Annotated in this window: 224 protein-coding genes, 8 tRNA genes, 1 other RNA gene, 1 pseudogene and 1 other annotated feature (2 of these 235 running past the window's edge); of the genes and pseudogenes, 114 read left to right on the plus strand and 120 right to left on the minus strand. The window is 55.3% G+C overall.

Translation table 11 applies throughout. The features are described from left to right. From N1689_RS00290 to N1689_RS00300, 3 genes are all read right to left on the minus strand, one after another. Positions 1-42 carry the 5' portion of a methyl-accepting chemotaxis protein gene (locus N1689_RS00290; protein ID WP_260057576.1) on the minus strand. 1,536 nt of this gene lie to the left of the window's left edge, so 42 of the gene's 1,578 nt are visible here — the first part of the coding sequence; it begins with the start codon at positions 40-42; the stop codon falls past the left edge of the window. 302 nt (positions 43-344) lie between these two features. Beyond that, positions 345-494 carry a hypothetical protein gene (locus N1689_RS00295; protein ID WP_202604978.1) on the minus strand — a complete coding sequence of 50 codons (150 nt, stop codon included), beginning with the start codon at positions 492-494 and terminating at the stop codon, positions 345-347. Between the two features lie 80 nt (positions 495-574). Then, a complete protein-coding gene (locus N1689_RS00300) occupies positions 575-1,537 on the minus strand; it encodes a chemotaxis protein (protein ID WP_013356916.1) in 963 nt (320 codons plus the stop codon). Positions 1,538-1,704: 167 nt separating this feature from the next. Between N1689_RS00300 and N1689_RS00305 the strand changes: the two genes are divergently transcribed. Next, a complete protein-coding gene (locus N1689_RS00305) occupies positions 1,705-2,097 on the plus strand; it encodes a YgiW/YdeI family stress tolerance OB fold protein (protein ID WP_260057582.1) in 393 nt (130 codons plus the stop codon). A 35-nt stretch (positions 2,098-2,132) separates the two neighbouring features. Here the strand turns inward: N1689_RS00305 and dbpA are convergent, their stop codons facing one another. The 3 genes from dbpA to N1689_RS00320 form a co-directional block, all read right to left on the minus strand. Beyond that, positions 2,133-3,515, minus strand: a complete 1,383-nt coding sequence (dbpA, locus tag N1689_RS00310; protein ID WP_161734465.1) for an ATP-dependent RNA helicase DbpA — start codon at positions 3,513-3,515, stop codon at positions 2,133-2,135. Between the two features lie 1,104 nt (positions 3,516-4,619). Further along, positions 4,620-6,008 carry an amidohydrolase gene (locus N1689_RS00315; RefSeq protein WP_161736999.1) on the minus strand — a complete coding sequence of 463 codons (1,389 nt, stop codon included), beginning with the start codon at positions 6,006-6,008 and terminating at the stop codon, positions 4,620-4,622. 90 nt (positions 6,009-6,098) lie between these two features. Continuing rightward, entirely contained in the window at positions 6,099-6,959 is an 861-nt protein-coding gene (locus tag N1689_RS00320; RefSeq protein WP_222924461.1) for a LysR family transcriptional regulator, read from the minus strand. 87 nt (positions 6,960-7,046) lie between these two features. Between N1689_RS00320 and N1689_RS00325 the strand changes: the two genes are divergently transcribed. From N1689_RS00325 to yniD, 6 genes are all read left to right on the plus strand, one after another. Continuing rightward, positions 7,047-8,216 carry a cyanate transporter gene (locus N1689_RS00325; protein ID WP_222924460.1) on the plus strand — a complete coding sequence of 390 codons (1,170 nt, stop codon included), beginning with the start codon at positions 7,047-7,049 and terminating at the stop codon, positions 8,214-8,216. Between the two features lie 205 nt (positions 8,217-8,421). Continuing rightward, positions 8,422-10,077, plus strand: a complete 1,656-nt coding sequence (gene lldP / locus N1689_RS00330; protein WP_260057587.1) for an L-lactate permease — start codon at positions 8,422-8,424, stop codon at positions 10,075-10,077. Next, positions 10,074-10,847, plus strand: a complete 774-nt coding sequence (gene lldR, locus N1689_RS00335) for a transcriptional regulator LldR (protein WP_161736669.1) — start codon at positions 10,074-10,076, stop codon at positions 10,845-10,847. The genes lldP and lldR overlap by 4 nt, the downstream gene beginning before the upstream one ends. Beyond that, positions 10,847-12,034 (plus strand): FMN-dependent L-lactate dehydrogenase LldD, encoded by a 1,188-nt coding sequence (gene lldD / locus N1689_RS00340; protein ID WP_260057591.1) that lies wholly within the window; start codon positions 10,847-10,849, stop codon positions 12,032-12,034. Before lldR ends, lldD begins: the two co-directional genes overlap by 1 nt. A 57-nt stretch (positions 12,035-12,091) precedes the next feature. After that, complete coding sequence (locus N1689_RS00345; protein WP_150037844.1) at positions 12,092-12,520, plus strand: OsmC family protein; 429 nt, start codon at positions 12,092-12,094, stop codon at positions 12,518-12,520. Positions 12,521-12,641: 121 nt separating this feature from the next. Continuing rightward, entirely contained in the window at positions 12,642-12,749 is a 108-nt protein-coding gene (gene yniD, locus N1689_RS00350; RefSeq protein ID WP_022625163.1) for a small membrane protein YniD, read from the plus strand. Between the two features lie 115 nt (positions 12,750-12,864). On the opposite strand, the gene N1689_RS00355 is transcribed toward yniD, so the two are convergent. The 3 genes from N1689_RS00355 to N1689_RS00365 form a co-directional block, all read right to left on the minus strand. Continuing rightward, entirely contained in the window at positions 12,865-13,095 is a 231-nt protein-coding gene (locus tag N1689_RS00355; RefSeq protein WP_161736667.1) for a hypothetical protein, read from the minus strand. A 99-nt stretch (positions 13,096-13,194) separates the two neighbouring features. Further along, on the minus strand, positions 13,195-13,365 hold the full coding sequence (locus N1689_RS00360; protein WP_003850083.1) for a hypothetical protein: 171 nt from the start codon (positions 13,363-13,365) through the stop codon (positions 13,195-13,197). A 174-nt stretch (positions 13,366-13,539) separates the two neighbouring features. Then, positions 13,540-14,190, minus strand: a complete 651-nt coding sequence (locus tag N1689_RS00365) for a CPBP family intramembrane glutamic endopeptidase (protein ID WP_161736666.1) — start codon at positions 14,188-14,190, stop codon at positions 13,540-13,542. Between the two features lie 213 nt (positions 14,191-14,403). Between N1689_RS00365 and N1689_RS00370 the strand changes: the two genes are divergently transcribed. The 3 genes from N1689_RS00370 to N1689_RS00380 all read left to right on the plus strand — a co-directional run bounded on the left by N1689_RS00370 (position 14,404) and on the right by N1689_RS00380 (position 18,052). Beyond that, positions 14,404-17,007: an EAL domain-containing protein gene (locus tag N1689_RS00370; protein ID WP_161736665.1), complete on the plus strand. Its 2,604-nt coding sequence runs from the start codon at positions 14,404-14,406 to the stop codon at positions 17,005-17,007. A 275-nt stretch (positions 17,008-17,282) separates the two neighbouring features. Then, positions 17,283-17,579: an I78 family peptidase inhibitor gene (locus tag N1689_RS00375; RefSeq protein WP_013356930.1), complete on the plus strand. Its 297-nt coding sequence runs from the start codon at positions 17,283-17,285 to the stop codon at positions 17,577-17,579. Between the two features lie 155 nt (positions 17,580-17,734). After that, on the plus strand, positions 17,735-18,052 hold the full coding sequence (locus N1689_RS00380) for a hypothetical protein (RefSeq protein WP_161736664.1): 318 nt from the start codon (positions 17,735-17,737) through the stop codon (positions 18,050-18,052). A gap of 9 nt (positions 18,053-18,061) precedes the next feature. On the opposite strand, the gene N1689_RS00385 is transcribed toward N1689_RS00380, so the two are convergent. Continuing rightward, a complete protein-coding gene (locus N1689_RS00385; RefSeq protein WP_161736663.1) occupies positions 18,062-18,313 on the minus strand; it encodes a biofilm development regulator YmgB/AriR family protein in 252 nt (83 codons plus the stop codon). Positions 18,314-18,747: 434 nt separating this feature from the next. On the opposite strand from N1689_RS00385, the gene N1689_RS00390 reads away from it, so the two are divergent. Next, positions 18,748-20,022, plus strand: a complete 1,275-nt coding sequence (locus tag N1689_RS00390; RefSeq protein ID WP_161736662.1) for a multidrug efflux MFS transporter — start codon at positions 18,748-18,750, stop codon at positions 20,020-20,022. Here N1689_RS00390 and N1689_RS00395 read toward each other — a convergent pair. Continuing rightward, the gene (locus tag N1689_RS00395) at positions 19,904-23,041 is read right to left on the minus strand and encodes a beta-galactosidase (RefSeq protein ID WP_260057594.1); all 3,138 of its coding nucleotides are present in this window, start codon (positions 23,039-23,041) and stop codon (positions 19,904-19,906) included. The two genes, N1689_RS00390 and N1689_RS00395, sit on opposite strands and share 119 nt — an antisense overlap. 253 nt (positions 23,042-23,294) lie before the next feature. Here N1689_RS00395 and N1689_RS00400 point away from each other — a divergent pair, with 253 nt between their 5' ends. From N1689_RS00400 to N1689_RS00410, 3 genes are all read left to right on the plus strand, one after another. Continuing rightward, complete coding sequence (locus N1689_RS00400) at positions 23,295-23,441, plus strand: hypothetical protein (RefSeq protein ID WP_253421186.1); 147 nt, start codon at positions 23,295-23,297, stop codon at positions 23,439-23,441. 201 nt (positions 23,442-23,642) lie between these two features. Further along, complete coding sequence (locus N1689_RS00405; RefSeq protein ID WP_161735318.1) at positions 23,643-23,945, plus strand: PsiF family protein; 303 nt, start codon at positions 23,643-23,645, stop codon at positions 23,943-23,945. A gap of 218 nt (positions 23,946-24,163) precedes the next feature. Then, positions 24,164-25,690, plus strand: a complete 1,527-nt coding sequence (locus N1689_RS00410) for an FAD-dependent oxidoreductase (RefSeq protein WP_260057595.1) — start codon at positions 24,164-24,166, stop codon at positions 25,688-25,690. A gap of 53 nt (positions 25,691-25,743) precedes the next feature. Here the strand turns inward: N1689_RS00410 and proC are convergent, their stop codons facing one another. Continuing rightward, positions 25,744-26,556, minus strand: coding sequence for a pyrroline-5-carboxylate reductase (gene proC / locus N1689_RS00415; protein ID WP_222924449.1), 813 nt, complete (start codon positions 26,554-26,556; stop codon positions 25,744-25,746). A 168-nt stretch (positions 26,557-26,724) separates the two neighbouring features. On the opposite strand from proC, the gene N1689_RS00420 reads away from it, so the two are divergent. Further along, a complete protein-coding gene (locus N1689_RS00420) occupies positions 26,725-27,180 on the plus strand; it encodes a YaiI/YqxD family protein (RefSeq protein WP_003850071.1) in 456 nt (151 codons plus the stop codon). Here the strand turns inward: N1689_RS00420 and N1689_RS00425 are convergent. Continuing rightward, positions 27,177-27,911 carry a DUF2076 domain-containing protein gene (locus N1689_RS00425; protein ID WP_260057599.1) on the minus strand — a complete coding sequence of 245 codons (735 nt, stop codon included), beginning with the start codon at positions 27,909-27,911 and terminating at the stop codon, positions 27,177-27,179. The genes N1689_RS00420 and N1689_RS00425 overlap by 4 nt on opposite strands. Positions 27,912-28,227: 316 nt before the next feature. Between N1689_RS00425 and aroL the strand changes: the two genes are divergently transcribed. The 3 genes from aroL (at position 28,228) to ppnP (ending at position 29,599) form a co-directional block, all read left to right on the plus strand. Then, positions 28,228-28,752, plus strand: coding sequence for a shikimate kinase AroL (gene aroL / locus N1689_RS00430; protein WP_161735310.1), 525 nt, complete (start codon positions 28,228-28,230; stop codon positions 28,750-28,752). Positions 28,753-28,863: 111 nt separating this feature from the next. After that, positions 28,864-29,055 carry a YaiA family protein gene (locus tag N1689_RS00435; protein WP_161735308.1) on the plus strand — a complete coding sequence of 64 codons (192 nt, stop codon included), beginning with the start codon at positions 28,864-28,866 and terminating at the stop codon, positions 29,053-29,055. Positions 29,056-29,302: 247 nt separating this feature from the next. After that, positions 29,303-29,599, plus strand: a complete 297-nt coding sequence (gene ppnP, locus N1689_RS00440) for a pyrimidine/purine nucleoside phosphorylase (protein WP_003850060.1) — start codon at positions 29,303-29,305, stop codon at positions 29,597-29,599. A 60-nt stretch (positions 29,600-29,659) separates the two neighbouring features. On the opposite strand, the gene rdgC is transcribed toward ppnP, so the two are convergent. Continuing rightward, positions 29,660-30,571 carry a recombination-associated protein RdgC gene (gene rdgC / locus N1689_RS00445; protein WP_150013087.1) on the minus strand — a complete coding sequence of 304 codons (912 nt, stop codon included), beginning with the start codon at positions 30,569-30,571 and terminating at the stop codon, positions 29,660-29,662. A 146-nt stretch (positions 30,572-30,717) separates the two neighbouring features. Between rdgC and mak the strand changes: the two genes are divergently transcribed. Continuing rightward, positions 30,718-31,629 (plus strand): fructokinase, encoded by a 912-nt coding sequence (gene mak / locus N1689_RS00450; RefSeq protein WP_161735307.1) that lies wholly within the window; start codon positions 30,718-30,720, stop codon positions 31,627-31,629. Between the two features lie 84 nt (positions 31,630-31,713). On the opposite strand, the gene eat is transcribed toward mak, so the two are convergent. Continuing rightward, on the minus strand, positions 31,714-33,078 hold the full coding sequence (gene eat, locus N1689_RS00455; RefSeq protein WP_161735305.1) for an ethanolamine permease: 1,365 nt from the start codon (positions 33,076-33,078) through the stop codon (positions 31,714-31,716). Between the two features lie 249 nt (positions 33,079-33,327). On the opposite strand from eat, the gene N1689_RS00460 reads away from it, so the two are divergent. Both N1689_RS00460 and N1689_RS00465 read left to right on the plus strand, forming a co-directional pair. Then, positions 33,328-34,332: a phosphotransferase enzyme family protein gene (locus N1689_RS00460; RefSeq protein ID WP_260057687.1), complete on the plus strand. Its 1,005-nt coding sequence runs from the start codon at positions 33,328-33,330 to the stop codon at positions 34,330-34,332. 162 nt (positions 34,333-34,494) lie between these two features. Continuing rightward, positions 34,495-35,562: an AraC family transcriptional regulator gene (locus tag N1689_RS00465; protein ID WP_161735303.1), complete on the plus strand. Its 1,068-nt coding sequence runs from the start codon at positions 34,495-34,497 to the stop codon at positions 35,560-35,562. Here N1689_RS00465 and N1689_RS00470 read toward each other — a convergent pair. Continuing rightward, positions 35,559-35,951 carry a cell envelope integrity TolA C-terminal domain-containing protein gene (locus tag N1689_RS00470; RefSeq protein ID WP_161735301.1) on the minus strand — a complete coding sequence of 131 codons (393 nt, stop codon included), beginning with the start codon at positions 35,949-35,951 and terminating at the stop codon, positions 35,559-35,561. The genes N1689_RS00465 and N1689_RS00470 overlap by 4 nt on opposite strands. Before the next feature lie 154 nt (positions 35,952-36,105). On the opposite strand from N1689_RS00470, the gene N1689_RS00475 reads away from it, so the two are divergent. The 3 genes from N1689_RS00475 to N1689_RS00485 are packed head-to-tail and all read left to right on the plus strand — an operon-like array spanning position 36,106 to position 37,807. Beyond that, on the plus strand, positions 36,106-36,783 hold the full coding sequence (locus N1689_RS00475) for a CsgG/HfaB family protein (RefSeq protein WP_161735299.1): 678 nt from the start codon (positions 36,106-36,108) through the stop codon (positions 36,781-36,783). Between the two features lie 11 nt (positions 36,784-36,794). Then, positions 36,795-37,154, plus strand: a complete 360-nt coding sequence (locus N1689_RS00480; protein ID WP_161735297.1) for a DUF4810 domain-containing protein — start codon at positions 36,795-36,797, stop codon at positions 37,152-37,154. Then, positions 37,151-37,807 (plus strand): DUF799 domain-containing protein, encoded by a 657-nt coding sequence (locus tag N1689_RS00485; RefSeq protein ID WP_161735295.1) that lies wholly within the window; start codon positions 37,151-37,153, stop codon positions 37,805-37,807. Before N1689_RS00480 ends, N1689_RS00485 begins: the two co-directional genes overlap by 4 nt. Positions 37,808-37,836: 29 nt before the next feature. Here N1689_RS00485 and N1689_RS00490 read toward each other — a convergent pair whose 3' ends face one another. Together N1689_RS00490 and sbcD are read right to left on the minus strand one after the other, a co-directional pair. After that, a complete protein-coding gene (locus N1689_RS00490; RefSeq protein WP_260057605.1) occupies positions 37,837-41,511 on the minus strand; it encodes an AAA family ATPase in 3,675 nt (1,224 codons plus the stop codon). Further along, positions 41,508-42,707, minus strand: a complete 1,200-nt coding sequence (gene sbcD / locus N1689_RS00495) for an exonuclease subunit SbcD (protein WP_260057606.1) — start codon at positions 42,705-42,707, stop codon at positions 41,508-41,510. The genes N1689_RS00490 and sbcD overlap by 4 nt, the downstream gene beginning before the upstream one ends. A gap of 197 nt (positions 42,708-42,904) precedes the next feature. Here sbcD and phoB point away from each other — a divergent pair, with 197 nt between their 5' ends. From phoB to proY, 6 genes are all read left to right on the plus strand, one after another. Continuing rightward, on the plus strand, positions 42,905-43,594 hold the full coding sequence (gene phoB / locus N1689_RS00500) for a phosphate response regulator transcription factor PhoB (RefSeq protein ID WP_003852491.1): 690 nt from the start codon (positions 42,905-42,907) through the stop codon (positions 43,592-43,594). A 14-nt stretch (positions 43,595-43,608) separates the two neighbouring features. Continuing rightward, on the plus strand, positions 43,609-44,922 hold the full coding sequence (gene phoR, locus N1689_RS00505; protein WP_222924441.1) for a phosphate regulon sensor histidine kinase PhoR: 1,314 nt from the start codon (positions 43,609-43,611) through the stop codon (positions 44,920-44,922). 19 nt (positions 44,923-44,941) lie between these two features. Further along, the gene (locus N1689_RS00510) at positions 44,942-45,862 is read left to right on the plus strand and encodes a PstS family phosphate ABC transporter substrate-binding protein (RefSeq protein ID WP_222924440.1); all 921 of its coding nucleotides are present in this window, start codon (positions 44,942-44,944) and stop codon (positions 45,860-45,862) included. A gap of 163 nt (positions 45,863-46,025) precedes the next feature. After that, positions 46,026-47,132: a cobalamin-independent methionine synthase II family protein gene (locus tag N1689_RS00515; protein WP_260057607.1), complete on the plus strand. Its 1,107-nt coding sequence runs from the start codon at positions 46,026-46,028 to the stop codon at positions 47,130-47,132. 391 nt (positions 47,133-47,523) lie between these two features. Continuing rightward, complete coding sequence (gene brnQ, locus N1689_RS00520) at positions 47,524-48,843, plus strand: branched-chain amino acid transporter carrier protein BrnQ (RefSeq protein ID WP_222924439.1); 1,320 nt, start codon at positions 47,524-47,526, stop codon at positions 48,841-48,843. Positions 48,844-48,913: 70 nt separating this feature from the next. Beyond that, positions 48,914-50,266 carry a proline-specific permease ProY gene (proY, locus tag N1689_RS00525; protein WP_033731734.1) on the plus strand — a complete coding sequence of 451 codons (1,353 nt, stop codon included), beginning with the start codon at positions 48,914-48,916 and terminating at the stop codon, positions 50,264-50,266. Positions 50,267-50,788: 522 nt separating this feature from the next. Here the strand turns inward: proY and N1689_RS00530 are convergent. From N1689_RS00530 to N1689_RS00540, 3 genes are all read right to left on the minus strand, one after another. Further along, positions 50,789-52,045, minus strand: a complete 1,257-nt coding sequence (locus N1689_RS00530; RefSeq protein ID WP_161735282.1) for a histidine-type phosphatase — start codon at positions 52,043-52,045, stop codon at positions 50,789-50,791. Next, entirely contained in the window at positions 52,046-52,858 is an 813-nt protein-coding gene (locus N1689_RS00535) for an inositol monophosphatase (RefSeq protein ID WP_161735280.1), read from the minus strand. A gap of 208 nt (positions 52,859-53,066) precedes the next feature. After that, on the minus strand, positions 53,067-53,648 hold the full coding sequence (locus tag N1689_RS00540) for an ACP phosphodiesterase (RefSeq protein WP_260057608.1): 582 nt from the start codon (positions 53,646-53,648) through the stop codon (positions 53,067-53,069). A 103-nt stretch (positions 53,649-53,751) separates the two neighbouring features. On the opposite strand from N1689_RS00540, the gene queA reads away from it, so the two are divergent. The 5 genes from queA (at position 53,752) to secF (ending at position 59,234) form a co-directional block, all read left to right on the plus strand. Further along, the gene (gene queA / locus N1689_RS00545) at positions 53,752-54,822 is read left to right on the plus strand and encodes a tRNA preQ1(34) S-adenosylmethionine ribosyltransferase-isomerase QueA (RefSeq protein WP_222925495.1); all 1,071 of its coding nucleotides are present in this window, start codon (positions 53,752-53,754) and stop codon (positions 54,820-54,822) included. A 79-nt stretch (positions 54,823-54,901) separates the two neighbouring features. Then, entirely contained in the window at positions 54,902-56,050 is a 1,149-nt protein-coding gene (tgt, locus tag N1689_RS00550; RefSeq protein WP_033731739.1) for a tRNA guanosine(34) transglycosylase Tgt, read from the plus strand. After that, positions 56,050-56,382 carry a preprotein translocase subunit YajC gene (yajC, locus tag N1689_RS00555; protein ID WP_009091760.1) on the plus strand — a complete coding sequence of 111 codons (333 nt, stop codon included), beginning with the start codon at positions 56,050-56,052 and terminating at the stop codon, positions 56,380-56,382. Before tgt ends, yajC begins: the two co-directional genes overlap by 1 nt. A gap of 25 nt (positions 56,383-56,407) precedes the next feature. Continuing rightward, positions 56,408-58,255 (plus strand): protein translocase subunit SecD, encoded by a 1,848-nt coding sequence (secD, locus tag N1689_RS00560; RefSeq protein WP_222924435.1) that lies wholly within the window; start codon positions 56,408-56,410, stop codon positions 58,253-58,255. 10 nt (positions 58,256-58,265) lie between these two features. Beyond that, positions 58,266-59,234: a protein translocase subunit SecF gene (gene secF / locus N1689_RS00565; RefSeq protein ID WP_013356971.1), complete on the plus strand. Its 969-nt coding sequence runs from the start codon at positions 58,266-58,268 to the stop codon at positions 59,232-59,234. Positions 59,235-59,293: 59 nt separating this feature from the next. Here the strand turns inward: secF and N1689_RS00570 are convergent, their stop codons facing one another. Further along, a complete protein-coding gene (locus N1689_RS00570; RefSeq protein WP_161735270.1) occupies positions 59,294-59,872 on the minus strand; it encodes a DUF3251 domain-containing protein in 579 nt (192 codons plus the stop codon). A 16-nt stretch (positions 59,873-59,888) separates the two neighbouring features. Continuing rightward, on the minus strand, positions 59,889-60,326 hold the full coding sequence (gene lysM, locus N1689_RS00575; RefSeq protein ID WP_161735268.1) for a peptidoglycan-binding protein LysM: 438 nt from the start codon (positions 60,324-60,326) through the stop codon (positions 59,889-59,891). A 186-nt stretch (positions 60,327-60,512) separates the two neighbouring features. Between lysM and nrdR the strand changes: the two genes are divergently transcribed. The 6 genes from nrdR (at position 60,513) to pgpA (ending at position 64,583) form a co-directional block, all read left to right on the plus strand. Continuing rightward, entirely contained in the window at positions 60,513-60,962 is a 450-nt protein-coding gene (nrdR, locus tag N1689_RS00580) for a transcriptional regulator NrdR (protein WP_009091750.1), read from the plus strand. A gap of 3 nt (positions 60,963-60,965) precedes the next feature. Then, positions 60,966-62,066, plus strand: coding sequence for a bifunctional diaminohydroxyphosphoribosylaminopyrimidine deaminase/5-amino-6-(5-phosphoribosylamino)uracil reductase RibD (gene ribD, locus N1689_RS00585; RefSeq protein WP_260057612.1), 1,101 nt, complete (start codon positions 60,966-60,968; stop codon positions 62,064-62,066). Positions 62,067-62,156: 90 nt separating this feature from the next. Then, on the plus strand, positions 62,157-62,627 hold the full coding sequence (ribE, locus tag N1689_RS00590) for a 6,7-dimethyl-8-ribityllumazine synthase (protein ID WP_161735265.1): 471 nt from the start codon (positions 62,157-62,159) through the stop codon (positions 62,625-62,627). 19 nt (positions 62,628-62,646) lie between these two features. Continuing rightward, positions 62,647-63,066 (plus strand): transcription antitermination factor NusB, encoded by a 420-nt coding sequence (gene nusB, locus N1689_RS00595; protein WP_009091744.1) that lies wholly within the window; start codon positions 62,647-62,649, stop codon positions 63,064-63,066. 55 nt (positions 63,067-63,121) lie between these two features. Further along, the gene (thiL, locus tag N1689_RS00600) at positions 63,122-64,099 is read left to right on the plus strand and encodes a thiamine-phosphate kinase (protein ID WP_161735263.1); all 978 of its coding nucleotides are present in this window, start codon (positions 63,122-63,124) and stop codon (positions 64,097-64,099) included. Beyond that, positions 64,044-64,583 carry a phosphatidylglycerophosphatase A gene (gene pgpA, locus N1689_RS00605; protein ID WP_161735261.1) on the plus strand — a complete coding sequence of 180 codons (540 nt, stop codon included), beginning with the start codon at positions 64,044-64,046 and terminating at the stop codon, positions 64,581-64,583. The genes thiL and pgpA overlap by 56 nt, the downstream gene beginning before the upstream one ends. Positions 64,584-64,642: 59 nt before the next feature. Here pgpA and N1689_RS00610 read toward each other — a convergent pair whose 3' ends face one another. From N1689_RS00610 to xseB, 4 genes are all read right to left on the minus strand, one after another. Beyond that, positions 64,643-65,617, minus strand: coding sequence for an aldo/keto reductase (locus N1689_RS00610; RefSeq protein ID WP_161735259.1), 975 nt, complete (start codon positions 65,615-65,617; stop codon positions 64,643-64,645). 81 nt (positions 65,618-65,698) lie between these two features. After that, positions 65,699-67,564, minus strand: a complete 1,866-nt coding sequence (dxs, locus tag N1689_RS00615) for a 1-deoxy-D-xylulose-5-phosphate synthase (protein ID WP_161735257.1) — start codon at positions 67,562-67,564, stop codon at positions 65,699-65,701. Between the two features lie 19 nt (positions 67,565-67,583). Next, positions 67,584-68,483 carry a (2E,6E)-farnesyl diphosphate synthase gene (ispA, locus tag N1689_RS00620; RefSeq protein ID WP_161735255.1) on the minus strand — a complete coding sequence of 300 codons (900 nt, stop codon included), beginning with the start codon at positions 68,481-68,483 and terminating at the stop codon, positions 67,584-67,586. Continuing rightward, a complete protein-coding gene (gene xseB, locus N1689_RS00625) occupies positions 68,483-68,725 on the minus strand; it encodes an exodeoxyribonuclease VII small subunit (RefSeq protein ID WP_161735253.1) in 243 nt (80 codons plus the stop codon). Before xseB ends, ispA begins: the two co-directional genes overlap by 1 nt. A 232-nt stretch (positions 68,726-68,957) precedes the next feature. Here xseB and thiI point away from each other — a divergent pair, with 232 nt between their 5' ends. Then, on the plus strand, positions 68,958-70,406 hold the full coding sequence (thiI, locus tag N1689_RS00630) for a tRNA uracil 4-sulfurtransferase ThiI (protein WP_260057617.1): 1,449 nt from the start codon (positions 68,958-68,960) through the stop codon (positions 70,404-70,406). An 80-nt stretch (positions 70,407-70,486) separates the two neighbouring features. Here thiI and yajL read toward each other — a convergent pair whose 3' ends face one another. Further along, complete coding sequence (gene yajL, locus N1689_RS00635) at positions 70,487-71,083, minus strand: protein deglycase YajL (protein WP_161735249.1); 597 nt, start codon at positions 71,081-71,083, stop codon at positions 70,487-70,489. Next, positions 71,037-71,957 (minus strand): 2-dehydropantoate 2-reductase, encoded by a 921-nt coding sequence (gene panE, locus N1689_RS00640; RefSeq protein ID WP_260057618.1) that lies wholly within the window; start codon positions 71,955-71,957, stop codon positions 71,037-71,039. The genes yajL and panE overlap by 47 nt, the downstream gene beginning before the upstream one ends. Before the next feature lie 135 nt (positions 71,958-72,092). Between panE and N1689_RS00645 the strand changes: the two genes are divergently transcribed. Beyond that, complete coding sequence (locus tag N1689_RS00645) at positions 72,093-72,584, plus strand: YajQ family cyclic di-GMP-binding protein (RefSeq protein ID WP_003852530.1); 492 nt, start codon at positions 72,093-72,095, stop codon at positions 72,582-72,584. A gap of 570 nt (positions 72,585-73,154) precedes the next feature. Here the strand turns inward: N1689_RS00645 and N1689_RS00650 are convergent. The 8 genes from N1689_RS00650 to N1689_RS00685 all read right to left on the minus strand — a co-directional run bounded on the left by N1689_RS00650 (position 73,155) and on the right by N1689_RS00685 (position 81,983). Then, positions 73,155-74,519 (minus strand): MFS transporter, encoded by a 1,365-nt coding sequence (locus N1689_RS00650; protein ID WP_253421213.1) that lies wholly within the window; start codon positions 74,517-74,519, stop codon positions 73,155-73,157. Positions 74,520-74,651: 132 nt separating this feature from the next. Beyond that, positions 74,652-75,539 carry a heme o synthase gene (cyoE, locus tag N1689_RS00655; protein ID WP_010255394.1) on the minus strand — a complete coding sequence of 296 codons (888 nt, stop codon included), beginning with the start codon at positions 75,537-75,539 and terminating at the stop codon, positions 74,652-74,654. Positions 75,540-75,552: 13 nt separating this feature from the next. Next, positions 75,553-75,882 (minus strand): cytochrome o ubiquinol oxidase subunit IV, encoded by a 330-nt coding sequence (locus N1689_RS00660; RefSeq protein WP_008924889.1) that lies wholly within the window; start codon positions 75,880-75,882, stop codon positions 75,553-75,555. Next, positions 75,882-76,499: a cytochrome o ubiquinol oxidase subunit III gene (locus tag N1689_RS00665; protein WP_009091720.1), complete on the minus strand. Its 618-nt coding sequence runs from the start codon at positions 76,497-76,499 to the stop codon at positions 75,882-75,884. Before N1689_RS00665 ends, N1689_RS00660 begins: the two co-directional genes overlap by 1 nt. Further along, complete coding sequence (cyoB, locus tag N1689_RS00670) at positions 76,499-78,481, minus strand: cytochrome o ubiquinol oxidase subunit I (protein ID WP_013356988.1); 1,983 nt, start codon at positions 78,479-78,481, stop codon at positions 76,499-76,501. The genes N1689_RS00665 and cyoB overlap by 1 nt, the downstream gene beginning before the upstream one ends. Positions 78,482-78,485: 4 nt before the next feature. Continuing rightward, positions 78,486-79,412 (minus strand): cytochrome o ubiquinol oxidase subunit II, encoded by a 927-nt coding sequence (cyoA, locus tag N1689_RS00675; protein ID WP_150037820.1) that lies wholly within the window; start codon positions 79,410-79,412, stop codon positions 78,486-78,488. A gap of 444 nt (positions 79,413-79,856) precedes the next feature. Further along, entirely contained in the window at positions 79,857-81,347 is a 1,491-nt protein-coding gene (ampG, locus tag N1689_RS00680; RefSeq protein WP_253421214.1) for a muropeptide MFS transporter AmpG, read from the minus strand. A gap of 57 nt (positions 81,348-81,404) precedes the next feature. Then, the gene (locus N1689_RS00685) at positions 81,405-81,983 is read right to left on the minus strand and encodes a lipoprotein (RefSeq protein ID WP_161736019.1); all 579 of its coding nucleotides are present in this window, start codon (positions 81,981-81,983) and stop codon (positions 81,405-81,407) included. 286 nt (positions 81,984-82,269) lie between these two features. Between N1689_RS00685 and bolA the strand changes: the two genes are divergently transcribed. The 9 genes from bolA to N1689_RS00730 all read left to right on the plus strand — a co-directional run bounded on the left by bolA (position 82,270) and on the right by N1689_RS00730 (position 92,692). After that, entirely contained in the window at positions 82,270-82,584 is a 315-nt protein-coding gene (bolA, locus tag N1689_RS00690) for a transcriptional regulator BolA (RefSeq protein ID WP_033731761.1), read from the plus strand. A 293-nt stretch (positions 82,585-82,877) separates the two neighbouring features. Further along, complete coding sequence (gene tig, locus N1689_RS00695) at positions 82,878-84,182, plus strand: trigger factor (protein ID WP_161736020.1); 1,305 nt, start codon at positions 82,878-82,880, stop codon at positions 84,180-84,182. 335 nt (positions 84,183-84,517) lie between these two features. Further along, positions 84,518-85,141: an ATP-dependent Clp endopeptidase proteolytic subunit ClpP gene (clpP, locus tag N1689_RS00700; protein ID WP_260057625.1), complete on the plus strand. Its 624-nt coding sequence runs from the start codon at positions 84,518-84,520 to the stop codon at positions 85,139-85,141. Between the two features lie 136 nt (positions 85,142-85,277). Beyond that, complete coding sequence (gene clpX / locus N1689_RS00705) at positions 85,278-86,549, plus strand: ATP-dependent protease ATP-binding subunit ClpX (RefSeq protein WP_260057627.1); 1,272 nt, start codon at positions 85,278-85,280, stop codon at positions 86,547-86,549. Positions 86,550-86,735: 186 nt separating this feature from the next. Next, entirely contained in the window at positions 86,736-89,090 is a 2,355-nt protein-coding gene (gene lon / locus N1689_RS00710; RefSeq protein WP_003850493.1) for an endopeptidase La, read from the plus strand. 214 nt (positions 89,091-89,304) lie between these two features. Then, entirely contained in the window at positions 89,305-89,577 is a 273-nt protein-coding gene (hupB, locus tag N1689_RS00715) for a nucleoid-associated protein HU-beta (protein WP_033731763.1), read from the plus strand. 247 nt (positions 89,578-89,824) lie between these two features. Beyond that, positions 89,825-91,693: a peptidylprolyl isomerase gene (ppiD, locus tag N1689_RS00720; RefSeq protein WP_260057630.1), complete on the plus strand. Its 1,869-nt coding sequence runs from the start codon at positions 89,825-89,827 to the stop codon at positions 91,691-91,693. Positions 91,694-91,833: 140 nt separating this feature from the next. Further along, positions 91,834-92,193 (plus strand): helix-hairpin-helix domain-containing protein, encoded by a 360-nt coding sequence (locus N1689_RS00725; RefSeq protein WP_260057631.1) that lies wholly within the window; start codon positions 91,834-91,836, stop codon positions 92,191-92,193. A gap of 100 nt (positions 92,194-92,293) precedes the next feature. Next, on the plus strand, positions 92,294-92,692 hold the full coding sequence (locus tag N1689_RS00730; protein ID WP_150013161.1) for a YbgC/FadM family acyl-CoA thioesterase: 399 nt from the start codon (positions 92,294-92,296) through the stop codon (positions 92,690-92,692). A gap of 50 nt (positions 92,693-92,742) precedes the next feature. On the opposite strand, the gene queC is transcribed toward N1689_RS00730, so the two are convergent. Together queC and N1689_RS00740 are read right to left on the minus strand one after the other, a co-directional pair. Beyond that, the gene (gene queC, locus N1689_RS00735) at positions 92,743-93,438 is read right to left on the minus strand and encodes a 7-cyano-7-deazaguanine synthase QueC (protein WP_161736024.1); all 696 of its coding nucleotides are present in this window, start codon (positions 93,436-93,438) and stop codon (positions 92,743-92,745) included. A 41-nt stretch (positions 93,439-93,479) separates the two neighbouring features. Continuing rightward, the gene (locus tag N1689_RS00740) at positions 93,480-95,198 is read right to left on the minus strand and encodes an SgrR family transcriptional regulator (RefSeq protein WP_260057633.1); all 1,719 of its coding nucleotides are present in this window, start codon (positions 95,196-95,198) and stop codon (positions 93,480-93,482) included. A 92-nt stretch (positions 95,199-95,290) separates the two neighbouring features. On the opposite strand from N1689_RS00740, the gene cof reads away from it, so the two are divergent. Continuing rightward, positions 95,291-96,112: an HMP-PP phosphatase gene (cof, locus tag N1689_RS00745; protein ID WP_260057688.1), complete on the plus strand. Its 822-nt coding sequence runs from the start codon at positions 95,291-95,293 to the stop codon at positions 96,110-96,112. Between the two features lie 34 nt (positions 96,113-96,146). On the opposite strand, the gene N1689_RS00750 is transcribed toward cof, so the two are convergent. Next, positions 96,147-97,181 carry a PLP-dependent cysteine synthase family protein gene (locus tag N1689_RS00750; protein ID WP_161736026.1) on the minus strand — a complete coding sequence of 345 codons (1,035 nt, stop codon included), beginning with the start codon at positions 97,179-97,181 and terminating at the stop codon, positions 96,147-96,149. 117 nt (positions 97,182-97,298) lie between these two features. Here N1689_RS00750 and N1689_RS00755 point away from each other — a divergent pair, with 117 nt between their 5' ends. The 5 genes from N1689_RS00755 to amtB all read left to right on the plus strand — a co-directional run bounded on the left by N1689_RS00755 (position 97,299) and on the right by amtB (position 103,239). Then, entirely contained in the window at positions 97,299-97,760 is a 462-nt protein-coding gene (locus N1689_RS00755; RefSeq protein ID WP_033782182.1) for an Lrp/AsnC family transcriptional regulator, read from the plus strand. 24 nt (positions 97,761-97,784) lie between these two features. After that, positions 97,785-99,554 (plus strand): SmdA family multidrug ABC transporter permease/ATP-binding protein, encoded by a 1,770-nt coding sequence (locus N1689_RS00760; RefSeq protein WP_161736027.1) that lies wholly within the window; start codon positions 97,785-97,787, stop codon positions 99,552-99,554. After that, positions 99,547-101,322, plus strand: coding sequence for a SmdB family multidrug efflux ABC transporter permease/ATP-binding protein (locus N1689_RS00765; RefSeq protein WP_161736028.1), 1,776 nt, complete (start codon positions 99,547-99,549; stop codon positions 101,320-101,322). Before N1689_RS00760 ends, N1689_RS00765 begins: the two co-directional genes overlap by 8 nt. A gap of 257 nt (positions 101,323-101,579) precedes the next feature. Further along, positions 101,580-101,918, plus strand: coding sequence for a P-II family nitrogen regulator (gene glnK, locus N1689_RS00770; protein WP_003850469.1), 339 nt, complete (start codon positions 101,580-101,582; stop codon positions 101,916-101,918). A 34-nt stretch (positions 101,919-101,952) separates the two neighbouring features. Continuing rightward, positions 101,953-103,239, plus strand: coding sequence for an ammonium transporter AmtB (gene amtB, locus N1689_RS00775; RefSeq protein ID WP_161736029.1), 1,287 nt, complete (start codon positions 101,953-101,955; stop codon positions 103,237-103,239). Positions 103,240-103,297: 58 nt separating this feature from the next. Here the strand turns inward: amtB and tesB are convergent, their stop codons facing one another. Next, complete coding sequence (gene tesB, locus N1689_RS00780; RefSeq protein WP_161736030.1) at positions 103,298-104,161, minus strand: acyl-CoA thioesterase II; 864 nt, start codon at positions 104,159-104,161, stop codon at positions 103,298-103,300. 190 nt (positions 104,162-104,351) lie between these two features. Between tesB and N1689_RS00785 the strand changes: the two genes are divergently transcribed. Further along, positions 104,352-104,909 carry a YbaY family lipoprotein gene (locus N1689_RS00785; protein WP_033731772.1) on the plus strand — a complete coding sequence of 186 codons (558 nt, stop codon included), beginning with the start codon at positions 104,352-104,354 and terminating at the stop codon, positions 104,907-104,909. A 29-nt stretch (positions 104,910-104,938) separates the two neighbouring features. Here N1689_RS00785 and N1689_RS00790 read toward each other — a convergent pair whose 3' ends face one another. Continuing rightward, the gene (locus tag N1689_RS00790; protein ID WP_161736031.1) at positions 104,939-105,259 is read right to left on the minus strand and encodes an MGMT family protein; all 321 of its coding nucleotides are present in this window, start codon (positions 105,257-105,259) and stop codon (positions 104,939-104,941) included. Between the two features lie 187 nt (positions 105,260-105,446). Here N1689_RS00790 and ffs point away from each other — a divergent pair. Then, an RNA gene (gene ffs, locus N1689_RS00795) (signal recognition particle sRNA small type) lies at positions 105,447-105,543 on the plus strand. Between the two features lie 138 nt (positions 105,544-105,681). Here the strand turns inward: ffs and N1689_RS00800 are convergent. From N1689_RS00800 to N1689_RS00810, 3 genes are all read right to left on the minus strand, one after another. After that, positions 105,682-105,897 carry an HHA domain-containing protein gene (locus N1689_RS00800; protein WP_003850458.1) on the minus strand — a complete coding sequence of 72 codons (216 nt, stop codon included), beginning with the start codon at positions 105,895-105,897 and terminating at the stop codon, positions 105,682-105,684. A 24-nt stretch (positions 105,898-105,921) separates the two neighbouring features. Next, on the minus strand, positions 105,922-106,299 hold the full coding sequence (gene tomB, locus N1689_RS00805) for an Hha toxicity modulator TomB (RefSeq protein ID WP_161736034.1): 378 nt from the start codon (positions 106,297-106,299) through the stop codon (positions 105,922-105,924). A gap of 147 nt (positions 106,300-106,446) precedes the next feature. Further along, positions 106,447-106,800: a hypothetical protein gene (locus N1689_RS00810; protein WP_222924426.1), complete on the minus strand. Its 354-nt coding sequence runs from the start codon at positions 106,798-106,800 to the stop codon at positions 106,447-106,449. 326 nt (positions 106,801-107,126) lie between these two features. Here N1689_RS00810 and N1689_RS00815 point away from each other — a divergent pair, with 326 nt between their 5' ends. From N1689_RS00815 to N1689_RS00825, 3 genes are read left to right on the plus strand one after another with little or no spacing between them, the layout of a single operon-like run. After that, positions 107,127-107,795, plus strand: a complete 669-nt coding sequence (locus tag N1689_RS00815) for a metal ABC transporter ATP-binding protein (protein WP_260057634.1) — start codon at positions 107,127-107,129, stop codon at positions 107,793-107,795. Beyond that, a complete protein-coding gene (locus tag N1689_RS00820) occupies positions 107,792-108,631 on the plus strand; it encodes a metal ABC transporter permease (RefSeq protein ID WP_260057635.1) in 840 nt (279 codons plus the stop codon). The genes N1689_RS00815 and N1689_RS00820 overlap by 4 nt, the downstream gene beginning before the upstream one ends. A 15-nt stretch (positions 108,632-108,646) precedes the next feature. Further along, on the plus strand, positions 108,647-109,525 hold the full coding sequence (locus N1689_RS00825; RefSeq protein ID WP_161731951.1) for a metal ABC transporter substrate-binding protein: 879 nt from the start codon (positions 108,647-108,649) through the stop codon (positions 109,523-109,525). A 47-nt stretch (positions 109,526-109,572) separates the two neighbouring features. Here N1689_RS00825 and ykgO read toward each other — a convergent pair whose 3' ends face one another. The 4 genes from ykgO to N1689_RS00845 all read right to left on the minus strand — a co-directional run bounded on the left by ykgO (position 109,573) and on the right by N1689_RS00845 (position 114,507). Beyond that, the gene (gene ykgO, locus N1689_RS00830; RefSeq protein ID WP_009091664.1) at positions 109,573-109,713 is read right to left on the minus strand and encodes a type B 50S ribosomal protein L36; all 141 of its coding nucleotides are present in this window, start codon (positions 109,711-109,713) and stop codon (positions 109,573-109,575) included. Positions 109,714-109,724: 11 nt separating this feature from the next. Next, positions 109,725-109,979 carry a type B 50S ribosomal protein L31 gene (locus N1689_RS00835; RefSeq protein WP_033782196.1) on the minus strand — a complete coding sequence of 85 codons (255 nt, stop codon included), beginning with the start codon at positions 109,977-109,979 and terminating at the stop codon, positions 109,725-109,727. A gap of 162 nt (positions 109,980-110,141) precedes the next feature. After that, positions 110,142-113,297, minus strand: coding sequence for an efflux RND transporter permease subunit (locus N1689_RS00840; protein ID WP_222924419.1), 3,156 nt, complete (start codon positions 113,295-113,297; stop codon positions 110,142-110,144). A gap of 16 nt (positions 113,298-113,313) precedes the next feature. Continuing rightward, positions 113,314-114,507 carry an efflux RND transporter periplasmic adaptor subunit gene (locus N1689_RS00845; RefSeq protein WP_161731955.1) on the minus strand — a complete coding sequence of 398 codons (1,194 nt, stop codon included), beginning with the start codon at positions 114,505-114,507 and terminating at the stop codon, positions 113,314-113,316. 142 nt (positions 114,508-114,649) lie between these two features. On the opposite strand from N1689_RS00845, the gene acrR reads away from it, so the two are divergent. After that, positions 114,650-115,288 (plus strand): multidrug efflux transporter transcriptional repressor AcrR, encoded by a 639-nt coding sequence (acrR, locus tag N1689_RS00850; protein WP_033731781.1) that lies wholly within the window; start codon positions 114,650-114,652, stop codon positions 115,286-115,288. On the opposite strand, the gene rsmS is transcribed toward acrR, so the two are convergent. Genes rsmS through priC form a run of 3 tightly spaced genes read right to left on the minus strand, consistent with a single transcriptional unit; the run spans position 115,285 to position 116,279 of the window. Next, on the minus strand, positions 115,285-115,437 hold the full coding sequence (gene rsmS / locus N1689_RS00855) for a pleiotropic regulatory protein RsmS (protein WP_161731957.1): 153 nt from the start codon (positions 115,435-115,437) through the stop codon (positions 115,285-115,287). The two genes, acrR and rsmS, sit on opposite strands and share 4 nt — an antisense overlap. Positions 115,438-115,445: 8 nt before the next feature. Further along, entirely contained in the window at positions 115,446-115,691 is a 246-nt protein-coding gene (locus N1689_RS00860; protein ID WP_260057637.1) for a GlsB/YeaQ/YmgE family stress response membrane protein, read from the minus strand. Between the two features lie 57 nt (positions 115,692-115,748). Beyond that, positions 115,749-116,279 carry a primosomal replication protein PriC gene (gene priC, locus N1689_RS00865; protein WP_161731961.1) on the minus strand — a complete coding sequence of 177 codons (531 nt, stop codon included), beginning with the start codon at positions 116,277-116,279 and terminating at the stop codon, positions 115,749-115,751. 57 nt (positions 116,280-116,336) lie between these two features. On the opposite strand from priC, the gene N1689_RS00870 reads away from it, so the two are divergent. From N1689_RS00870 to htpG, 6 genes are all read left to right on the plus strand, one after another. Further along, on the plus strand, positions 116,337-116,726 hold the full coding sequence (locus tag N1689_RS00870; protein ID WP_222924415.1) for a DUF454 family protein: 390 nt from the start codon (positions 116,337-116,339) through the stop codon (positions 116,724-116,726). A gap of 144 nt (positions 116,727-116,870) precedes the next feature. Beyond that, positions 116,871-117,422 (plus strand): adenine phosphoribosyltransferase, encoded by a 552-nt coding sequence (apt, locus tag N1689_RS00875; RefSeq protein ID WP_013357022.1) that lies wholly within the window; start codon positions 116,871-116,873, stop codon positions 117,420-117,422. A 157-nt stretch (positions 117,423-117,579) separates the two neighbouring features. Next, positions 117,580-119,649 (plus strand): DNA polymerase III subunit gamma/tau, encoded by a 2,070-nt coding sequence (dnaX, locus tag N1689_RS00880; protein ID WP_260057638.1) that lies wholly within the window; start codon positions 117,580-117,582, stop codon positions 119,647-119,649. Beyond that, positions 118,991-119,052: a sequence feature (DnaX frameshifting element), on the plus strand. It overlaps the preceding gene by 62 nt. A 55-nt stretch (positions 119,650-119,704) precedes the next feature. Then, on the plus strand, positions 119,705-120,037 hold the full coding sequence (locus tag N1689_RS00885) for a YbaB/EbfC family nucleoid-associated protein (RefSeq protein ID WP_003850423.1): 333 nt from the start codon (positions 119,705-119,707) through the stop codon (positions 120,035-120,037). Continuing rightward, on the plus strand, positions 120,037-120,642 hold the full coding sequence (gene recR, locus N1689_RS00890) for a recombination mediator RecR (RefSeq protein ID WP_222924412.1): 606 nt from the start codon (positions 120,037-120,039) through the stop codon (positions 120,640-120,642). The genes N1689_RS00885 and recR overlap by 1 nt, the downstream gene beginning before the upstream one ends. 97 nt (positions 120,643-120,739) lie before the next feature. Then, the gene (gene htpG, locus N1689_RS00895) at positions 120,740-122,614 is read left to right on the plus strand and encodes a molecular chaperone HtpG (RefSeq protein WP_260057639.1); all 1,875 of its coding nucleotides are present in this window, start codon (positions 120,740-120,742) and stop codon (positions 122,612-122,614) included. Positions 122,615-122,959: 345 nt separating this feature from the next. Here htpG and N1689_RS00900 read toward each other — a convergent pair whose 3' ends face one another. Continuing rightward, positions 122,960-123,829 carry a LysR substrate-binding domain-containing protein gene (locus N1689_RS00900; RefSeq protein WP_161731971.1) on the minus strand — a complete coding sequence of 290 codons (870 nt, stop codon included), beginning with the start codon at positions 123,827-123,829 and terminating at the stop codon, positions 122,960-122,962. Positions 123,830-124,016: 187 nt separating this feature from the next. Between N1689_RS00900 and N1689_RS00905 the strand changes: the two genes are divergently transcribed. From N1689_RS00905 to N1689_RS00920, 4 genes are all read left to right on the plus strand, one after another. Then, complete coding sequence (locus tag N1689_RS00905; RefSeq protein WP_222924410.1) at positions 124,017-124,892, plus strand: DUF6024 family protein; 876 nt, start codon at positions 124,017-124,019, stop codon at positions 124,890-124,892. 114 nt (positions 124,893-125,006) lie between these two features. Next, on the plus strand, positions 125,007-125,651 hold the full coding sequence (adk, locus tag N1689_RS00910; protein WP_013357027.1) for an adenylate kinase: 645 nt from the start codon (positions 125,007-125,009) through the stop codon (positions 125,649-125,651). A 113-nt stretch (positions 125,652-125,764) separates the two neighbouring features. Continuing rightward, on the plus strand, positions 125,765-126,724 hold the full coding sequence (gene hemH, locus N1689_RS00915) for a ferrochelatase (protein ID WP_260057641.1): 960 nt from the start codon (positions 125,765-125,767) through the stop codon (positions 126,722-126,724). A 57-nt stretch (positions 126,725-126,781) separates the two neighbouring features. Next, the gene (locus tag N1689_RS00920) at positions 126,782-128,083 is read left to right on the plus strand and encodes an inosine/guanosine kinase (protein ID WP_161731979.1); all 1,302 of its coding nucleotides are present in this window, start codon (positions 126,782-126,784) and stop codon (positions 128,081-128,083) included. A 300-nt stretch (positions 128,084-128,383) separates the two neighbouring features. Here the strand turns inward: N1689_RS00920 and ybaL are convergent, their stop codons facing one another. After that, the gene (gene ybaL / locus N1689_RS00925; protein ID WP_161731981.1) at positions 128,384-130,078 is read right to left on the minus strand and encodes a YbaL family putative K(+) efflux transporter; all 1,695 of its coding nucleotides are present in this window, start codon (positions 130,076-130,078) and stop codon (positions 128,384-128,386) included. A gap of 606 nt (positions 130,079-130,684) precedes the next feature. Here ybaL and ushA point away from each other — a divergent pair. Further along, positions 130,685-132,400: a bifunctional UDP-sugar hydrolase/5'-nucleotidase UshA gene (gene ushA, locus N1689_RS00930; RefSeq protein WP_222925494.1), complete on the plus strand. Its 1,716-nt coding sequence runs from the start codon at positions 130,685-130,687 to the stop codon at positions 132,398-132,400. 34 nt (positions 132,401-132,434) lie between these two features. Here the strand turns inward: ushA and N1689_RS00935 are convergent, their stop codons facing one another. Beyond that, complete coding sequence (locus N1689_RS00935) at positions 132,435-132,866, minus strand: multidrug/biocide efflux PACE transporter (protein WP_161731985.1); 432 nt, start codon at positions 132,864-132,866, stop codon at positions 132,435-132,437. An 89-nt stretch (positions 132,867-132,955) separates the two neighbouring features. Here N1689_RS00935 and N1689_RS00940 point away from each other — a divergent pair, with 89 nt between their 5' ends. After that, complete coding sequence (locus N1689_RS00940; protein ID WP_161731987.1) at positions 132,956-133,825, plus strand: LysR family transcriptional regulator; 870 nt, start codon at positions 132,956-132,958, stop codon at positions 133,823-133,825. Here the strand turns inward: N1689_RS00940 and ybaK are convergent. From ybaK to copA, 3 genes are all read right to left on the minus strand, one after another. Then, positions 133,822-134,301 carry a Cys-tRNA(Pro)/Cys-tRNA(Cys) deacylase YbaK gene (gene ybaK / locus N1689_RS00945; protein ID WP_033731793.1) on the minus strand — a complete coding sequence of 160 codons (480 nt, stop codon included), beginning with the start codon at positions 134,299-134,301 and terminating at the stop codon, positions 133,822-133,824. The two genes, N1689_RS00940 and ybaK, sit on opposite strands and share 4 nt — an antisense overlap. A 173-nt stretch (positions 134,302-134,474) precedes the next feature. Continuing rightward, a complete protein-coding gene (locus N1689_RS00950; RefSeq protein WP_161731991.1) occupies positions 134,475-135,278 on the minus strand; it encodes a TraB/GumN family protein in 804 nt (267 codons plus the stop codon). A gap of 71 nt (positions 135,279-135,349) precedes the next feature. Further along, on the minus strand, positions 135,350-137,863 hold the full coding sequence (copA, locus tag N1689_RS00955; protein WP_253421239.1) for a copper-exporting P-type ATPase CopA: 2,514 nt from the start codon (positions 137,861-137,863) through the stop codon (positions 135,350-135,352). A 97-nt stretch (positions 137,864-137,960) separates the two neighbouring features. Between copA and cueR the strand changes: the two genes are divergently transcribed. Further along, positions 137,961-138,365, plus strand: a complete 405-nt coding sequence (gene cueR, locus N1689_RS00960; protein WP_161731995.1) for a Cu(I)-responsive transcriptional regulator — start codon at positions 137,961-137,963, stop codon at positions 138,363-138,365. Here cueR and N1689_RS00965 read toward each other — a convergent pair. The 5 genes from N1689_RS00965 to tesA all read right to left on the minus strand — a co-directional run bounded on the left by N1689_RS00965 (position 138,353) and on the right by tesA (position 142,138). Then, on the minus strand, positions 138,353-138,799 hold the full coding sequence (locus tag N1689_RS00965) for an NfeD family protein (protein ID WP_222924402.1): 447 nt from the start codon (positions 138,797-138,799) through the stop codon (positions 138,353-138,355). The two genes, cueR and N1689_RS00965, sit on opposite strands and share 13 nt — an antisense overlap. Next, positions 138,799-139,713, minus strand: a complete 915-nt coding sequence (locus N1689_RS00970; protein WP_260057646.1) for an SPFH domain-containing protein — start codon at positions 139,711-139,713, stop codon at positions 138,799-138,801. Before N1689_RS00970 ends, N1689_RS00965 begins: the two co-directional genes overlap by 1 nt. A gap of 57 nt (positions 139,714-139,770) precedes the next feature. Next, complete coding sequence (locus N1689_RS00975; RefSeq protein WP_260057647.1) at positions 139,771-140,628, minus strand: co-chaperone YbbN; 858 nt, start codon at positions 140,626-140,628, stop codon at positions 139,771-139,773. A gap of 79 nt (positions 140,629-140,707) precedes the next feature. Then, positions 140,708-141,481 (minus strand): SDR family oxidoreductase, encoded by a 774-nt coding sequence (locus N1689_RS00980; protein WP_161732003.1) that lies wholly within the window; start codon positions 141,479-141,481, stop codon positions 140,708-140,710. 30 nt (positions 141,482-141,511) lie between these two features. Continuing rightward, positions 141,512-142,138 (minus strand): multifunctional acyl-CoA thioesterase I/protease I/lysophospholipase L1, encoded by a 627-nt coding sequence (gene tesA, locus N1689_RS00985; protein ID WP_202604849.1) that lies wholly within the window; start codon positions 142,136-142,138, stop codon positions 141,512-141,514. On the opposite strand from tesA, the gene ybbA reads away from it, so the two are divergent. Beyond that, positions 142,106-142,792: a putative ABC transporter ATP-binding protein YbbA gene (gene ybbA, locus N1689_RS00990; RefSeq protein ID WP_010259059.1), complete on the plus strand. Its 687-nt coding sequence runs from the start codon at positions 142,106-142,108 to the stop codon at positions 142,790-142,792. The two genes, tesA and ybbA, sit on opposite strands and share 33 nt — an antisense overlap. After that, positions 142,789-145,206, plus strand: coding sequence for a putative ABC transporter permease subunit YbbP (gene ybbP / locus N1689_RS00995; RefSeq protein WP_260057649.1), 2,418 nt, complete (start codon positions 142,789-142,791; stop codon positions 145,204-145,206). Before ybbA ends, ybbP begins: the two co-directional genes overlap by 4 nt. 84 nt (positions 145,207-145,290) lie before the next feature. Here ybbP and purK read toward each other — a convergent pair whose 3' ends face one another. From purK to ppiB, 4 genes are all read right to left on the minus strand, one after another. Further along, a complete protein-coding gene (gene purK / locus N1689_RS01000; protein WP_161732005.1) occupies positions 145,291-146,355 on the minus strand; it encodes a 5-(carboxyamino)imidazole ribonucleotide synthase in 1,065 nt (354 codons plus the stop codon). Continuing rightward, a complete protein-coding gene (gene purE, locus N1689_RS01005; RefSeq protein ID WP_161732007.1) occupies positions 146,352-146,858 on the minus strand; it encodes a 5-(carboxyamino)imidazole ribonucleotide mutase in 507 nt (168 codons plus the stop codon). The genes purK and purE overlap by 4 nt, the downstream gene beginning before the upstream one ends. 130 nt (positions 146,859-146,988) lie before the next feature. Further along, entirely contained in the window at positions 146,989-147,705 is a 717-nt protein-coding gene (gene lpxH, locus N1689_RS01010) for a UDP-2,3-diacylglucosamine diphosphatase (protein ID WP_253421243.1), read from the minus strand. Continuing rightward, positions 147,705-148,199 carry a peptidylprolyl isomerase B gene (ppiB, locus tag N1689_RS01015; protein ID WP_013357047.1) on the minus strand — a complete coding sequence of 165 codons (495 nt, stop codon included), beginning with the start codon at positions 148,197-148,199 and terminating at the stop codon, positions 147,705-147,707. The genes lpxH and ppiB overlap by 1 nt, the downstream gene beginning before the upstream one ends. 212 nt (positions 148,200-148,411) lie before the next feature. On the opposite strand from ppiB, the gene cysS reads away from it, so the two are divergent. Together cysS and N1689_RS01025 are read left to right on the plus strand one after the other, a co-directional pair. Beyond that, a complete protein-coding gene (gene cysS / locus N1689_RS01020; protein WP_033782242.1) occupies positions 148,412-149,797 on the plus strand; it encodes a cysteine--tRNA ligase in 1,386 nt (461 codons plus the stop codon). Positions 149,798-149,830: 33 nt separating this feature from the next. Further along, positions 149,831-150,937, plus strand: coding sequence for an AAA family ATPase (locus tag N1689_RS01025; RefSeq protein ID WP_260057650.1), 1,107 nt, complete (start codon positions 149,831-149,833; stop codon positions 150,935-150,937). A gap of 27 nt (positions 150,938-150,964) precedes the next feature. Here the strand turns inward: N1689_RS01025 and ybcJ are convergent, their stop codons facing one another. Together ybcJ and folD are read right to left on the minus strand one after the other, a co-directional pair. Continuing rightward, a complete protein-coding gene (ybcJ, locus tag N1689_RS01030; protein ID WP_013357050.1) occupies positions 150,965-151,177 on the minus strand; it encodes a ribosome-associated protein YbcJ in 213 nt (70 codons plus the stop codon). Beyond that, positions 151,178-152,044, minus strand: a complete 867-nt coding sequence (gene folD, locus N1689_RS01035) for a bifunctional methylenetetrahydrofolate dehydrogenase/methenyltetrahydrofolate cyclohydrolase FolD (protein WP_161732013.1) — start codon at positions 152,042-152,044, stop codon at positions 151,178-151,180. Between the two features lie 173 nt (positions 152,045-152,217). Here folD and N1689_RS01040 point away from each other — a divergent pair, with 173 nt between their 5' ends. Then, complete coding sequence (locus N1689_RS01040) at positions 152,218-152,721, plus strand: DUF1198 family protein (protein ID WP_222924399.1); 504 nt, start codon at positions 152,218-152,220, stop codon at positions 152,719-152,721. Positions 152,722-152,815: 94 nt separating this feature from the next. After that, positions 152,816-152,892 (plus strand) — tRNA-Arg (locus tag N1689_RS01045). Positions 152,893-152,910: 18 nt separating this feature from the next. On the opposite strand, the pseudogene N1689_RS01050 reads toward N1689_RS01045, so the two are convergent. Beyond that, positions 152,911-153,111 (minus strand): annotated as a pseudogene (locus N1689_RS01050) (tyrosine-type recombinase/integrase); the annotation flags it as partial. A gap of 105 nt (positions 153,112-153,216) precedes the next feature. On the opposite strand from N1689_RS01050, the gene N1689_RS01055 reads away from it, so the two are divergent. Then, on the plus strand, positions 153,217-154,356 hold the full coding sequence (locus N1689_RS01055; RefSeq protein ID WP_222924397.1) for a hypothetical protein: 1,140 nt from the start codon (positions 153,217-153,219) through the stop codon (positions 154,354-154,356). Positions 154,357-154,514: 158 nt separating this feature from the next. Here N1689_RS01055 and N1689_RS01060 read toward each other — a convergent pair whose 3' ends face one another. Further along, positions 154,515-154,727: a hypothetical protein gene (locus N1689_RS01060; protein ID WP_033779622.1), complete on the minus strand. Its 213-nt coding sequence runs from the start codon at positions 154,725-154,727 to the stop codon at positions 154,515-154,517. Positions 154,728-154,856: 129 nt separating this feature from the next. Continuing rightward, positions 154,857-155,084, minus strand: coding sequence for a DUF333 domain-containing protein (locus tag N1689_RS01065; RefSeq protein WP_222925493.1), 228 nt, complete (start codon positions 155,082-155,084; stop codon positions 154,857-154,859). A 509-nt stretch (positions 155,085-155,593) separates the two neighbouring features. Between N1689_RS01065 and N1689_RS01070 the strand changes: the two genes are divergently transcribed. Beyond that, positions 155,594-155,917: a hypothetical protein gene (locus tag N1689_RS01070; protein ID WP_222924396.1), complete on the plus strand. Its 324-nt coding sequence runs from the start codon at positions 155,594-155,596 to the stop codon at positions 155,915-155,917. On the opposite strand, the gene N1689_RS01075 is transcribed toward N1689_RS01070, so the two are convergent. Further along, complete coding sequence (locus tag N1689_RS01075) at positions 155,914-156,732, minus strand: DUF4225 domain-containing protein (RefSeq protein ID WP_260057651.1); 819 nt, start codon at positions 156,730-156,732, stop codon at positions 155,914-155,916. The genes N1689_RS01070 and N1689_RS01075 overlap by 4 nt on opposite strands. A gap of 564 nt (positions 156,733-157,296) precedes the next feature. Here N1689_RS01075 and N1689_RS01080 point away from each other — a divergent pair. Beyond that, complete coding sequence (locus N1689_RS01080; RefSeq protein WP_260057652.1) at positions 157,297-157,620, plus strand: hypothetical protein; 324 nt, start codon at positions 157,297-157,299, stop codon at positions 157,618-157,620. A gap of 306 nt (positions 157,621-157,926) precedes the next feature. Here N1689_RS01080 and N1689_RS01085 read toward each other — a convergent pair whose 3' ends face one another. After that, positions 157,927-158,253: a SymE family type I addiction module toxin gene (locus N1689_RS01085; protein WP_260057653.1), complete on the minus strand. Its 327-nt coding sequence runs from the start codon at positions 158,251-158,253 to the stop codon at positions 157,927-157,929. 513 nt (positions 158,254-158,766) lie between these two features. Between N1689_RS01085 and ddpX the strand changes: the two genes are divergently transcribed. Next, positions 158,767-159,348 (plus strand): D-alanyl-D-alanine dipeptidase, encoded by a 582-nt coding sequence (gene ddpX, locus N1689_RS01090; RefSeq protein WP_253421250.1) that lies wholly within the window; start codon positions 158,767-158,769, stop codon positions 159,346-159,348. A gap of 169 nt (positions 159,349-159,517) precedes the next feature. Here ddpX and N1689_RS01095 read toward each other — a convergent pair whose 3' ends face one another. Beyond that, positions 159,518-159,754, minus strand: a complete 237-nt coding sequence (locus tag N1689_RS01095; protein ID WP_003854080.1) for a DUF2171 domain-containing protein — start codon at positions 159,752-159,754, stop codon at positions 159,518-159,520. Positions 159,755-160,109: 355 nt separating this feature from the next. Between N1689_RS01095 and N1689_RS01100 the strand changes: the two genes are divergently transcribed. The 4 genes from N1689_RS01100 (at position 160,110) to N1689_RS01115 (ending at position 163,622) form a co-directional block, all read left to right on the plus strand. Further along, positions 160,110-160,706: a DUF1349 domain-containing protein gene (locus N1689_RS01100; protein WP_260057654.1), complete on the plus strand. Its 597-nt coding sequence runs from the start codon at positions 160,110-160,112 to the stop codon at positions 160,704-160,706. 96 nt (positions 160,707-160,802) lie between these two features. Further along, on the plus strand, positions 160,803-161,822 hold the full coding sequence (locus N1689_RS01105; protein ID WP_260057655.1) for a DUF481 domain-containing protein: 1,020 nt from the start codon (positions 160,803-160,805) through the stop codon (positions 161,820-161,822). 103 nt (positions 161,823-161,925) lie between these two features. Then, the gene (locus tag N1689_RS01110; protein WP_253421256.1) at positions 161,926-162,891 is read left to right on the plus strand and encodes a magnesium and cobalt transport protein CorA; all 966 of its coding nucleotides are present in this window, start codon (positions 161,926-161,928) and stop codon (positions 162,889-162,891) included. A gap of 497 nt (positions 162,892-163,388) precedes the next feature. Further along, positions 163,389-163,622 (plus strand): hypothetical protein, encoded by a 234-nt coding sequence (locus tag N1689_RS01115; RefSeq protein WP_222924380.1) that lies wholly within the window; start codon positions 163,389-163,391, stop codon positions 163,620-163,622. Between the two features lie 7 nt (positions 163,623-163,629). Here the strand turns inward: N1689_RS01115 and N1689_RS01120 are convergent, their stop codons facing one another. Next, complete coding sequence (locus N1689_RS01120) at positions 163,630-164,559, minus strand: lipid kinase (RefSeq protein ID WP_161732033.1); 930 nt, start codon at positions 164,557-164,559, stop codon at positions 163,630-163,632. Between the two features lie 168 nt (positions 164,560-164,727). Here N1689_RS01120 and N1689_RS01125 point away from each other — a divergent pair, with 168 nt between their 5' ends. The 3 genes from N1689_RS01125 to N1689_RS01135 all read left to right on the plus strand — a co-directional run bounded on the left by N1689_RS01125 (position 164,728) and on the right by N1689_RS01135 (position 165,894). After that, a complete protein-coding gene (locus N1689_RS01125) occupies positions 164,728-165,000 on the plus strand; it encodes a cupin domain-containing protein (protein ID WP_161732035.1) in 273 nt (90 codons plus the stop codon). A gap of 12 nt (positions 165,001-165,012) precedes the next feature. After that, positions 165,013-165,438 carry a DUF4186 domain-containing protein gene (locus N1689_RS01130; protein WP_161732037.1) on the plus strand — a complete coding sequence of 142 codons (426 nt, stop codon included), beginning with the start codon at positions 165,013-165,015 and terminating at the stop codon, positions 165,436-165,438. Between the two features lie 138 nt (positions 165,439-165,576). Beyond that, positions 165,577-165,894: a hypothetical protein gene (locus N1689_RS01135; protein WP_161732039.1), complete on the plus strand. Its 318-nt coding sequence runs from the start codon at positions 165,577-165,579 to the stop codon at positions 165,892-165,894. A gap of 64 nt (positions 165,895-165,958) precedes the next feature. Here N1689_RS01135 and N1689_RS01140 read toward each other — a convergent pair whose 3' ends face one another. Next, a complete protein-coding gene (locus tag N1689_RS01140; protein ID WP_260057656.1) occupies positions 165,959-167,197 on the minus strand; it encodes an AI-2E family transporter in 1,239 nt (412 codons plus the stop codon). A gap of 352 nt (positions 167,198-167,549) precedes the next feature. Here N1689_RS01140 and N1689_RS01145 point away from each other — a divergent pair, with 352 nt between their 5' ends. Continuing rightward, the gene (locus tag N1689_RS01145; protein WP_222924375.1) at positions 167,550-167,879 is read left to right on the plus strand and encodes a hypothetical protein; all 330 of its coding nucleotides are present in this window, start codon (positions 167,550-167,552) and stop codon (positions 167,877-167,879) included. Positions 167,880-167,893: 14 nt separating this feature from the next. On the opposite strand, the gene N1689_RS01150 is transcribed toward N1689_RS01145, so the two are convergent. Further along, entirely contained in the window at positions 167,894-171,655 is a 3,762-nt protein-coding gene (locus N1689_RS01150) for an NAD(P)-binding protein (protein WP_260057657.1), read from the minus strand. A 579-nt stretch (positions 171,656-172,234) separates the two neighbouring features. Here N1689_RS01150 and N1689_RS01155 point away from each other — a divergent pair. Beyond that, positions 172,235-172,927 carry a DUF421 domain-containing protein gene (locus tag N1689_RS01155; protein ID WP_260057658.1) on the plus strand — a complete coding sequence of 231 codons (693 nt, stop codon included), beginning with the start codon at positions 172,235-172,237 and terminating at the stop codon, positions 172,925-172,927. On the opposite strand, the gene N1689_RS01160 is transcribed toward N1689_RS01155, so the two are convergent. Beyond that, positions 172,924-173,676 carry a GNAT family N-acetyltransferase gene (locus N1689_RS01160; protein ID WP_260057659.1) on the minus strand — a complete coding sequence of 251 codons (753 nt, stop codon included), beginning with the start codon at positions 173,674-173,676 and terminating at the stop codon, positions 172,924-172,926. The two genes, N1689_RS01155 and N1689_RS01160, sit on opposite strands and share 4 nt — an antisense overlap. A 188-nt stretch (positions 173,677-173,864) precedes the next feature. Here N1689_RS01160 and N1689_RS01165 point away from each other — a divergent pair, with 188 nt between their 5' ends. After that, positions 173,865-174,071 (plus strand): hypothetical protein, encoded by a 207-nt coding sequence (locus N1689_RS01165; RefSeq protein ID WP_253421270.1) that lies wholly within the window; start codon positions 173,865-173,867, stop codon positions 174,069-174,071. 65 nt (positions 174,072-174,136) lie between these two features. Here N1689_RS01165 and N1689_RS01170 read toward each other — a convergent pair whose 3' ends face one another. Together N1689_RS01170 and N1689_RS01175 are read right to left on the minus strand one after the other, a co-directional pair. Further along, on the minus strand, positions 174,137-175,330 hold the full coding sequence (locus tag N1689_RS01170) for a zinc-dependent alcohol dehydrogenase (RefSeq protein WP_161732053.1): 1,194 nt from the start codon (positions 175,328-175,330) through the stop codon (positions 174,137-174,139). 150 nt (positions 175,331-175,480) lie between these two features. After that, on the minus strand, positions 175,481-176,071 hold the full coding sequence (locus tag N1689_RS01175; RefSeq protein ID WP_161732055.1) for a hypothetical protein: 591 nt from the start codon (positions 176,069-176,071) through the stop codon (positions 175,481-175,483). Between the two features lie 363 nt (positions 176,072-176,434). Here N1689_RS01175 and N1689_RS01180 point away from each other — a divergent pair, with 363 nt between their 5' ends. From N1689_RS01180 to N1689_RS01195, 4 genes are all read left to right on the plus strand, one after another. Then, positions 176,435-177,721 (plus strand): HAAAP family serine/threonine permease, encoded by a 1,287-nt coding sequence (locus N1689_RS01180; protein WP_161732057.1) that lies wholly within the window; start codon positions 176,435-176,437, stop codon positions 177,719-177,721. A gap of 221 nt (positions 177,722-177,942) precedes the next feature. Next, positions 177,943-179,040: an ABC transporter substrate-binding protein gene (locus N1689_RS01185; protein ID WP_260057661.1), complete on the plus strand. Its 1,098-nt coding sequence runs from the start codon at positions 177,943-177,945 to the stop codon at positions 179,038-179,040. A gap of 271 nt (positions 179,041-179,311) precedes the next feature. Next, positions 179,312-179,755 (plus strand): RcnB family protein, encoded by a 444-nt coding sequence (locus N1689_RS01190; protein WP_161732061.1) that lies wholly within the window; start codon positions 179,312-179,314, stop codon positions 179,753-179,755. 101 nt (positions 179,756-179,856) lie between these two features. Further along, positions 179,857-180,693, plus strand: a complete 837-nt coding sequence (locus N1689_RS01195; RefSeq protein WP_260057689.1) for a Cof-type HAD-IIB family hydrolase — start codon at positions 179,857-179,859, stop codon at positions 180,691-180,693. Positions 180,694-180,772: 79 nt separating this feature from the next. On the opposite strand, the gene N1689_RS01200 is transcribed toward N1689_RS01195, so the two are convergent. Beyond that, positions 180,773-181,921, minus strand: coding sequence for an iron-containing alcohol dehydrogenase (locus tag N1689_RS01200; protein ID WP_260057663.1), 1,149 nt, complete (start codon positions 181,919-181,921; stop codon positions 180,773-180,775). Between the two features lie 291 nt (positions 181,922-182,212). On the opposite strand from N1689_RS01200, the gene gntT reads away from it, so the two are divergent. Then, entirely contained in the window at positions 182,213-183,529 is a 1,317-nt protein-coding gene (gene gntT / locus N1689_RS01205) for a gluconate transporter (protein ID WP_013357083.1), read from the plus strand. 173 nt (positions 183,530-183,702) lie between these two features. Here the strand turns inward: gntT and N1689_RS01210 are convergent, their stop codons facing one another. Then, a complete protein-coding gene (locus tag N1689_RS01210) occupies positions 183,703-183,948 on the minus strand; it encodes a hypothetical protein (RefSeq protein ID WP_013357084.1) in 246 nt (81 codons plus the stop codon). Positions 183,949-184,448: 500 nt separating this feature from the next. On the opposite strand from N1689_RS01210, the gene N1689_RS01215 reads away from it, so the two are divergent. The 6 genes from N1689_RS01215 to tatE all read left to right on the plus strand — a co-directional run bounded on the left by N1689_RS01215 (position 184,449) and on the right by tatE (position 187,716). Beyond that, the gene (locus tag N1689_RS01215) at positions 184,449-184,661 is read left to right on the plus strand and encodes a hypothetical protein (RefSeq protein ID WP_161732065.1); all 213 of its coding nucleotides are present in this window, start codon (positions 184,449-184,451) and stop codon (positions 184,659-184,661) included. A 591-nt stretch (positions 184,662-185,252) separates the two neighbouring features. After that, on the plus strand, positions 185,253-185,462 hold the full coding sequence (gene cspE, locus N1689_RS01220; RefSeq protein ID WP_006118399.1) for a transcription antiterminator/RNA stability regulator CspE: 210 nt from the start codon (positions 185,253-185,255) through the stop codon (positions 185,460-185,462). 227 nt (positions 185,463-185,689) lie between these two features. Continuing rightward, a complete protein-coding gene (locus N1689_RS01225) occupies positions 185,690-186,121 on the plus strand; it encodes a GNAT family N-acetyltransferase (protein WP_161732067.1) in 432 nt (143 codons plus the stop codon). A 265-nt stretch (positions 186,122-186,386) separates the two neighbouring features. Further along, entirely contained in the window at positions 186,387-186,545 is a 159-nt protein-coding gene (locus tag N1689_RS01230; RefSeq protein WP_161732069.1) for a hypothetical protein, read from the plus strand. Between the two features lie 46 nt (positions 186,546-186,591). Beyond that, entirely contained in the window at positions 186,592-187,380 is a 789-nt protein-coding gene (locus N1689_RS01235) for a deaminated glutathione amidase (protein WP_161732163.1), read from the plus strand. A gap of 132 nt (positions 187,381-187,512) precedes the next feature. Beyond that, positions 187,513-187,716: a twin-arginine translocase subunit TatE gene (gene tatE, locus N1689_RS01240; RefSeq protein ID WP_003854033.1), complete on the plus strand. Its 204-nt coding sequence runs from the start codon at positions 187,513-187,515 to the stop codon at positions 187,714-187,716. Between the two features lie 110 nt (positions 187,717-187,826). On the opposite strand, the gene lipA is transcribed toward tatE, so the two are convergent. From lipA to leuS, 13 genes are all read right to left on the minus strand, one after another. Then, positions 187,827-188,792, minus strand: a complete 966-nt coding sequence (gene lipA / locus N1689_RS01245) for a lipoyl synthase (RefSeq protein WP_161732071.1) — start codon at positions 188,790-188,792, stop codon at positions 187,827-187,829. 169 nt (positions 188,793-188,961) lie between these two features. After that, on the minus strand, positions 188,962-189,621 hold the full coding sequence (lipB, locus tag N1689_RS01250; RefSeq protein WP_161732073.1) for a lipoyl(octanoyl) transferase LipB: 660 nt from the start codon (positions 189,619-189,621) through the stop codon (positions 188,962-188,964). Between the two features lie 79 nt (positions 189,622-189,700). Beyond that, the gene (ybeD, locus tag N1689_RS01255) at positions 189,701-189,964 is read right to left on the minus strand and encodes a DUF493 family protein YbeD (protein WP_013357093.1); all 264 of its coding nucleotides are present in this window, start codon (positions 189,962-189,964) and stop codon (positions 189,701-189,703) included. A gap of 100 nt (positions 189,965-190,064) precedes the next feature. Beyond that, positions 190,065-191,276 (minus strand): D-alanyl-D-alanine carboxypeptidase DacA, encoded by a 1,212-nt coding sequence (gene dacA, locus N1689_RS01260; RefSeq protein WP_033732040.1) that lies wholly within the window; start codon positions 191,274-191,276, stop codon positions 190,065-190,067. Between the two features lie 131 nt (positions 191,277-191,407). Then, entirely contained in the window at positions 191,408-192,502 is a 1,095-nt protein-coding gene (gene rlpA, locus N1689_RS01265; protein WP_260057666.1) for an endolytic peptidoglycan transglycosylase RlpA, read from the minus strand. A gap of 10 nt (positions 192,503-192,512) precedes the next feature. Further along, positions 192,513-193,625, minus strand: coding sequence for a peptidoglycan glycosyltransferase MrdB (gene mrdB / locus N1689_RS01270; RefSeq protein ID WP_033743010.1), 1,113 nt, complete (start codon positions 193,623-193,625; stop codon positions 192,513-192,515). Between the two features lie 8 nt (positions 193,626-193,633). Beyond that, entirely contained in the window at positions 193,634-195,538 is a 1,905-nt protein-coding gene (mrdA, locus tag N1689_RS01275; RefSeq protein WP_161732077.1) for a peptidoglycan DD-transpeptidase MrdA, read from the minus strand. Positions 195,539-195,572: 34 nt separating this feature from the next. Then, a complete protein-coding gene (gene rlmH / locus N1689_RS01280; RefSeq protein ID WP_013357098.1) occupies positions 195,573-196,043 on the minus strand; it encodes a 23S rRNA (pseudouridine(1915)-N(3))-methyltransferase RlmH in 471 nt (156 codons plus the stop codon). A gap of 3 nt (positions 196,044-196,046) precedes the next feature. Beyond that, on the minus strand, positions 196,047-196,364 hold the full coding sequence (gene rsfS / locus N1689_RS01285; protein ID WP_111139027.1) for a ribosome silencing factor: 318 nt from the start codon (positions 196,362-196,364) through the stop codon (positions 196,047-196,049). Between the two features lie 92 nt (positions 196,365-196,456). Next, positions 196,457-197,101, minus strand: a complete 645-nt coding sequence (nadD, locus tag N1689_RS01290; RefSeq protein ID WP_161732079.1) for a nicotinate-nucleotide adenylyltransferase — start codon at positions 197,099-197,101, stop codon at positions 196,457-196,459. Continuing rightward, entirely contained in the window at positions 197,094-198,125 is a 1,032-nt protein-coding gene (holA, locus tag N1689_RS01295) for a DNA polymerase III subunit delta (protein WP_161732081.1), read from the minus strand. Before holA ends, nadD begins: the two co-directional genes overlap by 8 nt. Then, a complete protein-coding gene (lptE, locus tag N1689_RS01300) occupies positions 198,122-198,721 on the minus strand; it encodes an LPS assembly lipoprotein LptE (RefSeq protein ID WP_161732083.1) in 600 nt (199 codons plus the stop codon). Before lptE ends, holA begins: the two co-directional genes overlap by 4 nt. A gap of 14 nt (positions 198,722-198,735) precedes the next feature. Continuing rightward, entirely contained in the window at positions 198,736-201,318 is a 2,583-nt protein-coding gene (gene leuS / locus N1689_RS01305; protein ID WP_161732085.1) for a leucine--tRNA ligase, read from the minus strand. A 222-nt stretch (positions 201,319-201,540) separates the two neighbouring features. Here leuS and N1689_RS01310 point away from each other — a divergent pair, with 222 nt between their 5' ends. Beyond that, on the plus strand, positions 201,541-202,023 hold the full coding sequence (locus N1689_RS01310) for a zinc ribbon-containing protein (protein ID WP_033731844.1): 483 nt from the start codon (positions 201,541-201,543) through the stop codon (positions 202,021-202,023). 45 nt (positions 202,024-202,068) lie between these two features. Here the strand turns inward: N1689_RS01310 and N1689_RS01315 are convergent, their stop codons facing one another. The 4 genes from N1689_RS01315 to N1689_RS01330 form a co-directional block, all read right to left on the minus strand. Then, the gene (locus N1689_RS01315) at positions 202,069-202,794 is read right to left on the minus strand and encodes an amino acid ABC transporter ATP-binding protein (protein ID WP_161732087.1); all 726 of its coding nucleotides are present in this window, start codon (positions 202,792-202,794) and stop codon (positions 202,069-202,071) included. Then, positions 202,795-203,472, minus strand: coding sequence for a glutamate/aspartate ABC transporter permease GltK (gene gltK / locus N1689_RS01320; protein WP_013357106.1), 678 nt, complete (start codon positions 203,470-203,472; stop codon positions 202,795-202,797). Further along, positions 203,472-204,212: an amino acid ABC transporter permease gene (locus tag N1689_RS01325; protein ID WP_161732091.1), complete on the minus strand. Its 741-nt coding sequence runs from the start codon at positions 204,210-204,212 to the stop codon at positions 203,472-203,474. Before N1689_RS01325 ends, gltK begins: the two co-directional genes overlap by 1 nt. 280 nt (positions 204,213-204,492) lie before the next feature. Beyond that, positions 204,493-205,389 (minus strand): amino acid ABC transporter substrate-binding protein, encoded by an 897-nt coding sequence (locus tag N1689_RS01330; RefSeq protein WP_013357108.1) that lies wholly within the window; start codon positions 205,387-205,389, stop codon positions 204,493-204,495. 142 nt (positions 205,390-205,531) lie between these two features. On the opposite strand from N1689_RS01330, the gene N1689_RS01335 reads away from it, so the two are divergent. After that, positions 205,532-205,660, plus strand: coding sequence for a hypothetical protein (locus N1689_RS01335; RefSeq protein WP_256497707.1), 129 nt, complete (start codon positions 205,532-205,534; stop codon positions 205,658-205,660). 165 nt (positions 205,661-205,825) lie between these two features. Here N1689_RS01335 and lnt read toward each other — a convergent pair whose 3' ends face one another. The 5 genes from lnt to miaB all read right to left on the minus strand — a co-directional run bounded on the left by lnt (position 205,826) and on the right by miaB (position 211,483). Further along, entirely contained in the window at positions 205,826-207,349 is a 1,524-nt protein-coding gene (lnt, locus tag N1689_RS01340; RefSeq protein ID WP_260057672.1) for an apolipoprotein N-acyltransferase, read from the minus strand. A gap of 4 nt (positions 207,350-207,353) precedes the next feature. Continuing rightward, positions 207,354-208,235, minus strand: a complete 882-nt coding sequence (corC, locus tag N1689_RS01345; protein ID WP_008925004.1) for a CNNM family magnesium/cobalt transport protein CorC — start codon at positions 208,233-208,235, stop codon at positions 207,354-207,356. 82 nt (positions 208,236-208,317) lie between these two features. Continuing rightward, entirely contained in the window at positions 208,318-208,791 is a 474-nt protein-coding gene (gene ybeY / locus N1689_RS01350; protein ID WP_222924366.1) for an rRNA maturation RNase YbeY, read from the minus strand. Then, positions 208,788-209,849, minus strand: coding sequence for a PhoH family protein (locus N1689_RS01355; RefSeq protein WP_161732097.1), 1,062 nt, complete (start codon positions 209,847-209,849; stop codon positions 208,788-208,790). Before N1689_RS01355 ends, ybeY begins: the two co-directional genes overlap by 4 nt. A gap of 209 nt (positions 209,850-210,058) precedes the next feature. Further along, on the minus strand, positions 210,059-211,483 hold the full coding sequence (gene miaB / locus N1689_RS01360; RefSeq protein WP_260057673.1) for a tRNA (N6-isopentenyl adenosine(37)-C2)-methylthiotransferase MiaB: 1,425 nt from the start codon (positions 211,481-211,483) through the stop codon (positions 210,059-210,061). Between the two features lie 172 nt (positions 211,484-211,655). On the opposite strand from miaB, the gene ubiF reads away from it, so the two are divergent. Further along, positions 211,656-212,828, plus strand: a complete 1,173-nt coding sequence (gene ubiF, locus N1689_RS01365) for a 3-demethoxyubiquinol 3-hydroxylase (protein WP_161732101.1) — start codon at positions 211,656-211,658, stop codon at positions 212,826-212,828. Positions 212,829-212,931: 103 nt separating this feature from the next. Here ubiF and N1689_RS01370 read toward each other — a convergent pair. The 12 genes from N1689_RS01370 to nagB all read right to left on the minus strand — a co-directional run bounded on the left by N1689_RS01370 (position 212,932) and on the right by nagB (position 219,818). Further along, positions 212,932-213,006 (minus strand) — tRNA-Gln (locus N1689_RS01370). 28 nt (positions 213,007-213,034) lie between these two features. Then, positions 213,035-213,109: transfer RNA gene (locus N1689_RS01375), tRNA-Gln, on the minus strand. Positions 213,110-213,115: 6 nt separating this feature from the next. Further along, positions 213,116-213,192 (minus strand) — tRNA-Met (locus tag N1689_RS01380). Positions 213,193-213,214: 22 nt separating this feature from the next. After that, positions 213,215-213,289, minus strand: a tRNA-Gln gene (locus N1689_RS01385). Positions 213,290-213,324: 35 nt separating this feature from the next. Continuing rightward, positions 213,325-213,399, minus strand: a tRNA-Gln gene (locus N1689_RS01390). Between the two features lie 22 nt (positions 213,400-213,421). Next, positions 213,422-213,506, minus strand: a tRNA-Leu gene (locus tag N1689_RS01395). Between the two features lie 9 nt (positions 213,507-213,515). After that, a tRNA-Met gene (locus N1689_RS01400) sits at positions 213,516-213,592 on the minus strand. A gap of 218 nt (positions 213,593-213,810) precedes the next feature. Then, on the minus strand, positions 213,811-215,478 hold the full coding sequence (gene asnB / locus N1689_RS01405) for an asparagine synthase B (protein WP_260057674.1): 1,668 nt from the start codon (positions 215,476-215,478) through the stop codon (positions 213,811-213,813). Between the two features lie 308 nt (positions 215,479-215,786). Continuing rightward, a complete protein-coding gene (locus tag N1689_RS01410; protein WP_013357117.1) occupies positions 215,787-216,539 on the minus strand; it encodes an HAD-IIA family hydrolase in 753 nt (250 codons plus the stop codon). A gap of 39 nt (positions 216,540-216,578) precedes the next feature. After that, on the minus strand, positions 216,579-217,799 hold the full coding sequence (locus N1689_RS01415) for an N-acetylglucosamine repressor (RefSeq protein WP_161732104.1): 1,221 nt from the start codon (positions 217,797-217,799) through the stop codon (positions 216,579-216,581). 7 nt (positions 217,800-217,806) lie between these two features. Beyond that, positions 217,807-218,955, minus strand: a complete 1,149-nt coding sequence (gene nagA / locus N1689_RS01420) for an N-acetylglucosamine-6-phosphate deacetylase (RefSeq protein ID WP_161732106.1) — start codon at positions 218,953-218,955, stop codon at positions 217,807-217,809. Between the two features lie 62 nt (positions 218,956-219,017). Further along, positions 219,018-219,818 carry a glucosamine-6-phosphate deaminase gene (nagB, locus tag N1689_RS01425; RefSeq protein ID WP_013357120.1) on the minus strand — a complete coding sequence of 267 codons (801 nt, stop codon included), beginning with the start codon at positions 219,816-219,818 and terminating at the stop codon, positions 219,018-219,020. Positions 219,819-220,146: 328 nt separating this feature from the next. On the opposite strand from nagB, the gene nagE reads away from it, so the two are divergent. The 3 genes from nagE (at position 220,147) to N1689_RS01440 (ending at position 224,626) form a co-directional block, all read left to right on the plus strand. Further along, complete coding sequence (gene nagE, locus N1689_RS01430) at positions 220,147-222,174, plus strand: N-acetylglucosamine-specific PTS transporter subunit IIBC (RefSeq protein WP_161732108.1); 2,028 nt, start codon at positions 220,147-220,149, stop codon at positions 222,172-222,174. A 152-nt stretch (positions 222,175-222,326) separates the two neighbouring features. Next, positions 222,327-223,994, plus strand: coding sequence for a glutamine--tRNA ligase (glnS, locus tag N1689_RS01435; RefSeq protein WP_253421323.1), 1,668 nt, complete (start codon positions 222,327-222,329; stop codon positions 223,992-223,994). A 236-nt stretch (positions 223,995-224,230) separates the two neighbouring features. Next, positions 224,231-224,626, plus strand: a complete 396-nt coding sequence (locus tag N1689_RS01440) for a hypothetical protein (protein WP_260057678.1) — start codon at positions 224,231-224,233, stop codon at positions 224,624-224,626. Positions 224,627-224,691: 65 nt separating this feature from the next. Here N1689_RS01440 and fur read toward each other — a convergent pair whose 3' ends face one another. The 3 genes from fur to ybfE all read right to left on the minus strand — a co-directional run. Then, positions 224,692-225,135, minus strand: a complete 444-nt coding sequence (fur, locus tag N1689_RS01445) for a ferric iron uptake transcriptional regulator (RefSeq protein ID WP_009091454.1) — start codon at positions 225,133-225,135, stop codon at positions 224,692-224,694. Positions 225,136-225,482: 347 nt separating this feature from the next. Then, positions 225,483-226,013, minus strand: coding sequence for a flavodoxin FldA (fldA, locus tag N1689_RS01450; protein ID WP_013357124.1), 531 nt, complete (start codon positions 226,011-226,013; stop codon positions 225,483-225,485). Between the two features lie 132 nt (positions 226,014-226,145). Then, on the minus strand, positions 226,146-226,321 hold the 3' portion of the coding sequence (gene ybfE / locus N1689_RS01455) for a LexA regulated protein (protein ID WP_161732113.1). The gene runs 100 nt beyond the window's last position; the window shows 176 of its 276 coding nt (coding positions 101-276); its start codon lies off the right edge, out of view; the stop codon is at positions 226,146-226,148.

Genomic DNA, 226,321 nt, shown 5'->3' on the forward strand with positions numbered 1-226,321 from the left:
TGCGAGCCGCATTCCCACCTTCATATTCTTGATACTGAACATGTTTTCTTCCCCGTTTTATTATTAATCAATTTGTTAGCAACGCTCAGGTTCTCTGCTGTTGTGCGCAGTGCCTTGCTGATGTCTGTGGTCACAGCCGCAGGCAAAAAGGTGATCTCGCGCATACAGTTATCGGAATACGAACATGTACCTTTAATAATTTTTAAGTAATAACGGTGCGTGAATAAATAGTCACTGAAAAGCTTCAGAAAAGGTTAACAAATAAACAAAGGGGGAAGCGCAGGCAAAAAAAAGGGCCGTCAGCAGGAGTGCTGACGGCCCGATCCAGACAAGCATGACCGGATTCAGAAAACTAAGAAGTAGAGGCCTGTCCAGAATGCGACACTTAACGTGACGGCGGTAATCCAGGCCAGCTGGCGTAAACGGCCACGCAGTGCTTTCTGAGGAGCAGGGGTAGCAGGTGCCGGTGTAACAGGTAAAGTTTCAATGTGCATAGTCGGTTCCTGGTCAGGCCAGCTATTTTGCTGGCTAAAAAGTAAAAACATACCGGGCATTCTTTGCGGCCCGGATTTGTTTAGCGGGCAGTGTCGAGAACGTTGAAAATCACGTCTGACAGCTCATTCAGTTCAAACTTCGCCACATAACCGTCGGCACCCACTTTGCGCACATGATCTTCGTTGGCGCTGCCAGAGAGTGAGGAGTGAATGACGACCGGCAGAACCTTGAGAATCGGGTCCCGCTTGATGTTGCGGGTCAGCGTAAAGCCATCCATCTCTGGCATCTCCAGATCGGTCAGGACCAGCGCAATTTTGTCGTGAATCGACTCGCCTGCAGCCTGTGCTTCCTGGCTCATCAGCTTAATTTTTTCCCAGGCTTCCAGACCGGTGTTAAACATCAGCGCCGGAATGCCCATGCTCTTCAGGCCCTGTTCCAGCAGCTGACGCGCCACTTTGGAATCTTCTGCCACAATGGCGACCGCACCAGGGCGATAGTTGAAGGCACGCGGTCTGGCCGCTTCCGGTTCAACGCCGCGCACTGAAGGGATGATGTCATACAGAATCTGCTCAACGTCCAGCACCATCGCCAGCTCGTTGCTCTGCTTGTCGCTGTCCAGGCAGGCGATGCTGGTAATATTGCGGCCACCGATACCGGCTTCGGCGGTATGCACCTGGCTCCAGTCGAGGCGCACGATGTTCTCTACTGACTCCACGGCAAACGCCTGGGTGTTACGGGCATACTCGGTCACCAGCAGCAGGTTAAGACCGGTTTCAGGTACACAGCCGGCTACCGCTGGCAGGTCGATCACCGGAATGAACTGACCACGAATACTCGCCATACCCAGCAGCGGCGAACGCATGCCCGCGGCTTTAGTGATGGTCGGCATCGGTACAATTTCACGCAGCTTGAAGACGTTAATGCCAAACAGTTCAGACTTGCCTTTCAGCTGATCGGAACCTAAGCGAAACAGCAGCAGCTCAAACTTGTTCGATAACGCGAGGTTCGCTCTTTCATCGATCTCTTTTTGAAAATTATCCATGGTTGCCTCTGCATTAACGCAGCTGGTGAAATAGGGTGTGAACAGGTTATCGGCAGCAAACGGAAAAAGGTGAGAAGAGAAGGGTGAAATAAAACGGATGCCAATTATTGTGCCAGGCTTAACCCTGAAGGTTCAACATGGACACCTTTCCAATAAAGGAGTGTGAAATGAAAAAAGTAATTTTAGCGTCGTTGCTGGTGATGATGAGCGCGGGCGTTTCAGCTGAAGAGGGCGGATACAAAGCTGGTGATACGCCGCCGCCGCAACACAAGCAGGATGCCGGCTATAAAGGTTCTGAAGATACCGGTCAGACCCACATCGATCAGATCCGCGATTTCCGTCAGGGCGGGTATGTGACGCTGGAAGGTTACATTTTGAAGAAAGAGCAGGGCGAGCGGTATCAGTTCCGTGACAACACCGGCACGTTACCCATTATCGCCCCAAAGAAAACCTTTAATGGTAAAACCTACACCGCTGAGGACAAAGTGCGCGTCAGTGGTAAGGTACAGGGCAAAGGGGATAAAACCACGCTGCATGTGTCCCGCATCGAAGAGCCATAACAAAAAGGGCGAGGTCATAACCTCGCCCTTTTTTCTTAGTCTTTCAGCAGAATCGCCCGACAGGTTTTACCTTTGATTTTGCCCTGCTTAAGTTTCACCAGTGCCGCTTTGGCCTGATTTGCCTCAATCGCTACATAGGCATGGGTCGGGGTCAGAACAATTTTCCCGATCTGCTCAGCGCGATAACCTGCTTCACCGGTCAGTGCACCCAGAATATCTCCCGGACGTATCTTGGCTTTACGGCCACCATCAATGCATAGCGTCATCATGGCGGCAGGCAGTGGCTTGCTGCTGCCCTTTTTCAGCGTGCTGGCCGAGACCCACGGCAGCTTCTGCTGCAGAAAATCTTCCAGCGCGTGCGCGCGCGCCATTTCATCAGCCGCGACCAGGCTGACGGCAACGCCATGTTCGCCTGCCCGCGCCGTACGACCGATGCGGTGGAGATGGACTTCAGGATCCCATGCGAGCTGATAGTTGACTACCATCGCCAGCGATTTGATGTCGAGTCCGCGCGCAGCGACATCGGTAGCGACCAGCACGCGACCGCTGCCGTTCGCGAAGCGGATCAGCACACGTTCACGATCGCGCTGCTCAAGATCACCATGCAGTGGCAGAGCACTGATATCACGCGCGTTAAGCGCCGCGGCGACATCGTCACATTCACGTTTAGTGTTGCAGAAGACCACGCAGGATGAAGGCTGGCGATCGCCGAGCAGTGCGATGAGCAGACCCAGTTTTTCATTGTGACTGGCTTCAAAGAACTGCTGGTCGATTGACGGGAGTTCACTGACATCTTCAGTGACGACGCTCAGCGCATCACGCTGGAAGCGGGTGCTGATGGCTGTGATGCCGTCGGGCCAGGTGGCGGAGAAGAGCAGCGTCTGGCGCGAGGCAGGCGTCGCTTCAATGATGGTTTCCATATCATTGAGGAAACCCATCTCCAGCATCCGATCCGCCTCATCCAGTACCAGCGTGTTGAGCTGGTCGAGCTTGAGGTTCTCACGATTGATGTGGTCGAGGATACGACCCGGCGTGCCAACCACGATATGCGGTGGATGCACCAGTGAATCACGCTGTGCGCTCATCGGCTGTCCGCCACACAGGGTGAGGACTTTGATGTTGCGGGTGAAGCGCGCCAGCTGGCGCAGGACATTGCCTACCTGATCCGCCAGTTCACGGGTCGGACAGAGGATCAGTGCCTGCGTCTGAAAGCGGGTGCTGTCGATATGGTGCAGTAAACCAATACCAAAGGCAGCCGTTTTACCGCTGCCGGTTTTCGCCTGCGCGCGCACGTCGCGTCCCTGCAGAATGGCGGGCAGCGTAGCGGCCTGCACGGGCGTCATGCTGGTGTAGCCCATCTCGCGCAGGTTATCGAGCTGGCTATCGGGAAGCGAATTGAGGGTAGAAAAAGCGGTCACGGGCGCGGCCTCTGAGGCTGAAAGTGTAGGGCATTATTGCGGGGCAAGTCTGGCAGAAAGCACGCCTGACAGCAACGGGAACCTCGATGGTTAGCAGTATGCAACTATATCTGCCGGTACGCTTAGGAATAAGCTGAAGTTTACTGAAAAAAGGTGGTTTATTTTTATAGATTAATGCCGGCTTAACGAAGGTGTTCCGGATTGACGATCGGTTAATACCAATGATTATTTTATAAGTGACCGTTTTTAAAAAAATATTTCATTGTTAATCAGACAAATCCTTAACTATGACTCCAGTAATAGAATTAATCATTAAAAAATATCACCACTAGTGCCGATAAAAATCCTGATCTAATTGCTTTATATTTATCGCGCCATATTCCTGGTACAACGACCGGTAGAGGGTATTTGCATTGAGTAATAGCATCCAGGGACCACATGAAAATGTGCTTAAAATAGTAGGCCGCGCCGTACTGACACTGCATGTTCATGGAGAGAGTTTATCTGCGGATAAAATCGCATCCATGATCGGCTGTTATGCGGAAGATGAGCCCTGTGATCAGGAAGATCGTCGCTTATACGCGCTGGCAATGGAACTAATGTCGAATAATCAATGGGCCAAAAGCGCGTAACCCGCACTCCGCTCAGGTAAATGCAGAGCCTCCCTTGTGGAGGCTCTGTTGTTTTTGGGGGCCGTAGCAGGGAACAGGTTTGGGCAGTAAGGCCGCTGCTGGTAAACCACGGGCACTGAGAATCTATCAGCAATAAGCAAGCTTAAAGCGCAGGGAAGCCGGTCAGAAGAGGAAAGCGTCCCGCGCAAGGGACGGCACGCGCCGAGCGGCCATGGATGGCTTAAGCGTCTTTCCGATCTGACCGATTTCCCTGAGCAGGCTCGATCTCTTCGCATTTGCTGAGAAGGCTCAGCGCGGGCGATTACGCACCTCATCCCTGAGGTGCGCCCGTAGCCGGGCCAACGCGTTGCGTTGTTCAAAAACGCTCCCGGCGTTTTTAGTACGCATCTCATCCCTGAGATGCGCCCTTCCGGGCCAACGCGTTGCGTTGTTCAAAAACGCTCCCGGCGTTTTTGTCCGCAGCCCTGCTGTTTCAGGTCGATGCCAGCGCAAATACCGGTTTACCGCGCGAGAAGGTCGCGACTACCGGTGACATGCGTGCCACGGCTTCGGCAGAACAGCTCGCTGCTACCAGCATCATGCTCGCTTCATCGCCCGGCGCAGGCCACTGACGTTCGCCCTGAGCAGAGAGCGGCAGCCGATCGTCTGTGGCGATGGCCAGCGCCCGCGACAGCGAGAACTCATCTGAACCGCGATAGAGCTGTGCATAGAGATTCGCTTTTTCCAGCATGCTGCCGGTGCCAAACGGAGACCAGTGATCGATCACGCTGTCGGTGCCGGTCATCACTTTAATTCCCGCCGCCTGCAACTGTGGAACTGGCATAGTGAGCTTGCCAATCGGCAACGTGGAAGCGACGCTGAACTGCTGCTCTGCCAGCCCTTCAATCATTTTATCCAGCGCACTGCCGGTGAGCGTCGCCAGCGCAAAACCGTGGCTCAGCGTCACTTTGCCTTTCAGCGCCGGAGTCTTCGCGACGGTGTCAACCATATACTGAATCGCCGCCACGCCAGCCGGTGAGGTTTCATGCAGATGAATATCCACGCCGCGCTGATAGTCGAGCGCAATCTGAAACATGGCATCCAGCGACTTCTCCATCGCGCCATCCACGTTAGTAGGATCCAGTCCGCCGACATACTCAACGCCGTGCTGCATCGCCTCACGCATCAAGCCATCAACCTGCGAGTGCAGCAGACCGTGCTGCGGGAAGGCAACGATCTCGCACGCAAAGGCGGGATGACGGGCTAATGCCGCCTGCAGATGTTCCAGACTTTTCAGGCCACTGACCGGGTCGATATTGCAATGGCTACGTGCACGGGTGGTGCCTTTGGCATGCAGCAGGGCGATCAATCCTTCGGCGCGGGCCTGCGAGTGCGGCAGCAGCTGCGGAATCAGTACCTGCTCGCGCGCAATCATATCCATGATGGTTTTGCCCTGACGTGGACGTGGAGCCTGCCACGGACCGCCGTAGAAGGTTTTATCAAGATGGATATGCATGTCCTGCGTAGCGGGCAGCAGCAGCGCCTCCTGCGCATCCCACGAGGGCAGCGTGCTATTACCCTGGCCCGCAGAGGTCAGCTGGTCAATTTTGCCGTCGCGCACGCTGATGTCATAAAGACCGGTCCGGGTCGCGACGACGTCGTCATCTTCGCGGATAAAGCCCTCTTCCAGTCGCACATTGCGCAGCAGATAGTGATCCTGCCGGGGCAGAGTGGCGGCCTGGTCGGGATTGATGGCGGACAACGATGGGGGAATGGCGGCACTGGCCTGACCGAGACCGGCGGCCAGCAAGCCGCCTGCAGCGGTCCAGCGAACGCTTTGCCCCAGGAAATCACGGCGACTCGGCGAAGAGGAAATAGGCATCAGAGGCTCCTGCAAAGAGAACAAGGCTTTAATCTGACAAACGACGCTTCACTCTGCTGCGTTATTTTCCACTGATGGCTATTCGCTATCTCACTGCCAGCGCAGCTTGCCAAACGCCGCCAGTGACGCTGCCAGTTCACGTTGCAGCGGATCATGCGGATGACGGCAGAACAACGCCAGTTCAAAGGTATCAATCACCGGCAGACCCTGTTCAGGACCTAATACCCGATGTGCCGGCAGGCGGCAGCTGGCAGGCAGTAACGTCAGACCCAGCCCCTGTGCACTGGCGGCGGCCAGCGCGACCAGGCTGGCGCTGCTGTAACCTATGCGCCAGCTTCGACCCAGCGCATCAAGCGTCTGACAGACCTCATCGCGATAGAGCCCCAACTGGGGAAACAGCACCAGCGGCACCGGCGTCTGCTCAAAGCAGGGCCATTCTGCGCTGTCGAGCCACAACAGCGGTTCAGGACGCGATGCCAGTGGCCTCTCGCCGTACGGCTGTTTAATCAGCATGATGTCGAGCTCTTCACGCTGCCAGGCGCGACGCAGCTCCACCTGCATGCCGCTCATCACGTCCAGCCGCAGCTGCGGATGGTCGCGACTGAAGTGCGCCAGCAGACCGGCCGTGGGCGCGGCGAAATCTTCCGGCACGCCAAGGCGCAGCACGCCATCGCGCCACTGGTCACTCAGCACATCGTGCGCTTCCCCGTTCAGGGCAATAATTCGCCGGGCGTAGCCTAAAAGTTTTTCGCCCTCCTCGGTGATCTGCACCTGATGCGAGGAGCGGACCAGCAGCTCTTTGCCGACCATCTCCTCCAGCCGCCGCACCTGCTGGCTGACGGTGGACTGCGACAGGTGCACCCGGTCGGCGGCGCGGGTAAAGCTGGCGGTTTCGCACACCGCGACAAAGCTGAGCAGCTGTTGCGGAGTAAACATCGGCTGACGATTCATTTTTCCACTACCTGGCAGAGTAATATTTCATTTCCAGATAGTAACGACTGCTGCCAGGCTGGCAACTTTTAATAGCGTAGATTTTATATGAAGAGAGAGAACAACCTGCTGCTGGCGGCGCTGGTGCTGGCCGGGCTCAATATGCGACCGCTGATGACCTCGGTCAGTCCGTTACTCGGCGAGCTGCGGCAGAGCATCGGTCTGTCGCCGCTGGCGGCATCGCTCTTGCCTGCGGTGCCGATGATGATGATGGGTGCCATTGCGTTAGTCAGCGCCCCGCTGATGCAGCGCTTTACGGTGCGTAAACTGCTGCTGGGTGGCCTGTTGCTGCTGTTGCTGGCGCTGGTGAGTCGGCTGTTTGTGGCTGACGGAGGCGGGCTGGTGCTGAGTACTGTGCCGGGAGGGGCGGGCATTGGCATCGTGCAGATGGCGATGCCGGGATTGATCCGTCAGCGATTTGGCGGCCGCAGTGCCGGCGTGACCGGACTGTGGGCAGCGGCGCTGATGGGCGGCGGTGGGATTGGCGCGGCGATCTCGCCGTGGCTGAATGGGCAGCTTGGCTGGCAGGGCGCACTGAGCAGCTGGGCGCTGCCGGTGGTGCTGGCCATCCTGCTCTGGCTGTTTATCACCACCCCACGTGCAGCCCGGACGGAGTCCGCCGCTCTGCCTTCGCTGTGGCGGAAAACCCGCGCCTGGACGCTGGCGTTGAGCTTCGGTCTGGTGAACGGCGGATATGCCATCTGTGTCGCCTGGCTGCCCGATTTTTATCATCAACTCGGCTGGAGCGCGCAGGCGGGCGGTTCACTGCTTGGCATGATGATCGGCTGTCAGGTCACGGGTGCGCTGCTGTTGCCCTTGCTGGCGCGGGGCCGCGATCGCCGTCCGCTGCTGCTGCTGACACTATTGATGCAGTTCAGCGGCATGCTCGGTTTCCTGTTTGCGCCACAACTGGCACCGTGGCTTTGGGCAGGGATGGCGGGCTTCGGGCTGGGCGGGGCATTTCCGCTGACGCTGGTGCTGGCGCTGGATCATCTGGAGCAGCCGCAGGCTGGCGCGCGGCTGGTGGCTTTTATGCAGGGCGTCGGCTTTATTATCGCGGGCAGCATGCCGTTTATCGCCGGTCAGCTGCATGCGCTCACCGGAAATTTCACCAGCGTCTGGATTCTGCAGGCGACGATCACGCTGCTGCTGATTGCGCTTAATCTGCGTTTTCATCCGCACAGCTATCAGCGCGCCTTTCGGGATACCAATCCCTGATTTTGGTCCGACCAATCCCGGCAATATTTTTCTCTGGTTCACACTCCGGGAAAATTCGCGCATCTTTTGTTGCCACAGGTTAACAATGCGTTAACTATCTGTTGCCATAAGCCCCGACACAGCGGTTTGGTCTGACCAATCCGGGGCAGATGGCACCAGCGCTGCGGCTGCGTGCCACGTCACCTTTTCCTCTGGAGATACTGGCATGCAGCTCTGGCAACAAAACTACGATCCGCTGGGTAATATCTGGCTTTCAAGCCTGATCGCACTGATCCCGATTCTCTTTTTCTTCTTTGCGCTGATTAAGCTGAAGATGAAAGGCTACCTGGCGGCCACCACCACCGTGGTGCTGGCGCTGCTGGTGGCGCTGTTTCTCTATCAGATGCCGGTTGCACAGGCGCTGGCCGCCGTGGTGTATGGCTTTCTCTATGGCTTGTGGCCGATTGCCTGGATTATTGTCGCCGCGGTGTTCGTCTACAAGATCTCAGTCAAAACCGGCCAGTTCGACATTATCCGTGCCTCTATCCTGTCGATTACGCCCGATCAGCGTCTGCAGATGCTGATTGTCGGCTTCTCGTTCGGGGCGTTTCTGGAGGGGGCTGCGGGCTTTGGTGCGCCGGTGGCGATTACCGCCGCGCTGCTGGTGGGACTCGGCTTTAATCCGCTCTACGCCGCCGGGCTCTGCCTGATTGTGAATACCGCGCCGGTGGCCTTTGGCGCGATGGGAATCCCGATTATTGTGGCGGGGCAGGTAACCGGGCTCGACAGTTTTGCCATCGGCCAGATGGCCGGACGCCAGCTGCCGCTGCTCACCCTGATTGTGCTGTTCTGGATTATGGCGATCATGGATGGCTGGCGCGGCGTGAAAGAGACCTGGCCGGCGGTGGTCGTGGCAGGTGGCTCGTTTGCCCTTGCCCAGTTCCTCAGCTCCAACTTCCTGGGTCCGGAGCTGCCCGATATTATCTCGTCGCTCGCCTCGCTGATTTCGCTGACGCTTTTCCTGCGGGTCTGGAAGCCGGTGCGCATCTTCCGCTTTGCCGATGCAGAGGCGAAACAGGGTGCTCCGTTGCTGCCACCGCAGAAGTATCGGCTGGGGCAGGTGATCCGCGCCTGGATGCCATTCCTGTTTCTCACCGCTACCGTCACGCTCTGGAGTATCCCACCGTTTAAAGCGCTTTTCGCCAAAGGCGGTGCGCTCTATGAGTGGGTGTTGGCTATGCCGGTGCCGATGCTGCATGAACTGGTGGCGCGGATGCCGCCGGTGGTCAGCAGTGCGACCCCTTATCCGGCGATCTATAAGCTGGATCTGGTCTCTGCGACCGGCACCGCGATTTTAATTGCGGCGATTATGGCGATGCTGTTCCTGCGTATGAAGCCAAAGGCGGCGCTGCAGACCTTTGGAGAAACGCTGAAAGAGCTGGCGCTGCCGATCTATTCCATCGGGATGGTACTGGCCTTTGCGTTTATCTCCAACTACTCCGGCCTCTCTGCCACGCTTGCCCTGGCGCTGGCGCATACCGGTCACGCATTTACCTTCTTCTCGCCGTTTCTGGGCTGGCTGGGCGTCTTCCTGACAGGATCAGATACCTCATCAAATGCGCTTTTCGCCGCGTTACAGGCCACCACCGCCCAACAGATCGGCGTTTCCGATATTCTGCTGGTGGCGGCCAACACCACCGGTGGCGTGACGGGTAAGATGATCTCGCCGCAGTCGATCGCTATCGCCTGTGCAGCGGTCGGGCTGGTGGGGAAAGAGTCCGACCTGTTCCGGTTTACGGTTAAACACAGCCTGATTTTCACCTGTATGGTGGGTGTGATTACCACGCTTCAGGCCTATGTCTTCCCCTGGATGATCCCATGAGCAACACTGCCGATCCGCTGGTGACACGCCTGCGGACCTATATCACCGAACATCAGCTTGAGCCGGGCATGCGTCTGCCCGCCGAGCGCCAGCTCTCTGCTGAACTCGGCGTCTCGCGATCTTCGCTGCGTGAAGCGATACAGCAGCTAATCAGCAGCGGCATGCTGATTAGCCGGCGCGGCGGCGGCACCTGGATTCGTCAGCAGCTGGCACCCTGGTCGGAACAGCGCATCGTCGAACCGATTCGGCAGCTGCTGCGCGACGATCCCGACTACCGCTACGACATTCTGGAAGCGCGCCATGCCATTGAGGCCAGCACCGCCTGGCATGCGGCATTGCGGGCTACTGACGCCGACAAAGAGAAGCTGCAGTACGCCTTTGACGCCACCCTGAAGCTGAAAGAGAGTGACGATCCCGACCTCGCTGCCCAGGCAGACGTGCGCTTCCATCTGGCGATTGCCGAGGCGTCGCACAATGTAGTGCTGCTGCAGACCATGCGCGGCTTTTTCGAGCTGCTGCAGTCGTCGGTGATGCAGAGTCGTCAGCGCATGTATACCCAGCCAGATATTTTCGCCCGCCTGACGGAACAGCATCAGGCGCTGCTGGATGCGATCCTCGCGGGCGACGCCGACGCGGCCCGTCAGGCGGCGATGCAGCATCTGGGCTTTGTCCACACCACCCTGAAAAGCCTCCATGAAGATGAAGCGCGCCAGGCGCGCATCACCCGCTTACCGGATAACGACACACGCAACCCAAAGGAATCTGACTGATGATTATCTCAGCTGCCAGTGACTATCGCGCCGCCGCGCAACGTATCCTGCCGCCATTCCTGTTTCACTATCTTGATGGCGGTGCTTACGCCGAGCACACCCTGCGTCGCAACGTGGAGGACCTTTCTGACGTGGCGCTGCGCCAGCGCATTCTGAAGAACATGTCGGAACTGAGCCTCGAAACGAAATTATTTAATGAAACCCTGTCGATGCCGGTTGCGCTGGCACCGGTCGGCCTGTGTGGCATGTATGCCCGTCGCGGCGAAGTGCAGGCGGCGCGCGCGGCCGCCCTGAAAGGCATTCCGTTTACCCTGTCGACGGTCTCGGTCTGCCCGATTGAAGAGGTAGCTCCGCAGATCAACCGTCCGATGTGGTTCCAGCTTTATGTGCTGCGTGACCGCGGCTTTATGCGCAATGCGCTGGAGCGGGCCAAAGCCGCCGGTTGCTCAACGCTGGTGTTTACCGTGGATATGCCGACGCCGGGTGCGCGCTATCGCGATGCGCACTCCGGGATGAGCGGCAATCACGCGGCGCTGCGTCGTTGCTGGCAGGCGGTCACCCATCCACAGTGGGCGCTGGATGTGGGTCTGCAGGGCCGTCCGCACGATCTGGGAAACATCTCCGCCTATCTCGGCAAGCCGACCGGGCTGGAAGATTATATTGGCTGGCTGGCGAACAACTTTGATCCTTCCATCAGTTGGAAAGATCTGGAGTGGATCCGCGAGTTCTGGGACGGGCCGATGGTGATCAAGGGCATTCTCGATCCGGAAGATGCACGGGATGCGGTGCGTTTTGGCGCTGATGGCATCGTGGTCTCGAATCACGGTGGACGCCAGCTGGATGGCGTACTCTCCTCAGCCCGTGCGCTGCCAGCGATTGCCGATGCGGTCAAAGGTGACATCACTATTCTGGCGGACAGCGGCATTCGTAACGGACTGGATGTAGTACGGATGATTGCGCTGGGCGCAGACAGCGTGCTGCTGGGACGGGCGTTTATCTATGCGCTGGCGACTCACGGACAGCGTGGCGTGGAAAACCTGCTGAACCTGATTGAGAAAGAGATGCGCGTGGCCATGACGCTGACCGGCGCAAAATCGATAAGTGAAATTACCCGCGATTCGCTGGTGCAGGCGGAGGCGCTGCTGACACCAACAAGCACCGTGTCACGTCCTGGCGCCGTGAGTTAGCCTGCGAAAATGAATGTGTTGTCTATACTTAGCTTCTTTACCCACAGGAGGAATGACATGACTATTCATAAGAAAGGTTCGGCGCACTGGGAAGGCGATATCAAAGGCAAAGGCACCGTTAGCACCGAGAGCGGCGTGCTGAGCCAGCAGCCTTATGGCTTTAATACCCGTTTTGAAGGCGGCAAAGGCACCAACCCGGAAGAGCTGATTGGTGCAGCGCATGCGGCCTGTTTCTCTATGGCACTGTCGCTGATGCTGGGCAATGCAGGTCATACGCCGGAAAGCATTGATACCACGGCTGACGTGTCACTGGATAAAAAAGGCGACGGCTTTGCCATCACTAAAGTGGCGCTGACCAGCACGATTTCTCTGCCTGGCATTGATGAGTCGGCCTTCGACGAAATCATCAACAAAGCCAAAGCGGGCTGCCCGGTTTCTCAGGTACTGAACGCGGAAATTACGCTGGATTACACCCTGAACAATTGATGCCGGCAACGGGTCGCCTTTTGGTGGCCCCGACGTTATGCTATGCCTCCCGGTCCTGTTGCTGACCGGAACAGATGCGCCTTCTGGCGCATCTTCGCTTTCTGACAGAGGGGAAACCGAGGTGACAAGATACCGGGCGGCCAAAAAGTACTGGAAGATGGTGTTGGTTCTGCTGTGCATTTGCGGCGCGCTGCTGCTGATCCGCTGGGCTGCGATGATCTGGGCCTGAGCCGATGAAGTGGATGAGTCGCCACTCGCTGGGCATCTTAGTGATGGTAATTATCGTACTGGAAGCGGTTCATTTTCTGCTCACAGCCTCATGGCTGCCGTGGCGATAATCGCCCTCAGACAAAAGCATCCTCGCGCCGTTTAGTCCGCACATCGCTGCGCGCAATACGATAAGCCTTACGCGGATCACCCACCAAAAACTCAAAGGTTGGCGTGTAGTAAAATGGCAACCAGCCGCCATAGCTGCTCTCCCACTCCCATCGGACGGGGCAGGGCCACAGAATGCCATCATACAAAAGATAGTAAACCCAGCGTCCACCAGGACGACGGGGGCGTGATGTTTTCATGGGATTCACTACGGTAAAGGTTAACAACAGCTTATATTTTGTACGTTAAAGCGCCAGCTTGCAATGTTGCAGCCCTGCTTTATTGAATCTGGTCCTGAATCAGCGATGGACCTCACCACAAAGCAGTACCACATTCGGTCTGACTTTATGAATACGGTTTGCCATCGTTTCACAGTCCACCTTCGTCGGATAGATGCGCTCCGAGACCGGCAGCGCTTCGCAGGCATCGTAGCCACACGCGCTCACTAACAACACAAATCCTATCAACATAGATCCTCTCCTTTACACGGTCTGGTGGTCCGGACTGTGGTGCTTTTTATCCCTTTTTAACATCCAGTATAGACAAACGTGACGGGGCGGCATTGTCAGTGTGAGCTATGACGCTGCCAGGCAGCGGCCTGCGGCAGGATGAGGGCTGGGTAAGACGAGGACGCTGGCAGGGAGTCAGCCAGCAAAATACCAGGCGGGCAGCAGCGCAATCAGGTTATTCAGGGTGTGCAGGAAGATGGGCAGCGCCAGACTGTTACTCCGCAGCCGCGCATAGCAGAGCAGCAGCGAAAACAGCGTCAGAGCGATAAGGGTCTGCCAGTGCACATACTGTGTATGCATCACCGCAAACAGCAGTGAGGTCAGCAGCATGCAGGCGAAACGGCTGCGCGGCGCCCACAGCAGAAAACCCTGTAACAGGAAACCGCGGAACAGCACCTCTTCAAACACCGGCGCCAGCAGTACGGCGGTCAGCAGCAGGATCAACAGCGAATTGCGTCCCTGCTGGGCCTGCATCACCAGCCAGCCTTCCGGCTGCATGAACTGCATCTGTGCTGCCATCAACAAAAACAGCGCGCCGGTAAACAGCAGGGTTTGCAGCGTGTAAAGCTCACCCAGCGGCAAATCAGTACGACGCTGGCAGTAAAAGCGATAAAGCGGGTAGATAACAGCAAATTCAAACAGGCAGAGTACGGGCACCAGCAGGCCGTCATTACGCAGCACGCTGTAATTAGGGAACAGCGTGATCAGCATGGTAACCAGGTAATAGACCACAAAGCTGCCGACGTAGAACAGCGTCAGGGTCACTCTGTCGGAATTGGTGTTCATAGGCGACTCAGCCAGCGAAGGTAAGCGCATAGTAGCAATGCACCCGATCGCTGTCGAGTGAGCCTGTTACACATTATTTAAGCGCAAAATGTTAGCCGCAGACTAAACACCGGAGCGCCCGGGCCGATAACTGATGAAACTAATCTGGCCAGCAACGCATGTTGTATTGCAGGCCTGTGATCTTAATCCCTGGCTGTGTAGTGAGCACTCTTAATGACTTTTAACCCTCCGGCGCCGCCGTCGCCACCATTCAGACATGCCGCTGAAGATCGCACTGTCCGCTTTACGCGGCGCAGCCTGCGTACGCTTTCGCTGCTGCTGTCTGGTGTGCTGGTGCTCTCGATGCTGATGGTACTGATGATTGCACAGCGTCAGAACAGCGCATCGGTTGAGCATGACCGCATGCTGATGCAGCAGACGTGGCAAAATCGTCAGGAGGCGATGGTCACCGATATCCGGGATTATGCCTTCTGGGGAGAAGCCTGGCGCAATCTCCATGTCAGGGTGAACAAAGTCTGGGCGTTTGACGAAGAGAACTTCGGACCGGGTCTTTACGAAGAGTATCACTATGAAGGCGTGTTCGTGGTCGACAGCAAAGGTCACACCACCTACAGCGTGATTAATGGGCAGATGGCGGATACGCCACTGGAAGCCTGGCTGGGTCATGAGACACGGACGCTAATTGCGGCAGCGCGTCAGCTCAATAATAAAGCGATGACCCGCAATGCGCTGATCAACCATCTGCCCGCGATTGTGGTGGCCGCACCTATCAGCAGCGGTAAACTGCCGAACGTGCCGCCCATGGCCGGGCCTGCATCAATCATGGTGTTCGTGAATCTGTTTACACCCGCCAAATTACAGGCGCTGGGCGCGACGCTGGATATACGCGAACTGCGTCTGCCCGCCAGTGAAGAGGATGCCCTGCATGAACCGCGAATGGTACTACCGTTGCCAGGCGGCGAGCCGATTGTGCTGCGCTGGACGTCAAAAATGCCGGGCATGGGCCTGATCGGGTTGCTGCTGCCACTGCTGCTGCTGACGGCGATCATCATCGGCATCATTACTCATCGCGTCAGCCGCCATGCGCTCTCCAATGCGATTCTCTCTGACCGCCGCTTTGCCATGCTGGCAATCAGTCAGCAGGAGCTTGCCAACAGTGAAGCGCGGTTTCGCGATCTCGCTGAGGCGGCGTCAGACTGGATCTGGGAAACGGATGAAGAGGGTCGCCTGATCTATCTGTCCGCGCGCTTTCATACCCTTACCGGCCACGACATCACACACTGGCTGGGACGTCACATCGATCACTTGCTGACCCATCCCAGCCATTCACTGGTCGCCTGGCTGCTGCGGCAGGAGGCGGAAGAGCAACAGATGCCGCTGCGCTGTCAGTTTATGTCCGCACAGGGTCACCGCCGCATCGGTCAACTGGTGGCGAAAACCATCTGGCATGATGCGCGACGTATCGGATTTCGCGGCACGGTATCGGACATCACCCAGGGCATGGAAGCAGAGGCACGCATTCAGTTTCTGTCGCGTCACGACGTTTTAACCGGTCTGTCGAACCGCGTGCAGCTGCTGGAGTTTCTGACGCTGCACCTTGCGCTGCCTGATGGCGCTGCGCCGCTGACGCTGATTACCCTCGATCTCGATCAGTTCCGGCCAATTAATGAAACCTGGGGTCATGCGGCGGGCGATGAGGTACTGAGCCAGATAGCGCAGCGTCTGAAGCACTGTATCGGCCCGCAGGAGCTGGTGGCGCGGCTGAGCGGTGATGAATTTGTACTGGTGTTGCGGGAAACGAACCGTGAGCGGATCGATCAGCGTTGTGCTCAGCTGGTGCACGAGGTTCAGCAGCCAGTCAGCACCGGTCAGCATGTCCACTATCTCACCATCAGCATGGGCATTGCCTGTGCGCCACAGGATGCCAGCCATCCGGAAGCGCTGTTGCAGATGGCAGATATCGCACTGAATGAAGCACGCGATGCGGGACGTAATCAGTGGGTCTGGTACGCCAATGAAATGGCGAGCCAGCGCGAAGATAAGCGTGAAATGGCGCGGCGCATTGAGAAAGCACTGACTAATAATGAATTCCGTCTGCACTATCAGCCCCGTTATCAGCTGCTGACCGGTCAGCTGGCCGGCGCTGAAGCGCTGATTCGCTGGCAGATTGCCCCGGATCAGTGGATTACGCCAGACCACTTTATTCCGCTGGCGGAAGAGAGCGGTCTGATCGCCACTATCAGCGACTGGGTTCTGATGCGTGCCTGCCAGGATGCGCTGGGCTGGGGTGGCGATCGCTATGTGTCAGTCAATATTTCGCCGATGGAGTTTCGCACCAGCGATCTGGTGCAACGGGTGGCAGATGCGCTGGCGAAAAGTGGTCTGCCAGCGACAAGGCTGGAGCTGGAGATCACGGAGAATGTCACCTTTGAACATCCACAGCATGCGCTGGAGGTAATGCAGGGCTTACGGTCGCTGGGGGTAAGGTTAACCGTCGACGATTTTGGCACCGGCTATGCCGCGCTGGGCTATCTGAAGACCTTCCCGTTTAACGGTCTGAAGATTGATCGCTCCTGGATGAAAGATTTCCCGGAGTCGCAGCAGGCGCAATCGGTGGTGGCGGGCATTATTGCGCTGGCACGCGCCTTCGCCCTGACGATCACGGCGGAGGGAATTGAGACAGAAGCGCAGCTGAACCAGCTAAAACAGCTCTCGTGCGAAGAGGGGCAAGGCTACTTCCTCGGTCGGCCGATGCCGCTGGCTGCATTCAGTACGCTTCTGGAAAGAACAACGCAGAATCAGGCTGAGCCGGTTTAACGGACTTTGACCGCCACGGCGGTCATCAGCATTGCGCAGACAACAAAAATAATCAGTTCCATCATGACCTCCACAGGGGTAAGAATAGTCTTAAGATAGTGTAGCGGCTCACTGTGGTTTTTTTAGGCAGTGAGTGCGATTAATCTTAAAAAGAGAGTCTGTGGGACACCCGGATCCGCGCTCACTGTAACAACTTTACCTTTTCCGGCTTCTGGTCAGCAGGCACGCTTTGCTACTCTTGGGGCAGGTTTTACACGTCCAACAGGAGAACAAACGTGAAATTTTATGGAAAAGGGCTGCTGGTAGTGGGTCTGTTTGCATTAACCGCCTGTCAGTCTGCCAGTAAACCTGACACCGCCAGTGTGCCGCAGGATCCTGAAGCCGACCGCTGCGGTGCCTCTCAGTTTCAGAACTATGTCGGCAAACCGTTAACCGTGCTTCAGGGTCAACACTTTGAACAGCAGGTGCGTCCAATCCCCTATAATTCTGCGGTCACCATGGATTTCAACCTTAACCGGCTTAACTTCCTGGCCGACAAAAATGGCAATATCAGCTCAGTTTATTGTGGCTGACGGCCGGTCTGTCATAGGCTTGTCATAACGGCAGGCGAGGATAGCAGCGCGTTTAAGAAACTTCCTCGTCACACAATAAATAGTGCTCGTCTTGTTTATTCCCGCCCCGGCGGGAATTTTTTTAGCGCCTTCGGGCCGGAACAGGAGCGGAGAAGATGAAATGCATAGGGGCACTGCTGCCCACGTTGTTACTCAGCAGCACACTGGCACAGGCGTCCAGTGAAGAGGCCTGGCAGAAGAGCCGCCAGATCATGACACAGGCGTGTATTAATGCCAGCCATCTGAGTAAAGTAAAGGTGCTGGGCGAGCCGATTGAGTATGACGACAACACAGGTTACAGCGCACTGTTGCTGGAGGGGCGCTATCCCCAGCAGCATATGAAAAACAGGCGTGGACGCGAGCTCTGCCTGTTTCAGCTCAGCAGCGGACGGGCCAGCGTCAGCGAAGCGGATAAACTGCGCTGGGTGAAGTAAACCGACGCTTTATACCTCCGGATGCGTGTCGATGAGCTGTGCCAGCAGGGTGCGATACCGCTGCAGCTGCGCCTCATCGCCTTCGACTTCCAGTTTGTCGATCACCCGCGCAATCAGTGCCTTACTGGTCGCGGGTTCTCCCGCCTCCATAATTTCACGCAGAATAACCGCCAGCAGATCGGACTCTGGCGGTATTCGCCAGTTCGGGCTGTTGAAATAGTCACTGATAGCGCGGCTGGCACTGCTTGTTTGCACTCTCATTTCCCTACCTCCGCTGAAACGCTACCCCGACCCTTACGCAGGTGTAAGGGCATCTATGCACGTCATAAGCTGAACTGCCTCAGCGTAGCCGGATGGTCTGGACCGTTTTTTAGCGGAGGACGTCGCGCCAGGCAGAATGATCGTCACATCGCCACGACTGGCGATTTTTTAAACATAGAAGCGGCGTGAATCGTTGTCAGTAACAGAATGACATATTTTTCCATATTGATGAGGCATGGTTGAGGAAGAGGGTGCCAGGGCAGGCCATCGGCCACGGGATTCACGCTGTAAACCGCTGGTCAGAGAAAATTTTCGCGGGTAATTGCGCTGAATCAAGAGGAATCCTGTCTTTTGCCGTTTGTGCCATGTTATGTCGGTCACGTTAAGAATCGTCGCGTTAAACTAAGCACTCCCTCTCTTTGAATCATCTGCCCATGCCACGCACTATTGAACCCTGGAAGATAAACCTGATCTCAGTCTGGTTTGGCTGTTTTTTTACTGGCCTGGCCATCAGCCAGATTATCCCGTTTCTGCCGCTCTACCTTGAGCAGCTTGGCGTCACCGGAGGCGAGTCCCTGAGTCTCTGGTCGGGGCTCACCTTCAGTATCACCTTCGTGGTTTCGGCGGCGGTCGCCCCGCTGTGGGGCAGTCTGGCCGATCGCAAAGGGCGTAAACTGATGCTGTTGCGCGCGGCGTTTGGTATGGGCGTGGTGATCCTGCTACAGGCTTTTGTCACCGAAGCCTGGCAGTTACTGCTGCTGCGCGCCCTGATGGGGCTGACCTCTGGCTATATCCCCAACGCGATGGCGCTGGTGGCGGCTCAGGTGCCGCGTGAACGTAGCGGCTGGGCGCTGAGCTGTGTCTCCACCGGGCAGATTGGCGGTGTGATTCTGGGGCCGATGCTGGGTGGGCTGCTGGCTGACTGGGTCGGTTTGCGCACGGTATTTATCGTCACCGCGGCGCTGCTGATGGTCAGCTTTATGGTGACGCTGTTCCTGATTAAAGAGACCGGTTACACCCCGGTGAGTAAAAAAGAGAAACTCAGCGGACGCGAGGTTTTTCGTTCGCTGGACAACCCAAAGCTGATGCTCTGCCTGTTTTTCACCACCATGGTCATCCAGATGTGCAACGGATCGGTGAACCCTATCCTGACGCTCTTTGTGCGGGAACTGGCACCCACCGCTGAGAATATCGCTTTTCTTAGCGGGGTCATTGCCGCGCTGCCTGGCGTCTCTGCACTGCTGGCCGCGCCTCGTCTGGGGCGACTCGGCGATCGCATCGGCACGCAGCGTATTCTGCTCGCAACGATGGTTATCTCGCTGCTGCTGTTTATCGCCATGTCTTTTGTCACCAGTGCCACGCAGCTGGGCATCTTACGTTTTCTGCTGGGCTTCGCCGATGGCGCGATGATGCCTGCGGTACAGACGCTGCTGGTGCGTCATTCGCGCGACACTATCACCGGCCGGATCTTCGGTTATAACCAGTCGTTTATGTATCTTGGCAATGTTGCTGGCCCATTACTGGGCGCAGCGGTATCGGCGGTGGCAGGTTTCCGCTGGGTCTTTTGTGCCACCGCCGTTGTAGTGCTGATTAATGTCCTGTTCCTGAAACGCTTTTACCGGCGTCCGAAGACTGTGCTGCCCGCGTCGGCTGACAAATCGTCAGCTCAGCCTGCCAGCGCTGCTGAGTCAGCAAAAACTCAGGACTGACGCTGGGGCTCCAGGAGTCATCGCCGCCGACGCCCATATGGAAGGCATCCAGGTGCAGCCAGCAGCCCGCTTCCGGACGCAGAAGGTGGCGGTGGGAGGCTTCACGCAACTGCTCCAGACTGAAGCGGCTCAGCGAGAAAGCAAAATCGCCGCTGACCTGCCAGCTGCCGCTGTCGAGCTGGCGGGTGCCGCCACGCAGACCATTCTCGCTGGGGAAAACGTAGGGCGTTGAAAGCTGATCCAGCGGCAGTTGCCAGCGTGAGAACTGCGCGGCCAGCTGGCGATCGGGATAGTTTTCATGCGGTCCCAGGCCGAGCCAGCTTACCTGCTGCGGGATTTGCGCCAGCGCGCAGCGCAATCCGATGCGTGCAGGCGGTGGTAAACCGCGAGACTGCACAACGGAAAGCTGTAACTGCAACTCACCCTGCGCATTGATCAGATAACGCTTACGGCTGATAAAGGCGAGCTGGTCATTAGCGATCCAGCTATGCAGCGTCTCAATCTGTATCGCCTGCGGCAACGCATTCGCGGCTATCGACACCAGCTGGCTGCTCATCTGGTCATAACCTGCCGCTTTCCAGCGCTCAACCCACGCATTGGGATCCACCCGCTCTGCTTCGCTGGTGCCGATATCGTTGTCCAGCGGCGCGCGAATAAAGCAGTCCTGAAGCGGGGAGAGCAGCGTCGGTGCCTCATTCACAAACCACTGCGTCAGTTCACCGCTGTGGCGTGAAAAATGCCAGCGCTGTTGCTGGTGAGTGACGACAATCTCACTGGCGTCATCATAGAGGACAGGTACTTCAGCTGTTTCCGGCAGCGGGGGCAGCACCAGCAGCGAAGGCAGCGCCCACTGATGCCAGGCGACACACCAGTCCGCAGCACTCCAGCGGGTCGGGTGAATCTGATGAACCGCAACGTTAAGCCAGCATTCGCCCTGTAACGCGGGCGGTGACGGCAGCGTGATCCGCTGCTGACCCTGCGGGCCGATATCCAGTGAGACTTCACCTTCCGTCACCACCTGGCCCTCCTGCTCAATGCGCCAGCGCAGCACTTCATTGTCACTGTGACGGAATAAGTAGTCGCTGCTGACCGTCAAGCTCAGCGGGTCGCCGGGATCGGGCGTAAACTGCCAGAACTGCTGGGCGCGCTGCGCCTCATACAGCGCCGGATGCGGCGTGCGATCGGCAAACACCAGCCCGTTCATACAGAACTGGCGATCGTTGGGCTTATCGCCAAAATCGCCGCCGTAGGCCTGCCAGGGCTGGCCCTGATCGTCATAACGGGTCAGGCTCTGATCAACCCAGTCCCAGACGAAGCCGCCCTGCAGACGCGGAAACTGACGGAATGCCTCCCAGTATTTCGCGAAACCGCCAAAGCTGTTGCCCATCGCATGCGCGTACTCACACAGGATCAGCGGACGGGTTTCGCCCGGCAGACCGATCCACTTTTTCAGCGACCACTTCGGCACCGCCGGGAACGGCTGATCTTCATCGACCCTGGCATACATAGGGCAGATGATATCGGTCGCGGCGGTGTCCGCACCGCCGCCTTCATACTGTACCGGACGGGTAGGATCGCTGCTTTTCACCCAGCGGTAGAGCGCATCATGCGTGGTGCCATGTCCAGACTCATTACCCAGCGACCAGATAATAATGCTGCAGTGATTACGATCGCGCTGCACCATACGCGTCACGCGTTCGCTATAGGCAGCGAACCAGCGGGGATCGTCGGAGAGCCGGTTCATTGGTTGCATGCCGTGAGTTTCGATATTCGCTTCATCCACTACATAAAGCCCATACTGGTCGCACAGCCGATACCAGAGCGGATGATTGGGATAGTGCGAACAGCGCACCGCATTGAAATTGTGCTGCTTCATGAGCTCAATGTCGCGGCGCATCGTCGCCTCATCCACCACCTGACCGCGCTCCGGATGGTGTTCGTGGCGGTTGGTGCCACGGATTAGCAGCGGTTTGCCGTTGAGACAGAGCAAGCCGTTGTCGATGGTGACCTGACGGAAGCCGACATCATAGGCTTCCACCTCGACCAGCTGCTGATCCCCATCCAGCAGCGCCAGCGTGGCGCGATAGAGATGGGGCATTTCGGCGCTCCACAGTACAGGCCGTTCCACCGGCAGACTGAGCAGGGCGCGTTCAGGATAGTGGCCCCGCTCGTCAATAATGGCGCTACCCAGCGGCTGTTGACACTGCGCAACCGGCTGTTCACCCTGCCACAGCGTCAGGCGCAGCTGATAGTGCGTGGTGACCTCTGGCGGCAGGGCGACGCGGACCTGGGCGCGCAGCGCGGCACGGGTAAACTCCGGGCTGAGCCGGGTTTCCAGCTGCACGTCGGCCAGATGCACCTGCGGCTTATGCAGTAACGTGACATCGCGGAAAATGCCGCTCATCCGCCACATATCCTGGTCTTCCAGATAGCTGCCGTCGCTCCAGCGCAGCACCATCACCGCCAGCCGGTTTTTGCCTGGTCGCAGATAAGGCGTCAGGTCGAATTCGGCGGGCAGGCGGCTGTCCTGAGAGTAGCCAATCCAGCTTCCGTTGCACCACAGATGAAAGGCTGAATTGACACCGTCAAAGATGATGCGTGTCTGCCCGGAAGTGAGCCAGGCAGCGTCCGTGCTGAATGTGAGCGAGTAACATCCGGTCGGGTTCTCTTTGGGCACAAGCGGAGGATTAACCGGAATCGGATACTGCACGTTAGTGTAAATGGGCGCATCAAAACCGTGCATCTGCCAGTTTGCCGGGACCGGAATCGTGCTGGCATCCGGCAGATCCTGCAGTAACCAGCTGGCCGGGACCGCCTCAGGCTGTACAAAGTAACTGAAACCCCACTCCCCATTCAGGCTCTTTAGTGACGCGGAGGGCGTGTCATCTCGCGCTGCCGCTTCATCCCGCCAGCTGGCAAAAGGCGGGTGCGCATCCAGCCGATGCAGCGAGGTTATGACCGGGTTTTCCCAGTCGCGCCGCGAGAGGATGTCACTGAAAGCAGCCTGTGAGAGAGTCATGGTTATATCCTGTAAATGTGATGCGCTCACAATGCGGAATATTGTTCAGGCTGTAAAGCGTTCGCCATCCCGATTTGCACAAATAGTTTGCCCCGAAAGCGGGCCGCACTGTTGAGAATGTGGCGGCTTACTGACTGTAAAACGTTAAGTCTGGTCAGCAAAGATGAATAGCAGCCGGAAGCGGAGGAATCTCACTTGTCGCCATGCGGGTGCCTTCATACACTCAGCCCGATTTCATCACCCTGAGGTAAATATGGTACGAATCGTTAAGCTGGCTGCCGTTGTGGCATTAGTGACTGCATTAAGTGGATGTCTTTTCCCGCCTCCTGGTGGCGGCGGTGGGGGTGGCTGGGGCGGACATGGCGGCGGGCCGGGCCGCGGATTTGTCGATCCCCGTTAAGCCCTGCCTGATGAATGCTGGCAAATGACGATGTGCGCCTGCTGCGCAGTTACATCGAAAAGCTGTTGCGGCATCCCCGCCAGTAACGCCGTTAGTCCCAGACGGGAATGGGATCTTCACGTCACTTTGACCTGAAACATTTTCCGCTTTGCTTATTCGCTGCCAGAATAACAGGGGACAATCCATTGTGGAGATAACAAGATGAAAGTCAGTTTAATGGCGATGATGATGGCGGGCCTGCTGGTCAGTGGTATGGCGGGTGCGGCGGAAAAAACGCCGCAGCAGGAGAAAATGACGATGTGTAACCAGCACGCCAAATCTCAGGATCTCAAAGGGGAAGCACGTAAAACCTTTATGAGTGAATGCCTGAAAAAGGACAGCAAACTGTCGCACATGACGCCGCAGCAGATGAAAATGAAAAGCTGTAACGGCGAAGCTGGCGATAAAAAGCTGGCAGGCGACGCGCGTAAAACCTTTATGAGCCAGTGCCTGAAAAAAAGCTAATCATCCCTCACGGCCACGCAGGTGGCCGCTTCTCCCTGCCGATTCCTTGCCCGCCTGAAGACGATTAAATTATCTTTCACAACAGCAGGTTAACCTTCTGACAAACATTCGGCGTCAGGCTTCCTGGTTCCTTTGCCACACTTACTGTTTGTGAGGATTTGCGCAGGCCTCGTTTTACCGCGCAGCATCAGTCCAGAAACAGCGAAAGGAGCCATGCCGTGAACTATCAATTTACCACCGACCTGAACGATCTGCCTCAGCGACAGCCGGTTAAAAAAACGCTGGGTGAGGTAGAGGTCTTACTGATTCGCGACGGGGACAACGTACGCGCGTATCAGGCGAAATGTCCACACGCGGGCGCGCCGCTGGAGCAGGGCGCCATCTGCGGCGACCGGCTGGTCTGCCCGTGGCACAAAGCCGCGTTTGATCTTGCCGACGGCAAAATGTGTGAACCGCTGGCGCTAGCCGATCTCAAACAGTATCCGCTGCGCATCGAACAGGGGCGGGTGCTGGTGAATCCTAAAGCGATGTCACCCGCTGCCCCCATTGGCAGCGGGGCAACCGCGCCGGTCTATGTGGTGCTGGGTGGTGGCGCGGCGGGCAGCGCAGCGCTGTGGCGTCTGCGTCATGACGGCTTCAAAGGCCGCCTGATTCTGGTTGAGCGGGAGGCGGACGCACCTTACGACCGCACCGCGCTGACCAAATTTGTGCCGTCGGGCAAAATGGACATCAGCGAGGTGCCACAGCTGCTGAAAGCGGATGTGATGGATCACGTTGAACGAGTGCAGGCAACCGTGAGCCGCCTCGATGCGCAGCAGCAACGGCTGATCTTCGACGATGGCGAAACGCTTGCCTTCGACAAACTGCTGATCGCCAGCGGCGCGAAGCCTGTCCGTCCCGATTTGCCGGGCAGCGATCTTGACGGGGTCTATCTGCTGCGCAGCAAAGCGCAGACCGATGAGCTGCTTCAGGCGGTGGATGCGACCCATAAAATCGTGATTATCGGTAACAGTTTTATCGGCACCGAGCTGGCGTCGGCACTGCGTAACCGTGACATCGACGTTACAGTGATTGCCCGTCAGGCGCTGCCCTTTGCAAAACGGTTTGGCGATCAGATTGGCCGCTATTTCTACCAGTTGCATGAGCAAAATGGCGTGAAGTGGGTGCAGGGTGAGATCGCATCACTGCAGGGCGACCAGCAGGTGAGTGGCGTGCAGCTTAAGGGCGGACGGCAGCTGGACGCGAATGTTGTGCTGTTTGCTACCGGCGTTAAACCGGCTACCGACTTTATCCACGATCTGCCGCTGGCAGAGGATGGCAGTCTGCAGGCAGACGAGCATTTACGGGTCGCTGACAATATCTGGGTGGCGGGTGATATCGCCACGTATCCGTCGGCACAGGGGCCGCTGCGCATTGAGCACTATCGCGTCGCGCATCAGCAGGGACAGACTGCCGCATGGAATATGCTGGATCAGAACGTCACCTTTGATCGTGTGCCGTTTTTCTGGACGACGCAGTATGGCACCCGTTATGAGTATGTTGGCCACGCAGCAGAATGGGATAATTTCGAGCTGATCGGCTCGCTGGAGGACAAAAAGTTTATGGCGTTTTATGGTCAGCAGGGGCAACTGGCCGCGATCTGCTCATGCGGTATGTACACGCTGACCGCTGAGCTGGTGGAGCGGATGCAGCAACCGATGACGCTTGCCGACGCGGTAGCGCTCTGTCAGGCGCACATCAGTTAAGCTGCGCGCAGGGCGGGCCGCGAGCTGGTCCGCCCTGCGCAATGCCTGAACGCTTAGCTGCGGCTCAGTTTTTCGGACTTCGCCATGCACTGCTGCATTGCTTCAATCACTGCCGACCGCATCCCTTTCTCTTCCAGCACCTTCACGGCTTCAATGGTGGTGCCGCCAGGTGAGCAGACCATATCTTTAAGTTCAGCCGGATGTTTACCGCTGGTCAGCACCATCTCCGCCGCTCCTTTTACCGCCTGTGCAGCAAACTGATAGGCCTGGGCGCGCGGCATGCCGCCCAGTACGGCCGCATCCGCCATCGCTTCGATAAACATAAAGACGTAGGCCGGCGCAGAACCGCTGACGCCGACCACGGAGTGAATCAGATATTCATCCACCACGGCCGCTTTGCCGAAGCTCTCAAAAATCGCAACGACCTCGTTGATCTCCGCCTGCTCAACCAGCACGTTGGGCGTGACCGAGGTCATGCCTTCGCTGACCAGCGAAGGCGTATTCGGCATCGCCCGGACGATTTTACGATCGTAGCCCAGCACCGATGAAAGCGAATCCAGCGTCACGCCCGCCGCAATCGACACCACCAGCGCCTCTTTTTTCAGGCTGCCGGCCAGCTCTTTTAATACTTTCAGGATCACATTGGGTTTTACCGCGCCGAACAGGATGTCCACTTCACGTGCCAGCGCATCCGTGCTCTCAGCCGCGTTGATGCCATACTGCTCTGCCATCGCCTGGTTGGTCTCTGCTTTGCGATCGTAAACGAAGATATCAGACGGGGCGATTTTGCCGCTATTGACCAGTCCGCCGATAATGGCTTTCGCCATGTTTCCCCCGCCGATAAACCCGATTTTTTTTGCCAGCATCGCCATCTCCTTAGGACATTATTCGGTTTTCTCAGTGGGCTAGCTTACTTCAGCCAGCCCGAATAACAAGTCAGCCGGGTGTGGGCTGGAAAGCGTGCCGCAAATAAAATTTGCCATTCAGGGAGAACCCGGCAAGATCTCAGGCTTCTCTGACTGTAAGGAATCATGATGTTTATCTGGGTCGATGCCGATGCCTGTCCGAATGTGATCAAAGAGGTGCTCTACCGTGCGGCGGATCGCACCGCCACCACGGTCACTTTTGTGGCAAACCAGTTTCTGCGTGTGCCGCCATCGCCTTATCTGCGCACCCTGCAGGTGCCAGCCGGATTTGATGTGGCGGACAATGAGATTGTCAGACGTTGTCAGCCCGGCGATCTGGTGATCACCGCCGATATTCCGCTGGCGGCTGAGGTGATTGAGAAAGGGGCGGCAGCGTTGAATCCGCGCGGCGAGCGCTACTCACCGGCCACGATACGTGAACGCCTGACGATGCGGGATTTTATGGATACTCTGCGGTCAAGCGGCGTGCAGACCGGCGGCCCCGCGACGATGAGTCCGCGTGACCGCCAGCAGTTTGCCAATGAGCTGGACAGCTGGCTCACTCAGCAGAAACGCTCTACTTAAACGAAGCTATCTTCGTCGTCGAAATCGCCGCCGCCAAAATCGTTCAGATCGCTGTTGTCAGCATAATTACTGTCCCAGCCCGAGTTCTGGTCCAGGAAGGCGTTATCATTACCGCCGTTAAAGGCATCGGCGTTGTCATCGCCACCGTTGAAGGTGTTGAGATTATCATTCACCTCCGGCAATGGCGGCTCATTGATGATGTTCACAATCTCTTCCGGCTGTGAATGGTGGAACATGCTGGTCAGCATGTCGGCCATCACGACCCCCCCAGCCACGCCCACCGCTGTTTGCAGTGCGCCGCCAAGGAAACCGGTGCCGCGTGGCGCGGGTGCCTGGGCAGGAGCATATTGCTGCTGTGCCGGTTGCTGCGGTGCACTGTTCCACGGCGACGATTGTTGCTGCTGCTGAACGGGCTGCTGCTGGCGCGAACCGCTGCCAAACAGTCCCGACAGAAAGCCGCCGCTGCTCTGTGCGGGTTGCTGCTGCTGTTGCTGTTGCTGTTGCAACTGTGCAACCTGGCTTTCCAGCGCTGACACTTTCTCATTAAGTTTTTTCAGTGCCGCTTCCTGAATCAGGATCGCCTGCGCCATGTAGTAAGGCGCGCCCGGCTGCGCCTGAAGATGCTGATTAATCAGTTGTTCGGCTGCGGCATCGCGTGCCACGGTCTGGCTTTCAGCCTGTTTCAGACGGCTGAACAGCCCTTCGATCAGTTGTTGTTCTTCGCGTTGCATGATGACTCTCCTGTGGCAATGTTTATCAGTATATGTGGGCGCCAGTGAGAAAAGTAAAATCGCGGCGGTAAGCAAATATTGCCAGCGCATTCCGGACGCTACTTTACGCGTTGTTTTATCGTCCTGTTAGCGCCCTGATGCACAAAACGTGCATGCTTTTCCTGTTGAAAATACGAATGTTATCGCTGTTCAGGTAACGAAAATGCGTAAATCATGCCTGACAGGTGGAGGCCATAATAATTTCCAGTTATCATGCGTCGCATTATTAAGCTCACCATGCAGCCGCATCGCGCGGTCAGGCGGAGGAATGGCCCTGATGTCACTACCCATCTTTTTGATTGGCGCTCGCGGTTGCGGCAAAACCACGGTCGGCGAAGCGTTGTCGCAGGCGCTGGGCTACGCCTTTAGAGATACCGATCACTATCTGCAACTCAGCACGCAGCGCAGCGTGGCCGAGATTGTTGCGGCAGAAGGCTGGGAAGGTTTTCGCGCCCGTGAAACGGAATCGCTTAAAGCGGTAACAGCACCCGGGACCGTGATTGCTACCGGTGGTGGTATGATTCTGGCTGAAGAGAACTGCCGCTTCATGCAGGAGCAGGGCCGGGTGATCTGGCTCAGCGCGTCGCCCGAAGTGCTGGCAGAACGACTGGAAAGCGAACCTGAAGCGGCTCAGCGTCCAACGCTGACCGGACGTCCGATTGCCGATGAGATGAGTGATGTGCTGCGTGAACGTGCGCATCTCTACCAGGCGGCGGCCCATCATCAGGTCAACGCCATGCAATCGCCGGCGTGCGTGGTGGAAGAGATTCTGCTGTCACTTTCCCTGGCGCGCGCCAGCTAACCCTCCGATTTTTCCCGCTTTGATCCCGCTTCGGATGGCATTGTCTATACTTACTCTATGACAGGCAGCGGCCTGTCCTGTGGAATGTTATTCAGACAAGAGGGACACAGTATGCCGACCAGACCACCGTACCCACGTGAAGCGAAAGTTGTGCCCGTTGAAAAGGGCACTGAAGGTAATAAAGTCACTTCTTACGAATTGCGTGCTGATCATCCCAAACCGAATTCATTAATCAGCGAGCACGAGACGGAAGAAGAAGCGCATGATGCTAAAGCGCGCTACGAAGACGTCGAAAAAGAGTAACACGTCACGGCTGGCAGGGACGCCAGCCTGCTGCTCAGCTTTAATCTGCCCGTAAGTTGCCTGATCTTTTCCCTCTATGTTTGACTCCCCAAATCCCCATAGCCGAATCAAAACAGCGCTGCCCGGACCACCTGCTTAACGCGCTCTCCCATCGGAAGAGATCACAAACGACCATCATTTCGCGTGACAGATCAGCGGGTTCCCTTCTACACTTCCAGACACACAACATGTGCTCTGGAGAACTATTATGCTCAACGTAAGTGAGTATTTTGACGGAAAAGTTAAATCTATCGGTTTTGACAGTGCGAGCACCGGTCGTGCCAGCGTGGGCGTGATGTCTGAAGGTGAATACACATTTGGAACCGGCCAGCCGGAAGAGATGACCGTCGTCAGCGGCTCGCTTAAGGTGTTGCTGCCGGGTGAGACTGAGTGGAAATGGTTTGAAGCGGGTTCGGTGTTTAACGTGCCGGGTCACAGTGAATTTCATCTGCAGGTCGGCGAGCCAAGTTCCTATCTCTGCCGCTACCTGAAAGACAAAGATTAAAAAAAGGGCCGCTAAGCGGCCCTTTTTTTGGGCAAACCATGTCTGTCCGGGTGATTCTGATTAACGCTGGGCTTCGCCACCTAAGGCTTCCACCAGATTGCTGGTCAGTGCGGCCAGTTCGCTGGTCATCAGAATAAAGTCAGCATCAAAGCGCTGAGCAAAATCTTCGCGGTCGATATCGTCGTTCTGGTCGCGCAGCGTGTCGCTGAACTTCAGACGTTTCACCGAACCGTCATCCGCCAGCACGAACTGAATGCGCTCCTGCCAGTCGAGTGCCAGTTTGGTCACCAGCTTGCCCGCTTCGATGTGGTTGGCGATCTCATCGCATACCAGATCCTGTTTCTTGCAGCGAATGACGCCACCATCTTCCAGCAGCGCTTTCAGCTCCGCTTCATCCATCAGCGCAAAACCGGCAGGCAGATCGCCCGAACGAACCCACTCGGTCAGGGTCAGCTCAATCGGGTTTTCCAGCGTCAGCGGCACCACCGGCAGTGAACCCAGGCTTTTGCGCAGCAGCGCCAGGGTATCTTCCGCTTTTTTTGCGCTGGCACAGTCCACCATAATCAGATTGTTGACCGTGTCGATCCACAGATAAGTCTGGCTGAAACGGCTGAAGGCGCGCGGCAGCAGGCTGTGCAGCACTTCATCTTTCAGCGAATCTTTTTCGGTCTTTTTGAGCTTGCGGCTCTGCTCAGATTCCAGCTTGTCGATTTTCGCTTCCAGCGCCTGTTTCACGACCGGCGACGGCAGGATTTTCTCCTCTTTGCGGGCGCAAATCACAATCTGGCCTTTGTTCTCATGGGTCAGCGCGTCGCTGCGGTTACCCATCGGCGGGACCCAGCCGGTCTTGCTCATATCCTGACTGCCACACGGTGAAAACGTGAAGGCGTCGAGCTGTTTTTCCATCTCATCTGCGGACAACGGAATGTCACGATTCAGACGATAAACCATCATATTTTTAAACCACAACATCGGGATTCCTTACCGTGGCGCGATCGGGCGCACAAGTCTGCGAGAGTCAGCGCGCATGATAGCGAAACATCGGAGTGGTTTCATTGCCTTTAAGGCAGCCGCCTTCTACTGTATCTCTCACCTGAACGAATAACGAGGAGGTAACCTTGCGCATAGGCATAGATCTGGGTGGCACCAAGACAGAAGTGATTGCATTGTCGGATAAGGGACAGGAGCTGTTCCGCCATCGGGTGAATACCCCGCGTGATGACTATCAGGCAACGGTGCAGGCGATTGTCGATCTGGTCACACTGGCGGAGCAGAAAACCGGCGAGACCGGCACGGTCGGGCTGGGTATTCCTGGCTCGCTTTCGCCCTTCAGTAAGCGGGTGAAAAATGCCAACTCTACCTGGCTCAACGGCCAGCCGCTGGACAAAGATCTGGCTCAGGCGCTGAACCGGGAAGTGCGTATTGCTAACGACGCCAACTGTCTGGCCGTGTCGGAAGCGGTCGATGGTGCGGGTGCCGGACAGTCGCTGGTGTTTGCCGTGATCATCGGCACCGGGTCGGGCGCGGGTGTAGCGATCAATGGGGAGTCGCGCATCGGTGGCAACGGCAATGCCGGCGAGTGGGGCCACAATCCGCTGCCGTGGATGGATGAAGATGAGCTGCGCTACCGCCAGGAAGTGCCCTGTTATTGCGGGCAGCAGGGCTGCATCGAGACCTTTGTTTCTGGCACCGGTTTTGGTATCGACTATCAGCGGCTGAGTGGCGTGCATCGCAAAGGTGCTGAGATCGTTTCGCTGCTGACGCAGCAGGATCCGATCGCCGAACGGGCGATGAGCCGTTATGAGCTGCGGCTGGCCAAATCGCTGGCGCAGGTGGTGAATCTGATCGATCCCGACGTGATCGTGCTGGGTGGCGGGATGAGCAATGTGGATCGTCTCTATCAGACCGTACCGGTGCTGATGAAGAAATGGGTGTTTGGCGGGGAGTGTGAAACGCCGGTGCTGAAGGCGCAGCATGGCGACTCCAGCGGCGTTCGCGGTGCGGCGTGGCTCTGGCCGCTTAACGGCTGAGTGTCCCGCACATCCGCTGACGTTCAGCGCCTGGGTTTCTGGCGCTGAACTTAAGCCCCGGCGCGGCATCCTGCCGCGCCGCGGTTATTCGCCCACCAGCATCGTGTCCTGCGGAGCCCGGTCGCGCTGCGCTTTGGTGGCGAGGAAGTAGAGATAGCCGACCAGCATAATGGCGAAAAACAGTGCGCCAATCACCGGATTAAACCACAGCATCGCCAGCAGGCAGATGACTGACAGCAGCAGAGCGATGCCCGGTACAATCGGATAGCCCGGCGCGCGGAAACTGCGCACCATCTCCGGCGCGCTGCGGCGTAGTTTAAACAGGCTCAGCATGCTCATGATGTACATCACAATCGCGCCAAACACCGCCATGGTGATCATCGCCGCCGTCAGCGTCATTCCCTGCAGATTAATCACGCCATCGCTGTAAATCGCCGCGATGCCCAGCACGCCGCCGAGAATAATGGCGCGATGTGGGGTCTGGAAACGCGACAGTTTTGCCAGCGAAGGCGGCAGATAGCCCGCGCGGGCCAGGGCAAAAAACTGCCGTGAATAGCCGAGGATGATGCCGTGGAAGCTGGCAATCAGGCCAAACAGCCCAATCCACACCAGCATATGCATCCAGGTAGAGTGTTCGCCAACGATCATTTTCATCGCCTGTGGCAGCGGATCGTTAATGTCGGCCAGTTTACGCCAGTCACCTGCGCCGCCCGCCATCAGCATTACGCCAATTGCCAGCACTACCAGCGTCAGGATCCCGCTGATCCAGGCACGGGGAATGGTCCGGGTAGGATCTTTCGCCTCTTCGGCCGCCATCGCGGCACCTTCAATGGCAAGGAAAAACCAGATAGCGAAGGGAATAGCGGCGAAAATGCCGGAGAAGGCGGGCAGTCCGAAGCTGTCACTGCCCGCCCAGCCGTGTGCGGCAAAGTTTGCCAGGCTGAAGCCAGGTGAGACCACGCCCATAAATACCAGCAGCTCAATGACCGCCAGTACAGTGACAACCAGTTCGAACATCGCCGCCAGTTTTACACCGAGAATATTCAGCGTCATAAACAGCAGGTACGCGCCGACCGCCGCGGTTTTCGGATTGAGTTCGGGATACTGCACATTCAGATAAGCCCCGATCGCCATGGCAATCGCCGGAGGCGCAAAGACAAATTCAATCAGCGTCGCCAGACCAGCAATCAGCCCGCCGGTTTCGCCAAAGGCGCGACGGCTATAGGCAAAGGGTCCGCCTGCATGAGGGATCGCGGTGGTCAGCTCGGTGAAGCTAAAAATAAAGCAGGTGTAGAGCGTGGCGATCAGCGCGGTAGTAACCAGAAATCCCAGCGTGCCCGCCACGGCCCAGCCGTAACTCCAGCCAAAATATTCGCCTGAGATCACCAGGCCAACCGCAATCCCCCACAGATGCAGGGTGCCCAGAGTGGGCTTGAGTCTGTTTGTCATTCTGCTATCCCCGTCGTTGTTGGTCTCACGCGGCCTTACACCGCCATAACTACTAAAGTAAGGGGATAATGCCGTTGCATTACTCACCACGACTTGACGCGGGCGCAGTGACTTCTGTCCTCCACGGTCAACTCACAGGCAACAACCGGGCCGGATGCACGCTGCGGTCAACTTTGTCTCTTCTGAGGTCAAGCAACTCACCTTCTGGCAACACATGCTGAGATAACGCAAGTGAAAAGGAGCCGGATGATGAGCGCAAAACAATATGACAACCTGACTGATTCCCAACTCACCCTGATGGCGCAGCAGGCGCTGGCCTGTTATCCCGCTGCGCTGCAGGGGCAGCTCAGCCTGCTGTGCCGCTCAGAGAACGCCACGTTCCTGGTTAAAGCGGCAGGCCGGCGTTATGCGCTGCGGCTGCATCGCGGCGATTACCATCAGAAAGCGGATATCCTTAGCGAACTGCTGTGGCTCGACGCGCTGCGCGAAACCGGCATTATGGTGCCGGAAGCGGTGCCGGACAACGCGGGCGAAACGGTGCTGACGCTGCGGCTGCCGGATGGCAGTGAGCGCTACGTGGTGCTGTTTCACTGGATCGAGGGGGAGATGCCGACCACCGACGTTGATCCCCGCGCCTTTCAGCAGCTGGGACAGATTACCGCGCGGCTGCATCAGCACAGTAAGCAGTGGCAGCCACCCGCGGGTTTCCAGCGCATCATCTGGGATCACCACACCATGACCAGCGCTGAGAGTCACTGGGGACGCTGGCAGGATGCGCCCAATCTGCCTTCCGCCGATCACGGCGTCGTCGAACAGACGATCGCGCAGGTCGGCGCGGCGATGGCGCAGTTTGGTAAGGGATCGGATCGCTATGGTCTGATCCACGCCGATCTGCGGCTGACCAATCTGCTGCTGCACAAGGGCGAAACGCGGGTGATCGACTTCGATGACTGCGGACTTGGCTGGTATCTGCACGATCTGGCGGCGGCGATCAGTTTTGTTGAGCATCATCCGCGCGCACCAGAGTGGATCGATCACTGGATACGCGGTTATGAGCAGGTGGCGCATATCAGCGATGCCGAGATGGCCATGCTGCCCGCGCTGCTGATCCAGCGTCGTATCCAGCTCACCGCCTGGATAGGATCGCATGCTGAAACCGAAATGGCGCGCAGTCTCGGCCCGGAGTGGGCCAGTCACTCGGTCCGCCTCTGCCGCGATTATCTGGCGGGTAAACCGCTGCCGGTCGGCGTCTGATGCACCAGCGGCGGGCGTAGCTGCGCCGCCGCAGTGCCGGATGCCGTGTCCGCGCGCAGTCTGGACCACCCGCAGGCGATGCGGCGGGGCCTGGGAACCTGGTATGGAATTTGCTCTGATCTCAGGAACGGGTGATCCACCTGACTTCTGACTGAGGCGACCATGAATCCGACACTGATCAAGCCTGATGCATTTGCGGCCTGCTCTGCAGCGGCGGGGGCAGGCAATCACGGCGTGCTGGCTGCGGCGGCGACCGGTTTAAGCGAGTTTATTCATTCTCAGGGCGGCGATGTTGATCGCATTTTTGGCATCAGCGGCATCGATCCGGAGCGCCTGGCCAGCCCGACGCTGAGCCTGGGGCTGGTTAACTATTGTCGGGTACTGGAAGAGGCGGCGCGTCACTCCGGTTTTGATAACTTCGGTTTGCACTACGGCAGGCAGTTTAAACCGCAGTCATTAGGTCTGATCGGCTACATTGGCTTGTGCTCCGATACGCTGGAACAGGCGCTGCACAATGTGGTTAACGCATTTCCCTGGCATCAGCACGACACCTTAACCCGGCTGGTGGATAAGGGAGAGTGCTGGCGGCTCGACTATCAGGTACGGCACGGCGCGATCCTGTCGCGCCGTCAGGATGCCGAGCTGACGCTGGGAATGTTTATGAATCTGATCCGCCACGTCGCTGGCAGACACTGGGCACCACGTGAAGTCCATTTCGAACACCCCCGTCCCGGCCAGTGGCACGATCACTGCAAAGTATTTGATGCGCCGGTCTGGTTCGATCAGCCGTTTAATTCGCTGGTGATCCCGAAACGCGATCTGCTGCGCGCGATGCCGGAGAGCGATCCGATCCTGTTGATGGTGATGCAGGATGCGATCCGGCGGCTGAACCGTGGGACGTCTCAACAGAGCATGATTGAGCAGGCGCGTTCGCAGGTTAATTTATCGCTGATGCAGGGCGAGCCGGTACTGGAAGAGGTGGCGGATAAACTCGGGCTGTCGAGCTGGTCACTGCAGCGACGGCTGCGCGAAGAGGGCAGCAGCTTTACTGCGCTGGTGGATCAGGTGCGCTGCGAGATGGCGACGCACTATCTGCAGCAGAAGCAGCTGCCGATCTCGGAGATGGCGTTGCTGCTGGGCTACTCGGAAGTCAGCGCGTTCTCACGCGCATTTCGCCGCTGGTTTGGCATCAGTCCGCGCCAGTGGCGTCAGGAAGGTCTGGCCAGCTAACCACGCGGCGCAAAGCCAAACCACGCCGGTTGTCCAGGCTCCGGTGGCGGTGGCAGATCGCGCGTTTGTGCCACCAGTTGCCAGGCACGCAGGCAGAGCGCCTCATCCCCCTGAGTCTGCGTCACCGCATAATGTCTGCTATGTTGCTGCCACTCCATCCGTACCAGACATTGCTGACCCGTATAACGTACCGCATCAGTAAACTGCCGATTCAGTACCGGCTGCATTTGATTAGTCCAGTGACAGGATTTACTGTCCGGATCCTTCGCAGGCTCACACAGGTTTGCCACGCTATCACGTTGCTTTGACAAAGGTTGCTGACAGGCACTGAGCGAAAAAGCAATAATCACACCCGGCAACATTCTCACTATTGTATTAATTAAATTCATTAAATTAGCCACTTTTTTCTAAAGATCTTCCGGTCTGCTGCCGACAGTCTACAGACCGGCATGCTGAATGCTATGGCATTCCTCCGACTGTCGGCAGAACCAGAATTTACCGCCCCTGTGCGGATGATGTCTCTTTTCACTTCATGGATTAGAAATGCAGAAAAAATATGCCTTTGCGGCACTCTCCTTGTTAACCACCTCGCTGATCAGCGGCTGTGCCACCGAATCTTCCCGTGCAATTCAGGCGCCGCAGGTTCGCGCAGCCAGCCAGCCGGTTTATCAGGGCGTGCGCAGCCCGATTGCGGTAGGTCAGTTTGATAACCGTTCCTCGTACATGAACGGCATCTTCTCTGATGGCGTCGATCGGCTGGGTAATCAATCGAAAACCATTCTGATTACCCATCTGCAGCAGACCAATCGCTTCAGCGTGCTGGATCGCAGCAACCTGAAAGAGTTGCAGCAGGAGTCAGACTTCAAACGCAGCCAGCAGAATATCAAAGGCGCGAACTTCATCATCACCGGTGATATCACCGAGTTTGGCCGCAAAGAAGTAGGCGATCAGCAGCTGTGGGGCATTCTGGGCCGCGGCAAAACTCAGATCGCCTATGCCAAAGTGAATCTCAACGTGGTGGATGTCGCCACCTCTGAAGTGGTTTACAGCACCCAGGGTGCGGGCGAGTACCAGCTTTCGGCACGCGAAGTGATCGGCTTTGGCGGCACCAGCAGCTATGACTCGACGCTGAACGGTAAAGTGATGGATCTGGCGATTCGCGAAGCGGTTGATCATTTAGTGGATGGAATCAACAACGGCGCATGGCGCCCGGCTAAATAAGGAAGCAGTAAATGAAAATGATGACACTGAGCAGCCTGCTGATGGCAGCGGCGCTGTTGGCCGGCTGTGCGCCAAAAGCGCCGAAAACGATCTACTACTGGGGCGACTATCAGGAACAGATTTATAGCTACTATCAGCAAAGCGGCGATCCGCTGAAGCAGATCGATGCGCTGAATCTGGATGTGGAAAAAGCCCGTGCTGCGGGTCAGCCAGTGCCGCCAGGCCTGCATGCGCAGCTCGGCCTGCTCTACGCTAAAACCGGTGATACCAATAAAGCGTTTGGTCAGTTCGCCACCGAGAAGCAGCTGTTTCCCGAATCGGCACCTTACATGGATTTTCTGATGAGTAAAAAACAAGGAGGGGTACAGTGAAAAAATGGATTGCTCTGAGCGGCGCGCTGATCGTGCTGTTACTGACTGGCTGTGCGCAGCCGAAAAAACCGTATGACTACACGGCGTTTCATGCCAGCAAGCCTGCCTCGATTCTGGTGCTGCCTGCCGCTAACACCTCGCCGGATATCAACGCTGCGCACAGCCTGAACTCGCTGGTGACGCGTCCGCTGGCCGAGGCCGGTTACTACGTCTTCCCGGTAGCGGTGGTTGAAGAGACCTTTCAGCAGAACGGCCTGTCCAGCGCCAGCGACGCCCAGGCGGTCAGCGCGAAGCGTCTGAATGAGATTTTCCACGCCGACAGCGCGCTCTATATCTCGATCAGCGACTATGGCAGCAGCTATCGTGTCATTGACAGCGTGACCACGGTGACCGCCAAAGCACGGCTGGTGGATTTACGCAGCGGCAAAGAGATCTGGCAGGGTTCCGCCACCGCTACCGACAATGATCAGGGCAACAATAACAATAACGGCGTGATCGGTATTCTGGTCAGCGCGGCGATCAAGCAGATCTCCGACAACGTCAGTGACAAAGCCCATACCGTGGCCGGACTGACCAGCAATCGTCTGCTGGCACAGAACGAGCAGGGCGGATTACTCACCGGCCCTCGCTACAAGGTCGTCAGCGCCCGCTGATCAGACTCAGACGGGCGCTCTGGCGCCCGTTATCCCTGCGGCAGCTCCAGCTGGCTGTAACCCAGGCCATTCATTTTGCGCACTTTAATCTGCACCGGGATGCGCTCTTTCATCGCTTCCACGTGGCTGATCACCCCAATGGTTTTGCCGCTGGCGTTCAGCGCGTCCAGGGCATCCAGCGCGGTGTCGAGCGTCTGCGCATCCAGCGTGCCGAACCCCTCATCCAGAAACAGCGATTCGATGCGCGTTTTGTGGCTGACCAGATCCGATAACGCCAGTGCCAGCGCCAGACTGACCAGGAAGCTCTCGCCACCTGATAACGTGCGGGTATCGCGCGCCGCATCGGCCTGCCAGGTATCGACGACATCCAGCTCCAGCAGATCCTGCGCCCGGCGCTGCAGCAGATAACGGCCATGTAGCCGATCAAGCTGGCGATTAGCGAGCGCGACCAGATGATCCAGCGTTAACCCTTGCGCGAAGCGCCTGAACTTGTCGCCGCTGGCGGAGCCGATCAGATCGTTGAGCAGGCTCCACTGCGCCAGTATCACACCATCCTGTTCAATCTGCGTCATCAGGCTCTGCTGTCGGGCGCGGAGACTGGCGTCGCTGTACAGCTGCTGCTGAATCTGACCCTGCTGGCTGGCGTTGTCGCGCAGGGCCAGCCGCAACTGCTCCAGCTGCTGCGCCAGCGCTTCCGCAGATTCCGGCATCGCGTCGGGCTTCGCCTGCTGATGCGCGCTGAGCCGCTGATGCAGATCCGCCAGTCGCGCCTGCTGCTGCTGGCATTGCTGATCGAGCTGCTGCAGCTGCTGGCGCAGTTGCAGTGCAGTCTGTTCATCCAGCAGCGCCTCGCGCAGGCTGGCTTCATCGGCAAATCCGGCGCTCTCCAGTGCCTGCTGCAGTGCGCTTTCCGCCTCTGCCAGTTTGCCGCTGAGGGTCTGACGCTGATTTTCCAGCCCCGACAGCTCACCCTGCAGGCGACTGACCTCGGCGTGCGCCTGTTGCAGGGCGGTGAGCTGCTGTGCCAGCTGTTCATCAGCGTGCTGAACGCGGGTCTGCATCTGCTGACGGGCGAGGGTAACCTCGCGATCGCCGAACAGCGCCAGACGGGCACGGCGCATCTCGCTGAGCTGCGTCTGGCTCTGCTGCTGCTGCTGCTGACGGGTCGTGAGCTGCTGCTGTTCCTGTTCAGCCTGCTGCTGCAGGGCAGTGAGCTGAGTTTCCCCTTTTAACAGCTGCGGCTGCAGGTTAGCGAGCAACTGCTCACTTTCCTGCCAGCGCTGCCAGCGCCGCTGTTGCTCCGCCAGCCACGCATCGCGATGGGCGGCATCGGGCAGGGCAAGACTGTGTGCAGTGAACTGCTGCTCCAGACGGCTCTGCAACTGCGCCCAGGCCTGCTGTTCCTGCTGCTGACGCTGTTGCAGCGCATCCAGCGTCTGTTGCAGGCTGGTCAGCGACTGCTGCGCCAGCTGTCCGGCCTGCTGGTGCTGCTGCCAGGCCTGCAATTGATGAAGATGGTGATCTTTCGCAGCCTGACGCGCCTGTTCAGCGGCCTCCTGAGCCTGTCGCTGCTGCTCAAGCTGACTTTCACGGTCGCTTTGTTGCTGCTGCCACGTGGCTAAGGACTCGCGATCGGCAAGCGGGAAGGTAAGTGCCAGCTCACCGCTCAGCGCCTGCCATTGCTGCTCAAGCTGATCAAGCTGTTGCTGCATCCCGGCGATTTCCTCGCGCAGAGTCTGCTGCTGCACCGTTGATTGCTTCAGCTGTTCGTTTTTTGCCGTGCCCGCTTCGCGCAGTGCCTCGGTTTGTTGTTGCAGCGCAGCCCTGCGCTGCTGGTTAGCACTTACTTCCAGTGTGCTGTAGGCCTCGACCGCAGGATGGGTGCAGGAGCCGCACAGCGGACAGGGCTGATCGGCGGTGAGCCGGGCGCGGTAATCGCTGAGGTCGACAATCTGCTGCTCCAGCGCGCAGATTTTTTCGACGTCATCCAGCTGCTGCTTTTCGCGTTTCCACGTCTCGCGCAGGGTCTGAAGTTCCGCTTCACTCTGCTGATGCGCTTTTACCAGTGCGCTCAGCTTTTGCTGGCGCTGGTCCAGCTGCTGGTGCAGCGGCTGCCACTGCGTTGAGAGCAGCAGCAGTTGCTGACGCGCCGGACGACTGTTCTGCAACTGGCTTAATGCCTGGCGCAGTGCAGCCGGTGGATGCTGTTCATGAAGCGAAGTGAGTACCTGCTCCGCCTGCAACAGCGCCTGGCGGGCCTGTTGCTCCGCCTGCTGGCGCGGCAGTGCCTGTTGTGCCTGCTGCTGCTGTTTCGCCTGTTGCGCATCAATCTGTTGCTGCTGCTGCTCGCGCTGTTGTGTCAGTTCCGCCAGCGTCGCCTCACGCTGTGCCAGCAAAGCAAAATTCTCCTGCCATACCGGCAGCGAAGCGCCCCAGTGCGCCAGATCGGCAAGCTGCTCGCGTAACTGATGCTGTTCTGTAATCGCCTGCTGCCAGCCCGCGACCTGCTGCATCTGCTGCGTCAGGCTGGCCTGGGTCTGATCGGCATGCTGCTGCAGACGACTGTTCTCCTGCTGCTGCTCCGCAAGGTGCTGCTGCAGCGTACTCATCCGCTGATCCAGCGGCAGCACCTGTTCCGTCAGCAGGTTTTCCTGCTGCTGCTGTTCCTGCTGCGCCTGCTGGCGGGCTGTCTGAGCGGCTGCGTAGTGCTGCTGATGCTGCTGCTGCTGGTTCTGCGCCAGCGCCGTCGCTGACGTGAGCTGCTGATAGCGGCTCTCAGCCTGCTGCTGTTCGCTGCGCAACGCGTCGCGCTGCTGCAGTTTTATCCGCAGCTTTTCAGCCGGTTCGCTGCGAGCCAGCCGCTGGCGATCCGTCTCTGCCGCCTGTGAGACGGCCTGAGCCTGCTGCAGCGCGGCTTCAGCCTGCGCACTGTCCTGCAGTAACTGCTGTGCCTGCTGCTGCCATTGCTGCTGTTGCTGCGCCAGTTGATAGTGTGCACTGAGCTGCTGTTCCGCGTCAGTCAGAGCGGTGAGCTGCTGTTGCAGGGCGTCACGGGCGTCGCTATCCAGCAGGGCCATCGCCCCCGCCTGGCTGCGCAGCAGATCCAGCTGAGTTTTCGCCTCTTTGTGGCGCTCGTAGATGGCAGCGGAAATCAGGCCGTAAATTTCGGTGCCGGTTAGCTCCTCCAGCAGTTCGGCGCGTTCACTGGCTTTAGCATTGAGGAAGGCGGCAAACTGGCCCTGTGACAGCATCATCGAGCGGGTAAAGCGTTCGAAATCAAGACCTGAGAGGGTTTCGATCAGCTTCAGCTTGTCACCGACTTTATCGGCAACAATGAGGTTGTCGTCACAGCGCGCCAGCTCAACGCGCGGTGCCTGCAGTTTGCCGTCGGCGGTGCCGCGTGCGCGGTTCTGGCTCCAGAAGGCGCGCCAGGCTTCACCTTTGATCTCAAACTCGACCTCAGCCAGACATTCTGCGCAGTCGCGGGTCATCAGGGCATTCTGGCTCTGGGAAATCGCCCCCAGGCGCGGCGTCTGGTGATAGAGCGCCAGGCAGATCGCGTCCAGCAGGGTGGTTTTACCGGCCCCGGTGGCCCCGGTTATGGCAAACAGGCCGTTGCTGGCAAAGGGTTCGGCGCGGAAGTCGATGAACCATTCACCGCGCAGGGCGTTGAGGTTTTTAAACCGTAGCGTAAGAATCTTCATCGGGTCTCTTCCATAGCGGCCAGCGTCTGGCGAAACAGTGTGGTCATCTCGTCAATTTGCGCCGGTTGCAGCGCCTCATCCAGCGCCAGGCGGCGCGCGAAGACCTCTTCCACCTTCAGCTCACTCAGCGTTTCGTTGTCGAGCCGCGCCAGGCTCTGCTGACGCTGTTCACGACTGCGGCGTAACAGCAATACCTCGACCGGCAGCGTAGCGGTCAGTGTTTCGACCTGGCGCTGCAGATCGCTGAGGTACTCCTGGGTGGTAACTTCGATGTCGAGCCAGGTCGGTTTTTCCTGCTCTGTCGTACTAAAGGCGTTTAGCTGCTCCGCAATCTGCGCCAGCGAACCTTTCAGCACCTGCATCGGCTGCGCCTGTGGCACCACCAGCGGCGTAACTGACTGCAGGCCACTGACCGCCAGTTCCAGCAGGAAGACGCTCTTTTCAGTCCCCAGCTCATCAAAGCTCAGCGGAATCGGCGAGCCGCTATAGCGGATATGCTCGCTGCCGGCCACGCGCTGGGCGCGATGAATATGGCCGAGCGCAATATAGTCAGCAGCCGGAAACGCGCTGGCCGGAAACGCGTCCAGCGTGCCGATGTAGATGTCGCGCACCGAATCGCTCTGGCTGACGCCGACAGTGGTGAGGTGACCGGTAGCAATGATTGGCAGCGCATAGCCCAGCGCCTGGGCAGCGGCGAAACGCTGCTGATAGTGGTGGGCAATCGCCTCCAGCAGCGAGGTCTGTTTGTCGCGGCCCGACTGACCCGCCCTGCTGCGCAGGATATCGCGCGGGCGCAGATAGGGAATGGCGCACAGCAGCGCACCCGGCTCGCCCTGGCGGGTGTTGAGCAATAGCACATCATCCTGCTCCTGCGGTGTAGCGATCACCCGGGTATTGAGACAGGCCAGCAGCTCGCGTGACTCGTTCAGCGTTGCCACGGAATCGTGGTTACCCGCCAGCACAATCAGCTGACAGCCGGTGGGCTGCAGCGCCACCACAAAACGGTTAAACATCTCGCGGGCGTAGCTGGGCGGCGTGCCGGTATCAAACAGGTCGCCTGCAATAATCAGCGCATCCACCTGATGCTGTTCAATCTGGATCAACAGCCAGTCGAGAAACGCCTGATGTTCGGCTGCCCGACTTTTGTTGTAAAAGAACTGCCCCAGATGCCAGTCCGCAGTATGAATAATGCGCATGATGAGTCCCTGCCGTTGTGATTCGCCGGGCGATTATACTGGCTCTGCAGCCAAAGCAAAAAAATGTCGCTGCGCTGTCATAAATGATTACCAGTGAGGTTACAGGCAGGTTATGTTTTTCATAAAAGTGTCACAAATCTGACGCATAATGGCGCCGCGAATCTCAGTGACAGCCGTCATAATCAGCAGGAGTAATAATGGCTAAGCGCATTTTGGTTGTGGAGGATGAAGCCCCCATCCGTGAAATGTTGTGTTTTGTTCTGGAGCAGAACGACTATCAGCCAATCGAGGCGGAAGATTATGACAGCGCCGTTGGCAAGCTGATTGAACCCTGGCCCGATCTGATTTTGCTGGACTGGATGTTACCCGGTGGCAGCGGTATTCAGTTTATTAAGCATCTGAAGCGCGAGGCGATGACCCGCGATATCCCGGTGATGATGCTGACCGCGCGTGGCGAAGAGGAAGATCGGGTACGTGGCCTGGAAGTGGGCGCCGATGATTACATTACCAAGCCGTTCTCACCCAAAGAGCTGATGGCGCGGATCAAAGCGGTGATGCGCCGCATTTCGCCGATGGCGGTGGAAGAGGTGATTGAGATGCAGGGGCTGAGTCTGGATCCCTCCTCACATCGCGTGATGTCCGAAACCACGCCGCTGGAGATGGGCCCCACCGAATATAAGCTGCTGCACTTCTTTATGACTCACCCGGAACGCGTCTACAGCCGCGAACAGCTGCTGAACCACGTCTGGGGCACCAATGTGTATGTGGAGGATCGCACTGTCGATGTTCACATTCGCCGTTTACGTAAAGCGCTGGAAGTCTCCGGCCACGATCGCATGGTACAAACCGTCCGTGGAACAGGGTATCGTTTCTCTGCCCGCTACTGAACGGAGCCTTTACCGTGCTGGAACGCCTCTCCTGGAAGAGATTACTGACAGAACTGCTGCTGGCCAGTCTGCCTGCTGCGCTGCTGGGCCTGCTGTTTGGCAGCCTGCCCTGGTGGCTGCTGGTGAGCGTGCTGGTGGTGCTGTTGTGGCATTTCCACAATCTGATGCGGCTGTCGCACTGGCTGTGGCTCGACCGCACCATGACGCCACCGACCGGGCGTGCCAGCTGGGAACCGCTGTTTTATGGGCTTTACCAGATGCAACTGCGCAACCGGCGGCGGCGGCGTGAACTGGGCAATCTCATTAAACGCTTCCGCAGCGGGGCCGAATCGCTGCCGGATGCGGTGATCCTGACCACGGAAGAGGGCACTATTTTCTGGTGTAACGGCCTGGCGCAACAGCATCTGGGGCTGCGCTGGCCGGAAGATAATGGCCAGAATATCCTCAATCTGCTGCGTTACCCGGAGTTCTCCCGCTATCTTCGCCAGCGCGATTTTGACAAGCCGCTGACGCTGGTGCTGAACAACAAACTTCATATGGAATTCCGCGTCATGCCCTACAGCGAGGGGCAATGGCTGCTGGTAGCCCGTGATGTGACGCAGATGCATCAGCTGGAAGGGGCGCGCCGTAACTTCTTTGCCAACGTCAGCCATGAGTTACGGACGCCGCTCACCGTGCTACAGGGCTATCTGGAGATGATGAACGACTCGGTGATGAGCGAGCCTTCGCGCAGCAAAGCGCTGCACACCATGTCGGAGCAGACGCGCCGCATGGACAGCCTGGTGAAACAGCTGCTGACGCTGTCGCGTATTGAAGCCGCCCCCGCGATCGATCTCAAAGAGAAGGTCGATGTGCCGGTGATGCTGAAACTGCTGCAGCATGAGGCGGCGACACTGAGTGGCGGTCGGCACGATATCCATTTTCATACCGATCCCCATCTGAAAGTGTTCGGCAACGACGAACAGCTGCGCAGCGCGATCTCCAACCTGGTTTACAACGCGGTCAATCACACCCCGGAGGGCACGCGGATCGATATCAGCTGGCTGCGTGGCAAGCAGGGCGCAACCTTCCGGGTATGCGACAACGGGCCGGGTATCGCCTCAGAACATATTCCGCGTCTGACCGAGCGCTTCTACCGGGTTGATAAAGCGCGTTCACGCGCCACCGGCGGCAGCGGGCTGGGGCTGGCGATTGTGAAACATGCGCTGAGCCACCACAACGCGCGGCTCGATATCACCAGCGTGCCGCATAAAGAGACCTGTTTTACTTTTACGCTGCCCGCGAGGTTGATTGTCAGCAGCGTGATGCAGGAGAATGCCGTTCATTAATCGCTGCCGGATCTCTCTGATGCGCCTCCTTCTTTTGTTAATCGTCTCTCTGCTGCCGGGCATGGCGCTGGCCCAGCCCGGCGCGCTCTCCGGCAATCTCAGCAGCGTCGGATCCGACACGCTTGGCTATCTGATGACCCTGTGGGGCGAAGATTTCAGCCGCCAGGCACCGGGCGTTAATGTGCAGGTTCAGGCCTCTGGTTCGTCTACCGCGCCGACCGCGCTGGCAGCGGGTGCCGCTCAGCTCGGGCCGATGAGCCGACCGATGCAGGCCGACGAACGCCAGGCCTTTGAGGCGCGCTACGGCTATCCGCCGCTGGCAGTGCCGGTGGCGATGGATGCGCTGGTGGTGGTGGTGAATCAGCGCAATCCGCTGCAGCAGATTGAACCGCGTCAGCTCGATGCTATTTTCTCCATTACCCGCCTGTGTGGCGCGCATGGTGTGCCGCTGCGCTGGGGCGATCTCGGTTTAACCGGCGACCAGTGGCGTAAACGGCCGATTCAGCGTTATGGCCGCAACTCCGCCTCCGGCACGTGGGGTTTCTTCAAGCAGCAGGTGCTGTGCAAAGGCGATTTCCGCAGCGACGTGGCAGAGTTTCCCGGCTCGGCCGCCGTGGTGCAGGCGGTGGCCGGTAATTCGCGCAGCATCGGTTACGCCAGTTTCGGCTTTCATCTCAGCGGTGTAAAAATGCTGGCGGTGATGAACGATCAGGGGCAGGCGATTGTTCCGGATGCCGATGCTATCCGCAGTGGCCGCTATCCCTGGGCGCGTCCGCTCTATCTCTACGTCAACAAAGCGCCCGGCAAACCGTTGCCACCGCTGGTCGCCGCCTTTTTGCAGCAGGTACTTTCTCCTCAAGGCCAGCGGCGGGTCAGCGAAGCAGGCTACCTGCCGCTCTCTGACAGCCAGATGGCACAGGCACGCGCAGCGCTGCAATAATTTCCAACCTGAATTTTTTTCATCATCGCTGAATTTTCTTCAGTTGCAGACAGAGGTTACTCATGTCACTCTGCATTCAGACATATAGCCATCCAGATGGCTATTTATATCAGAATGTAATTATTTCCTGCCGCAATCATTTGCAGGAGAGACAGGAGTGATCATGCAAAGAGAAACCGCCCCGTTCCGCGCCGACACCGTTGGCAGCTTCCTGCGTCCTGCTGCGATTAAGCAGGCGCGCGAACAGTTTTCAGCGGGCGAGATTGATGCCGCAGCCCTGCGTCAGGTTGAAGATGCGGCAATCCGCGATGTAGTCGCGAAACAGCGCGAAAATGGCCTGAAAGTGGTGACAGACGGCGAGTTCCGTCGTGGCTGGTGGCATTTCGACTTCTTCTATGGCCTTGACGGCGTCGAGAGCTATGAAGCGGAGCAGGGCATCCAGTTTAATGGCGTTCAGACTAAAGCGCATGGCGTGAAAGTGGTGAGCAAACTCGGTTTCCCGGCGGATCACCCGATGCTCGGCCATTTTCGCTTCCTGCAGAGTATTGCCGGTGATGCGGTGCCGAAGATGACCATTCCCAGCCCCAGCGTGCTGCACTTCCGCGGTGGACGCAAAGTGATTGATTCGGAAGTCTATCCCGATCTGGCGGACTACTTCGACGATCTGGCGCAGACTTACAAACAGGCGATCAAGGCCTTTTACGACGCGGGCTGTCGCTATCTGCAGCTGGATGACACCGTCTGGGCGTATCTCTGTTCCGAAGATCAGAAGCGCGATATCCGCGCACGTGGCGACGATCCGGACCAGCTGGCCCAGACGTATGCTCAGGTGTTGAATAAAGCGCTGGCGGATAAACCTGCCGATCTGACCGTGGGTCTGCATGTCTGTCGCGGTAATTTCCGCTCAACCTGGATTTCTGAAGGCGGCTATGGACCCGTGGCAGAAATCCTGTTCGGCAGCGTCAACGTGGATGCGTTCTTCCTGGAGTATGACAATGCCCGTTCTGGCGGCTTTGAGCCACTGCGTTACGTCAGGCCGGGCCATCAGCAGGTTGTTCTGGGCCTGATCACCACCAAAGTAGGTGAGCTGGAAGATCCGGCGCAGGTGAAAGCCCGACTGGAAGAGGCGACGCAGTATGTCAGCCTGGACCAGATCTGCCTCAGCCCGCAGTGCGGCTTTGCTTCTACCGAAGAGGGCAATAGCCTGAGCGAAGCGGAGCAATGGCAGAAGATTTGTTTAGTGGTCGATATCGCTAATCAGGTCTGGTAATGCTGTAACGTTGTGCAGACAGGCGCGTAAAACGCGCCTTTTGTGTATCTTCTGGCCCATTTATGCGGGGTTTTCTCACGCTCTGTCTGTTATTTAAGCACATCATCTTGTGTGCCGACGGCAAAAATTAACGCTATCCACTGCCTTTTGAAAAAATGGTGGCATAACCTTCTGGTTTTCCGATCCCGTATTGCCTTTTACCGCTATAAACGTTTTACTTAGCGCCGTTGTCGATCCATCCCTCTGTGAACAGAATAAAAGCAGCTTAAATCACCTGCGCTTTACCCTGCGATGAGCATAATGCGCTGACATTGTCAGCCAGGTCGCGGTTTGCACGCAGCGAGGGGACAACACTAACCCAACTTCCACCGCAACATCAGTGACAGGCCGTATGACACATCGTTTAACTTCGAAGGACATTCTCGCGCTGGGCTTTATGACATTTGCCCTGTTTGTTGGCGCGGGTAACATCATTTTTCCGCCAATGGTCGGCATTCAGTCTGGCGAACACGTCTGGACAGCCGCGATTGGTTTTCTGATTACCGCAGTCGGTCTGCCCGTGATGACCGTGATCGCGCTGGCCCGCGTCGGCGGCGGCGTGGATGCGCTCAGCAGCCCGATAGGCAAGGTCGCTGGTATCGTGCTGGCCACCGTGTGCTATCTGGCTGTCGGGCCGCTGTTTGCTACCCCGCGCACGGCAACGGTCTCGTTTGAGATGGGCATTGCACCGCTGACCGGCGATGGCGCGCTGCCGCTGTTCATCTATAGCCTGATCTACTTCGCGCTGGTGATTGGCGTGTCGCTCTATCCGGGCAAGCTGCTCGACACGGTAGGGCACTTCCTTGCGCCACTAAAAATTATCGCGCTGACCGTGCTGGGCGTTGCTGCGCTGGTCTGGCCTGCAGGCGGGACCATTCCGGCGACGGCTGATTATCAGCGGGCGGCGTTCTCCAGCGGTTTTGTTAATGGCTATCTGACCATGGATACGCTGGGCGCGCTGGTGTTTGGCATCGTGATTGTTAATGCCGCCCGTTCACGTGGTGTTGATAATGCCGCGCTGCTGACCCGCTATACCGTGCTGGCAGGATTGATTGCCGGTCTGGGCCTGACGCTGGTCTACCTCTGCCTGTTTAAACTGGGCGCGGGCAGCGGGGCGCTGGTGGATCAAAATGCCAATGGTGCAGCGATTCTGCACGCGTATGTTCAGCATACCTTTGGCAACATGGGCAGCTTCTTCCTGGCCGCGCTGATCTTCGTCGCTTGTATGGTGACCGCTGTCGGCCTGACCTGTGCCTGTGCGGAATTTTTTGCGCAATACCTGCCGTTGTCGTATAAAACGCTGGTGTTTATTCTGGGGCTGTTCTCGATGGTGGTGTCGAATCTCGGCCTGAGCCACCTGATTCAGATCTCCATCCCGGTACTGACGGCGATCTATCCGCCCTGTATCGTGCTGGTGGTGCTGAGTTTCACCCTCAACTGGTGGAATAAGAGCAGCCGGATTATCGCGCCAGCGATGCTGGTAAGCCTGCTGTTTGGCATTGTTGATGCGATTAAAACTACCGGGTTTAAAGATTTGCTGCCGGCATTCAGTCAGCATCTGCCGCTGGCCGATCAGGGTCTCGCCTGGTTGCCACCGTCGCTGGTAATGCTGCTGATTGCCGCTGTTGTGGATCGGGTGAAAGGACCGGAACAGGTGACGGTTCACTCGTAACAGAGCGCACTGATTCTTCTTTAACCACGGGCTTGCCCGTGGTTTTTTCATTTCACAGGTACAGGTTGTTATGCAAGAAACCAATAAGCTCAAACGCGGACTGAGCACGCGCCACATCCGTTTTATGGCGCTGGGATCGGCGATTGGCACCGGGCTGTTTTACGGTTCCGCCGACGCGATAAAAATGGCCGGACCGAGCGTGCTGCTCGCCTATATCATCGGCGGGGCAGTAGCCTACATCATCATGCGCGCGCTGGGTGAGATGTCCGTTAACAATCCTCAGGCCAGCTCTTTCTCCCGCTACGCGCAGGACTATCTTGGGCCGATGGCGGGCTACATCACCGGCTGGACCTACTGTTTTGAAATCCTGATTGTGGCGATTGCGGATGTCACCGCGTTCGGCATCTATATGGGCGTCTGGTTCCCCGAGGTGCCGCACTGGATTTGGGTGCTGAGCGTGGTACTGATTATCGGTGCCGTCAATCTGATGAGCGTTAAGGTGTTCGGCGAAGTGGAGTTCTGGTTCTCCTTCTTCAAAGTCGCCACCATCATTGTGATGATTCTGGCTGGTTTCGGCATGATTATCTGGGGGATTGGCAACGGCGGTCAGCCGACCGGTATCCATAACCTGTGGACCAACGGCGGCTTCTTCGCCCACGGCGTCGTCGGCATGCTGCTGTCGCTACAGATGGTGATGTTCGCCTATGGCGGCATCGAAATCATCGGTATCACTGCGGGTGAAGCGAAAGATCCGGAGAAGTCGATTCCGCGCGCGATTAACTCGGTGCCGTGGCGCATTCTGGTGTTCTACGTTGGCACGCTGTTTGTGATTATGTCGATCTATCCCTGGAATCAGGTAGGAACCTCGGGCAGCCCGTTTGTGCTGACCTTCCAGCATCTGGGGATCGCGGCAGCCGCCTCTATCCTCAATTTCGTCGTGCTGACCGCGTCGCTCTCGGCGATTAACAGCGATGTGTTTGGCGTGGGTCGCATGCTGCACGGGATGGCGCAGCAGGGTCATGCGCCGAAAGTCTTTATGAAGGTCTCGTCGCGCGGCATTCCGTGGGTGACGGTGGTGGTGATGATGTTCGCCATGCTGATTGCGGTTTATCTCAACTACCTGATGCCGGAAAAAGTTTTCCTGGTGATCGCTTCGCTGGCGACCTTTGCAACGGTGTGGGTCTGGATCATGATTCTGCTGTCGCAGATCGCCTTCCGTCGCAAAATTGGCAAAGAGGCGGCGAGTAAGCTGCAGTTTGCGCTGCCAGGTGGCAGCTGGACGGCTGGCGTTGGCGTTGCGTTCCTCTGCTTTATTATCGGTCTGATTGGTTATTTCCCCGATACCCGCATTTCACTCTATGTTGGCATGGTGTGGATTGTGGTGCTGCTACTGGGCTATAAACTGGTGCGTAAACCACGCTAATCTCCAGTTCTGCTCTCCCTGTTTTTGGGGGAGCAGAACCCGCAATTTTCCTCTTTTATTTTCTCACATCGCTGCTTATTTGCGTGATCTGTGCCACAACGCTGAATTCTTTTATTACGCGTTGAACCACTGTCATCCAAATAAGACGCTGCGCCGGTTTATTACGGCGAATGTATCCCGAAAAGATTATTCAAACGGGCAGTGAATATCGCTGAAGGTTACAGGCGGGAAAAATTGTTGATGGGGCTTCATGCGCAGGAATGTGCAGCTATACGGGCAGTGGTGCGCTAAAAAAGCAGAGAGGCGGAAATAAAAAACGGCGAAACCAGTCGCCGAAATACGCAAGAATTACAGGAAAATAGATAATAAAGGGATGATTGACAGGACTATCGTAAATCAAAATGTGTGGCGCTGATAGTCAGATGAATTAAATAAGAAAAGGTCTGAGTGGTGTTAATTAACAGCGGTTAACATTATTAAGGCCGCATTGCGGCTGCGGCCTTAATTTGATTAGCGACAGACTCAGGGCAATATAACCGAAACCGGCAGCACAGCGCTGTTATCCAGGTTTTTCCGGAGCTGAGTCAGTGTGGATTGATAAGGGCAGAGCAGGCCGACATCGGTAACTCTGCAGTCAGGCTGATGCCATTCCTGTTGTAATAACGGATATTTATCATCAATGAGTTGCAACTGGCGGATGCCATCCAGACTCTGCGCCTGAAAATAGATCCGTAAAAAACGCTCGCCGCTGCGGGTGTCGCGCCAGCGCTCCAGCACCAGACTGCTGCCCGGCGGAATGTTACCGCGCGAGTAACCGGGTAACTGCCAGTTAAAGTCCATCAGGGTGCGCACCATCGCAATATTGGTGTCATGCGCGACAAGAATCAGCCAGCGGCTCGGCGAGCTATTGGCAGCGATCGCCTCCAGCATCGTGTTGAGCAGTATCGAGCCACGGCGCTGTGCCAGGTAGAGTACATCGTTGCTGAGATCGTAGTTTGCGGTCAGCAGCGGCAGCAGGGAGGTGATTTGCGCGGCCGAGGTGATATGCCCCCAGGCGAGCTGATCAAACGGCAGATTTTCGCTGTAGCCCAGTCGCAGCGTCTCCACCATGCTCGCCATGACGCTCAGCCCGTAAACGTAACTATTTCCGTTGCGGGTTTGCCGGAACGTCCAGGGCGCATCAAACAGGGGACAAGCCGTTGCGGGGGGACAGACGGCGGTTTTCAGCTGCTGAATCGCCGGTTGCAGTTGCTGTTGCAGATGTGCCAGATCGCCCGCTTTCTGCTGTTTAGCAGTCAGTTCCTGCGCGGGGTCGGTCCGGGTGACCGTCAGCTTTTCATTCTGAAACAGGGGATCAACATCGCCCGCGACGTGATGCACGGTTACGCCGCAGCCGGGAAAGGCGCCGTCCGTCAGCGCCGCAGCCGTGGCACGGGTGCGCTGCAGCGGGCTGGCGCGCACGTAGACCTGAGCCGCATCCGGGCAGCCCGTGCCCAGCAGGCCGAGCTGGCGATAGTGCTCGCCTTCCCAGCGTCCTTTATTCACCACGGCACTGTAGCCGTGACCCGTCAGCTCGCCATCGGCAGTGGTCCACTGTGTCCAGGGTTGCTGGCTGGCGGCTTCAATCTCTTTTCGATTGCCTGGCGTGGGTGGACGTACGCCGTGACGGCTCAGTTCAACCACTTTCTCCAGCTGGTAATCCGCCGCCTGTGTCGCCGGGCTTAACAGCCAGAGAGAACCGAGGATCAGCGCACAGCGGCACAGGGTTGGCAGCGTCATTTACTCTTCCAGTGCGCCGTTGCCGGTCAGCGCTTTAATTTTTGGATACAGAGCCGCATTGGCCAGCAACACAGGGTTACCGTTTTTCAGGCCTTCATTACGCAGATAATCATTGGTGACACCGCCTGCTTCGCGCATAAGAACGATGCCCGGCAGACTATCCCACGGATGCATATGCGCTTCGTAGTAACCAATCAGCCGACCGGCTGCCGCCCAGGCGCTGGTCAGCGCACCCGAACCGATGCGAATAAACATACCACCCTGTTCAATTAAGCCGCTGATCAGGCGTGAGACGCTTTCGCCCGGCGTCCGGCTGGAGTTGCTGATGCCAAGTAAACCCTCATTGAGATGCGCTGCGTCATGAACCTGCAGGCGACTTTCATTCAGCCATGCCCCCTGGCCTGCCCGTGCGTGGAACAGCTCCTGATGATTAGGATCGCAGACGACGCCGATCACCGGCTGGCCCTCGCAGACCACCGCCAGCGAAACGCACCAGTTAGGCAAACCGTTGACGAAACAGGCGGTGCCATCGATCGGATCGACAACCCAGATAAACGGCGCACCCTCAACCTCGCCGCCGCTCTCTTCGCCATAGACGCTATCTTCAGGAAAACGTTCAGCGATTAAGGTCTTAATTAATGCCTCAACGTTACGATCAGCCTCGCTGACCACGTCCTGCAAATCCCTTTTGTGTTCCACGACCAGAGTCTGACGCTGCTGATACCATGATAAGGCCCGGCTGCCCGCTGCACGGGCGATGTCGCAGGCGTAACGGTAACGCGCGTCTATTTCAGAATGCGAAGCGGATGACATCTTTTCCTCTTATGATTTTTTTGCCATAACGAACGGAAGGCGCGCCTGAACAGGCGGTCTGGCTGTGATGTTTACTTCAGTATTGTTAAGAAAGGCTTCATTAAGCCGCAGATAAGCAGCAATGGCAAGATAGTGCTGAGCCGGGTGGCCGGCTTTTTTCATCTGGCAAAAGCGCGTGTCCGTCAGCCCGGCAGCAGAGGATCGGGTTTTACAGGGTTCTGCTGGTCGCCAGCGCCATTAAACGCGGATAAAAAACAAAAAACAGCGCTTCCAGCTGATCATAATGTTGGATGAAATCGTGGTAGGAGTCGCGCAGTGCCGACAGGCGGGGACGGCGGCTGGCCATGCCGTGCAGCACCCGCTCCAGCCGGGCAGGCTGGGCATAATGCTCGAACCAGCGCTCGCGCCACATCACCGCGTTGAGTTCCTGAAACTCTACGGGCGTGTCGGCCAGCTGCGGCAGGATTTCGCGCTCGGCGGTGGCAGAAAACTGCACCAGCGTCTGGTCGGGCGTAAATTGCTGCCAGTGACGGGCCAGAAAATGGTCCCAGATGACGTCCAGCGTAATCGGGGCCACACGATAGGTTTCAGCACGGAACAGCTGACGGGCGCTGCGTACTTCCGGCAGTGCATCGGTCATCACATCCAGACGACGATGCATCAGAATGCCGTCTGCGACAGGCGCGGACCAGTGCTGGTGCGGGTTGCCACGCACAAAATCGGCCATTAAATTGCCGAGAAGGGAGCTGTCGGCCAGCTTAGCCAGATGGAGATGAGCAAGAAAGTTCATGCCGCATTATAGGCAGAACTGCCTTTGCGCAGCCAGTTGTTCAGAATTGGTCGGTTTTCCGCTAAACTGTGCCGCCTGTTTTTGCCTGAGAAAGAACATGTCAATGCGTGTCGCCGATTTTGCTTTTGAACTGCCCGAATCCCTGATTGCTCACTATCCCCAGGCGCAGCGCAGCGGCTGTCGTCTGCTGTCGCTCGACGGTCCCAGCGGTGCGCTGTCGCACGGTGTTTTCACCGACGTGCTGGATAAGCTGAATCCAGGCGATCTGCTGGTGTTCAACAACACCCGCGTGATTCCGGCGCGCGTCTTTGGCCGTAAAGCCAGCGGCGGCAAAATCGAGATGCTGGTGGAGCGGATGCTCGACGACAAGCGCGTGCTGGCACATGTGCGCGCCTCAAAAGCGCCAAAACCGGGGGCAGAACTGCTGCTGGGCGAAGATGAGAGCGTGAAAGCGACCATGGTGGCACGTCACGATGCCCTGTTTGAGATCGCGTTTGATGATGAGCGCGCGGTGCTCGACATCCTCAACAGCGTCGGCCACATGCCTTTGCCGCCGTATATTGACCGTCCGGATGAAGAGGCGGATCGCGAACTTTACCAGACGGTTTACAGCGCCCGTCCTGGTGCTGTGGCGGCGCCGACCGCCGGTCTGCACTTCGATGAACCGCTGCTGCAGGCACTGAAAGAGAAGGGCATTGATATGGCCTTTGTGACGCTGCATGTCGGTGCTGGCACCTTCCAGCCGGTGCGTGTCGAGACCATCGAAGAGCATCACATGCATGCGGAGTATGCCGAAGTGCCGCAGGAGGTTGTCGACGCGGTGCTGGCCTGTAAAGCGCGCGGCAATAAGGTGGTTGCTGTCGGCACCACCTCCGTTCGTTCGCTGGAGAGCGCCGCCAAAGCGAGTCAGGATGCCCTGATTGCGCCGTTCTTCGACGATACCCAGATTTTCATCTATCCGGGCTATGAGTATCAGGTGATCGATGCACTGATCACCAACTTCCACCTGCCCGAATCGACTCTGATTATGCTGGTCTCGGCGTTTGCCGGTTATCAGCACACCATGGCCGCGTACCGCGCAGCCGTGGCTGAGCAATATCGTTTCTTCAGTTATGGCGACGCGATGTTTATCAGCAAAAATCCGCAGGCGCCGCTGGAAAAAGTGGGCGACTGATTTATTAACCGATAGCCGGAATCGCCTGTCGTGCGAATGAAGGTTATCTGCATCGGACTGTTTCTCCGATGGAGGCTTTGTGAAATTTGAACTTGATACCACAGACGGGCGCGCACGCCGTGGCCGTCTGATTTTTGATCGCGGTGTGGTGGAAACCCCTGCGTTTATGCCTGTTGGCACCTATGGCACTGTTAAAGGCATGACGCCGGAAGAAGTGCAGGAGACCGGCGCGCAGATCATTCTGGGCAATACCTTCCACCTCTGGCTGCGTCCCGGCCAGGAGATCATGAAACTGCATGGCGATCTGCATGACTTTATGCAGTGGAAAGGGCCGATCCTGACCGACTCCGGCGGCTTCCAGGTCTTCAGCCTGGGCGACATCCGTAAAATCACCGAAGCGGGCGTGCATTTCCGTAACCCGATCAACGGCGACCCGATCTTCCTCGATCCGGAAAAATCGATGGAGATTCAGTATGACCTCGGTTCCGACATCGTGATGATTTTCGATGAATGTACGCCCTATCCGGCGGACTGGGACTACGCCAAACGCTCCATGGAGATGTCGCTGCGCTGGGCGCGACGCAGCCGTGACCGTTTCGACAGCCTGGGAAATAAAAATGCCTTATTTGGCATTATTCAGGGCTCGGTTTACGAAGATTTACGAGATGTCTCGGTGAAAGGTCTGGTAGAGATTGGCTTTGATGGGTACGCTGTGGGCGGCCTGGCGGTGGGTGAGCCTAAGCAGGACATGCACCGTATTCTTGAGCACGTCTGTCCGCAGCTTCCGCAGGATAAACCGCGTTATCTGATGGGTGTCGGCAAGCCAGAAGATCTGGTTGAAGGCGTCCGTCGCGGCGTCGATATGTTTGACTGCGTGATGCCAACCCGTAATGCGCGAAATGGTCACCTGTTTGTAACCGAAGGTGTAGTGAAGATTCGCAACGCCCGCTACAAAGATGACACTGCGCCGCTGGATGCGGAGTGTGATTGTTACACCTGTCGCAATTATAGCCGTGCCTACTTGTATCATCTCGACCGTTGTAACGAAATACTGGGCGCGCGTCTGAATACTATTCACAATTTGCGCTACTACCAGCGTCTGATGGCTGGTTTACGCCAGGCCATCGAAGAGGGTAAATTAGAGCGCTTTGTAACTGAGTTTTACCAACGGACGGGCAAAGAAGTTCCGCCATTAACGTCTGATAATTCATCAATGAGGGAAATTTAATGAGCTTATTCATTTCTGACGCCGTGGCCGCAGCAGGCGCTCCGTCTCAGGGAAGTCCGTATTCTCTGGTGATCATGCTGGTGGTGTTTGGTCTGATTTTCTATTTCATGATCCTGCGTCCGCAGCAGAAACGTGCGAAAGAGCACAAGAAGCTGATGGATTCCATCTCTAAGGGTGATGAAGTGCTGACCAGCGGTGGCCTGGTAGGCCGCGTAACGAAAGTCTCTGACACGGGCTACGTAGCTATTGCGCTGAATGACACCAATGAAGTCGTCATTAAACGTGATTTCGTCGCCGCCGTGCTGCCGAAGGGCACTATCAAGGCGCTGTAATTCTTTCTTCCCTAAGGGAACTGCCGTGTTAAATCGTTATCCTTTGTGGAAGTACGTAATGCTGGTCGTCGTGATTCTCGTCGGCCTGCTCTATGCGCTTCCCAACCTGTATGGTGAGGATCCGGCCGTTCAAATCACTGGTGCGCGCGGAAGCGCCGCCAGTGAGCAGACGTTGGATCAAATTCAGTCCGTATTGAAACAAGACAATATCCAGAGCAAATCTGTTGCGCTGGAAAATGGTGCGATTACCGCGCGCTTCAATAATACGGATGTGCAGTTACGCGCCCGTGAAGCGATCATGAAAGCGCTGGGTGAAAACTACGTTGTCGCGCTGAACCTTGCGCCCGCCACGCCGCGCTGGCTGACGATGCTGTCAGCAGAGCCGATGAAACTCGGTCTCGATTTGCGTGGTGGTGTGCACTTCCTGATGGAAGTGGACATGGACACCGCGCTCAGTAAGCTGCAGGAGCAGAATGCTGACACGCTGCGTAGCGACCTGCGCACTAAAAATATCCCCTACACCAACGTCAATAAAATCGCGAACTACGGCGTGGAAATTCGTTTCCGTGACGCTGCCAGTCGTGATGCGGCGATCTCCTGGCTGAGTTCCCGTCATCAGGATCTGGTGATCAACAGCAGCGGCAGTGATGCGCTGCGTGCCACCATGAGCGATGCCCGTCTCAGCGAAGCGCGTGAATATGCGGTTCAGCAGAACATTACGATTCTGCGTAACCGTGTAAACCAGCTGGGCGTAGCTGAACCACTGGTTCAGCGTCAGGGTTCCGATCGTATTGTGGTTGAGCTACCGGGTATTCAGGATACGGCGCGCGCCAAAGAGATTCTGGGTGCCACCGCGACGCTGGAATTCCGTCTGGTTAACACCAGCGTGGATCCTACTGCGGCGGCCAGTGGGCGTGTACCGGGTGACTCTGAAGTGAAAGATATGCGCGATGGCCAGCCGGTCGTGCTCTACAAGCGGGTAATTCTGACCGGTGACCATATCACCGACTCAACCTCCAGCATGGATGAGTACAACCAGCCACAGGTGAACATTTCACTGGATGGCGCAGGCGGTAACATCATGTCCAACTTCACTAAGGACAACATCGGCAAGCCGATGGCGACCCTGTTTGTGGAGTACAAGGACAGCGGTAAAAAAGATGCCAACGGTCGTTCAGTTCTGGTGAAACAGGAAGAGGTGATTAACGTCGCTAATATCCAGTCTCGCCTGGGGAACAGCTTCCGCATCACCGGTATCAATAACCCGAACGAAGCGCGTCAGCTGTCGCTGCTGCTGCGTGCCGGTGCGTTGATTGCGCCCATCCAGATTGTGGAAGAGCGTACTATCGGGCCGACCATGGGTCAGCAGAACATTACTCAGGGTCTGGAAGCCTGCCTGTGGGGTCTGCTCGCCTCGATCCTCTTTATGGTGGTGTTCTATAAAAAGTTTGGTCTGATTGCGACGAGTGCGCTGCTGGTTAACCTGGTGCTGATTGTCGGCATCATGTCCCTGCTGCCTGGCGCGACCCTGACCATGCCCGGTATTGCCGGTATCGTGTTAACGCTGGCGGTGGCAGTTGATGCCAACGTACTGATTAACGAACGTATTAAAGAAGAGCTGCGAAACGGGCGCTCGGTTCAGCAGGCAATTCATGAAGGCTACAAAGGCGCCTTCTCCAGTATTGTCGATGCGAACGTGACCACCCTGATCAAAGTTATCATTCTTTACGCGGTCGGCACCGGTTCGATCAAAGGCTTTGCGATTACCACCGCAATTGGTATCGCGACCTCAATGTTCACCGCGATTATCGGTACCCGTGCCATTGTTAACCTGGTTTACGGTGGCAAACGCATCAACAAGCTGTCTATCTGAGGAGTGCGTTGTGGCACAGGAATATAACATTGAGCAGTTAAACCACGGGCGTAAAGTCGTCGACTTTATGCGCTGGGATAAGCTGGCCTTCATCATTTCGGGACTGCTGATTGTGGCCGCGATTGCGATCGTGGGCGTGCGTGGTTTTAACTGGGGCCTTGATTTCACCGGGGGTACGGTGATTGAGATCGCGCTGGAGAAACCCGCCGATCTGGACACGCTGCGTAGCGAACTGGTGAAAGCGGGCTTTGACGAGCCGCTGGTGCAGAACTTTGGCAGCAGCCGTGACGTCATGGTGCGTATGGCACCGGTTACCGGCCCGGCAGGTACCGAGTTAGGCAATAAAGTGGTGTCGGTGATCAACCAGACTACGCAGCAAAACGCCACCGTTAAGCGCATTGAGTTCGTGGGGCCGAGTGTGGGCAGCGACCTGGCGCAGGCGGGTGCGATGGCCCTGCTATCGGCGCTGATTGCGATTCTGATCTATATCGGTTTCCGCTTTGAGTGGCGTCTGGCACTGGGCACCGTGCTGGCGCTGGCGCATGACGTGATCATCACCTGCGGCCTGCTGGCGCTGTTCCGCATTGAAATCGACCTGACGATTGTTGCCTCGCTGATGTCGGTAATTGGCTACTCGCTTAACGATAAAATCGTGGTCTCTGACCGTATTCGCGAAAACTTCCGCAAGATCCGTCGCGGCAGTTCTTACGATATTACGAACGTATCACTGACCCAGACGTTAAGCCGTACCCTGATTACCTCACTGACGACGCTGGCGATGATCCTCATCCTCTTCATATTTGGTGGTGCGCTGCTGAAAGGCTTCTCACTGACCATGCTGATTGGTGTGACGATTGGTACGATCTCATCCATTTATGTCTCTTCGGCGCTGGCGCTGAAGCTGGGCATGAAGCGTGAACATATGATGGTGCAGAAAGTCGAGAAAGAGGGCGCCGATCAGCCTTCTATCCTGCCTTAATCGCGCGTCAGTAATAAAAACGGGCAGCCTTTTGGCTGCCCGTTTTTTTTGCACCACGGTTAAGGGTTAGCAGGTGCCGCAGGGGAGGTCTGGGACGGGGTGGCAGCGGACACGTTATGCACGCGGACATAACCCAGTTGCTCCGGGGTCAGGCCACTGAGACGCAACGGGATCGTCGCCGAATGCTGCGGCAGCAGCGAGGCAGGCACCGCGACCGTCTGAGTCAGACTGTCACTGCTCAGCGGTTTACCGGTCGCCGGGTCGAGTTCACCCCAGATCACCGTCGCATGCAGGGCGGGCAAAGGCCGATCGTCCATTGAGCGTACGGTCAGGGTTGCCCGCGAGCCGCTGGCTTCTGCAGTGACAGGGGAGAGCGTCAGTCTCAGCGTGCCGAGCTGAGTCTGCAACGCCACTGGCGTGTTCGCCTGTGGCACCAGCCAGGCACCTTGCTGCAACTGGCTGTTAAGCTGCCCCTGAATCTCCAGCGCGCTGGCCTGTGTGGTCAGATGCTGCATCTGCTGATTGAGCTGACTCACTTCCTGGTGCAGCTCTCTGACCTGCGGGTTACCTGCACTGCTACTGCAGCCGCTCAGCGCCACCAGTGAGAACGCCACCGGAACCCAAACCATCCTGCTCATAAGTGATCCTTGTCCGTTATTTTGGAATACGTAAAACCTGGCCAGGATAGATCTTATCAGGATGGGTGAGCATTGGCTTATTCGCTTCGAAAATCTTGTTATATTCGTTAGCGTTGCCATAAACCTGTTTAGAAATAGCGCTCAGCGTGTCGCCTTTTTTTACGGTATAAAGCTCTGACTCGGCCGCGCTGTCTGTCACGGTGACCTTGTCTTCCACTTTCGTGATGCCTGCCACATTACCTGCCGCGATCAGAATCTTCTCTTTCAGTTCCTGAGAAAGGCCATCGCCGGTCACGGTGACGGTATCACCATTAACTTTTACGTCCACCTTGTCGCTGTCTGGCAAGCCGAGCTTGTTGATGTGATCCTGTAGCTTTTTATTCTGGTCTTCACCGCCATGTACGGCGTCCCAGAGTTTTTCACCGGCTTCTTTCACAAAGTTAAACAGACCCATACAACCTCCAATGTGTTAGTGGAAAATTTTAATTGCCGCTCTTAAAGCGTAGTCCCTTTTGCCGCAGACGAAATTTAGCATCGTTTATCCTGCGATGAGAAGCCCACGAAAGACACGGAAGAGATTTTGTTGATTCACAGTTCGCGCTACACTGTGTGGCCCATCACTCTCGCGTCAGGAAACGTCATGCATTGCCCATTCTGCTCCGCTGTCGACACCAAAGTGATTGATTCTCGTCTGGTTAGTGAAGGCTCCTCGGTGCGACGCCGTCGCCAGTGTCTGATGTGTCATGAACGCTTCACCACCTTTGAGGTGGCGGAACTGGTGATGCCCCGCGTGGTGAAAAGCAATGATGTACGCGAGCCTTTCAATGAAGACAAAATGGCCAGCGGGATGATGAAAGCGCTTGAGAAGCGTCCGGTCAGCGCTGACGCGGTGGAAAGCGCCGTAAACCATATTAAAACGCAGCTGCGCGCCACTGGCGAACGTGAGATCCCCAGTAAGCTGATTGGCAATCTGGTGATGGATGAGCTTAAGAAGCTCGATAAAGTCGCCTATATTCGCTTCGCCTCGGTTTACCGCAGCTTTGAAGATATTCGCGATTTTGGCGAAGAGATCGCCCGGTTACAGGATTAAAGTATGGACGAACGCTACATGGCGCGTGCGCTGGAACTGGCGCGACGCGGCCGTTTTACGACCATGCCGAACCCGAATGTCGGCTGTGTGATTGTGCGCGATGGCGAAGTCGTGGGTGAGGGCTGGCATCAGCGTGCCGGTGAACCCCATGCTGAGGTCTACGCGCTGCGCATGGCTGGCGAGAAAGCGCGTGGCGCAACTGCCTATGTCACGCTGGAGCCGTGCAGCCATCATGGCCGCACGCCGCCCTGCTGTGATGCGCTGATCGCCGCAGGTGTAACCCGTGTCGTCGCCGCTATGCAGGACCCGAATCCGCAGGTCGCGGGGCGCGGACTGCACCGTCTGCATCAGGCGGGCATTGACGTCAGCCATGGTCTGATGATGCAGGAAGCAGAAGCACTGAATCGCGGCTTCCTCAAGCGCATGCGCACCGGCTTTCCCTGGATTCAGCTTAAGCTGGGCACATCGCTGGATGGCCGCACGGCCATGGCCAGTGGCGAAAGTCAGTGGATCACCTCTGAGGCTGCACGCCGTGATGTGCAGCGTCTGCGGGCGCAAAGCGCCGCCATTCTCAGCAGCAGCGCCACGGTGCTGGCGGACGATCCCTCTCTGACAGTGCGCTGGTCTGAACTCAATACCGACAGCCAGGCTCTGGTTGATGAACAGCAACTGCGTCAGCCGGTACGTGTGATTATCGACAGCCAGAATCGCGTGACGCCGCAGCATCGGCTCATCTCCCAGCCGGGCGAAACCTGGCTGATGCGTCATCAGCCGGATCAGCAGCACTGGCCCGCCAGCGTGACGCAAATCGCCGTTCCGCTGCGCGAACAGCACCTGGATCGGGTGGCGATGATGATGCTGCTGGGACAGCGACAGATTAACAGCGTCTGGGTTGAAGCGGGTGCCACGCTGGCTGGTGCCCTGTTACAGGCCGGGCTGGTGGATGAACTGATCGTTTATCTGGCACCTAAGCTATTAGGCCATGAAGGACGCGGCTTGTGTCAGCTGCCGGGGCTCAGCCAGCTGGCTGACGCGCCTGCGTTCCGTTTCAGCGATGTCCGGCAGGTCGGTGACGATTTACGTCTGACCCTGACACCGCAATAGCATGCCCGGAAAAGCGAGAGCACGCCGCCTAAGAGTATGATAGAATCCGCCCCCCTGCGCGGGGCCAACCAAACCCCTGAAAGGATAAGTATGAAAGTTATCGAAGCTGCTGTTGCAACGCCTGAGGCCAATGTTGCCATCGTCATCGCGCGTTTTAACAACTTCATTAATGACAGCCTGCTGGATGGCGCAGTTGATGCCCTGAAACGTATCGGCCAGGTCAAAGATGACAATATCACCGTAGTCTGGGTGCCGGGTGCCTACGAACTGCCGCTGGCAGCCCGTGCCCTGGCAAACACCGGCAAATATGATGCGATTATCGCACTCGGCACCGTTATTCGTGGTGGCACTGCGCACTTCGAATATGTGGCGGGTGAAGCCAGCTCCGGTATCGCCAGCGTTGCCATGAACAGCGACATTCCTGTCGCGTTCGGCGTGCTGACCACTGAAAGCATCGAGCAGGCCATTGAGCGTGCCGGCACCAAAGCGGGTAATAAAGGTGCTGAAGCGGCGCTGACTGCGCTCGAAATGATTAACGTATTGAAAGCCATTAAAGCCTGATTTTTGTAAGGGGAATTTTGTGAAACCTGCTGCTCGTCGTCGCGCCCGTGAGTGCGCTGTTCAGGCGCTTTACTCCTGGCAGTTGTCGAATAACGACATTGCCGATGTGGAATACCAGTTTCTGGCGGAACAGGACGTCAAAGACGTCGACATTACCTACTTCCGCGAACTGCTGTCCGGTGTGGCGACCAACAGTGCGTATCTGGATGGATTGATGAAGCCTTATCTGTCGCGTCAGCTCGAAGAGCTGGGCCAGGTAGAAAAAGCTATCCTGCGCATCTCGCTGTATGAGCTGAGCAAACGTGATGATGTGCCCTATAAAGTGGCCATCAACGAAGGCATTGAGCTGGCGAAAGTCTTCGGTGCCGAAGACAGTCATAAATTTGTCAACGGCGTGCTGGATAAAGCCGGTCCACAAATTCGACCCCATCGCAAATAAACAAAAAGGCCGGCTTGCCGGCCTTTTTTCATGAAGAGTTAAGCGGAACGCAATTATGTCTTGTGGTGAATTTGAACTCATCGCACGCTACTTCAACCGCAGAACACGCAGCCGCCGTGATGTCGAACTCGGCATCGGTGACGATTGTGCGTTACTTAGCGTGCCGGAAAAACAGACGCTGGCGATCAGCACCGATACCCTGGTCGCGGGTGTGCACTTCTTACGGGATATCCATCCTGCCGATCTGGGCTACAAAGCGCTGGCTGTGAATCTTAGCGACCTTGCTGCCATGGGTGCCGATCCCGCGTGGCTGACGCTGGCCTTAACGCTGCCGCAGGTCGATGAGAGCTGGCTCTCCGCCTTTAGCGAAAGCCTGTTTGAACTGCTGGAATATTACGACATGCAGCTGGTGGGTGGCGACACGACCCGTGGCCCGCTGAGCCTGACGCTGGCGATTCACGGTCTGGTGCCGCAGGGCCGCGCCCTGAAACGCTCCGGTGCGAAGCCGGGCGACTGGATCTACGTGACCGGCACGCTGGGTGACAGCGCGGCGGGTCTGGCGCTGTTACAGCATCACTGTCGCATCAGCGATCCAGCGGTGCATGAAGCGTTGATTAAACGGCATCTGCGCCCAATGCCACGCATTCTGCAGGGCCAGGCACTGCGTTCGCTGGCCTCTTCAGCCGTGGACCTTTCCGATGGCCTGATTTCCGATCTCGGCCACGTGCTGAAAGCCAGCGGCTGTGGTGCAAGGCTTAACCTGGATGCGTTGCCGCTGTCGGCGGCGCTGCGTGACCATTTCGACCCTGAGCAGGTATTGCGCTGGGCGCTGAGTGGCGGAGAAGATTACGAACTCTGCTTCACCGTGCCGGAAGTGAATCGCGGTGCGCTTGATGTGGCGCTGGGGCATCTGGGCGTGCCTTATACCTGCATCGGACAGATAGCACCGGAATCAGAAGGCTTAACGCTGCTGGATAATGGCAAGCCCGCCACGTTCCATCATAAAGGGTTTGATCACTTTGATACTAAATAACGACGTGGCGAAGAGCCGCCTGCGGATGAGCAATCCCTGGCATCTGCTGGCCACCGGTTTCGGCAGCGGATTAAGCCCGGTCGTGCCTGGTACCATGGGATCGCTGGCGGCCATTCCATTCTGGTGGCTGATGACCTTTCTGCCGCAGGATCTCTATTCGCTGGTTGTGCTGGTTGGTATCTGCGTCGGTGTCTATCTCTGCCATCGCACCGCCAAAGATATGGGCGTACACGATCACGGCAGTATTGTCTGGGATGAGTTCATCGGCATGTGGATTACGCTGATGGCGATTCCGGTTAACAACTGGCAATGGGTACTGGGCGGCTTTGTCGTGTTCCGTATTCTTGATATGTGGAAACCCTGGCCGATTCGCTGGTTTGACCGCAATGTACATGGCGGCATGGGCATTATGGTGGATGACATTATTGCTGGCGTGATTTCTGCGGCGATGCTCTATGGCTTTGGGGTCTGGCTGGCGGGTTAAACGTCGATGCTAAACGCATGATAAGAGGTGACGCCCGGGCAGGGCGTCACGTTCTGGTTTTATTCAAATCCCACCGCCTGATGCGGCTGATAGACCTCTTCCAGCAGGGTAATCTCTTCGTCACTCAGCGTGACATCCACTGCCTTCACCAGATCCTCAAACTGCTCTGCGCGCGATGCACCAATAATCGGTGCCGTAACGGCAGGCTTGCTCAGAAGCCAGGCCAGCGCCACCTGCGCCCGCGTCACGCCTTTGCTTTCCGCTACCTGTGCCAGCCGCTCTGCAATCACGGCATCATTCGCTTCGGTATTGTCATAGAGCTTCGCCATCACCTGGTCGGAGGCGGAACGCGCGGTGTTTTCCCCCCACGGGCGGGTCAGCTTACCGCGCGCCAGCGGACTCCAGGGCAGCACGGCGATCTGTTCTTTCAGGCAGAGCGGATGCATTTCACGCTCCTCTTCGCGCTGAATCAGGTTGTACTGATCCTGCATGCTGACAAAGCGATGCCAGCCCTGTTCCGACTGCATCTGCAACGCCTGAGCAAACTGGCTGGCGTGCATTGACGAGGCACCGATATAACGGGCTTTGCCAGACTGCACTACCTCATGCAGCGCTTCCAGCGTCTCTTCCAGCGGCGTGTCATAATCCCAGCGGTGAATCTGCAGCAGGTCCACATACTCCATGCCAAGACGCTGCAGGCTGTCATCAATCGATTGCAGAATATTTTTGCGCGAGAGTCCCTGTGAGAGATTGGTCAGCGGAAAATAGACTTTGGTGGCGACCACGATCTCTTCACGGTGGGCGAAATCTTTCAGCGCCCGGCCCAGGATCTCTTCACTGCTGCCATCGGAGTAGCTGTTGGCGGTATCAAAGAAGTTGATGCCCGCGTTCAGCGCCTGCTGGATCAGCGGACGGCTGCTTGCTTCAGGCAGCGTCCAGGCATGATTACCGCGCGTTGGCTCGCCATAGGTCATACAGCCAAGACAGAGACGCGACACCTGCAGATCGGTAGTACCCAGTTGAATCGTTTTCATGGTGGAGGCTCCTGCGAAAGTGCAAAGGTTACAGCATAGCAGGATGTTGCGCTCCCCAGGGGGGAGCGCAGAGAGGAGAAGTTACTGCGCCAGCCAGCGGGCGATCTGTTGCTGAATGCCTTCGGCGTCCAGCAGATAGTCATGACGCACTTCATCCTGCGTGCCCTGCGGGATGAACTCATCGGGCAGGCCAATGTTCAGTACCGGAACGGCCAGCCGTTTCGCCATCACAAACTCATTTACGCCGCTGCCCGCACCGCCTTTGATTGCGCCTTCTTCCAGCGTAATCAGCGAGTCGTGGGTTTTAGCGAGCTCGGCGATCAGCGCCTCATCCAGCGGCTTCACAAAGCGCATATCAACCAAAGTTGCATTCAGCACTTCCGCCGTGGCGGCTGCTTCTGGCAGCAGAGTACCGAAGTTCAGAATCGCCAGCTTTTCACCCTGACGTTTCACGACTGCTTTACCCAGCGGCAGACTCTGCAGCGGAGCCAGCGGCGTGCCGATACCGGTGCCGCGCGGATAGCGCACTGCACTTGGGCCAGCCTGATGGTGATAGCCGGTGTAAAGCATCTGTCGACACTCATTCTCATCGCTCGGCGTCATGATCACCATATCCGGCACGCAGCGGAGATAGGCGAGATCAAACGCGCCCTGGTGAGTCTGACCATCCGCGCCAACAATACCACCGCGATCGATAGCAAACAGGACCGGCAATTTCTGGATAGCGACGTCGTGGATCAGCTGATCGTAGGCGCGTTGCAGGAAGGTCGAGTAGATGGCCACAATGGGTTTATAGCCGCCAATCGCCATACCGGCCGCGAAAGTCACCGCATGCTGCTCGGCGATCGCCACGTCAAAATATTGCTTCGGGAATTCACGTGAGAAGGCCACCATGCCGGAGCCTTCACGCATCGCTGGCGTAATCGCCATCAGCTTCGGATCGTCGGCGGCCATTTCACACAGCCAGTTGCCGAAGATTTTAGAGTAGCTCGGCAGACCTTCTGCGCTTTTCGGCAGTTCGCCAATCGCCGGGTCAAATTTAGGAACGGCATGCCAGGCAATCGGATCTTCCTCTGCCGGGGCGTAGCCTTTACCTTTCTTCGTCATGATATGCAGGAACTGCGGCCCTTTCAGGCTGCGCATGTTGCTCAGCGTATTGACCAGCGTCAGCACATCGTGACCATCAACCGGGCCGATGTAGTTAAAGCCCAGCTCTTCAAAGAGCGTGCCCGGCACGACCATGCCTTTGAGATGCTCTTCGGTGCGTTTGACCAGCTCTTTGATTGGCGGCAGATTTGTCAGCACCCGTTTACTGCCTTCGCGCAGTCGTGCGTATGTTTTACCCGACAGGATCTGCGCCAGGCGATTATTCAGCGCGCCGACGTTTTCGGAGATCGACATCTCGTTGTCATTGAGGATGACCAGCATGTCCGGCTTAATATCACCAGCATGGTTCATCGCTTCAAACGCCATGCCTGCGGTAATCGCACCATCGCCAATAATACAGGCGGTACGACGGCCCTGACCTTCACGTTCTGCCGCAGCGGCCATGCCCAGACCGGCACTGATTGAGGTCGACGAGTGACCGACGCTCAGGACGTCATATTCACTTTCACCGCGCCACGGAAACGGGTGTACGCCGTTTTTCTGACGGATAGTGCCGATGCGATCGCGGCGACCCGTCAGAATTTTATGCGGATAAGCCTGATGACCTACATCCCAGACCAGATGGTCAAACGGGGTGTTATAGACATAATGCAGCGCGACCGTCAGTTCAACCACGCCCAGACCCGATGCAAAATGGCCGCTGGAGCGGCTCACACTGTCTAACAGATACTGACGCAGTTCATCACACAGCGCAGGCAACTTCTCTTTCGGCAGGGCGCGTAGCGCCTGAACGGTGTCTGCCAGCGCCAGTGTCGGGTATTTAGCAATATCAAAACTCATCAGAGACTCATTATGGAAGTTATTTGTCGCGTTCAATTATGAAGCTCGCCAGCGCCTGCAGTGCTGTGGTGTTATAGGAGTGCGCAGCGAGCAATTCTAAAGCATCAAGAGCTTCCTGATACAAATCCCGCGCCTTGGCACGAGCATTTTCAAGGCCTAACAGTGAAGGATAGGTGCTTTTCCCCAGATCCTGATCGGCACCCTGGCGTTTTCCGATCACCGCTGTGTCACCGATCACATCCAGAATGTCGTCCTGCACCTGAAATGCGAGACCAATCGCCTCTGCATAGCGGTCGAGCAGCGGCAGCGCTTCGCGGCCCGCATCGCCTGCCGTTAATGCGCCTAAGCGCACCGCTGAGCGGATCAGCGCGCCAGTTTTATGGCGATGGATCTGTTCCAGCTGATCAAGATCGACGGATTTGCCTTCCGCCGCTAAATCCAGTGCCTGCCCGCCACACATCCCGGCTACGCCGCTGGCTTTTGCCAGTTCGGAGAGCATCAGCAGACGGTATTCGGCGCTGACACCGGGCATTGCTTCATCGGCCAGAATGGAGAAAGCCAGCGTCTGCAGGGCGTCACCCGCCAGAATCGCAGTGTCTTCGCCATATTTAATGTGACAGGTTGGCTGCCCGCGACGCAATGCATCATCGTCCATCGCAGGGAGATCGTCATGAATCAGAGAGTACGCATGAATGCATTCAACTGCGGCGGCAGGGGCATCCAGACTCGCCGGATTGGCGTGGAGCATTTCGCCGGTCGCGTAGACCAGAAAAGGACGCAGACGTTTACCGCCTAATAATGCCCCATAATGCATGGCATTCACCAGAGGAGAACTCTGAAAAGGAAGTGGCTCTATAAAACGCGTCAGCGCGGCGTTGACCTGCTGCTGATAGGCGTCGAGTAAGCGGGCAAAATCCATTAGTCGTTTTCCGGCATGAAAGCAGTGAGGTCGGCATCTTTATCATCGTTCAGCAGAATGCGGACCCGCTGTTCAGCCTGCTGCAGCGTCTGCTGGCCATTCCGCGCCAGCTGCACGCCGCGTTCAAATTCGTTCAGGGCTTCTTCCAGCGGCAGTTCACCACTTTCCAGACGGCTGACAATCTGCTCCAGCTGCTGCAATGACGTTTCAAAGCTGGCTGGCTGTTCGGCTTTTTTCGGCATATTTCGTGTCGACTCACGGTTGGGACATTATCTCGCAATCGGTCATGGTAGCTGAGACCCTATGATTAGCAAAATAATCAATGCGGCGGCTGATGAAGAAGCAGTCACCTGACAAAGGTGATATACTCCCGCGCCTCGGATGCGGTTGCGCCTTGCAGCCCGCAATTTTGTGATTTTACCAGCTAAGTGCCGCCTGTTTTAGCACTTATTTGCCCAACGAAGCTGTATCGCCATGAAGTTTATCATCAAGTTATTTCCTGAAATCACCATCAAGAGTCCGTCGGTGCGTTTGCGCTTTATCAAGATTCTTGCCAGCAATATCCGCAACGTCCTGAAAACCGTCAGCGACGACATCGCCGTTGTGCGCTTCTGGGATCACATTGAAGTGCGGTCAAAAAATGCGGCGCTGGCTGACATTATTCCCGATGAGCTTTCCCGCATTCCCGGTATCCATCACGTTTTAGCGGTTGAAGATCGTGAGTACACCGATATACATCACATCTTTGAGCAGACGTTAACGCAGTATCGCGACACTCTTGAAGGCAAGAGCTTCTGCGTACGTGTGAAACGTCGCGGTAAGCATAGCTTCAGTTCACAGGATGTAGAGCGCTATGTGGGCGGCGGCCTGAATCAGCATATTGAAAGCGCCCGCGTGCAGCTTAAAAACCCTGACGTGACGGTGAACCTTGAAGTTGAAGAGAATCGCCTGACACTGGTGACTGCACGTTACGAAGGTCTGGGTGGTTTCCCAATCGGCACGCAGGAAGATGTGCTGTCGCTGATTTCCGGCGGTTTCGATTCCGGCGTATCCAGTTATATGCTGCTGCGTCGTGGCAGTCGCGTGCATTACTGCTTCTTTAACCTTGGCGGTGCCGCGCATGAGATTGGCGTGCGTCAGGTTGCGCACTATCTGTGGAATCGTTTTGGTCGTTCACACCGCGTGCGCTTCGTGGCGATCAATTTTGAGCCGGTCGTCGGTGAGATCCTCGAAAAAGTGGATGACGGCCAGATGGGCGTGGTGCTGAAGCGCATGATGGTGCGCGCTGCTTCGACGATTGCTGAACGCTACGGCGTGCAGGCGCTGGTCACGGGTGAAGCGGTGGGGCAGGTGTCGAGCCAGACGCTGACCAACCTGCGACTGATTGATAACGCATCCGATACGTTGATTCTGCGTCCGCTGATTTCTCATGACAAAGAGCACATCATCAGAGTTGCCCGGGAGATCGGCACCGAAGATTTCGCCAGCACGATGCCGGAATATTGTGGTGTGATCTCAAAAAGCCCAACGGTGAAGGCGGTGAAGGCGAAGATTGAAGCGGAAGAGCAGAATTTCGACTTTGCGATTCTGGATCGGGTGGTGGAAGAAGCGACCAATGTCGATATCCGTACTATTGCTGAGCAGACAGAAGAGGAGGTGGTTGAAGTTGAGACCGTCGCGCTTCTGAGTGACAACGACGTCGTGCTGGATATCCGCTCTATTGATGAGCAGGAAGAGAAGCCACTGACGCTGAACGCTACAGAAGTGAAATCACTCCCATTCTATAAACTCAGCACGCAGTTTGGCGATCTCGATCAGAACCGGACCTGGCTGCTTTACTGCGATCGCGGTGTGATGAGCCGTCTGCAGGCGCTTTATCTGCATGAGCAGGGTTTTAAGAACGTTAAAGTTTACCGCCCGTAGTCACCATGTTGAGCCAGTCAGTGCCTGTTCAGGTCTGACTGGCTTTCTCGTTTTAAGCCTTTCTATCTAAGACTGAGTCTTTACGCCTGATAGTCATAAATGCCGGGAGCCAGCACCAGCTGTGCAGCTACCTCACGCGCCATCTCTTTTCCCACCAGCAGATCGATTAACTTCAGCGCAAAATCCATTGCGGTACCTGGCCCCTGGCTGGTCAGCAGATTGACGCGCGGATCCCAGACGACACGCCGCTCCATCCACTTTTCCTCCGGAATTGTCTCTTTCAGACCAGGAAAGCCTGTCATATTGCCGACCGGAAAGAGATCGTGAGGGATCAAAACCGTGCCTGAGGCTGCGCATATTGCCGCGACAATCTTCTCATTGAGGTGAAACTGACGCACCGTTTCGACTAACAGCGGACTGTCACGGAAGGTCTCAGCCCCTTTAAGGCCACCGGGCAGCACAATGGCGGCGAAATCATTGTCGGCGACTTCAACCAGCGTGACATCAGTCAGCAGACGAACACCGCGCGAGCAGACAATCTCACGGCTGCCATCGCTTTCGACGCTGGCGGTAACAACCTTCAGCCCGGCCCGAACCAGCAGGTCGATGGTGGTGACAGCTTCTGTTTCTTCACTGCCATGTGCCAGGCAAACCAGCACCGATGCGTTCGCGGTCATAATGGGACTCCTTGCGTTTTACAATGTCATACAGACGGGTATTCTCCGTGAGCACCAGGCCGTGCGTCCGGGCGCGGCGTAGCAGAAAGCCGCTGATATAGTCGATTTCGGTGAGCCGCTGGGCGCGAACGTCCTGCAGCATGGAAGAGGTGTTGGCCGCAGTGGTTTCGATCACGTCGAAGATGATGTCCTGCAAACTGTCACTGGCCACGTTCTGGCCTTCACGCTCCATGACCCAGCTGATCTCTTCGCACAGCTGCGCGATCTGCTCCGGATACGCGCGCAATGCCCCGTTCTGGCACTCATACTCCACGCTGAGCGGGTTAATGACACAGTTGACGGCCAGTTTGCGCCAGCAGGCCGCCCGGATATTGTCATGCCAGGCAACGTCGGGCAGGGCAGGGTGCAGTATATCGGCGAGATCACTGTAAGCGGCACTTTTGCGGTTACCGGGACCAATGTGGGTGATGCCACTGGCGATGTGCTTGATGACGGTGCCATCACGCATCGCCGCATGCGTGGTGACGCCACGCAGGAGTGGCTGAGTCAGCCCTTTCAGTTCCTCCAGCGTGCCCATACCGTTGTGCAGCAGCAGCACCGGGCAGTTTTCTGGCAGCACACTTTCCAGATTCTTCACGGCGGGTGAGACCTGTGGCGCTTTGAGTGTGACCAGCAGCAGCTGACTTTCCGCCAGAAACAGCGGATCGTTGGCGATAAATGTGCGATTCGAAATGTTGCCCTGTGGATCAATCACATTGGCTGAGCAGTAAGGCTGCGGCACGCGCAGCCATCCCTGTACTTCATGTCCCTGGCGGGCAAGCGCTGTCAGCCAGACCTGACCCAATGCACCGCAACCTAACACGGTAATTTTCATGCTGCCTCCCGCTGGCGGGCTAGCCATCTGTTATTTACTGTCACACCTACATTATAGCGTTGTGTGCAGCCTGATTTTATTTAGCACCTTAAGACGCGTATTATGCATGTCACTTTAGCGTCAGGAGAAGAAGAGATGCCATCTTTCGATATCGTTTCAGAAGTCGATCTGCAGGAAATTCGCAATGCGGTGGAGAATGCCAACCGTGAAGTGTCTACCCGCTTCGATTTCCGCAACGTGAGCGCCGAGTTTGAGCTCAACGAAAAGAATGAAACCATCAAAATCACCAGCGAGTCCGATTTTCAGGTTAAGCAACTGGTCGATATTTTGCGAGAGAAGTTGCTGAAGCGTGGGATTGAAGGCGGTGCTTTAGAGGTGCCGGAAGAGATTGAGCACAGCGGCAAGAGCTGGGCGGTCGATGCCAAACTGAAGAAAGGCATTGAAAGCGACGTGGCGAAGAAGCTGGTGAAGCTGATCAAAGACAGCAAGCTGAAGGTGCAGACCCAGATTCAGGGTGAAGCGTTGCGTGTGACCGGTAAAGCGCGTGACGATTTGCAGGGTGCGATGGCGATCGTGCGCGGCAGCAATCTGGGCCAGCCGTTCCAGTTTAAGAACTTCCGCGATTAAGTGGGGGAGGCTGTTTTTTTGGCCTGAATGCAGTGATAAAAAACCCGGCTCAGGCCGGGTTTTTTGTTATCTACCGCGTGCGCGTGCGCGCTTCTAACTATCTGAATTTGAAAAACTTAGTCTGAGATATTTATGTGCTCGCACCTTGCTTATATCGCTTTGTGAGATGGATGTCGTCTGGAACATCGCGTTCAGGCTCAGGAAGCCTGTGCCTTTCGCAAAGACGCAAAAGCGCCATCCATGGCTGGCTCAGCGCGGGCCATCCCTGGCCCGCGATGCTTTGCTACAGGCACAGGCTCCCATCGCTTTAAGCTGATTAGTGGTCTGTAAGAAGGATTGTGCTGGGTGATATTTACTCAGAAATTTAAATGCGGCTGAACCTGGCAGCAACGCAAAAGCTAAAGGGCCGCAGGGAACACGGGCAGAGGAGGAAAGCGTCCCGCGCCAGGACGGCGCGGGCCGAGCATGCCACGGATGGCGGCTTTTGCGTCTTTCCGATCTGAACGTGTTCCCTGAGCCAGCTCGATCCTGAAGCGAAACGAGCTGACGTTATCACTAAACTTTTTAAAGCTAGCAACTCCCCAGCAGCGCTTCCAGCTCAGGCCGGCTGGTGACCTTACTATCAATTTTGATATACGCGCTCTTCTCTTCCGGCACGATAAACACGGAATTAACGCCTTTCTGAGCCTTCAGACGCTGCTCCAGATTCGGCACAGCCAGTGCAGCATCACTCAGCACGATGCGCAGGCTGCTGACATAAGGCGGCTCCTGCATCGTCATGCTGACAAACAGCCAGGCTGCGGCCACCATCGCGCCCACCAGGAATACGGTCTGTGCATCGAAATGACCAAACACCCAGCCACCCATGCTGCCGCCAACGGCCACACCCAGGAACTGGCTGGTAGAATAAATCCCCATCGCCGTACCTTTGTATCCTGCAGGCGACTCTTTACTGATCAGCGAAGGCAGAATCGCTTCCATCAGGTTGAAGGCGAAGAAGAAGAGCTGAACACCCACCACCAGCGTCCAGAAGTGGCCCTCTGCACCCCAGAGCACGATCTCCGCAATCACAATCATTCCGACACAGCCGACAAAGACACGCTTCATGCGGCGCTTCACTTCGGCATAAATGATGAAGGGGACTACGCCAGCAAAAGCGATCAGCATGGTGGAGAGATAGACTTTCCAGTGTTCGGGTGCCGGGAAACCGGCCTGTTCAAACTGCCCTGGCAACGCAACAAAGCTCGACATCAGCAGGACGTGCAGGCAGAAAATACCAATATTGAGTTTCACCAGACGCGGGTTAGCCATCACTTTGCGGAAGCTGCCTTTCACCATGCCCGATTCACGGTTCAGGACATGATTGGAGGCAGATGGCACTACCAGCAGGGTAATCACGATGCCCAGCGATGCCAGGATCGCAATCATCCAGAACAACGCATGCAGACCCAATGCATGAGTCACAACCGGACCGACCACCATCGCAATCGCGAAGGTCACACCAAAACTGATGCCGATAAACGCCATCGCTTTGGTGCGGTTCTGCTCGCGGGTTAAATCGGATAACAGTGCCATCACGGCAGCGGCAATCGCGCCCGAGCCCTGTAATGCGCGGCCCAGTATAATGCCCCAGATGGAGTCGGTGCAGGCTGCGATAACGCTGCCCAGAACAAACAACAGCAGTCCGCCAACGATCAACGGCTTGCGGCCGATGCGATCAGAGAGCAGACCAAAAGGAATCTGAAATATTGCCTGGGCAAGGCCATAGATGCCAATCGCCAGACCAATTAAGGTTTCACTCGCGCCCTGTAATGCCATGCCATAAGTGGTCAGTACCGGCAGGACCATAAACATTCCAAGCATTCGCAGGGAAAAGACCGTACCGAGGCCCCATGTGGCGCGCAGCTCCACCGGAGTCATTTTATTATCGTTCATTCCAACCTCTGTTAATGTGCTGCTTTTATTCTAGGGGGCGGGGCAGGGCGGGTAAAACAATAGTTTTTAAGCAGTGGTAACAAAAAGAAAGGGCGCGAAAATCGCGCCCTTTTCATGCTGTATCGGTGCCGGTTACCAGACGTAGGTCAGCAGGTCCTTCGAAGCCGGAGCCATCGAATCTACTGACATCATCACGCTCAGTGCGGTGATGGTCACGATAGAGAAGACAAACAGCTTACGCGCCCAGACACGGTCATCTGCGGTTTTATAACCCGATAATGCCATGCCCAGCCACCAGACGCTGACCGCAGCGGCCACCACCAGATATTTGTAGCCTGCGTAACCGCCCAGCGTCAGCATCAGCGTGGCAATCATAAACGCCAGGATATAGAGCGTAATATGATTCTTCGCGACGGAAATGCCTTTCACCACCGGCAGAACCGGGATGTTCGCTGCCTGGTAATCTTTAAAGCGGAAGATAGCAATCGCGTACGAATGCGGCATCTGCCACAGGCTAAAGATCGCCAGCAGGATCAACGCGCCAGCATCAAACTGGTTAGAGACCGCGCAGTAGCCGATAACTGGCGGCGCAGCACCTGACAGACTGCCAATCAGCGTTCCGTAAACGGAATTACGCTTCATGTACAGGCTGTAGATGCCCACGTACACCACGAAGCCCATCACCGCCAGCCACATGGCCAGCGGATTAGCACCGAAGTAGAGCAACGCAAAGCCAGCAATACCCAGCACAGTGGCATAAACCAGGCTTACTTTCGCGGAGATAAGGCCTTTTACCAGCACCCGATTCCTGGTTCTCTCCATCTTGATGTCGATGTCGCGGTCAATCACGTTGTTGAAAACACAACCCGATGCAACCACCAGTGACACGCCCACCAGGGTGATGAGAAACAGGGCGTAATCCGTGTTGCCTTTGGAGGCCAACAGGAATCCGCCGATCACAGAAATTAAATTCCCGAAAATAATTCCTGGTTTTGTAACTTGCAGGTATTGCTTAAACATTACGCGTGACTCTTTAGTGAGGCATCATGTTGTAGTTGAGGTTCCACATGATCCACAGTGAGCCTACTACGACAATCAGGATGATGATGGCCGAGAAAACAATGGCTACCATGTTCCAGCCACCCTCAGATTTGCTGTCTAAGTGCAGGAAGTACACCAGGTGAACCAGCACCTGAATGACCGCACACACCAGAACAACACCGAGGATAGTACCGTGAGATGCACTGCCATCCATTACCATCCAGAACGGGATCGCCGTCAGAATGATAGAGAGGATGAAGCCGATCATGTAGGACTTCACGCTACCGTGTGAAGCGCCATGTTCGTTAACAGAATGACTCATTACATGGCTCCCATCAGGTAAACAACGGTGAAGACGCAAATCCAGACCACGTCCAGGAAGTGCCAGAACAGGCTCAGACACATGATACGGGTACGGTTAGTCGCGTTCAGGCCACGTTTGGAAATCTGGAACATCAGGACCAGCATCCAGATCAGACCGGAGGTCACGTGCAGACCGTGGGTACCGACCAGCGTAAAGAAGCCAGACAGGAAGCCACTGCGATCCGGACCAAAGCCTTCAGCAATCAGGTGATGGAATTCATAGATTTCCATCCCGATGAAGCCCAGACCGAACAGGAAGGTCAGCGCCAGCCAGCCGATAACGGCACCTTTTTGCTCCTTGTTCATGGAGATAACAGCCATGCCGTAAGTGATCGAACTCAACAGCAGCAGGGCGGTTTCTACCAGAACAAACGGCAGCTCAAAGATATCTTTACCTGCCGGGCCACCGGCAGTGTTGTTGACCATGACGGCATAGGTCGCAAACAGGGTTGCGAAGATAATGCAGTCACTCATCAGGTAGATCCAGAAGCCAAAGACTTTATTGGCTCCTGCATCGTGATGCCCATGCTCCGCATGGGCGTCGTGGTGATGTTTAATCAGAGTTTCAGTTGACATTATTTCAGACCTGCTTTGCTGATTTCGTCAAAGTGCTGGTTCTCAATCTTCTGAACTTCGGCAACCGGAACGTAGTAATCCACGTCTTCGTCGAAGCTCTTCACGATCCAGGTAACGATCATGCCGAGGAATGAAAGACCCGCCATCCACCAGATATGCCAGATCAGCGCAAAGCCCATCACAGTAGCGAATGCACAGATGACGATTGCCGCACCACTGTTTTTCGGCATATGAATCTCTTCATACGATGCCGGCTGCTTATACGCTTCGCCTTTCTCTTTCATTTCCCAGAACGCATCACGCTCGTGGACATGTGGGATCACAGCAAAGTTATAGAAGGGTGGTGGTGAAGAGGTTGCCCACTCCAGCGTACGACCGCCCCACGGGTCACCTGTCACATCACGGTTCTGGTCGCGGTCACGTACCGAGACGTAGAACATGGTCAGCTGACACAGGATACCCAGCGCAATCAGACCCGCACCAACCGCAGCAACCACCAGCAGAGGATGGAACTGTGGATCGATATCCTGGCTCAGACGACGGGTCATACCCATGAAGCCCAGTGCGTACAGCGGCATAAAGGCAACGAAGAAGCCAATGATCCAGAACCAGAATGCGCGCTTACCCCAGGTTTCGTTCAGGGTGAAGCCGAATGCTTTCGGGAACCAGTAGGTCACGCCCGCCATACAACCGAAGACTACACCACCGATGATTACGTTGTGGAAGTGTGCAATCAGGAACAGGCTGTTGTGCAGAATGAAGTCAGCGCCCGGAACGGCCAGCAGTACGCCGGTCATACCCCCTACAGAGAAGGTTACCAGGAAGCCAACGGTCCACAGCATGGCAGAGTGCATCTGAATGCGGCCCTGATACATGGTGAACAGCCAGTTAAAGATTTTAACCCCGGTCGGAATCGCGATGATCATCGTCATAATACCGAAGAAGGCGTTAACGTTGGCACCCGCACCCATGGTGAAGAAGTGGTGCAACCAGACGATGAACGACAGCACGGTAATGGCGATGGTCGCCCACACCAGTGAGGTATAACCAAACAGACGTTTTTTGGAGAAGGTCGCGGTAATTTCTGCGAACACACCAAACACCGGCAGTACCAGGATATACACTTCCGGATGGCCCCAGACCCAGATCAGGTTGACATACATCATCATGTTGCCGCCCATTTCATTGGTGAAGAAATGGAAGCCGAGATAACGATCAAGGGTCAACAGCGCCAGGGTCACGGTCAGAACCGGGAACGCAGCGATGATCAGGACGTTGGTGCACAGCGCAGTCCAGGTAAATACCGGCATTTTGAACAGGCTCATGCCCGGTGCGCGCATCTTCAGAATGGTCACAAAGAAGTTAATACCGGTCAAGGTCGTACCAATACCTGAAAGCTGAAGGCTCCAGATCCAGTAATCGACCCCGACGCCGGGACTATACTCCGCGCCGGAAAGCGGCGGATAAGCCAGCCAGCCGGTCTGTGCGAACTCGCCCACACCCAGAGACAGGTTAACCAGGATCACACCGACCGCGGTAAACCAGAAACTCAGGTTGTTCAGGAAGGGGAACGCAACGTCACGTGCACCAATCTGCAACGGAACGGCGATGTTCATCAGGCCAACCACGAAAGGCATCGCCACGAAGAAGATCATAATCACGCCGTGCGCGGTAAAGATCTGGTCGTAGTGGTGCGGTGGCAGGATGCCCGCTTCACCGGCCGAAGCCATCACCTGCTGAGTACGCATCATAATGGCATCAGCGAAACCACGAATCAGCATGACGAACGCCATGATGATATACATGATACCCAGACGTTTGTGGTCAACTGACGTCAGCCATTCAGACCACAGGTATTTCCACTTACCAAAATAGGTAAGCGCAGCGACCAGCGCAGCACCACCTATCAGGATAGCGGCAACCGTAACCATGATAATCGGCTCATGGTACGGCACTGCATCAAGTGTTAATTTTCCTAACATCGTATTATTCCTCGGCTCCCGCGGAAGCGGCGTGACTCATGTCCATACCTTCATGCTGTGGCATGTCCATTTTCCCGTGGCTCATCTTGAACTTGTCGATGACTTGCATGAACAGTTTCGGATCAGCTGAAGAGAAATATTCCACCGGATGATTTTCGCTTGGCACAGCCACTTTCTCGAAATCTTCCATGGTGGTCAGCGTGTTAGGGGCTGCTTTAACTTTAGCCACCCACTGCTGGAATTCCGCATCGTCTTTGGTTGCAATGGCTTTAAACTTCATGCCAGAGAAACCACGACCACTAAAGTTCGCAGAGATACCGTCGAACGTGCCTGGCTCATTCGCAATCAGATGCAGTTTGGTCTGCATACCCGCCATCGCATAAATCTGGCTGCCGAGCGTTGGAATGAAGAAAGAGTTCATGACGGAGTTAGAGGTGATTTTGAAGTTCACCGGAGTATTTGCCGGGAAGGCAATCTGGTTCACAGTCGCAATACCCTGTTCCGGGTAAATGAACAACCATTTCCAGTCCAGTGCAACCACATCGATCTCAACCGGTTTCACATCAGATTGCAGCGGTTTGCTGGGCTCCAGTGCGTGGGTTGATTTCCAGGTCAGTACGCTGAGGAAGAGAATGATCAGGATCGGAATGGTCCAGACCACGGCTTCCACTTTGTTAGAGTGTGACCAGTTAGGGCTGTACTTCGCATTCGTGTTGGACGCCCGATACTTCCAGGCAAACACCACGGCCATCAGGACTGCGGGAATCACGACGATCAACATCAGGCCAAAGGCAGTCAGTATCAGCGAACGTTGCTCCAGTGCAATCTGTCCTTTGGGATTTAACAATGCACTATCGCAGCCACTCATTAATAAAGTGCCTGCAATTAATGACAAAATCCCCAAACTTTTATTGTATTTACTGAGTCTCATTTAACGACCTCAATGACAAAGGGCTCTATTGTCGTTTAAGTGTGCGCGCATTTTACGGGAAGGTTTATGCAGTGTAAACCAGCTTAAGGATGTGTCAGATACGTGTTGACACCTTTTGCTAAGGGTGTCACAGATGTTGCGCCAGGTGACAAATAATTAACGCAGACAAGCAGTTGGCATCAATATAACAAAAACCAATGGAAGTAACCGTAAAAAAATCAGGGAAAGGAATAACCCTTACTTTTAACTCCCAAATATTTAACAAGTCTGCATCATTTGCGCGATGAAATTTAACTAAAGTAATTGCTAACCGGTTTTTAGTATTTCCGCTACGCCTCCTCAGGATCTATTCTTATTTTTTAAAAATAACACGCGATGATAAATGACGGCGACTTATCCGGATGTCAAAAAATAAGCCGCACCCCGTTAACCTATCGATTTCACTTAAGCATCTGACGCGGGCAACACCGGCGTTCTCTTCAGTGCCCGATAGTCCAGCAAGACCCCGGCAAACACCGCCAGCAGGGAGAGGCTCATGCCCAGCTCAAACAGGCGGGTCAGCAGCGGTGCCAGCGCAGTCAGCCCCAGTGCATTCAGTGCCAGCACGACCAGCCAGAGAGCCAGCACGCCGCAGCCAGCTGCAAACAGACGATTAGTCCAGCGATAGCCATGAGGATAGTAGCTACGTGTGAGGAAATTGCCACTCTGCTCGACCTGATTCAATGTTTGCCGGCAAAAAGCCAGCAGCACCAGGCCTGGCAGACCCGCCATCACCGTGAAAGCATAGAATGTCGGCCAGCCCCAGAGTTCCACCAGCCAGCCCGCCGCCGGGCCGACATAGACCCGGCCGACTGCGGAGAGCGCCGATAACAGGGCAAACTGGGTGGCTGAGAACGACTTATTGCACAGCGTCATTAATAATGCGACAAAGGCCGCGGTGCCCATGCCGCCGCAGAGGTTTTCGACAAAGACTGCACTGGCCATGCTCCACAACTGTTTGTCGGTCACTGCCAGCAGCCAGTAACCAAAGTTCGAGACAGCCTGCAGCAGACCGAAAATCATTAGCGCCCGGAACAGGCTCAGACGCTGCATCAGTACGCCGCCATAAAGCGCGCCGATAATGGTCGCCAGCAGACCCAGCGTCTTATTGACCAGGCCGACGTCACCGGCATTGAACCCGACGCCGCGGATCAGAAAGGTAGTCGTCAGTGAGGCGGCAAAGGCATCGCCCAGCTTGTAGAGAATAATCAGCGTAATGAGTAGCCAGGCGTTGTTGCGCTGAAAGAAATCCTTGAGCGGATCGACAACTGCCTGTCGCAGTGAATGCGGGGTGGAAGTCCGTGTGTCCGGCTCGCTCGCCATCAGTGTGGCGATAATGCCCGGCACCATCATCAGCGCCATCAACCAGTAGGTCGCCTGCCAGCCCAGATAACGGTCAGCCAGCCACAAGGCCAGCCCGCCTGAAATCAGCATCGCCAGCCGATAGCCCAGCACGGTAATGGCTGCGCCGCTGCCGCGCTCTTCAGGTGGCAGAATATCCGTTTTCCAGGCGTCAAAAACGATGTCCTGGGAGGCGGAGCAGAAAGCGATCAGCACTGCCAGCGCCGCCATCAGGGTCAGATCACGTTCTGGCTGCAGAAATCCCATCGCGACAATCCCGCCTGCCAGCGCCAGCTGACTCAGCAGTAACCAGCCGCGACGCCGGCCCAGAAACGGCGGCGTATAGCGGTCCATCATCGGCGACCAGAGAAATTTAAAGACATAGGCCTGGCCGACCAGTGAAAAGAAGCCGATGGTTTTCAGATCAACATTTTCCACCGTCATCCACGCCTGCAACGTGCCCGAAGTCAGTGCCAGCGGCAGTCCGGAAGCAAAACCAAGTAGCAGTAGTACGGCGGCATTTTTCTGGCTGAAGAGGCGAAGATAGTGGTTCATGCGGATCCTGCAGATAACAAAAAGCCCTGCACGAGGCAGGGCAGAGGTGAGACGATATTAACGGGCGTTCTGCTTGATGAAGTCGTTAACGCTGGTGTCCTGTGCCATATCCGCGATCACATCGCTCATGGTGGCGTTCACCGCGTCAGTAATCTTCTGGTTATTGGCGTTGAATGCGCCTTCTACGCTGTAAGTCTGGCGGTAGTTTTTAACCTGCTTGTTGCCATTTTTCGCGGTCGCAATAATAGAGATGTCCGCTTTGGTAGTGATGCTGTAGCGCACATTGCCCTGCGTCACGTCAGCGTAGAGATTGTTAACCACAATCTGCAGATCGACCGCGCCATCAGGACCAATCATATAACCACGTGCGGTCATCTGCTTCTCCAGCACTTCCTGCAGCAGGAAACGGAGATCGCGCGAAGGCGTCAGGGTCACTAACTGACCATCACGGTTAACTTTTGCCAGCGCCTGATCTTTACGCTGGTCGGCACCGTTGATGCTCACGGTCACGCCCATCAGGCCGGGATCCTGCTGCGGCAGCTGAATTTTAGGCTGGATAGTGAGGGTATTATTGCTGGTTGCACAGCCGGCTAAAATGAACGCAGCCAACAGTGGGAATAACAGTTTTTTCAACATACTTTTTCTCGTTGGTGTCAGGGGGTTGGTTTGCAAAAACTGCGGCCATCATAGCATTGCCCGGCAGTGAAAAAAGCCCTGTTGCGGGTGAAATTGTCTCTGAAACCGTTTTAAGCCCCTTCTCTGACAGGCAGGTTTGCTGATGGTTTCGACTGCGTTATGATGCACACCAGAAGCGGGCTGACATAAAATGCAATATTTAGCGTCCGCCGGCGGGTAAGCGCACTAAAAGCGACTAAGATTGAATGAGATGGGGCACCGCGCTCGCCATTGAGGAGTAATAGCCATGATCCGCGAACAAATAGAAGAAAAGCTGCGTGTGGCGTTTCAGCCAGCTCATCTGGAAGTGCATGACGAAAGTTACCGGCACAACGTGCCTGCCGGATCGGAAAGTCACTTCAAAGTGGTGATTGTCAGCGACTGCTTTGCAGGCCAGCGCTTCCTGGCGCGTCATCGTCTGATTTATAGCGAACTGGCGGCTGAATTAGCGGGCAGTGTCCATGCCTTAGCCCTGCATACTTACACCCTGAAAGAGTGGGAAGGGTTGCAGGATACCGTTCTGGCTTCGCCTAACTGTCGTGGTGCCGGAAGTCTCGCCTGATCTCCCTCCTCTGAAACGGCCTGCTGGCCGTTTTTTCTGTGATTTAGCGAAAAACGCGATCCCTGGCTCAAAAAAGCAGCAAACCTGCTGAAAAGTGGTGAGTTAGCGTCCTCGACTCATTCCAGCGATGCCGCTATAATGCTGCGTCTATTTTTCCGGAATGTCTTCGGGACGCTTCTGGTAACAGGGATCAGGTTCTCTTCACGGAAGCCGTCCCGGTTGTTGGATACGGCGCATTTCACTATGTGTGGTGTCTGAAGTTGACCGAGCACGTGATTTTTTGAGGTAACAAGATGCAAGTTTCTGTAGAGACCACTCAGGGCCTGGGCCGTCGCATTACGATTACTGTTGCAGCTGACAGCATCGAAAGCGCAGTAAAAAAAGAACTGGTTGACGTTGCCAGGAAAGTTCGCATCGATGGTTTCCGTAAAGGCAAAGTGCCGATGAACATCGTGGCGCAGCGTTACGGCGCTTCTGTCCGTCAGGACGTGCTGGGCGAGCTGATGACGCGCAACTTTGTTGACGCCATCATCAAAGAAAAAATTAATCCGGCTGGCGCACCAAACTATGTGCCGGGCGAATACAAAGAAGGCCAGGATTTCACCTACGCGGTTGAATTCGAAGTCTATCCGGAAGTTGAGCTGAAAGGCCTGGAAAACATCGAAGTCGAAAAACCTGTCGTTGAAGTAACTGATGCTGATGTTGATGCCATGCTGGATACTCTGCGCAAGCAGCAGGCCAACTGGATCGAAAGCGACGCAGCTGCAGGCCCGGAAGATCGTGCAACTATCGATTTCAACGGTTCTGTTGACGGTGAAGAGTTCGAAGGCGGCAAAGCCACTGATTTCGTTCTGGCCATGGGCCAGGGCCGCATGATCCCAGGCTTTGAAGAAGGCGTTGTGGGTCACAAAGCGGGCGAAACGTTCACTATCGACGTGAAATTCCCGGACGACTACCACGCAGAAACCCTGAAAGGGAAAGATGCGAAGTTCGAGATCGTGCTGAAGAAAGTTGAAACGCGTGAGCTGCCAGAGCTGACTGAAGAGTTCATCAAACGTTTCGGCGTTGAAGATGGTTCAGTAGCCGGTCTGCGCACTGAAGTGCGTAAGAACATGGATCGCGAGCTGAAAGGCGCTATCCGTAACCGCATCAAAACTCAGGCGATCGACGGCCTGGTTGAAGCGAACGAAATCGACGTGCCAGCTGCGCTGGTTGACAGCGAAATCGATGTTCTGCGTCGTCAGGCTGCACAGCGTTTCGGTGGCAACGAACAGCAGGCGCTGGAACTGCCACGCGAACTGTTTGAAGAGCAGGCTAAACGCCGTGTTGTTGTCGGTCTGCTGCTGGGCGAAGTGATTCGTACCCACGAGCTGAAAGCTGACGAAGCGCGCGTGAACACCATGATCGAAGAGATGGCTTCTGCGTATGAAGATCCGAAAGAAGTCATCGAGTTCTACAGCAAGAATAACGAGCTGATGAACAATATGCGCAACGTCGCGCTGGAAGAGCAAGCGGTTGAAGCGGTCCTGGCGAAAGCTAAAGTGACCGAGAAAGAGACCAACTTCCAGGATCTGATGAATCAGACCGCTCAGGCCTGATCACGCAGTTAACCGTCTGTGCTAAGCCCGTGACTGAAAAGTCGCGGGCTTTTTTGTATTTTGCGTACAGAACGCGACTCTTCGCCGCTATTTGCTTAATTAATCGGCAAATTATTCACGCATCGCTTTTTCCGGGTTAGCGAACAGGGAAAAGATTGTTATGCTTGAAACATGCGTGCAGCATCCCCAGATAGTGGGAGTATGCAGAAATGAGAGTGAGGCTGGCTGATTAACCGTCCTGAAGGTGTCGGAAAAGGTGCGACGTGGAGTTTCCCGAGCGTCTTACGTAGAATCGGTACAGAATGTTGCCAATGAAATTTATCCAGGAGACGGTAATGTCATACAGTGGCGATCGTGAATATACTGCACCGCACAATGCGCTGGTGCCAATGGTGGTTGAACAAACTTCGCGTGGTGAGCGTTCTTACGACATCTACTCCCGTCTGCTGAAAGAGCGCGTCATTTTTCTGACCGGTCAGGTTGAAGACCACATGGCTAATCTGATCGTGGCGCAGATGCTGTTTCTGGAAGCTGAGAACCCGGAAAAAGATATCTATCTCTACATCAACTCGCCAGGCGGTGTGATCACGGCCGGTATGTCGATTTACGACACCATGAAATTTATCAAACCGGATGTCAGCACCATCTGTATGGGACAGGCCTGTTCAATGGGAGCGTTTCTGCTGACAGCGGGCACTAAAGGGAAGCGTTTCTGTCTGCCAAACTCGCGCGTGATGATCCACCAGCCGCTGGGCGGCTATCAGGGCCAGGCGTCAGACATTGAAATCCATGCGCGTGAAATCCTTAATGTTAAACAGCGCATGAATGAGCTGATGGCTGAGCATACCGGTAAAACGCTGGAAGAAATTGAGCGTGATACCGAGCGTGATCGTTTCCTCTCTGCAAATGAAGCGGTAGAGTATGGATTAGTCGATTCAATTCTGACGCATCGCCAATAAGACCCCGACTTACCGTTGTCACTGGTCTATAGTTAACAGGACAACGGTACTATTTATGGGTTGAATGAATTTCGGCCGTCCCTGTACGGCCTGAGCCGTACGCGGGTATGGCCTGAGAACAAGAAGAGGTTAACTGATGACAGATAAGCGCAAAGACGGTTCAGGAAAGTTGCTGTACTGCTCTTTTTGCGGCAAAAGCCAGCATGAAGTGCGTAAGCTGATTGCCGGGCCGTCAGTGTATATCTGCGATGAGTGTGTTGACCTGTGCAACGACATCATTCGCGAAGAGATTAAAGAAGTTGCCCCGCATCGTGAACGCAGTGCGTTGCCAACCCCACATGAAATTCGCCATCACCTCGATGATTATGTTATCGGTCAGGAAAGAGCGAAGAAAGTGCTGGCGGTTGCGGTTTACAACCACTACAAGCGTTTGCGTAACGGTGATACCAGCAATGGCATCGAACTGGGCAAAAGTAACATTCTGCTGATTGGCCCGACCGGTAGTGGTAAAACGCTGCTGGCAGAAACGCTGGCGCGCCTGCTGGATGTGCCATTCACTATGGCTGACGCCACCACGCTGACTGAAGCCGGTTACGTGGGTGAAGACGTTGAAAACATCATCCAGAAACTGCTGCAGAAATGTGATTACGACGTACAGAAAGCACAGCGCGGCATCGTTTATATCGATGAAATCGATAAAATCTCACGCAAGTCTGATAACCCGTCGATTACCCGTGACGTGTCAGGCGAAGGTGTACAGCAGGCTCTGCTTAAACTGATTGAAGGCACCGTGGCTGCCGTTCCGCCGCAGGGTGGACGTAAGCATCCGCAACAGGAATTCTTGCAGGTTGATACCTCGAAAATTCTGTTTATCTGCGGCGGCGCATTCGCCGGCCTGGACAAAGTGATCTCCCAGCGCGTGGAAACCGGATCTGGTATTGGTTTTGGTGCCACCGTGAAAGGGAAGTCACAGAAAGCCAGCGAAGGTGAACTGCTTTCACAGTGTGAACCTGAAGATTTGATCAAGTTTGGTCTGATCCCTGAGTTCATCGGTCGTCTGCCTGTGGTCGCGACCCTGAGCGAGCTGAGTGAAGAAGCGCTGATTCAGATTCTGCGTGAGCCGAAAAACGCTCTGACCAAACAGTACCAGGCGCTGTTTAACCTGGAAGGGGTTGAACTGGAGTTCCGTGACGAGGCATTAACCGCTATCGCGAAGAAAGCGATGTCACGTAAAACCGGTGCTCGTGGTCTGCGTTCTATTGTTGAAGGTGCGCTGCTGGAAACCATGTATGACCTGCCTTCCATGGATGACGTGGAAAAAGTAGTGATTGATGAATCAGTTATTGAAGATCAGTCTGAGCCCATGTTGATCTACGGCAAGCATGAAGCGCAGGCATCTGGCGAATAATTAAACAGATCGTCCATGTTGTTCAATTAAAAAAGGGGAAAATGTTTCCCCTTTTGCTTTTCTCGCCTCTGTGACGTTGAATGTCGGACAATCATCCCCATATACTCAGATACCTGTGGGTTTAACTGCATACCTGCCTGATGCGGTTCCCATCACCTGGCGGACATTAAACAAAGAGAGAGCTCTATGAATCCTGAGCGTTCTGAACGCATTGAAATCCCCGTGTTGCCGCTGCGCGACGTGGTGGTTTATCCGCACATGGTAATTCCGTTGTTTGTTGGCCGGGAAAAATCAATTCGGTGCCTTGAAGCCGCAATGGATCATGATAAAAAAATCATGCTGGTCGCACAGAAAGAGGCTTCAACGGATGAACCTGGCATTAACGATCTCTTTTCAGTAGGGACCGTTGCATCAGTATTGCAAATGCTGAAACTGCCGGATGGCACTGTCAAAGTCCTGGTAGAAGGTTTACAGCGCGCCCATATTACGACGCTGGCCGACAACGGTGACCATTTTGTTGCACAAGCTGAATATCTGGTTTCGCCAGAGATTGAAGAGCGCGAGCAGGAAGTGCTGGTGCGTACGGCGATCAATCAGTTTGAAGGCTACATCAAACTCAATAAAAAGATCCCACCCGAGGTTTTAACCTCACTGAATAACATTGACGATGCGGCCCGCCTTGCTGACACCGTTGCAGCGCATATGCCACTGAAACTGGCAGACAAACAGTCTGTGCTGGAGATGTCCGACGTTAATGAGCGTCTGGAATATCTGATGGCGATGATGGAATCTGAAATCGATCTGCTGCAGGTTGAGAAGCGCATTCGCAACCGTGTTAAGAAGCAGATGGAGAAGAGCCAGCGCGAGTATTATCTGAATGAGCAGATGAAGGCGATTCAGAAAGAGCTCGGTGAGATGGACGACGCGCCTGACGAGTACGAAGCGTTAAAACGCAAAATCGACGCGGCAAAAATGCCGGAAGAAGCGCGTGAAAAAGCAGAAGCTGAGCTACAGAAGCTGAAAATGATGTCCCCGATGTCCGCTGAAGCGACCGTGGTTCGCGGCTACATCGACTGGATGGTGCAGGTTCCGTGGAACGCGCGCAGTAAAGTGAAGAAAGATCTGCGTAAAGCGCAGGAGACGCTGGACACTGACCATTACGGCCTGGAGCGCGTGAAGGATCGTATTCTTGAGTATCTTGCGGTTCAGAGTCGTGTCAGCAAAATCAAAGGGCCGATTCTGTGCCTGGTCGGACCGCCAGGGGTAGGTAAAACGTCCCTCGGTCAGTCGATCGCCAAAGCGACCGGACGTAAATATGTGCGTATGGCGCTGGGTGGCGTGCGTGATGAAGCGGAAATCCGTGGTCACCGTCGTACTTACATCGGCTCTATGCCGGGTAAACTCATCCAGAAAATGGCGAAAGTCGGGGTTAAGAACCCGCTGTTCCTGCTGGATGAGATCGACAAAATGTCTTCGGACATGCGCGGCGATCCTGCTTCAGCGCTGCTGGAAGTGCTTGATCCTGAGCAGAACATTGCGTTCAACGACCACTATCTGGAAGTCGACTATGACCTCTCTGATGTCATGTTCGTGGCAACGTCGAACTCAATGAACATCCCGGCACCGCTGCTGGACCGTATGGAAGTGATTCGTCTGTCGGGTTATACCGAAGATGAGAAACTGAACATCGCTAAGCAGCATCTGCTGACCAAGCAGATTGAGCGCAACGCGCTGAAAGCCAGTGAAATTACGGTTGAAGACAGCGCGATTGTCGGCATTATCCGTTACTACACCCGTGAAGCTGGCGTGCGTAGTCTTGAGCGTGAGCTGTCGAAATTGTGCCGTAAAGCGGTGAAATCACTGCTGATGGACAAGACGAAAAAGCACATCACCATCAACGGTGAAAACCTCAAGGACTTCCTGGGCGTACAGCGCTTCGACTACGGCCGTGCTGACAGTGAAAACCGTGTGGGTCAGGTCACTGGCCTGGCGTGGACGGAAGTGGGCGGCGATCTGCTGACCATCGAAACTGCGTGTGTACCGGGTAAAGGCAAGCTGACTTACACCGGCTCCCTGGGTGAAGTGATGCAGGAGTCGATTCAGGCTGCGCTGACCGTGGTGCGTGCCCGTGCCGAGAAACTGGGCATTAATGGTGACTTCTACGAAAAACGTGATATTCACGTTCACGTGCCAGAAGGCGCCACACCGAAAGATGGCCCGAGTGCCGGTATCGCAATGTGTACCGCGCTGGTCTCTTGTCTGACCGGTAACCCGGTGCGTGCGGATGTCGCTATGACCGGTGAAATCACCCTGCGTGGTCAGGTTCTGCCGATTGGCGGTCTGAAAGAGAAACTGCTGGCAGCACACCGTGGTGGCATTAAAACCGTGCTGATCCCGGACGACAACAAGCGTGATCTGGAAGAGATTCCACAGAACGTGATTGCCGATCTGGAGATCCATCCGGTGAAACGCATTGAAGAGGTGCTGAATCTGGCACTGGAAAATGCGCCTTACGGCATGCAGGTCGCAACAGCAAAATAGTGATTAACGGCATAAACCGTTAAAAAGCGGAGCTGGCAAGGCAATTGGCGCTTGCCAGCTTTTTTTTGTGCCGCTAATTTAGGTGGCTGTCGATGCGACGTTCTCAGAGAAATTCCGTTGTTTCGGCTCCACAGGCTTGATATAACTTGCTGCGCGTTCGTACCCGGCCGGAAGCCCGGTACGATGTGAAATAATAAAAGAGGGGATGAAGAGAGTGAATAAGTCACAATTGATCGACAAAATTGCTGCCGATGCTGATATTTCTAAAGCTGCAGCAGGACGTGTTTTAGATGCATTTATGGGCTCAGTTTCAGATGCGCTGAAAGAGGGTGATGAAGTGGCTCTGGTGGGTTTCGGCACATTCTCTGTGCGTGACCGCGCTGCACGTACCGGCCGCAATCCGCAAACCGGTAAAGAAATCACCATCCCGGCTGGTAAAGTACCGGGTTTCCGTGCTGGTAAAGCATTGAAAGACGCTGTCAATTAATAACAACGAATAGATTCATTGACGCATTTTCTTCAGTGGATTAGAGGACGATTAACCCGTTCTCATGTAACATACGGGCACATCAATGAGATGTGCCTTTTTTGTTTTAACCGGTGAGAATCGGGTCGTAAGATGGACCTGGACCGTATTGAGACTGCCAGCCAAGCCAGCAGTTACGTGAGTCGCCAGCCAGTGGCGAGTTGCGACCGAGCTTTACATTCACACTACAGCGGAGCGTTGCCATACCATGATGGACAATTTACGCGCGGCGTCGAACCATGTCGTGCTCAAGATTATTCTGGGACTGATTATCGTCTCTTTTGTGCTGACAGGCGTTGGCAACTATCTGATTGGCGGCAATAACGACTATGCGGCCAAAGTTAACGGTCAGGAGATTAGCCGGGGACAGCTGGAGCAGGCTTTCAACAGTGAACGCAGTCGTCAGCAGCAGATGCTGGGTGACCAGTTCTCGCAGCTGGCCAGCAACGATGGCTTCATGCAGCAGATGCGTCAGCAGGCACTGTCTCAGTTAATCGACCAGGCACTGCTCGACAGCTACATCAAAGATCTCCACCTCAGCATCAGTGACGATCAGGTTAAGCAGGCTATCTTCAATCAGCAGGCTTTCCAGACCAACGGCAAATTCGATAATGCTAAATATCTGGCGCTGATCGGCAACATGGGTTTCAGTGCCGACCAGTATGCTGAAGCGCTGCGTAAGCAACTCTCCAATCAGCAGCTGATCAATGCTGTGGCCAACACAGACTTCACGCTGAAAGGCGAAGCCAGCAAACTGGTGGATCTGGTTTCACAGCAACGTGATATTCGTCAGGCGACGCTGGACGTCAATGCCCTGATGGCGAAACAAACCGTCACCGACGACGAAATCAGTCAGTATTATCAGCAGCATAAAACCAGCTTTATGGCACCGGAGCAGTTCCGTGTCAGCTACATCCTGATGGATGCTGCCAGCATGCAGCAGGATGCCAGCGAAGCGGATATTCAGGCCTGGTACGACCAGCATAAAGCGGACTATTCGCAGCCACAGCGTACGCGCTACAGCGTCATTCAGACCAAAACTGAAGCCGATGCCAATGCGGTACTGGCTCAGCTGAAGGGTGGCGCTAACTTCGCGGATGTGGCGAAAGCCAAATCCATCGACCCAATCTCTGCGCGTAAGGGCGGTGATATGGGCTGGCTGGAACCGTCAACGACCCCTGATGAGCTGAAAAATGCCGGTCTGACGGAGAAAGGCCAGATGTCAGGCGTGATTAAATCTTCAGTGGGCTTCCTGGTGGTTCGTCTCGACGATATTCAGCCAGAGCAGGTTAAGCCACTGGATGACGTTCGCAGCGCTGTTGCCGCGAAAGTGAAGCAGGAGAAGGGCGTTGATGCCTTCTACAAACTGCAGCAGAAAGTCAGTGAAGCGGCCAGCAATGACAATGAGTCACTGGCGGGTGCTGAGCAGGCTTCGGGTCTGAAAGCGAAAGAGACCGGCTGGTTCAGTCAGGACACGCTGCCAGACGCGCTTAACTTTGATGCTGTGAAGCAGGCAATCTTTAACGGCGGTCTGGTGGGTCAGAACGGTGCGCCGGGCAACAACTCCGACATTATTACCGTCGACGGCGATCGTGCCTTTGTGCTGCGTATCAGCGAGCACAAACCGGAAGCGGTAAAACCGCTGGAGCAGGTTAAGGCGCAGATTACGGATACGCTTAAGCATGACAAAGCGACACAGCAGGCGAAAGCACAGGCCGATAAACTGCTGACCGATCTCAAAGCGGGCAAGCTGGAAGCACTGACTGCAGCAGGCCTGACGCTGAGCGCCAGCAAAACCGTTGACCGCAATGCGCAGGATCCGGTGGCACAGGCCGCCTTTAATCTGCCTCAGCCTGCTGATAATAAGCCTTCATGGGGTGTCAGCGAAGATATGCAGGGTAATGTGGTGCTGGTGGCGGTAGATAAAGTTAAAACCGGCAGCATGCCACAGGCGCAGATTGACGAAATGGTTAAGGGCGTCACGCAGAACAATGCGCAGCTGACGTTTGAAGCCTTACTGCAAAACCTCCGTAAAGAGGCGAAAATCAAGTACGGCGCTGCCGCACAAATGCAGTAAGCCTCGCAAAAGCTACGCAACGACTGTAACAATCAAAGGCCGCATTCGCGGCCTTTTCCATTTCTGAAATCCCGCTTTTGAGCCTTGTGCGGTGTAGTGCCACTCTGTCACTGCTGTTTACACACAAGGAGAAACACAGCATGGCTAAACATAAACTTGTTGCCTTTTATCTCTCACTCGCACTGGGCGGTACACTCTGTCACGGCAGCGTCTCTGCGGCACCTGAACCTGCCAGTCCGGCTGTGTCGCAGAACGCACATCCTGCACCGAAGCCGGAGACAGCCGCGCAGCTGCAGCCAAAGCAGGAACATGTCAGCATCAATGAAGCGACAGCGGAACAGCTCTCTGCTGCTATGAATGGTGTGGGGCTGAAGAAAGCGCAGGCGATTGTGAACTATCGCGAACAGTACGGACCCTTTAGCGCGATTCAGCAACTCAGTGAAGTACCGGGTATCGGTAACGCGCTGATAGAGCGAAATGCGTCCCGGCTGAAATTGTGAGGCAGTACACATCTGTGATGCTTAACCCACGCTAATCAGGTGACTCTGCTAAAGTGAACAGGTCCAACCAGTTAACTTACAGTAGCAGGAGAGCATGATCATGCAGACCACCATAAAAGTGCGTGGCTATCATCTGGATGTCTATCAGCACGTCAACAATGCGCGCTATCTTGAGTTTCTTGAGGAGGCGCGCTGGCAATGGCTGGAAGAGGTTGAAGCGTTCCACTGGTTGCTGGAACAGAAACTGGCTTTTGTGGTGGTCAATATCAACATTAACTACCGTCGCCCGGCCGTGCTGGGCGACGTACTGGCTATCGACAGTGAGATTACGCAGTTAAATGGCAAAAGCGGCATTATTGCCCAGCGGGTGTTGCTGGCAGGTCAGGAGACCGTGGTGGCGGATGCCGCACTCACGTTTGTCTGTATTGATTTGCGGACCCAAAAGGCGGTTGCGCTGGAAGGGGAGTTACGTGAGCGGCTGATGCGTCTGATGGCATGAGCTGATAAAAAGCGGCAAACCTGACTGCTTTGCCGCCATGTCATACCGTCTTAGTTAAGGCCGCTTTTAGCTTTCATGGCAGACATTACGCCCGCCCGATCGCTGAGATAACCCTGCAGGCCATTGGCCCGTAAATGACAGGCAGCACACTCACCACATCCGTCGCCTTTTACGCCGTTATAGCAGGTCAGCGTCTGCTCGCGTACCAGCGAAAGTTGCTGCCAGTAATCTGCCAGCGCCCAGGTTTCCGCTTTATTGAGCCACATCAGCGGCGTCTCAAAACGCACCTCGCGAGCCATGCCAAGCGACACCGCATGGTTCAGCGCTTTGACAAACTCATCGCGGCAGTCGGGATAGCCGGAAAAATCGGTTTCGCAGACGCCGGTGATGACCGCTTCCGCTTCGACCTGATACGCGTAAACTGAGGCCAGCGTCAGAAAGAGAATATTGCGTCCTGGTACAAACGTACTGGGTAATCCACTGGCCTCAGGATTATAAGCCGGCACCGGAATGTTATCCCGCGTCAGGCTGCTGACAGCGAGTTCGTTCAGCATGGTCACGTCCAGCACTTTATGTGCGCGCGCACCCAGTGTCATCGCCAGATCGCGGGCGACATCGATCTCTTCCCGGTGGCGTTGTCCATAGTCGAAAGTGACACAGTGAACTTCATCATAAAGCTGTACAGCCTGAATCAGGCAGGTAGTGGAGTCTTGTCCACCGCTGAAAACTACAACCGCGCGTTTCATGGTGTTTCCCTGATAATTAATTTTGCGCTTATGGTAATGCCTCAGTCCGCTGCTGAACAGCTGCAAGGCGGATCAATGGGCGGTGGAATCCATGCGCGGCTGAAATCAAACCAGCCCAGCGTGTTCAGTTCAATCCCTTCTACGGCAGGGGGCGCATAAATCTGGTAGCGATAATTGAACAGAGGCAGCAGGATGCCGTCCCTCATCAGTTGATGATAAAGCTGCTGTAGCGCACGGGTACGGCTGTCGCTATCTGCTATCTGCTGGATAGCCAGCAGTTGCGCCTGGACTTCTTCGCCATGCGGTGTAGACCACAGCCGACGCCATAGCGGGTCAATCTGTAACCAGCTCGCCAGTGTGAAGATCGGCGCATCGCCAATCAGCCGATCGCCCATCACGATATCCGCCTCATCAGGCGGGTCGATATGATGCCAGCTTTTCACCGGGTGAAAAACGACGTTCAGAGTACAACCGTGCTGTTTTAACAGGGCGACCAGTGCCTGTGACATCTGATGCAGCTCAACCGGCAGCTGATAATGCAGTGTCAGGGTGGTGGGCAAGGGGACCGGAACATTATCAATCAGCGGCACTTCCCAGCCAGGTAACAGCTCTTTGCTGGGGGTAATTAATCCCTCATCCAGTGGTAATCGGCTGACGATGCCGCTTTGCTGAATCAGCTGGAAAAGCGTGCGCGCCTGATCAGGGGTAAATCCGGCTCGCGGCCGACAGACCAGATAACAGAAGCCGAGACTGATGCTACTGCTGACCGGCTTCAATGTCCTGAGTTCTGCGGCATCCCCTATCGCAATCTGCACCGGATGACGACAGCTGCTGCCGAGAGCGGGATCAAACAGCTGAGGAGTAATCCAGTACTCCACCGCCTGCAGCAGAGGACGCTGCAGATGCCAGCGCGCATGGCTTTCAATCCTCACCAGCTCAGCGCTGAAATGCCTCAGTTTCCACGGCCCGCTGCCTGTCTTCATATCAGCGGGATGGGGCAGCAGACACAAAAGATGGGCAAGTCGGTGAGGCAACCAGAAATCAGGTCGTCGCAGGGTAAACCGCAGCGCCAGCGGGTGAGGCGCATCCACGCTGACCACATCGGCAAGCAATATCCTGACACGCGTATCCCGCAACAGCTGGCGGAACTGCGTCACCAGTTGTGCGGCCTGCACCGGCTCGTCGTTATGCCACATCAGCTGAGGCCGTAACCAGAATAACCAGCTACATGACGCCTCATCGTGCTGCCAGTGATGCGCCAGGTCGCCGACCGGCGCATCCTGCTCAAAACGGGTCAGACCGGAATAGATCTGACGAACCAGGTGCTGTTCAGCCCGTCCGGTAATCTGGCGCGGCTCGGTGCTCTCCATCGGACGATAGTAGGGGATACGCAGAACCGGCGTGTCGTTCTGCCATTGTCCACCCATTAACGGCCGCAGCATATTGATCAGCCTTTCCGGCGGCAGATCCAGCAGCTGTAAGGCATCCGCCGCATCTCCGGCATCAAGCTGTTTTTGCAACAACTGCTGCCGTAACTGTTCAGGCGTGCGCAGAAACACTAACTGACCCTGTTTGCCACGGCCCGGCTCGCCGTGCCAGCTAAGCCAGCCAGCGTGCTGCCACTGTGACAGTAACGTGCGCAGATGACGCTCGCTGCAGATGCAGTGGCGCGCCATCTCTGCCACGCAGGTCTGCTGAGGGATGCCCTGGCTTTGCTGCCACAGGCGCTGAAACTGATTAAGGCGGTTAAGCTGACGCATCGTAAACCCGGAACAGTTTTTTAAAAGTATTCACTATTAGTTCCGCGATTAACAGGCAATAGTAAGCTCATCTTTTCAGCATGAGGGTAACCATAATGCGTTTAGCCGCATTCGATATGGATGGCACATTATTGCTGCCGGATCATCAGCTGGGTCAGCAGACGCTGGATAGCCTGCAGGCGTTGCATCTGCGTGGCGTAAATCTGGCGCTGGTGACGGGCCGCCATCTGCTGGAGATGCAGATTCTGAGGGAGAAATTAATGCTGCCTGCGTGGCTGATTACCGGGAACGGCACTCGTGTACACGACAGGCAGGGCAATCTGATCTTTGCGCGTGATCTGCCCTCTGCGGTAGCCGAAGAGGTCATCCATCGCCACTGGGAAACATCCGCGTCGATCCACATTTTCAACGATCAGGGGTGGTTTACCGATCGCCCCCAGCCTGAGCTGCTGGTGGCCCATCAGATGAGCGGGTTTAGCTATCAGCTGTGCGATTTGAAAAGGCTTCCCGCGCATCAGGTAACAAAAATCTGCTTTATCGATCAGCATCAGCATCTGTGCCAGCTGAAAACGGAACTGGGTGCGGCGCTGGGTGAGCAGGCGAATATCTGCTTCTCTGCGGTGGACTGTCTGGAAGTGTTGCCCGCCAGTTGCAACAAAGGCAGCGCGCTGGCGCTGTTGTGCGACCATCTGTCACTGACGCTGGCGGAGTGCATGGCGTTCGGGGATGCAATGAATGACAGAGAAATGCTGTCGCAAGTTGGGCGGGGCTTCATCATGGGCAATGCGATGGCGCAACTGAAAGCTGCGCTACCGCATCTGCCGGTATTAGGGCATTGCGAGACACAGGCGGTGTCTCACTATTTAAATCACTGGCTGGCAACACCCGACCTCGCGTATTCCCCCGAATGCTGAGGATTGCCGTGAACCGGACTGGATGTCCGGTTTTTTATTCGAGTTCGCACTGCCACGGCGTGATATCGCCAATATGTTTTGCCACCCATTCCGGCTGATAGTAGCTATCGGGATAACGTTCGCCACTGTCGCACAGCAGTGTCACCAGGGATCCCTGCTGATTTGCTGCCCGTAAGCGTTTCGCCACCTGCATCATGCCCCAGAAATTGGTGCCCGTAGAGGCGCCCGGTTTGCGTCCCAGGATCTTTTCCAGCTTCAGCATGGCGGCCAACGTCGCACCATCCGGTACTTTGATCATTTCATCAATCACGTCAGGCATAAATGACGGCTCTACGCGCGGACGGCCAATTCCCTCGATCATGCTGCCGCGCGTGCTGGTCAGTGTTGCATCACGCTGTTGCCAGTAATCGAAAAACACGGAATGCTGGGGATCCACCACCAGCAGTTTCGTTTCCAGGCCCTGATAACGAATATAGCGGCCCAGCGTCGCCGAGGTGCCGCCAGTGCCCGCGCTCATAATCACCGTATGCGGAATCGGATAGGGTTCATGCTGCATCTGACGGAAAATGCTCTCAGCAATATTGTTATTACCGCGCCAGTCAGTAGCGCGTTCAGCGTAGGTAAACTGATCCATAAAATGGCCATTCAGCTCACGTGCCAGCCGTTCAGATTCTGCGTAAAGCTGGCAGGGATCCTCGACAAAATGGCACTGTCCACCATAAAAGGTGATCTGCTCAATTTTACGTTTCGCCGTGCTGGCGGGCATCACCGCAATAAAGGGCAGACCAAGCAGCCTTGCGAAGTACGCCTCTGAAACGGCCGTGCTGCCTGACGAGGCTTCGATAATCGGCGTATTCTCTTTAATCCAGCCGTTGGAGAGACCGTAGAGAAACAGGGATCGTGCCAGCCGATGTTTAAGACTGCCACTGGGATGGGTGCTCTCATCTTTCAGATAGAACCAGATGCCGGGAAAATCCGCCAGATCGAAACGGATCAAATGGGTTTCAGCCGATCGTTGAAAATCAGCGTTAATTTCGTTGATAGCGTGGCGAATCCAGCAGGTCTGCATTTCAGGCATCCGGTAAAGAAGTGATGCGGCCATTTTATGGCACGTGCAGGAAAAAGAGATTGCAAAAATACCGCTAAAATCGCGGTAATGGAGAAAATGATTCTCCGGGAGTCCCATATGCTAGATAAAACTGACCTTAAACTGCTCTCACTGCTGCAGCAGGATTGCACGCTGTCGCTGCAGGCGCTGGCGGATGCCGTCAACCTCACCACCACACCCTGCTGGAAGCGCCTGAAAAAGCTGGAAGATGATGGCATTATTCGCGCCCGGGTGGCACTGCTGGATGGGGATAAAATCGGACTGTCACTGACGGCGTTTATGTTTGTGAAAACCCAGCAGCATAGCCGCGACTGGTATCAGGCCTTTGTCTCGGTGGTAAGCAGCATGCCCGAGGTGATGGCCTTTTACCGGATGGCAGGCGAGTATGATTACCTGCTGCGCATTCAGGTGGCCGACATGAAGAGCTATGATGCTTTCTACAAGCGATTAGTGAACGGTGTGCCCGGCCTGATTGATGTGACATCCAGCTTCGCCATGGAAGAGATTAAATACACCACGGCTTTACCTGTCGCCCCCTGAGGGCCTGAGATTGAGAGCAGCGTTGTGCGATTATTCAGTCAATTAAGTTGGTATTTTCTGAGGGAGTGGCGGCGCTATCTGGGCGCGGTTATCCTGCTGATTGTTATTGCTATTCTGCAGTTGCTGCCGCCGCATGTGGTCGGTGTCATTGTTGATGGTGTCACACGTGACAACATGAGTACCAGTCGCATCATGATGTGGATTGGCATCATGCTGGCAACCGCAGTGGTGGTCTATCTGCTGCGCTACGTCTGGCGCGTACTGCTGTTTGGTGCCTCCTACCAGCTGGCGGTTGAGCTGCGCGAAGATTTTTATCGCCAGCTGAGTCGGCAGCAACCGGCATTTTATCTGCGTCACCGCACAGGTGACCTGATTGCGCGCGCCACTAACGATGTGGATCGGGTAGTGTTTGCAGCCGGGGAAGGGGTGCTGACGCTGGTCGACTCGCTGGTGATGGGCTGCGTGGTGCTGCTGGTGATGAGTACGCAAATCAGCTGGCAGCTGACGCTGCTGGCGCTGGTGCCGATGCCCATTATGGCGATCGTCATCCATCGCTACGGTAATCAGCTGCATCATCGCTTTAAACTGGCCCAGGCGGCCTTCTCCAGCCTTAACGACCAGACGCAGGAGAGCCTGACCAGCATCCGGATGATTAAATCCTTCGGTCTTGAACAGCATCAGTCGCAGCAATTCTCCGACATCGCCCGCGATACCGGTGAAAAGAACCTGCGCGTGGCGCGGGTCGATGCCCGTTTCGATCCCACTATCTACATCGCTATTGGTTTCTCAAACCTGCTGGCGATTGGCGGCGGAAGCTGGCTGGTGTGGCATGACCAGATGACGCTGGGGCAGCTTACCAGCTTTGTGATGTATCTCGGCCTGATGATCTGGCCGATGCTGGCGCTGGCGTGGATGTTCAATATCGTCGAACGCGGCAGCGCCGCCTGGAGCCGCATCGGTGCATTACTGGCGGAAGCGCCAGCGGTGGAAGATGGTGATAAGTCACTGCCACCTGACCCGGGCACGCTGCAGGTCGCGATTCGCGCCTTTCACTATCCGGCCAGCGCGGCTCCGGTGTTAAGTGATGTCAGCTTCCAGCTGAAGCCCGGCGAAATGCTGGGACTGTGTGGGCCAACCGGCAGCGGAAAAAGTACCTTACTGAGCCTGATCCAGCGCCATTTTGATATTCAGCAGGGCGACATCCGTTATCACCAGATCCCGCTGCCGCAGTTACGGCTGGACAGCTGGCGCAGTCGTCTCGCCGTGGTCAGCCAGACACCATTCCTGTTTTCGGACAGCGTAGCGAACAATATTGCGCTGGGGAAACCGGGCGCAACCCAGCAGGAGATTGAACAGGCCGCCACCCTGGCCTGCGTGCATGACGATATCCTGCGGCTGCCGCAGGGTTATGAAACCGAAGTCGGGGAGCGAGGTGTGATGCTGTCCGGTGGACAGAAGCAGCGTCTTTCGATTGCCCGGGCACTGCTGCTGAACGCAGAAATCCTGATTCTGGACGACGCACTCTCTGCGGTGGATGGTCGTACCGAGCACGAAATCCTGCATAACCTGCGCATCTGGGGGCAGGGAAAAACACTGATTATCAGCGCGCATCGCCTGTCAGCGCTGACGGAAGCCAGTGAAATTCTGGTGTTACAACAGGGCAGCGTGGCACAGCGTGGCAATCATGACGCGCTGACCGCCAGCGCTGGCTGGTATCGTGACATGTATCGTTACCAGCAACTGGAAGCGGCGCTGGATGATGATGAAAATGAGAAAGGAGTGCCGCATGGCTAAGTCTGCCCGCTTGTGGCCAACCCTGAAGCGCCTGCTGAGTTACGGTAAGCCCTGGCGTAAATCCCTGTCGCTGGCGGTAGGCATGCTGTGGATCGCTGCCGCGGCGGAAGTAACCGGTCCGGTGCTGGTCAGCTACTTTATTGATAACCTGGTGGCGAAGCATCAGATGCCCTGGGGACTGGTGGCCGGTCTGGTCATCAGCTTTGTCCTGCTTCAGCTACTGGCCGCCGGGCTGCACTACTGGCAGGCGCTGCTGTTTAATCGCGCTGCGATTGGTGTGGTGCAGCGGTTACGCAGTGACGTGATGAATGCTGCGCTTTGTCAGCCGCTGAGCGCCTTTGATACTCAGCCGGTCGGGCAGATTATTTCGCGCGTGACGAATGACACCGAAGTGATCCGCGATCTTTATGTCACAGTGGTTTCAACCGTACTGCGTAGCGCTGCGCTGGTCGGCGCCATGATGGTGGCCATGTTCAGTCTTGACTGGCGCATGGCGCTGGTAGCAATGATGATCTTCCCGCTGGTACTGATAGTGATGTTCATCTATCAGCGTTACAGCACGCCGATTGCCCGACGGGTTCGCAGCTATCTGGCTGACATCAACAACGGCTTCAATGAAGTGATCAGCGGCATGAGTGTGATTCAGCAGTTTCGTCAGCAGGCACGATTTGGTGAGCGCATGGGCGAAGCGAGCCGCTCTCACTATCTGGCGCGAATGGAGACGCTGCGCCTCGATGGCTTTCTGCTGCGTCCGCTGTTGAGCCTGTTTTCAGCGATGGTCTTGTGCGGGCTGCTGATTCTGTTCAGTTTCTCTGTGCCTGGTGTGTTTGAAGTGGGGGTGCTCTATGCCTTTATTACTTACCTGGGCCGTCTGAATGAGCCACTGATTGAGCTGACCACCCAGCAGTCGATGCTGCAGCAGGCGGTGGTTTCCGGTGAGCGTATTTTCGAGCTGATGGATGCCGCCCAGCAGCAGTATGGGGCCGATCAGCAGCCACTGGCTTCAGGTCGTATTGCCCTGAACAATCTCAGTTTTGCCTACCGTGAAAATCGTGATGTGCTGAGTGATATCAATCTTGAAGTCGCACCGCGTGAGTTTGTGGCGCTGGTGGGCCATACCGGCAGTGGCAAAAGTACCCTGGCTAATCTGTTAATGGGTTATTACCCAGTGACGCGTGGCGAAATCCGTATTGATGATCGCCCGATTGGCGGCTTGAGCCACGCCGTGCTGCGACGCGGTATCGCGATGGTGCAGCAGGATCCGGTGGTGCTGGCCGATACGCTGCTGGCCAATGTGCGGCTGGGCCGCGACATCAGCGAAGAGGCTGTCTGGACAGTGCTGGAACAGGTGCAACTGGCACCGCTGGCGCATGCCCTGCCGGAGGGGATTCACACCCGACTGGGCGAGCAGGGCAATAACCTGTCGGTCGGGCAGAAACAGCTGCTGGCGCTGGCCCGGGTACTGGTTGATCTGCCGCAGATTCTGATCCTCGACGAGGCAACCGCTAACATCGACTCCGGCACCGAGCAGGCGATTCAGCAGACGCTTGCGACACTAAGGCAACACAGCACGCTGGTGGTGATCGCTCACCGCCTCTCAACGATTATCGATGCGGATAAGATTCTGGTGCTGCATCGTGGTCGTGTGGTTGAGCAGGGCACCCATCAGCAACTGCTGGCGCTGCAGGGACGCTACTGGCAGATGTATCAGCTGCAGCAGGCAGGGGAAGATCTGGCGTCGGGCGTACCTGTAACATCTGAAAGCTGACTTGCACCTTTTTTGCGCAGCTTTATCGGAATAATCTGTATAAATGCACTCCTTTGACGCCTGGAGCACCAAAGGAGTGCAGTCTCAGCCTGCGATCCCTGTCACACACCCATTCTCATTCATATCTTCCCTGAAGCATCCCTTGCTCTGTCTCGCCTGACTCACTGATTAAGGGCACTTTTACACTCTGGCACAGGCTTTGCTTATATCCCTGCGTGTCCGTAAACGTTACCTATTTACTCGCTGGAGGGGATCCAATGAAGCTGGTTACCGTCGTAATTAAGCCATTCAAACTGGAGGATGTACGTGAAGCTTTATCCTCTATCGGCATTCAGGGACTGACCGTCTCCGAAGTGAAAGGTTTTGGTCGTCAGAAAGGCCATGCAGAGCTCTATCGTGGCGCAGAGTACAGCGTGAACTTCCTGCCAAAGGTCAAAATTGATATCGCCATTGCCGACGATCAGTTAGACGAAGTGGTGGATGTCATCAGTAAAGCGGCTTACACCGGCAAAATTGGCGACGGTAAAATTTTCGTGGCTGAACTGCAGCGCGTCATCCGTATTCGTACCGGCGAAACCGACGAAGCCGCTCTGTAATTAAGACTCAGTACTGTGATGGGATGGAATAAAAATGAATAAAATTTTCACTAAGCTGGGCCTCACCAGTCTGGCACTGTTACCCTCACTCGCAATGGCTGCGCCTGCCGTTGCGGACAAGGCTGATAACGCATTTATGATGATTTGCACCGCGCTGGTGCTCTTTATGTCAATTCCAGGTATTGCGCTGTTTTACGGCGGTCTGATTCGTGGCAAAAACGTTCTGTCGATGCTGACGCAGGTTGCTGTCACCTTCTCGCTGGTGTGCGTGCTGTGGGTGGTCTACGGCTACTCCCTGGCATTCAGTGAAGGTAACGCTTTTTTCGGCGGCTTTGGCTGGGCCATGCTGAAAAACATTCAGCTTACCGCCGTTATGGGCAGTTTCTATCAGTATATCCACGTAGCATTCCAGGCCTCGTTTGCCTGTATTACCGTGGGCCTGATTGTTGGTGCCATTGCAGAGCGTATCCGTTTCTCTGCCGTATTGATCTTCGTCGGTGTCTGGCTGACGCTTTCATATTTACCTATTGCACACATGGTCTGGGCGGGCGGTTTCCTGGCACAGGATGGCGCACTGGATTTCGCTGGCGGTACCGTGGTGCATATTAACGCCGCTATAGCGGGTCTGGTTGGTGCATATCTGGTGGGCAAACGTGCGGGATTTGGTAAAGAGGCATTCAAACCCCACAACCTGCCGATGGTCTTTACCGGCACCGCTATTCTGTACGTTGGCTGGTTTGGCTTTAATGCCGGTTCAGCTTCAGCAGCGAACGAAATCGCCGCGCTGGCTTTCCTTAACACCGTGGTTGCAACAGCAGGTGCGGTACTGGCATGGACCTTTGGTGAGTGGGCGGTACGGGGTAAGCCTTCACTGCTGGGTGCCTGCTCAGGCTTTATTGCCGGTCTGGTCGCGATTACCCCAGCCTGTGGCTATGTCGGTGTGGGCGGTGCGTTAATCATCGGCCTGGTCGGCGGACTGGCGGGACTGTGGGGCGTCACCACCCTCAAAAAATGGCTGCGCGTTGATGATCCGTGCGATGTGTTCGGCGTGCATGGCGTGTGCGGTATCGTGGGCTGTATCCTGACGGGCGTGTTTGCTTCCTCTTCACTGGGCGGCGTCGGTTATGCTCAGGGTGTAACCATGGGCCATCAGGTCTGGGTGCAGCTCTTCAGTGTGGGTCTGACGATTGTCTGGTCGGGCGTTGTTGCCTTCATTGGCTTCAAGCTGGCCGATCTGATTGTCGGACTGCGCGTACCGGAAGAGCATGAACGTGAAGGTCTGGATGTAAACAGCCACGGCGAGAATGCTTACAACCAGTAATGGACAGGCACTGAAATGAATAATCGGGGGCGAGCAATCGCCCCTTTTTTATTTCTCTTTATTCGCTGCGCTGGCGCATTACCCCTTCCTGAACTGTTGAGGCTACCAGCACACCCTGCTGATTGTAGAACTCGCCGCGGACAAAACCGCGTGCCCCGGAAGCTGAGGTACTGACCACGCTGTAGAGCAGCCATTCAGTGAAGTCGAACGGGCGGTGGAACCACATAGAGTGGTCGATCGTGGCGACCTGCATATCCGGCTCTAAAAAGCCTTTACCGTGCGGCTGCAGCGCAACCGGCAGGAAGTTGAGGTCGGACGCATAGCCGAGCAGGTACTGATGGATACGCAGGTCATCGGGCAGGGGGCCGGTGGCACGGATCCAGACCTGACGCTCCGGTTTATCCACATGTCCACGAAGCGGGTTATGGATCTGTACCGGGCGAATCTCCAGCGGACGTTCAGCAATGAATTTCTCGCGTAACTTTTCTGGCAGCAGATGCGCCATTTTCTGCGCCATCGCCTGTTCGGTTAACAGGTTCTCCGGCCCCGGCACCTGTGGCATCGGATTCTGATGTTCAAATCCGCTTTCAGGTGACTGAAAAGAGGCCGTCATATAAAAAATGGGCTGGCCATTCTGAATGGCGCTGACCCTGCGTGCGCTGAAACTTTTGCCATCACGCAGCGTTTCAACATCATAGATAATCGCTTTCTGGCTATCGCCGGGCCGCAAAAAATAGCTGTGAAATGAGTGAATAATGCGATCTTCCGCGACGGTTTGCTTTGCAGCATACAGCGCCTGACCCACCACCTGACCGCCAAACACCTGGCGCAGTCCCAGATCTTCGCTCTGGCCGCGATATAAACCCTCCTCCAGTTTTTCCAGATTCAATAAATTCAGCAGATTTTGCAGTGCCTGACTCATGGCGCATTCCTCAATATAGTGACCCGCTCAGTGTGAAAGATCGGACCAGTTGACGTCAATCAGACTTTCCGCTTTGCCTGTGCCAGGCAAAATTTCATTTTTGTGCCAATATTAAGCCCATACGGCGAGTGAAGCGCTGTAAGCAGGATTCGCTGCCGACAATCATTTTGATCAAATGGAGACGACATCAATGAAACTCAGGCATGTGTTCAGTGGGGTAGTTATTGCGGTTGCTGTTGCGGGATGTGCCGACAAGAGTAAACCAGTTCCAACGCCAACGCTGGGTTCTGCAGTGGCAGGACAAACGGCCGCGATTGCGCAGCCAAACGTAAGTGGTTCAGTCTTTATCCGCCAGCGCATTGCGCTGCCGCCGGATGCGGTATTAACCGTGACGCTTTCTGATGCCTCCGTATCTGATGCTCCATCAAAAGTGCTGTCGCAGCGCGTGGTGCGTACTGAAGGTAAACAGGCACCGTTCCAGTTTGTATTACCGTTTAACCCTGCCGACATTCAGCCCAATGCACGCATTCTGTTAAGCGCAGCCATCTCAATCGACGGCAAGCTGGCCTTTGTCACTGAAGGCGTGAAGCCGGTCATCAACCAGGGTGGCACCAAAGCTGAACTGCTGCTGGTACCGGTACCGTCAGTAGCGATGCCAACCCAGCCGGGCGCAGCGACAACTGTTCCGTCGACTTCACCCACTCAGGTGACGCCATCTGCTGCTGTTCCGGCACCCACACGTATTTAATTCTCTGCCGGGGCGACCTTGTCGCCCCTTCATCCTGCCTGAAATTGCCAGCGACAGGTCGAAAGATCGAGTTGTCCGTCATCACTGACCTCTATGCCTTCCGCTTCCAGCGCATCCCGCTGCCGCATCAGACGGTCGCCCTGTAGTGAAATTGTGCCATGGCGATTAACAACGCGATGCCAGGGTAGAGTAGTGCCTTCTGGTAACCGGCTCAGCACGCCGCCCACCTGACGTGCCGCGCGCGGGGAGCCCGCCAGTCGCGCAACGTCGCCATAAGTCGCGACGTGGCCATAGGGTATTGCGGCAACAATTTGCCAGATGCGTTGCTGGAAAGAGTCAGGCTGATCCATGTGCTTATTTATTCTGCTTTTTTCATCAGGAATTGGGTTTTAACTTTAGCATGAGGAGGATGAGGAAGCAGTGTCAGCACGGCGATTGTTCAAGAAAACAACGGTTGTCCCGACTACGCTTGCAATTGCCATCTCCTTCCCAGATAATGCCCCCGCTCTCGTCAAGAGGGCTTGTCAATGGGGGCCCTGTTGGTTCTCCCGCAATGCTAGCTTGTGAACTCGGTCAGATCCGGAAGGAAGCAGCCGCAGCAGGTGACGCGTGTGCCGGGATGTAGCTGGCAGGGCCCCCACCATTTTCCCCCTCTGAATATCTCTTCTCCCGAAACTGCAGACAGGCAAAACCCGCCTGGTCCGATCCTTTGCCGGCAGGCAGGAATATCCGGTACTAAAGAAGAGATTAAACGCAGCAACAATCCGTCAGATTAACGGACAAATTTCCATACTGAACCTGGGACTTTATCGTAGAGCTTGTTCATCGTCAGTTCCGCCAGGCGATGGTCGGCTGCGGAGTAAAATACCGCTAATTCATCCTCGGGTAATTCATACTTATTTTTTTCAATGACCCTTTCCAGGGTATCCAGAGAGCGGCAACGCCGCAGTCGCATCAAATAATCGGTTTTAGTCAGGGTTTTGTTCATAAATAAACCGTTCTCATGTCTGTACTATAATGAATGGCTTGGCTGGTGCAGAAAAGCGCACTCTTCAGTGAACAGATTAAATAAGCGTTTCGCTGAACGTTGCCACCGTTGAAGATCCGGACTGTTGATACCATAGTTGCTGAATAGCATAAAAGTATCATCAAGATATTCATCGATTTGCGAAATCAGCGCTTCATCTTCGACGTGCTTAATTTTGTAATTCATGGTGAAAGAGGCAATGTGTTCAATCAAATCGTTAAGCTGCAGATTGCTTTCAGAAGTGGGGTCATTCACCCAGCCGTGATGGCTGTCGGTTAATGTTGCCATGCTGTCGTCAAACAGGCTCTCACACAGATATTTAAGCTGGGCAATATCATGCCGTTTCGGTGAGTATTCGTCCATCTTTTTCCCCTCCATAGCTAGCTCAGTTGCCGCAGGGCAGCGATAGTGGATAACGCAGCCAGGAAGCGATTATTCGGGCAGTTATTAAACGGGATACCTTAAAGATAGTGTAAAACCATTAGTTCTGCTCACCTCCATTACTAAATATTACAATTCATCGCCAGGGGAGGGCTGCTGATTGTCGACCACATCAAACTCAAGTGCTCCGGGCTTAATGTGAAAGTTTACCTGTTCAGATTGCGTCACGGTTTCATTTAGATCCAGACAGGGATTAAATAAATTCCAGTCAAAATCGTAAAGTAATTTAAAACTATTCATATCCAGGTATTCAACCGAAACAATTTTTAAACTGCCTGGAACTAACTGCGCATTCTGTGAGTACCAGCGTAAATCACCTACCAGCAAATCTGTTATTTTGAGAATATTCCGCTGAACAATCTCTGCTATTTTTTCGCAGTCTGCTTCGCCCAGGGCAATATCACATTCAATACGTGACAGCATATCTGATCCACTAATAACCGTTAATAAACCTATCATTGGTTTTCTGCAACTGGTTTGCAAGCCAGCAGAGCACAAAACTGTCAGCATCTGCGCTTCAGCAGGCGGCAGTGCCTGCCAGCATCCTGCCGTAAGTCCTGTTGGTGTTTATCTTTTGATACACAATCACGCGTTTCCCTGACGGGAATATCCGGTATCTTATTTGTTATGTTATAACATATTGGTGAAGCGATGCGTCAGAGTGGATTACTTATGTCATTGGGTGGGAGGTTGAGTGTAGCCGTGCTATTCATCGCGCTGCTTGCCGTGGCCATAAAATGGGGGATCACATGATCCGGTTCAACACGCTTCGTGCTGGCTATCAGGGACAGAGCGTCACCCCGTTGGTTACCGGGCAGATTGCAGCTGGCTCGATGACAGCCTTAGTCGGTGCTAACGGCAGTGGCAAATCAACCCTGCTGAAAACTATTGCGGGTTTATTGCCACCGATAACCGGACGTTGTGAATTGCAGGTTTCGCATCGGGATATCGGCTGGATGCCGCAGCGAACAGAACTTGAAACCCGTTTTCCCCTGACAGTATTTGAACTGGTCTCAATAGGCTGCTGGCCGCGCTGCGGCTGGTTCGGCGGTATTAACCGGGTACTACGCCGTGAAATCTGGCAGGCGCTGGAGGCCGTTCAGATGCATGATTATGCAGATGTGCAGCCTGCGACTTTATCAGGCGGACAACTTCAGCGCGTTTTGTTTGCACGACTGATGTTGCAGCGCAGCCAGCTCTGGCTGCTGGATGAGCCTTTTAACGGCATTGACAGCCAGACCGTGACATTACTGATGTCGATTCTTGAGCAGCAACAGCAGGCCGGCACAACCCTGCTGGTGGTGCTGCACGATCGTCCGCTGGTGGCGCGCTACTTCAGTAACGTCATGTCGATGGATGACAGTGAGATCAGCTGCACCAGTCAGCCTGCTATCCCTTTGCGGAGTTGTGCGCCGTGACCCTGATGCAGCCTTTTATTGAGTTTGGTTTTATGCGGCGCGCGCTGGTGGCCTGTTTTGCACTGGCGGTCAGCGCTACGCCACTCGGCGTGTTCCTTTCGCTGCGCCGGATGAGCCTGATTGGTGATGCCTTATCGCATGCAGTGCTGCCCGGTGCCGCTATTGGTTATCTGATCTCCGGCCTGTCGCTGGTTGCGATGGGTATCGGCGGCCTGATCGCCGGTTTAGCCGTGGCGCTGCTTTCTGGCGCGGTCAGTCGCTATACGCCCCTGAAAGAGGATGCCAGTTTTGCCGGGTTCTATCTTGGATCCCTGGCGCTGGGCGTCACGCTGGTCTCATTACGCGGCTCAAGCGTGGATCTGCTGCACGTTCTGTTTGGCTCGCTGCTGGCGGTGGATAACGGCGCGCTGCTGCTGGTCGGCGGCATCGCCGCCTTTACGCTGATTCTGCTGGCGATCATCTATCGTCCGCTGGTCATCGACGCATTTGACGGTGACTTTCTGCGGGCGCAGGGGAAATGGAGCGCGCCGCTGGTGCATGGTCTGTTTTTAATGCTGGTGGTGCTGAATCTGGTCGCGGGCTTTCAGGTACTGGGCACGCTGATGTCGGTGGGACTGATGATGCTACCCGCCGCCAGCGCCCGTTTCTGGAGCCGTCATCTTGCCGCCATGCTGGTGATTGCCATTTTCATGGCAATGATTTCAGCGCTGGCGGGACTGATGCTCTCCTGGCACTTTTCATTGCCGGCCGGCCCCGCTGTGGTGCTGAGCGCCGCCATGCTGTTTTTTCTCTCCATTCTTGCAGGGCCATGCGGCGGGATTTTTCGTCGCCATTAATCTAAAGGGGTATCTATGAAGAAATTACCGGTTAGCCTGGCGCTCGCAGCGCTGTTTGCCACGCCTTTTGCGATGGCAAAAACGGTGGATGTGGTGGCCAGCTTTACCGTGCTGGCAGACATCGTTAAGCAGGTCGGCGGCGACCATGTCAACGTGAAAAGCCTGGTGGGGCCGAATGGCGATCCTCATACATTTGAACCCACGCCGCAGGACAGTCAGGCACTTGCAAAGGCCGATCTGGTCTTTGTCAGTGGACTGGGACTGGAAGGGTGGATGGATCGGCTGGTCAGCGCCTCCGGATATCGCGGCCAGTCCGTTGTGGCCTCGGCGGGTGTCACCACCCGCAGCATGGAGGAGGAGGGCAAAACCGTTACCGATCCTCACGCCTGGAACAGCATGCAGAACGGCGTGATCTATGCCACTAACGTAATGAATGCGCTGGTCAAAGCCGATCCTGAAGATGCCACCGCCATTCGTCAGCGTGGTCAGAATTACATTCAGCAGCTGGAGGCGCTGGATAGCTGGGCAAAAACGGCCTTTGATGCTGTGCCTGTCGACAAGCGAAAAGTGCTGACCAGTCATGATGCGTTTGGTTACTTTGGACAGCGCTATGGCGTGACGTTTCTTGCGCCGGTAGGGTTCTCTACTGAAGCGGAAGCAAGTGCCAGTGACGTGGGTAGTTTAATCACCCAACTAAAGCAGCAGCATATCAACCGCTATTTTATAGAGAACCAGACTGATCCGCGCCTGGTAAAACAGATTGCCAGCGCCACGGGAGCCGAGCCGGGTGGTGAGCTCTATCCGGAAGCGTTGTCCACGGCCTCTGGCCCGGCAGCCACTTATGAGGCGGCCTTTAGACATAACGTGAATGCGATGCTGAAGAGCATGCGCTAAGCATAAAAAAGGCCGGGCAAGCCCGGCCAGTCATCACGACACACATACTAGCGTTTTTTCTTTCTTCCCTGTACGGCTTTAAAGCGTGGATTCGTTTTACAGATCACGTAAATCCGACCCTTGCGGCGCACTACCCTGCAATCCCGATGGCGATTTTTTGCTGAGCGCAGCGAACTCAATACCTGCATGAATCTTTTCCTTATTTACGGCCAAGAAAGCGCCCGAAACGCTGATTAAAGCGCGCGGTGCTGCCCTCTTTGGCGAAATCTTTCTGTTTGCCGGTATAGAAAACGTGTGAGGCCGACGACACATCCAGTGTGACGTAGGGCAGCGTTTCACCTTCAAACTCTACGGTGCGATCGGTTTTGATGGTCGAACCGATTTTGAAATAAACGTCAGCTGATGTGTCATGGAAGACCACGTGACGATAGTGAGGATGGATATTCGCTTTCAAAATACTCTCCTATGTAATGTTATAATATTACATTATTATGCGCCGCACTGTTCAGGATTGCAACTGCCAGGACGTCAGCTCGCGTGAAGTGTCAGGAAGGGAGAAGGGCTGAATCGCAGGCATAAAAAAAGGCCGCTTGCGCGGCCTCAGATGATTTACAGCTTAGTGAGTCTGGTCAGCCTCAACCGGATGACTTCTGGATGATTCGTCTTTTTTCTTGCCAAAGCGGCGGCGTACCACCACAAAGAACACAGGAACGAAGAAGATCGCCAGTATGGTCGCGGTGACCATGCCCCCGATAACGCCAGTACCTACGGCGTTTTGTGAACCGGAGCCAGCACCCGTACTGATCGCCAGCGGCAGTACCCCGAGAATAAACGCCAGCGACGTCATCAGGATAGGACGCAGACGCATACGACAGGCTTCCAGTGCTGCTTCAATCAGCCCTTTACCCTCTTTATCCATCAAATCCTTGGCAAATTCGACGATAAGGATGGCGTTCTTGGTCGAGAGGCCGATGGTTGTCAATAACCCCACCACGAAGTAGACGTCATTACTCAGGCCACGCAGCGTGGTAAAGATCAGCGCACCTATGACCCCAAGTGGAACAACCAGCATGACCGAGAAGGGAATCGACCAGCTCTCGTACAGTGCGGCAAGACACAGGAAGACCACAATTAGCGAGATGGCATAGAGCGCAGGAGCCTGGTTGCCTGACAGACGTTCCTGATAGGACATACCGGTCCAGTCATAGCCGATGCCCGCAGGCAGCTTCGCCGCCAGCTCTTCCATCAGGTCCATTGCTGCACCGGAGCTTTTGCCTGGTGCGGCCTGTCCCAGAATTTCCATCGCAGGCAGACCGTTGTAACGTTCGAGACGCGGTGAACCATATTGCCACTTCGCTGACGAGAAGGCAGAGAAGGGCACCATAGTTCCACTGCTGTTACGCACGTACCATTTACCAATGTCGTCCGGCAGCATACGGGAATCCGCATTACCCATGACGTAAACTTTCTTCACACGACCGCGGTCGATAAAGTCGTTTACGTAAGAGCCGCCCCAGGAGGCTGCCAGCGTGGTATTGATATCACTCAGTGATACGCCCAGCGCCTGCGCTTTTTCCTGATCGATAGTCAGTTTGTACTGCGGTGTATCTTCCATCCCGTTAGGGCGAACACCCACCAGCGTATCAGGATGCTGCGCAATCATACCGAACAGCTGATTACGTGCTTCTGTCAGCTTATCGTGGCCGAGGTTGTTCTGATCAATCAGCTCAAAGTCAAAGCCGGTCGCATTACCCAGTTCGATAATTGCTGGCAGGTTGAAAGGAATGACCATCGCATCTTTGATCGCCCCCAGCGCCTGCATGGCACGGCCAGCAATCGCCGGAACTTTCATGTCGCTACCGGCACGCTCATCCCACGGCTTAAGACTGACAAAGGCGATACCGGTGTTCTGTCCACGACCAGCAAAGCCGAAGCCGTTAACGGTGAACACCGATTTAACCGTATCTTTCTCTTGCGTCAGGAAGTAATCCGACACCTGATCCAGCACTTTCTGGGTACGTTCCTGAGTAGCACCCGCTGGCAGCTGTGCCTGAGCGAGCAGCAGACCCTGATCCTCTTCCGGTAAGAATGAAGAGGGCAGTCGCATAAACAGAAACGCCATACCGACCACGATCAGCAGGTAGATCACCATATAGCGACCCGTACTGCGGATCATGTGGCCGACGCTGTCGACATAGTGGTGGGTGCTTTTGTCGAACATGCGGTTGAACCAGCCAAAGAAACCGGTGGTTTTACCGTGCTCGCCTTTTTTAACCGGCTTCAGCATGGTGGCACAGAGTGCCGGCGTCAGAATAAAGGCGACCAGCACCGACAACGCCATCGCTGAAACGATAGTGATTGAGAACTGACGATAAATAACGCCGGTCGAACCACCAAAGAACGCCATCGGAATAAATACGGCGGCAAGCACCAGCGCGATACCGACCAGCGCGCCCTGAATCTGCTCCATAGAACGCTTGGTCGCTTCTTTTGGCGGCAATCCTTCTTCCGCCATGACGCGCTCGACGTTCTCGACCACCACGATGGCGTCATCCACCAGCAAGCCGATGGCCAGCACCATCCCGAACATCGTCAGGGTATTTATCGAATAACCAAACGCGCTGATAACGGCAAACGTACCCAGCAATACCACGGGCACGGCGATGGTAGGAATCAACGTGGCACGGAAGTTTTGCAGGAACAGGTACATGACCAGGAACACCAGCACAATCGCTTCGATCAGCGTTTTCACTACTTCGAAAATCGAGATCTTAACGAATGGGGTGGTGTCATACGGATAGACTACTTTTAACCCGGCCGGGAACGTTGGCTGCAATTTGGCCAGTTCGGCTTTCACCGCATTGGCGGTATCCAGCGCATTCGCACCTGTGGCCAGCTTGATACCGATACCGGACGCAGGCTTGCCGTTATAACGGGCAATGATCTCGTAGTTTTCTGCGCCGAGCTCAATTCTGGCCACATCACGCAGACGAACCTGAGAACCATCCTCGTTCACTTTGAGCAGAATTTTACCGAACTCATCCGTTGAGGTCAGACGGGTTTGCGCAATGATTGAGGCGTTAAGCTGCTGGCCCGGAACCGGAGGCGTACCACCTAACTGACCGGCAGCGACCTGGGTGTTCTGAGTGTTCAGCGCGCTGATCACATCGACCGGTGTCAGGTTGTAGTTGTTCAGCTTGTGCGGATCCATCCAGATACGCATCGCGTACTGCGCACCAAATACCTGGGTATCACCCACGCCTTTAGTACGGCTGATGGGATCTTTGATGGACGACGAAATGAAATCAGAAATATCATTCTGCGTCATATTGTCATCGTCGCTGATGAAGCCCGCAACCATCAGGAAGCTGCTGGAGGATTTTTTAACCTGAATCCCCTGTTGCTGCACTTCCTGCGGCAGCAGCGGCGTCGCCAGCTGCAGTTTGTTCTGCACCTGAACCTGCGCGATGTCCGCATCTGTTCCTGACTCAAAAGAGATAGTCAGGGTCAGCGTACCGGATGAGTCGCTGCTCGAGGACATATACATCAGTCCATCGATACCGTTCATGTTTTGCTCAATGACCTGCGTCACCGAGTCCTGCAGCGTTTTTGCATCCGCACCAGGGTAGGTCGCCTGAATCTCAATTGCCGGCGGCGCAACATTGGGATATTGCTCGATCGGAAGTTTGAGAATCGATAGCGCACCGACCAGCATGATGATGATGGCGAGCACCCACGCAAAGATGGGGCGATCGATAAAGAACTTAGCCATGAATCAACGGCTCCTGTTATGACGATGACTTGTCAGACTGCGGTTTTGAATCGGGTGCCGCTTTCGCATCGTCTGAGACTTCTTGTGGAGTAACCTGTGCGCCTGGCTTGGCACGCTGCAGTCCGGTGCTGATCACACGTTCGCCTGCTTTAACGCCGTCGGTCACTAACCACTTGTCGCCAATCGCCTGAGAGGTGGTGACCTGACGTGATTCGACTTTGTTATCTGCACCTACGACCATCACGGTTGCCTGACCCGTTGGCGTGCGGGTAACTGCCTGTTGGGGCACCAGCATTGCATTCGGGTTGATCCCCTCATCCAGACGCGCACGAACAAACATGCCCGGTAACAGCGTGTGGTTCGGGTTCGGGACAATGGCGCGTAGGGTGATGGAACCGGTGGTTTCATCAACGGTCACGTCAGAGAACTCCAGCGTACCGGTCTGTGCATAGCTGCTGCCGTTCTGCATCAGCAGCGTCACGTTGGCTTTGCCATCGTTCTGCTTCAGCTGACCCGACTCGAGTTCTGAACGTAAGCGCATGAAATCTTCGCTCGACTGGGTCACGTCGACATACATTGGATCAAGCTGCTGCACGGTAGCGAGCGCGTTGGTTTGTGCGCTTTGTACCAATGCACCTTCGGTAACAGAGGATTTACCGATGCGGCCACTGATAGGCGAGGTCACTTTGGTGTAAGCCAGGTTAATACGGGCCGTTTCAACATTGGCTTTTGCCACCTGCACGGCAGCATCGTTTTGCGCGGCAGTAGCAACGGCGGTGTCATAATCCTGCTGACTGATATATTTGGTGCCGAGCAGCGGTTTATAGCGCTTGACGGTCAGCTGAGCGATGCGAGCATTCGCCTGAGCCTGTGTCAAATCGCCTTTAGCGCTGTCGTAAGCAGCCTGATAAGTCGCCGGATCGATCTGATAAAGAGACTGACCTGCTTTGACATCGCTGCCTTCAACAAAATTACGCTTCAGAATGATACCGGAAACCTGCGGACGGACTTCAGCCACACGATATGCTGAGGTGCGGCCAGGGAGTTCAGTCGAAATTTTCAGGGGTTCAGTTTTAAGTGTCACAACACCCACTGCTGGCGGTTGCTGGGCGGCTTGTTCGGATTTATTGTTGTCACATCCTGTTAACAAAAAGCTGCCTGATAGCATCAGGACGGCCGCCAGAGGCGATAATCCTCTGATTTTATTCATAAATAAACCTCTAGTGTCCGATATCAATTGGTCAATGGATCACAAACTGAAAAACCCATTGCTGTGTCAAGTCGCAGGTCATGCTATGGTACATACATTCACAAATGTATGTAAACTTACCCGTTTGTAAAAAAAGCCCCTTATGGCACGAAAAACCAAAGCGCAAGCACTTGAAACGCGACATCAAATTCTTGATGCCGCCATTGTTCTGTTTTCGCAGCAGGGCGTCTCAGCCACTTCTCTTGCAGAGATTGCCACCGCGGCCAGTGTCACGCGTGGGGCTATCTACTGGCACTTCAAAAATAAAGCCGATGTGTTACATGAAATATGGCTTCGTTGTGATGCTGGTCTGGACGATGTGGAACTTGAGTATCAGACAAAATACCCTGGCGATCCACTCTCTGTGTTGCGCGCAATGCTGGTCTATATCTTTGATGCAACAGCAAAGGATCCACAGCGCCGCGCTTTGATGGAGATCATTTTCCATAAATGTGAATTTGTGGGCGAAATGTCGGCGCTGAAAAATATTCAACAAAGCCTGCTGCTGGAGTGCTATGACAAAATAGAAGATGTTCTGCGTCAGTGTATTGAAGCCGGACAACTTCCGGGTAGTCTCAGTACGCGACAGGCCGCACTTATCCTGCGTGGTTACGTTAATGGCATGATGGAAAGCTGGCTTTTTGCGCCTGAAAGTTTTGATTTAGCCGCTGACGCGCCAACGCTGGTCAATGCCTTTATTGATATGCTGCGTCTTAGCCCGACGCTGACTGCTCAGCGCTAAGCAGGCTGCCCATCGCGCTTGTTCTCGAAATCGCGCTGCACGATGGCCAGCGCTGAAAGCACCGTTTCCACCGGTAACTGATGCTCTTCCAGAAGCTGGATCAAATCCACTGCCAGTTTGACGTCGTCAGGGGCATTTTCCAGTGACATTTTTTCTCCTAAATACGTAAGCGGGCCGCGACCAGCAGCATCAGCACTGCGCCGAGGATCGCCATGCCCAGCGTGCCAGCATGCAACGTTGCCAGCGAGCCCAGTTCAAAATAGGTGGCGATATAGCCGCCAATCAGTGCGCCGATCATCGACAGCGTCAGGGTTGCCATCAGGCCGCCGGGTCGTCCCGGCATCAGCAGACGCTTCAGCAATCCCAGTAGCAGCCCGCATAGCAGCCAGCTCAGTAAGCCCATTTTTCGTCTCCGCGCCGAATTACACCCAGTATAGAAGCGCTTTTATCTCGTTGCGCTTTATTCGCCGTCTTCACTGCCGCGCAATGACGAGGCCCACTCAACCGAGCGAATCGCCTGTCGACAGCGTGCCAGTCGTCCCTCTAACGTTTCCAGATCCTGCTTAAGCTGATGCTGTACCGCCAGGGTTTCAGCGAGTGCCAGCCGCTGCTCACGCTGATCGATCATCGCCAGTAAACGCCGTTCAAATTCACGGTACTCCTGATATCTGGTCGCGCGTGGGTTCTTTATTGGCTGTTCGCGTCGGGTACGCAGCTGTTGGGTACTCGCCTCGCGTTGCAGGGCGGCAATCTGATCGACCAGGCGTTCAGCCAGCCAGGCACTGCGGGCCAGGTCATGGCTGACATCGCATAATCGGGCAAAGTTCTGTTCCACCTCCTGCAGATAATCCGCCAGTCGCGTGCCTTTGGTCTGGAATAGCTGCGTATCAAAACGTGGCAGACGGCAAACGCCATCGGGATGGCGGGCTATCTCCTGACGCAGGGCGATAAGGAGCTGGTGCAGGCGCTGTTGTACAGCGATCGCACTCATCGTGTGGCCCTGAGTTGTGCTAACTTACGCTGATGAGGAAAGAGCTGGGCGAGATTCATGCAACGCATTCTGTTATTAACCCTCGGCTGGCTGGCGATTGTGCTGGGGACGCTGGGCATTGTATTACCATTATTACCCACCACGCCATTCATGCTGCTGGCGGCCTGGTGTTTTGCCCGTTCATCGCCGCGTTTCCATCACTGGCTGCTGTGGACATCGCCTTTTGGCCGCTATCTGCGTCACTGGCAACAGCATCGCGCCATGCCACCGGGTGCCAAAGTGCGCGCGATCTTCCTGATAGTCGCGACCTTTAGTCTCTCACTTTTTCTGGTGCATCAGCTCTGGGTTCGCATCATGCTCCTGATCATGCTGGCGGCGCTGCTGCTGTTTATGTGGCGTATTCCGGTGGTGGCAGAAACAGCGGACGCACCGCCGCCGCCGCGATAAAGTTGCATTTAGCCGGTCATTTGCTTAGATTTGGGCGTCTTCGTGCGTGGCTTCCCTTTGTGAATTGACTTCCGCTGAGCCTTTTATCAGGTATTAGCGCTTTTGAAGCTGCGCGAAACAGAATTTTTTACCAGGCGTATCATTATGACCGACACTGCGCAGCAGCTTGAATTCATTAAAAACAGCATTAAAAGTATCCCCGATTATCCTAAGCCAGGCATCCTGTTCCGCGATGTCACCAGCCTGCTGGAAGATCCGAAAGCCTATGCTGCGTCGATTGCGCTGCTGGTTGAGCGTTACCGTAATAAAGGCATCACCAAAGTGGTAGGCACGGAAGCGCGCGGTTTTCTGTTTGGTGCACCCGTGGCATTAGGTCTGGGTGTCGGTTTTGTTCCGGTTCGTAAACCTGGCAAACTGCCGCGTGAGGTTTACAGCGAATCCTATGAGCTGGAATACGGCACCGATAAGCTGGAATTGCACAAAGATGCCATCCAGCCAGGCGATCTGGTGCTGGTGGTTGACGATCTGCTGGCGACCGGCGGGACTATTGAAGCGACGGTTAAACTGATTCGCCGTGCTGGCGGTGAAGTGAAAGACGCAGCCTTCATTATTAACCTGTTCGATCTGACTGGTGAATCGCGTCTCAATGCCCTGGGCGTTGAAAGCTATAGCCTGGTCAAATTCCCCGGCCACTAAGCCACGCTTTTGGCCTCGCCACCCGGCGAGGCCGTCACGCCTCCGGCGTCAAGATAACGAGTGCCAGCCAAAAGCGTAGCTGATAGACTACTGCAATCTTATACAGGGGTTGCAGAGCGTCTGCGCTCATCTTTCCATCCAACTTCGTCGAATCCACATGAGCTATCAGGTACTTGCGCGAAAATGGCGTCCCCAGGCTTTTGCTGATGTTGTCGGTCAGGAACATGTTCTGACGGCGCTGGCGAATGGATTGTCTCTGGGACGCATCCATCATGCTTATCTCTTCTCCGGCACCCGCGGCGTAGGGAAAACCACTATTGCGCGTCTGCTGGCCAAAGGCCTTAACTGCGAAACCGGTATCACCGCCACGCCCTGTGGTCAGTGCGATAATTGCCGTGAAATCGAGCAGGGCCGCTTTGTCGATCTGATTGAGATTGACGCCGCATCACGCACCAAAGTTGAAGACACCCGCGATCTGCTCGACAACGTGCAGTACGCGCCGGCGCGTGGCCGTTTCAAAGTCTATCTGATCGATGAAGTGCACATGCTGTCGCGTCACAGCTTTAATGCGCTGTTAAAGACGCTGGAAGAGCCACCTTCACACGTTAAATTTCTGCTGGCGACCACCGATCCGCAGAAACTGCCGGTGACCATTCTCTCGCGCTGCCTGCAGTTCCACCTCAAAGCGCTGGATGTTGATCAAATCCGTCAGCAGCTTGAGCATGTGCTGAAGCAGGAACAGATTGAGAGCGAAACCCGGGCACTGCAGCTGCTGGCGCGCGCCGCCGATGGCAGTATGCGCGATGCGCTGAGCCTCACCGACCAGGCGATTGCCATGGGGCAGGGCGCGGTGACCAGCAGCACGGTCAGCATTATGCTCGGCACGCTGGATGATGAACAGCCGCTGGGGCTGCTTGAAGCGCTGGTTGACGGTAACGGTCAGCAGGTAATGAACCTGCTGAGCCAGGCTGCGTCACGCGGGGTGGAGTGGGAGGCGCTGCTGGTAGAGATGCTGCGCCTGCTGCACCAGATTGCGATGGTGCAACTACTGCCGGCCTCGCTTAATGACGACGACGAAAGCAATGCGATCCGGCTGCGTGAACTGGCCCGCGTCGTACCACCCGCCGATTTGCAGCTCTATTATCAGACACTGCTGATGGGCCGCAAGGATCTGCCGATTGCACCCGATCGCCGCATGGGCGTTGAGATGACGCTGCTGCGCGCCCTGGCGTTTCATCCTAAAGCGGCGGTGGCAGAACCCATTGCGCGTCCCGTGTTAACGGAACAGATGGCATCTGTTGCTCCTGCGCCGACGTCACCGACACCATCCGGTCCTTCGCCTGTAGCACGACACACGACAGCACAGCCAGCCACACCGTCACCTGCCCAGACAAGGTCGCCCGTAGCTCAGCAGCCGATGCCTGCGTCGCAACAGCACGTTGCCGCTCAGCCACAGATGGCCGCGCCCGATCCGGCTCTGCAGCCTGCGCCGCCACCGGATGCGGCACCTGACACTGCACTCTCCAGCTCCACCAGCCAGCTCCTGCAGGCGCGCACGCAGTTGCTGCGTCAGGGAGCGAACAAGCCAAAAAAGAGTGAGCCGGCGGCGCCAGGTGCGCGGCCGGCCAACTCCGCGCTGGAGCGGCTGGCCTCGGTCACCGAGCGCAGTCAGCAGCGTATCCGCGATCGTGAGCCTGCCGTCCCGGTAAAAGAGGAAGCATACCGCTGGAAAGCGGTTAATCAGCCGGTTGAAGTAGCGGAGCCGGTGGCGACGCCTAAGGCCTTGCGTTCCGCGCTGGAGCATGAGAAAACCCCTGAGCTGGCGGCGCGTCTGGCGGAAGAAGCCCAGCAGCGCGATTCCTGGGCCGCAGAGATTGCAACCCTGCCGTTGCCGAAGCTGGTGCAGCAGCTGGCATTAAATGCCTGGAAAGAGACAACCGAAAATGGCGTCTGCCTGCACCTGCGCAGCAGCCAGCGTCACCTTAATTCACCGTCGGCGCAGCAGGTCTTAAGCGATGCGCTTAGCCAGAGTGCAGGGCAGAAAGTTGAACTCTCTGTCGTTGAAGACGATAATTCATCGGTGTTGACGCCACTGGAGTGGCGTCAGGCCATTTACGAAGAGAAACTGGCGCAGGCGCGTCAGTCGATCACCTGTGATACCCACATCCAGACGCTGCAACGATTTTTTGATGCCGATCTGGATGAGGAGAGTATCCGACCTGTTTAGACACGCTGCTGCTATCGTAACGATAGCGTTGTAGCCTTAGCTGAGAGAGAAAACTATGTTTGGTGGTAAAGGCGGATTGGGCAACCTGATGAAACAGGCCCAGCAGATGCAGGACAAAATGGCCAAGGTTCAGGAAGAGATCGCCGCGATTGAAGTGACCGGTGAATCGGGTGCTGGCCTGGTAAAAGTCACCATTAACGGCGCGCACAACTGCCGTCGCGTGGAAGTCGATCCCAGCCTGCTGGAAGATGACAAAGATATGCTGGAAGATTTGATTGCCGCCGCGTTCAACGATGCGGCACGTCGCATTGATGAAACCCAGAAAGAGAAGATGGCGTCTGTTTCCTCAGGCATGCAGCTGCCACCAGGCTTTAAGATGCCGTTCTGATGCAAACCAGTCCACTGCTTGAATCATTGATGGAGTCGCTACGCTGTCTGCCTGGCGTTGGGCCGAAGTCGGCACAGCGCATGGCTTTTCAGCTGCTGCAGCGCGATCGCAGCGGTGGCATGCGGCTGGCGCAGGCGCTGACCCGCGCGATGTCGGAGATCGGACACTGTGCCGACTGCCGGACATTTACCGAGCAGGAAATTTGCACCATCTGCGCCAATCCACGGCGTCAGCAGAATGGTCAAATCTGCGTGGTGGAAAGCCCGGCAGATATCCACGCCATTGAGCAAACCGGCCAGTTTGGCGGTCGCTATTTTGTGCTGATGGGGCATCTCTCGCCGCTCGACGGCATCGGTCCGGCGGATATCGGCCTGGACCGTCTGGAGCAGCGGCTGGAGAATGAAACGCTGCAGGAAGTAATTCTCGCCACCAACCCGACGGTAGAAGGCGAGGCAACCGCAAACTACATCGCGGAGCTCTGTGGTCAGTATGGCGTTGACGCCAGCCGTATCGCGCACGGTGTGCCGGTAGGCGGAGAGCTGGAGATGGTGGATGGCACCACGCTGTCCCACTCGCTGGCAGGCCGCCAGAAGTTTAAATTTTAATCACTTGCCGGTGTTGTGACAGACACCGGCTTGAAATTCCTTCTGTCATCCCCACATCAACCTCAACGTTTGTTCAACCTGTTTTGTTGAGGTAGCAATGACCATGAAAGGACAAGAGACCCGTGGCTTTCAGTCGGAAGTAAAACAACTTCTGCACCTGATGATCCATTCTCTCTATTCAAACAAAGAGATTTTCCTGCGTGAGCTGATCTCCAACGCCTCGGATGCGGCAGACAAACTGCGCTTCCGCGCCCTGTCAGATTCCAGTTTCTATGAAGGTGATGGCGAGCTGCGTGTCCGTCTCTCTGTTGATAAGGACAACCGTACCCTCACGCTCAGTGATAACGGCATCGGTATGCGTCGCGATGAGGTCATTGAGAACCTCGGGACTATTGCCAAATCAGGCACCAAATCTTTCCTGGAATCCCTGGGCTCCGATCAGGCGAAAGACAGCCAGCTGATCGGTCAGTTCGGTGTCGGTTTCTACTCTGCCTTTATCGTGGCGGATAAAGTCACGGTGCGTACCCGTGCCGCGGGCGCATCAGCCGATGAAGGCGTGTTCTGGGAATCCGCGGGCGAGGGCGAATATACCCTGGCTGAGATCGAGAAAGCCGATCGCGGTACTGAGATCACCCTGCATCTGCGCGAAGGCGAGGATGAGTTCCTGGACGCATGGCGCGTGCGCAGCATCATCAGCAAATATTCCGATCACATCGCGCTGCCGGTTGAGATTGAGAGCAAAGACGAAGAGGGCGAAGGAACGCACTGGGAGAAGATCAACAAAGCCCAGGCGCTGTGGACCCGCAACAAGTCTGAGATCAGCGACGACGAGTACAACGAGTTCTACAAGCATATCGCCCATGACTATAGCGACCCTGTCGCCTGGAGCCACAATCGGGTGGAAGGTAAGCAGGAATATACCAGCCTGCTCTACATCCCGGCGCGTGCGCCATTCGATATGTGGAACCGCGATCAGAAACATGGCCTGAAACTCTACGTGCAGCGCGTCTTTATCATGGATGACGCTGAGCAGTTTATGCCGAACTATCTGCGCTTTGTGCGTGGTCTGATTGACTCCAACGATCTGCCGCTGAACGTCTCCCGTGAGATCCTGCAGGACAGCCGCGTGACCCAGAGCCTGCGCGCTGCGCTGACGAAGCGGACCCTGCAGATGCTGGAAAAACTGGCGAAAGAGGACAACGAGAAATATCAGACCTTCTGGAATGAGTTCGGTCTGGTGCTGAAAGAAGGTCCGGCAGAAGATCACGCCAACCAGGAAACGATCGCTAAGCTGCTGCGCTTCGCCACCACCCAGAGCGAAGGTTCAGCACAGACCATTTCGCTGGAAGACTACGTCAGCCGCATGGTGGAAGGTCAGGAGAAGATATATTACATCACTGCTGACAGCTATGCCGCTGCGAAGAGCAGCCCGCATCTGGAGCTGTTCCGCAAGAAAGGCATTGAGGTGCTGCTGCTCTCCGATCGCATCGACGAATGGATGATGAGCTACCTCACTGAGTTCGACGGTAAAACCTTCCAGTCGGTCAGCAAAGCGGATGAGTCGCTGAGCAAGCTGGCTGATGAAGAGACCGAAGAGCAGAAAGAGGCGGAAAAAGCGCTGGAGCCGTTTGTTGAGCGTGTGAAAAATCTGCTGGGCGAACGCGTGAAAGAGGTGCGTCTGACGCATCGTCTGACTGACACGCCAGCGATTGTGACTACCGATGCCAATGAGATGACCACGCAGATGGCGAAGCTGTTTGCGGCGGCCGGGCAGGACGTGCCGGAAGTGAAGTACCTGTTTGAAATCAACCCGGATCATCCGCTGGTGAAACGTGTTGCCGATACGCAGGATGAAGCACGCTTCGGTGAGTGGATTGAGCTGCTGCTGGATCAGGCGTTGCTGGCCGAGCGCGGCACGCTGGACGATCCTAACCAGTTTATCCGTCGCATGAACCAGTTGCTGACGGCATAACGCTTACAGGCCGGTGGTTTTCACCGGCCTCAGACGGCTGATAAAGTCAAAGCAGGGGCTGGACTGCTGTCAGATCGAGCCAGCGCAGAAAACACGGTCAGATCGAAAAGACGCAAAAGCCGTCATCCATGACCCGCTCGGCCCGCTCGATTACGCACCTCATCCCGGAGGTGCGCCCGTTACCGGGCCAACGCTCTGCGTTGTTCAAAAACGCCTGGCGTTTTTGTCCATGGCGCGGGACGCTTTTCTCTTCTGACCGTGTTCCCTGCGAACCGGATTCATTCGATGCGGCCAGAGGCCAGGCGCACTCATAAAAATTAAGCCGGTGATCATCACCGGCTTTTTTTAGGGTTGTGCGGCATCCCGCAGCCAGTCACGAAACAGACTAATCTCCGTATCATGACGCCGGCTCTGCTTCGTCATCATCCAGGTTGCCCGCTCGACGGGGACAAAGCCAAGCGGCGCAAGCAACGTACCATCCTCCAGCTCTTTGCGTACCAGCAGATGCGGTGCCATCAACACGCCAAGGCCGCTTCGTGCAGCCTGAATAGCCAGCGTCAGCGACTCAAAATGCTTACCGCGATTAAAATGGCCACTGTACCCCGTTTTTGCCGCCCACTCTGACCATGCGTGTAGTCGGGTATCCGCGTGCAGCAAGGGCAGGGTAGCCAGATCCTCGCCGACCCGCAGCTGAGAAGCAAAATGCGGTGCGCAGAGCGGTCCGGTCTCATCTTCGCTGACCAGCGTTGCGTCTAAATCAGCTTCAGGTGGCTCACCATGACTGAGGATCAGCACATCCACATGTTCACTGCGCAGTTCCGAAACCTGCGTCAGCGGCTGGAAGTGAACCTCAATCTCCGGATAGCGTTGATAAAAGCTGGCGATACGGGGGATCAGCCATTGTGACAAAAAGCTGGGCGCACAGGAGATCCGAATCTGCTGAAGCAGACCGGTACGAATGTTCTCACAGCTGCTGCGTAACTCACTAAATGCCTGCTGACAGCTCAGCAACAGGCGGTCGCCATGTGAGGTCAGTTTCACCCGGCCATTACTGCGGACAAAAAGTGGTTTGCCCATCCAGCTCTCCAGCTGACGAATCTGGTGGCTAATGGCGCTGTGCGTAACATGCAGATGGTCGGCCGCCACACTAAAGCTGCTGTGTAAGGCTGCCTGGTGAAAATAGTGCAGCGCTCTTAGTGGCGGCAGTCCGTTCATCCTCATCTCCTGTGCAAAAAACTAACAGAGATTGTCAATTTATATCATTTTAAAGTCCAGACGCATTGACCTACTCTGAATGGCAAATTCTGGCGGGTTGACTCAGCCTGATATCTGTGGTTTTTCACCGATATTCCGCCTCGCTTCTCCTGCGCTTACGCCGCATCATCACTAAAGCGAGACACACATGGCACACAGCCTTTTATCCTCTGAAACGTCAGCAGAGGCGCGCCATCGGTTACGCCTGGCGCTCTCCCGTTTTTACAGGCTGGAGCAGTTCGATCTCTTCTTTGCGCCTTCACTGCATCTGACGCAGGTGCTGCTTTCTCAGCTGTTTCTGCGGCAGGAGCAGGCACGCAATCAGAGCCGTTATGCGTCTCACTTTCCGGTCACCGAACTCAACATGCTGCCCGCGGTGCCGCTGATAGCGGGCAGCATTATGCTGGTGCCGCATGTCGAAGTGCCCAATGGCCGCGTCCGTTCATTGCGGGAATGCCAGAATCAGGGCGTGACAGAGGCGAGCGAGAGTTTCGCCAGCGTGCTGCATCAGAAGCTGATCGATGAAGCCAATCTGTTTGTTACCCGGCTGGATCGCCATGCCGGGATCTGCAGCGATCTGGTGCTGGTAGCATTGCGGACCCACGACTTCAGTACGCTGGTGCGCAGCGAACTGCGGCTGTTTGAACAGGGGCTGAGCCTGAACGGCACGCACGAGGCACTACGCTGCTTCGCCGATCCCGAGTGGCGACCCTACAACGCCGCCACCGTTGATGCGCTTTCCCTGTCAGCACCACTGCCGCTGAGTTCCTGCCATCAGCCCGGTTTGCCGTTTGCCAGTTTTAATGTTCCGGCCTCGCTGATCGCTGCGCTGTCAGATGCGGAAGATGTGGTGAAGTGGCCCCAGCAGGCACGGCTGCAGCTGAATGCTAACGTGCGCGGCAGTGGCAAAAAAAGCGTGAATATGACACATCATCTGAGCCGGCGACTGCAATTCCTGCTCAGCACAGGCGGTAAATCTGAAAAAGCGGCAGGCCAGCCAGCCGGGCCGGGTTCAGGGCCATAAAGAGAGTAAAGTCATCCTGAGCGATCCTCGCCCTTCCTTGTGATGAGCGGGTCATAATGGTATGTTCTTCCGCTTCTAAGATAGATCAATGCGATTCGCAAGGGGATTTACGCAATGCGTATTATTCTGCTCGGAGCTCCGGGCGCAGGTAAGGGGACTCAGGCCCAATTCATCATGGAGAAGTACGGCATTCCGCAAATCTCCACTGGCGACATGTTGCGTGCAGCAGTAAAAGCAGGCAGCGAGCTGGGTAACCAGGCGAAAGCCATCATGGATGCTGGCAAACTGGTAACCGATGAGCTGGTGATTGCGCTGGTTAAAGAGCGTATCACGCAGGAAGACTGCAAAAACGGTTTCCTGCTGGACGGTTTCCCGCGCACCATCCCTCAGGCAGATGCAATGAAAGAAGCCGGGATCACTGTTGATCACGTGCTGGAGTTCGCCGTACCGGACGAGCTGATTGTTGAACGTATCGTGGGCCGTCGCGTTCACGCGCCATCTGGCCGTGTTTATCACGTCACCTTTAATCCACCGAAAGTGGAAGGTAAAGATGATGTGACAGGCGAGGAGCTGACCACGCGTAAAGACGATCAGGAAGAGACCGTGCGTAAGCGCCTGGTGGAATACCATCAGATGACCGCCCCGCTGATTGCTTACTACAGCAAAGAAGCGGAAGCGGGCAACACCGCCTATCACAAAATCGACGGCACCCGTAAAGTGACCGAAGTGAGTGCCGAGCTGGCTAAGATCCTCGGCTAAGCTCAATGGGGCCGGTATCACTGGCCCCTTTTGCAGTAATTGCTTTTACCTCCCACTAATTCCGCTACAATTTCCCTGTTTTCACGCATCCCCGTTGTCATCAAGGAACTCAAATGAGGCAAGATAAGCCCGGCGTGTTATTGGTTAATTTAGGTACGCCAGATGCTCCAACCACACCTGCAGTTAAACGCTATCTGAAGCAGTTTTTAAGCGATCCGCGCGTGGTCGATGCACCGCGCTGGCTCTGGTGGCCGATTCTCAATGCTGTCATTCTGCCGTTTCGCTCACCGCGCGTGTCGAAGCTCTACGCATCGGTCTGGATGGAAGGCGGTTCTCCGTTGCTGGTCTACAGCATGCGTCAGCGCGATGCCCTGGCGGCACGGGTTGATATGCCCGTCGAACTGGGTATGAGCTATGGCAATCCGAGCCTGAAAAGCGCAGTCGATAAGCTGATGGCGCAGGGCGTCACCCGCCTGATTGTGCTGCCACTCTATCCGCAATTCTCCTGCTCCACCGTAGCCGCGGTATGGGATGGCCTGACCGCCGTCTTCAAAGGGTATCGTTCGCTGCCCGATGTGCAGTTTATCCGTGACTACGCCGAACATCCGGCCTATATCGCCGCGCTGAAAGCGACGGTAGAGCGCTCGTTTGAGCGGCACGGTCAGCCCGAACTGCTGGTGTTGTCGTTCCACGGCATTCCGCAACGTTTTGCTAACGAAGGCGATGACTATCCGCAGCGCTGTGCGGATACCACCGCCGCACTGGTCAAAGCGCTGGGTCTGCGTGAGGATCAGTACATGATGACCTTCCAGTCGCGTTTTGGTCGTGAGCCCTGGCTGATGCCCTACACCGACAAAACCATGGAAGGCCTGCCTGCCAAAGGGATCAAACATGTTCAGGTCATGAGTCCGGGCTTCTCGTCTGACTGCCTGGAAACGCTGGAGGAGATCAGTGGTGAAAACTGCGAAATCTTTATGCATGCCGGCGGTGAAAAGTTTGAGTATATCCCTGCGCTGAACGCCGATGAGGCGCATATCGACATGATGGTGCAACTGGTCGACGCACGCCGTTAAAGCGAAGGCGGAGAGTGTGATATCATTCTCCGCCTGTTTTTCCAGACGGCATTCCCGATGAAATTTCCCGGCAAACGTAAATCCAAACACTACTTTCCCGTCAGCGCACGCGATCCCCTGTTACAGCCCGCTCAACACGATGTTGATGCAGGCAGCTGGGTAGTGGGTATCGACCAGACGCTGGTGGATATCGAAGCCAAAGTCGATGACGACTTTCTCGCCCGTTACGGTCTGAGTGCCGGGCACTCGCTGGTAATCGATAATGCTGTCGCGGAAGCGTTGTACAACGAGCTGATGCGCGATGCGCTAATCACTCATCAGTTTGCCGGAGGCACCATCGGTAACACGCTGCACAACTTCTCGGTGCTGGCCGATGACCGCTCCGTGCTGCTCGGCGTGATGTGCAACAATATCCAGATTGGCGGCTACGCCTACCGCTATCTCTGTAACACCTCAAGCCGGGTCGATCTTAACTATCTGCAGGGTGTTGATGGCGCTATTGGCCGCTGCTTTACGCTGATTGGCGAACATGGCGAGCGAACCTTCGCGATCAGCCCCGGCCAGATGAACCAGCTGCATCCGGAGAAGGTGCCAGAAGAGGTGATCGCCGGAGCTTCTGCGCTGGTGCTGACCTCCTATCTGGTGCGCTGTGCCGAAGGTGAACCGATGCCGCAGGCAACGTTACAGGCGATTGAATATGCCAAACGCCACAATGTGCCGGTGGTGCTGACGCTGGGTACCAAACATGTGATTGGCGATAATCCTCAGTTCTGGCGGGACTTCCTGCGCGAGCACGTCAGCATCGTGGCGATGAACGAGGAGGAAGCGCTGGCGCTGACCGGCGAAGCCGATCCGCTGCTTGCTTCCAATATGGCGCTGGACTGGGTGGATCTGGTGCTCTGCACCGCTGGCCCGATTGGGCTCTATATGGCGGGCTACACCGAAGACGAGTTCAAACGCAAAACCAACCATCCGCTGCTGCCTGGCGCGATTGCAGAATTCAACCAGTATGAGTTCAGCCGCGTGATGCGCCAGCAGGATTGCCAGCAGCCGCTGCGTATCTTCTCGCACATCGCGCCTTATATGGGCGGACCTGAAAAGATCATGAACACCAACGGCGCCGGAGATGGTGCGCTGGCGGCGTTGCTGCATGACATCACCGCCAACAACTATCACAGCCTGAATGTGCCGAACTCCAGTAAACATGCGCGTCCGTATCTGACCTATTCGTCACTGGCGCAGGTGTGTAAGTATGCCAATCGCGTCAGCTATCAGGTGCTGAATCAGCATTCGCCGCGTTTAACCCGCGGCCTGCCGGAGCGTGAAGACAGTCTGGAAGAGTCTTACTGGGATCGGTAAAGCGGGTTGCCACAGGACGGCAGACAGTTTGCAAACTTAAATGAGGGTGAATCTGGCAGCAATGGATTAACTCAACGCGCAGGGAACAGGGTCAGAAGAGGAGAGCGTCCCGCGCCATGGACAAAAACGCCAGGCGTTTTTGAACAACGCAGAGCGCTGGCCCGGTAACGGGCGCACCTCAGGGATGAGGTGCGTAATCGCGCGGGCCAGGCGTGTCATGGATGTCGGCTTTTGCGTCTTTCCGATCTGACCCTGTTCCCTGTGCCGTTTCGATATCACAGCTATACGGGCCAGACTGAATCAGCGCACGACATCGCAGGGCTTTAAATCTTCGCCCTGCTTCATCTCATCCTGCAGGATTTGCAGCATACTGCTGGCAATCTCACGCTCACCCATCACGACGCGGGTGGCACCACGCTCCATGATGTACTCCACCTCGTCGTCATAGTGGGCACGGGCGATAATCTCGATATTCTGATGCTTTTCACGCGCCGCCGTCACCACTTCACCCGCTTCATAGCCATTCGGGATGGTCAGTAACAGCCAGCGGGCGCAGTCGAGTCGTGCCAGTTCCATGGTATCCGCGCGGGCAGCATTACCGAGCACCGCCTTGATGCCCTGTTCGCGCAGCGCTTCGACCCGGGTACGGGAGTTTTCAACCACCACCAGCGGAACATTAGCCTCAAGAAGCTTCTGACCAATCAGGCTGCCAACCCGGCCATAGCCCACAATCACGGCGTGATTACAGAAATCCACCGGGATCTGCTTCTCTTCTTCAATGGCTTCTTCCAGCGTCTGCTCTTCCATCGTCTCTGTTTTTGCCAGAAAACGCTCCAGCAGGGTAAACAGAATCGGGTTAAGCATAATCGACAGGATGGCGGCGGCCAGCACCAGGTTGCGGCCCTCATCACTCAGCAGGCCCAGCGAGATACCCAGACCGGCCAGAATAAAGGCGAACTCACCAATCTGTGCCAGGCTGACCGAAATGGTCAGTGCCGTACGACGCGAATGGCCGAGCAGCGTTACCAGCAGCCACGCGGCGACCGACTTACCCACCACGATAATCACCAGCGCGCCCAGCACTGCCAGCGGCTGCGTCACCAGAATCGACGGGTCGAACAGCATGCCGACCGAAACAAAGAACAGCACGGCAAACGCATCACGCAACGGCAGAGTATCCCGTGCGGCACGATGGCTCAGTTCCGACTCATTCAGCACCATACCGGCGAAGAAAGCACCTAATGCAAACGAAACATCAAAGAATTCAACGGCCCCAAAAGCGATGCCCAATGCCAGCGCTAACACCGCCAGCGTAAACAATTCGCGTGAGCCGGTGGCGGCGCTGCGGGCGAGGATCCAGGGCACGGCACGGCGTCCCACCACCATCATCAGCACCATAAAGGCAGCCACCTTACCGATGGTCCACAGCAGATCCCAGGCCAGCAGTCCGGCGCTGGCGTTGCCCTGTTCCATCATGCCCGCAATGGCGGGCAGCAGTACCAGCGTCAGCACCATCACCAGATCTTCAACAATCAGCCAGCCAATGGCTATCTGTCCGCGCTGGCTATCAATCAGCTGTCGTTCCTCTAACGCACGCAGTAACACCACGGTACTGGCGGTAGAGAGGCAGAGACCAAACACCAGGCCGGTCAACCACGACCATCCCAGCGTCCATGACAATCCCATTCCCAGTAACGTCGCGACTGCGATTTGCGCGATGGCACCGGGAATGGCGATCGACTTTACCGACATGAGATCTTTCATTGAGAAGTGGAGGCCGACACCAAACATCAGCAGGATAACGCCGAGTTCTGCCAGTTCAGGGGCCAGATTGGTATCTGCGACAAAGCCGGGCGTAAAAGGACCCGCCAGCACGCCTGCCATCAGGTAACCGACGAGGGGCGAAATACGCAGGCGGTTTGCCAGCATCCCAAGGAGAAATGCCAGAACCAGTGCTCCGACAATGGTAGTGATCAACGGTGTGGTGTGATGCATGCCTGTCTCCTTGTATACAAATGTATCCGCTTGTAACAAATGAGTTTAAAACAAAATCACTTCTTTCGCTGAGCAATTTGCGGGAATACCTTAAAAAACCATGAAAAAAAGTCAAAACCACAATCGAAAGGGTGTTTTTGTCCATTATCCATAATATTGGCTGATTTGACGCTTTAAACAGGGCCGGATAAATAAAAATTCGCATCAGTAAATAACGTCGGTCTGGCACGAATAAGGGAGAAATGTGCATGCAGAGGGGGTAAAGCCTGCCAGCGGCACTTTTGCAGCAGTAAACAATCGGTTAACAACACGCTTTATGGCCTCTTTCTGCTCAGTCGGGAGAAACCGGACCCGGGCTGGAACGAGAGCCCGCTGTTGTATAGGTGTCACTCCGGAGCCACTTTCTTACTCTGCAAACACGGAGCAGAAATAAAAAGCGTAAGCTCATGCATGCACGCAGATGTGCATTGGCCTTGAGTTCGCCGGGGGAATATGCGACACAGTGGGGCAAAGCGGCAGATAATCGGGCCAGAAAGTAAATTAAGGAGAATCACCGTGTTGTTATCAAAATGGACAGGAGCAGGTGTGGCGCTACTGGTGGCCCTGATGCCGCTGTTTTCACAGGCCGCTGAGGCCGATCACACCTATCGTTTCAGCCTGCTGCACACCAACGATGAGCATGGCCACTTCTGGTTTAATGCGCAGGGCGAATATGGTCTGGCGGCGCAGAAAACGTTGATGGATACCCTGCGCTACGATGTCCAGGCCAGAGGCGGCGGCGCACTGATTCTCTCTGCCGGTGATATCAATACCGGCGTGCCGGAGTCCGACGAGCTGGATGCTGAACCCGATTTTCGTGCGATGAACCTGATTGGCTATGACGCGATGGCGCTGGGCAATCATGAGTTCGACAAGCCGATTGCGGTTCTGCGCAAGCAGGAGAAGTGGGCGCGATTCCCGCTGCTGGCCGCCAACGTTTATCAGAAAGGCACCGATCAGCGCCTGTTTAAACCCTGGGCGGTATTTAACCGTCTCGGGCTGAAAATCGCAGTCGTCGGGTTAATTACCCCGGATACCGCAAAACTGGCCAATCCGGCTGGGCTGACAGATACCGAGTTCCGCGATCCTATTGCAGAAACGGTGAAGGCGGTTGCTGAACTGCGTGCCGCGGAGAAGCCGGACGTGATTGTTGCGCTGACCCACCTTGGCCACTATGACGACGGTAAGCACGGCAGCAACGGCATCGATGACGTCACTCTGGCCCGCAGCCTGCCTGCCGGCACAATCGATCTGATCGTGGGTGGGCATTCCCATGATGCGGTCTGCATGGAAAAAGAGAACGTCAGCGTCAAAAATTATCAGCCCGGCCAGCCCTGCAAACCCGATCAGCAGAACGGCATCTGGATTATGCAGGCCGATAAGTGGGGCAAATATGTCGGACGTGGCGACTTCACCTTCCGTAATGGAGAAGTGTCGCTGGAGGCTTATCAGCTGGTGCCGGTCAACCTCAAACATCAGGTGAAGAATGCCGATGGCAGTGAAACCTGGCTCACCTGGCAGGAAGAGATCCCGAAAAATACCGCAATGATGAAGCTGCTGATGCCGTTTCAGAAGCGGGCAGAGGCGAAGCTGACCCTGAATGTCGGCAGCGTTGACGGCGACTTCAGCGGTGAAAAAGAGCAGGTTCGGTTTGAGCAGACAAATCTCGGCCAGCTGATTCTGCGCGCTCAGATGGCGCATACTAAAGCCGATTTTGCGGTGATGAGCGGCGGCGGTATTCGCACCTCGCTGAAATCGGGCAAGCTGAGCTGGCGTGACCTGCTACAGGTCCAGCCGTTCAGCAACCAGGTGGTCTCGGTCAGCCTGACTGGCGCAGAGGTCAAAAAATATCTGGATGTGGTCGCCAATATTCAGCCTGACTCAGGTGGCTATGCCCAGTTTGCCGGTATCAGCCTGACCGCCGATGGTAAGCATGTCAGTAACGTCCGTATTAACGGCAAACCGATTGAAGATACGCAGCATTATCGCATGGCGACAAACAGCTTTAATGCGGCGGGCGGCGACGGCTATCCGCGTCTGGATAATCATGCCGGGTACGTCAACAGCGGAGCAGTGGATGCGCAGGTGCTGCGCGACTTCATCAAGGCGCATTCACCGGTTAAAGCCAGTGACTATGAGCCGAAAGGGCAGATCGTGCATCTTACCGATGAGCAGATTCGGGCGCGCGATGAGGCAGCAGAGAAAGCGCGGAAGCGTAACTATCCCAAAATGATTCTGGCGTGGATCTGGCCGTGGGGGAACGAAACAGCCGCCACGCATTGAACTGACCGGGAGGCGCTTGCGCCTCCCGTTTTTCTTATGCCCGGCAGGGGTGACGTCTGATCCAGCGCTCGCGCAGTTTGTCCCATCCCCAGTTGTAAGCCATGGTGAAGGGCAGGAAGAAGAGGAAAAAGGCCACTTCAACCAGGAAAGCTTCCCACAGGGTGATATCCAGCATCAGGGCGGCGATCGGCAGACCAATCAGGATAAATCCGCCTTCAAAGCCCAGCGCATGTAACACACGCACGCCCGGACCTCGTTTCTGGCCTGGCGCATAAATCCGATCAAACCCGCTGTTGTAAATCATATTCCATAGCATCGCGGCCGTAGAGAGCATAATCGCCAGCGATCCCATCTGAAACAGCGGTTTATTCATTGCCCATGCCGCCAGCGGCGAAACGGTCAGAATCGCCAGTGTTTCAAAGCAGACAGCATGAAGAATACGTTCTTTAAGTGAGCGGGTACGCATTTTTTGTTCTCCTTCAATAATACGGCGCATTTTCACATGTCAGAATGCTAAGATAAAATGAACACCTATCGAAAAAAGCGATGGAAAAAATGCGATACTCCCCGGAATCCCTTGAGGCTTTTATGCAGACCGTGGCGAGTGGCTCCTTTTCGGCGGCTGCGCGTGCGCTGGGTAAAAGTCAGTCCACCATCAGCGCAGCGGTGGCTAATTTAGAAGACGATCTCGGCTTTGCGCTGTTTGATCGAACGGGCCGTCAGCCGATCCTCTCCGAGCAGGGACGTCGCGTTGTTCCTCAGGTTCAGCAGATTCTGTCGGCCAGCGAGCGGCTGGATGCGCTGGCGATACGTCTGTCGCAGGGCGTTGAACCCCGGCTCAGTTTTGCCATGTCCGATTTCTGGCAAACCGATCATCATGAACATCTGCTCAGGCAATTTGATGCGCGTTATCCGGAGATTGAACTGGAAGTCATGATTGCTGAAGATGGTGATGTCCTTGATCTGCTGCAGGCCGGGCGGGTACATCTGGGCGTCGTGCGGGCGCAGCCCAATCTGCCGGTAGATATCGCAGTGGCGCGGCTGCAGGTTGAAGCGCAGATGGCGGTCTTTTTACATCGCGATCACCCGCTGGCACAGCCTGATACCCTGAGCGAAAGCGAACTGGAAGGCGTGCGACATCTGCGGCTTAACACCTGGGTTGAGGCGCATGAACCCGCGCCCATGGGTCGCATCTGGTCAGCGCCCACCTATTTACTGCTGCTGGAGATGGCGGAGCAGGGATTTGGCTGGACGATTCTGCCACGCTGGCTGGTGAAACAGTTTGGGCATGGCGTGCTGAAAGAGTTGTCGATGTCGGGCTGGCCACAGCACATCGCCGTTGAAGTTGTCTGGTCACGACGAACGCCGCCCGGTCCGGCGGGGCGCTGGATGATCGATCAGCTGTGCGCCCAGCCGCGTGTTTAGTCGTGGCGGGCGATATCCGCAAACGGTGCGTCCAGCAGGCGTGAAAGATCCTGAGGTGCCAGTTCAATATCCAGGCCTCGTTTGCCGCCAGAGATAAACATGGCGTCAAACGCGCTGGCTGAGTCATCGATTACCGTGGGCAGCCGTTTTTTCTGTCCCAGCGGACTGATACCGCCCACCAGATAGCCGGTCACACGCTGTGCCAGCTGCGGATCGGCCATATCGGCTTTCTTCGCGCCCAGCGCTTTTGCCACCTTTTTCAGGTCGAGCTGCGTCGATACCGGCGTAATCGCTACCGCCAGCTGTTTCGCTTCACCATTCAGCGCCACCAGCAGCGTTTTATAGACCTGGCGCGCATCAAGATTAAGCTTGCGGACCGCTTCGTCACCAAAATGCGTTTCGTTACTGTCATGTTCGTAAGGATGCAGCGTAAAGCTGACCTTTTGTTTTTCAAGTAATTTTACGGCGGGTGTCATACGTATTCCTTACTAAGAAAAATCTTATTACGCAGAATCATGGAAAAAGGTGGCGAAATTTTGTTCTTTGCGTAAAATTGGCCGCGCGCCAGCAATCTGATTGCTGAGCGATAACCAAAATCATAAACAAATTCCTCTTTGACGGGCCGATAAACTTATCGGCTCTCTTTTTTTCAGGGCTTCTTCAGCATCTCAGGCAGATTATCTTCGCCGTAAAGATGCAAAGCACCCACGGCCACCACATAGTTTCCCGCCGCTAACCCCTGCAGCCTGTCACACCACTGCGCATTACGCTGACCGATCAACGTATCATTCAGCGCCTGACTGAACGTCGCGGGCAGCGTGATTTCAGGCTGGCGTGGCGGTGTATCAAGCCACCAGCTCACCATCATCTGCAGCAGTCGTGCATTAGTGTGCCAGTGCAGCAGCGTATCCTGTAACAGCGCCATGCCATCATCCGGTAGCGCGGTTAGCAGGGCGATCTGCGCATCGGCACCTTCCAGTTCAATCACGGGTTTGTTCAGGCCTTTCGCTGCCTGCAACAGCTGATAATCAATGCCGTAGTCAGGCCGTAATCCCAGCCTCTGTGCCTGTTGCGCCTGTAACATCAGCGCCACCTGCCAGGCGGGCAGGTTATCCAGCAGGCTAAGCGTGAGACTCATCTCCTGACACAGTGCGGTAAGCGTTTGCATCGCGCTGCTCTCCAGTCGCTCTGAGAGCGCAGGACGATCGCCTCGGTGATCGAAGGGTGAGCCACCCTGCGTAATATCCGCTTCCACAATCAGCGCATCAGCCTGCTGCAACTGATGCAGCAGGCGAGCGGGCAACGGCTGCATATCGCGCGTTCCCATATGAATACTGCCCACCAGATGCAGTTGACGATTGCCAAGCCGGACATCTATCGCAGGCCAGCGGTAACTGGCGGGAAAAAGTTGGCTGATAAAGCCGCGCAGTGAGCGCCAGATATTGCCTGTCATTCCCGGTCCTTTGCGATTCAAAACCCCATGCTAGCGACTTCAGAGCGTTAAAAACAGCGCTGAAACGGCGATTACTGGCGCGGTGGCCGGTAACGCAGCAGGCGGTTAGCATTGCTGACCACGGTAATGGAGGAGAGCGCCATCGCCGCACCTGCAACAATCGGGCTGAGCAGGGTGCCGGTCAGCGGATAGAGCACGCCCGCGGCTACCGGAATACCGATACTGTTATAGATAAATGCGCCAAACAGGTTCTGCCGGATATTGCGCAGCGTCGCGGAAGAGAGCGCTAACGCATCTGCCACGCTGTTGAGATCGGCGCGCATCAGCGTAATTCCCGCAGTTTCTACCGCCACATCGCTGCCGCCACCCATCGCAATGCCCACATCGGCCTGCGCCAGTGCAGGCGCGTCATTGATGCCATCACCGACCATCGCGACGCGACGACCCTGCTGCTGTAGCTGTTCAATGGCCGCCGCTTTGCCTTCAGGCAATACGCCTGCAATCACTTCATCAATGCCGGTTTCGGCAGCGATGGCGCGTGCGGTATCTTCATGGTCGCCGGTCAGCATAATCAGGCGATAACCCTGCTGATGCAGTCGCTTAAGGGCTGCACTGCTTTCAGGACGTAGCTGATCGCGCAGCGCGATCAGCCCGGAGAGCTGACCCTGTTCAGCCAGCAACACCGGGGTGGCACCCTGTTGCGTCAGGCGCATAATCGCTGCTTCTGCCGCCCGGCAATCGACGCCGTTATCCTGCAACAGTGCAGCGTTACCCAGCAGCAGCGCTCTGCCATCCAGACTACCGCTGACCCCTCTGCCGCGTATTGTACGAAATTGCGCTAACGACGCTGGCTGAGTCAGTTTCGCTTCGGCGACAATCGCTTTCGCCAGCGGATGACCCGAGGCGAACTCCAGCGCAGCCGCGGTCGCTAATACCGATTCACGGCTGGCGTTCCCCCAGACCAGCACCTCACTGACCTGCGGCTTTCCGGCCGTCAGGGTGCCGGTTTTATCAAACACCAGGGTGTCGATCTGGCTGGCGCGCTGCAGCGCATCGGCGTCGCGGACCAGCACCCCCAGCTCGGCGGCACGGCCAACACCGGCAATAATCGACATCGGCGTCGCCAGTCCCAGTGCACAGGGGCAGGCGATAATCAGGACGGTTGTCGCAATCACCAGCATGTAGGCAATCTGCGGCTGCGGGCCGAACAGATACCACACCGCGCCGCTGAGCAGCGCAATCAATACCACCACCGGGACAAAAACGGCGGAGATGCGATCCGCCAGACGGCCCACATCGGGTTTGCTGCTCTGCGCCTGTCGTACCAGCCGGATAATGCGCGACAGGGTGGTGTGATTCCCGGTTGCCCGGGCGATAAATTCTACTGAGCCGTCCTGCACCAGAGTTCCGGCAAAGATCGCCACACCCGGATTTTTGCTTTGCGGCACCGCTTCGCCGGTGAGCATCGCTTCATCAAACCAGGCTTCACCCGTGATGATTTCGCCATCGACCGGCACCCGATCGCCGGTGACCAGGCGCAGCGTCATGCCGGGCTGGACGTCACTGACCGGGATCAGTCGGTCGCCCTGTTGATCGACCAGCCGCGCCTGGGCCGGTGTCAGATCAAGCAGTCGCTCCAGTGCCTTAGACGATCGCTGACGCGCCCGCTGCTCCAGTGCATGGCCCAGATTGATCAGGCCCAGAATCATCACGCTGGCTTCGAAATAAAGATGGCGAGCCTGCGGCGGGAAAAAGTCGGGCCACAACACCACGCTAAAGGAATAAATCCAGGCCGCGCCGGTGCCGAGTGCTACCAGCGTATCCATGGTAGCGCTGCCATTACATAAACTGCGCCAGGCGCTGCGATAAAAGTGGCTGCCGGTCACGACCATGATCAGCAGGGTCACGAGGCCCAGCGTCAGCCAGATGCCGTGGTTATGGTCGGTGAGCATCATGTTGTCGCCAACCATGCCCCAGATCATCAGCGGTACGCCAAAGGCTAAGGCGACAGCCGCCTGCCAGCTGAAACGCCGCATCGCGCTGCGGGCGCTGTGCTGCTGCTTTTCACGTCGCTCCTGCTCGTCATCCACCACCTGCGCGCCATAACCCGCGGCATCAACGGCAGCCACCAGCTGCTCAGGGTCAGCATCACCCAGCACCAGCGCACTGCGCTCGCCGAGATTGACCCGCGCCTGGCTGACGCCTGCGACCTGCTGCAGCGCTTTTTCCACCCGGCTCACGCAGCTGGCGCAGGTCATGCCTTCAATCAGCAGCATATGGGTGGGTAATGTTTTTTCTGCCGGATGAGAAGCGGTCTCCGTTGTCAGCGCCTCCGGCGGCGGCTCCGATGCTGTCAACGGTTCAGACTTTGGGGACGCGTCCGCCGTTTTCAGCGTCGCGTGATAGCCCGCCTGCTCAACAGTGGCGATCAGTGCAGCCGCATCCGCGTGACCGGAAACCTGCGCTTCCTGTTGGGTAACCTCGGCCTGGTCAACATCGTCGCGCTGCTCAAGTGCCTCTTTGACGCGTTTGACACAGTGGCCGCAGGACAAGCCGTCCAGTGCCAGAGAAATAGTGTGTGACATAATCAACTCCTCTTGTGATCCCATTTGACCAACTGGTCAGTTTCGATTCATGCTTAAGCATAAACCTTCCATCAAGGGGAAGGTCAAGGGGACGAAAATGAACATCAGCGATGTGGCGAAAAAGACCGGGCTGACCAGCAAGGCGATTCGTTTCTACGAAGAGAAAGGGGTGGTGACGCCGCCGTTGCGCAGTGAAAATGGTTACCGCCATTACGACGGTCACCATCTGGATGAACTGAACCTGTTACGTCAGGCGCGACAGGTAGGCTTTACGCTGGATGAGTGCCGCGAGCTGGTGGCGCTGTTTAACAATCCGTCGCGACACAGTGCCGATGTAAAAGCCCGCACTCTGCAGAAAGCCGATGAAATTGCAGCGCACATTGAAGAGCTGCATGCCATGCGCGCTCGTCTGCTGGCGCTGGCGGACGCCTGCCCGGGCGATGAGAGCGCAGAGTGCCCGATTATCAATAATCTGGCCGGGTGCTGCATTCAGCGTGGCTGAATTCGCAGCGTAATCCCCTCAATGCCGACCACGACGACCGGTGTGCCGGCAGGCAGATCCTGTTCTGCCTCAACCCGCCAGCTGCTATCCCCGATGCGTATGTGACCGGTGCGGTTATGCAGCGCGGTATCCAGCGTCAGCTGCAACCCGATCATCTGGCTACCGCGCTGGTTCAGGGCATTGGGCGTCTGATGCGTTTCACGGTGGCGCATCCAGCGATACCACAGAAAGACGCAAATCAGTGTCAGCACGGCAAATAGTGACCCCTGTGTCGTCCAGCTCACTGGCACCAGCCACTCAAAGATGCCGACAATAACTGCCGCCAGTCCGCTCCACAGCAGATAACCGCTGGTGCCCAGCATCTCAGCCGCCAGCAGTAATCCACCCAGCGTCAGCCAGAACCAGTGCGGATGCGCGATGATTTCCATCAGCATCAGCGTGTCGACTCGGTACGCGATTCCTTCAGCAGTTCACCGATGCCCGCGATCGACCCCAGCAGACTGCTCGCTTCCAGCGGCATCATCACGACTTTGCTGTTAGTGCCTTCACCGATTTTTTGCAGCGCATCGGTGTATTTCTGCGCCACGAAGTAGTTGATAGCCTGAATATCACCCGCCGCGATCGCTTCCGAGACCATTTTAGTGGCGCTAGCTTCCGCTTCAGCCTGACGTTCACGGGCTTCTGCCTGCAGAAACGCCGAGGTACGTTCACCTTCCGCTTTGAGGATCTGCGACTGCTTCTCCCCTTCAGCGCGCAGGATAGCCGCCTGTCGTACCCCTTCGGCCGTCAGAATATCGGCGCGCTTGGTTCGCTCTGCTTTCATCTGTGCATTCATCGCGCCGATAAGCTCCTGCGGTGGACGCACGTCGCGAATCTCGATACGGGTGATCTTAACGCCCCACGGGTTGGTCGCTTCATCCACGATATGCAGCAGACGGGTATTAATGCTGTCACGCTGTGACAGCATTTCGTCCAGCTCCATGCTGCCCAGCACGGTGCGCATATTGGTCATAGTGAGGTTCAGAATCGCCTGCTCAAGATTGCTGACTTCATAGGCGGCACGCGCCGGATCAACGACCTGAATAAAACAGACCGCATCGATGGTGACGTTGGCGTTATCTTTGGAGATGATCTCCTGCGAGGGAATATCCAGTACCTGTTCCATCATGTTGATCTTGCGACCGACGCGATCCATGAACGGCACGACCAGACTTAATCCTGGCTGTAGCGTGCGGGTATAACGGCCAAAGCGCTCAACCGTCCATTGAAAACCTTGTGGCACGATCTTGACGGTTGCCCAGACCGCTACCAGCGCCAGAATAATCAGGGCAGGAATGACAGTTATCATACAACCTCCGCATTGTCAGATTAACGGGCCGAGTCGCTTCGGCCCGTGGTGCTGCTGTTAGTACAGCAGGGAATAGAGCTGGCGACGATAACGCGCAGCCAGTGCATCGCCGGTTCCCAGCGCCGCCAGAATCTCCTGCAGCATTTTACGCGCCTGGCCATCTGCGGCATTGAGATCGGATTTCAGAAAGCTGAACAGCAGTTCCAGTGCTTCTTCATTGCGACCCACCTGATGCAGTTGTAACGAGAGTTTAGCAGCCAGCCCGGCGTTAGTCGGGGCCGCTTCCAGCTCGGATTGCAGCTGCTGAATCTCCGGCGTATCCGCAGCCTGTTTCAGCAGATCGATCTGCGCCATCAGGCTCTGATAACGGGTATCCTGATCCTGCAAAGGTACGACTTTTAGCACTGCTTCTGCTTCATCGCTGCGGTTCAGGGTAATCAGTACCTCTGCCAGCAGGAAACCGATCTCACTGGACTGGTTGCTCAGCTGCCACGCATCTTTTAATAGCGGCAGCGCCTCCAGAGGTTTATCTTCCTGCATCAGCACCATCGCCTTCTGCGCTTTCAGCTCTTCTTCACGCGGCAGGACTTTTTCCAGCAGGGCGCGGATCGCCTCTTCCGGCTGCGGTCCCTGGAAACCGTCAACCGGCTGACCATCCTGGAACAGGTAGACGGTCGGGATTGAACGCAGACCAAACTGCGACGCGACTCTTTGCTCTTTGTCGCAATCGAGTTTTGCGAGAATAAACTGACCCGCGTACTCCTGCGCCAGACGCTCCAGCACAGGTGTCAGCTCCTGACAGTGCTGACTGCGCTCAGACCAGAAGTAGAACAGCACCGGCAGCTGCATCGACTGCTCAAGGGTCTGCTGCAGGTTAGATTCGTTGATGTCGATGATAGAAGCGTGTGGTGACATGGATAAGTCTCTTTGCAAAAAGTGTTCTAAGAATATGGGGCCAACTGGCCCGGCTTCAAGCGCTATTGCGCATGGCTGATTAATGGCTGCGCAAAATGCGATCCAGCATCCAGCCTGGCAGTAACCGTTTCAGCAGGCTCATGACGTGTGCGATCAGCGTCACCGGATAGCGCAAACGTGGATGTTTACTCTCGAGTGCGTGACGAAGCTTAGGCAGAATGGCTTCCGCTGGCAGGGTAAAGCGTGCCGCGATGCCCGGGTTACGCACCGGGTTATGCTGTTCCCCCTGCGTCACATTGTCGGTAAAGCGAGTCTCAATCGGGCCAGGTTCAATCAGGCTGACCCGGATGCCGCTATTGCGCACTTCGAGCCGCAGCGCATCGCTCCAGGCTTCCAGTGCATATTTGCTGGCGGCATAGGCACCCCGGCCAGGCGTGGAGATCAGTCCCAGTACCGAGCTGGTATTCACAATGCGGCCATCGCCGCTGGCCTGCAGCGCCGGCAACAGTCGCAGCGTCAGCTGATGGACGCCAAAAAAGTTGCTGGAAAACTGCTGCTCCAGCTGCTGACGGGTGAGGGTTCGCAACGGGCCATACAGACCAAATCCGGCGTTGTTGAATAGCGCGGCCAGACGGTTATCGCAGAGCGCGAGCACCGTGTCCGCTGCCCGATCGACACTCTGCGGATCGTCGAGATCGAGCTGCAGGCCCGTATAACCCAGCGTGTTCATGCGGGCGACATCGTCGGCTTTTCGGCAGGCGGCGATCACCTTATAACCGCGCGCCAGCAGATCGTGCGCGGCGACCAGGCCAATCCCGCTGGAACAACCTGTAATCAGAATGGTTTTTTGCATTTCTTTACCCTTTTTGCGCATCCAGGCGCGCTACGGCTGCTTAACTAAGGGAGCCAGTTCTTTTGCCATTAATCCGGCGATAAATGGCTGTGCATCAGGATTGGGATGTATGCCATCCTGCTGCATCCACTCGGGTTTCAGATAGACCTGCTCCATGAAAAAGGGCACCAGAGGAATATCATGCTGCTGCGCGAGTCCAGGGTAGATGCCGCTGAACGCCTCGGTGTAGCGGCGGCCATAGTTGGCGGGCAGACGGATCTGCATCAGCAGCGGCTTTGCATCGGCAGCTTTGACATCGTCGATGACTTTACTCAGATTCTGCGCGATAGCGTCAGGCGGAAAACCGCGCAGACCATCGTTACCGCCCAGTTCGATTAACACCCATTGCGGCTGATGCTGTTTTAATAGTGCAGGCAGGCGCGCCAGTCCCTGTGCGGCAGTGTCGCCGCTGATGCTGGCGTTGACTACTTTTGGTTTCTGCTGCCACTGCTTATCAAGCAGGCTGGGCCAGGCAGCGGTGGCAGACATGCGATAGCCTGCGCTCAGGCTGTCGCCCAGCACCATCAGGGTATCTGCAGCAGCAAGACGCGACACCATCAGAAGAATCAATAACAGGAAGGGATAATGCCAGCGGAAAACATTGTTGAAGTTCATCATCTTACTAAGTCCGTCGGTCAGGGAGAGCATCAGTTAACCATCCTTACCGGAGTTGAGTTGGTTGTCAAACCAGCCGAGACCATTGCGCTGATTGGCGAGTCCGGCTCCGGCAAGTCAACCCTGCTGGGAATTCTGGCCGGGCTGGACGATGGCAGCAGCGGCGAAGTTCATCTGCTGGGGCAGCCGCTGCACCAGATGAACGAAGAACAGCGTGCGGCTCTGCGTGCCCGTCAGGTCGGCTTTGTGTTTCAGTCATTTATGCTGGTGCCGACACTGAATGCACAGGAGAACGTCCAGCTGCCATCACTCCTGCGCGGTGACAGCGACCGCCAGAGTCGCGAACAGGCACGGGAACTTTTGACGCTGCTCGGGCTGGGTGAACGTCTGCATCATCTGCCCGCTCAGCTGTCAGGCGGCGAACAGCAGCGTGTCGCGCTGGCTCGCGCCTTCAGTGGTCGTCCGGGTCTGCTGTTTGCCGATGAGCCGACCGGCAACCTTGACCGCAAAACCGGTGATCGCATCGCCGATTTGCTCTTTTCCCTTAATCGCGACTTCGCCACCACGCTGATTCTGGTGACGCATGACGAGCAACTGGCGGCGCGCTGCGATCGTCGCCTGCGGCTGCGCGACGGAAAATTGTGGGAGGAGCAATGATCTGGCGCTGGTTCTGGCGCGAGTGGCGTTCGCCCTCGCTGCTGATTGTCTGGCTGGCCCTGACGCTGGCGGTGGCCTGCGTGCTGGCGCTGGGGTCGATCAGCGATCGCATGGAAAAAGGGCTGAATCAGCAGAGCCGTGATTTTATGGCTGGTGACCGCACGCTGCGTAGCACCGATGCTGCGCCCGAAGCCTGGCTGGAAAAGGCGCGGGAAACCGGCCTGACGGTCAGTCGTCAGCTCACCTTCATGACCATGACCTTTGCCGACCAATCACCGCAGCTCGCCTCGGTAAAAGCAGTGGATGACCGCTACCCGATGTTTGGCACGCTGCAGACGCAGCCGCCGGGACTGAGGCCGCAGGCGGGTACTGCGCTGGCGGCACCGCGCCTGATGGCGCTGCTGAATCTGAAAGTGGGCGATACGCTGGAAGTCGGCGATACCCAGCTGCGCATCAGCGGGGAGATAATCCAGGAGCCGGATGGTGGCTTTAACCCGTTTGAGATGGCACCGCGTCTGCTGATCAATCTGGCGGATGCTGGCAAAACCGGTGCGATTCAGCCAGGCAGCCGTATTACGTGGCGCTATAAATTCTCCGGTAATTCCGAACAGCTGGCCCGCTATGACCGCTGGATTGAACCGCAGCTGAAGGCGGACCAGCGCTGGATCAGCGTGGAGAACTCGGAAGATGCGCTGGGCCGTTCGATGCAGCGCGCGCAGCAGTTCCTGCTGCTCTCGGCCTTACTGACGCTGATGCTGGCGATTGCGGCCGTGGCGGTTGCCATGAGTCACTATTGCCGCAGCCGTTACGATCTGGTGGCGGTGCTGAAAACCCTGGGCGCGACGCAGGGTGCGTTGCAGCGGTTGATCATCGGCCAGTGGCTGGCGGTGCTGCTGCTGGCGGCGATTGCCGGAGGCGTTGTGGGGCAGGGCGTGGAAGCGATCCTGATGGCCATGCTGAAACCCGTGTTGCCCGCCAGCTTACCGGCGGCCAGCGTCTGGCCGTGGATCTGGGCGGTGGGATCGCTGTTTGTCATTTCGCTGCTGGTGGGTTTGCGTCCCTATCGTCTGCTGCTGGCAACGCAGCCGCTGCGCGTGCTGCGGCGCGATGCAGTGGCAAATCTCTGGCCGCTGAAAATCTATATCCCGGTGATGATCGCGGTGGTCGTCACGCTGTTAGCGTTGCTGGTCGGGGGCAGTAAAATGCTCTGGGCGCTGCTGGCAGGTGTGGTGGTGCTGGCGGGATTACTGGCGTTACTCGGCTGGGGAACCCTGTTGCTGCTGCGTCGGCTGGTGGTGCGCAATCTGGCGCTGCGACTGGCGATCAACCGGCTGCTGCGCCAGCCCGGCATGACGCTGAGCCAGCTCGCGGCCTTTTCGCTGTCGTTTATGCTGCTGGCGCTGTTGCTGGTGATGCGCGGCGATCTACTGGATCGCTGGCAGCAGCAGTTACCGGCAGACAGCCCGAATTTCTTCCTGCTCAATATGACGGCGGATCAGGTGCCGCAGGTGCGCGATTTCCTGCAAGCGCACCAGATCAAACCCGAAACCTTCTATCCGATTGCGCGGGTGCGGCTTAGCGAACTCAACGGCAAACCGGCCGATCCGAAACGGGATAATGCCCTGAATCGCGAACTCAACCTGACAGAGCTGGCCGAGCGCCCGGATCACAATCCGCTGGTCGCTGGCAACTGGCCGCCGAAGGCCGGTGAAGTGTCGATGGAGGTAGAACTGGCGGATCGTCTGGGGCTGAAGCTCGGTGATACGCTGACGTTCGACGGCGATACGCAGACCTTCAGCGCCCATATTACCAGTCTGCGTAAAGTGGACTGGGAAAGCCTGAAGCCGAATTTCTTCTTTATCTTTCCGCCAGGTGCGCTCGACAGTCAGCCCCAGACCTGGCTCACCAGCTTCCGCATGGAGGCGAATCCTGTACTGCTGGCGCAGCTGAACCGTGCTTTCCCGGCGCTGAGTCTGCTGGATATCGGCAGCATTATGCGGCAGATCGGTCAGGTGCTGACGCAGGTCAGCCGGGCGCTGGAGATCATGGTGGTGCTGGTCACGGCCTGCGGTGTGTTGCTGCTGCTGGCGCAGATTCAGGTCGGGATGCACCAGCGTCGGCAGGAGCTGGTGGTCTATCGCACGCTGGGTGCCGGTAAACGCCTGCTACGCACGACGCTGTGGTGTGAGTTTGCGCTGCTCGGCGTGGTTTCCGGCGTGGCGGCCGCGATGGGGGCAGAAGCGGCGCTGTGGGGATTACAGACGAAGATTTTCGACTTCCCATGGCAGCCTGACTGGACACTGTGGCTGGCATTGCCGTTGTGTGGCGCGCTGCTGCTGTCGCTGTGCGGCGGCTGGCTGGGGATACGGTTACTGAAAGGAAAGGCGCTGTTCAGGAAGTTTGATGCGGCGTAAAGCAGGGCTGGAATAAGGCGGCACCAGGCCGCCTTTGACCTTTATTCAGACTGCACCCGTAACCTGCAGGCGGATTACGGGAAACTACAGCTTTTCAACGGCCCAGGCGATACCGCTGGCGTACTCTTCCGGTAGCTGAGGCACCAGCGCATTTAGCGCGGCGCTGAGCCGCTCTGCATCGCTGTCGTTCAGATTGAGGTGGCCCACCTTACGACCCGGACGCACCTCTTTGTCATACCAGTGCAGATGCACCAGCGGCTGTTGCAGCCAGCTGAGATTCACGGCAGTGCCGATCAGATTCACCATGACCGACGGCGCAAACACCACCGGCTGCGGTAATGCCAGGCCAAGAATGGCGCGCAGATGCAGCTCAAATTGGCTGATAGACGCGCCGTTCTGCGTCCAGTGACCACTGTTATGCACACGCGGTGCCAGCTCATTGATCAGCAACCCGGCTGGCGTCACAAAACACTCCATCGCCATCACGCCAACGTAATTCAGCGCCTGCATGATCGCGCTCAGCATCGTTTCGGCCTGCTGCTGCTGTGCCGGATCCGCCTGCGGAAACGCCACGCTGGTGCGCAGAATGCCGTCCTGATGCAGGTTATGCGTCAGTGGATAGAACACGACCTTGCCATCGTGACCGCGCGCGCCGACCAGTGACACTTCACCGGAAAAGTTGATGCCCTGCTCAACGATACACTCGCCATAACACGCATCCGGCAGCTGGTCAGTTTCATCAGCACGCAGACGCCACTGACCCCGTCCGTCATAACCACCCGTGCGGCTTTTCACAATTGCCAGCTCGCCCAGTGAATCAAACACCGCTGGCCATTCGCTTTTGTCCGCCAGCAACTGCCACGGCGCGGTAGCGAGCCCCAGTTGATCCAGTAGCTGTTTCTGCGTCAGGCGATCGGCCAGACGTGGGAAAATATCACGGTTAACAAAAGCCGGATGGCTCGCCAGTTCACGCGTCAGCGCGGTCTCCGGCCAGCGTTCGATTTCGGCGGTAATCACGCTATCGGCGATCGGCAGGGCGGCAGGATCGGCATCCAGGCCTACCGGATAGACCGCAATGCCCAGCGGTTCACCCGCCTGACGCAGCATACGACCTAACTGGCCGTTGCCCAGTACGCAAACCGGCTTCATGCATCCACCCGCGGATCGGGATGGTTCAGCACCTCATCGGTCTGAGTCTGACGCCAGGTATTCAGGCGTGACGCCAGCGCGCTGTCATGCAGTGCCAGAATCTGCGCGGCCAGCAGGGCGGCATTAGCTGCACCCGCTTTACCAATTGCCAGCGTACCGACCGGAATACCGCGCGGCATCTGCACAATCGAATAGAGGCTATCGACGCCGCTCAGGGCCGCACTCTGCACCGGCACACCCAGCACCGGCACCAGGGTTTTTGCTGCCAGCATTCCCGGCAGATGCGCCGCGCCACCTGCGCCAGCAATAATCACCTGATAACCGTTGCCGGCTGCCGTTTCGGCAAAGCTGAACAGTTTATCCGGGGTGCGGTGCGCAGAGACCACTTCAACATCAAAAGGGACGTCCAGGCTGGAAAGGATTTCAGCGGCGAACTGCATGGTGGCCCAGTCACTTCTGGAACCCATAACAATGGCGATGCGGGCCGGGGCGTTGGATGACATGCGGTCAACTCCTGTGAATAAACAAACAGACCTGGCCGGGCGGACAGGTTTTGAAGGGCACCGAGAATAGCATGAGAAGCACGCAAGGAAAACGGTTGCGTCAGGCTAAGGTTGGGGAGTTAACCGCAGATTAAAAGTCGAAATGGATAAGCTGAATGCCGCTTGCGTCGAGCTGGATCATGGAACCCCGGCTGTGCCAGGCACCCAGCACTGCGCGTTGTGCGGTTTCACCTTTTAAGTTCAGCGTATGAATCGCCGGGCGATGCGTATGGCCATGGATCAGCAAAGGCACCTGCTGGCGCAGCATTGCGGCGGCCACAGCATCCTGATTCACATCCATAATGGTCTGGGATTTATGCTGGTTGGCCTGTTTACTGTCGGCGCGCATCCGGGCGGCGATGCGTTTACGTATCCACAACGGCAGCGCCAGGAAGAGCCGCTGAATCCAGGGATTATGCACGTTGGCCCGAAAACGCAGGTAACCCGCGTCGTCAGTGCAGAGCGTATCGCCGTGCATGATCAGCAACCGATGGCCGTAGAGCGTCAGCACCTGCTCTTCCGGCAGCAGCGTCATGCCGCAGGCCTGCGCGAAGCGTCGGCCAATCAGGAAGTCGCGATTGCCATGAATAAAGTAGACGGGAACCGGCAGGGCGCGCAGGGCGCGGGCAATCTGCTGATGCAGCGGATTGGGGTCGTCGTCGCCAATCCAGGCTTCAAACAGATCGCCGAGAATATAGAGCGCGTCGCAGTGGGGCGCTTCGCGCTGTAAAAAATGCAGAAAACCGGCGGTAATCGCCGGTTCTTCCTGACACAGATGGAGATCTGCGATAAACAGCGTGCGGGACATTACTCGCTGACGGTCACTTTCTGGATAACGACGTCATCTTTTGGCACATCCTGATGCATGCCGCTGCGGCCGGTAGAAACGGCTTTGATCTTCTCGACCACGTCCATACCTTCAACCACTTCAGCGAATACGCAGTAGCCCCAGCCCTGAACGCTTTCGTCACGGAAGTTCAGGAAGTCATTGTCAGCCACGTTGATGAAGAACTGTGCGGTCGCAGAGTGCGGCGCAGAGGTACGTGCCATTGCCAGCGTACCTTTAGTGTTTTTCAGACCGTTGTTCGCTTCGTTCTGGATTTCATCTTTGGTCGCTTTCTGCTTCATGCCCGGCTCGAAGCCGCCGCCCTGAATCATAAAGCCGTTGATGACACGGTGGAAAATGGTGTTGTCGTAAAAACCTTCACGGCAGTAATCCAGGAAGTTCTGTACGGTTGCCGGCGCTTTATCATCGAAAGTTTTGATTACGATATCGCCATGGTTCGTCTGGAAAGTTACCATTTTTGTTGTCCTGTAAAGGTTGTGATCAGTTGCCGGGATCGCGCTGTTAACTGGCGTACCCCTTTTAGTCGACCGTTCTTATATCATAATTTCCAATGACGCGTCAGCAGCACGGCGCAGTTGGCTTGCTTTGCGTCGCGCGAGCGATAAAAATACGGCACAATGTCTGGATACTTAAAAAAGCCAACCACACGCGAAAACGGAACCGTTCAATGCTTAAGATTTATAACACCCTGAGTCGACAGAAAGAGGAATTCAAACCCATTCATGCCGGTAAAATCGGGATGTATGTTTGCGGCATCACGGTGTATGACCTCTGTCACATTGGTCATGGGCGGACGTTCGTGGCGTTTGACGTGGTGGCGCGCTACCTGCGTTACCTCGGTTATCAGCTTAACTATGTACGTAACATCACCGATATTGATGACAAAATCATCAAACGCGCCAATGAGAATGGCGAGAGCATCGAAACGCTGACCAACCGTATGATCGGCGAGATGCACAACGACTTCGCCGCGCTGGGCATTCTGCCACCTGATGAGGAACCGCGCGCCACCCGTCACATCGCTGAAATCATCGAGCTGGTGGAAACATTGATCGCTCGCGGTCATGCCTATGTGGCAGATAACGGCGACGTGATGTTTGATGTACTGAGCGACACCGATTATGGCGCGCTGTCGCGTCAGGATCTGGAGCAGCTGCAGGCGGGCGCACGCGTTGAAGTCGCTGATGTGAAACGCAATCCGATGGACTTCGTGCTGTGGAAGATGTCTAAAGCGGATGAGCCCGCCTGGTCATCACCGTGGGGCAACGGCCGTCCTGGCTGGCACATTGAGTGCTCGGCGATGAACTGCAAACAGCTGGGCACGCATTTCGATATCCACGGCGGCGGTTCAGACCTGATGTTCCCGCACCATGAAAACGAAATCGCCCAGTCGAGCTGCGCTCATGACGGTCCTTACGTTAACTACTGGATGCACTCCGGCATGGTGATGGTTGACCGCGAGAAGATGTCGAAATCGCTCGGCAACTTCTTCACCGTACGAGACGTGCTGCAACATTATGATGCGGAGACGGTGCGTTACTTCCTGATGTCCGGTCACTATCGCAGCCAGCTTAACTACGGCGAAGATAACCTGAATCAGGCGCGCGCGGCGCTGGAACGCCTTTATACCGCGCTGCGTCACACCGACAGCAGCGTTAAAGCGCACGGCGGCGAAGCGTTTGAAGCGCGTTTCCGCAGCGCTATGGATGATGATTTCAATACCCCGGAAGCCTACTCGGTGCTGTTCGATATGGCGCGTGAAGTGAACCGTCTGAAAAGCGAAGACGGCGCGTCAGCGCATGGTCTGGCGTCGAAGCTGCGCGAGATGGCTAACGTGCTGGGTATTCTGCAGCAGGATCCTGAGCTGTTCCTGCAAAGCGGCGCGCAGGTTAATGATGAAGAGGTTGCCGAGATTGAGCATTGGGTGAAGGCCCGTGCCGATGCGCGTGCTGCGAAAGCCTGGGCAGAAGCGGATATCGCGCGCGACAAGCTTAACGCGCTGGGGGTCATCGTCGAGGATGGGCCACAGGGCTCCAGCTGGCGTCGAAAATAAACCGGAGAGGGCGAGCAATCGCCCTTTTTTATTATGGCGATTGAACAGATTCAGATCCGCGGTTTCCGCTCAATACGTAACCTGACGCTGTCACTGCAACAGCTGAATGTGGTGAGCGGTCCCAACGGCTGCGGTAAATCCAACCTCTACAAAGCGGTGCGACTGCTGCACGAGGCGGCCAGCGGTCGTCTCGCGCTGGCACTGGCTGACGAAGGCGGCATTCAGAAAGCGATGTGGGCAGGCGGATTGCGCCGGGACGATTGCCGACACGATCCGAAGCGGCTGGAGCTGGCCGTGGTGATGGATGATATGGATTACCAGCTGGAGATTGGCTTTCCCGAGCCGCTGTCGACCAGCCTGTTCAATCTTGATCCGCTGGTGAAGCAGGAGCGGCTCTGGCTCAGCGGCCAGCGTCGTCGTCATTCTGCCTGCCTCATGCAGCGTGAAAATCAGACCGCCTTTCTGCATAACGTTGAGGGCGATCGCGTCGCCTGGCCGGCGGTGCTGCATCCGGAAGAGTCGCTGTTTGGTCAGCTTAGCGAACCCCATCGCTACCCGGAGCTTTCCCAGCTGCGCGAACGGCTGCTGCAGTGGCGCTTCTACCATGAGTTCGCCGTCTGGCCTGGCTCACCGATTCGTGCGCCGCAGATTGGCGTGCGTGCGCCCGTGCTGAGCCATGATGGCAGTAATCTGGCCGCGGCCTGGGCAACCATCGTGGAGCGCGGTCATTCAGAGCTGTTGTTTGAGGTGATGGCGCAGGCGTTTCCTGACAGCCAGTTTGACGTCGAAGTGCAGAACGGCCGCTTTCAGATGCTGATGTCCCGCCATGGCATTCTGCGTTCGCTGGAGAGTGCAGAGTTTTCAGATGGCACGCTGCGTTTTCTGTGTCTGGTTGTGGCGCTGCTCAGCCCGCGCCCGCCCGCCTTTATGGCGCTGAATGAGCCGGAAAACAGTCTGCATGAAGATCTGTTGCCTGCGCTGGCGCGCTTAATCGCCGAAGCCAGTCAGTACAGTCAGCTCTGGATCACCAGCCATTCACCCCGGCTTGCAACGCTGATTGCGCGGCATACGGCGGTGAATCATATTGCACTGGAACAGCGGGAAGGAGAGACGCGTGTGGCGGGGGAAGCACTGCTGTGACAGCGTCCCCGCAGGGACGCCTGAAAATTACTCGACGACAGTGATGCGAAAACCAGCAAATTCCACAGTCTGACCGGCAACGATCTTGCAGCGCTTACGGGTCTCTACCGCGCCATTGACCTTCACTTCACCCTCGGCAATCACGACTTTCGCCTGTGCGCCACTCTGAACCCAGCCTTCCAGCTTCAGCAGGTCACACAGATCGACGTGCGGGAATTTACCCAGTGAAAAACTTGCCATTTAAACGTCCTCTTTATCGTGAAACTCTTCGCACGCCTGCAGCGTGTTTTGAATCAGTGTTGCGACTGTCATCGGTCCGACACCGCCCGGTACCGGGGTAATGTAGGATGCGCGCTCTGATGCGCTGTCAAAATCAACGTCGCCCACCACTTTGCCGCTGTCCAGACGGTTAATGCCCACGTCGATGACGATGGCACCCGGTTTAATCCAGTCGCCCGGAATAAAGCCTGGCTTGCCCACCGCAACGACAAGCAGATCGGCATGCTCAACGTGATGGCGCAGATCTTTGGTAAAGCGATGGGTCACGGTGGTGGTGCAGCCCGCAAGCAGCAGCTCCATGCTCATCGGACGACCAACAATGTTAGACGCACCGACCACCACAGCATTCAGGCCATAGGTGTCGATGTTGTAGCGCTCCAGCAGCGTCACGATACCGCGCGGGGTGCAGGGACGCAGGGTTGGCGCACGCTGGCACAGGCGGCCAACGTTATAAGGGTGGAAGCCATCAACATCCTTATCTGGCGTGATGCGCTCCAGCACTTTCACATTATCGATGCCCGCTGGCAGCGGCAGCTGCACCAGGATGCCATCGATTTCAGCGTCCTGATTGAGCTTATCGATCAGCTCCAGAAGCTCAGCTTCGCGGGTGGTGGCAGGCAGATCGTAAGAGCGGGAGTGGAAACCGACCTCTTCACAGGCGCGGCGTTTGCTGGCCACATAGATCTGCGATGCCGGGTTTTCACCCACCAGAACCACGGCCAGACCTGGCGCACGTTTTCCGGCGGCCAGACGCTGCTTTACTTTTTCCGCAACCTCAACGCGCACCTGCTGCGCAATCGTTTTACCGTCAATAATTTTTGCTGCCATCAGAGAGGAAATCCACTGTGTTGTATTGAATCGGGGAAGGGGGCTATTTTGTCAGAAGCGTGGGCTGCTGTCAGTCACAGTTTCAGCCGCGTATGCGCTTTCCGGCTTTTTCGTCGCGACGAGTACCTGCCTCCATGCGTATGATATCTGCAGGACAATCCGGGGACGATGTAATGATTTGGATAATGCTTGCTACGCTGGCGGTGGTGTTTGTCGCTGGATTTCAGCTGCTCACCGCTGGCTCACGCCATGCCGCTCAGCGGCTCAGCAAACGGCTGCAGCTGCCACCGGTCCAGGTGGAATCAATGATCTCTATGATGGGGAAAGAGGCGGCGAAAGAGTTTACCGACTATCTCAGCAAGGATAATGAAACGCACCTGCATAATGGCGCAGCGGTACTGCTGATCTGGCAGGTGTTGATTGTTGATGGCAGCGAAGAGAACAGCCAGCGCTGGCATGCGATTCTCAGTCGTGCCGGTTTTCCACCGCTTATCAGCCGCCAGCAGTTGCTGCTCGCGCTGGGCTTTCTGCGCCAGCTGGAGCCGGACAGCCAGGTGCTGCACGCACTTCGTGAGCAATACAATGCGCGTTTCACCTCACAAGGGATTGAGCTGGAAGGAGAATTTACCGGCACCAGTAAACTTGTGTCGCTCAGCGAATGGCGCAGGCGCCACTGACGTCAATTGGTCATTACCGCAGCACTTCGCTGCGGAGAAACGGCAAAAACGTTGACGTACCCGCTTCCCGACGTATAATCCGTGCCATCTCCATGCGCCCTTAGCTCAGTTGGATAGAGCACCGGCCTTCTAAGCCGTAGGTCACAGGTTCGAATCCTGTAGGGCGTACCAAATAAAATCAACGAGTTATCACCTCCCTCCGACTACCAGATTTTCCACATGGGACAGATTTGGGACACGACTGCCAAAAATCGCATCAATTTGCCGTGCATGCTCCGTTAAATGGTTAGGTGCAGGGTGCGCATACCGCTGGACCATTTCGATACTTTCCCAGCCTCCCATTTCCTGCAGCGCAGAAAACGGAACTCCAGACTGAATTAGCCAGCTTGCTCCGTGTTGAGGGTACGCAAATTATCGACAAATCACAGATGGGATGTGAAAACCATAACTGATAGCTAGCGACCTTCGGGTGGCTTTTTTCTAAGGGGCAAGGAAATGAAAAAGTCTATTCTGGCATGTTTTATATCTGTTTTCATTTTGACAGGATGTGGTCCAAAGGAGCTTTCTCCTGAAGAGAAACAAAAAGTAGAGCAACTCAAGGTAGAATTATCACAAACAGAAAGTGAGATTTCGTCCGCGAATGCCACCAATCAGAACTACTCTGGTGGGCTGATCAAGACTTTAATCAGCGCCAGAGTTGAGATTCTCAAAACAAACCAGGCGCTAATTAAGCAGCGAATTGATGCTATTGAGTCAGGCGCAAAAATAACAATGGATGTACACGTAATAAAACCGGATGAGGCGGCGGCTGATTCAGTTAAGAGCGAAATAGATGCGTTAAATGCTCAGATTTCTCAGGCTAAAGCAGAAGCGAACCAATATAGCGGTGGCTTGGTTCTTGCGATGAAACTGGCAGCAATCGCAACTCAGGAGCAAACCATGGCGATGCTTCAACAGCGCTATTTGTCAGCCAGGTATGGACTTGCTAACGCTATGCCATCTGATTTGAAGCAGGGCAACGTTGCGGAAGCAAAGCCAATCGAGAAAGCAGTTCAGGCTAACAATAATCAGCCATTACTTCCGCCGGGAGATGGGCCATTTGGCCTGGAGTCAGGTTTAACCAAAAAGAATATCGAAGATATGACCGGTGAAGAGCTTAAGCCTTATGAGGGCGTGACAAATCTCTACACTGTAAAATTTCCACCGAAAAAGAACACTGAATTTGAGGGTTATGGTCTACTTATATCTCCAAAGTCTGGCCTATGCCAAATCAGAGCGTTAGGTAAAAACATTGATACAGACAGTTATGGACTTGCGCTCCAATCAAAATACAAAGAACTCTTCGATTCTCTCTCTTCAATCTATGGCAAACCTAAAAGCACCGATTTTTTACTTTCAGGCTCAATCTGGAAAGAACCTCAAGACTGGATGATGGCGCTGAACAAAAAGGAACGTTTCCTCTCAGCTCAATGGGAAGAATCGTCTGCAACACCTCTTAAAAACAGGCTCACATCTGTCTCAATGGAGGTAAGAGCCAATGACTCCAGTAAGGGATATGTTTATCTTCAGTATGACTTCAACAACATAGATGCTTGCAACGCAGAAATTGAAGAAGCTAAGAAAAGCTCGTTATAAACCTTTTTCTCAATATTGCTATATAAACGCTTATAAAATTTTTTAACTACACCTCGCTTCGGCGAGGTTTTTTATGAGCAAAATATTCGATCAAAACGATCAAATCATCATTTCATAAATCGGCATACAAATAGAGATTATTTCAGAATGTCGCTTCGTTATCGTTGGTTAGCTTTGCGATATAGCCAGACACCGATAAAGGCCAGCAGAGCAGAAAGCACCGCCTTAAGTGCAATCACTGTGAATTCGAAACTATCCATAGCGCCTTCACCATCACCGCTAATGTGGCCTTCTACCAGGGATCTGATGATGCTTTCAGGTATGAGAAACCAGGTTGCGGAGAAGATTATAATAAATATCAGTATTTTCATCGCACTACACACTTTGTGAAATCAGGAACATCAATGCGGCCGTATGCTGGTAATCCTTCTTTCATAAAGCCACGTCCCATTCTTACGGCTCCTTGATAGCTGCCCTGATATGCCTTCCGACTAACGAGTCTATTGGTTATCCCTTCTGTACAGCGCCCACTCCTCGATGCGCTCTCCGCCTGGCAGAGTACAGTAACCTGATTCACCATCCGGGCCCTTCACTATGTCCAGCTTGCCGCCCATCTTTTCACAATACACAGAGGCTGGGTTAGCCATGCCCACAACGTGTTGTCTGTCATTATGGGGTACACAGGCTGTGAGTAATAAAATGGTCGCTGCGATTGTAATTGTTTTCATTTTTAACCTTATCTGAAGAGATTGATGAGGGTTAATCGTTATATCCACGCTGCTTCATCTCGCGCTAGTTTTTCTGTTTAATTAAACGGCTATTGTGACCCTGTGTAGCCATTGAAATCAGATCATAACCTGGGCTTAATCCCGCCAGTTAGTGTGGATTTATACATACATCGTGTTCATTAGGTGCATCACCACTTTCCCTTACCTTTGGGATCGCATCTCATCTGGGTACAGCCAGAGCTGCGTTGGCCACATAAACCGGCTACAGGCGCTGCTTCAGCAGCTGCATTGCTGGCCGCTTATTCGTCAGCTGTAACCGGCGCATTGATAGAGCACTTAAGGAGGGGCAGCCATCGCGGGATTAACGGGTTACACCACACCAATGACAGCAGCGCAGACAATATCATCGGGCGGTACCGGTGCCGCCCATGTAAAGAGGGGGGTTAGCCTGGCTCAGGTACACTGTGCTATATTTTGCTCGTATCGCAACGGCATTCAGGATGAATCAGATGAACGAATTTGAGCAAAAACTCTTTAATAATGGCTTCTCTGCTAAAGAGATCGGTAAACTCAAAAGTATTATAAAAAAAGACGAGTCAAAAAAAGATACACTTCAAAGCCTCGTGATTGATCTAAGTAAACGCTTCTGGGGCGGAGTTATTGCTCTTATTATTTTGATGCTTATTGGACTGGATGGCATTTTCAATGCAGATGCTTCAAATGCCATTCCATATATCGTTGTTCTGACGTTTGCATTCCTTGTGGTCTATTTTGTTACGCCTATGAGACTGGCATGGAAATCCTACAAGTTTGTCAGAAAAACCAGAAGTTAGTTTTGAGAGGGGCTATTTTGCATTTGATAAAGGTTGATACTTATTCCAGTCCCCTTATAGGCTGCTCCAGCGCCTTTAAAAGCAAGTGCTGGTTTACTCATAACCTGTACTTTGCGGTAATAGTCAGTTGGCAGATATTTGTATAGCCTCCAGGCCTCTGGCTTCAACGTCAGCTTGAAAATGCCATAGTATGAAGTGGTCAAATCAACTACCTGATAGGCTAGCAATCCCAGTCGCTTATCAAAGCCAAAGAAATCTGCCACATCCTCATATTTATCTCTTATTGGGTTAGATGGATGAGCCACACCGCTAAGTCTACCTATGCTCTCAATCCCTGATCCCACTCCATTCATCACCAGGGTGGAACCCGCTACAACACCTAAAATATTACCCGTGGTGACAGAACCCACAATCAGACCGACCCCAGCCACGATTTGTAAGCCACTCAACACCACGCCGATGCCATTGATTACATACCCAATGACCTTTTCATGGTCATGGTAAAACTGCACCGAAGACGATACGACAGCTTCACCAGTTCTGAGCATTCTGTCCTGAATCTTAAGATACTGGCTTTCCTGCTTCAGATTCTGGATACACTCCTGACACTGATCATCCGAAGTCGAATTGCGAATCGTATGGAGCTGTAGTCGAGCGAAATCACGCACTTCATCCTGAAATTTTACTCTTAAAAGAGCATCTTTAAGATGAAATTGTGAAAATGAGATTGCTACATTAACTAACTGATTAGCTTCAATATTTGCAATCGTCAGAAAGTAGTTTGAGAGTCTTCTGGTGTCCCAATAGTTGTCCATAACAATACCTTTATATAAGCGTCTTTCTCACCAGACATGGTTAATCAGATCCTAAAATAGCTGGAGTTTTTAGAGATTACAAATTGAAGATTTTAAGGAGTGGTGACAGTTTTAGTAAGGGGTGCCTCAGAAGCATGCAACAAATTCAAATAAAAAATTTCTTATATAACAATAGGCTTTCTAACAGGAGTAAATCCTTTAGGGTACCCAATTCTACCTTTTGTTTAGCATCCACATACTCTTTGTTTTTATACTGCCGTCATAATACCTTAATGGTTTGCTTTCTTTCGTACGCACGTATTCAATAGCAGTACTTTGACTATGCGGTAGTTTGGATATGGTACCAATTTATGGCTTTGTCTGGAGGCTCGTAAAGTCAAAACCTGTTATCGACAGTTCTGATGTTTGCATTCGCCGATTAATTGCTCGCGCTGTAGGTTTTCAGCTAGTTGAAAAAAGGTTAATCCAAGGTTAGATAAACACTGATGGCGGAGCAGATCATATAAAAAGGTTGGTCAGGATGGTATCTTCGTACGCATAGAAACATACTTCAGGAGGAATCTGATGAACGAATTTGAGCAAAAGCTTTTTCAAAGTGATTTCTCAGCTAAAGATCTGCGAAAACTAAAAGATATGCTTACCAGAGATGAGAACAAATTATACACCCCGCAGTCTCTCGTCCAGGAAATCAGTAAGCGTTTTTGGGCTGGAATTATTTGCATGGCGACTTTAACTTCTGTTTTCATTTATGGAGTAGCAAAAGGACATCAGCAAAGCCTGATATCATATGCAATCGTCCTGATGGTAGGAGCAGTTGTAGTATATTTAGTGATACCGATGAATCTTGCATGGAAATCATATAAATTCACCAGAGCATGTAAGCGCTAATTTTTATACACTGCTAATTGCCTTATTCCTGTTTGAGGCACGCATTTATAGTTGTACGATCCTTACAGGAAATTAGTGGGTACATCGATAATCTGTATTTTGCGATAGTAACCATCTAATAATTCTCCTGAAATCATTCCAATCTATAGATTATCTGTCCTCTCATTATAAAAGGCGATTAAAACAGGGGAGCGCTACGTTGGCGGGGCAAAAGATCCTTTAAATATAGAAACACGGATAATCATTGCCAGCAATACTAATCTGCCGCTCCCCAAACAGAAGCGGCATCCTTTCACCTCAACACCGCTAACCCGCAGTCACACCCGACAATGCCAGCACCTGCTTCTGTTTCTTTGCAGGCAGCTTATTCAGCTGCGCTAAAGCATTAACCAGTTGCTCATCGACAGGCTCGGGTGGCTTCACGGTCAGCACAATACGGCCCTCTGTGACGTTCACCTCAACTTCAGTGCTGGTGGTAAATCCGGCGGCTGCCAGCCACTGGCCTTTCATAATGATCGACGGAATACGGATATAGTCTGGATACCGGCTGGCGTAACTCACCGTTAATTTACGCCGGGTAACGGAAGGGGCTTCTGGATTTAAACCAACTGCATTACACTCTGACTCAGTCATGATCTCTATTCCTTGAAAATAGGGTTGTGATTAGCGATGCAGAGGTGCTCCAACACCTCTGGATCGCGCTAAATACCTGTACATATAATCAACTAATACGAATAAAGTCCAGCTGAAAATCGATGTAAATCAGCGAGTTTTCTCACAATTAAAACGCTATTATTTGCGGCGCAGATCGTAAAATAAAGTAATTAACTGCAACACGAAAGCTAATGCAAAACAGAGTGCCGATTTGTATATGGCATAAATAAAATAACGATTTTCACCTGACCACGTTTAATTATAAAGCGCCGTAGATCCTGACGTCATCGGACTGATTATCTCGCTCATAACAATTCCTGAAACCATAAACGCTGCCAGCCAGCATCCGGAGTAAACAAACTGCCACACCCTGCCTGGACTCAAAAATTAAAGACACTTTTTTTCCTCCCGCCGCAGTGCCATGATAACCGCCTCATAACTATCTTCTCCGGCCAGCCCGCCACAGAGCACATAAACAGGGAGCACTTCATCATGGAAAGTAAAAATCTTGTTGATATTGCTGAGGCCTTTCCTCAGTTAGCCATCGATCTGAAATACGCTACCGCCGACAACCTTACCGGACAGCCAATCTACCGCGATGCGCGCTGTCTGCTGCACGTTGATGCGGCAAGAGCGCTGGCGAAAAGCATCGGGATTGCAAACGTGGCGGGCTATTCACTGCTGATCCTCGATGCGTACCGGCCACCTGCCGCGCAGGCAATCCTGTGGCAGGCCTGCCCGAATCAGGACTATGTCGCACCGCTGACGCGCGGATCAAACCACAGCCGCGGCACCGCAGTAGACGTGACGCTTATCGACGAGCGTGGCGAAATCGTTGATATGGGTACCGGCTTCGATGAGATGAGTGAGCACTCCCATCCTTATCACCCTGCGGTGCCCGTTCAGGCACAGCGTAACCGTCTGATGCTTAATGCCATCATGCTGGGTGGTGGCTTCACCGGCATTGCGACCGAATGGTGGCATTTTGAATTGCCCGGATCAGAAAGCTATCTGCTGATCGACGGCGTATTTGGCTGTTATTCCTTACTGCAACCAGAAAATATCAGCCTCTGAGAAAACAGAACAATTTGAGTATATTCAGGGGAAATGCAGAAAGCGTTGTTTCTTCATCAAATGCAGAAGGGCAGAGCGATAAAATGAGCGGGTTCGGGCAGGGTGATAAGCAAAAATAGCGTAACGCAAAGAAAATAAATAAGCCGTGGCAGATGCCACGGCTAATGTTTTATGCAGACTGCCACTCACTTTCAACATCCGCTTTGGCTTTAGAAAGGATGACTTTATTATCATCAACCTCTTTCACCCAGCTGAATGGAATAATGTGGTGTTTGCCGCCCGCTTCAGGATCGCTTTTCGCCAGCTTAATTTTGTCGTCGCCTTCGAAGTGGTCGACAATCCCGACATGTTCGCCATTCACATCAACAACCTGCGCGTGATCTAAAATTTCTGATTTATCTACCATGGTGGCTTAATCCTTATATTTAATGAGTTCAGTTGCCCTCAGACAAAACAAGTCTGGTTGTTAAATGCGATTTGCGCCAGGCTATTAACAAAATGAAATAGTTGAGTGAGCTGGACCTGGTCGCTGTTATTAATTTCCGGCAGAAGAATAAAAGGTATATAAGCGAAACCGCTAACGGAACCGGCGTGTCTGCAGCCACGGGTCTGCTGACCTCACTGCCTGCCACATCGGCATCATCAGATTTGCCGAAATCGTCTGCCGCCCGTTCACCAATCAACGCTATGATAATCAGGTCAATCGCCACGCCGCAGATCGGCCAGAACGCGGGCGGTTTAACTTACCCAAAGGAGTGCCTATGACAGCAGTCAGTTCCATTACCGCTGAAGGTAGCGTCTGGATTAATCAGCCGCCGGTACACAGTCTGGATGGCGATACGCTGAGGTTTGAAACCGCGCTGAACAGCGATTTCTGGCAGCGTACCTGGTACGGCTTCGAACGTCACAGCGGCCACGCTTTTGGCTTCTGGGTGGAAAACGACTTTACCGTTCAGGTGCAGGTGAGGGCGGATTTCAGTCAGCTCTACGATCAGGCTGGTCTGTTTATTCAGGATAGCGAAACGCACTGGGTTAAGGCGGGCATTGAGTTTAACGATGATCAGCCTGCCATTGGCAGCGTAGTCACGCGTGAGTTTTCCGACTGGTCTACCGGTGTATTTCCCGGTGATGCGCGTCAGTTCTGGCTGCGCGCCACGCTGGAAAAGGCGGCATTACGAATCCAGTACTCCACCGACGGCCTGACCTGGCCGCTGTTGCGACTCTGCCCATGGCCGGGTCAGGCGCGGCGTTTTGTCGGCGTGATGGGCTGTTCGCCTGAACGCGAGGGGCTGGCGATCCGTTTCAGCGACTTCACGCTGGGTCCGCCATCCGGCAAAGCTCTGCACGACCTTTCCTGACCGCATTGCATATCATCGCGGAATCCGCTTAATTGTCAGGTCCGAATTTGCGGTGACGCGTCGTCCATACCGAACGACGCCTTTACAGGGAAAGCTATGCGTTGCGCCACCTTACTGACCCGGCTGCTGGTCATCTTCTGCTGTACCGGATGGGCAGAGCAGGCCGCAGCCGATACCGTCTGGCTGAATAATGGCGATCGACTGACTGGCACGATCCGCTACCTCAGCGACGGCAAGCTGGCGATAGAGACACACTACGCAGGCACCGTCACCCTGGCGTGGAATGCGGTCAGTACGCTTGCCAGCGACAATCCGGTCAATGTCGAAAATAAAAAGACCGGCGAACATTATCAGGTGCGGCTCTCTTCGTCCGATCCCGGCTATGTCTGGGTGGAACGCAATGAGCAGGAGCAGCAGGTCTCCGTCAGGCGCATCGATGAGTTTATGAAAGCCAAAGTGCGCAGCGATCAGCTTGCCTGGACCGGCAATATCGATGCCGGTGTTAAGGTCAAAAAAGCCTCGACGAAAACTGACGACTACAGCTTTTCGCTCAACACCAAACTGAACAAGGGGAATTGGCGTCACGACATCGGTGCGACCTATAACCGTGAGCAGGAAAACGCGAGTGTCAACACAGACAATTACAGCCTGCGCTACGCCTTCGACTATCTGGTCAGTGAGCAGTTCTTCTGGCAGACCCGCGCGACCTACAAGCGCGACTGGGTGGAAAACCTTTCACGCCAGGCGCTGCTCGGCACCGGCCCCGGTTATCAGCTATGGGACACTGAACTCAGTTCCTTCTCACTCTCGCTGCTTGGTGGTGCCTTTGAGTATGGCTACAGCGACGATCGCGAAGAACGGCACTTTGGCGGCTCGCTGCGCTGGAACTATCAGCGCTATCTGCTGGGTAAGTCGGTCACGCTTTACAGCAATGGCGATGTCGGCCATTCGCTGGATGATGACGGCGTATTTATGCTGGATGCCGAAGTCGGGCTGCGCTACAGCCTGACGTCCTGGTCAACCCTGCACCTTGGCTATCATCGCAATCTGGTCAGCGGCATTCCCGATACCCTGAACGAAGGCATTTTCTCCACCGGACTAGGCCTGAAGTGGTAACCCGCTGATCGCGCAGCGTCGCAGCAAATCCTTACTGTTTTTATCCGGTTACAGGCCCGGCTTTAGCTAAGCTGCATGTACTGTCATAACGGGAATGCAGAAGATGATCGTAAGCAGCAGGGTGTATCGTCCGGGAAGTGCGGGCGAAGAGGTCGACGTCGAAGATATCAGTGAAGTGATCAAAGAACCGGAAGCGTTTATCTGGCTCGGGCTGTGGCAGCCAGATGCTGAATTTATGGCGAAAATTAAAGAGGAGTTCGGCCTGCACGAACTGGCCGTTGAAGATGCGCTTAATGCCCACCAGCGCCCTAAAATTGAACATTATGGTGACTCACTCTTTATCGTGGTCAAGACGGTATGTGCGAAGGATGACAGCTGCGAACTGGGCGAAACCCATTTCTTTGTCGGAAAAAAATTCCTGATCAGCATCCGTCACGGCGCATCTGAAAGCTATACCCCGGTGCGGCAGCGGGCGTGTGAAAATCCGGCGCTGCTGAAGTTTGGCCCAGCGTGGCCGCTCTACTGCCTGCTTGATTTCATTGTCGATCGTTATGCCGCGCTCTCCACCTCGCTGAATGAGCGGGTCGGGCAGATGGAGAACGAACTCTTCACCAGCGAATTTGACCGTAAGTCGGTCCAGTCGGTCTACACCATGCGGCGTCATCTGCTGTCACTACGCAATGCAGCGCTGCCGGTGGAAGAGATCTGTAACCAGCTTATCCACCTGCATGAAGATCTGATCCCGCGTCCGCTGCGCGCCTATATCCGCGACGTGCAGGATCACGCCCGTCATGTGGTGACCGACGCGGAAGATATGCGGGAGATGCTGACCAGCGCCATGCAGGTCAACCTGGCGCTGGTGACGGTGCAGCAGAATGAGGTGGTCAAAAAGCTGGCGGGCTGGGGCGCGATCCTGGTGATTCCGACCGTGGTGTTCAGCATGTATGGCATGAACTTCGAACATATGCCAGAGCTGAAGTCGCTGTATGGCTATCCGCTGGCGGTTGGGCTGACGCTGCTGGCCTGTGGCGGGTTGTGGGCTAAACTGCGACGCTCTGGCTGGCTGTGATTGTCGTCTGGCAGGGGCGGATGCCGGGGCGCCTCATCTAATCCTGATACGGCGTCATCTCGCATGCTTAATGCAGCTGCCCGTGTGTGTACCTGATGCGCGCAAAGACGACGATCATTAATTCTGACGACGTGCTGGAAGCGTCACAATCCTGGCGCGATTTGAACGGATGAAACAGGCTGCGATGACATTAAAACGTTCAACGTTCTGTTATTCCGAAGACAGAAGCGCCGGGGATTGATTACAGCGTCTGAGTTGAATGGATTACGTCAGACCAGTGCCTCCGGTAACAGAAGCGCGGGCGTCATTTACCGACATTTGCCTGTCAGGCAAGGCTCCAGACGCCGCAACGATGCTAACCGGTTGACGCTGCGCTTGTTCTGCCGCTTCCCTTGTAATCCTGTGAATTTGGTTCAGACTCAGCACTCTATTCATGTTTTATCATCAGAGCTGGCCTGACTCCCAATCAGCGTTATGCTTTCACAGTCAGGATCAAAGTGAATGAATTTACGAGTTTTACCTTCTATCCGGTTACCGGCTGGCATATTGGTCCCCTGAAATCACATCGGGCACTGGTACTGAAATTCGGTTATATCGACCCCGACGCCCCGCGAGAACAGGGCCCGCAGGAGACGTTATTTCTGGGGCTGACCCTTGAAATGGCGAAGAAGCTGGCCACCAGTCTTTCTGAGCATATCGACTACGCTGAAAAAAACGGCATCGGACACTAGTTTCTTATTACTCACGCTGGTTACAACGCCTGCTGGCGGGCTGGTATATCGCGCTGTCGCCTGGGGCATAAACCTGTAGCGCACGGGCGATTAGACGGAAATGTGCCGGTGTCTGGCCGATAATCTCGCCGTCTGCATTGATGTAATGAGGACGGCGCGTTTCAATGGTCAGTTCCGTGGTGCTGAACGCCCGCACATCGCGCCAGCGGCCATGCGTGCCGCGCCGCAGAAAGGGCAGCAGCGCAATCAATTGCCAGCTGTGCTGCAACTCCAGGCTGTAGACATCCAGTAGCCCATCGTCGGGTGCTGCGCACTGTTCCACCGTCATGCCACCCCCGTAGAAGCGCCCGTTGCCTACCGATACCTGAACCGTTTTGATCGGTATCCGCTGACCCTGATGCACCAGCGTGGCGCTGAACGGACGGCTCTGCCGCAGCAGCCGCAACGCTGCCAGGGCATACCCGCCCACACCCCAGCGTTTTTTCGATTCCGCCGTAAGGTTACGCGCCAGCTCTGCCGAAAAGCCGATGCTGCAGACGTTGAGAAACAGGTGCTGATTCACTTCCCCCAGATCTACGGCGCGCCACTGCCCGTCTGCGATAATTTTCACCGCCTGTTCAAGGCTGGCGGGAATGCCCAGCGTACGGGCAAAATCGTTGGCGGTGCCCAGCGGTAAAATGCCCAGTGGCAGGCCAGTCTGCATCAGTCCCGGCGCGGCCGCGTTAAGCGTACCGTCGCCACCGCCGACGATCACGGCATCGACGCGACCGGCATACGCCGCGATGAGCTGGCTGTAGGTGCGGGTCTCATCCTCGTCCGGTTGTAGCAGGGTGAAACCAGCCTGAACCAGCAGCGTCTGCGCCCGACTGGCCTCAATGCGCCCTTTTCGTGAGCGCTGATTAATCAGCAGCAGAGCCGTTCTCTGAGGGTTAGACATACTTTTACGTCATCCTGATGTCAAAATGGGGAACGAGACGGCAAGTACAGCATTGGCCTGACCCGTGAACAACCCTGTTTGCGCGACTTTACGTACCCGCTCCGTGCCATAAGCGGCGATAAAGATCGTCTACACTGCTTAGGGTCAGTTCCATATTGAGGAGTTGCAATGACCGAACACGAATTCAGAAAATTGTTAGCCGAACAGGGTTTTGATGAGCCACTGCTGATTGAGCGTGCCGCATCAGCCCAGCTTGATAATCACGTCCATCCTTTTGAAGCGCTGGCCCTGATTCTCAGTGGTGACATCACCATCAGTACCGAGCAGGGCGACACGACCTATCATCCCGGCGAGACGTTTCACCTGCAGCCGAATGAACTGCATCGCGAAGCGTTCGGACCACAGGGCGTCAGCTATCTGGCGGGGCGTAAATATGAGTAACTGGCAATCAGTATGAACGTGTCTGACGATCTGTTTACCCGACTGGCACGTTCGCCGTTTCGTCAGCGCTTTCGACTGGGACGCGCTGAGTACGATTATGCGAGCAGCAAAGGCGAGCCGGTTTTGCGACAGCACGCCGCAGAGTTTGTTGCACAGCGGCTGGCGCCTGCTCAGCCGGAAAATGATGGCAAACAGACGCCGATGCGCGGCCATCCGGTGTTTATCGCCCAGCACGCCACCGCGACCTGCTGTCGTGGCTGTCTGAACAAGTGGCACAACATCGGGCAGCATCAGCCGCTGAGCGCTGAGCAGCAGGATTATGTCGTGACGGTATTACTGGCGTGGATCACCCATCAGATGCAGCAGCCAGCACCGCCCGCCCGCGTGAGCCGGAATAAGCCGAAACCGGACGACGATCCGCAGCTGGCGCTTTGGTAATGGATAAAAAAGCTACAGTCAGCGGCTTTTTCTGGTGAAAACTGGCCCTTTTTCATTCCTGGTTTATTCTTAAATCTTTCCTGGAAAGACTATGCCAGGATTAAAACCTACACGGCAACGATGAATACAGAGGGAATTATGAAGAAATCAATTATTGCACTGTCTGCTATTTTGCTGGCCTCGCCAGTATTTGCTGCTACCACCACAGATAACACCGTTGCGGAAGCGCATAAAGGCGCTGATACTGCGAAAGAAAAACTGCATCAGACCCAGAACGAAGGCAAAGAGCTGAAGCTGAAGTCTGAGCATGCCGCTGAAGGCAAAAGCCACACTACCGGTAGCAAGATCACCGAAGGTGCTCAGCAAGGCTGGCACAAAACCAAAGAAGGCACTGAAAAAGGCTGGGATAAAACCAAGCAGGGTGCTGAAGATCTGAAAAACAAAGCGACCAACTAAGACGCTGGTTTTCAGGTTAAAAAAGAACCCACCGGAAGGTGGGTTTTTTTATGGCTGATCCAGGTTACGCTTTGTTGTCCGCTGCCTTTCTTTTTGCGGCTTCTCTTTCCGCCGCGGCTAACGCTGACACTTTCATTTCCGCTTCAGCGGCCGCATCGGCTGCAGCAGAAGCGGCTTCCGCTGCGGCTTCTGCCGCTGTCTCTGACTGTTTCTTGCCTTCTTCGATCACTTCTTCGTCAATGACTTCAATATTTTCGCGGTTGTCGCGGCCGGAGAGCAGATTCCAGCAGGCGATAAACAGAGCAGCAATGACCGGACCGATCACGAAACCATTAATGCCGTATATTTCCATGCCGCCCAGCGTGGCGATCAGGATCATATAGTCAGGCATTTTAGTGTCTTTACCGACCAGCAACGGACGAAGGATGTTATCCACCAGACCGACAATCACCACGAAGAAACCAACCAGGAACAGCCCTTTCCACAGTGCGCCGGTGGCGAAGAAGAAGATTGCCGCAGGCACCCAGATGATAGCGGAACCGACCGCCGGAATCAGGGAGAGGAACGCCATCAGCGCGCCCCACAGCAGGCTGCCATCGATGCCGGTAAACCAGAACGCCAGCCCGCCGAGAATACCCTGCACGATACCGACCACCACAGTGCCTTTCACCGTCGCGCGCGCCACGGCAGCAAACTTTACCATCAGGTGATGCTTCACGTAGGTAGAAAGCGGCAGCGCTTCCAGAATCAGATGCACCAGATAGGAGCCATCTTTCAGCAGGAAGAACAGCAGATAGAGCATGATGCCAAAGCCGACGGTGAAGCTGAACGTCCCTTTACCGATGATAAAGGCACTGCCCGCCACATACTGACCGCCCTTAAGCGCAAACGAGGAGAGCTTCTGCTGAATCTGTGCGGCGTTATCCAGATTATTTTCAGCCAGGAAATGCCTTGCCCAGCGCGGCAGATGCTGCAGCAGATCGGCGAACACGGCCGGGAACTGCGACGAATTGGTCTGCAGCTTGTGATAGACCGCGTTGGTTTCAACCACCAGCGAGGAGGCAATAATCGCCAGTGGCGTGAAAACAATCAGGCAGATGCAGAACAGGGTAATTAAGGCGGCCACGCCGTTGCGGTCACCCAGTCGGTTGCGCAACCAGGTTTTCAGCGGATGGAAAATCACCGCCAGAATCGCCGCCCATAAAATTGGCGAGAAATAGGGCGAAAGCACCTCGAAAAACGCGACGGTGGCGATAGCCAGAATTAAAATGAAAAACCCGATGTTCAATCCTTTAAAACGCATGGAGAAACCTCATCTGGAACAAACTCTGATAAACCCGACGCGCAAATTTGCTGTGTCCGGCTTCGCTTGCGCGGCTGCCTTGTCACAAATTAACGCTCAGGCTTTGCTCGTTAAATACTGCTGATGGCAGCATCATGCTGGCTAACTCTCTGAAAGGTCTGGCAGAAGTGATGAACGGGCAATGTGCGTTCGCTGCGTGACTTCCGGTCGGTAGCGGGCTGCCTCTGACTGCAGCGCGCTGAATCCTACATTAGCGTAGCGGTTTCGACCATTATTGGTAGCTCAGAGACTCATGATCTCTGTGTATGTTGCCGATAACCCTGTTAATCGGGCAAAAAACAGGCAATGAAAAATGTGTAAACAGAAAGTCTTAATGGGACTACTGGTGCTGGTGTTAACCGGCTGCGCAACCAAACACTATCCACAAGCGGCTGCGGTGACGCCGCAAGAGACAGCGACGCTGAACTGCAACGTCCTGGATCAGGAGCTGAGTAAAGCGTACAGCGTGCAGAGTGATATTGAGCAGACCGGCCAGTTTAATGCTCTGACCGTGCTGGGCTTTGTCGGGGATTTCGGACTGGGCAATGGCATTGCAAAATACAATGCCACCCGGAAAGTGGAAAAGCGGGTCACTGCGTTGCAGTCGCTGAAAGCCGCAAAGTGCAGCCAGCGTCTTTCATAACGGTCGGCGTCAGATCAGCCAAGCGTCCCTGCGCTGACATGTTGCAACTGGACATTTTCGGCCGCGCGTTTACCGGCCAGGAAGGCGTGATCCGAGTTGTAATATTCCCACTCGCTGTAACGACCCGACAGATGGATATCCTGGGTCAGCAGCCACTGACGGATCAGCGCCACGTTATCGCTGCGCGCATGGTCATAGACCACGTAGGCGTAAGGCATATCAACCTCAGATGCGCAGAGCAGCGGATCGTCCGCGGTGATCATGCCGACCCGGATGCAATCCTGACGGCAGCGCTCAATCAGCGCATCGCCCTGAAGCGGCAGCGGATTAGCCGCGTTGTAAGTGATTTCACAGGTTAAGCCGAAGCCGCCCGGCGGATTGCAGTGCGGACTGGCATTACCCTGCACAAAAATGCGATGAAACAGCGTATCGCCAGGATAGTAAATCCAGTGTTTTTCAGTCAGGTCAGCCCGGCCAATGCCCAGATTCACACAGCGCACCGACACAAACTGCAGCTGATGCGCCGCCAGCCGGACGCTCTCCGGCACTTCATCACCCATCAGCTTAATCAGCTCCGGCAGCGGCATGGTGCTGATCAACTGTTCATACCGGTAGTGGCGACCATCCGCCAGCAGGGCGACATGCGCCTGCGGGTAAATGCGGGTCAGGGTGGTGTCCGTTTCCAGCGTACATTTCAGGTGCGGTAAAAAGCCCGACATCAGTGCCTGGAAGCCACCGCGCAGCGGATAGCCGAAACGGGCATTTGGGCCGACCGGTTTCGCCAGCGGTTGCAGCGCACCATCAATGATCTGTGACAGATCGGGCAGCGGCACGCGTCCGCCCAGCCACGACGTTTCCATGTCGGTCAGCGGCACTTTCCACAGTTTCTGGTTATAGGGCAGGGCGAAGTGACGCGCGATGCCTTTACCCCAGGTGCGCATAATGAAATGCTGGAAATCCTCTTTGCCCTCCACGGCAGCGAGACTGCTACCCTCATCGGGGATCGCGCCATCTGCACAGCAATCCCGCCGCGCCCGCGCCCGATCCAGTGGCACGGCAGCCGCCGCGGTTTCGCCGTAACGCGCTTCGATAGCGCCCAGCACGCACTCTTTTACCACCCCGACCGGCAAGCCGTGCAGCGCTGACTGGAAGGGATAACGGGTATAAACACCGTCGCTGTAAACCCAGGCTTCGCGCGCCTGCCAGTGCAGATTGTCGCCCAGCAGCAGCTCATAGAGCTGCAACACGTAGGGATCCTGCGAGAACATGATGTGACCGGCATAGTCGAAGGTGAACCCCTGATCGTCAATCGATCGGCACCAGCCGCCGGGCGTGCTATTTTTCTCCAGCAGCACCGCGCCTTCGCCATAGTGATACCCGGCGCTCAGACCCGTCGGTCCGGCGCCAATAATCAGGCAGGGCACCGCATCGCTCTCCAGCATCGCTGGTGTGAGTGGCATGACATCAGCCTGCGCGCGGGCCTGACTGGCAGACTTCAGTGCGGGCTGACGCTGCGTCAGCGCCTGCTGGATCAGGCCATGTATCTGCTCTGCGGTGCGATCCCAGGAAGTAACATCCACTTTGGCCTGCATCCGTCCCGCCAGCGCCAGCCGTTCTGCGGCACCGATCGCCATTGCCTGTTCACAGGCGGCAATAAATTCCGCGTGCGTCTCTGCTACCGCCACTTCCTCAGCGTAGTGGCGCGCCACATCGACAATGGCAGTACTGACAATCGGCAGCTGCGCCGCCATATACTCCAGCACCTTGGTCGGGGAGATGTAGCGGGTCGAAGCATTAATGGCAAATGGCATCAGACAGACATCCCAGCCCGCCAGAAACTGCGGCAGAGCCTGATAGGGCTGCTGACCGAGCCAGTGAATATTGTCGCGCTGCGGCAGGCTGGCAGGATCAATTTTCACCACCGGTCCGACCATAATGATCTGCCATTCGGGATGGCTGTCTGCCAGCACGGCTATCAGCGGCAGGTCGATACGCTCATCCAGCACGCCGTAATAACCCAGACGCTGCGACGGAATGGCATCCTGTAACGGATGACGATTCGTGCGATCGCGCGCCTGTTCAAAATGAATGGCATCAACGCTGCTGGGGAAGCAGTAAACCTGAGCGTGTTTATCACGCTTCGCTTCATAGAGGCTGGAGCCGCCGGTAAAGACCAGATCGGCGCGGGTCATCAGCGCCGATTCACGCTGCTGCAGCTGGCGCGGCGCATTCTGAAAGGCCGAAAGCTCATCCATACAGTCGTAAATCACCAGTGCCGGATCAAACGGCGTCAGCAGCGGCAGTGCCATTGGCGTATAGAACCAGATCAGCGGTTGTTCGTCCTCCTCCAGCAGCGGCGTCAGCAGCAACAGCAGCGGGGCGATCTGGCTGTCGTGAAAGCCGGGCGCGTCGCTGTCGGTGTGCGGCTGGATCACCGTAATGTTGGCGGCAGGCGAACTCTGATGCAGACCTGGTGGCCCCGCCTGCCAGACCGGCTCCTCGACAAACAGCACGCGATAGTGCTGCGCCAGGCGTGTCAATAGCTGCTGCGGACGCTGAAAAACAAAGCCCCAGCGTAAATGGCTGAAAACGATAAGAACAGGTGGTTTCATGGTGTGCTCCTGGCTGGGATGTAATGGGGACTGGATGTGCTGCAAAAAGCGCTGCGCCTGGCGCAAGGCGTCAGCATAGGGCTGCTGTAACTGGCGGGCGTAAGGATCGGTGCCGAGTAGGTCAAGATCCCACAGGCCGCTGCGGGTCCAGAAGGTGGTCTCTTCCCACAAGGGACGATCAAGAATCGGATAGAGGCAGATGCCGAGCAGGTCCGCGCCCGCCAGCTGCGCCTGTGCAACCTGTGTGGCGATCTCACGGATCCAGGCGCCGCGGCCGCTGCCGACGTGGCTGGTTTCTGCGAGCAGCAGCGGCCGCTGATAGCGCTGCCAGACCTGCAGCAGCAGCTGATGCAGCGGCTGGCGTCGGCGGTCGCCCAGATGCCAGTAAAGCCGCCGGTTGGAACCCTGTTCCCACTGGTTGTCGTGGTAGTAATTCACGCCAATCAGATCGAGATAGCGGGGTGCGCCGCCCAACTCCGGATTGCGGCGACCACTGAGCATGTCCCACGCCTGATACTGGGTGTCACACATCTTACGCGCCAGACGGTCGCTGTCGGAATCGGCGGGATCGGGCGCGATATGGATCAGCGGATCGCAGTGCAGCACACGGGCGCGCGGATCGGCCTGCCAGATCGCATCACAGCCAGCCAGGGTAGCGCGCACCAGTTGCTGCTTGGCGGCATCGGCCCGGGCCGGCTCCGGGATCGCCTCACAGGCGAACAGCCCGACCGAGATGCCCCAGCTGACAAAGGAGATCTCATTCATCGGGGAGTAGATCGGTGCCTGCTGATACCAGGGCGCCAGGAAGCGGGCCAGTGCGCCACAGAAGGCAGCGAAACGGGGGACAAAGTCGTGATCAAACAGGCTGACACCCGCGGGCCAGCCGTAGTGGCAGATTGTCCAGCTCAGCTGAATACCCTGCTGCTCTGCTGCCTGAATCCGTGCAGCGACCGTGGAGAAATCATAGCGGCCGTCGCGTTCACATAGCCGCCAGCCGACGCTTTCGCGCACCGTGCGAATGGCAAAGGGCCCCAGCGCGGCATAATCCTCTGCCGCGCGCGCCTGATGCTGGTTCAGATCGTTCATCGACAGCGCAACACCAGCCGGATTAATATGATCAGCTCCTTCGTAGCCGGCCTGCCAGAAACTGGAAAAGGGCGTCATGGCATCTCCCGAAAAAAAAGCAACACGCTTCCCGCTGACGAGCCGTCGCGAAACGGGTCAGGGCGTTACAGGTATGCAAAGCAGACTGGCGATCCTTGCCATAAGTCACAGACGCTAAATTGCAGGCAACAGAGCCTGTGACGGTTTGGATGCGTGAGATAGCAGAACTAAAAGTGCGGCGCTATCGGCAGGAAAAAGAGTGGCTTCTCTGAATGTTAACGAATTTTGCGGAAGCCTTACTGGAAAGTATAGGCAGGGAGGGGTTATTCGCAACTTATTGAAGTGAAAAGAAAAAAGCGCAGCGGCAAAAGTCATCCATTCAGAAACAGGAATTTTTAACTTTTGTTTATGCTGTCGGATTGATAAGCGAGGCGTGAAGAGAGTCAACACTATTTTCAGCTTTGTTAACCTTTTCCTCAACATGCAGAGCAGACAGACTTACCTGTTTTAGCGTTACTGCTTCGCTTGCCTTTTAACGGACTGGCGACAAGATTTACTTATTGCTGGCCTGAATCTGCGGGCTATTAACGGGCGGCTGGTTAAGCGGCGCGCCGCTTAAAACAGGATGTTTAACCGACTATGTTCTCATTCGACTGGCACCGTTTCTTACTTAACGACCAACCGGCCACCTTTTTGTTTGAGGTGGTGGCGCGGGTCCTGATCGCTTATCTGGTGGTTTTTACGTTTCTGAAAGTCTCAGGACGACGCGGCGTGCGTCAGCTGTCGCTGTTCGAACTGGTGGTGATCCTGACGCTGGGTTCCGCGTCCGGTGACGTCACTTTTTATGATGATGTGCCGGTGCTACCGGTCATTATGGTGTTTGTGGTCCTGCTGACGCTCTACCGCTTCACCACCTGGCTGACGTCACACAGCCCACGCTTTTCGCGGCTGATTCAGGGCGACGTCATTACCCTGATTAAAGACGGATTGTATGTGCTGGAGAGCCTGGATCGGCTGAATATTTCTGAAGATGAGTTCTTTATGGAGTTGCGGCAGAGCGGTGTGGAACATCTGGGGCAGATCAGGCTGGCGCTGGTGGAGGTCGATGGTCAGCTCAGCCTCTATTTCTACGATGACGATGAGATGCGCGCCGGGTTAAGCGTACTGCCCCCAGAGCACCGGCAGGATTACAGCACTGTACCGATCAGCGCGCTCTATGCCTGCACCCATTGCGGCCAGACGCAGATCATTAAGGCTGAGCAGCAGGCAGTCTGCCCGCGCTGTCAGCGACAGCGCTGGTCTGCAGCACTGACCGTGCGTCGGCTGCATTAATCGCCCGTATCCGCTCCGCGCTCAGAACTTGTCGCGTTTGCATCCGCCGGGTTAACGTCGGCGAAGCAGGCGCTGAGCGGGCGCTTTTGCTGTCCCCCGGCAGCGAAATTATCCGCACTCAGCCAGGCACTCAGGGCGCGCTGAACATCCGGCCATTCACGGTCAATAATTGATAGCCAGTCGGTATCGCGATTACGCTGTTTACGCGTCATCACCTGACGAAAACGGCCCTCAAAGCGGAACCCCAGCCGTTCTGCTGCGCGTCGTGATGCGATATTGGTCGAATCACAGCGCCATGCTACCCGCCGATAGCCGCGCGAGAAAGCCTGTTGCAGCAGCAGATAAATCGCCTCGCTGCCGATGACACTGCGCTGCATCAGCGGCGACCAGGTGACGTGACCGATTTCAAGCGTGCCATGTCCCGGCTCAATGCTGGCGAAGCAGACCACCCCACAGGGCTGCTGATTTGGCGAGCAGACCGTGAAGGGCACCAGGGCCTTATCCGCCACTTTATCTGCAATCCATTGCTGCATCTGCGGCAGGGAGGCGGGCCGCTCCGCGCTCAGCCAGGTCCAGTCGCGATCATCCGGTGCCAGCATAAATGCCTGCAATAGCGGTTCTGCATGATCGATGCTCAGCGGCAGGAGAAGGCAGTACTGACCCGTGAGTGGCATACAGGGGGGCCTTGTGACCGGTTGCCAGTCGGGCAGGGCCTCACCGACCGGCTGATCAAACTGATTGATGTTCAACAACATTCTCCTCAAAGAATACGGACGGTATTCCGGAAAACTTATGATGCCGGGCTGACTGGCTATCCTGAACCGCGGTTAAACCCGTCGCAGCTTGTTCCCGCTTAACACATAACTTTGCCTGTTACTGACAGAAAATGAAAACCCTTCGGGCAGCATAGCGACACCGTTACTAAAGAGGTGTGCGTATGAAAATGAGGGCGGCCAGTGCATTACTGTTTTTACTGTTGTCATTTGGTGCATTTTCACAACAGGTGATCAGCGAAAGTCATCCTCATTCACGCAGTGCGCGACTGCTGGAACAGGGGAGTCAGGTGGATACGGCGGACTCGCCGGATGAACATCTGCTGGAGAGGCGGGAGTGGCGAAGCAGCCTGCAACGCAAGCCGTTCTGAGACGAGAGCCCCGGCGTAAAACAGCCGGGGAGCCAGGGGTTAAGCGTTACAGACCCGTTGTGAAATTATATTGTGGCCTGTGTCGCTGCCATGCCTGGCACCAGAATCACCTTGCGGCACTCCTCTTCGCGTTTGGCAAAAATATCGTAGCCGCGTGCGGCATCTTCCAGCGGCAGATGATGGGTTACAATCTCTTCCGGCGTCAGATGCCCCTGCTCAATCAGCTTCAGCAGATCCGGCAGATAAGCATGCACATGCGTCTGTCCCATTTTAAAGGTCAGCCCTTTGTCGAAGGCATCACCAAACAGGAAGCCATGAATGAATCCGGCGTAGACGCCTGGTACGCTGACGATACCGCCACGCCGCACCGCAGCAATACACTGACGCAACGCTTTACCACTGCTGCCTTCCAGCTTGAGATTGGTGAGCACGGTTTCAGTCAGGCTCCCTTTCGCCTCGAACCCGACGGCATCGATCACGGCATCCACACCGCGATTGCCGGTGCTGTGCTCGATAATCCAGCCAGCCGGGTCATCGATCTCATCGAAGTTAATCGGGATGACGCCGTAGCGATCGCGGGCAAAGTTTAAGCGGTAGTTGTTGTGGTCAATCATGTAGATCTGCTCGGCGCCCTGCTGCCGGGCGCAGGCGGCACTGAGCAGGCCAACCGGTCCGGCACCGAAAATCGCCAGGCTGGAGCCGGGTTTAACTTCGGCATTTTTGACCGCCTGCCACGCGGTGGGCAGAATGTCCGACAGGAACAGCACTTTCTCATCTGACAGTACCGACGGCACTTTAAACGGGCCGGTATTGGCTTTCGGCACCCTGACATACTCCGCCTGTCCGCCGGGCACACCGCCATAGAGCTTGCTGAAACCAAACAGCGCCGCGGGCGGCGTGATGTTCTTGCGGTTCAGAATAGCGCCCCGTCCGCTGTTGGTATTTTCACAGGCGGCATACTGGCTCATCAGGCAGAAAAAGCAGTCGCCACAGGCGATCACAAACGGAATGACTACCCGATCGCCTTTGGCGACGGCAGTCACTGCGCTGCCCGCCTCAACCACTTCGCCCATAAACTCATGACCAAAAATATCGCCATGCCCGGTGCCGGGAATTTTGCCGCGGTATAAGTGCAGGTCTGAACCGCAAATGGCGGTGGCGGTCACGCGCAGGATAATGTCATCGGCCGCTTCCAGACCCGGGTCGGGCACATTATCCACGCTGACTTTATGGGGGCCATGATACGTTAATGCTTTCATCTGTTGATCTCCTACTGACGAGGAAAGGGCAGCCAGACCAGAAGGTATGGCTACCTGCGAGGAAGACTCAGGAAATCTGAAATCGAAACCTGCCTGAAGTGTAGTAATCCTTTGAAGAGTAAGCAGAGCGGTGCTGAAGGCGGGGCGCTTTCAGACCGGCGGGCTGGGGGACGGCATCTGAGCTGTGGCGGTGTTGACGGGCAACGCATCCGGTTGCCAGCCGGTAAGATCAGCCAGTGCGCGCCGGTAAGCGGTATCGATTTGCGCCGGAACCTGTTCAATGTAGTGAAACGCGTGCTCACGTGTTTCGCCGGTAAGATTCTGCAGGTAATGTCGCGCGTCATCCAGTGTGGGGGTCAGGCCTTCGACACGCGCCATGCGGGCAGGCAGATCGGTCCAGATCAGACCTTCAATGCCTTTGGCCTGCGCCCACGTTGCCAGCGGTCCGGCTGAGCTTTCTGTCACCGTCATCATGCCGACGCCATCGACGCGGCTGTCCGGTATCCCTTCCCGAATGCGCAACGCGCGGCAGGCGCTCTCCAGAGAAGCGGTGTTCAGCCAGGCCCAGAACACCGGCACCGGGCGGGCGTTGAGACAGATCGCCGTTGATAGTTCCCCGCCGTCAGCGATGCGCACAAACTCAATTGGTACGGCAGGTCCATCATGATGCCACTGACTGGCCACCGGCAGTGCGCCAGGTTTCCAGATTAACGATCCCCATCCCAGACAGGCAATTTTCATTCTTTTCTCCTGTGTACCTGTCGGCATAATCGCGACAGCGTCAGTTAAAGCGTAGTCCGTTACGCTTAATCGTTACAGGGATCACCTTTTCAGGGGCAGTAAAACGGGCGCAAAAATGGCATGATCGCCGCGCAGTCACCTTGCACAACCTGACGGTTTTTTCAGCAATCCATGCGTGTTTATCTTCGCGGCTTGAACTTTTATCGTCAGGTAGTGTAAAAAGTGGCGCACGCAATCGATTACCTATGCGCGGGTGGATCACTTTTACGCTTCACCGATCCGTCTGCAGCTGAGGCTGAGCGGGGCATACGTTTATCTGCCTGACGGCTCAGGTTACTGGCGGCTTTTAACACGGACTATCTGATGAAAACCACGCAAACTGGCACGCTGGGCGCGCTTGAGAGTGACGTCGATACGGGATGGCGTAAAACCGACACGATGTGGATGCTGGGTTTATACGGCACCGCAATTGGAGCCGGTGTGCTGTTCCTGCCCATCAATGCCGGTGTCGGCGGGCTGATCCCACTGATCATTATGGCGGTGCTGGCCTTTCCGCTGACCTTCTTCGCGCACCGCGCCCTGACACGCTTTGTCCTTTCCGGCAAAAATCCGGCGGGTGATATTACCGAAGTGGTCGAAGAGCATTTCGGCGTCGGCGCGGGCAAGCTGATTACACTGCTCTATTTCTTCGCCATCTACCCGATTCTGCTGATGTACAGCGTAGCGATTACAAACACGGTTGAGAGCCTGATGGTGAACCAACTCGGTCTGGTGCCGCCGCCACGTGTGCTGCTGTCGCTGCTGCTGATTGTCGGCCTGATGACCATTGTGCGCTTCGGCGAGAAGATGATCGTTAAAGCGATGAGCGTGCTGGTCTATCCCTTTGTGGCGGTGCTGATGCTGATGGCCTGCTATCTTATCCCGCACTGGCATGGCGCTGCACTCTCTACCCTGAACGTTCAGCCTGCGGGCAGCAGCCTGTGGATGACGCTGTGGCTGGCGATACCGGTTATGGTCTTTTCGTTTAACCACTCACCGATCATCTCCTCCTTTGCACTGGCAAAGCGCGAAGAGTATGGCGACGCGGCTGAGAAAAAATGCTCGCGCATTCTGGCCTGCTCACACCTGATGATGGTGGTAACGGTGATGTTCTTTGTATTCAGCTGCGTGCTGAGCCTGTCGCCTGATGATCTGCACGCCGCCAAGGCGCAAAACATTACCATTCTCTCCTATCTGGCGAACCATTTTCAGGTGCCGATGATTGCCTGGCTCGGGCCGCTGATTGCCATTGTGGCGATCACCAAATCGTTCCTCGGCCACTATCTGGGAGCGCGTGAAGGGTTTAACGGTATGGTCAATAAGGCGCTGCGCAGTCGCGGTAAAACCATCGCGCCCGCCAGACTGAATCGCCTGACGTCACTCTTTATGTTGCTCACCACCTGGCTGGTGGCAACACTGGACCCGAATATTCTCGGCATGATTGAGACGCTGGGCGGGCCGGTGATTGCGATGATCCTGTTCCTGATGCCGATGTATGCGATTCAGAAAGTCCCGGCAATGCGCAGGTACAGTGGTAAAATCAGTAACCTGTTTGTGGTGCTGACAGGTTTGATTGCTATCTCCGCGATTTTCTATTCGCTGGTGAAGTAACCGATCACTCAACAGGCGCTTCTCAGCGGTATTGAGAGGCGTCTGCTGTTCGGCCCGCTACCCGTCATTTTCTCCCTGTATCGCCTTCCTGTTTTAGCCTGCCGCCACACAGCAAACCCTCTCCGTCAGACGCATCTCGTCAGCAATATTTACATTTGTTACTTTTTCACATGGTAGAGTTAACGCGAATAATTATTATTCCTTTAAAGGACAGGAGAAAAATGAAAATCGGGATTGTTGCTGCCACCACGCTGTTACTGTCAACCGCCTGCGCGGCGACCACCTATCCGGTCACGGTGACCGACATGGATGGTCAGAAAATTACGCTGCAAAAGGAGCCGCAGCATATGATTTTGCAGGATGGACGCGACGTGATGGCGCTGGCCTTACTGGATCGACAGAACCCGTTTCGACGGGTGGTCGCCTGGAATAACCTGCCGAAAAAGCAGGATACCCAGACCTGGGACCTGCTGAAGCAGCGCTGGCCGCAGGCGGCATCGATTGTGGATATGGGCTTTAACGATCAGGGGCAGGTCAATCTGGAGAGCGTGCTGGCGAAGCAACCCGATCTGATGATTGCGCAGCTGCGCGCTAAACCGGCACTGGCGCAGTCGGGCGTGCTCGCGACCCTGAAAAATCTGCATATTCCGGTGCTGTTTCTGGATGATGAGCTTCATCCTAAAGAGAACACCCTGAAGAGCGTGAAAGTGTTGGGTACCGTTCTGAATCGCGAAACCGAAGCGAAAGCCTACGCTGATTTTTATCAGCAGCGCTGGCAGATGATTCAGCAAAAGATTGCCCAGGTGCCGCACAAGCCGACGGTATTTATTGAACCGATTGCCGGTAACAGCGATAACTGCTGCTTTACCCATGGTCATAACGGCTGGGGCGCGCTGGTGGAAGCGGTCGGCGGGAAAAATATTGGCTCAGCGCTGCTGCCCGGCAGCTCAGGTTTTGTGTCGCTGGAGAAGATTATTGCCATGAAGCCGGACGTGTACATCATGACCGGCTCGAAGCGTCCGAACAGTAACGTGCTGCCGTTTGGTTACGGTGCCAGTCAGACCGACGTGACCGCCACTTTTAATCGCCTGCAGAGTCGCACCGGCCTGGAGCAGATCGAACCGGTGAAACAGAAACGGGTCTATGGCGTTTATCATCATTTCTATAATCACCCATACAACATCATCGGTATGGAAATTCTGGCAAAAGATCTCTATCCGGAACTGTTCCGCGATCTGGATCCGACGGCCGATTTCCACCACATCGTAAAACAATTCACGGGATTGCCGGATGCGCCAGTGATCCTCAGCACGCCATAACCGGGTAAAGCGTCGGGGTGCGTTTCAGCACCCTGACGTTGAACAGGTTTTAACGGGTCAGCCTGAGGCGCGATGCTCAGGCTGCGCGGTTGAAATCTGAATTGCGTCAGGAAAGTTGTAAGGATATGACCCGTGTTAAGAAAGCGCTAAGCAAGCGTAATAGTGTGTAAGTTACCGGATTTTAAGACTTTTACAGATGTCCCCCGCCAGCATTATTGCCATGATGCCGGGCAACGGTGCCTGAACAGCCGTTATTTCCGGAGGCAGTATCATGAAAAAAACAACACTCACGCTTATCGCTTCACTTTTAACCTGCAGCACGCTCTTCTCTCAGGTTTCACTGGCAGACGATCATGATGACGGACACCGCATGCCTGTGCCGCATCAGAACAGTGATAAACGTTCTGAAAATCGCGGTCCTGACCAGAAACGAGACCGCGGCAATAACCGGCATGATGAGGATAATAACCATCGTGGCAGAGAATCCCGCAATGACCGTGACCATTTCGCCTGGCAGGGCCACGATTTCCGTCGCGGCCATCCTGTCCCGCAGGAATTTCGCGGCGACCGTTACCGTGTAGCCGACTGGCATGAACGCGGTCTGCGTGAACCGCCGCGTGGTTATCACTGGGCAAACATCGACGGCAACTATGTGCTGATTGCTGCTGCAACCGGAGTGATTACCGCGCTGGTGCTGAACAGCGCTCTGAATTAATCCCCCGGGGATGGCTGCGGCCATCCCTGTTTCTTTCCGTTTTGCTGCGCCAGCGGCTATCCTGAGACTCCACGCTGAAATTTCCTGTGTAAGGAGTCATGATGACGACGGTTAAGATGGTTGCGGTAGATATGGATGGCACGTTTCTGGACGATAACAAGCAGTACAACCGATCCCGCTTTCTCGCCTGCTATCAGCAACTCACCGCCCGCGACATCAAATTTGTGGTGGCCAGCGGCAATCAGTATTACCAGCTCAAATCCTTTTTCCCGGCGATCGCCAGCGATATCGCGTTTGTGGCGGAAAATGGTGCATGGATTATTGACCGTGATGAGGAGCTGTTTTGCGGTGCCTTTGAACGCTGCGATGTTGAAGCGGTAATCGGCACCCTGCAAAACGGCAACTATCCCGGCCTGCGTTACCTGCTGTGTGGTCGTAACAGCGCGTATTACTTCGACGGCATGAAAGAGAGCTGGCTGAAGAAGATGCGCCATTACTGTCACCGGCTGAAGCCGATTCATCATCTGGATGAGGTGCAGGATGACCGGCTGTTTAAGTTCGCGCTGAATCTCTCTGACGACTACATCGAGCCATTGATGGCGGATATTGAGCGACTGCACCAGGGACGCGTGGCCGCGACGTCAAGCGGTCATGGATCGGTGGATCTGATCGTGCCGGGAAATCACAAAGCGCACGGTCTGGATCTGCTGGCAAAACGCTGGGGGATCACGCATGACCAGGTGCTGGCCTTTGGCGATGGCGGTAACGATCTGGAGATGCTGAAACAGTCCGGCTTCAGTTTTGCCATGGACAATGCGCCGCAGCGGGTGAAGCAGGCGGCACGTTATGCCGCGCCGTCTAATAATGAGCAGGGCGTGTTGCAGATCATTGAGCAGATGCTGGCAGGCGAGGGGCCTTTTGCCGCCCTGAGCCGCTGAGACTGAAGGCGCCAGAATAGCGCTGAGCTGCTGCATGACCTGCCAGCCTGGCAGGTCGAAAGGCCAGCGCGCCCCTGGATCACGCCGTGATTTGCCAGGCCTGCGCAATCATTGTCCGCATCTGTTCGCGGCTGTAATTCACCAGCGAATTTTTGCTGTTGGCACGCGCCAGAATCCACTCCACCTCAGTGCGGCTCAGCGACGGGCCATCCTGCCAGAATGGCGTGATAGCCTGCTGCTGCAGCCACTGTTTCAGAAACTGTGCCGGTGAATCTGTGGATTCGCTGAAGAGCTGCGGGTGCAGTTCCGCCATCAGCGTATGCTGCAGCGGTTGCTGGCTGTCAGACAGCAGATCCAGGAACGGAAACAGCAGGCGTCCGCACACTTCACCGTGATGGTACGGTTTAATCGCGCCCACTTCCCCGGCAATACCGTGGATCACCCCCAGACCCGCGCTGCTGAGAGTGACGCCCCCCAGCCACGATGCCATCATCATTGCTTCACGTGCCGCATCACCCGCCGCATCCTCGCGATTGAGTGCAGGCCACGCCTGAACAAACTGACGCAGACCGGTCAGCGCCAGCTGGCGGGTGAACAAGTTGCCTTTGCCGGAGAGATACGCTTCAAACAGGTGGGTAAAAGCATCGATGCCGCAGGTCGCCAGCACGTGATCAGGCGCGCCTTTCAGCAAATCCGGGTCAAGAATCGCTACCTCCGGCACAAAGGCCGGATGACGCAGTGACGCTTTGATCTGAATATCCTGCTGGTCGGTTACTACCGCATTTTGCGTGACTTCGCTGCCGGTCCCGGCAGTCGTCGGGACCGCAATCAGCGGCAGCGTGATGGGCTGAACTGCGGTATCACCCACCTTCTCCAGATAGCGAGCGGTGGGCAGCGGGTGTTGGATCATGGCGCTAAAGGCTTTCGCCGCATCCAGCACGCTGCCTCCGCCAATCGCTAATACCCGATCAACATGACCACGCCAGCGGGCAACCCAGCCATCGATCTCAGCGGGCGAAGCTTCATGGCTGACAATTTCGTAGCCGAGGATGTGATCGTTGAGTTCAGCTTTTATCCGGGCATAGGCCGCCCCCTGGAGGAAAGATTGTCCGCAAAACAGCAGGGTAGGTTGTGGCCGGGCGGCCAGCAGCGGCACCAGTTTATCCAGACTGCCGCGGCCAAAGAGGGTTCGTTGATTACTGTACAGCTCACTCAGGTTCTCACTCACCAGCGCATCCTTTTTACATTTCGCTAAAATCTGAGTGTAACGAAAAGCGCGGCGCCAGCATGGGCAAACTTTCTGATAACACGCTGGCAAAAAGTTGATCATCTTCGCAAAACAGAAATTCACCGTCGGCAGGGTGGTGCTTTCCTGCGGATGTTACCCTTAACATGTTATCGGTAACAGCGTTTGTCGGGATGTGTAAGCATCTTACAGCGCACTGTTTTGTAGCCCTCAGGGGATCATGATAATAAACCGACACTGAATACCCTTCAGTGTGCAAGGTGGAGAAAACCTATGCCATTACTCTATGTGGCGATCGGCGTCGCGTTACTGCTGCTGCTGATGATTCGCTTTAAGCTTAATGGATTTATCGCGCTGATCCTGGTGGCGCTGGCGGTCGGTGTGATGCAGGGCATGCCGGTTAATAAAGTCATTACCTCAATCAAAGCGGGTGTGGGTGGCACGCTTGGCAGCCTCGCGCTGATCATGGGCTTTGGTGCCATGCTCGGTAAGTTGCTGGCCGATTGCGGCGGCGCGCAGCGTATTGCCACCACTCTGATTGAAAAATTCGGCACTAAGCATATTCAGTGGGCGCTGGTGCTGACCGGTTTTATCGTCGGCTTCGCGCTGTTCTACGAAGTTGGCTTTGTCCTGATGCTGCCGCTGGTGTTCAGCGTGGCGGCGTCTGCGCGTGTACCGCTTCTCTATGTCGGGGTACCGATGGCGGCGGCTCTTTCAGTGACGCACGGTTTTCTTCCGCCACACCCCGGCCCGACGGCTATTGCCACGCTTTTCAATGCTGACATGGGTAAAACGCTGCTGTTCGGTACGCTGCTGGGTATCCCTACGGTGATTCTGGCAGGTCCGGTTTATGCCCGTTTCCTGAAGAATATCGACAAACCGATTCCGCAGGGGCTTTACAACCCGAAAACCTTTACCGAAGCGGAAATGCCCAGCTTTGGCGTTAGCGTCTGGACGGCCCTGGTTCCGGTGGTGCTGATGGCGCTGCGTGCCGTGGCGGAGATGCTGTTGCCTAAAGGGCACGTACTGCTGCCCTATGCGGAGTTCTTTGGTGACCCGGTAATGGCAACGCTGATTGCGGTGCTGATTGCAATCTTCACCTTTGGTCTGAATCGCGGTCGTACGATGGAACAGGTGATGGACACCCTGACCGACTCGATTAAAATCATTGCCATGATGCTGCTGATCATTGGCGGTGGCGGTGCTTTCAAACAGGTGCTGGTGGACAGCGGCGTGGATAAATATATCGCCAGCATGATGCACTCTACCCAGCTCTCACCCATCTTTATGGCCTGGTCGATTGCTGCCGTGCTGCGTATTGCCCTGGGGTCTGCCACGGTAGCGGCGATTACCGCTGGTGGCATCGTGGCACCGTTGATTGTCACAAGTGGTGCCAGCCCGGAACTGATGGTGATCGCTGTGGGGTCCGGCAGCGTGATCTTCTCACACGTTAATGACCCTGGCTTCTGGCTGTTCAAAGAGTATTTCAACCTGACGATTGGCGAAACCATTCGCTCCTGGTCGGCACTGGAGACCATTATTTCGGTCTGTGGTCTGGTAGGTTGCCTGCTGCTCTCCTGGGCGATTTAACCTCTGGCCGCTGGCAGGCCTGCCAGCGGCACTCCGCTTTTGCTTCTCTCCAGCCCGTTTGCTTGTTTATCGCGGACGGCATCGTTGGCCATTTATTCACAGCCCATAACCACGACGATAAAAAGGGCCGCAAAGCGCGGCCCACAGGTCTGTAACCGTGTAAATCTGGCCCCTTAATGAGGCGGTTCAAATCCGGCTTTGACCATCTGTTCCCGCAGCGCACGCGCAATTTCACGGTTGCCGCCGGTGACCGGATAGATAACGTTGTTTACCACATCATCAAGATAGTGCTCGTCAAACTCCTGCATAGAGAGCTGCGTGCCGCCTTCATCGTTGATGGCGAAAGAACCTTTGATGTGGTTACCGCTGTTTTTTGCCTTGAGGCTGTAGCGGCCCATGCTGGTATTAATCGTGCTCATAAGATCTCCTCGCGACTCATTTTCAATCTCATCACTACTAAGGCATGCCTTACCGCCTAAATTTTAGCCAGGAGTAGTCTGTAAAACGAAGAAAGAGGGCCGGTAAAAAGTGGTGTTGCGATCGTTATCTCAGAACATAAATAAAAGCGAAATCTGCTGAACTTATGAGCAGTTGAACCCTGAGTGAAGCAGCATGACATATTTTTCTGTCTATACTGCTTACAGGAAAAATGTTTAATCAGTGAGGGGAAAAGGAAATGAAAATTATTCTGTGGATTATCGCGATCATATTCGTCGTGGGCTTGCTGACCCTGACAGGGGTGTTCAAACTGATTTTCTGATGTCATATTTTTTAAAGCTTCAGCGACAGCGGGCACCTAATCAGGTGCCCGCGCTGTTTTCTGGCTGGCCAGCAGATAGTGCGTAATGGGATCTATCGGCGTATTGGGCAGCAGATCCTGCGACCCCAGCGGCTTTTTACAGCTTGCGCAGCAGGCACCATGAAAGTTGCGATCACCTTCTCTGTAATCAGTAAATATGAACCTGGCGCTTCCACACTGGGTACAGCGTATTTTCATCACCATCTTAGGTTTATCCTCCATTTCACTGAGCATTCACCCATGCCCGTCCCTGACATCTTAAGAAAAATTTATCTATTGCAGCGCAATATTATTCCGGCCTGCAGTGAGGAAAGTAGTGGCTTATCAGGTTAATTGTTTGTTGCCAAATGCGAATTTATCCTCTAAAAGGCAGTTCATTGATCCTGCTCAATGTTTATGGTTTTTTGTCTGACTTATCCGCGAATAGCCTGCTCTGACTGGGCTGAACAGCGCTCGGAATTAAATTTTCCCGAAAAAACCGGCTTCGGGGTGCGGAAAAAATGCGCTGTTGTGATCATTAAAAGGTCAGAATTACAGCGGTGCCCGGTAACGCCTGAAAAAACATGCGTGTTTCAGGTTTTTTACATGCCTGATAAAAGTGGAAAATAGTGCTGTTTTGCCAGCTAAAGTGTCAGGAAAAGCAGGTGCAACTCTTAATGAGATTTTTCTTTTTAACGTGAATGGCATATCTGTATGAAATAAAAAAGATATGCCTTTCCAGCGGGTTAGCGTGTGGGAACAGCCCCATCCGCGTTACCCGTTCAGGCGGGTTTCGCAAGTTGAAAAGCAGGAAAGTGTGATGGATGCACAGAAAGTCGATATTTATCACTTTTTCATCAAATCATGCTGGACAAATCCCTCCACAATTGCTGTACTAGACAGCGACACAGTTTAGTGTCCATTTTTCATGTAAAGGTAATATAGATGTCTAAGATCAAAGGTAACGTTAAGTGGTTTAATGAATCTAAAGGATTCGGTTTCATTACTCCTGAAGATGGCAGCAAAGATGTATTCGTACATTTCTCTGCAATCCAGAGCAACGGCTTCAAAACTCTGGCTGAAGGTCAGCGCGTAGAGTTTGAAATCACCGACGGTGCTAAAGGCCCATCTGCTGCTAACGTTATCAGTCTGTAAGTTAACAGTCAGAATTCTAAAAACCCGCCTTATGGCGGGTTTTTTTATGCCTGTCATCTGCACTTCATCCTCTTCATCGTACCCTCTGTATCGTCCCTGAGGCCGCACAAACTGCGCGGCGGCTCACCATAAATCCTCGTAACATATTCATAACAACCCGGCATACAGCTTTTTAGCGTGTGACGCTATATAACTGAGCGACAGAATCTGGTGAGTGAGGAGGCAGGATGAAGATACGTCAGGCGGAGTTAAAAGACAGTTTTGCGTTGAGTGCCCTGTTAAGCGAGTTAGGCTACGGCGGTACCGAAAGCTTTATTGAACAGCGCCTGGCACAGTTATGCAGCGATCCCAGTGAAGTATTGCTGGTGGCTGAACATGGCAGCCAGGTGCTGGGTTTCCTTTCCCTCCATTTTATCCCTCAGCTTGCCCTGGCCGGCGATTTCGCCCGCATCAGCTATTTCTGCATTGCAGAAGGTGAGCGCAGTAAAGGCGTCGGCCAGCAGCTGCTTCAGCACGCTGAAACGCTGGCTGCGCGTCATGGCTGCGACCGTATGGAAGTTCATTGCCATCAGTCACGTCTTAAGGCGAATCAGTTCTACGCTCGCGAAGGCTATACTGAGTCACCCTGTTATCTCATCAAAGATCTGCAAGTGGGTTAACTTCCCGACCAGAGTGACGACCCGCACGTCGGCGATATTTTTCCGCAGTGCCTTCCTGAGGCTGGCGACAGAAATGATGACTGATCGCTGCATCCTGTGCCTGTCAGCACTTTCTGCTTTCAAGGTGGCAACCGGACAGCAGAAACGGTTGCCGTGAGGGTTCGCTCTCTGGCGGACAGCAGGCCTCTGCAAACCGGTGGCACGCTGTCGAAGGTAAAGCCATACACAGGCCGCCAGCACTATTAAGCTGGGGGGGCGAGCATACATGAATAAGGACGATACGTTGCCGTGGCTGGCTAAGGATTTGCGGTGCATGACGCAGGAATGTCTGCTTTGCTGGCAGCACAATGGTTTTAGCGCCAATGAGAAGATGATGGCTCACGCCGAATACGGGCACTATCAGCAGGGGCTGATCCACCGATAACTGACGCCGGGAGTAATATTGCCGGCGCTGCAGGAGAAGAACAATGATGAAAGTGGCGTTAGGGCAATTTGCAGTGAGCCGTGAATGGCAGGAGAACGCTGATACCTGTCTGGACTTAATGCAGCGGGCGGCAGAAGGCGGCGCCGATTTGCTGGTGCTGCCGGAAGCGGTGCTGGCGCGCGATAATGCCGATCCCGATTTAGTGGTGAAGGCGGCGCAGCCACTGGATGGCCCTTTCCTCAGCCAGTTGCTGGCCGCCAGTGAACACAATGCGCTGACTACCATAATGAGCGTTCATGTTCCCACCGGGCAGCATAAAGCGCTCAACGTGCTGGTGGCTATTCGTAAGGGTAAAATCATCGCCGCCTATGAAAAGCTGCATCTGTACGATGCCTTTGCGATGCAGGAGTCACAGCGGGTCAATCCGGGCCACATCATTCCGCCGCTGATTGACGTCGCGGGAATGACAGTCGGATTGATGACCTGCTATGACGTGCGCTTCCCGGAACTGGCGCGTCGGCTGGCGCTGGATGGTGCGCAAGTGCTGGTGCTCCCTGCTGCATGGGTAAAAGGTCCGCTTAAAGAGATGCACTGGGAGCTGTTGACCCGTGCCCGTGCGCTGGAGAACACCTGTTATATGGTGGCGGTAGGTGAGTGTGGTCCACGCAATATTGGTAATAGTCTGGTCGTCGATCCACTGGGCGTGGCGGTGGCAAATGCGGCTGAGTCTCCGGCACTGCTGTTTGCCGATCTTGATCCTGAGCGTATTGCCTATGCCCGCCGGGTATTACCGGTTCTTGAAAACCGGCGTTTTGAACGGCCTGAGCTGAAGTGATTGCCTGAACCGGGAAACACCACATATTCGCTACAGCAAAGATCTTACTCTGTTACAGATTCCAGTTGTCGTCACAGGCAAACTGCGCGTAAATAACAGTCACCGTGATTCAATAAAGTCGAAAGGTTAAATATGGAAGGTATCAGTATTGCCAAGCTGCTGATTATCGGTGCGCTTATCGTACTGCTTTTTGGTACCAACAAGTTGCGCTCACTGGGCGGCGATCTGGGCTCTGCAATCAAAGGCTTCAAAAAAGCCATGAAAGATGAAGATACCAGCGCAACCCGAACGACGGCAGAAGACGTGCCAGCAGAACGCGTCGTTCATAAAGATTAATCGGTTATTTGCTGCAAATAACTGTTACTTTTTATTTCAGGCACACCTAAAAAAACCAGGCTGTTTCCAGTCTGGTTTTTTGTTTTCACTCTTCTGACCGCAAAGGCTACTTATTTCACTTCTTCGCCTTTAGCCTGCATATCCGCATGATAGGAGGAGCGGACAAACGGACCGCACGCGGCATGGGTAAAGCCCATCGCCATCGCTTCTGCTTTCATCTCATCGAATTCGGCCGGGCTGACGTAGCGCTGAACCGGCAGGTGATGGCGGCTCGGCTGCAGATACTGTCCCAGCGTCAGCATGGTGACGCCGTGGCGACGCAGATCGCGCATTACCTCAACGATTTCGGCATTGGTTTCACCCAGGCCCACCATCAGACCCGATTTGGTCGGAACATCAGGATGAGCTTCTTTAAAACGCTCCAGCAGCTTCAGTGACCACTCGTAGTTCGCGCCTGGACGCACCTGACGGTAGACGCGCGGTACGTTTTCCAGGTTGTGGTTAAACACATCTGGTGGCGTCGCGGTGAGAATCTCCAGCGCACGATCCATACGGCCACGGAAGTCCGGCACCAGCGTTTCAATTTTAATGGTAGGATTTTTTTCACGAATCGCGCTGATGCAGTCGGCAAAGTGCTGAGCGCCGCCATCACGCAAATCATCGCGGTCCACCGAGGTGATCACCACGTAGCGCAGGCCCATATCGGCAATCGTCTGTGCCAGTTTTGCGGGTTCGTTGGCATCAGGCGCATTAGGACGGCCATGAGCCACATCGCAGAACGGACAACGACGGGTGCAGATTGCGCCAAGAATCATAAAGGTGGCGGTGCCGTGGTTAAAGCATTCGGCCAGGTTAGGGCAGGACGCCTCTTCACAGACCGAGTGCAGGCCGTTTTTGCGCATCGCGGCTTTGATGCCCTGAATACGACTGGAGTCGGCTGGCAGCTTGATTTTCATCCATTCCGGCTTACGCAACATCTCCTGCCGTTCAACAGCCACGGTTTTTACCGGGATCAGCGCCATTTTGTCTGCGTCACGATATTTGACGCCGCGTTCCATCTGAATTGGTTTACTCATAAATCAGCAGGTTCCGGTCGGATTGCGATTTGAAAGCGTTCCCACTCAAACCGGGAAGGGGGCTTTCAACTTTATTTGAAAAAAGTGCAAAAATTATATCATCACATCGCCTGCGAAGCAGCCATAGTCAGCGCGGATACGTTACATATTTGTAAATTCGCATTCTGCGTTAAGGCTTAACAGGGAGTTCGCCTGCGATCCATTCAACATTTTCATAACCTGCCAGCCGCGCAAACGCACTGACCAGTGGGGAACGCACCTGCTCTGTGGTCACGTCGGGCTGAAAATGTTTCAGCTGCGTCATGCTCATCCCGGCGTAACCACAGGGGTTGATGCGCAGAAAAGGAGATAAATCCATGGCAACATTCAGCGCCAGGCCGTGAAACGAGCAGCCTTTGCGAATGCGTAATCCCAGCGAGCAGATCTTCTCTTCACCGACATAAACGCCGGGTGCATCTGCGCGGGCGCGGGCGCTGACGCCGAACTCTGCCAGAGTGGCGATCACCGTCTCTTCCAGAATAGTCACCAGCTGGCGCACGCCGAGCTTACGGCGTTTTACATCAATCAGGACATACATGACCTGTTGTCCCGGCCCGTGATAGGTGACCTGACCGCCACGATCGCTCTGCACCACGGGAATATCGCCTGGCATCAGAAGATGTTCTGCTTTTCCCGCCTGACCCTGAGTAAAGACCGGAGGATGTTCGACCAGCCAGATTTCATCACGACTCTGGTCGTCGCGCTGGTCAGTATACTGGTGCATGGCGTCGGAGACAGGTTGCCAGTCACGCAGACCGGACTGACGGACAAAGAGGGTTTCAACTGACAAAGCGATAGCCCGCTAAAGGAAAAACGCTGAGGATAACGTCGGCAAACCGTCAGGCAGAGGCGCCTTGCCGACCCGTAAATTACAGTACCATCCGCACAATTTCGATCTGGCCCAGCTCTTCGTACAGGCGTTCGACCTGCTCGATGTGAGTGGCGTTGATAGTGATGTTTACGGAGTGATAGTTGCCTTTGCTGCTCGGCTTAACTTCAGGGCTGTAATCGCCGGGCGCATGACGTTGCACCACTTCAACCACTTGATCAACCAGCTCCGGTTGCGCCAGACCCATTACTTTGTAGGTAAACGGGGTAGGAAATTCGAGCAGCTCATTCAGTTTGGTTTTCATATTAACTCCGGTGCATAAAAAACAGGCTCCCGCCTGAGCGGGAGCATCATAATATCTGGTAATGGGGACGAAAGGGTGATTTTTCAATCACCCTTTACGCTTAACCAAACCAGTGATGGAACATCAGTTTGATGTAATCCACGATACGGCCAAAGAAACCACCCTCAGAGATTTCGTTCAGCACCACCAGTGGACGCTGTTCGATAGTCTTGCCATCCAGCTGGAAGTTGATGCTGCCGACAACCTGGTTTTTCTTCAGTGGGGCATGCAGTTCCGTGTTGGTCAGCACATAGCTGGCTTTCAGATCTTTCATACGGCCACGTGGAATGGTCAGGTAAGCATCTTTTTCCACGCCCAGCTGCACACGGTCATTATCACCGAACCAGACCGGCTCAGAGGCGAACTCTTTACCCGCTTTCAGTGGCGCAACGGTTTCAAAGAAACGGAAGCCCCAGGTGAGCAGTTTTTTGCTCTCGGTTTCACGGCCTTTAAAGGTATGACCGCCCATGACGGCAGAAATCAGGCGCATCTGGCCTTCAGTCGCGGACGCCACCAGGTTGTAACCGGCAGAGTTAGTGTGGCCGGTTTTAATACCGTCCACATTCAGGTTGGTATCCCACAGCAGACCGTTACGGTTCATCTGACGGATGTTGTTGAAGGTGAACTCTTTCTCTTTATAGACAGCGTACTCTTCCGGCACGTCGCGGATCAGCGCCTGACCGATCAACGCCATGTCGCGCGCGGAGCTGTACTGACCTTCAGCGTCCAGGCCATGCACTGTCCCGAAATGGGTATTCTGCAGGCCAATCGCTTTGACGTAGTTGTTCATCAGATTAACGAACGCATCCTGGCTGCCGGCGACATAGTCAGCCATCGCAACACAGGCGTCATTACCCGACTGCAGTACAATTCCACGAGTCAGCTGAGAGACCGGTACGCGGTCGCCTGGCTTCAGGAACATCAGGGAGGAACCTTTGAACACCGGGTTGCCGGTCGCCCAGGCATCCGGACCCACAGTGACCATATCGTCCTGATGAATTTTGCCCGCTTTCACGGCCTGACCAATGACATAGCTGGTCATCATCTTGGTCAGACTGGCAGGATCGCGGCGTGCATCGGCGTTTTTCTCTGCCAGCACTTTACCCGAGTTGTAGTCGATAAGGACATACGCTTCGGCATCAATGTCCGGCACGCCCGGAATCATGGTCTTGAGATTGACGTCATCAGCAATAGCAGCATGGCTGAGAGAGAAAGCGATCAGTGATCCCACTGTCAGGCGTTTCAGCAAACGAGATGATTTCAGCGTGTTCATGTGTAGGACTACAACATCCGTGAGTTTGAGGTTAAAAATGTCACTCATCATACCCAATGCCAGTGAGTCTGGCACCGGGCGTGATGATTGGGTTGTTAGCAGACGTAACGTGTCGCTGTCCGAGAAACCGATCAGCGACGCGTATTAGTAATAAATGAGGCTGTCTGGCCTTCACTGCTCAGGCGCTGTTGCAGCGCAGCCGCTTCGGCACGGGAGCTGTAACCGCCGAGCTGAACGCGATAAACGTTGTTGCCCGCGTCTTCGACCTTGCCGGGCACACCATAACGCTGGCTCAGGCTTTTCATCATCTGCTGAGCACGCGCCGGGTCATTCAGTGCACCAACCTGCACGACATAGCCGGCTGCGGCACCACTGCTGGCTGCCGGCGCGGCGCTGGCGGCGACCGGAGTAGCACTGCTGGCGACCGGTGCAGTGACGGGCACCGTGGTGGATGGTTCATTACCTTCCAGCACGCCGTTCGCTAATGGCTGAGGTGCGCCAAGAAAGCCGCTGCTCTGTGCCGGCGCGCCCATGTTGTCACCGCCCTGCAGCGTGCTGTTACTGATGGCTTCTACGTTTTGGGCAGGGGGTTCAGCGTTTGCGGCGCTGCCGCCATTCATCACCGCGCCCCCACTCAGGTCCGGACGGGCAGGCAGTGAGTAGCTCTGTTTGGCTACCACAGTTCCGATGGTGCCTGGGCCAGAGAGCGTACCGTCGGGAGCCACCTTGATATAGTCGACCCGCACCCGTGAATTATTGGAAATGTTCAGTCGGTCACCGGCTGCCCGCGACAGGTCGATAATGCGTCCTGGCGTGTAAGGGCCGCGATCGTTAACGCGCACCACAATCTGACGACCGTTCGCGATATTGGTTACGCGCACATACCCCGGGAGCGGCAGAGTAGGGTGGGCGGCCGTCAGCGCATCGGGATCGTAGGCTTCGCCGGTAGCGGTGCGGTTGCCCTGCGCCTCTTCGCCGTACCAGGTGGCCAGGCCGACTTCGCTGTAGTTCGACGGATCTTTGATGATGCGATAGTTTTTGCCGTTAACGCTGTAATCCTGGCTGGTGCCCGGATTGATCGGCTCATAACGAGGCTCAACGCCTGGAATCTCTACTACCGGCCCATTGTAAGCCGGTTGCGGCGGCGCCGTATTTTGGGGTTCGGGCGTGGTACAGGCCGCCAGAACCAGTGATGCCAGTGCAACGCCAAGCCATTCCTTACGCATCTGCAGCCTCTTAGACACTTTTAGATAACATTTTTCGGTGAGTGTGGATCGACATCACAATGCCGAATCCCGCCATAAGCACGATAAGCGCGGAGCCGCCATAACTGACCAGCGGCAGCGGCACGCCAACTACCGGTAAGATACCACTAACCATGCCAATGTTAACGAAAACATAAACGAATAAAATCAGCATTAAACCGCCCGCCATGACGCGGCCAAAGGTGGTCTGCGCGCGGGCTGCTACCACCAGTCCCCGCATGATCAGCAGAAGATAGAGGGCCAGCAGCAGCAGTACGCCGACCAGCCCTAACTCTTCGGCCAGAACCGCGAAGATAAAGTCAGTATGACGTTCCGGCAAAAACTCCAGCTGAGACTGGGTGCCCTGCAGCCAGCCCTTGCCGCGCAGTCCGCCCGACCCGATGGCGATTTTCGACTGGATAATGTGATAACCCGCGCCCAGCGGATCCGTTTCCGGGTCGAGCAGCATCATGACGCGGTCACGCTGATAGTCGTGCATCAGGAAGAACCACAGAATCGGGATAAACGCGGCGACCAACAGTACCGCCACGCTAATCAGTTTCCAGCTCATCCCTGAGAGGAACAGCACAAACAGGCCTGAGGCGGCAATCAGAATCGAGGTACCGAGATCGGGCTGTGCGGCCACCAGCAGGGTAGGCAGGAAGATCAGAATCAGTGCAATACCGGTATTTTTCAGCGTCGGCGGACAGACATCGCGATTAATAAAGCGTGCCACCATCAGTGGCACCGCGATTTTGGCAATCTCAGAAGGCTGAAAGCGAACAAAGCCAAGATCGAGCCAGCGCTGTGCGCCTTTACTGATCTGACCAAAAGCATCCACCGCCACCAGCAGAATGACGCAGACAATATAGAGATAGGGTGCCCAGCCTTCATAAACGCGCGGCGGCACCTGCGCCAGTACAATCATGATGACCAGACCCATCGCGATCTGACCGAGTTTACGCTCCATCATGCCGGGATCCTGTCCGCTGGCACTCCAGATCACCACGGCGCTGTAAGTCAGCAGCGCGAGAATGATCAGCATAAACATCGGATCGATGTGGATGCGCATCCAGATCGATCGTTTCTGCGGACTATCTTGCATCGACATGTTTATTCACCTTCATAACCGGGCGGCACAGGGGCGGCGTCCGGCAGAACTGTATTGTTATCACCCAACATAATGTGATCCAGAATCTGGCGCATCACGGTGCCGACAGCCGGACCGGCGCCACCGTTCTCCAGAATGATGGTCACAGCCACCCGAGGTTTGTCATAAGGGGCAAACGCGGTCATTAATTTATGGTCGCGCAATCGTTCAGCAATTCTATGGGCGTTATAGGTTTCGTTCTCTTTCAGGCCAAAAACCTGTGCCGTACCGGATTTGGCGGCGATTTTATAAGGGGCATCAGCAAAGCTTTTGTGCGCGGTGCCGTTGGGGCGATTCGCCACGCCGTACATGCCATCTTTGGCGATTTCCCAGTAGCCGGAATGGATATCACCAATCGGGGCCCCAGGCGGCTGGCGATAGGGCACCAGAGTTCGGCCTTCGCGGGTGGCGCGCAGCATGTGTGGCACCTTGACGACGCCATCGTTGATCAGAATCATCATCGCTTTGTTCATCTGCAGCGGGGTCGCCGTCCAGTAACCCTGACCGATTCCCACCGGAATGGTGTCACCCTGATACCACGGCTTTTTAAAGCGCTTCTGCTTCCACTCGCGGGTCGGCATGTTACCGGCGCTCTCCTGAGGTAAGTCGATGCCGGTACGGCTGCCGTAACCAAATTTATTCATCCATTCTGACAGGCGGTCAATACCCATGTCGTAGGCGACCTGATAGAAGAAGGTATCGGCAGACTCCTCCAGCGCTTTGGTGACGTTAAGACGACCATGACCCCACTTTTTCCAGTCGCGGAAGCGCTTCTCTGAACCGGGAAGCTGCCACCAGCCAGGATCAAACAGGCTGGTATTACGGTTAATCACGCCAGCACTCAGCGCAGAAACTGCTACATAGGGTTTAACCGTCGAGGCCGGTGGATAAGCCGCCTGAATTGCACGGTTATAGAGAGGGCGATTTTCATCTTCCAGCAGACCGCGATAATCCTTGCTGGAAATACCGTCGACAAATAAGTTTGCATCGTAACTGGGTGTGGAGACCATGGCGAGAATTTCGCCGGTGCGCGGATCGCTGACGACAACAGCGGCGCGACTGCCCGCCAGCAGGGTCTCGACATACTGCTGCAGTTTGAGATCGATAGTCAGATAGATATCACGGCCTGCCTGAGGTGACTCCTCATGCAGCTGGCGAATGACACGGCCACGGTTGTTGACCTCAACCTCTTCAAAGCCCGTTTTGCCGTGCAGCAGACTCTCGTAATACGCTTCGATGCCCAGCTTGCCGATATCGTGCGTCGCGGCGTAGTTAGGCCATATGCCTTCTTTGTCGAGGCGTGCAACGTCACGATCGTTAATTTTTGAGACGTAACCGACCACATGCGTCAGCGTGGCACCGTAAGGGTAGTAGCGGCGCTGATAACCTTTAACTTCCACGCCGGGAAAGCGGTACTGATTGACCGCAAAGCGTGCCACCTGAACTTCATTCAGACCGGTTTTAACCGGAATGGAGGTAAAGCGACGCGAGCGTTTTCGCTCTTTCTGGAAGTTTTCCAGGTCTTCGTCCGTCAGCTCAAGCACCGGGCGTAAGTTTTCCAGCGTCTGCTGCAGGTTATCGACTTTCTCCGGCACCAGTTCTGCCTGATAGATGGTGCGGTTCAGTGCGAGCGGCGTGCCGGTGCGATCGTAAATAATGCCGCGGCTGGGTGCGACAGGCACCAGTTTAATGCGGTTCTGATTGGAGCGGGTGCTGTAATCATCGAAGCGAAGAATCTGCAGGTGGTAAAGGTTAACCACCAGGATTGAAGAGAGCAGTAAGATACCGACGAAGGCGATGAACGCCCGACGGACAAAGAGTTTCTGTTCGGCGCTGTAATCGCGAAAGGCGTTGCTTTGTAATTTCATCCGCTACTTGTCATGTCTGATGTGGGCTGATCGGTCATTCACGATGATAAGGATGATTAGTCGTTATACTCCAGGCCCGATACAGACTTTCGGCCACCAGCACGCGCACCAGCGGATGAGGCAACGTCAATGCTGACAGTGACCAGCTCTGCTCTGCCGCCGCTTTACAGGCGGGGGCCAGGCCTTCAGGCCCGCCGATCAGCAGGCTGACATCGCGACCATCCAGCTTCCAGCGTTCAAGCTGCTGCGCCAGCTGCGGGGTTTCCCACGGTTGACCCGGAATATCCAGCGTGACGATGCGATTGCCTTTGCCGACCGCCGCTAACATCGCTTCACCCTCTTTTTCAAGGATGCGTTTGATATCAGCATTTTTGCCGCGTTTACCTGCGGTCACTTCGGTCAGCTCAAACGGCATATCTTTCGGGAAGCGGCGCAAATACTCCATGAAACCGGTCTGCACCCAGTCGGGCATTTTTGTGCCGACGGCAACAAGTTGCAGTTTCACCGATTAGCTCCAGAGTTTTTCCAGCTCATACAGCTGGCGACTCTCTTCCTGCATCACATGCACGATGACATCACCCAGATCAACCACAACCCAGTCTGCCGCGCTTTTACCTTCAATGCCTAATGGCATCAGGCCTGCTAAACGGGACTCCTGCTCAACGTGTTCTGCGATCGACGTCACATGACGCGTGGAGGTGCCGGTGCAGATGATCATGAAATCGGTGATGCTGGATTTGCCCTGAACGTCGATGGTGACAATGTCCTGGCCTTTGAGATCATCAATCTTATCAATAACGAACTCTTGGAGTGCTTTACCTTGCAAAAGGTTCCCCTTGGAATCTGGTGGTATCGGGCCGGCTGTAAGCCCGGAGAGTGCAGCCAAAAATTTAAGCGGCGCAGTATAGCATGCCCGGATCAGTCGCGATATAAGCCTTCGCGGTCGATATAGTCGATCACCGCCGCAGGCAACAGGTCGTCGCAGGGCTGGTTCTGATGGCGACGGCGGCGAATTTCGGTCGCCGAAATGTCATAGAGTGGGGTTTCCGCCAGCCAGATATGGCCTGCGGGCTGCTGATGCAGCTGCCGGATATCCTGAGCGAGATGCTGATTAAGCCAGTGCTGCATCTCCGGCGAGTCGAACCGGGTCGCATAGCCGGGACGCTGGCATACCAGCAGATGGCAGAGTGACAACAGATCCTGCCAGCGATGCCATTTCGATAAGCTCAGCAGGGAATCCTGACCGATGATAAAAGCCAGCGGCTGCGCTGCACCGCGTTCGGCGCGCCAGGCTTCCAGGGTGGTTACGGTCCAGGAGGGCGTGTCGCGTTCCAGCTCCCGGGTATCAATCTCAAACAGCGGTAAGTCACGGATAGCACAGCGCAGCATAGCAACCCGCTGGGTCGCGCTGGCTTCCGGTTGTGGACGATGCGGTGGCACATTGTTGGGCAGCAGCGTCACACGCTGTAAGCTGGTCTGTTGAGCCAGTGCTTCGACCGGGCGCAGATGGCCAAAATGAATCGGATCGAAGGTGCCTCCAAACAGCGCGTGTAACTCAGACATGGGCAAAACTCGTCGGAAAAGCACGACTGCTGAGCAGCAGCGTCAGGGTCTGTAACTGCGGCCATACCGGCTGCCCATAATCCTGCTTCAGGGTGATCTCAATCTGACTGAGCAGATGAATCGCGCGTTGAAGACGCGTGGCGTCCAGGCGTTGCAGTGCGTCAGTGAACAGCGCGCGGCGGTTCTGCCAGATACGCTGTTGATCCATCAGCGTACGCAACGGCTGCTGCGCCTGATGGCGATGCAGATGCAGCAGCGTCAGCAGATCGCGCTGTAGCGTACGCAGCAGAATCACGACTTCGCTCTCTTCTTTCTCCAGCTGATGCAGGATGTGCAGCGCGCGACGGCTCTTACCCGCCAGCAGAGCATCGACCCAGTGGAACGGTGTGAAGTGAGCCGCATCGCTGACCGCCTCTTCAACCCGCGGCAGGGTCAGCTTGCCGTCAGGCCACTGCAGCGAGAGACGCTCCAGCGCCTGGGCCAGCGCCAGCAGATTGCCTTCATAGCAGTAACACAACAGCTGCACGGCCGCGTCATCGACCGAGAGTTTCAGCGCCTGAGCCCGATTCGCGACCCAGCGTGGCAGTTGTGCCTGTTCGGGCGTCTGGCAGGGCACGAAAACTGCGGAGGCGGACAGGGCTTTAAACCATGCACTGTTTTCCTGCGCGCGGGTCAGCTTTGGCATCCGGCAGATCAGCAGAATATCGGCATGCAGCAGCTGCGACAGCTTAACCAACTGCTCGGCCATTGCGGCATTGGGGCCATTCTCGGGGAATTGCAGCGTCATCGTCTGACGCTGGGCAAACAGACTCAGTGACTGGCAACTGACAAACAGGCTCTCCCAGTCGGTCTGGGCGTCCAGCGTAAAACTAAAATGTTCTTCAAATTGCTGCGCGGTTGCGGCGGCACGGATGGCATCCGCACTCTCCTGCAACAGCAGCGGTTCGTTTCCGGCTAACAGATAACAGGCGCGCAGCCCCTCACGGAGCTGCGCGCTGAGTTGCTCAGGATAAATCCTGATCATTGCAGGCTGGTAGCAGAGGAAGAGGGTGCTTCCTGTGAACCCTGACCCGGAACCGGAATCACTGACGCCGGTAAGGTCTCTTTATTGTTGATCTGTGCAGCATGCACGGTCAGCAGCTTACGTACCAGCTGTTCGGCAGCACGCTGACGCATCTCCTGCGTAATCAGATCCTGCTCGGCATCTTTTGCCAGCGCAGCATTCGGGTTATCGAAGAATGAACGATAAACCGTGGTGCTGATTGGGTAGATTCCTTTGCCCGGCAACAGGACCTGCGCCGTCAGCGTCATGACCAGCTGATACTCAGCAGAGGTGCCGCTGATAAAGACCGATGCGGTGTTACGTCCCGACACTTCAGGACCCAGACGCAGCGTCGGAATATCGGTGCGCTTCTGTTTAGTGTCTTCAACAATAGTGACATCGTTGATACGCAGTTGCTGGCGCACAGTACGCGCCAGCGGTCCATAAGGATCGCCGGTTGAAACAATCAGGGTTTTCAGTTCGCTGGGCACCTGTGTGGTGCCGCGCGGATGAAAACCGCAGCCAGCGGTGATAACCACCGCCAGCATGACAAACAGCCTGATAATCGGATGTCGCACAGTTCCTCCTGAACTTAACCTACGACCAGGTTAAGCAGTTTGCCCGGTACATAAATGACTTTACGGATAGTCACGCCGTCCAGATACTTCGCCACCAGATGCTCCTGAGCCGCGCGTGCCTGAACCTGTTCCTGCGTGGCCTCGGCGGGTACGGTAATTTTGCCACGCACTTTACCGTTCACCTGCACCACGACCAGCAGTGAATCTTCAACCATAGCGGCTTCATCAGCCACCGGCCAGCTCGCTTCATCGATGGTGCCTTCGCCACCCAGCGTCTGCCACAGAACATAGCAGGCGTGCGGGGTAAACGGATAGAGAAGACGGACGATAGCCAGCAGTGCTTCCTGCATCAGAGCGCGATCCTGCTCGCTTTCCTGCGGGGCACGCGCCAGTTTGTTCATCAGCTCCATAATCGCTGCAATGGCGGTGTTAAAAGTCTGACGACGGCCAATATCATCCGCCACTTTGGCGATGGTTTTGTGCAGGTCACGACGCAGCGATTTCTGCTCGTCATTCAGGCTATCCACATCCAGCGCCACGGTCGCACCCTGTGAGGTGTGCTCGTAGACCAGCTTCCAGACACGCTTCAGGAAGCGGTTCGCTCCTTCAACGCCCGATTCCTGCCACTCCAGCGTCATATCGGCCGGTGAAGCAAACATCATGAACAGACGCACGGTATCCGCGCCGTAACGCTCAACCATCAGCTGTGGGTCGATGCCATTGTTTTTCGACTTCGACATTTTACTCATGCCCGCGTAAATCACCTCGCGGCCCTGCGTATCGGTGGCTTTTACAATGCGGCCTTTCTCATCACGCTCAACCTCAACGTCAACCGGTGAAACCCAGTTACGCTCGCCGTTGTTACCGAGATAGTAGAAGGCATCAGCCAGCACCATGCCCTGGCACAGCAGACGTTTGGCTGGTTCATTCGAGTTGACCAGGCCCGCGTCACGCAGCAGCTTGTGGAAGAAGCGGAAATACATCAGGTGCATGATGGCGTGTTCAATACCCCCCACATACTGATCGACCGGCAGCCAGTAGTTTGCGGCGGCCGGATCCAGCATGCCTTCCTTGTAGCTGGCGCAGGTATAGCGCGCGTAGTACCAGGAGGACTCCATGAAGGTGTCAAAGGTGTCGGTTTCACGCAGAGCAGGCTGGCCATTTACGGTGGTCTTCGCCCACTCCGGATCCGCTTTGATCGGGCTGGTAATGCCATCCATTACCACATCTTCCGGCAGGATCACCGGCAGCTGGTCTTCAGGTGTCGGCATTACGGTGCCATCTTCCAGCGTGACCATTGGGATCGGTGCACCCCAGTAACGCTGACGGGAAACACCCCAGTCGCGCAGACGGTAGTTCACTTTACGAACGCCCACGCCTTTTGCCGCCAGAGAATCTGCAATGGCGGTAAACCCTGCGGCGTGATCCAGACCGTTGAACTCACCTGAATTAAACAGCGCGCCTTTGTCGGTCATTGCCGCAGCGCTGACGTCAGGAATAGAGCCATCCAGGTTGAGTACTACCGGCTTGATCGCCAGATCGTATTTAGTGGCAAATTCCCAGTCGCGCTGGTCGTGCGCCGGGACCGCCATGACGGCACCGGTGCCATATTCCATCAGCACGAAGTTAGCGACCCAGACCGGGAGAAGCTCGCCGGTCAGCGGATGAATAACAGACAGGCCGGTCGCCATGCCTTTCTTCTCCATGGTCGCCATATCGGCTTCGGCCACTTTGGTATTGCGGCATTCAGCGATAAAGTCAGCCAGTGCCGGGTTATTCACCGACGCCTGGGTTGCCAGCGGATGACCCGCCGCAACGGCAACATAGGTTGCGCCGATAAAGGTATCCGGGCGGGTGGTATAGACGGTAACTTTCTCTTCGCTGCCAGCAACGTCGAAAGTGATTTCGACGCCTTCAGAACGGCCAATCCAGTTACGCTGCATGGTTTTGACCTGCTCAGGCCATTCTTCCAGCGTATCCAGATCGTTCAGCAGCTCTTCCGCATAATCGGTGATTTTGATAAACCACTGAGGGATCTCTTTGCGCTCAACTTTGGTGTCGCAGCGCCAGCAGCAGCCATCGATCACCTGCTCGTTCGCCAGCACCGTCTGATCGTTCGGACACCAGTTGACGGCAGAGGTCTTTTTATAGACCAGACCTTTTTCATACAGTTTGGTGAAGAACCACTGTTCCCAGCGATAGTACTCTGGCTGGCAGGTCGCCAGTTCACGACTCCAGTCATAGCCAAAGCCCAGCAATTTAAGCTGGTTTTTCATGTAGGCGATGTTGTCGTATGTCCAGGGGGCCGGTGCGGTGTTATTTTTAACCGCAGCGCCTTCCGCAGGCAGGCCGAAAGCATCCCAGCCAATCGGCTGTAGTACGTTTTTGCCGAGCATACGCTGATAACGCGCGATTACGTCGCCGATGGTGTAGTTACGAACGTGGCCCATATGCAGGCGGCCAGAAGGATAGGGCAACATGGAGAGGCAATAGTATTTCTCTTTACCTTCCTGCTCAGTCACTTTAAACGTTTCGTTTTCATCCCAGTGTTGCTGCACACGGGATTCAATCTCTTCCGGGCGGTATTGCTCTTGCATGGCTGCCTGTGGTCCTTTATGAATAACATTTTTCGGGCTCTACGATCCGCATAGCATACCCATAAGGCCGCGTATCAACAACACTTCCCACTTTTGCTGGCACGATTTCTGCTGAAAGCGACAGCCTCTTCACCCTTTTGTAATTCACTGTACAGACGACACGGCAAAAGTCGCATTGCGACTAAACTTAATTCAGCGAGGGTCTGCATAAAGGAGAATAAAATGAATAAAGTAGCTCAGGAATATCGCGAGTCGTTAGCCGTACTGACCGAACGTCTCCGTCAGGGCGATCGGAACCTTGATGAGCTGATTGCCGGGCGACGCAGCCAGTTACGGGTTCGCGATGATATGACGGAAGAAGAGATTGATCAGGCGCTTAGCTCGGTGCGCCGTGATTTAGGCGAATTTGCACGCAGTTATACCGATGTGGAGGAGCCGCTGGCGGATTCACTGTTTATGCGCATTATTCGCGAGAGCGTCTGGAAAGAGCTGGCGGATATCACCGATAAAAGTCAGCTGGAGTGGCGCGAAGTTTTTCAGGATCTGCATCATCACGGTGTATATCAGAGCGGCGAAGTGGTGGGGCTGGGCAATCTGGTATGTGAGAAGTGTCAGTTTACCCGGGCGATCTATACGCCGGAAACCCTGTCGCGCTGTCCGGAATGCGGCAATGACCAGTTTCAGCGTCAGCCTTTTGAACCCTGATAATAAAATCTGTGCGGGCCACTCTGCGTGACCCGCACAGGTTGTTTAGTGCAGAATTTTAGCGAGGAAATCTTTCGCGCGGTCAGACTGTGGATTATTAAAGAAGTCATCTTTGTTGGTGTCTTCGATAATTTTCCCTTCATCCATGAAGATCACACGATTGGCGACTTTACGGGCGAAGCCCATCTCGTGTGTCACCACCATCATCGTCATCCCCTCCTGTGCCAGTTCAACCATCACATCCAGCACTTCGTTGATCATCTCCGGATCCAGCGCGGACGTTGGTTCATCAAACAGCATCGCGATGGGGTCCATGCAGAGCGCACGCGCAATGGCTACACGCTGCTGCTGCCCGCCAGAGAGCTGGCCAGGGAACTTGTCGGCATGGGCTGAGAGACCCACACGCTTCAGCAGCTTCAGTCCTTTATCGCGGGCTGCTGCCTTGTCACGCTTCAGCACTTTCACCTGCGCCAGCACCAGATTGTTGATAATGCTCAGATGCGGGAACAGCTCGAAGTGCTGGAACACCATACCGACCTGACTGCGAAGCTGCGCAAGGTTGGTTTTTTTGTTGTTCACCTCGGTGCCGTTGACCGCAATCACACCCTGCTGAACCGGCTCGAGTCCGTTCACCGTTTTGATCAGCGTTGATTTACCGGAGCCGGACGGCCCGCAGACCACCACTACCTCACCGGTTTTGACCTCGGTTGAGCAGTCGGTCAGCACCTGAAAGTGACCATACCACTTAGAAACATTTTTCAGGCTAATCATTTAAACCGTCCTTTTTCTTTTCAGATAGCTGACCAACAGCGATGCGCTCAGGCTGATAACGAAGTAGACCAGACCTGCAAACAGAACCATTTCAACCTGGGTGCCGTCGCGCTCACCAATGGTGGACGCGGTACGGAAGAAGTCCGCCAGGCTTAAGACATAGACCAGCGAGGTATCCTGGAACAGTACGATACCCTGCGTCAGTAACAGCGGAACCATGGCGCGGAACGCCTGCGGCAGGATGATCAGGCGCATTGCCTGCCACTGTGTCATACCCAGCGCCAGCGCGGCATTGCCCTGTCCACGCGAAATACTGATGATGCCGGCACGAATGATTTCGGAGTAGTAGGCCGCTTCAAACAGCGAAAAGGCAACCATGGCGGAAATCAGCCGGATATCGGTTTTCGGCGACAGGCCCAGGACCTGCTGCAGGAAACTCGGCACCACCAGATAGAACCACAGCAGCACCATGACCAGCGGCACCGAACGGAACAGGTTGACGTAGATTTTGGCGAACCAGCTGACGGGCTTAAAGCTCGACAGACGCATCACCGCCAGCAGGGTTCCCCACAAAATACCGAAAACCACGGCAGTAATGGTGATCTTGAAGGTAATCACTAAGCCGTTAAGCAGGTAGGGCAGGCTGGGTGTAATCGAACTCCAGTCAAAGTCGTACATTACTTGCCTCCCGCATTGCCTGGCAGCCGGACTTTGCGCTCGACCAGACTCATCAACAGCATAATCACCAGGTTAATCGCGACATAGGCCAGCGTAATGGCGGTAAAGGATTCATAGGCGTGAGCAGAATAGTCGAGCAGTTTGCCCGCCTGCGCCGCCATATCGACCAGACCGATGGTGGAGGCGATAGCGGAGTTCTTTACCAGGTTCAGCATTTCCGAGGTCATCGGCGGAACAATCACACGATACGCATTCGGCAGCAGGACATAGCGATAGGTCTGCGGCAGGGTTAATCCCATCGCCAGACCGGCATTTTTCTGTCCTGTCGGCAGTGACTGAATGGCTGCGCGCACCTGCTCGCAGACGCGGGCGGCGGTAAAAAGGCCAAGACAGATCATTGAAGAGAGGAAGAACTGAATGTTGGGGTCCAGCTCAGACTTAAACCACATGCCGAGCTTTTCGCCCACCAGTTCGGGCGCCACCAGATACCAGAAGAAGAACTGGACGATCAGCGGGATGTTACGAAACAGTTCCACATAGCAGGTGCCAATGGTCGACAGCAGGCGATTAGGCACGGTGCGCAGAATGCCGAAAAATGAACCCACGCAGAAGGCGATAATCCAGGCGCAGCAGGAGACGGCTATCGTCACCTGAAAACCGGACCACAGCCAGCCGAGGTAGGTTGTGTTACCGAACGGGGCCTGTTCGAGGAAAATGCCCCAGTTCCAATCGATACCCATAACGAGCTCCGGAAAAAAAGGGTAGCTAAGCTACCCTGAAGATTGATGAACGGCGTTTTATTTCCTGACTCAGGGGAACGACCCGTGTCAGTCTGTCTGTCCATGCCGCGGTTTCAGCAATCGAGAGGGCAGCCAGGCTGCCCTTGTTATACCCGCCGTCTTTCAGGCTGCATTTTTGTTGGCCAGGTTCACTCATCCAAATGACTTACCTGAGTAAGCTCACCGGGATGCATTCTCTTGCCGTCTCAATGCAATCTGAGATCCATTGGGTATTTTTTTGTTAATTCAGTGCTTTGTCATTTGGCGTTTTGAACAGGGCTTTCATGTCATCAGAGAGTTCAAAGTTCATGTTCAGATTCTTTGGCGGAATCGGCTGTTTAAACCAGGTATCGAACCATTTTTCTGCCTGGCCAGAGGTCTGGGCTTTAGCAATAGTTTCATCGACCAGCGCTTTAAACTGCGGATCATCTTTACGCAGCATGCAGCCATAGGCCTCTTTTGACTGCGGCGTACCTAAGATTTCCCAGTTATCTGGCTTTTTAGCTTTGGCGCGTTCGCCAGCCAGCAGAGCATCATCCATCATGAAAGCCACGGCACGACCGGTTTCCAGCGTACGGAAAGAGTCACCGTGATCTTTGGCGCTGATGATGCGCATATCCAGTTTCTGTTCGTCGTTGAGTTTATGAAGCAGCACTTCAGAGGTGGTTCCTGAAGTCACCACCACCGTTTTGCCTTTCAGATCAGCGAAATCTTTGATCGGGCCATCTTTCTTAACCAGCAGACGGGTGCCGATGACAAAAATGGTGTCAGAGAACGCGGCCTGTTTCTGGCGCTCAAGGTTGTTGGTGGTAGAGCCACACTCATAATCGTAGGTGCCGTTTTGCAGCAGCGGAATACGGTTTTGTGAGGTGATCGGGATCATTTTGACCTGCAAATCCGGCTTGTTCAGCTTCGCTTTGATGGCTTCCACGATGGCGTTTGAGTAAGCCTGTGAATAGCCGACGACTTTTTGCTGGTTGTCATAGTAAGAAAAGGGAACTGATGATTCGCGATGCCCGACCACAATGACGCCGTTGTCATTGATCTTCTTCAGGGTGCCGCTGAGATCTTCCGCCTGGGCCGCTCCCGCCGCTGCGCTGATCAGCAGAAGAGATAATGCCACTTTGCGTAGTTGCATGTTCCAACTCCTTCGTATGAAAAAGGCCCAGGCTGATACCTGTGCTGATTATGATGTTGTGTCTGTTTTTTGCTGCGTTTCTGCTCATTCTGCGGGCTAAATGGGCGCAGAAGAGTCACTAACATAGCGGATTGTTAACGCAATGAAACAAAAAAGTTTCTTTTTTGCGAGGCAATCCGCACCAAAAAAAGGCAAATATCTTGCTCTGCGCATTAACGGTGCAGCAGAGGCGACTGTTTTGGTGCAAACGGCCAGGCATCAGCGCCTGTAATCCGCCTGTCGGCGAAAAACAGTGAAACATTCTGCAATCATCGTGCCAGAAAGCGGTGCATGGTGAGAAAGGCAGCAGAGTATGTGGTCAGGGGAGTGAGATATACCGGAGAGCGAGCAAAGAAAAAAGGCGAAGCCTGCGCTTCGCCTTGAAGGATCGGATAGGTTACCGGCGTCGACGCAGCAGAGCTATCAATGCCGCCAGTAGCGTCAGTGACCAGACTGGCCAGATGCCCGCCCGCGCATACGGGGTTTCCCCCTGTGTCGGCGTGACTTTGCTGGTCAGCACGTCGCGGGTAAACTGCGGCAGCATCGCCTCCACATCACCACTGGCATTTACTACTGCCGTCACGCCGTTGTTGGTGCTGCGCAACAGCGGACGTCCCAGCTCCAGCGCCCGCATTCTCGCCATCTGGAAGTGCTGCCACGGTCCGATAGAGTGACCAAACCAGGCATCGTTCGAAACGGTCAGCAGGAAACTGGTGTCGGGATGGAAGTTAGCCCGCACCTGCTCACCGAGCACGATCTCATAACAGATGGCGCTGGTCAGGTTATAGCCTGCGACGCTGAGTTGCGGCTGGAGATAGTTGCCACGGCTGAAAGCCGACATCGGCAGATCAAAGAACGGGGCCAGCGGACGCAGCAGGTCGGCCAGCGGCACAAATTCGCCAAACGGCACCAGATGATTCTTCTGGTAACGATTGCCGCTGAAGTAGTTATAAGGCGTTTTGCCGCCCAGCACGATCACGGTGTTGTAGTCGTGATAACGATTCTGCTCCAGTCGGGAGTCCACGATACCGGTGACCAGTGAGCTGCCACGTTCACGCAGTTCATCATCCAGCGAACGCAGGAACGGCTGCTGATTACTTTCCAGATCGGTAATTGCCGATTCTGGCCAGATAATGATTGGCGCCTTACCCATCAGCGGCTGGCTCAGACCGTTATAGATGCGCAGAGTAGTGAGCAGTTGCTGAGGATCCCACTTCATCGACTGCGGGATGTTTCCCTGAACCAGCGCCACTTCTACGGCACGCTCTGGCATTGGCTGAACCCACTGGATGTAGCGCAGTGGCCACGGCAGGGCCAGCAGCAGCAACGCCGCCACCAGACTTCTGACGTTGCGCTGCTGCAGAGCATAAGCCAGCAGGCCAGCAATGACCATCAGCAGGAAGGTCAGGGTCTCAACACCCGCCAGCGGAGCCAGCCCTTTTAACGGTCCGTCAATCTGGCTGTAACCAAACTGCAGCCACGGGAAGCCAGTCAGCACCCAGCCGCGCAGGAACTCGGTCATCTGCCACAATGCCGGTGCCGCCAGCGCCAGGCGCCATAGCGTCGTGCATGGCCAGAGTCGATTGAGTACACCGGCAAACAGCGCCGGGTAAACCGCCAGATACGCCGCCAGCAGCGCCACGATAAAGACATTGACCGGACCAGGCATGCCGCCAAAGGTGGCAACACTGACATAGACCCAGTTAATACCGCTGCCGAACAGACCTACTCCCCACACAAAGCCGATCGCAGTGGCCTGCGGGCTTGAGCGGTTCAGGGTCAGCAACTGTAAGCCGCACAGCGAGAGCAGAGCGGCAGGCCAGAAATCGTAAGGAGAGAAGGCGAGGGTACCCAGTGCACCCGTTATTAAAGCCAGCAGCAGGCGAACCCGCTGGCGCGGGTAGAGTGAGGCTAAAGCCATAGACTTATTCGTCTTCCAGTTGGGGTTGTGGCGAATTTTCCGGGATAGTCACGTGAACCTGGATGATGCGGCGGCTGTCCGCCATCGCCACCTTGAACTGGTAACCTTCAATCTCAATGCTTTCACCACGTGCGGGGAGATGGCCGAAGCCCTGCATGACCAGACCACCAATGGTATCGACTTCATCATCACTGAACTGCGTGCCAAACACCTCGTTGAAATCTTCAATGGCAGTCAGTGCACGCACGGTAAAGGTGTGACGGTTGAGCTGACGGATATCACGATCTTCTTCGTCGTCATACTCATCTTCAATTTCACCGACGATCAGCTCAAGAATGTCTTCGATGGTCACCAGACCGGAGACACCGCCAAACTCATCAATGACGATCGCCATATGGTAACGCTGGGAGCGGAACTCTTTCAGCATCCGGTCGACACGCTTACTTTCAGGCACAACTACCGCAGGACGCAGCACTTTCTCAATGCTGAACGGCTCAGATTCGCTGCTCATAAACGGCAGCAGATCTTTCGCCATCAGAATTCCTTCCACATGATCTTTATCTTCGCTGATCACCGGGAAACGAGAATGGGCGGATTCGATGATGACATCCAGACACTCTTCGAGGCTCTGATTACGTTTCAGGGTGATCATTTGCGAGCGCGGGATCATGATGTCACGCACGCGCTGCTCCGCAATATCCAGTACCCCTTCGAGCATGTCGCGGGTGTCCTGGTCAATCAGCTCTTTGTTATTCGAGTCGCGGATCAGCTCCAGTAGCTCATCACGGCTTTTTGGTTCACCGTGAAAGAGTTGGTTGATCAACAGGGAGAAAAATCCCTTTTTACTACTGGGTGCATCGCTGTTTTGAGAATGGTCGTCGCTCATGGCGGTTTTTAAAGATCTCTCTGGTGAGGAATGGGTGCTGTCAGTAGCCTGTACTGACAGCAGGATTGACTGAATTCAGGATTCAGGCGTCTTCTTTCTCCGAAATGTACGGATCAGGATACCCAAGAGCAAGCATTATCTCGGTCTCCAGCCCTTCCATCTCGTCCGCTTCGTCGTCTTCAATATGGTCGTAACCCAGCAGATGCAGCGTGCCGTGCACCACCATATGTGCCCAGTGGGCTTCAACGCTTTTACCCTGTTCAGCGGCTTCCTGCTCAACGACCTGGCGGCAGATGATCAGATCGCCCAGCAGCGGCAGCTCAATGCCCGGCGGTGCTTCAAACGGGAAAGAGAGGACGTTGGTCGGCTTGTCTTTGCCGCGATAAGTCAGATTAAGCTCATGACTTTCCGCTTCGTCAACCAGACGTACTGTGACTTCGCTTTCGGGCTGGAAAGGGGTAACAGCCGCTGAGAGCCAGCGGTGAAACTGGCTTTCATCAGGCAAATCAGCGGTGTTATCACAGGCGACCTGCAGGTCGAGAATCACCTGGCTCATTTGCTCTCCTGCGTGGCATTCTGTGCTGCCAGCGCTTCACGTTTACGCTCTTCAGCCTGCTGGTCACGGCGGGTCTGATCGGCGGCTTCCCAGGCTTCATAAGCGGTGACAATGCGGGCAACGACCGGATGGCGCACCACATCTTCGCTGTGGAAGAAGTTAAAGCTGATTTCTTCCACGTCTGCCAGCACCTCAATGGCATGGCGCAGGCCCGACTTGACGTGACGCGGCAGGTCAATCTGGGTAACGTCACCGGTAATCACCGCTTTGGAGTTGAAGCCAATGCGCGTCAGGAACATCTTCATCTGCTCGATGGTGGTGTTCTGACTCTCATCAAGAATGATAAACGCATCGTTCAGCGTTCGACCGCGCATATAGGCCAGTGGGGCAACCTCAATAACGTTGCGCTCCATCAGCTTTTCAACGCGCTCGAAGCCGAGCATTTCAAACAGCGCATCGTAGAGCGGACGCAGATAAGGGTCGACTTTCTGACTCAGGTCGCCTGGCAGGAAGCCGAGCTTTTCACCCGCTTCGACGGCAGGGCGGGTCAGCATGATGCGGCGAATCTCCTGACGCTCCAATGCATCCACGGCCGCAGCCACCGCCAGATAGGTTTTACCGGTACCGGCCGGGCCGACACCAAAGGTAATGTCGTGGTCGAGCACATTCGCGATGTACTGCGCCTGGTTTGGCGTACGCGGTTTGATGACACCACGCTTGGTCTTGATATTAACCGCTTTACCGTATTCCGGCACGCTTTCGGCGGTTTGCTCCAGTACCCGGCTCTCTTTGATCGCCAGGTGAATCTGGTCTGGCTCGATATCCGGGATCTCGCCACGCATTGGCGCGGTATCGACATACAGGGTCTTCAGAATATCTGCGGCGGCATTGACGCAAAGTGGGCGTCCTGACAGCTTAAAGACGTTGTCGCGACGATTGATCTCAATGCCCAGACGACGCTCAAGCTGTTTTACATTATCGTCGAAAGGCCCACACAGGCTCATCAGACGACGGTTATCAGCCGGTTCAAGGGCGATTTCACGAGTTTCGATATTCAAACGAATCCTTTGGGTCACTCAGGGCCAGTTATGGGATGTGTCTGACGCACCGTTGGGCTTAACCGGATGCACCATAACGAAATTATTTATGCCGTAACGCCTGGGCGCAAGCTTAAGGAGAGATATTTGGGCGACACTTTCAGAAACCAAGTGTCGTGGCGTGAAATTGGCGGCAACGCAATGCGCGCTGCCGCACAATATAGCAGGTATCACGGCTGGAACAGACCCACGCCGATGTCGTTTTCTTTGCGGGTACGGGCAATCACGGATGCCGGGCTTTGCGCCATACGCAGGCCCATCTCTTCTTCAGTACGCACCAGCCTGCCGCGCAGCGAGTTGGTGTAGACATCAACAATTTCAACATCCACAAAGCGGCCAATCATCTCAGGCGTGCCTTCAAAATTGACTACGCGGTTATTTTCGGTGCGGCCAGAGAGTTCCATGACGTTCTTGCGGGAGATGCCTTCCACCAGAATACGCTGCACGGTGCCGAGCATGCGGCGACTGATCGCCTGCGCCTGCTGGTTAATGCGGTCCTGCAGGATCCACAGACGCTGCTTTTTCTCCTCTTCACTGACATCATCCGGCAGGTCAGCAGCGGGCGTGCCGGGACGGGCAGAGTAGACAAAGCTGAAGCTGACGTCGAAATTGATGTCGGCGATGAGGTTCATGGTCTGCTCGAAATCCTGCTGGGTTTCACCCGGGAAGCCGATGATGAAGTCAGAGCTGATCTCAATATCCGGGCGCGCCGCGCGCAGCTTGCGGATAATCGCCTTATACTCCAGTGCGGTATGCGCGCGCTTCATCAGCGTCAGAATACGGTCTGCACCACTCTGAACCGGCAGATGCAGGAAACTCACCAGCTCCGGGGTATCGCGATAGACATCAATGATGTCATCAGTGAACTCAATCGGGTGGCTGGTGGTGAATCGAATGCGGTCGATGCCGTCGATAGCGGCGACCAGGCGCAGCAGCTCAGCAAAGGTACAGATCTCACCATCAAAGGTGGCACCACGATAAGCGTTGACGTTCTGACCCAACAGGTTAACTTCACGCACGCCCTGCGCCGCCAGTTGGGCGATCTCCAGCAGAATATCATCGCTGGGACGGCTCACTTCCTCACCACGGGTGTAAGGCACCACGCAGAAAGTACAATATTTGTTGCAGCCTTCCATAATAGAGACAAAGGCTGTCGGACCTTCTGCACGCGGTTCCGGCAGACGGTCAAATTTCTCAATTTCCGGGAAGCTGATGTCGACTACCGGGCTTTTGGTGCCGCGCACAGTGTTGATCATCTCCGGCAGGCGGTGCAGCGTCTGCGGACCAAACACAATATCCACGCAGGGAGCACGCTGACGAATATGATCGCCTTCCTGCGACGCCACACAGCCACCCACGCCGATAATCACATCCGGGTTGCGCTCTTTAAGTTTTCTCCAGCGTCCCAGCAGATGAAACACCTTCTCCTGCGCTTTCTCACGAATGGAGCAGGTGTTAAGCAGCAGAATATCTGCCTCTTCAGGGACCTCGGTCAGCGTATAGCCGTGCGTACTATTCAGCAGATCAGACATCTTGGATGAATCATACTCATTCATCTGACATCCCCAGGTTTTGATATGCAGTTTTTTTGTCATCGCGCTAGCCATTGATTCAGTGCAGTGAAGTGAGGGGCGCGTATTGTAATGCTTTGATGCTGTGGTGACCAGCCTGAGGGCTTTTCTGCCAGCCATCGGGTTTTCCGGTACACTTTGCTCTATTCAGACCCGCAATGCGCAGGCTGGCAGGAATAAGAGAGGGAGTTAAGCAATGCAGGATAATCAGTTTGATGTCGTGATTGTCGGCGGTGGCATGGTCGGTGCTGCGCTGGCCTGTGGACTGACACAGCACCATTTTCGCGTGGCGGTGATTGAGCGTGCCGAACCCGCGCCGTTTGATGCCGACAGCGATCCCGATCTGCGAATTTCAGCAATCGGATCTTCCTCGGTGGCGTTGCTGAAGCAGCTCAATGTCTGGCCGCGGGTCGAAGCGATGCGCAGTGCGCCCTATCGCAGGCTGGAAACCTGGGAGTGGCAGACCGCGCAGGTGAGTTTTGATGCTGCCTCGCTGAACTTGCCTGAACTGGGCTTTATGGTCGAGAACAGCGTGCTTCAGCGGGCATTATGGGAGGAGATGCAGTCGCTGGGCGTGACCTGCTATTGCCCGGCCACGCTGGAAAACCTGCAGCCAGAAAATGGCGGCTGGCGCGTCGACCTTAACGACGGCATGGCCTTGCATACCCGGCTGGTGATTGGTGCAGATGGCGCAAACTCGCAGGTGCGGCAGATGGCCGGAATCGGGATTCATGGCTGGAGCTATGCGCAGTCCTGCCTGCTGATAAGCGTGACCTGCGAACATCCGGCAGGGGATGCGACCTGGCAGCACTTTACACCTCAGGGACCACGAGCCTTTTTACCGCTGTATGGCAACCGGGCCTCGCTGGTCTGGTATGACGCGCCCGCAAGAGTGCGTCAGCTTCAGGCGATGCCGATAGCCCAGCTGGAAAAAGAGATTGCCAGCCACTTCCCGGCGCGGTTGGGACGGTTTAAAGCCCATGCGGCGGGTGGCTTCCCGCTGGTGCGACGTCATGCTTCACGTTATGTCCTGCCTGGGCTGGCGCTGGTCGGTGATGCCGCGCATACCATTAACCCGCTGGCCGGGCAGGGCGTGAATCTGGGGTACCGCGATAGTGATGCGTTGATAGATGTACTGGTGAGCGCACGCGGTGCTGCGGAGGACTGGGCCTCAGAGCGGGTATTACAGCGCTATCACCGGCAGCGTCGCAAAGACAATCTGCTGATGCAGGGCGGGATGGATCTCTTTTATTTTGCCTTCAGCAATCAGCTGGCACCGCTGCGGTTTGCGCGAAATCTTGGACTGATTGCTGCCGAACATTCTGGCGTACTGAAGCGGCAGGTATTGCGTTACGCGCTGGGGCTATAGCCGCTCACGTGTTCAGGCTCGCCGCAGGGCGGGCCTGTAATCAGGATGGTGGATAAGGAATAAAAACAACAAAGCCCGCAAAAGCGGGCCTGGTTGTGCAATTTGGCTGGGGTGCAGGGATTCGAACCCCGGAATGCTGGTATCAGAAACCAGTGCCTTACCGCTTGGCGACACCCCAATAATGGGCTTTTCAAATTGTCTTTGTATGGCTGGGGTGCAGGGATTCGAACCCCGGAATGCTGGTATCAGAAACCAGTGCCTTACCGCTTGGCGACACCCCAATTATATGGTGGCTACGACGGGAATCGAACCTGTGACCCCAGCATTATGAGTGCTGTGCTCTAACCAGCTGAGCTACGTAGCCAAATTGTACTGCATTTCAATGATGGCTGGGATACCTGGATTCGAACCAGGGAATGCCGGTATCAAAAACCGGTGCCTTACCGCTTGGCGATATCCCATTCGTCCGTTCTCAGCATACAAGAATCATCGAAATTGGCTGGGATACCTGGATTCGAACCAGGGAATGCCGGTATCAAAAACCGGTGCCTTACCGCTTGGCGATATCCCATCCACGCTGCCGAATAATGAAATGGTGCGGGAGGCGAGACTTGAACTCGCACACCTTGCGGCGCCAGAACCTAAATCTGGTGCGTCTACCAATTTCGCCACTCCCGCAAAAAAAGATGGTGGCTACGACGGGAATCGAACCTGTGACCCCAGCATTATGAGTGCTGTGCTCTAACCAGCTGAGCTACGTAGCCATCTTTTTTTCGCGTTACCTTCATCGGCGTTGCGGGGCGCATTATGCGGAGTTGACCAGACAGCGTCAACAAGTTTTTTACCGTTTTTTGCCAGATAATCGCTGTTTGACTGGCTTATAACCAGCCTGGCGGTTTATTCGGCAATTTTTCAGTGAATACAACGCTCATCGTAAAAAAAATGGGCCATAACAGGCCCATTCCGGTGGCTTTCTGTCAGGTTATTTATAGGCTGACTGATGCACACCCACGGCACGTCCGGAAGGATCGTCCATGTTTTTAAACGCTTCATCCCACTCAATCGCTTTGGCGGAAGAACAGGCAACGGATGGACCGCCAGGCACACACTCTGCCGCACTCGCTAACGGGAACAGCTCTTCGAAGATCTCACGATAGAGATAAGCTTCTTTCGAACCCGGCGTGTTGAACGGGAAGCGGAAATGGGCGGTTGCCAGCTGCTGGTCGCTGATTTGCTTCGCGGCCACTTCCTTGAGTGAGTCGATCCAGCTGTAACCCACACCATCAGAGAACTGCTCTTTCTGACGCCACGCTACGCTCTCTGGCAGGTAAGAGGAGAAACATTCACGCAGAATGTGTTTCTCCATTTTACCGTTGCTGCCACACATTTTGTCGGCAGGGTTGATACGCATTGCCACATCCAGGAATTTTTTATCCAGGAAGGGTACGCGGGCTTCAACGCCCCAGGCGGACATCGCTTTGTTGGCACGAGCGCAGTCGAACATATGCAGCGCCTGCAGTTTACGCACGTTTTCTTCGTGGAACTCTTTGGCGTTTGGCGCTTTATGGAAGTAGAGATAGCCGCCAAAGACTTCGTCTGCACCTTCGCCTGACAGCACCATCTTAATGCCCATTGCTTTGATTTTACGCGACATTAAGTACATCGGCGTAGAGGCGCGAATGGTAGTGACGTCATAGGTTTCAATGTGATAAATCACATCGCGAATCGCATCCAGACCTTCCTGCACGGTGAAATGAATTTCGTGGTGCACGGTGCCCAGATGTTCAGCGACAGATTTTGCTGCTTTTAAATCAGGTGAACCTTCCAGCCCGACCGCAAAGGAGTGTAGCTGCGGCCACCACGCATCACTTTTATCCTGATCTTCAACCCGTTTCGCCGCAAAACGCTTGGTCACGGCTGAAATGATGGAGGAGTCCAGACCGCCTGACAGCAGCACGCCATAAGGGACGTCTGACATCAGGTGGCTTTTCACGGACTCTTCAAGCGCATGTTTCAGGCCTGCCGCATCAGTGGTGTTGTGTTCAACGTTTTTGTATTCCATCCAGTCACGCTGCCAGTAACGACGGATTTCGCCATCGGTGCTGGAGAGATAGCTTCCCGGCGGGAACTCTTTGATCGAACGACACGCCGGTACCAGCGCTTTCATTTCTGACGCAACAAACAGGTTGCCGTGTTCATCGTTACCCACATAAAGCGGGATGATGCCGATATGGTCGCGGCCAATCAGATACGATTTCTTAACGCTGTCATAGAGGATAAAGGCGAACATGCCTTCCAGCTCATCAAGGAAATCGACACCTTTCTCCTGATAGAGCGCCAGAATCACTTCACAGTCAGAACCGGTCTGAAATTCATAGCGATCGCTGAGCTCAGCGCGCAGCGCCTGATGGTTGTAAATTTCGCCGTTAACGGCCAGTACGTGGGTGTGATCGGCGTTGTACAGGGGCTGTGCGCCGTTGTTAACGTCAACAATTGAGAGGCGTTCATGCGCCAGAATAGCCTTGTCATCTGCATAGACGCCTGACCAGTCCGGGCCGCGATGACGCATTAAGCGTGAACATTCCAGCGCTTTCTTGCGCAGCTCAACAGGATCGGTTTTCAGATCCAGCACACCAAAAATTGAACACATAACTGACTCCTGATCTCACCTTACGGCGATGTTATCTTTTGCGTTTGTCCGGCAGCCTGACGCTGCGTGATAGATAAGAAAATGCGCTATTTGGTGCATTCAATGCAAGAGGAATCGTGATTTACTGATAAAAATATTGCTCACATGGCAATAAAATTAAATAAACGATAGTTTTAACGTTGTTTTGTTGTTGGATCGGCAATGAAATGGTGTTTGTGAGTAAAAAACAGGCAGTGAAAGTAGGCGGGAACATGCAAAAAAAGGGGGACGCATCACAGATTAACCGGATGCGTCATAAGAAAAATGAATCAGAACAGATCAATATCGGCAACAGAAGGGTAGATCCAGTCTGGACGGAACGGCATGGCATCGATATCACTCAGCGTCGAGACGCCTGACAGCACCAGTACTGTCTCCAGACCTGCCTGGAAACCGGCGAGAATATCGGTTCGCAGGTTATCACCCACAATGACCGTCTCTTCCGAGTGGGCCTGCATTTTATTCAGCGCGGCACGCATGATGTAAGGGCTGGGTTTGCCCACCACAAACGGGCTACGACCTGAGATCTTCTCAATACCGGCGCAGAGCGCGCCACAGGCGGGTATAAAGCCGCGCGCGTGCGTATCGGGGTTAGTGGCGATGAAGCGCGCGCCGTTAGCGACGAAGAAGGCCGCTTTGTGCATCATGTCCCAGTTGAACGAACGCGTCTCCCCGACAATGACAAAATCGGGATTCACATCCGTAATGGTAAAGCCCGCTTTATAGAGCTCATGAATCAACGCGCCTTCACCAATGACATAGGCCTTTTTACCCTCCTGACGACGCAGGAAGTCTGCTGTAGCCATGGCAGAGGTATAGAAAACGGATTCAGGGACCTCGACACCAGCCGAAGCAAAGCGGTTAGCCAGATCCTGCTCGGTCTGCGAGGGATAGTTCGTCAGCACCACCAGCGGCATCTCTTTGGCCAGAATGCGCTGTAAAAATTCCTGTGCGCCAGGAACGGCCGTGTTGTCGTGCATCAGCACGCCATCGATATCACAAATTACGCTTTTAATGGTCATAGTCAGATCCGATGTGGCCCGCCACAACAGCGGGTTAGCTTAGTCTTCCAGAAGATGTTGCAGCAGAATGCCGTTAAGCATGGCACGTTTAGCCAGCGCAAACGCGCCAATCGCAGAACGGTGATCCAGGGTAGAACGCACCACCGGCAGATTTTTACGGAAAGCTTCTAATGCCTGGGTGTTGATGCAGCCTTCAATCGCGGGCAGCAGCACTTTTTCTGCTTCCGTAATCTCGCCCGCCAGCACAACTTTTTGTGGATTAAACAGGTTAATCGCGATGGCAATCGCTTTGCCGAGATACCGGCCTACCTGTTCGACCACTTCACAGGCCAGCGGATCACCCTGATTGGCCGCTTTGCAGATGTGGGACATCTGGCACGCCTCCAGCGTCAGTACACTGGGGTAGCCCTGATTCAGCAGATGCCGCACCCGATTTTCAATGGCGCCGTTAGCGGCAATGGTTTCAAGGCAGCCAAAGTTGCCGCAGTGACAGCGCTCGCCAAGCGGGTCAACCTGGATATGGCCGATTTCGCCGACGTTGCCGTTGCTGCCGAGGAAAATATGACCGTTAGCAATAATGCCGGCACCCGTGCCACGGTGTAAGCGCACCAGGATTGAGTCAGCACAGTCGCGACTTGCACCGAAATAGTGCTCGGCCAGCGCCAGACTGCGAATATCGTGCCCCACAAAACTGGTGACGTTGAACCGTTTCTTCAGACTGGCGACCAGCGGCCAGTGGCTGACAGAGATGTGTGGCATATAACGGATCACGCCGTTAATCGGGTCAACCAGGCCCGGCAGGATGACGGAAATCGCGATCAGCTCGCGTATTTTACGCTGGTGCTGCTCGATAAAGCCGTTGATGGCGTTAAACAGCGCATGCTCCAGCGTCTCCTGGGTGCGTTCCGGCAGCGCATAATCTTCCTGCGCCAGCGATTTACCGCTGAGGTCGAACAGGGTCAGGGTGGCATCGTTGCGGCCGAGGCGAACCCCGATGGTATGGAAGTGGCGGGTTTCAGTGATAATCGAGATAGCGCGGCGACCACCGGTAGACGCCTGCTGGTCTACCTCTTTGATCAGGCCGCGCTCAATCAACTGGCGGGTAATTTTGGTGACGCTGGCGGGGGCGAGCTGGCTGAGTTCGGCAATCTGAATGCGCGATATCGGCCCCTGTTGATCAATCAGCCGGTAAACCGCTGCGCTATTAAGTTGCTTAACAAGATCGACATTTCCTATTTGTGACTGGCCGCCAGTGGTCATTCAGTGCTTACTCGCTCAGGACGTCGTCTCCGTTGACTAACGTCTTAATGATTTTAAAGTCGCGCGTAAACACAGTCAGGTTCGCGATTTTTCCTGCTTCGATCGAGCCCAACTGTCTTTCCACGCCCATCGCCCGTGCCGGGTAGAGTGATGCCATGCGTAACGCTTCGTCCAGTGCGATACCGACATGCTCGACGCTGTTTTGTACCGCTTCAATCATCGTCAGGGCCGAACCACTGAGTGTGCCGTTTTCGTCAACACAGAGGCCGTCACGATAATAGATTGTTTTTCCAGCAAAAATAAACTCGCTGATATCAGCGCCAGCCGGTGCTGTGGCATCCGTTACCAGCACCAGTTTGTCGCCTTTGATGCGTTTTGCATTGCGCACGTTAGCGTAATGTACATGTAAACCATCCGCAATAATGCCGCAGTATACATCAGGCGAATCAAACAGCGCACCGATAAGCCCGGGTTCACGTCCGGCAAACGCCGGCATAGCATTGTAGAGGTGGGTCGCGAAACTCACGCCCGCAGCAAAGCCCGCTTTCGCCTCTTCATAGGTCGCATTCGAGTGACCTGCTGAGACAATGATTCCGGCATCGGTCAACTGACGAATCACGTCGCTGCCTGCGTTTTCCGGTGCCAGGGTGACTTTGGTAATGACGTCTGCGTTGTCGCAAAGATACTGCACCATCGCCGCATCCGGCAGGCGAATCAGTGCCGGATCGTGTGTGCCTTTTTTCGCTTTGCTCAGCCACGGGCCTTCCAGATGCAGACCCAGCGCCTGATGCTGATGTTTCTGCAGGTAAGCGCGCATGGTTTCAATCGCCCGCTTCATCAGCGCGTCGCTGCTGGTGATCAGCGTCGGTAAAAAGCTGGTGCAGCCAGACTTTTCATTGGCGCGCTGCATCGTTTCCAGCGTCTCAATGCTGAGCGCATCCAGGCTGTCATTGAACTGCACGCCACCGCAGCCATTAAGCTGGAGATCGATAAAGCCCGGCGCAATAATCGCACCCGCCATATCCCGCTGCTCAATATCAGCCGCGAGCGATTCACGCGGGCAGACGCGCGCAATGTGCCCGTCTGCCACCACGACGGCGTGATTATCCAGAATCTCATGGCCGCTGTAGATCCGGCCGTTTACTAATGCGTACATCTCTCTTCTCCCGTCCTGGCCTGCTGTCACTCAGCGTAACAGCAGGGCAAGGCACTATTCTGTTACACGCCTTTCATATTTTCCGCTTCCATTTCGCGGAAATATTTCACGGTTTTCACTTTCAGTTCCATGGTGGCTGGCTCATCACAGACCACAACCGATTTCGCATGCAGCTGCAGACAGCTGATGGTCCACATATGATTCACGTTACCTTCAACTGCTGCCTGCAGTGCCTGCGCTTTGACATGACCGGTGACCAGAATCATGACTTCTTCGGCATCCAGCAGCGTGCCGACGCCGACCGTCAGCGCATATTTAGGTACCTGATCAACGTCCCCGTTAAAGAAGCGCGAGTTCGCCACGCGGGTATCATGGGTCAGGGTTTTAATACGGGTACGCGAAGCCAGTGACGAAGCCGGTTCGTTAAAGGCGATATGACCGTCGTTGCCAACGCCGCCCATAAACAGGTGAATTTTACCCAGTGCGCGAATTTTCTCTTCGTACTGACGACATTCTGCGTCAATATCAGGCGCATTACCATTCAGCAGGTTGATATTTTCCGGTTGAATATCAACGTGATCGAAGAAGTTACGATACATAAAGCTGTGATAGCTTTCAGGATGCTCTTTTGGCAGACCGACATATTCATCCATATTGAAAGTCACGACATGTTTAAAACTGACCTGGCCCGCTTTGTGCATATCAATCAGGTGCTTGTACGCCTCCAGTGGCGTGCCGCCGGTTGGCAGACCCAGAACAAAAGGCCTGTCCGCCGTCGGGTTAAACGCATTGATGCGGTTAACAATATGTCGGGCGGCCCATTTACCTACCTGGGTTGGCGTCGCTAATGGAATCAGTCTCATGTTTCACCTCAATTAAAAATGGAAAGGGGATCGCTAAACCGCTGCGTTAGTCATCAGCCTGAGCAGATGATCTATTCTCGCCACGGGCGGAGCACAATTCAATATTTCGGATCATAAAATAAGTTTGTGGTGATAGCCAGATGTTGCCGTGTGAAACGATGTTTTTTAGTGATAAAAATCACATTTACCAGGGTTTTAATTTGCGAGGCGAATTAATTTATCATTACACTTCGCTGCGTGATATGAAGTGTATTAACGATCTTTGCAGCTGACATAACAACATTAAGCAGCGCAAAGCGACAAGTCAGGCTCATAGGGGGAAGGGGATATGTTAGGTTACTTACAAAAGGTGGGGCGCGCACTGATGGTGCCGGTAGCAACCCTGCCAGCAGCAGCGATATTAATGGGGGTCGGTTACTGGATTGATCCAGACAGTTGGGGGGCAGGTAATGCGCTGGCGGCATTACTGATCAAGTCGGGTGCGGCAATCATTGAGCACATGTCGGTGCTGTTTGCGATCGGTATTGCCTACGGCATGTCAAAAGATAAAGATGGTGCCGCAGCGCTGACTGGCTATGTCGGCTTTCTGGTGGTCACCACGCTCTGCTCACCCGCTGCAGTGTCGATGATTCAGAAAATTCCTTTGGATCAGGTGCCAGCAGCCTTTGGCAAAATTGAAAACCAGTTTGTCGGCATCCTTGTCGGTATTCTGTCGGCAGAGGTCTATAACCGCTTCAGCCACGTTGAACTGCCTAAGGCACTCTCTTTCTTCAGCGGACGCCGGCTGGTGCCGATTCTCGTTTCGTTCCTGATGATCTTTGTCGCTTTTATCCTGATGTATATCTGGCCCGTGGTGTTTAATGGTCTGGTTAACTTTGGTGAACATATCCAGAAGCTCGGCTCTGCCGGTGCCGGTATCTACGCCTTCTTCAACCGCCTGCTGATTCCGGTCGGTCTGCATCACGCCCTGAACTCCGTGTTCTGGTTTGATGTTGCCGGCATTAATGACATTCCTAAATTCCTGGGGGGTGCGCAGTCACTGGCTGATGGATCGGCAACCGTGGGCATCACCGGTCGTTATCAGGCAGGCTTCTTCCCGATTATGATGTTTGGTCTGCCGGGTGCTGCGCTGGCTATCTACCACTGCGCGCGTCCAGAGAACCGTGTCAAAGTCGGTAGTATCATGCTGGCTGCGGCATTTGCTGCCTTCTTTACCGGTATCACCGAACCGCTGGAATTCTCCTTCATGTTCGTGGCGCCAGTACTTTATCTGATTCACGCCGTCCTGACCGGCATCTCGGTCTTTATCGCTGCCAGCATGCACTGGATTGCCGGATTTGGTTTCAGTGCCGGGCTGGTGGATATGGTGCTCTCGACCCGTAACCCGCTGGCAACACACTGGTACATGCTGATTCCGCAGGGCCTGGTCTTCTTCGTTATTTACTACGTGGTGTTCCGCTTCACCATCAAAAAATTCAACCTGATGACGCCGGGCCGTGAGCTGGCTGTTGCCGGTGATGAAAGCGATGGTTATGACGTCAACGTGGATAAAACTGACAATGGCGAAACGGCCACTGAATCGCTGGCGCGTCGTTATATTGGTGCCGTGGGCGGCTCAGCCAACTTAACCAGCATTGATGCCTGTATTACCCGCCTGCGTCTTAACGTGAATGATTCGGCGCAGGTTAATGAAGGCGTTGCGAAGCATCTGGGCGCATCCGGGGTGATCCGCCTTAATAAGCAGAGCGTGCAGATCATCGTGGGTACCCAAGCCGAAAGCATTGCCTCGGCGATGAAAAAAGTCCTGACCAAGGGGCCGGTCGCGGCCGCGGCTACCAGCAGTGCGCCAGTGGAGCCTGACATTAAACCGCAGGCCGTGCTGAACAGTGAGAAGCGTGTTATTGCGACATTGCTGGCACCGGTATCGGGCGAAGTGGTCGCGCTGGATGATGTGCCGGATGAAGCCTTTGCCAGCAAAGCAGTTGGCGATGGTCTGGCGATCAAACCCAGCGACAAATGGGTCGTGGCACCGATTGACGGTACGCTGGTGAAAATCTTCAACACCAATCACGCCTTCTGTCTGGAAACGGAGAATGGTGTAGAGATAGTGGTGCACATGGGACTGGATACCGTGGCGCTGGAAGGTAAAGGCTTTACCCGTCTGGCTGAAGAGGGGGCCACGGTGGTCGCCGGTCAGCCTGTGCTGGAAATGGACCTTGAATTCCTCAATGCCAATGCCCGCTCAATGGTGAGTCCGGTCGTGGTCAGCAACAGCGATGATTTTGCCGGTCTGACATTACTGGCCCGCGGTCAGGTGGTGGCAGGTGAAACTCCGCTGTATGAAGTGAAAGGCTAATCCCCGCAACATAACCCCACAGGCAGGAAGCGATTCCTGCCTTTTTTGTTTTAAAGGCTTAACAAACGGTTGTTTCCCTCAGACGCTTTGTGGATCATACTCCGTTACTTCGTGGTACAAATCACCCGTTATTCGTATTGAGGATTTTTGAGATGAGTGAGGCTGAAGCCCGCCCAACTAACTTTATTCGTCAGATCATTGACGAAGATTTGGCGAGCGGTAAGCACAGCAGCGTGCATACCCGTTTCCCGCCAGAGCCCAATGGTTATCTGCATATTGGTCATGCGAAATCGATCTGTCTGAATTTTGGCATCGCCCAGGATTATCAGGGGCAATGCAACCTGCGTTTCGACGATACCAATCCGGTTAAAGAGGATATGGAATTTGTTGAATCCATCAAGCGTGACGTCCAGTGGCTGGGTTTTGAGTGGAGCGGTGAGGTCTGTTACTCATCAAACTATTTTGATCAGCTTTATGACTATGCTATCGAGCTGATTTCTAAAGGTCTCGCCTACGTTGATGAGCTGAGTCCGGATCAGATTCGCGAATATCGCGGCACCCTGAAAGAGCCGGGCAAAAACAGCCCTTATCGCGATCGCAGCGTGGAAGAGAACCTGGCGCTGTTTGAGAAGATGCGAAACGGTGAGTTTGCCGAAGGCACTGCCTGTCTGCGCGCGAAAATCGACATGGCCTCTAATTTTATCGTGATGCGTGATCCAGTGCTTTACCGCATCAAGTTCGCGGAACACCACCAGACCGGCAACAAGTGGTGCATCTACCCGATGTATGACTTTACCCACTGCATCTCCGATGCGCTGGAAGGCATTACGCACTCGCTGTGTACGCTGGAGTTCCAGGATAACCGCCGTCTCTATGACTGGGTGCTGGATAACATCACCATTCCGGTTCATCCGCGCCAGTATGAGTTCTCGCGCCTGAATCTGGAGTATGCGGTAATGTCGAAACGCAAACTCACTCAGCTGGTGACCGAGAAGCACGTTGAAGGCTGGGACGATCCGCGCATGCTGACCGTTTCAGGTCTGCGTCGTCGTGGTTACACCGCCGCCTCTATCCGCGAGTTCTGCCGTCGTATCGGCGTGACCAAGCAGGATAACATCGTGGAGATGGCCTCGCTGGAGTCCTGTATCCGTGATGACCTGAATGAGAATGCGCCACGTGCTATGGCTGTGCTGGATCCGCTGAAAGTGGTGATCGAAAACCTGCCAGCTGGCCATAACGAAATCATCACCATGCCAAATCATCCGGGTAAACCGGAGATGGGTACGCGTGAAGTGCCGTTCAGCCGCGAGATCTGGATTGACCGTGCCGATTTCCGCGAAGAGGCGAACAAGCAATATAAGCGCCTGGTGCTGGGCAAAGAAGTCCGCCTGCGCAATGCCTATGTGATTCGTGCTGAGCGCGTCGCTAAAGATGAAGCGGGCAACATCACCTGCATCTACTGCACCAGCGACGTAGACACGCTGAGCAAAGATCCTGCCGATGGCCGTAAGGTCAAAGGGGTCATTCACTGGGTGTCTGCGGATCACGCGCAGCCAGCAGAGTTCCGCCTGTATGATCGTCTGTTCAGTGTGCCAAATCCGGGCGCGGCAGAGGACTTCCTGGCGGTGATCAACCCTGAGTCACTGGCGATCAAACAGGGCTTTGTGGAACCGAGCCTGCGCGATGTGGAACCGACCACTCCGTTCCAGTTTGAACGTGAAGGTTATTTCTGCGCCGACAGCGTTTACTCTACGCCATCGCAACTGGTGTTTAACCGCACTGTCGGTCTTCGTGATACCTGGGCGAAAACTGGCGAATAAATTTTTTTGAGGCTGACCTCATAAAATGACAAAAGGGCGATTTATCGCCCTTTTTTGTTGCCCTGATTTTACTCATTGCCGACATTTATTCTGATCTAACCGCAACCGATTAAATGCCGCATTGTGAGAGAAATCTGAGTTTAAAAAAATTAATCAATTTCCAGATGTGAATTATCCGCTTTCAGGTAGGCTATGCGCTCTCAAAGGTTGCAAAGCGGGTTACAGAAGGAAAAAAAATGACAGTTCTCGCCCAGGAAGCCAGAAACAGTGTGGTCGTTTTACATCAGCTCATTGAACGTATTTTTAACCAGCCTGCCGGATCTGACGACAGTTTTGAGCTGCTGATGTCCTATTTTCATCCTGAATTCCGCATGGTCACCCCAAAGGGCAGAGAGTGCAATCTGAACGAGGTCGAGGCGCTTTTCCGGCAGCTGCAGGGACAGCGCGAAGGGATGCGCATTGTCACCTGCGAACACGTCATCCTCTCTCATCATGAAAAAGAGATCACCGTACAGTATCGCGAAATGCAGATGATGAATGGCAATAATCAGATCCGTATCTCGCTGGCGATACTGGACTGCAGCAGCTCTATTCCACGCTGGCGCTATCTGCAGGAGACGCTGGTCGCCTGATACAACAGCCGAAGACAGACGAAAAAAAACCGGTGAATTCACCGGTTTTTTTATTTCAGGTCGCGTTACTGGTCGTGCAGGGTTTCGTCTTCCCGGCAATCACCCAGCGTACAGTGTCCATAGAGATAGAGGCTGTGGTTGGTCAGCTTGATGCCATGACGGGTGGCGATTTCACGCTGACGCGTTTCGATCGACTCATCGCTGAACTCAATAACCTTGCCGCAATCCAGACAGATCAGATGATCGTGGTGATGCTGCTGCGTCAGTTCAAAGACAGATTTACCGCCTTCAAAGTTGTGACGGGTCACGATACCGGCGTCATCAAACTGGTTCAGAACACGGTAAACGGTAGCCAGGCCAATCTCTTCGCCGATGTCGATCAGGCGTTTGTACAAATCTTCCGCACTGACGTGATGGCACTCAGGTTCCTGAAGCACTTCCAGAATTTTCAGTCTGGGCAGCGTCACTTTCAGGCCAGCCTTCTTTAATGCGGTGTTATTGTCAGTCATGCGGATTTTGTCCTGTCACTATATTCACTTTTGTGGCTTATCGCCTTGAATGTCGATCTGCGCTCATTCTCATTTGCGTCTCATTATAGAACTGAAGCGATGAAATGAAAACCAGAGGGCGTGCCTGAATCATCACGGGCTGTGGGGGATAGGTCACCGGGCCGGGGAGGATTCTGGCAGATGTCTGTTGGTACATCGCTTAGTCTTACCACCTGAAAAAATAAGCGGAAGATCGATGCGGGTATTCTACAGATTAAACGGAGAAAGTTAAAAAAATGTGGCTATTATTTCTATAGGAATTTCCATTGCCTCAATGTGAGCTGGCGCTCACATTGAGGCGGGCAGGATCAGGCTTCAAGGATATCTTTCAGCTGCAGTTCATCAGAAATCTGCTTAACCCACTGCTCTACGCGCTGGTTGGTCAGTTCAGGCTGACGATCTTCATCGATGGCCAGACCCAGGAAGTGGGTATCATCGGCCAGCCCTTTTGAGGCTTCGAAGTGATAGCCTTCAGTTGGCCAGTGGCCCACTATTACGGCACCGTGCGGCTCAATGATGTCACGGATCGTGCCCATCGCATCACAGAAGTACTCCGCGTAATCTTCCTGATCGCCGCAGCCAAACAGCGCAACCAGCTTGCCGTTGAAATCGATCTCTTCCAGCGTCGGGAAAAAGTCATCCCAGTCGCACTGCGCTTCACCATAGTACCAGGTCGGAATGCCCAGCAGCAGGATATCAAACGCTTCCAGATCTTCTTTTGTGCTTTTCGCGATGTCATGCACTTCTGCAACGTCTGTACCCAGCTGTTTCTGGATCATTTTTGCAATGTTTTCGGTATTGCCGGTATCGCTGCCAAAGAAGATGCCTACGAGTGCCATGAGTAAAATAACCTCTTAAATCCTGATAATGAGATGTGTGCCGCAGCACATTTCAGCGAATAATAGCAGACGAGAGAAAACCGGTGAACGGTTAAAGCCCCGACATTTGCTCCTGCGTGCGTTTTGCCCGCATTAATCCAGTTGGAGCTGTGCCAGCAGCATCTGTTCAATCAGTTCGCTGCGGCTGAGATTGCGCTGTTCTGCCAGCGTGTTGAGCGCATCGACGGCTTCACTGTTCATTTTCAGTTCGACACGACGAAGTCCGCGTCCTTTGTCACGTTTGAGTTGATTGCGCTTGTTAATGCGCA

Origin of the sequence: Pantoea sp. XY16 (genome assembly GCF_025153065.1) — a bacterium.
Lineage (GTDB): Bacteria > Pseudomonadota > Gammaproteobacteria > Enterobacterales > Enterobacteriaceae > Pantoea > Pantoea alfalfae.

Bases quoted from the DNA above. Each gene is read 5' to 3' on its own strand.
- proC (WP_222924449.1), bottom strand. From the start codon at position 26,556: ATGCTGGCAAAAAAAATCGGGTTTATCGGCGGGGGAAACATGGCGAAA.
- N1689_RS01330 (WP_013357108.1), bottom strand. From the start codon at position 205,389: ATGCAACTACGCAAAGTGGCATTATCTCTTCTGCTGATCAGCGCAGCG.
- N1689_RS01225 (WP_161732067.1), top strand. From the start codon at position 185,690: ATGAAGATACGTCAGGCGGAGTTAAAAGACAGTTTTGCGTTGAGTGCC.
- tesB (WP_161736030.1), bottom strand. From the start codon at position 104,161: ATGAGTCAGGCACTGCAAAATCTGCTGAATTTATTGAATCTGGAAAAA.
- queA (WP_222925495.1), top strand. From the start codon at position 53,752: ATGCGTGTCGCCGATTTTGCTTTTGAACTGCCCGAATCCCTGATTGCT.
- ddpX (WP_253421250.1), top strand. From the start codon at position 158,767: ATGGAAAGTAAAAATCTTGTTGATATTGCTGAGGCCTTTCCTCAGTTA.
- ppiD (WP_260057630.1), top strand. From the start codon at position 89,825: ATGATGGACAATTTACGCGCGGCGTCGAACCATGTCGTGCTCAAGATT.
- adk (WP_013357027.1), top strand. From the start codon at position 125,007: ATGCGTATTATTCTGCTCGGAGCTCCGGGCGCAGGTAAGGGGACTCAG.
- miaB (WP_260057673.1), bottom strand. From the start codon at position 211,483: ATGACAAAAAAACTGCATATCAAAACCTGGGGATGTCAGATGAATGAG.
- fldA (WP_013357124.1), bottom strand. From the start codon at position 226,013: ATGGCACTCGTAGGCATCTTCTTTGGCAGCGATACCGGCAATACCGAA.
- N1689_RS00940 (WP_161731987.1), top strand. From the start codon at position 132,956: ATGCGATACTCCCCGGAATCCCTTGAGGCTTTTATGCAGACCGTGGCG.
- N1689_RS01145 (WP_222924375.1), top strand. From the start codon at position 167,550: ATGTGTAAACAGAAAGTCTTAATGGGACTACTGGTGCTGGTGTTAACC.
- N1689_RS01120 (WP_161732033.1), bottom strand. From the start codon at position 164,559: ATGTCTAACCCTCAGAGAACGGCTCTGCTGCTGATTAATCAGCGCTCA.
- N1689_RS00920 (WP_161731979.1), top strand. From the start codon at position 126,782: ATGAAATTTCCCGGCAAACGTAAATCCAAACACTACTTTCCCGTCAGC.
- N1689_RS00390 (WP_161736662.1), top strand. From the start codon at position 18,748: ATGCCACGCACTATTGAACCCTGGAAGATAAACCTGATCTCAGTCTGG.
- sbcD (WP_260057606.1), bottom strand. From the start codon at position 42,707: ATGCGCATTATTCATACTGCGGACTGGCATCTGGGGCAGTTCTTTTAC.
- N1689_RS00370 (WP_161736665.1), top strand. From the start codon at position 14,404: ATGACTTTTAACCCTCCGGCGCCGCCGTCGCCACCATTCAGACATGCC.
- brnQ (WP_222924439.1), top strand. From the start codon at position 47,524: ATGACACATCGTTTAACTTCGAAGGACATTCTCGCGCTGGGCTTTATG.
- N1689_RS00935 (WP_161731985.1), bottom strand. From the start codon at position 132,866: ATGCGTACCCGCTCACTTAAAGAACGTATTCTTCATGCTGTCTGCTTT.
- dacA (WP_033732040.1), bottom strand. From the start codon at position 191,276: ATGAACACGCTGAAATCATCTCGTTTGCTGAAACGCCTGACAGTGGGA.
- N1689_RS00905 (WP_222924410.1), top strand. From the start codon at position 124,017: ATGGCACACAGCCTTTTATCCTCTGAAACGTCAGCAGAGGCGCGCCAT.
- N1689_RS01215 (WP_161732065.1), top strand. From the start codon at position 184,449: ATGAAAGTTGCGATCACCTTCTCTGTAATCAGTAAATATGAACCTGGC.
- ybaK (WP_033731793.1), bottom strand. From the start codon at position 134,301: ATGACACCCGCCGTAAAATTACTTGAAAAACAAAAGGTCAGCTTTACG.
- N1689_RS00815 (WP_260057634.1), top strand. From the start codon at position 107,127: ATGATCCGGTTCAACACGCTTCGTGCTGGCTATCAGGGACAGAGCGTC.
- lldD (WP_260057591.1), top strand. From the start codon at position 10,847: ATGATTATCTCAGCTGCCAGTGACTATCGCGCCGCCGCGCAACGTATC.
- N1689_RS00860 (WP_260057637.1), bottom strand. From the start codon at position 115,691: ATGGGCTTACTGAGCTGGCTGCTATGCGGGCTGCTACTGGGATTGCTG.
- nagE (WP_161732108.1), top strand. From the start codon at position 220,147: ATGTTAGGTTACTTACAAAAGGTGGGGCGCGCACTGATGGTGCCGGTA.
- N1689_RS00425 (WP_260057599.1), bottom strand. From the start codon at position 27,911: ATGCAACGCGAAGAACAACAACTGATCGAAGGGCTGTTCAGCCGTCTG.
- ykgO (WP_009091664.1), bottom strand. From the start codon at position 109,713: ATGCAGGTATTGAGTTCGCTGCGCTCAGCAAAAAATCGCCATCGGGAT.
- N1689_RS01415 (WP_161732104.1), bottom strand. From the start codon at position 217,799: ATGACCACTGGCGGCCAGTCACAAATAGGAAATGTCGATCTTGTTAAG.
- N1689_RS00475 (WP_161735299.1), top strand. From the start codon at position 36,106: ATGCAGAAAAAATATGCCTTTGCGGCACTCTCCTTGTTAACCACCTCG.
- rdgC (WP_150013087.1), bottom strand. From the start codon at position 30,571: ATGTTGTGGTTTAAAAATATGATGGTTTATCGTCTGAATCGTGACATT.
- N1689_RS01075 (WP_260057651.1), bottom strand. From the start codon at position 156,732: ATGGACAACTATTGGGACACCAGAAGACTCTCAAACTACTTTCTGACG.
- ybcJ (WP_013357050.1), bottom strand. From the start codon at position 151,177: ATGGCAAGTTTTTCACTGGGTAAATTCCCGCACGTCGATCTGTGTGAC.
- N1689_RS00810 (WP_222924426.1), bottom strand. From the start codon at position 106,800: ATGCTGTCACGTATTGAATGTGATATTGCCCTGGGCGAAGCAGACTGC.
- N1689_RS00360 (WP_003850083.1), bottom strand. From the start codon at position 13,365: ATGTTGATAGGATTTGTGTTGTTAGTGAGCGCGTGTGGCTACGATGCC.
- htpG (WP_260057639.1), top strand. From the start codon at position 120,740: ATGACCATGAAAGGACAAGAGACCCGTGGCTTTCAGTCGGAAGTAAAA.
- N1689_RS00435 (WP_161735308.1), top strand. From the start codon at position 28,864: ATGCCGACCAGACCACCGTACCCACGTGAAGCGAAAGTTGTGCCCGTT.
- xseB (WP_161735253.1), bottom strand. From the start codon at position 68,725: ATGCCGAAAAAAGCCGAACAGCCAGCCAGCTTTGAAACGTCATTGCAG.
- N1689_RS00665 (WP_009091720.1), bottom strand. From the start codon at position 76,499: ATGTCAACTGAAACTCTGATTAAACATCACCACGACGCCCATGCGGAG.
- gltK (WP_013357106.1), bottom strand. From the start codon at position 203,472: ATGTACGACTTTGACTGGAGTTCGATTACACCCAGCCTGCCCTACCTG.
- ybaL (WP_161731981.1), bottom strand. From the start codon at position 130,078: ATGCATCACACCACACCGTTGATCACTACCATTGTCGGAGCACTGGTT.
- N1689_RS01410 (WP_013357117.1), bottom strand. From the start codon at position 216,539: ATGACCATTAAAAGCGTAATTTGTGATATCGATGGCGTGCTGATGCAC.
- N1689_RS00490 (WP_260057605.1), bottom strand. From the start codon at position 41,511: ATGAAGATTCTTACGCTACGGTTTAAAAACCTCAACGCCCTGCGCGGT.
- queC (WP_161736024.1), bottom strand. From the start codon at position 93,438: ATGAAACGCGCGGTTGTAGTTTTCAGCGGTGGACAAGACTCCACTACC.
- N1689_RS01165 (WP_253421270.1), top strand. From the start codon at position 173,865: ATGAAAATGAGGGCGGCCAGTGCATTACTGTTTTTACTGTTGTCATTT.
- ribD (WP_260057612.1), top strand. From the start codon at position 60,966: ATGGACGAACGCTACATGGCGCGTGCGCTGGAACTGGCGCGACGCGGC.
- ybbP (WP_260057649.1), top strand. From the start codon at position 142,789: ATGATCTGGCGCTGGTTCTGGCGCGAGTGGCGTTCGCCCTCGCTGCTG.
- N1689_RS00465 (WP_161735303.1), top strand. From the start codon at position 34,495: ATGAATCCGACACTGATCAAGCCTGATGCATTTGCGGCCTGCTCTGCA.
- N1689_RS00800 (WP_003850458.1), bottom strand. From the start codon at position 105,897: ATGAACAAAACCCTGACTAAAACCGATTATTTGATGCGACTGCGGCGT.
- lpxH (WP_253421243.1), bottom strand. From the start codon at position 147,705: ATGTCCCGCACGCTGTTTATCGCAGATCTCCATCTGTGTCAGGAAGAA.
- ubiF (WP_161732101.1), top strand. From the start codon at position 211,656: ATGCAGGATAATCAGTTTGATGTCGTGATTGTCGGCGGTGGCATGGTC.
- thiL (WP_161735263.1), top strand. From the start codon at position 63,122: ATGTCTTGTGGTGAATTTGAACTCATCGCACGCTACTTCAACCGCAGA.
- N1689_RS00825 (WP_161731951.1), top strand. From the start codon at position 108,647: ATGAAGAAATTACCGGTTAGCCTGGCGCTCGCAGCGCTGTTTGCCACG.
- amtB (WP_161736029.1), top strand. From the start codon at position 101,953: ATGAATAAAATTTTCACTAAGCTGGGCCTCACCAGTCTGGCACTGTTA.
- nagB (WP_013357120.1), bottom strand. From the start codon at position 219,818: ATGAGACTGATTCCATTAGCGACGCCAACCCAGGTAGGTAAATGGGCC.
- purK (WP_161732005.1), bottom strand. From the start codon at position 146,355: ATGAAGCCGGTTTGCGTACTGGGCAACGGCCAGTTAGGTCGTATGCTG.
- cueR (WP_161731995.1), top strand. From the start codon at position 137,961: ATGAACATCAGCGATGTGGCGAAAAAGACCGGGCTGACCAGCAAGGCG.
- N1689_RS01315 (WP_161732087.1), bottom strand. From the start codon at position 202,794: ATGATTAGCCTGAAAAATGTTTCTAAGTGGTATGGTCACTTTCAGGTG.
- glnS (WP_253421323.1), top strand. From the start codon at position 222,327: ATGAGTGAGGCTGAAGCCCGCCCAACTAACTTTATTCGTCAGATCATT.
- N1689_RS01025 (WP_260057650.1), top strand. From the start codon at position 149,831: ATGGCGATTGAACAGATTCAGATCCGCGGTTTCCGCTCAATACGTAAC.
- N1689_RS00740 (WP_260057633.1), bottom strand. From the start codon at position 95,198: ATGCGTCAGCTTAACCGCCTTAATCAGTTTCAGCGCCTGTGGCAGCAA.
- N1689_RS00385 (WP_161736663.1), bottom strand. From the start codon at position 18,313: ATGAGAGTGCAAACAAGCAGTGCCAGCCGCGCTATCAGTGACTATTTC.
- N1689_RS00400 (WP_253421186.1), top strand. From the start codon at position 23,295: ATGGTACGAATCGTTAAGCTGGCTGCCGTTGTGGCATTAGTGACTGCA.
- N1689_RS00980 (WP_161732003.1), bottom strand. From the start codon at position 141,481: ATGCAAAAAACCATTCTGATTACAGGTTGTTCCAGCGGGATTGGCCTG.
- N1689_RS00845 (WP_161731955.1), bottom strand. From the start codon at position 114,507: ATGAATAAAATCAGAGGATTATCGCCTCTGGCGGCCGTCCTGATGCTA.
- N1689_RS00325 (WP_222924460.1), top strand. From the start codon at position 7,047: ATGAAGAGAGAGAACAACCTGCTGCTGGCGGCGCTGGTGCTGGCCGGG.
- acrR (WP_033731781.1), top strand. From the start codon at position 114,650: ATGGCACGAAAAACCAAAGCGCAAGCACTTGAAACGCGACATCAAATT.
- clpX (WP_260057627.1), top strand. From the start codon at position 85,278: ATGACAGATAAGCGCAAAGACGGTTCAGGAAAGTTGCTGTACTGCTCT.
- N1689_RS01185 (WP_260057661.1), top strand. From the start codon at position 177,943: ATGAAAATCGGGATTGTTGCTGCCACCACGCTGTTACTGTCAACCGCC.
- lldR (WP_161736669.1), top strand. From the start codon at position 10,074: ATGAGCAACACTGCCGATCCGCTGGTGACACGCCTGCGGACCTATATC.
- gntT (WP_013357083.1), top strand. From the start codon at position 182,213: ATGCCATTACTCTATGTGGCGATCGGCGTCGCGTTACTGCTGCTGCTG.
- hemH (WP_260057641.1), top strand. From the start codon at position 125,765: ATGAGGCAAGATAAGCCCGGCGTGTTATTGGTTAATTTAGGTACGCCA.
- N1689_RS00840 (WP_222924419.1), bottom strand. From the start codon at position 113,297: ATGGCTAAGTTCTTTATCGATCGCCCCATCTTTGCGTGGGTGCTCGCC.
- N1689_RS00750 (WP_161736026.1), bottom strand. From the start codon at position 97,181: ATGCAGACCTGCTGGATTCGCCACGCTATCAACGAAATTAACGCTGAT.
- cyoB (WP_013356988.1), bottom strand. From the start codon at position 78,481: ATGTTAGGAAAATTAACACTTGATGCAGTGCCGTACCATGAGCCGATT.
- asnB (WP_260057674.1), bottom strand. From the start codon at position 215,478: ATGTGTTCAATTTTTGGTGTGCTGGATCTGAAAACCGATCCTGTTGAG.
- rlpA (WP_260057666.1), bottom strand. From the start codon at position 192,502: ATGCGTAAGGAATGGCTTGGCGTTGCACTGGCATCACTGGTTCTGGCG.
- N1689_RS00885 (WP_003850423.1), top strand. From the start codon at position 119,705: ATGTTTGGTGGTAAAGGCGGATTGGGCAACCTGATGAAACAGGCCCAG.
- cysS (WP_033782242.1), top strand. From the start codon at position 148,412: ATGCTTAAGATTTATAACACCCTGAGTCGACAGAAAGAGGAATTCAAA.
- N1689_RS00395 (WP_260057594.1), bottom strand. From the start codon at position 23,041: ATGACTCTCTCACAGGCTGCTTTCAGTGACATCCTCTCGCGGCGCGAC.
- N1689_RS00535 (WP_161735280.1), bottom strand. From the start codon at position 52,858: ATGTCATCCGCTTCGCATTCTGAAATAGACGCGCGTTACCGTTACGCC.
- N1689_RS01150 (WP_260057657.1), bottom strand. From the start codon at position 171,655: ATGACGCCCTTTTCCAGTTTCTGGCAGGCCGGCTACGAAGGAGCTGAT.
- N1689_RS00765 (WP_161736028.1), top strand. From the start codon at position 99,547: ATGGCTAAGTCTGCCCGCTTGTGGCCAACCCTGAAGCGCCTGCTGAGT.
- ispA (WP_161735255.1), bottom strand. From the start codon at position 68,483: ATGGATTTTGCCCGCTTACTCGACGCCTATCAGCAGCAGGTCAACGCC.
- N1689_RS01060 (WP_033779622.1), bottom strand. From the start codon at position 154,727: ATGAAAATACTGATATTTATTATAATCTTCTCCGCAACCTGGTTTCTC.
- leuS (WP_161732085.1), bottom strand. From the start codon at position 201,318: ATGCAAGAGCAATACCGCCCGGAAGAGATTGAATCCCGTGTGCAGCAA.
- N1689_RS01065 (WP_222925493.1), bottom strand. From the start codon at position 155,084: ATGAAAACAATTACAATCGCAGCGACCATTTTATTACTCACAGCCTGT.
- N1689_RS00540 (WP_260057608.1), bottom strand. From the start codon at position 53,648: ATGAACTTTCTTGCTCATCTCCATCTGGCTAAGCTGGCCGACAGCTCC.
- N1689_RS00315 (WP_161736999.1), bottom strand. From the start codon at position 6,008: ATGCCTATTTCCTCTTCGCCGAGTCGCCGTGATTTCCTGGGGCAAAGC.
- nrdR (WP_009091750.1), top strand. From the start codon at position 60,513: ATGCATTGCCCATTCTGCTCCGCTGTCGACACCAAAGTGATTGATTCT.
- ampG (WP_253421214.1), bottom strand. From the start codon at position 81,347: ATGAACCACTATCTTCGCCTCTTCAGCCAGAAAAATGCCGCCGTACTA.
- N1689_RS01040 (WP_222924399.1), top strand. From the start codon at position 152,218: ATGATTTGGATAATGCTTGCTACGCTGGCGGTGGTGTTTGTCGCTGGA.
- N1689_RS00650 (WP_253421213.1), bottom strand. From the start codon at position 74,519: ATGAACGATAATAAAATGACTCCGGTGGAGCTGCGCGCCACATGGGGC.
- N1689_RS00405 (WP_161735318.1), top strand. From the start codon at position 23,643: ATGAAAGTCAGTTTAATGGCGATGATGATGGCGGGCCTGCTGGTCAGT.
- N1689_RS00970 (WP_260057646.1), bottom strand. From the start codon at position 139,713: ATGATAACTGTCATTCCTGCCCTGATTATTCTGGCGCTGGTAGCGGTC.
- dxs (WP_161735257.1), bottom strand. From the start codon at position 67,564: ATGAGTTTTGATATTGCTAAATACCCGACACTGGCGCTGGCAGACACC.
- N1689_RS00305 (WP_260057582.1), top strand. From the start codon at position 1,705: ATGAAAAAAGTAATTTTAGCGTCGTTGCTGGTGATGATGAGCGCGGGC.
- nagA (WP_161732106.1), bottom strand. From the start codon at position 218,955: ATGTACGCATTAGTAAACGGCCGGATCTACAGCGGCCATGAGATTCTG.
- mrdA (WP_161732077.1), bottom strand. From the start codon at position 195,538: ATGAAATTACAAAGCAACGCCTTTCGCGATTACAGCGCCGAACAGAAA.
- bolA (WP_033731761.1), top strand. From the start codon at position 82,270: ATGATCCGCGAACAAATAGAAGAAAAGCTGCGTGTGGCGTTTCAGCCA.
- N1689_RS01195 (WP_260057689.1), top strand. From the start codon at position 179,857: ATGACGACGGTTAAGATGGTTGCGGTAGATATGGATGGCACGTTTCTG.
- copA (WP_253421239.1), bottom strand. From the start codon at position 137,863: ATGTCACACACTATTTCTCTGGCACTGGACGGCTTGTCCTGCGGCCAC.
- N1689_RS00685 (WP_161736019.1), bottom strand. From the start codon at position 81,983: ATGTTGAAAAAACTGTTATTCCCACTGTTGGCTGCGTTCATTTTAGCC.
- N1689_RS00365 (WP_161736666.1), bottom strand. From the start codon at position 14,190: ATGAACACCAATTCCGACAGAGTGACCCTGACGCTGTTCTACGTCGGC.
- tig (WP_161736020.1), top strand. From the start codon at position 82,878: ATGCAAGTTTCTGTAGAGACCACTCAGGGCCTGGGCCGTCGCATTACG.
- corC (WP_008925004.1), bottom strand. From the start codon at position 208,235: ATGAGCGACGACCATTCTCAAAACAGCGATGCACCCAGTAGTAAAAAG.
- N1689_RS00345 (WP_150037844.1), top strand. From the start codon at position 12,092: ATGACTATTCATAAGAAAGGTTCGGCGCACTGGGAAGGCGATATCAAA.
- apt (WP_013357022.1), top strand. From the start codon at position 116,871: ATGACCGACACTGCGCAGCAGCTTGAATTCATTAAAAACAGCATTAAA.
- N1689_RS01155 (WP_260057658.1), top strand. From the start codon at position 172,235: ATGTTCTCATTCGACTGGCACCGTTTCTTACTTAACGACCAACCGGCC.
- N1689_RS00530 (WP_161735282.1), bottom strand. From the start codon at position 52,045: ATGACGCTGCCAACCCTGTGCCGCTGTGCGCTGATCCTCGGTTCTCTC.
- N1689_RS01105 (WP_260057655.1), top strand. From the start codon at position 160,803: ATGCGTTGCGCCACCTTACTGACCCGGCTGCTGGTCATCTTCTGCTGT.
- phoB (WP_003852491.1), top strand. From the start codon at position 42,905: ATGGCTAAGCGCATTTTGGTTGTGGAGGATGAAGCCCCCATCCGTGAA.
- N1689_RS00965 (WP_222924402.1), bottom strand. From the start codon at position 138,799: ATGCTGATGGAAATCATCGCGCATCCGCACTGGTTCTGGCTGACGCTG.
- N1689_RS01335 (WP_256497707.1), top strand. From the start codon at position 205,532: ATGAAACAAAAAAGTTTCTTTTTTGCGAGGCAATCCGCACCAAAAAAA.
- N1689_RS00950 (WP_161731991.1), bottom strand. From the start codon at position 135,278: ATGACAGGCAATATCTGGCGCTCACTGCGCGGCTTTATCAGCCAACTT.
- lysM (WP_161735268.1), bottom strand. From the start codon at position 60,326: ATGGGTCTGTTTAACTTTGTGAAAGAAGCCGGTGAAAAACTCTGGGAC.
- lldP (WP_260057587.1), top strand. From the start codon at position 8,422: ATGCAGCTCTGGCAACAAAACTACGATCCGCTGGGTAATATCTGGCTT.
- tomB (WP_161736034.1), bottom strand. From the start codon at position 106,299: ATGGACGAATACTCACCGAAACGGCATGATATTGCCCAGCTTAAATAT.
- N1689_RS01100 (WP_260057654.1), top strand. From the start codon at position 160,110: ATGACAGCAGTCAGTTCCATTACCGCTGAAGGTAGCGTCTGGATTAAT.
- cspE (WP_006118399.1), top strand. From the start codon at position 185,253: ATGTCTAAGATCAAAGGTAACGTTAAGTGGTTTAATGAATCTAAAGGA.
- purE (WP_161732007.1), bottom strand. From the start codon at position 146,858: ATGTCATCCAACGCCCCGGCCCGCATCGCCATTGTTATGGGTTCCAGA.
- holA (WP_161732081.1), bottom strand. From the start codon at position 198,125: ATGATCAGGATTTATCCTGAGCAACTCAGCGCGCAGCTCCGTGAGGGG.
- N1689_RS01080 (WP_260057652.1), top strand. From the start codon at position 157,297: ATGAACGAATTTGAGCAAAAGCTTTTTCAAAGTGATTTCTCAGCTAAA.
- N1689_RS01190 (WP_161732061.1), top strand. From the start codon at position 179,312: ATGAAAAAAACAACACTCACGCTTATCGCTTCACTTTTAACCTGCAGC.
- ushA (WP_222925494.1), top strand. From the start codon at position 130,685: ATGCCGCTGTTTTCACAGGCCGCTGAGGCCGATCACACCTATCGTTTC.
- N1689_RS01235 (WP_161732163.1), top strand. From the start codon at position 186,592: ATGAAAGTGGCGTTAGGGCAATTTGCAGTGAGCCGTGAATGGCAGGAG.
- aroL (WP_161735310.1), top strand. From the start codon at position 28,228: ATGTCACTACCCATCTTTTTGATTGGCGCTCGCGGTTGCGGCAAAACC.
- lnt (WP_260057672.1), bottom strand. From the start codon at position 207,349: ATGGCTTTAGCCTCACTCTACCCGCGCCAGCGGGTTCGCCTGCTGCTG.
- ribE (WP_161735265.1), top strand. From the start codon at position 62,157: ATGAAAGTTATCGAAGCTGCTGTTGCAACGCCTGAGGCCAATGTTGCC.
- N1689_RS01130 (WP_161732037.1), top strand. From the start codon at position 165,013: ATGAACGTGTCTGACGATCTGTTTACCCGACTGGCACGTTCGCCGTTT.
- N1689_RS00975 (WP_260057647.1), bottom strand. From the start codon at position 140,628: ATGTCACCACACGCTTCTATCATCGACATCAACGAATCTAACCTGCAG.
- proY (WP_033731734.1), top strand. From the start codon at position 48,914: ATGCAAGAAACCAATAAGCTCAAACGCGGACTGAGCACGCGCCACATC.
- N1689_RS01210 (WP_013357084.1), bottom strand. From the start codon at position 183,948: ATGAGCACGATTAATACCAGCATGGGCCGCTACAGCCTCAAGGCAAAA.
- cyoA (WP_150037820.1), bottom strand. From the start codon at position 79,412: ATGAGACTCAGTAAATACAATAAAAGTTTGGGGATTTTGTCATTAATT.
- fur (WP_009091454.1), bottom strand. From the start codon at position 225,135: ATGACTGACAATAACACCGCATTAAAGAAGGCTGGCCTGAAAGTGACG.
- N1689_RS00900 (WP_161731971.1), bottom strand. From the start codon at position 123,829: ATGAACGGACTGCCGCCACTAAGAGCGCTGCACTATTTTCACCAGGCA.
- N1689_RS01070 (WP_222924396.1), top strand. From the start codon at position 155,594: ATGAACGAATTTGAGCAAAAACTCTTTAATAATGGCTTCTCTGCTAAA.
- N1689_RS01440 (WP_260057678.1), top strand. From the start codon at position 224,231: ATGACAGTTCTCGCCCAGGAAGCCAGAAACAGTGTGGTCGTTTTACAT.
- clpP (WP_260057625.1), top strand. From the start codon at position 84,518: ATGTCATACAGTGGCGATCGTGAATATACTGCACCGCACAATGCGCTG.
- glnK (WP_003850469.1), top strand. From the start codon at position 101,580: ATGAAGCTGGTTACCGTCGTAATTAAGCCATTCAAACTGGAGGATGTA.
- N1689_RS01180 (WP_161732057.1), top strand. From the start codon at position 176,435: ATGAAAACCACGCAAACTGGCACGCTGGGCGCGCTTGAGAGTGACGTC.
- N1689_RS01135 (WP_161732039.1), top strand. From the start codon at position 165,577: ATGAAGAAATCAATTATTGCACTGTCTGCTATTTTGCTGGCCTCGCCA.
- panE (WP_260057618.1), bottom strand. From the start codon at position 71,957: ATGAAAATTACCGTGTTAGGTTGCGGTGCATTGGGTCAGGTCTGGCTG.
- N1689_RS00355 (WP_161736667.1), bottom strand. From the start codon at position 13,095: ATGAAAACATCACGCCCCCGTCGTCCTGGTGGACGCTGGGTTTACTAT.
- ppiB (WP_013357047.1), bottom strand. From the start codon at position 148,199: ATGGTAACTTTCCAGACGAACCATGGCGATATCGTAATCAAAACTTTC.
- N1689_RS00790 (WP_161736031.1), bottom strand. From the start codon at position 105,259: ATGGATCAGCCTGACTCTTTCCAGCAACGCATCTGGCAAATTGTTGCC.
- thiI (WP_260057617.1), top strand. From the start codon at position 68,958: ATGAAGTTTATCATCAAGTTATTTCCTGAAATCACCATCAAGAGTCCG.
- N1689_RS01230 (WP_161732069.1), top strand. From the start codon at position 186,387: ATGAATAAGGACGATACGTTGCCGTGGCTGGCTAAGGATTTGCGGTGC.
- yajL (WP_161735249.1), bottom strand. From the start codon at position 71,083: ATGACCGCGAACGCATCGGTGCTGGTTTGCCTGGCACATGGCAGTGAA.
- nadD (WP_161732079.1), bottom strand. From the start codon at position 197,101: ATGTCTGAGTTACACGCGCTGTTTGGAGGCACCTTCGATCCGATTCAT.
- folD (WP_161732013.1), bottom strand. From the start codon at position 152,044: ATGGCAGCAAAAATTATTGACGGTAAAACGATTGCGCAGCAGGTGCGC.
- ybeD (WP_013357093.1), bottom strand. From the start codon at position 189,964: ATGAAAACCAAACTGAATGAGCTGCTCGAATTTCCTACCCCGTTTACC.
- N1689_RS01125 (WP_161732035.1), top strand. From the start codon at position 164,728: ATGACCGAACACGAATTCAGAAAATTGTTAGCCGAACAGGGTTTTGAT.
- dnaX (WP_260057638.1), top strand. From the start codon at position 117,580: ATGAGCTATCAGGTACTTGCGCGAAAATGGCGTCCCCAGGCTTTTGCT.
- N1689_RS00380 (WP_161736664.1), top strand. From the start codon at position 17,735: ATGAAATGCATAGGGGCACTGCTGCCCACGTTGTTACTCAGCAGCACA.
- N1689_RS00320 (WP_222924461.1), bottom strand. From the start codon at position 6,959: ATGAATCGTCAGCCGATGTTTACTCCGCAACAGCTGCTCAGCTTTGTC.
- N1689_RS01095 (WP_003854080.1), bottom strand. From the start codon at position 159,754: ATGGTAGATAAATCAGAAATTTTAGATCACGCGCAGGTTGTTGATGTG.
- N1689_RS00755 (WP_033782182.1), top strand. From the start codon at position 97,299: ATGCTAGATAAAACTGACCTTAAACTGCTCTCACTGCTGCAGCAGGAT.
- N1689_RS01110 (WP_253421256.1), top strand. From the start codon at position 161,926: ATGATCGTAAGCAGCAGGGTGTATCGTCCGGGAAGTGCGGGCGAAGAG.
- N1689_RS01055 (WP_222924397.1), top strand. From the start codon at position 153,217: ATGAAAAAGTCTATTCTGGCATGTTTTATATCTGTTTTCATTTTGACA.
- N1689_RS00570 (WP_161735270.1), bottom strand. From the start codon at position 59,872: ATGAGCAGGATGGTTTGGGTTCCGGTGGCGTTCTCACTGGTGGCGCTG.
- N1689_RS00300 (WP_013356916.1), bottom strand. From the start codon at position 1,537: ATGGATAATTTTCAAAAAGAGATCGATGAAAGAGCGAACCTCGCGTTA.
- ybbA (WP_010259059.1), top strand. From the start codon at position 142,106: ATGCCAGCGGAAAACATTGTTGAAGTTCATCATCTTACTAAGTCCGTC.
- ppnP (WP_003850060.1), top strand. From the start codon at position 29,303: ATGCTCAACGTAAGTGAGTATTTTGACGGAAAAGTTAAATCTATCGGT.
- N1689_RS00645 (WP_003852530.1), top strand. From the start codon at position 72,093: ATGCCATCTTTCGATATCGTTTCAGAAGTCGATCTGCAGGAAATTCGC.
- N1689_RS00480 (WP_161735297.1), top strand. From the start codon at position 36,795: ATGAAAATGATGACACTGAGCAGCCTGCTGATGGCAGCGGCGCTGTTG.
- tatE (WP_003854033.1), top strand. From the start codon at position 187,513: ATGGAAGGTATCAGTATTGCCAAGCTGCTGATTATCGGTGCGCTTATC.
- N1689_RS01085 (WP_260057653.1), bottom strand. From the start codon at position 158,253: ATGACTGAGTCAGAGTGTAATGCAGTTGGTTTAAATCCAGAAGCCCCT.
- priC (WP_161731961.1), bottom strand. From the start codon at position 116,279: ATGAGTGCGATCGCTGTACAACAGCGCCTGCACCAGCTCCTTATCGCC.
- pgpA (WP_161735261.1), top strand. From the start codon at position 64,044: ATGGCAAGCCCGCCACGTTCCATCATAAAGGGTTTGATCACTTTGATA.
- rsmS (WP_161731957.1), bottom strand. From the start codon at position 115,437: ATGTCACTGGAAAATGCCCCTGACGACGTCAAACTGGCAGTGGATTTG.
- lipA (WP_161732071.1), bottom strand. From the start codon at position 188,792: ATGAGTAAACCAATTCAGATGGAACGCGGCGTCAAATATCGTGACGCA.
- cyoE (WP_010255394.1), bottom strand. From the start codon at position 75,539: ATGTTTAAGCAATACCTGCAAGTTACAAAACCAGGAATTATTTTCGGG.
- N1689_RS00785 (WP_033731772.1), top strand. From the start codon at position 104,352: ATGAAACTCAGGCATGTGTTCAGTGGGGTAGTTATTGCGGTTGCTGTT.
- N1689_RS00510 (WP_222924440.1), top strand. From the start codon at position 44,942: ATGCGCCTCCTTCTTTTGTTAATCGTCTCTCTGCTGCCGGGCATGGCG.
- N1689_RS00660 (WP_008924889.1), bottom strand. From the start codon at position 75,882: ATGAGTCATTCTGTTAACGAACATGGCGCTTCACACGGTAGCGTGAAG.
- eat (WP_161735305.1), bottom strand. From the start codon at position 33,078: ATGACAAACAGACTCAAGCCCACTCTGGGCACCCTGCATCTGTGGGGG.
- N1689_RS00460 (WP_260057687.1), top strand. From the start codon at position 33,328: ATGAGCGCAAAACAATATGACAACCTGACTGATTCCCAACTCACCCTG.
- N1689_RS00730 (WP_150013161.1), top strand. From the start codon at position 92,294: ATGCAGACCACCATAAAAGTGCGTGGCTATCATCTGGATGTCTATCAG.
- yajC (WP_009091760.1), top strand. From the start codon at position 56,050: ATGAGCTTATTCATTTCTGACGCCGTGGCCGCAGCAGGCGCTCCGTCT.
- N1689_RS01170 (WP_161732053.1), bottom strand. From the start codon at position 175,330: ATGAAAGCATTAACGTATCATGGCCCCCATAAAGTCAGCGTGGATAAT.
- N1689_RS00470 (WP_161735301.1), bottom strand. From the start codon at position 35,951: ATGAATTTAATTAATACAATAGTGAGAATGTTGCCGGGTGTGATTATT.
- N1689_RS00295 (WP_202604978.1), bottom strand. From the start codon at position 494: ATGCACATTGAAACTTTACCTGTTACACCGGCACCTGCTACCCCTGCT.
- N1689_RS00420 (WP_003850071.1), top strand. From the start codon at position 26,725: ATGTTTATCTGGGTCGATGCCGATGCCTGTCCGAATGTGATCAAAGAG.
- tesA (WP_202604849.1), bottom strand. From the start codon at position 142,138: ATGATGAACTTCAACAATGTTTTCCGCTGGCATTATCCCTTCCTGTTA.
- N1689_RS01140 (WP_260057656.1), bottom strand. From the start codon at position 167,197: ATGCGTTTTAAAGGATTGAACATCGGGTTTTTCATTTTAATTCTGGCT.
- mrdB (WP_033743010.1), bottom strand. From the start codon at position 193,625: ATGCAAGATAGTCCGCAGAAACGATCGATCTGGATGCGCATCCACATC.
- N1689_RS01310 (WP_033731844.1), top strand. From the start codon at position 201,541: ATGAATAAAGTAGCTCAGGAATATCGCGAGTCGTTAGCCGTACTGACC.
- N1689_RS00610 (WP_161735259.1), bottom strand. From the start codon at position 65,617: ATGAAAACGATTCAACTGGGTACTACCGATCTGCAGGTGTCGCGTCTC.
- N1689_RS00515 (WP_260057607.1), top strand. From the start codon at position 46,026: ATGCAAAGAGAAACCGCCCCGTTCCGCGCCGACACCGTTGGCAGCTTC.
- recR (WP_222924412.1), top strand. From the start codon at position 120,037: ATGCAAACCAGTCCACTGCTTGAATCATTGATGGAGTCGCTACGCTGT.
- lon (WP_003850493.1), top strand. From the start codon at position 86,736: ATGAATCCTGAGCGTTCTGAACGCATTGAAATCCCCGTGTTGCCGCTG.
- N1689_RS01325 (WP_161732091.1), bottom strand. From the start codon at position 204,212: ATGGGTATCGATTGGAACTGGGGCATTTTCCTCGAACAGGCCCCGTTC.
- N1689_RS01175 (WP_161732055.1), bottom strand. From the start codon at position 176,071: ATGAAAATTGCCTGTCTGGGATGGGGATCGTTAATCTGGAAACCTGGC.
- N1689_RS00870 (WP_222924415.1), top strand. From the start codon at position 116,337: ATGCAACGCATTCTGTTATTAACCCTCGGCTGGCTGGCGATTGTGCTG.
- N1689_RS00725 (WP_260057631.1), top strand. From the start codon at position 91,834: ATGGCTAAACATAAACTTGTTGCCTTTTATCTCTCACTCGCACTGGGC.
- ybeY (WP_222924366.1), bottom strand. From the start codon at position 208,791: ATGAGCCAGGTGATTCTCGACCTGCAGGTCGCCTGTGATAACACCGCT.